The 230,686-nt window shown below is 46.5% G+C and carries 194 protein-coding genes, 1 tRNA gene and 1 pseudogene (2 of these 196 running past the window's edge); 98 read left to right on the top strand and 98 right to left on the bottom strand.

The features are described 5' to 3' along the window. The 14 genes from LZG72_RS03240 to LZG72_RS03175 form a co-directional block, all read left to right on the top strand. Positions 1-30, top strand: the 3' portion of a protein-coding gene (locus tag LZG72_RS03240; RefSeq protein WP_233867427.1) for a S9 family peptidase. It extends 1,935 nt beyond the left edge of the window; the window shows 30 of its 1,965 coding nt (coding positions 1,936-1,965); its start codon lies beyond the left edge, outside the window; it ends in the stop codon at positions 28-30. Positions 31-90: 60 nt separating this feature from the next. Further along, positions 91-978, top strand: a complete 888-nt coding sequence (locus tag LZG72_RS03235; protein WP_233867425.1) for a DMT family transporter — start codon at positions 91-93, stop codon at positions 976-978. 290 nt (positions 979-1,268) lie between these two features. Further along, the gene (locus tag LZG72_RS03230; RefSeq protein WP_233867423.1) at positions 1,269-4,370 is read left to right on the top strand and encodes a SusC/RagA family TonB-linked outer membrane protein; all 3,102 of its coding nucleotides are present in this window, start codon (positions 1,269-1,271) and stop codon (positions 4,368-4,370) included. A gap of 28 nt (positions 4,371-4,398) precedes the next feature. Then, the gene (locus LZG72_RS03225; protein WP_233867421.1) at positions 4,399-5,964 is read left to right on the top strand and encodes a SusD/RagB family nutrient-binding outer membrane lipoprotein; all 1,566 of its coding nucleotides are present in this window, start codon (positions 4,399-4,401) and stop codon (positions 5,962-5,964) included. Between the two features lie 24 nt (positions 5,965-5,988). Then, on the top strand, positions 5,989-7,236 hold the full coding sequence (locus tag LZG72_RS03220) for a hypothetical protein (protein WP_233867419.1): 1,248 nt from the start codon (positions 5,989-5,991) through the stop codon (positions 7,234-7,236). Beyond that, complete coding sequence (locus LZG72_RS03215) at positions 7,233-8,435, top strand: hypothetical protein (RefSeq protein ID WP_233867417.1); 1,203 nt, start codon at positions 7,233-7,235, stop codon at positions 8,433-8,435. Before LZG72_RS03220 ends, LZG72_RS03215 begins: the two co-directional genes overlap by 4 nt. A gap of 37 nt (positions 8,436-8,472) precedes the next feature. Continuing rightward, the gene (locus LZG72_RS03210) at positions 8,473-10,398 is read left to right on the top strand and encodes a glycoside hydrolase domain-containing protein (protein ID WP_233867415.1); all 1,926 of its coding nucleotides are present in this window, start codon (positions 8,473-8,475) and stop codon (positions 10,396-10,398) included. A gap of 128 nt (positions 10,399-10,526) precedes the next feature. Next, positions 10,527-13,853: a DUF5107 domain-containing protein gene (locus LZG72_RS03205; protein WP_233867414.1), complete on the top strand. Its 3,327-nt coding sequence runs from the start codon at positions 10,527-10,529 to the stop codon at positions 13,851-13,853. Between the two features lie 3 nt (positions 13,854-13,856). Then, positions 13,857-15,896 (top strand): esterase family protein, encoded by a 2,040-nt coding sequence (locus LZG72_RS03200; RefSeq protein ID WP_233867412.1) that lies wholly within the window; start codon positions 13,857-13,859, stop codon positions 15,894-15,896. Positions 15,897-15,902: 6 nt separating this feature from the next. Then, positions 15,903-16,181, top strand: a complete 279-nt coding sequence (locus LZG72_RS03195) for an ACT domain-containing protein (protein WP_233867410.1) — start codon at positions 15,903-15,905, stop codon at positions 16,179-16,181. Between the two features lie 131 nt (positions 16,182-16,312). Further along, positions 16,313-17,077 (top strand): transcriptional repressor AgaR, encoded by a 765-nt coding sequence (gene agaR, locus LZG72_RS03190; RefSeq protein WP_233867408.1) that lies wholly within the window; start codon positions 16,313-16,315, stop codon positions 17,075-17,077. 195 nt (positions 17,078-17,272) lie between these two features. Further along, the gene (locus tag LZG72_RS03185; RefSeq protein ID WP_409017650.1) at positions 17,273-17,617 is read left to right on the top strand and encodes a BlaI/MecI/CopY family transcriptional regulator; all 345 of its coding nucleotides are present in this window, start codon (positions 17,273-17,275) and stop codon (positions 17,615-17,617) included. Further along, a complete protein-coding gene (locus LZG72_RS03180) occupies positions 17,604-19,079 on the top strand; it encodes a POTRA domain-containing protein (RefSeq protein ID WP_233867402.1) in 1,476 nt (491 codons plus the stop codon). Before LZG72_RS03185 ends, LZG72_RS03180 begins: the two co-directional genes overlap by 14 nt. 83 nt (positions 19,080-19,162) lie before the next feature. Then, positions 19,163-20,029, top strand: a complete 867-nt coding sequence (locus LZG72_RS03175; protein WP_233867399.1) for an alpha/beta fold hydrolase — start codon at positions 19,163-19,165, stop codon at positions 20,027-20,029. A gap of 50 nt (positions 20,030-20,079) precedes the next feature. On the opposite strand, the gene LZG72_RS03170 is transcribed toward LZG72_RS03175, so the two are convergent. The 5 genes from LZG72_RS03170 to LZG72_RS03150 all read right to left on the bottom strand — a co-directional run bounded on the left by LZG72_RS03170 (position 20,080) and on the right by LZG72_RS03150 (position 28,562). Further along, positions 20,080-21,537, bottom strand: coding sequence for an FAD-dependent oxidoreductase (locus tag LZG72_RS03170; protein ID WP_233867396.1), 1,458 nt, complete (start codon positions 21,535-21,537; stop codon positions 20,080-20,082). Between the two features lie 116 nt (positions 21,538-21,653). Further along, the gene (locus tag LZG72_RS03165; protein WP_233867393.1) at positions 21,654-23,135 is read right to left on the bottom strand and encodes a RagB/SusD family nutrient uptake outer membrane protein; all 1,482 of its coding nucleotides are present in this window, start codon (positions 23,133-23,135) and stop codon (positions 21,654-21,656) included. Positions 23,136-23,180: 45 nt separating this feature from the next. Continuing rightward, complete coding sequence (locus LZG72_RS03160) at positions 23,181-26,432, bottom strand: TonB-dependent receptor (protein ID WP_233867391.1); 3,252 nt, start codon at positions 26,430-26,432, stop codon at positions 23,181-23,183. A 194-nt stretch (positions 26,433-26,626) separates the two neighbouring features. Then, on the bottom strand, positions 26,627-27,820 hold the full coding sequence (locus LZG72_RS03155; RefSeq protein WP_233867390.1) for a FecR family protein: 1,194 nt from the start codon (positions 27,818-27,820) through the stop codon (positions 26,627-26,629). A gap of 166 nt (positions 27,821-27,986) precedes the next feature. Beyond that, a complete protein-coding gene (locus LZG72_RS03150; RefSeq protein WP_233867388.1) occupies positions 27,987-28,562 on the bottom strand; it encodes an RNA polymerase sigma-70 factor in 576 nt (191 codons plus the stop codon). 253 nt (positions 28,563-28,815) lie between these two features. On the opposite strand from LZG72_RS03150, the gene LZG72_RS03145 reads away from it, so the two are divergent. From LZG72_RS03145 to LZG72_RS03120, 6 genes are all read left to right on the top strand, one after another. Further along, positions 28,816-29,361, top strand: a complete 546-nt coding sequence (locus tag LZG72_RS03145) for a sigma-70 family RNA polymerase sigma factor (protein ID WP_233867386.1) — start codon at positions 28,816-28,818, stop codon at positions 29,359-29,361. 34 nt (positions 29,362-29,395) lie between these two features. Then, positions 29,396-30,148 carry a hypothetical protein gene (locus LZG72_RS03140; protein ID WP_233867384.1) on the top strand — a complete coding sequence of 251 codons (753 nt, stop codon included), beginning with the start codon at positions 29,396-29,398 and terminating at the stop codon, positions 30,146-30,148. Positions 30,149-30,153: 5 nt separating this feature from the next. Then, entirely contained in the window at positions 30,154-31,341 is a 1,188-nt protein-coding gene (locus LZG72_RS03135; RefSeq protein ID WP_233867382.1) for a hypothetical protein, read from the top strand. 168 nt (positions 31,342-31,509) lie between these two features. Further along, positions 31,510-33,873 (top strand): TonB-dependent receptor, encoded by a 2,364-nt coding sequence (locus LZG72_RS03130; protein ID WP_233867380.1) that lies wholly within the window; start codon positions 31,510-31,512, stop codon positions 33,871-33,873. A 44-nt stretch (positions 33,874-33,917) separates the two neighbouring features. Then, entirely contained in the window at positions 33,918-35,141 is a 1,224-nt protein-coding gene (locus LZG72_RS03125) for a DUF4374 domain-containing protein (protein WP_233867378.1), read from the top strand. Between the two features lie 39 nt (positions 35,142-35,180). Further along, positions 35,181-36,338: a PepSY domain-containing protein gene (locus LZG72_RS03120; protein ID WP_233867375.1), complete on the top strand. Its 1,158-nt coding sequence runs from the start codon at positions 35,181-35,183 to the stop codon at positions 36,336-36,338. A gap of 82 nt (positions 36,339-36,420) precedes the next feature. Here the strand turns inward: LZG72_RS03120 and LZG72_RS03115 are convergent, their stop codons facing one another. Continuing rightward, positions 36,421-36,858: a GNAT family N-acetyltransferase gene (locus LZG72_RS03115; RefSeq protein WP_233867373.1), complete on the bottom strand. Its 438-nt coding sequence runs from the start codon at positions 36,856-36,858 to the stop codon at positions 36,421-36,423. 80 nt (positions 36,859-36,938) lie between these two features. Further along, positions 36,939-38,420, bottom strand: coding sequence for a PLP-dependent aminotransferase family protein (locus tag LZG72_RS03110; RefSeq protein WP_233867372.1), 1,482 nt, complete (start codon positions 38,418-38,420; stop codon positions 36,939-36,941). Positions 38,421-38,498: 78 nt separating this feature from the next. Here LZG72_RS03110 and LZG72_RS03105 point away from each other — a divergent pair, with 78 nt between their 5' ends. Together LZG72_RS03105 and LZG72_RS03100 are read left to right on the top strand one after the other, a co-directional pair. After that, positions 38,499-39,158, top strand: coding sequence for an FMN-dependent NADH-azoreductase (locus LZG72_RS03105; protein WP_233867371.1), 660 nt, complete (start codon positions 38,499-38,501; stop codon positions 39,156-39,158). A gap of 30 nt (positions 39,159-39,188) precedes the next feature. Continuing rightward, positions 39,189-39,623, top strand: coding sequence for a carboxymuconolactone decarboxylase family protein (locus tag LZG72_RS03100; protein WP_233867370.1), 435 nt, complete (start codon positions 39,189-39,191; stop codon positions 39,621-39,623). A gap of 107 nt (positions 39,624-39,730) precedes the next feature. Here LZG72_RS03100 and LZG72_RS03095 read toward each other — a convergent pair whose 3' ends face one another. From LZG72_RS03095 to LZG72_RS03085, 3 genes are all read right to left on the bottom strand, one after another. Further along, a complete protein-coding gene (locus LZG72_RS03095; RefSeq protein ID WP_233867369.1) occupies positions 39,731-39,979 on the bottom strand; it encodes a hypothetical protein in 249 nt (82 codons plus the stop codon). 11 nt (positions 39,980-39,990) lie between these two features. After that, positions 39,991-40,449 (bottom strand): hypothetical protein, encoded by a 459-nt coding sequence (locus LZG72_RS03090; protein WP_233867368.1) that lies wholly within the window; start codon positions 40,447-40,449, stop codon positions 39,991-39,993. Positions 40,450-40,536: 87 nt separating this feature from the next. Next, positions 40,537-44,541: a hybrid sensor histidine kinase/response regulator transcription factor gene (locus LZG72_RS03085; RefSeq protein WP_233867367.1), complete on the bottom strand. Its 4,005-nt coding sequence runs from the start codon at positions 44,539-44,541 to the stop codon at positions 40,537-40,539. A 169-nt stretch (positions 44,542-44,710) separates the two neighbouring features. On the opposite strand from LZG72_RS03085, the gene LZG72_RS03080 reads away from it, so the two are divergent. The 4 genes from LZG72_RS03080 (at position 44,711) to LZG72_RS03065 (ending at position 53,508) form a co-directional block, all read left to right on the top strand. Further along, positions 44,711-47,725, top strand: a complete 3,015-nt coding sequence (locus LZG72_RS03080) for a SusC/RagA family TonB-linked outer membrane protein (RefSeq protein WP_233867365.1) — start codon at positions 44,711-44,713, stop codon at positions 47,723-47,725. Positions 47,726-47,746: 21 nt separating this feature from the next. Beyond that, positions 47,747-49,474, top strand: a complete 1,728-nt coding sequence (locus LZG72_RS03075) for a RagB/SusD family nutrient uptake outer membrane protein (protein ID WP_233867362.1) — start codon at positions 47,747-47,749, stop codon at positions 49,472-49,474. Between the two features lie 11 nt (positions 49,475-49,485). Next, positions 49,486-52,461, top strand: a complete 2,976-nt coding sequence (locus tag LZG72_RS03070; protein ID WP_233867359.1) for a PA14 domain-containing protein — start codon at positions 49,486-49,488, stop codon at positions 52,459-52,461. 450 nt (positions 52,462-52,911) lie between these two features. Beyond that, positions 52,912-53,508: an alpha-ketoglutarate-dependent dioxygenase AlkB gene (locus tag LZG72_RS03065; RefSeq protein ID WP_233867355.1), complete on the top strand. Its 597-nt coding sequence runs from the start codon at positions 52,912-52,914 to the stop codon at positions 53,506-53,508. 4 nt (positions 53,509-53,512) lie between these two features. On the opposite strand, the gene LZG72_RS03060 is transcribed toward LZG72_RS03065, so the two are convergent. Beyond that, positions 53,513-54,463, bottom strand: coding sequence for a bifunctional helix-turn-helix transcriptional regulator/GNAT family N-acetyltransferase (locus LZG72_RS03060; RefSeq protein ID WP_233867353.1), 951 nt, complete (start codon positions 54,461-54,463; stop codon positions 53,513-53,515). 113 nt (positions 54,464-54,576) lie between these two features. Beyond that, positions 54,577-55,371 (bottom strand): SDR family oxidoreductase, encoded by a 795-nt coding sequence (locus LZG72_RS03055; protein WP_233867351.1) that lies wholly within the window; start codon positions 55,369-55,371, stop codon positions 54,577-54,579. A gap of 122 nt (positions 55,372-55,493) precedes the next feature. On the opposite strand from LZG72_RS03055, the gene LZG72_RS03050 reads away from it, so the two are divergent. Beyond that, complete coding sequence (locus LZG72_RS03050; RefSeq protein ID WP_233867349.1) at positions 55,494-55,862, top strand: helix-turn-helix domain-containing protein; 369 nt, start codon at positions 55,494-55,496, stop codon at positions 55,860-55,862. 15 nt (positions 55,863-55,877) lie between these two features. Here LZG72_RS03050 and LZG72_RS03045 read toward each other — a convergent pair whose 3' ends face one another. Both LZG72_RS03045 and LZG72_RS03040 read right to left on the bottom strand, forming a co-directional pair. Beyond that, positions 55,878-57,113, bottom strand: a complete 1,236-nt coding sequence (locus LZG72_RS03045) for an alpha/beta hydrolase (RefSeq protein ID WP_233867347.1) — start codon at positions 57,111-57,113, stop codon at positions 55,878-55,880. Positions 57,114-57,169: 56 nt separating this feature from the next. Beyond that, complete coding sequence (locus LZG72_RS03040; protein ID WP_233867345.1) at positions 57,170-57,778, bottom strand: dihydrofolate reductase family protein; 609 nt, start codon at positions 57,776-57,778, stop codon at positions 57,170-57,172. A gap of 325 nt (positions 57,779-58,103) precedes the next feature. Here LZG72_RS03040 and LZG72_RS03035 point away from each other — a divergent pair, with 325 nt between their 5' ends. Beyond that, positions 58,104-58,706 (top strand): helix-turn-helix domain-containing protein, encoded by a 603-nt coding sequence (locus tag LZG72_RS03035; protein ID WP_233867343.1) that lies wholly within the window; start codon positions 58,104-58,106, stop codon positions 58,704-58,706. 9 nt (positions 58,707-58,715) lie between these two features. On the opposite strand, the gene LZG72_RS03030 is transcribed toward LZG72_RS03035, so the two are convergent. Further along, entirely contained in the window at positions 58,716-59,072 is a 357-nt protein-coding gene (locus LZG72_RS03030) for a SnoaL-like domain-containing protein (RefSeq protein WP_233867341.1), read from the bottom strand. A gap of 533 nt (positions 59,073-59,605) precedes the next feature. Continuing rightward, positions 59,606-59,890: a SymE family type I addiction module toxin gene (locus tag LZG72_RS03025; protein ID WP_233867339.1), complete on the bottom strand. Its 285-nt coding sequence runs from the start codon at positions 59,888-59,890 to the stop codon at positions 59,606-59,608. Positions 59,891-60,030: 140 nt separating this feature from the next. Here LZG72_RS03025 and LZG72_RS03020 point away from each other — a divergent pair, with 140 nt between their 5' ends. Further along, positions 60,031-60,240: a helix-turn-helix transcriptional regulator gene (locus LZG72_RS03020; protein ID WP_233867336.1), complete on the top strand. Its 210-nt coding sequence runs from the start codon at positions 60,031-60,033 to the stop codon at positions 60,238-60,240. Here the strand turns inward: LZG72_RS03020 and LZG72_RS03015 are convergent. Genes LZG72_RS03015 through tcmP form a run of 4 tightly spaced genes read right to left on the bottom strand, consistent with a single transcriptional unit; the run spans position 60,237 to position 64,298 of the window. Then, entirely contained in the window at positions 60,237-61,016 is a 780-nt protein-coding gene (locus LZG72_RS03015) for a hypothetical protein (protein ID WP_233867333.1), read from the bottom strand. The genes LZG72_RS03020 and LZG72_RS03015 overlap by 4 nt on opposite strands. 5 nt (positions 61,017-61,021) lie before the next feature. Then, positions 61,022-62,395, bottom strand: a complete 1,374-nt coding sequence (gene dgt, locus LZG72_RS03010; RefSeq protein ID WP_233867330.1) for a dGTP triphosphohydrolase — start codon at positions 62,393-62,395, stop codon at positions 61,022-61,024. Positions 62,396-62,427: 32 nt separating this feature from the next. After that, the gene (locus LZG72_RS03005) at positions 62,428-63,153 is read right to left on the bottom strand and encodes a DUF5131 family protein (protein ID WP_233867327.1); all 726 of its coding nucleotides are present in this window, start codon (positions 63,151-63,153) and stop codon (positions 62,428-62,430) included. Then, positions 63,153-64,298, bottom strand: a complete 1,146-nt coding sequence (gene tcmP / locus LZG72_RS03000; protein ID WP_233867324.1) for a three-Cys-motif partner protein TcmP — start codon at positions 64,296-64,298, stop codon at positions 63,153-63,155. The genes LZG72_RS03005 and tcmP overlap by 1 nt, the downstream gene beginning before the upstream one ends. A gap of 356 nt (positions 64,299-64,654) precedes the next feature. Here tcmP and LZG72_RS02995 point away from each other — a divergent pair, with 356 nt between their 5' ends. Together LZG72_RS02995 and LZG72_RS02990 are read left to right on the top strand one after the other, a co-directional pair. Beyond that, positions 64,655-65,026 (top strand): hypothetical protein, encoded by a 372-nt coding sequence (locus LZG72_RS02995; protein ID WP_233867322.1) that lies wholly within the window; start codon positions 64,655-64,657, stop codon positions 65,024-65,026. A 100-nt stretch (positions 65,027-65,126) separates the two neighbouring features. Further along, a complete protein-coding gene (locus LZG72_RS02990; protein ID WP_233867320.1) occupies positions 65,127-65,444 on the top strand; it encodes a GIY-YIG nuclease family protein in 318 nt (105 codons plus the stop codon). A gap of 171 nt (positions 65,445-65,615) precedes the next feature. Here the strand turns inward: LZG72_RS02990 and LZG72_RS02985 are convergent, their stop codons facing one another. The 4 genes from LZG72_RS02985 to LZG72_RS02970 form a co-directional block, all read right to left on the bottom strand. Then, positions 65,616-66,071 carry a hypothetical protein gene (locus tag LZG72_RS02985; protein WP_233867319.1) on the bottom strand — a complete coding sequence of 152 codons (456 nt, stop codon included), beginning with the start codon at positions 66,069-66,071 and terminating at the stop codon, positions 65,616-65,618. A gap of 79 nt (positions 66,072-66,150) precedes the next feature. Further along, positions 66,151-66,471 carry a type II toxin-antitoxin system PemK/MazF family toxin gene (locus tag LZG72_RS02980; RefSeq protein WP_233867318.1) on the bottom strand — a complete coding sequence of 107 codons (321 nt, stop codon included), beginning with the start codon at positions 66,469-66,471 and terminating at the stop codon, positions 66,151-66,153. Further along, the gene (locus LZG72_RS02975; protein ID WP_233867317.1) at positions 66,464-66,694 is read right to left on the bottom strand and encodes a hypothetical protein; all 231 of its coding nucleotides are present in this window, start codon (positions 66,692-66,694) and stop codon (positions 66,464-66,466) included. The genes LZG72_RS02980 and LZG72_RS02975 overlap by 8 nt, the downstream gene beginning before the upstream one ends. A 79-nt stretch (positions 66,695-66,773) precedes the next feature. Beyond that, positions 66,774-67,133, bottom strand: a complete 360-nt coding sequence (locus LZG72_RS02970) for a DUF1304 domain-containing protein (protein ID WP_233867316.1) — start codon at positions 67,131-67,133, stop codon at positions 66,774-66,776. Positions 67,134-67,274: 141 nt separating this feature from the next. On the opposite strand from LZG72_RS02970, the gene bla reads away from it, so the two are divergent. Continuing rightward, positions 67,275-68,012 (top strand): subclass B1 metallo-beta-lactamase, encoded by a 738-nt coding sequence (gene bla / locus LZG72_RS02965; RefSeq protein ID WP_233867315.1) that lies wholly within the window; start codon positions 67,275-67,277, stop codon positions 68,010-68,012. A gap of 171 nt (positions 68,013-68,183) precedes the next feature. Here the strand turns inward: bla and LZG72_RS02960 are convergent, their stop codons facing one another. The 5 genes and pseudogenes from LZG72_RS02960 to LZG72_RS02940 all read right to left on the bottom strand — a co-directional run bounded on the left by LZG72_RS02960 (position 68,184) and on the right by LZG72_RS02940 (position 71,385). Next, complete coding sequence (locus tag LZG72_RS02960; RefSeq protein WP_233867313.1) at positions 68,184-68,930, bottom strand: ThuA domain-containing protein; 747 nt, start codon at positions 68,928-68,930, stop codon at positions 68,184-68,186. A 103-nt stretch (positions 68,931-69,033) separates the two neighbouring features. Next, positions 69,034-69,357, bottom strand: a pseudogene (locus tag LZG72_RS02955) (putative toxin-antitoxin system toxin component, PIN family); the annotation flags it as partial. A 76-nt stretch (positions 69,358-69,433) separates the two neighbouring features. Continuing rightward, positions 69,434-69,634 carry a hypothetical protein gene (locus LZG72_RS02950; protein WP_233867309.1) on the bottom strand — a complete coding sequence of 67 codons (201 nt, stop codon included), beginning with the start codon at positions 69,632-69,634 and terminating at the stop codon, positions 69,434-69,436. 33 nt (positions 69,635-69,667) lie between these two features. Next, positions 69,668-70,975, bottom strand: coding sequence for a BNR-4 repeat-containing protein (locus tag LZG72_RS02945; protein WP_233867306.1), 1,308 nt, complete (start codon positions 70,973-70,975; stop codon positions 69,668-69,670). Positions 70,976-71,007: 32 nt separating this feature from the next. Beyond that, positions 71,008-71,385, bottom strand: a complete 378-nt coding sequence (locus LZG72_RS02940; RefSeq protein ID WP_233867303.1) for a helix-turn-helix domain-containing protein — start codon at positions 71,383-71,385, stop codon at positions 71,008-71,010. Between the two features lie 78 nt (positions 71,386-71,463). On the opposite strand from LZG72_RS02940, the gene LZG72_RS02935 reads away from it, so the two are divergent. Next, entirely contained in the window at positions 71,464-72,354 is an 891-nt protein-coding gene (locus tag LZG72_RS02935) for an NAD(P)H-binding protein (protein ID WP_233867301.1), read from the top strand. Between the two features lie 173 nt (positions 72,355-72,527). Here the strand turns inward: LZG72_RS02935 and LZG72_RS02930 are convergent, their stop codons facing one another. The 3 genes from LZG72_RS02930 to LZG72_RS02920 all read right to left on the bottom strand — a co-directional run bounded on the left by LZG72_RS02930 (position 72,528) and on the right by LZG72_RS02920 (position 78,756). Next, on the bottom strand, positions 72,528-75,986 hold the full coding sequence (locus tag LZG72_RS02930; protein ID WP_233867300.1) for a PVC-type heme-binding CxxCH protein: 3,459 nt from the start codon (positions 75,984-75,986) through the stop codon (positions 72,528-72,530). A gap of 195 nt (positions 75,987-76,181) precedes the next feature. Then, a complete protein-coding gene (locus LZG72_RS02925; RefSeq protein WP_233867299.1) occupies positions 76,182-77,414 on the bottom strand; it encodes a GDSL-type esterase/lipase family protein in 1,233 nt (410 codons plus the stop codon). 55 nt (positions 77,415-77,469) lie between these two features. Further along, on the bottom strand, positions 77,470-78,756 hold the full coding sequence (locus LZG72_RS02920; RefSeq protein ID WP_233867298.1) for an MFS transporter: 1,287 nt from the start codon (positions 78,754-78,756) through the stop codon (positions 77,470-77,472). Positions 78,757-78,922: 166 nt separating this feature from the next. On the opposite strand from LZG72_RS02920, the gene LZG72_RS02915 reads away from it, so the two are divergent. From LZG72_RS02915 to LZG72_RS02905, 3 genes are all read left to right on the top strand, one after another. Next, on the top strand, positions 78,923-79,579 hold the full coding sequence (locus tag LZG72_RS02915; RefSeq protein WP_233867297.1) for a FecR family protein: 657 nt from the start codon (positions 78,923-78,925) through the stop codon (positions 79,577-79,579). Continuing rightward, positions 79,576-82,290, top strand: a complete 2,715-nt coding sequence (locus LZG72_RS02910; protein WP_233867296.1) for a GH116 family glycosyl-hydrolase — start codon at positions 79,576-79,578, stop codon at positions 82,288-82,290. Before LZG72_RS02915 ends, LZG72_RS02910 begins: the two co-directional genes overlap by 4 nt. A 66-nt stretch (positions 82,291-82,356) precedes the next feature. Beyond that, positions 82,357-83,073 (top strand): DUF1080 domain-containing protein, encoded by a 717-nt coding sequence (locus tag LZG72_RS02905; protein ID WP_233867294.1) that lies wholly within the window; start codon positions 82,357-82,359, stop codon positions 83,071-83,073. 77 nt (positions 83,074-83,150) lie between these two features. Here the strand turns inward: LZG72_RS02905 and LZG72_RS02900 are convergent, their stop codons facing one another. Both LZG72_RS02900 and LZG72_RS02895 read right to left on the bottom strand, forming a co-directional pair. Continuing rightward, positions 83,151-84,215, bottom strand: coding sequence for an alkene reductase (locus tag LZG72_RS02900; RefSeq protein WP_233867291.1), 1,065 nt, complete (start codon positions 84,213-84,215; stop codon positions 83,151-83,153). Between the two features lie 81 nt (positions 84,216-84,296). Beyond that, positions 84,297-85,427, bottom strand: coding sequence for an AraC family transcriptional regulator (locus tag LZG72_RS02895; protein ID WP_233867289.1), 1,131 nt, complete (start codon positions 85,425-85,427; stop codon positions 84,297-84,299). Here LZG72_RS02895 and LZG72_RS02890 point away from each other — a divergent pair. The 4 genes from LZG72_RS02890 (at position 85,426) to LZG72_RS02875 (ending at position 91,127) form a co-directional block, all read left to right on the top strand. Next, positions 85,426-87,270: an alpha-amylase family protein gene (locus tag LZG72_RS02890; protein ID WP_233867287.1), complete on the top strand. Its 1,845-nt coding sequence runs from the start codon at positions 85,426-85,428 to the stop codon at positions 87,268-87,270. The genes LZG72_RS02895 and LZG72_RS02890 overlap by 2 nt on opposite strands. A 127-nt stretch (positions 87,271-87,397) precedes the next feature. Further along, on the top strand, positions 87,398-88,420 hold the full coding sequence (locus tag LZG72_RS02885; protein WP_233867285.1) for a hypothetical protein: 1,023 nt from the start codon (positions 87,398-87,400) through the stop codon (positions 88,418-88,420). After that, positions 88,414-89,250, top strand: coding sequence for a GNAT family N-acetyltransferase (locus tag LZG72_RS02880; RefSeq protein WP_233867284.1), 837 nt, complete (start codon positions 88,414-88,416; stop codon positions 89,248-89,250). The genes LZG72_RS02885 and LZG72_RS02880 overlap by 7 nt, the downstream gene beginning before the upstream one ends. 29 nt (positions 89,251-89,279) lie before the next feature. Further along, entirely contained in the window at positions 89,280-91,127 is a 1,848-nt protein-coding gene (locus tag LZG72_RS02875; protein ID WP_233867283.1) for a MutS-related protein, read from the top strand. A gap of 2 nt (positions 91,128-91,129) precedes the next feature. Here the strand turns inward: LZG72_RS02875 and LZG72_RS02870 are convergent, their stop codons facing one another. Next, positions 91,130-93,538, bottom strand: a complete 2,409-nt coding sequence (locus LZG72_RS02870) for an ABC transporter permease (RefSeq protein WP_233867282.1) — start codon at positions 93,536-93,538, stop codon at positions 91,130-91,132. Between the two features lie 262 nt (positions 93,539-93,800). Here LZG72_RS02870 and LZG72_RS02865 point away from each other — a divergent pair, with 262 nt between their 5' ends. Continuing rightward, positions 93,801-97,631: a PVC-type heme-binding CxxCH protein gene (locus LZG72_RS02865; protein ID WP_233867281.1), complete on the top strand. Its 3,831-nt coding sequence runs from the start codon at positions 93,801-93,803 to the stop codon at positions 97,629-97,631. Then, positions 97,631-98,827: a sialidase family protein gene (locus tag LZG72_RS02860; protein ID WP_233867280.1), complete on the top strand. Its 1,197-nt coding sequence runs from the start codon at positions 97,631-97,633 to the stop codon at positions 98,825-98,827. Before LZG72_RS02865 ends, LZG72_RS02860 begins: the two co-directional genes overlap by 1 nt. A 15-nt stretch (positions 98,828-98,842) precedes the next feature. Here LZG72_RS02860 and LZG72_RS02855 read toward each other — a convergent pair whose 3' ends face one another. Next, positions 98,843-99,055: a hypothetical protein gene (locus tag LZG72_RS02855; protein ID WP_233867278.1), complete on the bottom strand. Its 213-nt coding sequence runs from the start codon at positions 99,053-99,055 to the stop codon at positions 98,843-98,845. A 120-nt stretch (positions 99,056-99,175) separates the two neighbouring features. Here LZG72_RS02855 and LZG72_RS02850 point away from each other — a divergent pair, with 120 nt between their 5' ends. From LZG72_RS02850 to LZG72_RS02830, 5 genes are read left to right on the top strand one after another with little or no spacing between them, the layout of a single operon-like run. Further along, entirely contained in the window at positions 99,176-99,412 is a 237-nt protein-coding gene (locus tag LZG72_RS02850; protein ID WP_233867276.1) for a hypothetical protein, read from the top strand. Further along, the gene (locus LZG72_RS02845) at positions 99,409-99,816 is read left to right on the top strand and encodes a PIN domain-containing protein (RefSeq protein ID WP_233867274.1); all 408 of its coding nucleotides are present in this window, start codon (positions 99,409-99,411) and stop codon (positions 99,814-99,816) included. The genes LZG72_RS02850 and LZG72_RS02845 overlap by 4 nt, the downstream gene beginning before the upstream one ends. A 19-nt stretch (positions 99,817-99,835) precedes the next feature. After that, a complete protein-coding gene (locus LZG72_RS02840; protein ID WP_233867267.1) occupies positions 99,836-101,086 on the top strand; it encodes a Na+/H+ antiporter in 1,251 nt (416 codons plus the stop codon). Between the two features lie 4 nt (positions 101,087-101,090). Further along, positions 101,091-101,381, top strand: a complete 291-nt coding sequence (locus LZG72_RS02835; protein WP_233867265.1) for a Dabb family protein — start codon at positions 101,091-101,093, stop codon at positions 101,379-101,381. An 8-nt stretch (positions 101,382-101,389) separates the two neighbouring features. Next, on the top strand, positions 101,390-101,569 hold the full coding sequence (locus LZG72_RS02830) for a hypothetical protein (protein WP_233867263.1): 180 nt from the start codon (positions 101,390-101,392) through the stop codon (positions 101,567-101,569). A 128-nt stretch (positions 101,570-101,697) separates the two neighbouring features. Here LZG72_RS02830 and LZG72_RS02825 read toward each other — a convergent pair whose 3' ends face one another. The 4 genes from LZG72_RS02825 to nirB form a co-directional block, all read right to left on the bottom strand. Continuing rightward, positions 101,698-102,378 carry a response regulator transcription factor gene (locus LZG72_RS02825; RefSeq protein ID WP_233867261.1) on the bottom strand — a complete coding sequence of 227 codons (681 nt, stop codon included), beginning with the start codon at positions 102,376-102,378 and terminating at the stop codon, positions 101,698-101,700. 23 nt (positions 102,379-102,401) lie between these two features. Further along, the gene (locus tag LZG72_RS02820) at positions 102,402-103,832 is read right to left on the bottom strand and encodes an ATP-binding protein (RefSeq protein ID WP_233867259.1); all 1,431 of its coding nucleotides are present in this window, start codon (positions 103,830-103,832) and stop codon (positions 102,402-102,404) included. Positions 103,833-104,079: 247 nt separating this feature from the next. Continuing rightward, positions 104,080-104,439 carry a nitrite reductase small subunit NirD gene (nirD, locus tag LZG72_RS02815; protein ID WP_233867257.1) on the bottom strand — a complete coding sequence of 120 codons (360 nt, stop codon included), beginning with the start codon at positions 104,437-104,439 and terminating at the stop codon, positions 104,080-104,082. A gap of 185 nt (positions 104,440-104,624) precedes the next feature. Further along, positions 104,625-107,141, bottom strand: coding sequence for a nitrite reductase large subunit NirB (nirB, locus tag LZG72_RS02810; protein WP_233867256.1), 2,517 nt, complete (start codon positions 107,139-107,141; stop codon positions 104,625-104,627). Positions 107,142-107,414: 273 nt separating this feature from the next. Between nirB and cobA the strand changes: the two genes are divergently transcribed. The 5 genes from cobA (at position 107,415) to LZG72_RS02785 (ending at position 116,209) form a co-directional block, all read left to right on the top strand. Next, positions 107,415-108,170 (top strand): uroporphyrinogen-III C-methyltransferase, encoded by a 756-nt coding sequence (cobA, locus tag LZG72_RS02805; RefSeq protein WP_233867502.1) that lies wholly within the window; start codon positions 107,415-107,417, stop codon positions 108,168-108,170. A gap of 23 nt (positions 108,171-108,193) precedes the next feature. Next, on the top strand, positions 108,194-109,552 hold the full coding sequence (locus LZG72_RS02800) for an alginate export family protein (RefSeq protein ID WP_233867252.1): 1,359 nt from the start codon (positions 108,194-108,196) through the stop codon (positions 109,550-109,552). A 29-nt stretch (positions 109,553-109,581) separates the two neighbouring features. Further along, positions 109,582-110,898 carry an MFS transporter gene (locus LZG72_RS02795; RefSeq protein ID WP_233867249.1) on the top strand — a complete coding sequence of 439 codons (1,317 nt, stop codon included), beginning with the start codon at positions 109,582-109,584 and terminating at the stop codon, positions 110,896-110,898. A gap of 302 nt (positions 110,899-111,200) precedes the next feature. Then, positions 111,201-114,728 (top strand): nitrate reductase, encoded by a 3,528-nt coding sequence (locus LZG72_RS02790; protein ID WP_233867245.1) that lies wholly within the window; start codon positions 111,201-111,203, stop codon positions 114,726-114,728. 5 nt (positions 114,729-114,733) lie between these two features. Further along, on the top strand, positions 114,734-116,209 hold the full coding sequence (locus LZG72_RS02785) for a rubredoxin (protein WP_233867499.1): 1,476 nt from the start codon (positions 114,734-114,736) through the stop codon (positions 116,207-116,209). Here LZG72_RS02785 and LZG72_RS02780 read toward each other — a convergent pair. The 5 genes from LZG72_RS02780 to LZG72_RS02760 form a co-directional block, all read right to left on the bottom strand. Beyond that, positions 116,202-116,873 carry a DNA alkylation repair protein gene (locus LZG72_RS02780; protein WP_233867243.1) on the bottom strand — a complete coding sequence of 224 codons (672 nt, stop codon included), beginning with the start codon at positions 116,871-116,873 and terminating at the stop codon, positions 116,202-116,204. The genes LZG72_RS02785 and LZG72_RS02780 overlap by 8 nt on opposite strands. Before the next feature lie 117 nt (positions 116,874-116,990). Beyond that, complete coding sequence (locus tag LZG72_RS02775) at positions 116,991-117,557, bottom strand: DUF4256 domain-containing protein (protein WP_233867241.1); 567 nt, start codon at positions 117,555-117,557, stop codon at positions 116,991-116,993. Between the two features lie 587 nt (positions 117,558-118,144). Then, entirely contained in the window at positions 118,145-118,528 is a 384-nt protein-coding gene (locus LZG72_RS02770) for a DoxX family protein (RefSeq protein ID WP_233867239.1), read from the bottom strand. Positions 118,529-118,552: 24 nt separating this feature from the next. Continuing rightward, positions 118,553-119,023, bottom strand: a complete 471-nt coding sequence (locus LZG72_RS02765) for an SRPBCC domain-containing protein (RefSeq protein ID WP_233867237.1) — start codon at positions 119,021-119,023, stop codon at positions 118,553-118,555. Beyond that, positions 119,023-119,346, bottom strand: a complete 324-nt coding sequence (locus LZG72_RS02760) for a helix-turn-helix transcriptional regulator (RefSeq protein WP_233867234.1) — start codon at positions 119,344-119,346, stop codon at positions 119,023-119,025. The genes LZG72_RS02765 and LZG72_RS02760 overlap by 1 nt, the downstream gene beginning before the upstream one ends. 229 nt (positions 119,347-119,575) lie before the next feature. On the opposite strand from LZG72_RS02760, the gene LZG72_RS02755 reads away from it, so the two are divergent. The 3 genes from LZG72_RS02755 (at position 119,576) to LZG72_RS02745 (ending at position 122,652) form a co-directional block, all read left to right on the top strand. Further along, positions 119,576-120,667 (top strand): aldo/keto reductase, encoded by a 1,092-nt coding sequence (locus LZG72_RS02755; protein WP_233867231.1) that lies wholly within the window; start codon positions 119,576-119,578, stop codon positions 120,665-120,667. A 131-nt stretch (positions 120,668-120,798) separates the two neighbouring features. After that, positions 120,799-121,653, top strand: a complete 855-nt coding sequence (locus LZG72_RS02750) for a phytanoyl-CoA dioxygenase family protein (RefSeq protein WP_233867228.1) — start codon at positions 120,799-120,801, stop codon at positions 121,651-121,653. Between the two features lie 12 nt (positions 121,654-121,665). After that, a complete protein-coding gene (locus LZG72_RS02745; RefSeq protein WP_233867225.1) occupies positions 121,666-122,652 on the top strand; it encodes a glycosyltransferase family 2 protein in 987 nt (328 codons plus the stop codon). A gap of 32 nt (positions 122,653-122,684) precedes the next feature. On the opposite strand, the gene LZG72_RS02740 is transcribed toward LZG72_RS02745, so the two are convergent. From LZG72_RS02740 to LZG72_RS02720, 5 genes are all read right to left on the bottom strand, one after another. Then, entirely contained in the window at positions 122,685-123,974 is a 1,290-nt protein-coding gene (locus LZG72_RS02740; RefSeq protein ID WP_233867223.1) for a hypothetical protein, read from the bottom strand. Continuing rightward, entirely contained in the window at positions 123,961-124,545 is a 585-nt protein-coding gene (locus tag LZG72_RS02735; RefSeq protein WP_233867219.1) for an RNA polymerase sigma factor, read from the bottom strand. Before LZG72_RS02735 ends, LZG72_RS02740 begins: the two co-directional genes overlap by 14 nt. A gap of 47 nt (positions 124,546-124,592) precedes the next feature. Then, a complete protein-coding gene (locus LZG72_RS02730) occupies positions 124,593-125,534 on the bottom strand; it encodes a hypothetical protein (protein WP_233867216.1) in 942 nt (313 codons plus the stop codon). 52 nt (positions 125,535-125,586) lie between these two features. Next, entirely contained in the window at positions 125,587-126,243 is a 657-nt protein-coding gene (locus LZG72_RS02725; RefSeq protein WP_233867213.1) for a hypothetical protein, read from the bottom strand. A gap of 137 nt (positions 126,244-126,380) precedes the next feature. After that, on the bottom strand, positions 126,381-127,292 hold the full coding sequence (locus LZG72_RS02720; protein ID WP_233867210.1) for an LEA type 2 family protein: 912 nt from the start codon (positions 127,290-127,292) through the stop codon (positions 126,381-126,383). A gap of 119 nt (positions 127,293-127,411) precedes the next feature. Here LZG72_RS02720 and xth point away from each other — a divergent pair, with 119 nt between their 5' ends. Beyond that, entirely contained in the window at positions 127,412-128,185 is a 774-nt protein-coding gene (xth, locus tag LZG72_RS02715; protein ID WP_233867208.1) for an exodeoxyribonuclease III, read from the top strand. Between the two features lie 29 nt (positions 128,186-128,214). Here the strand turns inward: xth and LZG72_RS02710 are convergent, their stop codons facing one another. The 3 genes from LZG72_RS02710 to LZG72_RS02700 form a co-directional block, all read right to left on the bottom strand. After that, the gene (locus LZG72_RS02710; protein WP_233867206.1) at positions 128,215-128,559 is read right to left on the bottom strand and encodes a hypothetical protein; all 345 of its coding nucleotides are present in this window, start codon (positions 128,557-128,559) and stop codon (positions 128,215-128,217) included. A gap of 142 nt (positions 128,560-128,701) precedes the next feature. Continuing rightward, positions 128,702-129,472 (bottom strand): LytTR family DNA-binding domain-containing protein, encoded by a 771-nt coding sequence (locus LZG72_RS02705; RefSeq protein ID WP_233867204.1) that lies wholly within the window; start codon positions 129,470-129,472, stop codon positions 128,702-128,704. Beyond that, on the bottom strand, positions 129,472-130,584 hold the full coding sequence (locus tag LZG72_RS02700; RefSeq protein ID WP_233867202.1) for a sensor histidine kinase: 1,113 nt from the start codon (positions 130,582-130,584) through the stop codon (positions 129,472-129,474). The genes LZG72_RS02705 and LZG72_RS02700 overlap by 1 nt, the downstream gene beginning before the upstream one ends. A 301-nt stretch (positions 130,585-130,885) precedes the next feature. On the opposite strand from LZG72_RS02700, the gene LZG72_RS02695 reads away from it, so the two are divergent. Both LZG72_RS02695 and LZG72_RS02690 read left to right on the top strand, forming a co-directional pair. Further along, the gene (locus LZG72_RS02695) at positions 130,886-134,044 is read left to right on the top strand and encodes a TonB-dependent receptor (RefSeq protein WP_233867200.1); all 3,159 of its coding nucleotides are present in this window, start codon (positions 130,886-130,888) and stop codon (positions 134,042-134,044) included. A 143-nt stretch (positions 134,045-134,187) separates the two neighbouring features. Continuing rightward, positions 134,188-135,534 carry an alkaline phosphatase family protein gene (locus tag LZG72_RS02690; RefSeq protein ID WP_233867198.1) on the top strand — a complete coding sequence of 449 codons (1,347 nt, stop codon included), beginning with the start codon at positions 134,188-134,190 and terminating at the stop codon, positions 135,532-135,534. Positions 135,535-135,696: 162 nt separating this feature from the next. Here LZG72_RS02690 and LZG72_RS02685 read toward each other — a convergent pair whose 3' ends face one another. The 5 genes from LZG72_RS02685 to LZG72_RS02665 all read right to left on the bottom strand — a co-directional run bounded on the left by LZG72_RS02685 (position 135,697) and on the right by LZG72_RS02665 (position 139,203). Continuing rightward, positions 135,697-137,163 (bottom strand): Gfo/Idh/MocA family oxidoreductase, encoded by a 1,467-nt coding sequence (locus LZG72_RS02685; RefSeq protein WP_233867196.1) that lies wholly within the window; start codon positions 137,161-137,163, stop codon positions 135,697-135,699. Between the two features lie 223 nt (positions 137,164-137,386). Next, positions 137,387-137,812: a PIN domain-containing protein gene (locus LZG72_RS02680; protein ID WP_233867193.1), complete on the bottom strand. Its 426-nt coding sequence runs from the start codon at positions 137,810-137,812 to the stop codon at positions 137,387-137,389. Positions 137,813-137,815: 3 nt separating this feature from the next. Continuing rightward, entirely contained in the window at positions 137,816-138,064 is a 249-nt protein-coding gene (locus LZG72_RS02675; RefSeq protein WP_233867190.1) for a DUF6364 family protein, read from the bottom strand. 63 nt (positions 138,065-138,127) lie between these two features. Then, complete coding sequence (locus LZG72_RS02670) at positions 138,128-138,676, bottom strand: DNA-3-methyladenine glycosylase I (protein WP_233867187.1); 549 nt, start codon at positions 138,674-138,676, stop codon at positions 138,128-138,130. A 53-nt stretch (positions 138,677-138,729) separates the two neighbouring features. Further along, the gene (locus LZG72_RS02665; RefSeq protein ID WP_233867184.1) at positions 138,730-139,203 is read right to left on the bottom strand and encodes a lipocalin-like domain-containing protein; all 474 of its coding nucleotides are present in this window, start codon (positions 139,201-139,203) and stop codon (positions 138,730-138,732) included. Between the two features lie 51 nt (positions 139,204-139,254). Here LZG72_RS02665 and LZG72_RS02660 point away from each other — a divergent pair, with 51 nt between their 5' ends. Together LZG72_RS02660 and LZG72_RS02655 are read left to right on the top strand one after the other, a co-directional pair. Next, positions 139,255-140,214, top strand: a complete 960-nt coding sequence (locus LZG72_RS02660) for an amidohydrolase family protein (protein WP_233867181.1) — start codon at positions 139,255-139,257, stop codon at positions 140,212-140,214. Between the two features lie 109 nt (positions 140,215-140,323). After that, positions 140,324-142,480 carry a T9SS type A sorting domain-containing protein gene (locus LZG72_RS02655; protein WP_233867178.1) on the top strand — a complete coding sequence of 719 codons (2,157 nt, stop codon included), beginning with the start codon at positions 140,324-140,326 and terminating at the stop codon, positions 142,478-142,480. 3 nt (positions 142,481-142,483) lie between these two features. Here the strand turns inward: LZG72_RS02655 and LZG72_RS02650 are convergent, their stop codons facing one another. The 7 genes from LZG72_RS02650 to LZG72_RS02620 all read right to left on the bottom strand — a co-directional run bounded on the left by LZG72_RS02650 (position 142,484) and on the right by LZG72_RS02620 (position 153,544). Then, entirely contained in the window at positions 142,484-143,743 is a 1,260-nt protein-coding gene (locus tag LZG72_RS02650; protein WP_233867176.1) for a hypothetical protein, read from the bottom strand. A gap of 3 nt (positions 143,744-143,746) precedes the next feature. Further along, the gene (locus LZG72_RS02645) at positions 143,747-145,000 is read right to left on the bottom strand and encodes a hypothetical protein (protein ID WP_233867174.1); all 1,254 of its coding nucleotides are present in this window, start codon (positions 144,998-145,000) and stop codon (positions 143,747-143,749) included. Between the two features lie 23 nt (positions 145,001-145,023). Further along, positions 145,024-145,932: a hypothetical protein gene (locus tag LZG72_RS02640; protein ID WP_233867172.1), complete on the bottom strand. Its 909-nt coding sequence runs from the start codon at positions 145,930-145,932 to the stop codon at positions 145,024-145,026. A gap of 2 nt (positions 145,933-145,934) precedes the next feature. Next, entirely contained in the window at positions 145,935-146,504 is a 570-nt protein-coding gene (locus LZG72_RS02635) for a hypothetical protein (protein WP_233867170.1), read from the bottom strand. A gap of 6 nt (positions 146,505-146,510) precedes the next feature. Further along, positions 146,511-147,020, bottom strand: coding sequence for an RNA polymerase sigma factor (locus LZG72_RS02630; protein WP_233867168.1), 510 nt, complete (start codon positions 147,018-147,020; stop codon positions 146,511-146,513). 87 nt (positions 147,021-147,107) lie between these two features. Beyond that, positions 147,108-151,922: a hypothetical protein gene (locus LZG72_RS02625; protein WP_233867166.1), complete on the bottom strand. Its 4,815-nt coding sequence runs from the start codon at positions 151,920-151,922 to the stop codon at positions 147,108-147,110. Between the two features lie 104 nt (positions 151,923-152,026). Further along, positions 152,027-153,544 (bottom strand): glycosyltransferase family 39 protein, encoded by a 1,518-nt coding sequence (locus LZG72_RS02620; protein ID WP_233867164.1) that lies wholly within the window; start codon positions 153,542-153,544, stop codon positions 152,027-152,029. 80 nt (positions 153,545-153,624) lie between these two features. On the opposite strand from LZG72_RS02620, the gene LZG72_RS02615 reads away from it, so the two are divergent. Further along, positions 153,625-154,164, top strand: coding sequence for a pyridoxamine 5'-phosphate oxidase family protein (locus tag LZG72_RS02615; RefSeq protein WP_233867162.1), 540 nt, complete (start codon positions 153,625-153,627; stop codon positions 154,162-154,164). Between the two features lie 14 nt (positions 154,165-154,178). On the opposite strand, the gene LZG72_RS02610 is transcribed toward LZG72_RS02615, so the two are convergent. The 8 genes from LZG72_RS02610 to LZG72_RS02575 form a co-directional block, all read right to left on the bottom strand. Then, positions 154,179-155,087 carry a transporter gene (locus tag LZG72_RS02610; RefSeq protein ID WP_233867159.1) on the bottom strand — a complete coding sequence of 303 codons (909 nt, stop codon included), beginning with the start codon at positions 155,085-155,087 and terminating at the stop codon, positions 154,179-154,181. 13 nt (positions 155,088-155,100) lie between these two features. Continuing rightward, entirely contained in the window at positions 155,101-156,201 is a 1,101-nt protein-coding gene (locus LZG72_RS02605; protein ID WP_233867156.1) for a cytochrome-c peroxidase, read from the bottom strand. A gap of 8 nt (positions 156,202-156,209) precedes the next feature. Beyond that, the gene (locus LZG72_RS02600) at positions 156,210-157,031 is read right to left on the bottom strand and encodes an MbnP family protein (protein WP_233867153.1); all 822 of its coding nucleotides are present in this window, start codon (positions 157,029-157,031) and stop codon (positions 156,210-156,212) included. 110 nt (positions 157,032-157,141) lie between these two features. Then, the gene (locus LZG72_RS02595) at positions 157,142-157,543 is read right to left on the bottom strand and encodes a hypothetical protein (protein WP_233867150.1); all 402 of its coding nucleotides are present in this window, start codon (positions 157,541-157,543) and stop codon (positions 157,142-157,144) included. A 124-nt stretch (positions 157,544-157,667) separates the two neighbouring features. After that, positions 157,668-159,623, bottom strand: a complete 1,956-nt coding sequence (locus tag LZG72_RS02590) for a M56 family metallopeptidase (RefSeq protein WP_233867148.1) — start codon at positions 159,621-159,623, stop codon at positions 157,668-157,670. A 6-nt stretch (positions 159,624-159,629) separates the two neighbouring features. After that, positions 159,630-160,031, bottom strand: a complete 402-nt coding sequence (locus tag LZG72_RS02585; RefSeq protein WP_233867146.1) for a BlaI/MecI/CopY family transcriptional regulator — start codon at positions 160,029-160,031, stop codon at positions 159,630-159,632. 204 nt (positions 160,032-160,235) lie between these two features. Continuing rightward, positions 160,236-162,620 carry an ABC transporter permease gene (locus LZG72_RS02580; RefSeq protein WP_233867144.1) on the bottom strand — a complete coding sequence of 795 codons (2,385 nt, stop codon included), beginning with the start codon at positions 162,618-162,620 and terminating at the stop codon, positions 160,236-160,238. Positions 162,621-162,803: 183 nt separating this feature from the next. Further along, positions 162,804-162,980: a hypothetical protein gene (locus tag LZG72_RS02575; protein ID WP_233867143.1), complete on the bottom strand. Its 177-nt coding sequence runs from the start codon at positions 162,978-162,980 to the stop codon at positions 162,804-162,806. Between the two features lie 154 nt (positions 162,981-163,134). Between LZG72_RS02575 and LZG72_RS02570 the strand changes: the two genes are divergently transcribed. The 8 genes from LZG72_RS02570 (at position 163,135) to LZG72_RS02535 (ending at position 172,823) form a co-directional block, all read left to right on the top strand. Further along, the gene (locus LZG72_RS02570; RefSeq protein WP_233867142.1) at positions 163,135-163,440 is read left to right on the top strand and encodes a type II toxin-antitoxin system HigB family toxin; all 306 of its coding nucleotides are present in this window, start codon (positions 163,135-163,137) and stop codon (positions 163,438-163,440) included. A 3-nt stretch (positions 163,441-163,443) separates the two neighbouring features. Then, positions 163,444-163,821, top strand: coding sequence for a type II toxin-antitoxin system HigA family antitoxin (locus LZG72_RS02565; protein ID WP_233867140.1), 378 nt, complete (start codon positions 163,444-163,446; stop codon positions 163,819-163,821). Between the two features lie 82 nt (positions 163,822-163,903). Then, positions 163,904-165,931 carry a polyphosphate kinase 1 gene (gene ppk1 / locus LZG72_RS02560; protein WP_233867138.1) on the top strand — a complete coding sequence of 676 codons (2,028 nt, stop codon included), beginning with the start codon at positions 163,904-163,906 and terminating at the stop codon, positions 165,929-165,931. A gap of 41 nt (positions 165,932-165,972) precedes the next feature. After that, entirely contained in the window at positions 165,973-167,493 is a 1,521-nt protein-coding gene (locus LZG72_RS02555) for a glycoside hydrolase family 32 protein (RefSeq protein ID WP_233867135.1), read from the top strand. Positions 167,494-167,560: 67 nt separating this feature from the next. Continuing rightward, complete coding sequence (locus LZG72_RS02550; RefSeq protein ID WP_233867132.1) at positions 167,561-169,726, top strand: PQQ-binding-like beta-propeller repeat protein; 2,166 nt, start codon at positions 167,561-167,563, stop codon at positions 169,724-169,726. Between the two features lie 120 nt (positions 169,727-169,846). Then, the gene (locus tag LZG72_RS02545; RefSeq protein WP_233867129.1) at positions 169,847-170,953 is read left to right on the top strand and encodes a sensor histidine kinase; all 1,107 of its coding nucleotides are present in this window, start codon (positions 169,847-169,849) and stop codon (positions 170,951-170,953) included. Beyond that, entirely contained in the window at positions 170,950-172,029 is a 1,080-nt protein-coding gene (locus LZG72_RS02540; RefSeq protein WP_233867126.1) for a sensor histidine kinase, read from the top strand. Before LZG72_RS02545 ends, LZG72_RS02540 begins: the two co-directional genes overlap by 4 nt. Continuing rightward, on the top strand, positions 172,026-172,823 hold the full coding sequence (locus tag LZG72_RS02535; RefSeq protein ID WP_233867123.1) for a LytTR family DNA-binding domain-containing protein: 798 nt from the start codon (positions 172,026-172,028) through the stop codon (positions 172,821-172,823). Before LZG72_RS02540 ends, LZG72_RS02535 begins: the two co-directional genes overlap by 4 nt. Before the next feature lie 57 nt (positions 172,824-172,880). Here LZG72_RS02535 and LZG72_RS02530 read toward each other — a convergent pair whose 3' ends face one another. Beyond that, entirely contained in the window at positions 172,881-173,456 is a 576-nt protein-coding gene (locus LZG72_RS02530) for a porin family protein (protein WP_233867121.1), read from the bottom strand. A 124-nt stretch (positions 173,457-173,580) separates the two neighbouring features. Further along, positions 173,581-174,651, bottom strand: a complete 1,071-nt coding sequence (locus LZG72_RS02525; protein ID WP_233867118.1) for an endonuclease/exonuclease/phosphatase family protein — start codon at positions 174,649-174,651, stop codon at positions 173,581-173,583. Positions 174,652-174,864: 213 nt separating this feature from the next. Between LZG72_RS02525 and LZG72_RS02520 the strand changes: the two genes are divergently transcribed. Beyond that, positions 174,865-175,902: an SDR family oxidoreductase gene (locus tag LZG72_RS02520; RefSeq protein ID WP_233867114.1), complete on the top strand. Its 1,038-nt coding sequence runs from the start codon at positions 174,865-174,867 to the stop codon at positions 175,900-175,902. Here the strand turns inward: LZG72_RS02520 and LZG72_RS02515 are convergent. Further along, the gene (locus LZG72_RS02515) at positions 175,899-176,510 is read right to left on the bottom strand and encodes a hypothetical protein (protein WP_233867111.1); all 612 of its coding nucleotides are present in this window, start codon (positions 176,508-176,510) and stop codon (positions 175,899-175,901) included. The genes LZG72_RS02520 and LZG72_RS02515 overlap by 4 nt on opposite strands. 147 nt (positions 176,511-176,657) lie before the next feature. Here LZG72_RS02515 and LZG72_RS02510 point away from each other — a divergent pair, with 147 nt between their 5' ends. The 3 genes from LZG72_RS02510 to LZG72_RS02500 are packed head-to-tail and all read left to right on the top strand — an operon-like array spanning position 176,658 to position 178,542. After that, the gene (locus LZG72_RS02510) at positions 176,658-177,071 is read left to right on the top strand and encodes a response regulator (protein WP_233867108.1); all 414 of its coding nucleotides are present in this window, start codon (positions 176,658-176,660) and stop codon (positions 177,069-177,071) included. A 19-nt stretch (positions 177,072-177,090) separates the two neighbouring features. Continuing rightward, the gene (locus tag LZG72_RS02505; protein ID WP_310590539.1) at positions 177,091-177,246 is read left to right on the top strand and encodes a circadian clock KaiB family protein; all 156 of its coding nucleotides are present in this window, start codon (positions 177,091-177,093) and stop codon (positions 177,244-177,246) included. A gap of 3 nt (positions 177,247-177,249) precedes the next feature. Next, complete coding sequence (locus tag LZG72_RS02500) at positions 177,250-178,542, top strand: ATP-binding protein (RefSeq protein ID WP_233867102.1); 1,293 nt, start codon at positions 177,250-177,252, stop codon at positions 178,540-178,542. Between the two features lie 68 nt (positions 178,543-178,610). Here LZG72_RS02500 and LZG72_RS02495 read toward each other — a convergent pair whose 3' ends face one another. From LZG72_RS02495 to LZG72_RS02450, 10 genes are all read right to left on the bottom strand, one after another. Beyond that, positions 178,611-179,081, bottom strand: coding sequence for an ankyrin repeat domain-containing protein (locus LZG72_RS02495; RefSeq protein WP_233867099.1), 471 nt, complete (start codon positions 179,079-179,081; stop codon positions 178,611-178,613). A gap of 17 nt (positions 179,082-179,098) precedes the next feature. Further along, complete coding sequence (locus LZG72_RS02490) at positions 179,099-179,284, bottom strand: hypothetical protein (protein ID WP_233867097.1); 186 nt, start codon at positions 179,282-179,284, stop codon at positions 179,099-179,101. 79 nt (positions 179,285-179,363) lie between these two features. Next, positions 179,364-180,050: a GNAT family N-acetyltransferase gene (locus tag LZG72_RS02485; protein WP_233867096.1), complete on the bottom strand. Its 687-nt coding sequence runs from the start codon at positions 180,048-180,050 to the stop codon at positions 179,364-179,366. 1 nt (position 180,051) lies between these two features. Further along, entirely contained in the window at positions 180,052-182,214 is a 2,163-nt protein-coding gene (locus LZG72_RS02480; protein WP_233867095.1) for a sialate O-acetylesterase, read from the bottom strand. A gap of 127 nt (positions 182,215-182,341) precedes the next feature. Then, positions 182,342-183,313, bottom strand: coding sequence for a DUF4249 domain-containing protein (locus tag LZG72_RS02475; RefSeq protein ID WP_233867094.1), 972 nt, complete (start codon positions 183,311-183,313; stop codon positions 182,342-182,344). A 7-nt stretch (positions 183,314-183,320) separates the two neighbouring features. Then, on the bottom strand, positions 183,321-185,717 hold the full coding sequence (locus tag LZG72_RS02470) for a TonB-dependent receptor (RefSeq protein WP_233867093.1): 2,397 nt from the start codon (positions 185,715-185,717) through the stop codon (positions 183,321-183,323). Positions 185,718-185,888: 171 nt separating this feature from the next. Beyond that, positions 185,889-186,272 (bottom strand): LytTR family DNA-binding domain-containing protein, encoded by a 384-nt coding sequence (locus tag LZG72_RS02465; protein ID WP_233867091.1) that lies wholly within the window; start codon positions 186,270-186,272, stop codon positions 185,889-185,891. 125 nt (positions 186,273-186,397) lie between these two features. Further along, positions 186,398-186,871: a hypothetical protein gene (locus tag LZG72_RS02460; protein WP_233867089.1), complete on the bottom strand. Its 474-nt coding sequence runs from the start codon at positions 186,869-186,871 to the stop codon at positions 186,398-186,400. A gap of 161 nt (positions 186,872-187,032) precedes the next feature. Continuing rightward, complete coding sequence (locus tag LZG72_RS02455) at positions 187,033-187,890, bottom strand: sugar phosphate isomerase/epimerase (RefSeq protein ID WP_233867087.1); 858 nt, start codon at positions 187,888-187,890, stop codon at positions 187,033-187,035. Between the two features lie 94 nt (positions 187,891-187,984). Next, the gene (locus LZG72_RS02450; RefSeq protein WP_233867085.1) at positions 187,985-188,398 is read right to left on the bottom strand and encodes a hypothetical protein; all 414 of its coding nucleotides are present in this window, start codon (positions 188,396-188,398) and stop codon (positions 187,985-187,987) included. A 314-nt stretch (positions 188,399-188,712) separates the two neighbouring features. On the opposite strand from LZG72_RS02450, the gene LZG72_RS02445 reads away from it, so the two are divergent. Both LZG72_RS02445 and LZG72_RS02440 read left to right on the top strand, forming a co-directional pair. Then, entirely contained in the window at positions 188,713-189,345 is a 633-nt protein-coding gene (locus tag LZG72_RS02445) for a response regulator transcription factor (RefSeq protein ID WP_233867083.1), read from the top strand. A 45-nt stretch (positions 189,346-189,390) separates the two neighbouring features. Next, the gene (locus LZG72_RS02440; RefSeq protein WP_233867081.1) at positions 189,391-192,441 is read left to right on the top strand and encodes a sensor histidine kinase; all 3,051 of its coding nucleotides are present in this window, start codon (positions 189,391-189,393) and stop codon (positions 192,439-192,441) included. 76 nt (positions 192,442-192,517) lie between these two features. Here the strand turns inward: LZG72_RS02440 and LZG72_RS02435 are convergent, their stop codons facing one another. Further along, on the bottom strand, positions 192,518-194,626 hold the full coding sequence (locus LZG72_RS02435; RefSeq protein WP_233867079.1) for a tetratricopeptide repeat-containing sensor histidine kinase: 2,109 nt from the start codon (positions 194,624-194,626) through the stop codon (positions 192,518-192,520). A 278-nt stretch (positions 194,627-194,904) separates the two neighbouring features. Here LZG72_RS02435 and LZG72_RS02430 point away from each other — a divergent pair, with 278 nt between their 5' ends. The 6 genes from LZG72_RS02430 to LZG72_RS02405 all read left to right on the top strand — a co-directional run bounded on the left by LZG72_RS02430 (position 194,905) and on the right by LZG72_RS02405 (position 207,595). Continuing rightward, the gene (locus LZG72_RS02430; protein WP_233867078.1) at positions 194,905-195,951 is read left to right on the top strand and encodes a glycoside hydrolase family 43 protein; all 1,047 of its coding nucleotides are present in this window, start codon (positions 194,905-194,907) and stop codon (positions 195,949-195,951) included. A gap of 331 nt (positions 195,952-196,282) precedes the next feature. Next, entirely contained in the window at positions 196,283-199,426 is a 3,144-nt protein-coding gene (locus tag LZG72_RS02425) for a TonB-dependent receptor (RefSeq protein ID WP_233867076.1), read from the top strand. Between the two features lie 24 nt (positions 199,427-199,450). Continuing rightward, positions 199,451-200,992 (top strand): RagB/SusD family nutrient uptake outer membrane protein, encoded by a 1,542-nt coding sequence (locus tag LZG72_RS02420; protein ID WP_233867073.1) that lies wholly within the window; start codon positions 199,451-199,453, stop codon positions 200,990-200,992. Positions 200,993-201,068: 76 nt separating this feature from the next. Next, positions 201,069-204,491 carry a VCBS repeat-containing protein gene (locus LZG72_RS02415; RefSeq protein WP_233867070.1) on the top strand — a complete coding sequence of 1,141 codons (3,423 nt, stop codon included), beginning with the start codon at positions 201,069-201,071 and terminating at the stop codon, positions 204,489-204,491. A 76-nt stretch (positions 204,492-204,567) separates the two neighbouring features. Further along, positions 204,568-205,887 (top strand): amidohydrolase/deacetylase family metallohydrolase, encoded by a 1,320-nt coding sequence (locus LZG72_RS02410; protein WP_233867066.1) that lies wholly within the window; start codon positions 204,568-204,570, stop codon positions 205,885-205,887. A 31-nt stretch (positions 205,888-205,918) separates the two neighbouring features. Further along, a complete protein-coding gene (locus LZG72_RS02405; protein ID WP_233867063.1) occupies positions 205,919-207,595 on the top strand; it encodes a PLP-dependent transferase in 1,677 nt (558 codons plus the stop codon). Between the two features lie 60 nt (positions 207,596-207,655). On the opposite strand, the gene LZG72_RS02400 is transcribed toward LZG72_RS02405, so the two are convergent. Continuing rightward, the gene (locus tag LZG72_RS02400) at positions 207,656-209,059 is read right to left on the bottom strand and encodes a Gfo/Idh/MocA family protein (protein ID WP_233867061.1); all 1,404 of its coding nucleotides are present in this window, start codon (positions 209,057-209,059) and stop codon (positions 207,656-207,658) included. Between the two features lie 156 nt (positions 209,060-209,215). Between LZG72_RS02400 and LZG72_RS02395 the strand changes: the two genes are divergently transcribed. Further along, positions 209,216-209,297 (top strand) — tRNA-Leu (locus LZG72_RS02395). A gap of 44 nt (positions 209,298-209,341) precedes the next feature. Here LZG72_RS02395 and LZG72_RS02390 read toward each other — a convergent pair. Then, positions 209,342-209,704 (bottom strand): hypothetical protein, encoded by a 363-nt coding sequence (locus LZG72_RS02390; protein ID WP_233867059.1) that lies wholly within the window; start codon positions 209,702-209,704, stop codon positions 209,342-209,344. Continuing rightward, entirely contained in the window at positions 209,704-209,901 is a 198-nt protein-coding gene (locus LZG72_RS02385) for a hypothetical protein (protein WP_233867058.1), read from the bottom strand. Before LZG72_RS02385 ends, LZG72_RS02390 begins: the two co-directional genes overlap by 1 nt. Positions 209,902-210,069: 168 nt before the next feature. On the opposite strand from LZG72_RS02385, the gene LZG72_RS02380 reads away from it, so the two are divergent. Beyond that, positions 210,070-210,567 (top strand): hypothetical protein, encoded by a 498-nt coding sequence (locus LZG72_RS02380; RefSeq protein WP_233867057.1) that lies wholly within the window; start codon positions 210,070-210,072, stop codon positions 210,565-210,567. Here the strand turns inward: LZG72_RS02380 and LZG72_RS02375 are convergent. Beyond that, positions 210,558-211,172 (bottom strand): deoxynucleoside kinase, encoded by a 615-nt coding sequence (locus LZG72_RS02375; protein WP_233867056.1) that lies wholly within the window; start codon positions 211,170-211,172, stop codon positions 210,558-210,560. The two genes, LZG72_RS02380 and LZG72_RS02375, sit on opposite strands and share 10 nt — an antisense overlap. A 134-nt stretch (positions 211,173-211,306) precedes the next feature. On the opposite strand from LZG72_RS02375, the gene LZG72_RS02370 reads away from it, so the two are divergent. After that, the gene (locus LZG72_RS02370) at positions 211,307-212,293 is read left to right on the top strand and encodes a rhodanese-related sulfurtransferase (RefSeq protein WP_233867055.1); all 987 of its coding nucleotides are present in this window, start codon (positions 211,307-211,309) and stop codon (positions 212,291-212,293) included. 3 nt (positions 212,294-212,296) lie between these two features. Here the strand turns inward: LZG72_RS02370 and LZG72_RS02365 are convergent, their stop codons facing one another. Further along, positions 212,297-212,791 carry a GNAT family N-acetyltransferase gene (locus LZG72_RS02365; RefSeq protein WP_233867054.1) on the bottom strand — a complete coding sequence of 165 codons (495 nt, stop codon included), beginning with the start codon at positions 212,789-212,791 and terminating at the stop codon, positions 212,297-212,299. A gap of 112 nt (positions 212,792-212,903) precedes the next feature. Here LZG72_RS02365 and surE point away from each other — a divergent pair, with 112 nt between their 5' ends. Next, entirely contained in the window at positions 212,904-213,671 is a 768-nt protein-coding gene (gene surE / locus LZG72_RS02360; RefSeq protein ID WP_233867052.1) for a 5'/3'-nucleotidase SurE, read from the top strand. An 11-nt stretch (positions 213,672-213,682) separates the two neighbouring features. Then, complete coding sequence (locus LZG72_RS02355; RefSeq protein WP_233867050.1) at positions 213,683-215,245, top strand: GH3 auxin-responsive promoter family protein; 1,563 nt, start codon at positions 213,683-213,685, stop codon at positions 215,243-215,245. Positions 215,246-215,250: 5 nt separating this feature from the next. Here LZG72_RS02355 and LZG72_RS02350 read toward each other — a convergent pair whose 3' ends face one another. Next, complete coding sequence (locus LZG72_RS02350) at positions 215,251-215,865, bottom strand: LysE family translocator (protein ID WP_233867047.1); 615 nt, start codon at positions 215,863-215,865, stop codon at positions 215,251-215,253. A gap of 1 nt (position 215,866) precedes the next feature. Beyond that, positions 215,867-216,421 (bottom strand): NUDIX hydrolase, encoded by a 555-nt coding sequence (locus LZG72_RS02345; RefSeq protein ID WP_233867044.1) that lies wholly within the window; start codon positions 216,419-216,421, stop codon positions 215,867-215,869. Between the two features lie 38 nt (positions 216,422-216,459). Between LZG72_RS02345 and LZG72_RS02340 the strand changes: the two genes are divergently transcribed. Together LZG72_RS02340 and LZG72_RS02335 are read left to right on the top strand one after the other, a co-directional pair. Beyond that, a complete protein-coding gene (locus LZG72_RS02340) occupies positions 216,460-217,473 on the top strand; it encodes a cation diffusion facilitator family transporter (protein WP_233867041.1) in 1,014 nt (337 codons plus the stop codon). 17 nt (positions 217,474-217,490) lie between these two features. Continuing rightward, complete coding sequence (locus tag LZG72_RS02335) at positions 217,491-218,411, top strand: sugar phosphate isomerase/epimerase (RefSeq protein WP_233867037.1); 921 nt, start codon at positions 217,491-217,493, stop codon at positions 218,409-218,411. Between the two features lie 143 nt (positions 218,412-218,554). Here LZG72_RS02335 and folE read toward each other — a convergent pair whose 3' ends face one another. Together folE and LZG72_RS02325 are read right to left on the bottom strand one after the other, a co-directional pair. After that, positions 218,555-219,244, bottom strand: a complete 690-nt coding sequence (gene folE / locus LZG72_RS02330; protein ID WP_233867034.1) for a GTP cyclohydrolase I FolE — start codon at positions 219,242-219,244, stop codon at positions 218,555-218,557. After that, positions 219,204-219,620: a 6-carboxytetrahydropterin synthase gene (locus tag LZG72_RS02325; protein WP_233867031.1), complete on the bottom strand. Its 417-nt coding sequence runs from the start codon at positions 219,618-219,620 to the stop codon at positions 219,204-219,206. The genes folE and LZG72_RS02325 overlap by 41 nt, the downstream gene beginning before the upstream one ends. A gap of 348 nt (positions 219,621-219,968) precedes the next feature. Here LZG72_RS02325 and LZG72_RS02320 point away from each other — a divergent pair, with 348 nt between their 5' ends. The 5 genes from LZG72_RS02320 to LZG72_RS02300 all read left to right on the top strand — a co-directional run bounded on the left by LZG72_RS02320 (position 219,969) and on the right by LZG72_RS02300 (position 224,929). Continuing rightward, positions 219,969-221,192 (top strand): sugar MFS transporter, encoded by a 1,224-nt coding sequence (locus tag LZG72_RS02320; RefSeq protein ID WP_233867028.1) that lies wholly within the window; start codon positions 219,969-219,971, stop codon positions 221,190-221,192. Positions 221,193-221,195: 3 nt separating this feature from the next. Then, positions 221,196-222,278, top strand: coding sequence for a galactokinase family protein (locus LZG72_RS02315; protein ID WP_233867025.1), 1,083 nt, complete (start codon positions 221,196-221,198; stop codon positions 222,276-222,278). Between the two features lie 81 nt (positions 222,279-222,359). Then, complete coding sequence (gene ispG / locus LZG72_RS02310) at positions 222,360-224,363, top strand: (E)-4-hydroxy-3-methylbut-2-enyl-diphosphate synthase (RefSeq protein WP_233867023.1); 2,004 nt, start codon at positions 222,360-222,362, stop codon at positions 224,361-224,363. A gap of 36 nt (positions 224,364-224,399) precedes the next feature. Next, positions 224,400-224,579, top strand: a complete 180-nt coding sequence (locus LZG72_RS02305; RefSeq protein ID WP_233867021.1) for a DUF6728 family protein — start codon at positions 224,400-224,402, stop codon at positions 224,577-224,579. Continuing rightward, on the top strand, positions 224,576-224,929 hold the full coding sequence (locus tag LZG72_RS02300) for an MmcQ/YjbR family DNA-binding protein (RefSeq protein ID WP_233867019.1): 354 nt from the start codon (positions 224,576-224,578) through the stop codon (positions 224,927-224,929). The genes LZG72_RS02305 and LZG72_RS02300 overlap by 4 nt, the downstream gene beginning before the upstream one ends. A gap of 65 nt (positions 224,930-224,994) precedes the next feature. Here LZG72_RS02300 and gldC read toward each other — a convergent pair whose 3' ends face one another. Then, positions 224,995-225,336, bottom strand: coding sequence for a gliding motility protein GldC (gldC, locus tag LZG72_RS02295; protein ID WP_233867017.1), 342 nt, complete (start codon positions 225,334-225,336; stop codon positions 224,995-224,997). A 58-nt stretch (positions 225,337-225,394) separates the two neighbouring features. Next, positions 225,395-226,120, bottom strand: coding sequence for a DUF4197 domain-containing protein (locus LZG72_RS02290; protein WP_233867015.1), 726 nt, complete (start codon positions 226,118-226,120; stop codon positions 225,395-225,397). 105 nt (positions 226,121-226,225) lie between these two features. Here LZG72_RS02290 and LZG72_RS02285 point away from each other — a divergent pair, with 105 nt between their 5' ends. The 5 genes from LZG72_RS02285 to LZG72_RS02265 all read left to right on the top strand — a co-directional run. Next, positions 226,226-227,488, top strand: a complete 1,263-nt coding sequence (locus LZG72_RS02285; RefSeq protein WP_233867012.1) for a competence/damage-inducible protein A — start codon at positions 226,226-226,228, stop codon at positions 227,486-227,488. Positions 227,489-227,554: 66 nt separating this feature from the next. Then, complete coding sequence (locus LZG72_RS02280) at positions 227,555-228,835, top strand: dihydrolipoamide acetyltransferase family protein (RefSeq protein WP_233867009.1); 1,281 nt, start codon at positions 227,555-227,557, stop codon at positions 228,833-228,835. Further along, the gene (locus LZG72_RS02275; RefSeq protein ID WP_233867006.1) at positions 228,835-229,368 is read left to right on the top strand and encodes a 5' nucleotidase, NT5C type; all 534 of its coding nucleotides are present in this window, start codon (positions 228,835-228,837) and stop codon (positions 229,366-229,368) included. Before LZG72_RS02280 ends, LZG72_RS02275 begins: the two co-directional genes overlap by 1 nt. After that, positions 229,365-230,042 carry a response regulator transcription factor gene (locus tag LZG72_RS02270; RefSeq protein WP_233867003.1) on the top strand — a complete coding sequence of 226 codons (678 nt, stop codon included), beginning with the start codon at positions 229,365-229,367 and terminating at the stop codon, positions 230,040-230,042. The genes LZG72_RS02275 and LZG72_RS02270 overlap by 4 nt, the downstream gene beginning before the upstream one ends. A 3-nt stretch (positions 230,043-230,045) precedes the next feature. Continuing rightward, positions 230,046-230,686, top strand: the start of a protein-coding gene (locus LZG72_RS02265) for a HAMP domain-containing sensor histidine kinase (RefSeq protein ID WP_233867000.1). It continues 742 nt past the right edge of the window; 641 of the gene's 1,383 nt are visible here — the first part of the coding sequence; its start codon is at positions 230,046-230,048; its stop codon lies off the right edge, out of view.

Raw genomic sequence — 230,686 nt, 5'->3', positions numbered from 1 at the left:
ATAAAACCATCAGTACCTGTTACCTTATAAGCCCCAGGCATTTATTTCAGATCAAAACAAAACCAAAAAAGAAGAGAACCCCGGAATTTCATGAGCAGAGAAAAAAAGAATTGGCTGATCTACGTAATTATTCACGTCCTGTTCATCGGAGTGTGGGGCGCCGTCATTGAGATTCCGGAAAAGAACGGTTTCCCTACCACGCTGGGATACGTCGTCTGGGCATTTACTATGGTACCGGCGGCCCTCGCTGCTCTGAAAATGAAGGGCTGGAAACTGGATTTCAACAAAAGCGCCATACTCTGGGGCAGCCTCGCAGGTCTTTTGGGAGCGGGCGGCCAACTGGTACTTTTCTTCACATTACGCATTGCGCCAGCCTACCTGGTATTTCCGCTACTCTCATTAACCCCGGTAGTGACCATCCTGCTGGCAGTATTGTTTCTACACGAAAAAACCGGCAAAACGGGCTGGATCGGAGTCATTCTCGCCCTGTTTTCCATTTTTATGCTTTCCTACCAGCCCGCTGGCTCCACGCAGGTCAGCGGCTATACCTGGATGCTGCTTACTGCTGTACCGCTGTTTGCCTGGGGCGCCCAGGGGTATATCCTGCGATTTGCCAACGAGATCATGTCTGCGGAAAGCCTGTATTTCTACATGATGGTAACGTCCGTGATGCTTATTCCCCTGGCATTATATATGACCGACTTTAACCAGCCGATCCATTGGGGTTTCAGCGGGCCTTACCTTTCGGCAATCATACAGTCACTCAATGCATTTGGTGCACTGTGCCTGGTATATGCGTTTCGCTACGGAAAAGCGATCATCATTGCGCCCATTACCACCGCACTGTCGCCGGTACTCACGGTTGCATTATCACTGGCCTTATATCAGACCATTCCGCACCCAATCATTATAGCGGGCATCGTACTGGCCATTGTGGCTGCGCTCCTGATGGGATTTGAAGAAGTTCGCAACAGTTAATTTCCACTCCTTTTCTTCATTAGCCGGTTTACCCGCATTCCGGAAATGTCTTTTTTATTCAACTTTCCCTGCCTGTTCGGAGCCTGAATACTTCCTCTGAACTCATACCGCCATTTCATCAAAGCGAAAGATTACTTCACCACATACCTTCCATATCCGTTTATTTTATAAATAAGAAATAAAAAAGAAAGTAATCGAAAGAAAAATATTTAACAATAATTTCATTTTGTATTGAGTTTCTTTATTTTAGCGTAATCATAAGACTGTTCCACCTAAAACCTTTTTCAAGTATGGCACGTACGTTACTCCTCCTGCTATTTTTTATGAGCGCCGGGTTAAAATTGTTCGCGGAGAAAACCGCATCCCCGGCTTCGCTGTCTTCAAAAACCAGACACAAACAACTGGTCGTCAAAGGGAAAGTCCTGGATGAGACCGGGGCTGCATTGCCCGGCGCATCGGTTACCGTTAAAGGGACAACTACTGGTGTACTCAGTGACGCCAGCGGCGATTTTCAGATTACTGTCACAGACGAATCTGCCGTATTGACCATTAGTTTTATCGGCTACCGGATCAAAGAAGTCCCTGTGAGCCAGGAGTTCATGACGGTGCAATTGACCCCTGACGCTACCCAGCTCGACCAGGTGGTAGTGACTGCCCTCGGGATCAGCCGGAAAACCAAGGCACTTACCTACGCGACCCAAAAAGTGGAACCAAAGCAGCTGAATGAGGTTCGCGATGCAAACAACCTGCTCAATTCGTTCCAGGGAAAGATTGTAAATGCATTGATCACCCAAAGTTCCGGCGGGGTCGGCAGTGATGCCAGGGTCGTTCTGCGGGGCAACAGTTCCATTGCCGGCGAGAACGGCGCGCTGGTCGTGGTTGACGGTGTGCCGAACAGTTCCATTACAAGCATCAATCCCGATGATATTGAGTCGGTGAACGTATTGCGGGGAGCCGCTGCGGCTGCGCTATACGGCAGCCAGGCAGGTAACGGGGTGATTGTCATCACTACAAAAAGAGGCACGAGCGGCAAGGCGACAGTTAATGTCAATACAGGTGTAACCGTAGAGACGCCATTTGCATTGCCTTTTTTCCAAAACACCTACGGACAAGGAAACCTGGGAGTACTGAACCCTTCTATCGGCGATAGCTGGGGTGCCAGAATGGAAGGCCAGGAATATACCAACATCCAGGGAAATCCACGGAGTTATACGGCACAGCCCAATAACGTCCGCGACTTCTTTACCACCGGGGTCAATAACCATAACTCAATCAGCGTGGCTGGCGGAACGGACCGGGTACAGAATTATTTGTCATACACCAATAGCAACGTGTCTGGTATCATACCAAAAAACAAGCTTTCGAACCACAATATCAACCTGAGGATGACCAATCAGCTGGGCAAGCGTCTGACGGTCGACTCGAAGATTACGTATTTCAGCCAAAAGATCGATGCCCGCCCGCGTTACGGCGAAGGCAACAAGCCGGTCTTCGATATTTATCAGATCCCGCGCAATTACAGTACCGAAGACGCTCAAAATTACGCGACCACTAATAGCGTAGGTGTTCTGACACCTGCCGCCTGGCCTACTACGGCAAACAGAGTGTACGGAAATCCTTACTGGGTAGTGAACCACGACATTCTTGACATATACACCAATAAGGTAGTCGGTTTTCTGTCGGCCAAATACGCATTGACACCCTGGCTGAACATTACCGGACGTGCCAACCTGGACAAAGTTTTCGAAAAACAGGAACGCCGCACGTCGCAGGATACCTGGCAATGGGCCAATAAACCCGGCGGATATTTTTCTGTGGCAGAATCCAAAAGTACGCAACAATGGTATGAGGCGATCCTGGACGGTAATAACAAGCTGGGCAGCGACTTTACAGTTAGCTATAATTTCGGCGCCATTTATCAGGACCGCGCCTTCGACCAGATCACCAATGTGGCGGACGGTCTGAATGTCGCCAATAAATTCAGCCTTTTGCTAGCTACCAATCCCGTTATGACGCCTTCCGGCTGGCATATCCGGACCCAATCCATATTCGGTCAGGCCAGCTTCTCGTACAAAGATGCCTTGTTCCTGGAAGGGAGTTTACGTAACGATTGGGATTCGCGGCTGCCTGCTCCACACTCATTTCAGTACTTCTCGCTGGGAGGTTCGGCCGTCGTTTCCGACCTCATTACGATGCCCAAAGCGATCTCATTCCTGAAAGCCAGCCTTAACTATGCAGAGGTCGGCAACGGAGGCCAGTTCGGTCTGTTGGTACCTTCGTACAGGTACACGCCGGGTGCCGGCAACGGATACCTTACCCGTAACACTACCTTACCTCTGCCGGGCCTGAAACCAGAGATCGTACAAAGCCAGGAGGCCACTGTGGAAGCCAAATTTTACGGCAACCGCCTGGGCTTCACTGCCACTTATTACAAAAGCAATTCGAAGAACCAGCTGCTGTCTATCAGCGTACCGAATGCAACCGGGTATTCCAGACAGTACATCAATGCGGGTAACATACAAAACAGGGGTTTGGAATTCGTGCTAAATGCCACACCGCTCAAAACATCAGGCTTCGACTGGAACATAGACCTCAATTTTGGCTTAAACCGGAACAAGGTAATATCGCTCACAGACCAGCTGAAAGTCGTATATCTCGGCGGACACCTGGATTTCGGCGCCCAGCCTCAGATTATGGTGGGTGGCAGTTACGGGGACATTATCTCCTACCAATGGAAGCGTGATAACAGTGGAAACTATGTTGTGAATGCCAATGGCACACCCATGACGACGCGCGTTTCAGGTGACCAGCCGGGAGTGATCGGCAATTTCAATCCGAAGGCCAATATGGGTATCACCAATACCTTCAATTACAAAGGCTTTTCACTCAGAGCACTGGTAGACGGTCGTTTTGGGGGAATCCTGGTATCTGGTACCGAGCAGAACATCGCGTTCAGTGGTTTGACGGAAGGTACGCTCCCCTACCGCGAAGGCGGCTGGGACCTGAAAGGGGTGAATCTGAAAGGTGAGCCTGTAAAACAAACCATTACCGCCCAGCAGTTCTGGCAAACTGCCTCGGGTAAACGTACCGGGACCGGCGAATTCTTTGCTTACGACGCCACCAACATCCGTCTGCGGGAAGTATCGCTGGGTTACAAGGTGCCTCTGTCGGCCAAGCTGCCGATCAAGGACATTTACATTTCCCTCGTGGCGCGCAACCTTTTCTGGATTTACCGGGGAAGCTCGATCCTGGATATTCCGGGAGTTGGCAAGAGAAAGCTCTGGTTTGATCCGGACATCAGCAATGGCAATGGTAATGACTTTGCCGGCGTGGAGTACGGTGCATTGCCATCCACCCGGAGCATTGGCCTCAATCTGAAACTGAATTTTTAAGGTCCAAACCCCCAAAAAATAAGCTACTATGAAACGCGTATTCAAAAAAATCATCCCCTACTCCTGCGCTGCTTTATTGCTGACGGCCGTAAGCACTTCCTGTACAGACAATTACGAAGAAATAAATACAGATAAAAATGCAGTAATGTCCATTGGCGCGGCCGAAATGCCCTATCTGTTTTCGAAGGCCATCAGTGCCGTGCGGTGGAACGATCAGGTCGGCGACGTTTTTCACGGAGATCAATATGCACAGTACCTTGCCAATATATCTCCTTCCTGGTCATCCGACCGGCTCATTATCGATATGGGCTTTGCGGCCAGTCCCTGGAATGCCCAGTATACCGAAATAGTGCCGCAATTGCAGACCATCTTTGAAAAAACAGACCCCAATTCGGCAGAATATGCCATTGCAAACATCTGGTGGGTTTACACATTTCACCGCCATACCGATTACTGGGGACCTATTCCGTATTTCAAAGCGGGTATTCCCGGCAAATCGGTGGCTTATGATCCTCAGGATAAGATCTACGACGATTTTTTCAAAAGGCTTGCCGCTGCAACCAATGTACTCAAGACTAAAACGAGCGAAAAACCTTTCGGCAGCTTCGATCTTATTTATGGCGGCGATGCAGCGAAATGGTTAAAATTCGCCAACACATTGCGCCTCAGGCTGGCGATACGGATCTCGGATGTTGATCCGGCGAGAGCCAAAACGGAAGGAGAAGCGGCTTTCAGCGGCGGCGTGTTTACGAGCAGCCCCGATGATGATGCCCTCGCGAAGAAAAACAATCTGGACGGAAATTCCCTTTCGGCGCAGTCGGATTACAATGAAGCCCGGATGTCTGCGGCTATGGAGTCGGTGCTGAAAGGCTACGAGGACCCCCGCATTTCGGTCTATTTTCTTCCTGCTTTGAATACCAATACTTACGAAGGCGTCCGCAATGGTCTGAAAACGGCGGAGGTTTCTCTTCCGATGAATGTTGCAAAAGCAGCCTCGCACGTGGGTCCGCGGTGGTCGTCACCTGCATCGGGTGGTATTGCCAGCTACCTGTCTACCCCAGCCAACGTCATGAGCACTGCGGAAGCTTACCTGCTGCGCGCAGAAGGCGCTATGCTGGGCTGGAATATGGGCGGCACTCCGAAGGAGCTCTATGAAGGAGGTATCATCAATTCAATGAAGCAGTGGGGCATTACCGATCAGGCTGCCATCAATGCTTATGTGAGCAGCACCAAAACGCCGGTGGCCCCTCAGGATATGTTCAACAGCCCTGCGCTTACCCATGTACCTGTGAAATTTGATCCGTCCAATGCGGCTGTGCAGAGAGAGCAGATCGCCGTACAGAAATGGCTGGCATTGTTTCCTGATGGCCGCGAGGCATGGGCTTCTTATCGTCGCACCCACAAAATTTTTGACCTTTATCCAATCACCACGTCGGATAATCCCGATATTCCAGATCCAAGCAGCAAATGGATCCGCCGGCTTCCATTCCTGACGGCTGAGTACCAGTCGAACGGGGACGAAACCCGCAAAGCTGTAAGTCTCCTGAATGGGCAAGACAAGATCATTACACCATTATGGTGGGACAAAAACTGATACCGTTATTTCAAACAGCATCTTATGAATTTTCGCTCTTTTAACGGACTATTTGCAGGAGCATCCCTGGTCGCCGGTTTACTACTGGCGCCAGGGTTTAAAACCGCCTTTGCCCAGAAATCCGCAACCACCGAAAAGAACATTGCCTTTATCGAGTATCCTGATTTTCCGGAGGCGCACTCCACCTGGGGTTCGATCGGGTACAATGCAGCCTCCAACACCGTGCATATCGGGGTTACCAACCACAGCAATAAAATTGGCTTGTATACTTTTGATCCGGCCCAAAATTCGATGAAACTGAATGGGTTCATCGGCGACATGGCGCATTTGCGCAAGTTTCAATGGCAGGGAAAAATACATTCCAAAATCGTTGCCTCACCGGACGGCTCCATTTACTTCTCCACAGACGGCGGCGAATCGCGGGAGGAATACCTGATGGAACACCCTCAGGGTTATGCCGGAGGCTTTTTTATGAAATGGGACCCAAAGACAGGCGACCTGAAAAACCTGGGAATGGGCTTGCCATACGAAAGTATCAAAGACATTGAGATTGACCCGAAAACGGGAACGCTTTATGGCATTACCTACCCGCAGGCGCATTTTCTCGTGTTCGACCCGGCCAAAAACGACCTGCGCGACTTTGGCCGCCTGGCCAGCTCACACGTTCCCCGTGTATTGTTCACGGACTCCTGGGGAAACTGCTATTATGTGGATTGGAGGCAACGTCTGGTGAAGTACGAAAAAGAGCGGGACACCCTGGTGTTTGCGCGTGAAAGCCTGCCGGCTTTTGCCGGTACGCCCGGCTCAAAAATCATTACGGGAGTTACCGCCTACGCTAAAGACGAAGCCAAAGGGATTATCTACCTGGTCACCTACGGCGCAAAACTCATCGCATTTCATCCCGAGAAAGAAGGAATTGGCAAGGTGGAAGATCTGGGTGGGGTTATTGATACTGGCAAGGCAGTGTCCTGGGGGCCTTATGTGCCTAATCTGAACATTGGCACTAATGGCAAGCTCTACTACATCATCGGAGGACACGGTAATTATGTTTTGAAAGACAAAACGGTTTTGGTGGAATATGATCCTGCTACCGGGAAAAAGACCATTCTGAAAGAATACCCTACTACTGCCATTACCGAGGCTACTGGCTCGGACATCAGGGACAAAGACGGAAACCTGTACTTTGCCGGTCGGCGTCGCTTAACGGGCAAGGGTGACCTGAGCTCACCGTTTTTGATCAAATTCAATCCCGAAAAAGATATCCGGAAATGAGAAATCTGACTAAAAAAATATTGTTGCCGGCCTTATATCTGACATGCTCGGGCCCGCTTCTTGCCCAATACACATTTTTTACCCCAAAAGAAGCATTTGCCATAGAGGTTTCGCTGCCTAACAGCGCTGAAAAACGGCTGCCTATGTACCGCAATGCGATCACGTCCCTGCATGTACAAGGCGACCGGGTATTGGGAGGAACTACTGCAAAGGATGGATTATCGCCCTATCTTTTTGTCGCGTCTATATCCGAACGCAAGGTCTTGTCCACCAAAGATTTGAGTGAAACCATTACAGGACAAAAAGGCATTGCTACCGGCTTCTGCAAGGGGGCCGATAACCAGCTCTATGCAGGTACACTGGCACAGGTGAATAAAAACCAGCAGCCAGGCCACCTGATACAGGTTGGTATCGGCAATGGGGGGAAGATCGAGGTAAAAGATCTGGGTGCACCCGTGGCAGGAGAAGGCATTTTCGCCCTTCTCAGCAACCGGGAAGGCACCGAACTTTACGGGATCAGCTACCCGGGCGGCCGGTTTTTTACCTACAACATTGCAACTAAAAAGGTCCAGGTATATGATGAAGTTGCCCCAAAAGAAAAAGAGCTGAAAGATGCGCATGATTTTGCTATCGGGCCCGAGGTTTACCTTTGCAAGGCGCTCGTTCAGGATAACGCGGGACTGGTCTACGGCAGCACAGCTGGCAATCGCATATTTGCATTTGATCCTGTCAAAAAGAGTATTCAGTTTTTAGAAACTCCATTACCCAGCGTTTGGGGAAGGGAAGTGTTGGGACAGGTAGAAGCCTGGGCCAAAGCGCCCGATGGAAGACTTTACGGAGGTAATGCAGGTGATGGTCAATTATTTGTGCTGGATCCGAAAACCAAAAAGATTAAAAACCTGGGTAAGCCTATGATGATGGCCCGGTTACAGGCATTGGCTTTCGGGCGCGACGGTAAACTGTACGGGCTTGCCGGTGGTGCGCCGGGTTACTCCCATTTGTTTTACTACGATGAAAATGGCGCCGGCTTCGTGGACTTGGGTAATCCCGAATTCAAAATGGTGGCACCGGGTATCGAGCAGGGCATTCTGTGGCGGGGCTTTCAATTGAGTACGCTGGCCGCTTCGGCCGATGGGAAATACATGGTAATGGGCGAAGATGAAGCATTAAGTCAGCTCATGATCTTTCCCGTGGAATAATCACATCGGTCAAAATTTCTTGAATTAAAATATATTTATGATACGATTTGCGAACGTAATCCTTCTCTATTTAATCTTCTCCGCATGTAACGGCGGGACAAAAAAAACTAGCAGCGACCCGTGGCTTTTACGGGCACTGCCATCATCTGTCCGTCTGGATCCTGTCTCCAACGAAATCATCGAACATCGGTTTAAAGGAGTCCAGGCCAATGCGGCCAGCAAAGGAAACCTTCTTGAAAAAAACTGGATATTTGATGGAAAAGAGGTTTCTCTGCATGGAGCCCGTGGGGAATATGTCTCGTTCCAGCTGGTTTTGACGAATGAATCGGACTCGGCACTCGCCGGGATCAAAATCGAGATGGCACCCTTTAAGAATGGAAGTGCCGAACTTGCGATTCAGCCCGAGCTGTTTTTGGAATGGTCGGTAAAAGTGGAGAGCCCCAGTACGGGTTATCCCAAAGCTACCCTGGGCACCGGCTGGTATCCCGACGCTCTGATCCCGATCAAACACATTCAGACGGATTCGGCAAAGGTCCGCGGACGCTGGGTATACCCATTTACCCTGCCCGACTTCAATAACCGGATCAGCAACCAGCGTTCGCAGATAATCTGGGTGGATCAATTCATTCCATTGGATGCAAAAAAGGCGCAGCCCGGCACGTACAAAAGTGTGATTACAGCAACTATCGGCGGTCATACCAAACAAATTCCGGTTAATCTGACGGTCTGGGACTTTGAACTGCCCAACGAAAATATGTTCAAAGCCAGCCTCCAGCACGAAGGTTTTCTGAGCCGGATGGACGAAAAGCAGGAGCTGGCTGTTTACCAGCTGTTCAAAAGAAACCGCATTTCGCTGATGGACCCGACTTATGACCCGGAAATGCAGGTGACAAAAAACGGCAAGGTGGAAATTCAGTGGGGCAAATTTGACCAGCGATTAAAAAAATACCTGACCGGTCAAGCATTCACGGAAGCCAATGGTTACAGCGATGGCCCGGGCTACGGCGAGCCGCTCGAAACTTTCGCGCTCCCATTCGACGTCTACGGCAAGCATGGCACTGCAGGCTGGCCGGATATCGGCAAACCCGAAGTTGAGCGCAATGCCGCTAACCAGACCGTATACCTGAGCAGCATCCGGCAGGTGCGCGAGCATTTATTACCAATGGTGGACCCTAAAAAAACATTACTGACAGTTTATCTGAACGGTCTGGATGAATCGTACTTTCCTGAGGCGTGGTCGCGGATGGTATTTTACGGGGATTTGTTTAAAAAGGAATACCCAGAGGCCAGGTTCCGTGTAGATGGGGCTTATTCCAAAGAAGCTATGGACGTCATCGGGAAGTCCATCACCGACTGGGCATCGCATACCATCAATTATAACATCGGCGAGGCGAAACAATATCAGAAAATGGGTATTAAAGACTGGCTTTACGGCCCGATGTTGTACGAACAAAAGCTGAACAGCTGGGTAGGCAGCTCGACTTTCATTGATCTGCCGCTTATCAACGACCGGGCGATCAGCTGGAGTTGCTGGAAATACAAAACCTACTCCTGGATCAGCTGGGGTATCGGTGCCGGCTGGGAACGCGGCTGGTATGACCCCGAATCCTGGAAAGACTACTATAAGGAAGCGTCGGAGGCTGATGCGGAATTTACGTACCGGACATTCAATGGAAATGGCTCTGTCATTTACAAGCCCGGCATGGTGCCTAATGTATCGCAACCTTGTCCATCCATCCGTCTGAAAACAATGCGCGATGGCGTACAGGATTACGAATACCTGCGCCTGCTCGCGAAACGGGATGGCAATAGCAAACGCGCCGATGCGCTGGTCAACAAGCTCATCAAAGAACCGTTCGGGGACGGGGCCATCGGCAAGCTCGATGTGTGGAGCTACGATCAGGAACAATGGTATAAAGTACGGATGGAACTGGCTGAGCTTATTTTGGGGAATGGGAAGTGATATGTGTGTTGTGAGATCCGGGGCGCGGGGCGGTGAGATCCGGGGCGCGGGGTGGTGAAATGTAGTAATTGATTTTTGTATTTCTAAATCTTGTATCTGTCTGCGTGAGTGTTTTAAACTATTTTTCAATGCTGTTATCGATTGACAGAATGGTGCGTTTCCTAGTGCCGCAGCTGGCACTGCCGCAGCTGGTGTTGTCACCAGCGGCAATGCTGCCGCAGCTGGTGTTGTCACCAGCGGCACTGCTTGCGCTACTGGTGTTATCACCAGCGGCGCAAGCGCAAAAAGCCAGTGTCACGGAAAAAGTACAGTCGATGAAGACGTACCCTTTTTCTGATCCCAATCCGGTGCCGGTAATGGGGGTCGGTAAAAAAGTTTCGCCATTTTACCCCTACTACGTCTTTGATGGTTATACCAATAAAAGCACGACCAAAAATTGGAAAGTGGTGGAGATGGAAAATCCCTACATTAAAGTACAGGTGTTGCCGGAGGTGGGTGGTAAGGTAATGGGTGCGATTGAAAAATCCACCGGCGAGGAGTTTGTCTATACCAACCACGTCATGAAATTCCGCTCCATCGGTATCCGGGGACCTTGGACCAGCGGCGGCATCGAGCACAACTTCGGTCTGGATCTCGGCCACGCTCCCTGGGCAGCCGCTCCGGTCGACTACGTGATGCAGAACAACCCCGACGGAAGTGTCACTTGCGTGGTAGGCGGCCTCGACCTGGCCTCGCGAACGCAATGGCGGGTGAAGATCGTACTCCCCAAAGACAAAGCATACTTCGAAACGCAAAGCCTTTGGTATAACCCCTTACCCCTGCACGACGCGTATCTTTCGTGGGAGAATGCCGCATTCCGGGCATCGGACGATATGCAGTTCTTTTTTCCGGGAACGCACCACGTGGGACACGACGGAAATGCAAGCCCCTGGCCCATTGACGAAAAAGGTGTGGATTTATCCTTTTACAAAAATGTCAATTCCGGTGGCGATAAGTCTTATCACGTCATGGGTACGCACACCAATTGGTTTGGCGGATACTGGCATAACCGTCATTTCGGCTTCGGTCACTGGGCTCCTTATTCGGATGCTCCCGGCAAGAAATTATGGATCTGGTCGCGGGCCAGGGAGGGTGCTATCTGGGAAGATCTGCTCACAGACGCGGACGGACAGTATATTGAGGCCCAGTCGGGTGTCACATTCAATCAGGCGGCCGAACGAAGCGGGTTTCATAGCCCATTCAACCAAAAGTCGCTGGGGCCTTTTTATTCCGAAACAAAAACCGAATACTGGTTCCCGGTAAAAGCCGCGGGCGGAATGGTCGATGCTTCACCTTATGGCACACTCAATGTAGTGACGCAGCGTGACAGTCTGAAAATATACTTCAACCCCATTTCCCCCATCACTGATACCCTCAAAGTGACGGTAGCCGGGCAGACGATATATCAATCCCCGCTTCAACTTAAACCCATGGAGGTGTATGTCAAAACGATTCCATTGACTGCGTCAGAAGCTGATCGGAAGTCTATCCGGGTGACGATCGGGAAAGACCGGCTGGTGTACTCGGCTCAGGCAGAAAAGGTACTCGACCGTCCTTTAACTTCCGCCGATAAGCAGGATTTCCGCTCGGCAGAACGGCTTTTTGAGCTGGGAGAAGATGAAAATGCGATGCGCGATTTCGAGGGGGCACGTCTGCATTACCTGGAATGTCTTAAAAAAGAAGCCACCCACAGCGGTGCATTGATCCGGCTGGCCGAATACCATTACCGCAAAGGTCAGTATACACAAGGGCTGGATTTTGCCCGGCAGGTATTGGCCGAAAACACCTACCATGGCGGTGCCAACTACCTTTACGGGGCACTTTACCGAAAATTGGGCGACCTGACCAAAGCGGAAGAAGCATTGTCGGTGGCATCCTGGACTATGGAATACCGGTCCGGTGCCAATGCGCAGCTTGCGGGTATCGCACTGGAAAAGCAGGATTATGAAAACGCCGAAACCTATGCCCGGAAAGCATTGGATTACAACCGCAATAACCTGGTCGCATATCAGCTTCTGGGCACCGCGCTTCGAAAATTAAACAAATCAGACCAGACGGCCCAGGTATGGAAAGAGCTGCTGGACATCGACCCGCTCAACCATTACGCACATTTCGAACAGTACCTGCTCCAACGGACAGACGAAAGCCGCGTTATTTTCCAGAATGCGATCCGCAATGAGCTGCCGCATGAAACCTACCTCGAACTGGCAATGGATTACGTAAACCAGGGACAGAACGCGGAAGCCAGGCAGTTACTCGCATTGGCACCCGCCTACCCTACGATTTCCTACTGGCTGGCGTATCTGAACCGGGATTCATCGCCGCAGGAAAGCACCACACATTTGCAAAATGCCATTGCAATGTCTCCGGAGTTTGTTTTTCCATTCCGCCTGGAAAGCATTCCGGTATTAATATGGGCTGAAAAACAACAATCTTCCTGGAAAAACCGGTACTACCTGGGATTGATCTACTGGCATATTGGTGATAAAGAAAATGCTAAAATGCAGTACGCAGCGTGTAAAAACGAGCCCGACTATGCGCCTTTCTATATCGCAAGAGGTATCCTTTTTCAAAACGACGCGACCACTACGTCCCAGGCGGAATTTGATTTTGTGAAGGCCAGTCAACTCAATCCCAAAGAATGGCGCACCTGGCATTATCTGACGACTTATTTTAATAACAAAAAATTGCAGGAAAAGGGGCTTGAAAATGCCCGGATAGCCTACAAACGGTTTACCGACAATCCGGTAATCGGGATCGACTATGCAAAATCGCTGCTGAATGCCGGTAAATTCGAAGCCTGTCTGCAAGTATTGAATAAGATCCAGATTCTGCCACAGGAAGGTGCCCGCGAAGGCCATAATGTGTATGTCGTGGCAAACCTGGCCAGTGCCCTAACTTTGGCCGAAAACAAAAAATACCCGGATGCTTTAAAAGCACTTGACAAAGCCCGTTTATGGCCGGAAAACCTCGGTACCGGCAAACCGCACGAGCCGGATACCCGGCTGATCAACTACCTGGCAGCCCATTGCGAAACGCAGCTTGGCCACGCTGAGAAAGCGCGCGGATACTCACAGGAAATTATGGATTATACATTAAATGCCGATAAAGAAAGCAATCGCAATGCGCTCAACCATTACCTCGGCGTAAAATTGCTCCAAGACGCAGGCAAACAGGAACCGGCTCTGAAGTTCCTGAACGATTGGAAAACTGAACAGGATTCGCTTCGAAATTGGGAACTGACCAAAGGCTCCGACGCGCCGGAAGTACAATGGGTTTTGGCCAAAGCAAAAAACGAAGATGCACTTTCTGAACGGCTCAGACAGGAACTAACAGAAGACAAAAAGTACAGCCTGACCACCGTCTTTTTCAGAATACTCGATCTGGCAGATACCCGTAAAAGAGGCAATAAATAGTGTATGATGTATCAGAGAAATGGGGTTACCGATTTTTTCAAAACTAACGGCTGTCACCTGCGCCGGGCATTGATCCTGCCCTGCTTAATGATTTTTACGGCGCTGTTGAACGTTCATGCCCAGCCGCCCCGGCCAAAAGGAATTATTGAAGACCATACCCATTACAGTGAGGTATTTAAAGAAAACCGTCACTTCCGCCTGATTTTGCCGCCGGATTACCACCAGCATCCTGAGCGGCGGTATCCTGTGATCTACTATTTCCATGGCAATGCAGGTCGGTTCAATGGTCCGGCTGAGGGTGAGGTTTCCCGTTCCGGCGAAGCACGTTACTACGATGATTTTAATGGAAACTGGGCGCGTACCGGCCCCGATTCTCTGGACAATTTCACTAGCTATGTGGCTGATAATGATGTGATCATCGCCAAATGGGACGGCTACGTGCCAGCGCAATATCCGCGTCCGTACGACATTGCCCCGGTGCGGGAAGACAAACAGTTCGTCGATTACTTCCCGGAATTTGTGCAGTACATGGATGCTCATTTTCGCACAAAAGCTTCTCGTAATGCACGTGCGGTGTCCGGGCTGAGTATGGGTGGATTTATGTCCATGCTGGTTGCGTCCAAATACCCGCATTTGTTGTCCAGCGCTTCGTTTTTCTGCCCGTCTGCTTCCTTTACCGTGGGTCCCAGAGCCTTACAGATCTATACGCCGTTTAAAGAAATGGGGCGCAACTTCGTTGGTCTGCCGATCCGTATGCATTTGGGAAGCAAGGATTTTTTGCGGCAGCATGATGTGGAGATCGACAATGCTTATAAAACGCTCGAATTGAACTATGAAAGCTGGCATTATGGAATTGGCTATTTCAAAGGCTTTCACAATGCGGTCAATATCCAAGGTCAGTTCGATTTTCACATGAAGTACTTCCGGATGCCGCTCGTTCGACCGGAAAAATGGCACCATATCGATGTATACCCGAATTTTTCCGTCTGGAATCACGCTGTCAGCACTGACCGGGCTATTCCAGGCTTTACCGTGCTGGATGATGTGCGCAGGGAAGGATTTAGTCTCCAAACCAAAAAATGGCTGCCCGACGGCCCGATGGTACCGAACCTTTCCGTGAAGATCATCACCGATAGCATTTACCCCTCAAATACCCGCTTCGAACTGGTCCGACTGGATGTACCCACACGCAAAATCGCTCGCTCCAATGTGCGCAGCGACATAAAAGGCCGCATTCAGTGGCAGGGAACCGGCCAGCACAGCGACATAGGATTGTATAAGACCGGCGATCCGGGGCACATTACCATGCCGACCTACACGCTTGACCAGAATATGCCGGGTGTCGGTGATATCGTTTCCCTGAGTCCATTGTTATTTAATAAAGGCGGGGCTGCGGTGGATTCTATCCGCGTTGAACTGATCGCTCAGGATGAGGAAGTGGAGGTAATGGACCCGGCCGTGACTATCGGGAAGCTGGCTCAGGCGGCGCTGCATGAAAAGACAGCCTTCCGGATCCGGTCACGACATGCAGGCCTGGATCGCGCCAAGTTGAAATTAATAGTAAGCTATAATGGTAAAAAAGATCCGTTTTTACTGGAAGTACCTTTTTACTCGCCCGAAAAAACGCTTAGCAATTTTAAGATCGCTGATGGACTAGCCGTGAAGCTGGAAGTAGAAGAGAAAACAGTTGTCGGAGAAGGAAACGGCGACGGGATTGCCAATCCGGGTGAATGGATAAGCATTTTCACCCCATCTGAACTTGATTCGCTGCATGATTTCGGCCTTCAACTTCATACTGGAGATCCTTATGTTGCCATGGACAACCGGCGCATGCTCTTTTTTGAGCGAAAAGACTGGTCGGGCGCAAAACGGTTGACCTCGCAGGTGCAGATTAAACCGGATTGTCCCGATGGGCACGAAATATCGTTTTACGGTATTTATGAATATCCTAAAAATGGCGACACGCGCCGGGACAACCATGGAGCGCATTCGTTTATTCGTGAAACAAAGCGGGTTTCGTTTACTGTGAAAGTCAAAAGATAGTTTTAGATGGAAAGCCAAAGTGCCGATTCATGCCGGATTTCGATCTATGCCAGCGACACCAATAACGTTTTGAGCAGGATTTTGCAGTTGTTCGGGAAGAGCAGGTTCGACGTCAGCTACATTCAGGTTTTCAATACCCGGGATGAGAACTTGAAACTGATCGTCGTGGAAGCATCATTTCCCAAAGAAATGATGACACTGATCGTCAGCCGCATTGAAAAAATCATTGAAGTGCACCGGGCCTTCCCTCATGCGGAGGAAGAGCAAAAACCAACTGCCTGCTGAAACTGTTAGTACTGGTTTTACAACACCATTTCCCCAGATGTTGCTACCTTTGCAGCCTGACCTGAGCAGCCCGCCGTTTCAGTCATAAATACCATTGAATTAATAATAACAGAATATAAAGAGTCGATACCATGAAAAAGACTGCGCAACGTCGTTCGCTGATATTGCAAAAACTCGATGAGTTGGGTGAGGTAAATGTGAATGATCTGAGCGAGTTGCTGGATGTAAGTGAAGTGACGATCCGCAATGATCTGGATAAGCTGGAAAATAGCAACCTGCTGGTTAGAGCTCACGGCGGGGCATTTAAAACCAACAACATTGCGCTGACAGTCACCGAAAAACGGAAGATCAATCACGACATCAAGCGCCTGATCGGTAAAAAAGCTGTCTCGCTGATCAATGAAGAAGACAGTATCATACTGGATTCCGGCACCACTACCTTTGAAATATCGAACAACCTCGAAAAGTTCAAGAACCTGACCGTAATCAGCAATGCGCTGGATATCGTCAATAACCTGGCCCAGTATGAGAATCTGCAGGTATATATGCCGGGCGGATATCTGAAAGAATTTTCCATGTCCCTCGTCGGGCCGATGGCCGAGCGGAACTTCAAACAATTATACTGCAACAAGCTTTTTTTGGGGATCGACGGCATTAAGGCGAATACCGGCGTTTTTACACATTATATGGAGGAAGCTTACCTCAACCAGATCATGATCGATATCGCCGAAGAGGTGATCATCGTTACCGATTCGTCCAAATTCAAAAAATCAGGTCTGGCTTTTATCTGCGGTTTTGATAAGATCAACAAAGTCGTCACCGACGACAAGATCGAAGAAGCTGATATCAAAATGCTGAAGCAGCACAATGTGGAGGTGATCATCGCCCATAGCTAAACAGCTTTCTCATCGTTAAACGTCATTATTCTTTTGTTCAGGTTGGTTTTAAATCGCATTTAGAAATGTGATTTAAAACCAACCTGAACTCATAACGTATCATTCCGTTTTATAACTGATAAAATAGTTGTAAAACTGAAAAGTACGTTATATCTTTCATGCATGGAAGCATTGACAAAAACAGAAGAACGGGTAATGCAAATTCTGTGGGATATCAAGCGCGGGTTTGTAAAGGATGTTATCGACCGAATGGGAGAACCTGCCCCGCCGTACAACACGATATCGTCACTCATTCGCATCCTGGAAAAAAAAGGTTTTGTAGATCACAAAGCCTATGGAAAAACGCACGAGTACTTTCCGCTCATTTCTAAACTGAGCTACCGCAGCTTCACGTTCAGGAATTTTGTTGCCAATTATTTTGACGGTGCCTCAGGCAATGTTCTCTCGTTCATGCTGGAAGAACGGGATCTTTCTGCGGAAGAAATTGAAGAAGCCATAAAGCAAATAAAACAAACAAAAACAGGCGATGATACTAAGTGATAAAGCGTTTTTCACGTGGCTGCTGAGCGCCTCTCTCTCGATGCTGCTGCTGTGGGTTGTGTACTCGTGCTTCTTTCGGACATGGACCTTTTTTGCATTAAATCGCTGGATACTGATTGCCGGCACCTGTGCTTGCCTGGCGCTGCCTTTGATATCATCAGATGTAGTGGGGCCACTATTTACCTCGGAAGATTACAGCCAGAGCCTGGTATTCAACCTGTACCCATTTCCTGATGATGCGCCGCCGGAAACTGGTGTTAATGCAGTTGCGGTGAATTCTCAGCAACCTTTTGAATGGATTAGGCTGACTGTTGCGCTCGTTTACTGGGCAGGTGTTGCGTTCATGCTGGTCCGTTCGTTAAAAACTTTCGCACAGTTACGCGGGATTAAAAACGAAGCGGAGTTAATAACCCGTGACATTTCTAACGTATGGGCACAGAGTCGGCTACCCACTTTTTCATTTGGCCGTGACATTTTCCTTCACGTCCATACTCTCTCGTTATCAGCGGAACAGTTAGCTACGGTGCGTCGTCACGAAGAAGCACACGTGTTACAAAAACATAGTGTCGACAATATTTTTTTCGAAATCGTCACAATTATTTTCTGGTTTAACCCATTTGCCGGAAAGTTATCCAGGTACCTGCGGGATGTTCACGAATTTCTTGCCGACCAATGGGCGTTAGCCGGACGTCGCGAGGTTACCGATTACCAGCAGCTCCTAGTTAGTCTGGCTTCGGGTGCATCGACTAACCGTCTTGCACAGCCTTTTTCCAATTCTCAATTCTTTCGCCGAATAGTCATGTTAAATAAACCCAGAACAAATTATATGGAACGTTTCAAATTGCTTTTACTAGTTCCCACCGTCGCAGCGGCAATGTTCCTGACTGCCTGCGTGGATGAAGATCAAAATGCGCATACCGACCAACAGGCTGTAAGTACCCCTCCGGCTTCTGCGCCCGTCATCTCCAAAATTACGTGGGTGGGTAATCACGCCCATTCAGACAGTGAGCTTAATAAGTTGTTAGGCATTAAGACGGGAGACCTCTATGACCACCGCGTTTTCGAGGATGCTATGAATCGCGGAACACGTGCAGAATCCGTAACCAATCTTTACATGAATAATGGCTACCTGTTCTTCCGCACCGAAATTTCAGAAAAGCACGTTGGGAATACAGTTGAATTGACCGTGAATGTCCAGGAAGGAGAACGCGCCTGGGTCAACAACGTTACCTTGACAGTCAAGAACGGCGCGAAGCTGCAACTGGATCAGTTGAGGCCACTATTAGATGTGAAGAAGGGTCAGCTCTTTAACCGTGCGCTTTTAGTTACATCCCAGGAAAAATTAGCAAAAAGCGGCCTGGTTCGGTCGGACAGCGTTGAGATCCACCCGATTCCCCTGGCAATGGGAACTCCTGTCGGGAAAAGACTTATCGACTTTGAATTCGTGGTGCAAAAACCCTGACCAAAGGTGACTCGGCAACGTATCTGCTCAGAGCTGCGTACATGGGATTATCGTACTTTCATAATCACTTTACGGCATCGCGCATGAAACGGATTCATTTTTACTTGCTGCTCATTTTCACATTGATCTCCTGCAGTAATCCAAAAAAGCCAGCAGGACCGGTTAAGTACGGTTCAAACGGCGGACAGCATTTGACGATAAAAGGAACAAAGATTTACTACGAGGAGTATGGCACTGGCACTCCATTGCTGCTTTTACACCAGGGGCTTGGGTCCATTGAAAACCTGAGCGGCGTTATTCCCGGGCTATCCGCGCATTTCAGGGTAATTGCGCCAGATGCTCCCGGCCACGGACGGTCTGAGCAGGCCGACAGTCTGAGTAGTGACCTTCTGGCCGATTACTGTTCTGCATTGATTGATGCTCTGAAACTGGATAGTGCATATGTGTTAGGATGGAGCATGGGAGGAAATACTGCGCTGCTCCTCGCCGCAAACAGGCCCGACAAAATAAAAAAAGTCGTCAGCGGTGCTTCAAATACCAAATCGGGCGGACTGACCCAGGAGGCGCGCGACCTGTTGCAAGAATACACCGTGGAAGCGGTGAAAGAGGATAAAGACTGGCTGGAGCATTATCAGGCGATGAATCCCCAGCCAGAAAAGTGGGTTAAGTTTTGGGAGGATACTCAAAAATCGTGGTCAAGAGAAATTAAAATCCCGGACGACAAACTTTCCAGCATCGCCATTCCTGTTTTGATTATACGAGGAGATCGTGATATGATCAAACTCGACCATAGCATCGAAATTTTCCAATCACTCAAAAAAGGACAATTATGCATTTACCCGAACACAGACCACGAAATGCCCGACGAAAAGGGTGACATACTGTGCAAGATTGCCATTGATTTCTTCAATGAAGGTAATCCGCCCGCACCGGCATTGGAAAAGAAGTAGCGCTGCCTGCAATGCGTTTTCTGCATTTGCAACGGAACTACGACCTTTCGTCAGCTGCGCATACCCAGTTTACTTAGCAGCTGAGCGGCCTCGCTCCATTCCACCTCATGCGGCATTCGATTACTTTTGGCAGCGATGGCCGCTACTGCGCCAGCCGCTTCACCCATCGCCACGGCATTGCCGGTGACCCTGTAGCTTGCGTGGGCTGTGAAATCCCCGCTGATACACCGGCCCGCCATCATCAGTCCATCCACGTCTTTGGCAATCAGTGCCCGTAGCGGAATGTCATACGGAATCATTTTAATACCTCCGCGTGAAATCGTTTCCACCTCATTGGTTTTCCGGTCCGAGGCATGTATATCAACCCCGAAAGTCGGGCGGACGACAGCGTCGGCATGACGGGCGCCAACAACGAGATCCTCTTTTGAAACCACGTAACGCCCCTCGATCCTCCGGCCGTCGCGTATCCCGATCTGTTCGGGCGTAGCGACAATTTGCATCCCTTCCCACGGACCCCCCAGTTTATTCAACCCCCGGACGATGCTGTATACTTCTGCACGTGCCCGCACCGTAGCCTCCGTGATTTCATCGGCGTCAAATGCTTTGATGTTGTACTCATGATTCACCATGATCATCACCAGGTTTTCCCGGATCAGAAAAAGCGTGGGCATTCCATACGAAGGACTAATGCCCGCCCGCTCGATCTCTTTGGCAAAAGCCTTCACCGCAGGAACATGCCAGTTTTTATTATCTCCTTCATTGGCATAAAATGAAATGTACTGTTTCAAAGCAGCCGGATCCTTCACAACCGCCAATGTGTTCAGCGTCAACGGCTGGCACGGACAAGTATCCCCGCCCTGCCCGATTTCCCATTTGTTGCCCGCCTGCGCACCGAGGTCGCCATCCCCGGTGGCATCAATAAACACTTTGGCTTTCCACGCTTCCCTTCCCGACTTGGATTCCGTGATCACCGTGGTAAGCTGTTTTTTATCCTTGTAAGCAGCCGCCACCCGGGTATGCAGCCTAAATTTCACCCCGGCTTCCGCGCACATTTCTTCCAGCAACAATTTCATTTCATCGGGGTGGTATACAAACTGGTCGGCTATTTTGTTGCGCCGGGCGTCGCGCTGGTCGAGCTTTTCTTTGAGTTCTTTGGTCAGGCCGGGTTTATTAAAATCAAAAATATAAGTCAATAACCCTGCCGTCCATACGCCTCCGAGGCAACCGTGTATTTCAAGAAGCTGAGTCCTGGCTCCGGCGCGGGCGGCTGTGATAGCCGCAGAAACCCCGGCAGGTCCGGCACCGCATACGATCACATCCACTTCATCTTTAATGCGTAAATTCTGCGCCGGCTCCTTGAACTCCCCGGCTTTCTTTTCGTCAGCCCCCAAAGCCATTACCGGCAATGCAACAGCCCCCGCCCCAGCCACAGCCGATCGCAAAAACTTGCGACGATCAAGGCTAAACATCCCTAAAAACCCATTTTTATCTTCATTATTAATTCCCATATCCCATAAAGTTTAAATATTGTACATTTCACATTTCACATCTCACATCTCACATCTCACATCTCACACTTCACATCTCACACTTCACATCCCGCACCGGCCGCCCGGATCTCACACTAATACCCCGGATTCTGATCTTTCACCGGATCAATAGCCTTATTATATCCCAATTCCGATACCGCTATCGGCCACAGGAATGCCATTTCAGCGATGGTTTTCCCTTTGGTAGCCAGGATGATCGCACGTGCCTTTCCAGTCCTTTTCAGTTCCAGCCAACGCTTCCCTTCATATTGAAATTCGTAGCCCCGTTCCTTGATGACCAAATCCAGAAAAGTGGCTGCATTGTAGTCTGCCAGTTTAAAATCAATGGCTGAAACAGCTGTCGGCGCCAGGCCGTATGCCCGGCGGTGCACCTGGTTCAGTGCCTCCAAAGCCTCGGCTGTCGGACCGTTTCCTGCCTGACTGGCAGCTTCCGCATAAATCAGCAAAAGATCCGCATATCGATAAAAGGGAGCATCGTTCGCCGCACCCGGCCCACCGATTGCATCCGGGTCAATGAATTTTTTGTTTAACAGCGAGGTCGCCCCGATGCCGATATTCCACGAATACCACTGACCTTTCCGCAAGTCTTTATTATCCCAATTGGCATATACCGGATTGGTGGTGTCGCTATGATGCCCGTACACGCCGCCGCCGCCGTGCAGTTTGGTACCCGGGTGATTGGTAAGCCATGGCCACAGATTTCCCTGTCCGGTCTGATGTGAATATTTGAGGTAAAATATTTCCTCTGAGGTGGTTATCACCGCCGGGCCGAATATTTTCTGAAAGTCTTCGGTTGAACTGACGGGAACCAGCGCATACTTTTTGGCCTTGATGACTTCATCAGCCTTATCCCTTGCTTCGGCAAACCTGCCCAATTGTAAATAAACATCGGCCAAAACGGTTTTCGCGACGAGTTTAGACGGCCTGCCAGACTGTGTCACCTGATCAGGCAGGTTCGCCTCGGCATCTTTCAAATCGGCCAGGATTAAGTTATAGACCTCTTCCGGGGAATTTCTTTTCGCATCCACATCCGTCATATTCGCCTCGGTGCGGATAGGCACGGCACCCCAGTTTCTGACCAGATGAAAGTAGTTGAACGCACGAAGGAACTTAGCCTCCGCCACGAACTTCGCGATGTTGGCCGGACTGATCGCTTTCCCGTTCGGCGCGTTTTTGATCACCAGATTCGCATTGCGGATACTCAGGTAAAATCCCTCCCAGGCCCCCGCCGTGCGGCTTACGTTGACATTGTCCAGGCCCTGGAAATTGTTGAGCACCGTGTAACTGCCCCTGCCATAGGCATAGTCTATATGCGCTTCGAGAACGGCGATGTAAACCCCCATTCCACTGGTATTGTTGCTGCGGAGCGGCGTGTAAATGGCATTGGTTGCCGCTTCCACCTCCGCAGTGGTGTTGTAAAAGGTTTCGACCGCCAGCGATTTGGTTTCTTCTTTTAACACTTCTTCACAGGATGAAAGAAAAATAAGCGGCAGCGCCATTAAAACTAGTTTACTTACAAATGGCCTCAGGACGGATAAAATGAATGGTTTTTTCATGTCTTTGTTCAATATGAATGATCAGAATTGAGTCAGGACGGTGTGTTAAAATCCGGCACGGAGACCGAACGTCACCGACTTGGACGTGGGGTAGCTAAACTGGTCGAAGCCTTGTGCCGTCGAGTTGGAGCCGCCGCTTGAATTAACCTCAGGGTCCCACCAGGAGTACTTCGTGAATGTCAGCAGATTTTGTGCGCTGGCATACAGCTGAACATTCTGGACCCACTTCACACCCCATTTTTGGATCGGGAAATTATAGGCCAACTGAATGTTTTTCAACCGCATATAGGATCCGTTTTCGACAAATCGATCCGATACGTTGACTCTCGTTGTCGTACTGAGCGCCGGATATTTTGCCGTTTGGTTCGACGGCGTCCAGTGGTTCAGATAAACTTCCCGGGGCATATTTAGTCCATTGGAATAGTCCACCGTGTTGTTGATCGAGCTCGTATTGAGAATGTCGTTACCCTGCGTTCCCTGGATAAAAATCGTCAGGTCGAAGTTTTTGAAGGACATATTTGAATTCAGCCCATAAATAAACACAGGATTGGGATTCCCGATGTACGTTTTGTCGAGCACAGTAATGGTGCCATCGTTATTCACATCCTGGTATTTGATCTTCCCTTTTTCATCATACCCGTTTTCAATATACCCCCAGAAACGTCCCATCGGCTGGCCTTCCCTCAGGATATTGCGGGTATCGGTAATGGTGTTGATGTCGACAAAACCGCCCAGGATGTCCTGCCCGCCGTATAATTTGATCACTTTATTCCTGTTCAGGGAGATGTTACCGCCCAGGTCCCATCTGAAAGCGCCATGAAAAATGTTGCCATTTACACCCAGCTCAAAACCTTTATTCTGAACTTCCCCGATATTCTGGATCGTACTGTTGAAACCCAGCGAAGACGGCAACTGCACGGTGTTGAGCAGGTCACGGGTGTTTTTATGATAATAATCTGCGGTAATATTGACCCGGTTACGCAGAATCCCCACGTCAATTCCGATATCGCGCTGTTCCGTAGTTTCCCATTTCAAATTTCCGGGTAATACGGTTCCGGGAGCGTAGGTTGTAAACAGTGCGTCATCAAAGACCGTTTTTCCAGAAAGCAGCTGATTAAGAGTCGCATATGGGCCAATTGCCTGGCTGCCCGTAAGTCCCCAGCTGAGCCTCAGTTTCAAGTCGGAGATAAACGTATTGTCTTTCAGAAACGCCTCATTGGAAATGCGCCAGGCCAGTGCCGCGGATGGGAAATATCCCCATTTATTACCCTCACTGTATTTGGATGAGCCGTCGACACGGAAACTGGCGGTGGCCAGGTATCTGCTGTCAAATGCGTAATTGACCCGTCCCAAATACGAAAGCAACGATGATTTGGAGTAGGAAGAACCAGGTATTCCCGGGGTATTCGCGGCAGCCAGATCGTGCGTTTGGCTCGTATTGCTCAGAAACCCAATTCCGCTTCCGGTCAGGCCGGTGCTCACGAAATCCTGGTAGGTTACGCCCACTACCGCTGAAACGCTGTGCTTTTGAGCGATGATTTTGTTATAGCTGATCGTATTCTCGCTCAGCAAGCTGGTAAACTGGCTTGTGCTGACACTTGCGCTTCCCTGTGAATTAATAAAACTATTAGTCGTATATGAATCCGCCCGGTCGTCCGCATTCTCAATCCCACCCGAAATCTTGACCGTCAATTCCGGTATCGGATTATAGATCACCGCGGTATTGGCCAGGATCCGGTTCCCTTTCGTCCGGCTCGATTGCTCATTCAGGAAGTTGATGGGGTTGATCAGCTGCGCATTAATGAACGAGTACGCCGTGCCAAACACGCGGTAAGTTCCGTCCTCGTTGTAGGGATTCAAAATGGGCGGCGCGGAAACTACGCCGGCGATCAGCGACCCGCCCCGGTTGCCTCCCTGACTATTCTGAGCATCTGACTTGACGCGGGTAAGTGTACCAGTAAAATTAACCGTCAGTTTACTGCTAATTGCATGATTCACATTTGCTCTCAGCGAATACCGGTTGTAATCACTGTTTCTGATGATACCTTCCTGATTAAATATGCTTCCCGATAGCGCAAACTGTGTTTTTTCAGTTCCGCCGCTTACATTTAATGCAGTGGTCTTCATCGGGGCTCTTTGAAATGCGAAGTCCTGCCAGTCAAATCCGTCGCCAAATCCATCGATTTGCTGCTGCGTGAAGTAGGGTTTCAGGTTATCGTTGGCGGCCTGCTCGTTGTAAAAAGTTGCATACTCCCGCGCATTCATCATATCCAGCTTTTTTCGCAGCACCTGCGAACTGTAACTGGTTTCAAAATCCACCCGCGTTTGTCCGGCTTTCCCTCGTTTCGTCGTAATCAGCACCACGCCATTTGCACCGCGCGAACCATAAATCGCCGTTGCCGATGCATCCTTCAAAATCTCGATATTCTCAATATCAGCATTGTTCAGCACCGTGGGGTTACTGCCCGACAATGGAAATCCGTCCACCACATACAACGGTTCATTACTGCCCTGGATCGAATTGGTACCGCGGACACGTACGCTGACCGGCGCCCCGGGAGCTCCGGTATTCTGTAAAACCTGCACACCTGCCGAGCGGCCCGAGAGTGCCTGTAACACATTCGTACTTGGGTAGGAATTCAATTCCTTGGCCTTGATCTGCGATATGGAGCCGGTGAGGTCACTTTTTCTGACGGTACCATATCCAACCACCACAATTTCTTCAAGTGCCTTATCGTCTACCGCCAGCGTCACATCCAACGATGCCTGAGCACCCACTTTCAACTCTCTGGAAAGATATCCCACAAAACTGAAAATCAGAACCGCCTCACTATCATCTACTTCGAGCTGATAGTTCCCGTTGATGTCCGTGGTCGTACCGCGTTGTGTACCTTTTAAAACAATGCTAACTCCCGGTAGCCCGCCGCCTTTTTCGTCGGATACCCTGCCCTTCACTTCCAGCTTCCGGGCATCCGCCGCCGGTTCTTCGACGCTCACTTTTTGGACCTTCGGCTTCACGACGATTGTTTTGTCGAGCAGCTCATACGTCAGCGGCTGATTATCAAAGCATTGCTCCAAAACCTGCTGAATAGTCCCTTCGGAGATGTTCACCGTCACGGGTTTTGCTTTTTTCAGAAGTTCATTGTTGTACATAAACAGATAGCCGCTTCTTTTTTTGATCATTTTAATGACCTGTTCCATGGGCGCCCGCTCAACGGAAAGCGAGATTTTCTGCGAAATGGCCGATGCACTTACCTGCATGCAGGCGATTGTGAGGAGGAGAGCACTTAGTTTCATCGTGAACAAAATTTTGGATGGAATAAGGCGGAGCCGTCTGCCATTTTTGCAGCGTAGCTTTATTTTCATAATTTCACAAAGTTTGGGTTTAAGAATAGTTTATGGTTCGCACTGTACACCTATTTCGCAAGCCCCGATTCCGCCGGTAGCGTCGCCACGCTATCGGTTTTTTTGGCCCTGCATTTACTTCTGTTTTACTTATTTTCTTTGATTGAAATTCTGTTTCCTTGTATTTCAAAGTTTAGCTCGCCCGACATTTCGAGCATTTTCAACACATTTGAAAGCGGCGTATTCCGGGAGATAACCGCCGTAAAATGCTTGTCGGGTATCTGTTCCTCGTTTTCAATTTCTACGTCATACCACCGTTTCAACTGTCGCACGATGGTTTTCAAATCCTCGTTTTCAAACTGGAAATAGCCATTTTTCCAGGCAACGGCCTCGTCGGTATCTGCGGCTCGTATGTGTACCTGCCCGCCTACCACTGCCTGTTGACCAGGCATCATGACTTTGCTGCTGACGCCATTGCTTACTTTCACAGAGCCTTCCAGCAATGTCGTTTTGCTAAATGCTTCATTTGCATACGCCATTACATTAAAATGCGTCCCCAGCACTTCCACCTGTGTTTTTCCCGAATGCACGATGAAAGGCTTCTTTGTATTTTTAGTTATTTCAAAATACCCCTCGCCGGTCAGGTCCACGCCACGATTTTCTCCCGTAAATGCGGTCGGAAAGCGCAGTGATGATTCAGAATTAAGCCATACTTTGCTGCCATCCGGCAGGACGATATGATACTGCCCTCCTACCGGCGTCTGGATCGTATTGTATGCATTAACAGCCGTTTCTGCGGATTTCACGACTTCATACACCAGCTGCCCGGCCACTTTGCTCACCCTGATCCCATTTTCCTCGCGCACCGTTCCGTCGGCAATGTCTTCGAGCGCCACAACGGTACCGTCTGCCAGCGTAAGTGTCGCCTTGTCCCCACCCGGGAGTGCATCATTTTTTACTTCAACAGGTTTGACCTCCGCGATTTCTGAACGCTCCTCATTATACGACAACTCAAATGCTGCGTAGGAAAGCATTCCGAAAATCAGAATGGCTGCTGCATATTTCCAGTTTCCAAAGACTGGCCACAGGCGGCGTTCAGGTACTTTATTGCTGATCCTTCCGGAAATATTCTGCCAGGCAGCATCTTTATCCACCGACGAAATAAATTCCAGGTCACTTTCCAGTTTGGCCTCGTTTTCCAGGTCCGCTACTAATCTGCGGTTTTCGGGATCTGAGTCGAGCCAGGTATTCAACTGCACCTGTTCCTCGGCGGACAGATCTCCTTTCAGATACCTGACAATCAAATCTGCTTTTTCAAATGGTCCTCTACCCGCTTGCATTTAAAATCCGTTTATAGATGTAAGACAACTCCGGAAAGGATCGGGGTGAAAGAAGTACTAAAAAAAATGAGATTATTTTTATTTCCCTTCAATGCAGCATGAAAATGCCGTAAATCTGTGTAAGATTTAATGGAATAGAAATAAGAAGGACGAGCAGAATGTGTAACTACTTCAAGATAATGAGCAAAAGCAGGCTGAATGTTTCCATACTTAGTTTTTGCCGTAGCAGGTAAAGTGCGCGCTGCTTTTGGGTCTTCACCGTATTCACCGAAACCCCAAGCTCATCGGCGATTTCCTGATTTTTCTTGCCGTCCAGATAACTCATCTCCGAAATGCGACGGCATCCTGCCGGTAATGATTCTATGGCATGATGGATCTGAGAAAGTACTTCGGAACGAATGATCTCATTTTCTATACTTCTTTCTTCTACAGGCTCCGATGGCTGCTGATCCCGAAATCTCTGAACGATTTTCTGGTGTTTCAGGAGGTTCAGGCTTGAATTTCTGACGGTCGTATACAAATAGCCTTTTATCACGGCAAGGTCCGGGGTAACCTCGTGCCGGCGGTTCCAGTATTGAACGAATGCATCCTGCACAATATCCTCCGACTCCTGCCTATCTCCGGTGATATTAAATGAAAAAAAGACAAGACCTGCGTAACTCTTCCCAAATATCGTCTCAAAAGACAACCCGCTCCCGGCATTATCCTTCGAAAAATCTGATAGCTGATCTGGTGTTCTCATATCGAATCACAGTGACGGCTGCGCGTCCGTAAATAGGGTCTGTATGCATTACCCCGTGTCAGGAGTGTCATAAAAGTATTAATTTTTATATAAATAATAACAAATGCAAAAGTTGCCGCCGGGCTGGCTGTTAAGGCAGGCCGGTGCGTGCTGGCCGCGTGGATCATTGTGCCATTTAAAAACGATTTAAATCGAATTCCTTATTTGAATTTAATCTAAATAGACATACTTTTGTTAAAATGGCACTCAACTATTGGAACACATAGACAATAGCACAACTAACCCCCTCCTATTCAAAGACGAGCAGTCTTTTGAGAGAATTTATTCGCTTTACTGGAAGAAGGTGTATGCCGTATGCTATAAAAATGTCAGGATCGTGGAGGTAGCCCAGGGAATGGTGCAGGATATTTTCCTTTCGCTATGGGAGCGGCGGGATAGCCTTTCTATCACATCTTCTGTCGAGCATTACCTGGTCAGGGCTGCGAAAATGAAGGTTTTTGAGTACTACCGGAACAAAACCATCCAACAAACCCATCTCGCCAAAATTCAGGGAAACAGTGCCTGTTCCACCTGCTGCACCGAACACGAAGTATTCTACAATGACCTGAATGTGCACCTGCAAACGTGGGTGGACGACCTTCCCAGCCAGAGTCAGCGGGTACATTCCTTACGCATGGAAGGAATGAGCAACAAGGAAATCGGGTTTCTGATCGGCATTTCTGAAAAGGCTGTGGAATACCACATCACCAAAGTGCTTCGCCTACTTCAGCAAAAAATTCGCTTCGCGTTTGATTCGTAGATTAGTTTTTACAATTTAGGGTTTTACGCGTGCTATGCTACTCGTTGTGAGAGAGCATGGGCTTTTAGGCATTATGAAAATAGAAATCACACCAGAACTGATCATACGATATCACCAGGGACAATGCACGCAGGAAGAAAAGGAAGTCGTCGTGGAATGGCTTCTGGATCCTGAGGCGGAGGAGAACCTGCATTTGCCTGACGGTGAGCCTGAACTGATCCACAAATTCGAAATCTGGCAAGGCATTTCGAATGGTGTGAAAAAGAATGCACGCCGGGGCCGTCTTATCCGCGTACTCAAAAAAGAGCTTTACGCAATAAGGCCAATTACCCGACTAGCCATTGCCGCGACTGTTTTGCTTTTCGTTGGTAGCCTTGCAGCCGGAATATACTACCCTACCCGATCGGTCGATGGCCAGGTTTCTCTGGATAACCTTGCCGGCAATACAGCCAAGAATGGCAAGCTGGCCAGTTTGTCGTTTACCTTGTCGCCTCAAAGTAAAGCCGAGGCCAATATCCCAGCGTGGACGCGAGCGGTTCAAATCCGTTTTTGCGGTTCTTTGCAGGTCACAAACAATTCCGAAAACGATGTGGAACTGGTGTTCAGTTCGGGCTGCAAGAAAACGAATTACACGTTGCAAAAAGTGACGGTAGCCAAAGGGAAATCCTATCTTGCCACGCATTACCGCATGGAAACGGACGAGATCATTGTGGTAGACAAAGCCCGGATCCTGGACCTTCCTCCACCGCTGGTGAGCCAGTTTATCAAGGACTTTAAGCTGATTTAATGCAAATGTCCCGTATTTGTACCCTGATCGCCGTCCTTCTGACCTCTCTTTTCATTTCTTGTGATAAAAAACCTGCAGACAAAGCAAACCCTAACGAGCGTCCGTACGGCATTCTCGTTTATTCGGCCGATGCGGAAAAAGAGTTTCTGATCCGTGCGGAATCTTTGATGGAGGGCTCCTACGAGGTACCAAAAACTGCCCGGCAAGTGGAGCCCATTGTGTTTGCCTACAAGGATGGAAGCTATTATGGAATAGATGAAAACAAACGAAGTCTTACGCGTTACAAACCAACGGAGAACGAGCTGGTCGCAGATAAAGTCTGCTCACTGGATACCATTCCCTGGAAATACTTTTCGAGCTGGTATGACTGGGTAAGCCCGGATACGCTGCTGATCGGCAGTACCATGGAAGGAAGTCAGTTTGTGTACGCGCTGGTGGATGTGCGGACGATGACGGTGGCCAGTCACGGAACGTTTGACATTCCGTTTCCAGTAAAACCCGAATATTACGGGGGAGTGTTTGCAAAGCTCAGAGATAACCGCATTTACATTGCCTACACCCTTTACGAGGGAGTGAACTCCTTGGCGCCCGCGCGCGACACTACCTACATGGCGGTGGTGGAGTATCCGTCCATGAAAACACTGGATCTGCAAAAAGACACCCGCTCGACCTGGCCGGGAGGCTACTTTTTGCATGCCCCTTTTTCGCTGGTCAACAATGGCGACATTTACTTACTGACGCAGCCGGGCGGCCGGACCCACAATCATCCCACCAAGTCAACCGGGATTTACCGGATCAAAAAAGGGGAAGACAAGCTGGATCCCACGTATTTTTTCAGACCGACAGACCAGCAGAATCAGGAAGGGTACTTGCTGTATGACCTCGGAAATGGCAAAGCGCTGATCAAAATGGTGGAGAAAAAGCGTGTAAACCGGTATATGGATTACCTCGAAAAAAGAATTGTCGACTACTACATACTGGATTTATACACCCAGAAGAAAACGAGGATCGACCTTCCACCCGATCGCCTCAAATTTGAATATAATGTGCTTGTGGAAAACGATCAGGTATATGTTGCTGTAAACAACGGCAATAATGAATCGACGATCTGGCGATATCATGTTCCGAGCGGTAAGCTTACCGAGGGCATTACCATCGACGGGCAGGTCTATATGATCAACCGGCTTCAATAGCTTTAGTTACAACAGAATAAGATTTTGCTATTTTTTTCACCTGCCGCCTAGGGTTACCCGGGCATTGTGCTACTCCTTATTATCTGAGCCGTACAGCGACACCTGCACAGCCCGACCAGCGAAAACTGGGGTTCTTTCAACGTTTCTACACAATTAAAAGTAATGCAAGTGAGCAGATTTTTGCTGATCGGGTGTTTCTGCATCCTGTCCATTCTCGCATCCGGCCAAAACACCGGCACCGCAAATCTTTCGGGCCGGGTATTGTCAGCAACGGGAGCGCCTCTTTCGGATGCCAATGTACTTTTAACCCCAACTTCGACCGGCACAACTACCAATGCCACAGGCGAATACCGTTTTACCAATGTAAAATCCGGCAAATATGTAGTGACCATTACGGCAGTTGGTTTTGACAGACAAACGAAAGTAATTGTACTGAAAGATGAACAGTCGGAATCACTGGACATTACACTGACCGAGCGGGAAAGCAATCTGGAGGAAGTGCAGGTATTGGGTAAAACGCAGGCCCAGGAAGTACGCGAGCAGGCATTTGCAGTGAATGCGATTGAAACAAAACAGTTTGCAAACACCACCGCCGATATGAACCAGGTGCTCAACCGCACCACTGGGATCAGGGTAAGAGAACAGGGAGGCTTGGGTTCCGATTTTAATTTTGCCATCAATGGTCTTTCCGGACGTGCCATCAAGTTTTTTATCGATGGAATCCCCCTGGAAGTAATGGGAAGCGCCATGTCGCTCAACAATGTTCCGGTAAACCTGGCCGAAAGGGTTGAAGTGTACAAAGGTGTGGTGCCGGTTTCGCTTGGATCTGACGCACTTGGCGGAAGTGTAAACCTGATCACGAACCAGCGTGTCAGCAATTTCCTCGACGCAAGCTACAGCGCCGGTTCATTTAATACGCACCGGGCGGCATTGACGGGCCAGTATACCCAAAAAAGTACGGGGATCATATTAAAGGCCAGCGCATTCTATAATTATTCCGACAACAACTACCTGATGCGGGGCGTGGAAGTATGGGATGAGGATCAATACAAATACATTCAAAAAAATTTCCGTCGCTTTCATGACCAGTATAAGTCAGCGATGGGACAGCTTGAAGTCGGTCTCACCAATAAAAAATGGGCGGATGTATTCTTCATCGGCGGGTCTTATTCCAAAACAGACCAGGACATTCAGACCGGTACACGCCAGGAGGTGGTGTACGGAGATGCCACCCGGAATGGGGACGCATTCAACGCCTCGGTTCGCTATCGAAAAGACAATTTATTTACAAAAGGCTTAAATGCCAATGCATTCATTTCGCGGTCGCGGGATCACAACATGGTTACCGATACGGCCGGGTATAAATATGCGTGGGATGGTTCGAGAGTGAAAACCAATCAGTCGGAACTGGGGGGCATTAAATCATTGACGCACATCATCCGGCCCAAAACCTTCGCGCGGCTGAATCTCAGTTATGAAGCCAATGCCTCACATTCATTCAATTTGAACTACACATTTGATCATGTTAAAAATGAGAATTACAACGAATTACTGACAAACCGGGACGATATTCCGGGGTTGCTGGGCAAGCACATACTCGGTCTGGCCTATCAGCAAAATTTATTGAGCGACCGGCTCACCAACACTTTTTTTGCAAAATATTACGGCATCGGCATCGAGCAGAAAGAATTTGTTTCCCTCACCGGGGAATATGCCCCGGCAAGCAGTTTCCTCAACAATTTCGGATACGGCGTAGCCTCCCGATTCAAGATCACCGACAACTCCGGACTCAAAGCTTCTTACGAACAAGCATATCGGCTGCAGGATGTGGGCGAAATGTTCGGCAATGGCTATACCGTGGTCGCCAATCTGGATTTGAAACCGGAATCGGGCCACAACCTGAATGCAGGTGGTTTCTTTGGCCACCGCGTAAACCGCCACCGGTTTTTTGCCGAAGCTTCATGGTTTTTCAGGGATGCAAAAGATTTTATTTATTCGGTTGTGTACCAGTCCAATGCAAGTGTAAGCCGTTTCGAAAACACTTCCAAAGTCCGCGTGACGGGGTTCGAGGCTGAATTTCGCTACGATTACGGCAGCCTGCTCAACTTCAGTATGAATGGCAGCTATCAAAATGCCATCAATAATACCAAGTACGCATTGGGTTCCTCGGGAACGCCGGAAGCTACGTATCTCAACAAAATACCCAACCAGCCCTGGGCTTTCGGAAACGCCGATCTCGGTATAGGTAAAAATGACCTTTTGGGAAAGGGAACCCGCCTGCAGCTCAACTGGGGCGCGCAGTATGTGCATTGGTTTTACCTGACATGGGAAGCATTTGGCAGCAAAGCGAGCAAAAACAAGGTCCCCAGCCAGTTTATCCAGCAAGCCTCTCTTTCGTATTCTCTCAGGGAAGGAAAATATAACGTTTCCGTCGATTGCCGCAATCTTACCAACAGCCTCGCATATGACAACTTCCGGCTTCAAAAACCCGGACGAGCCGTGTTTGTCAAGCTTCGCTACTTCATCCGATGATCCCTTTTTTAGACCATACTTTTTACTTCTAATCAAATAATCCAATGTTTAATTTCTTCAAAAAAGCATCCCATGCTTTAATCCTGATGTCACTGATCCTCGGCCTGGGATCATGCGGTGATGATAAGAATAACACCAACGAGCCTGAGCCCGAGGAGAGCAGTTATGCGATCTGGCTTCAGTTGGGAAGCTGGCCCAACACGTTTCAATATGTGGTAGGTACGCCATCGCTTTCAACCGGCTCAGTAAATCTGAAAGGAAATGGCGTAGAGGTAACAGGCAAAGCAGACTATGGTATCATTCCGCATCAGGGGTTTTATTATTATCCGAGTACAAGTTCGGGCAAAGGACGTTTATCTAAATTTTCCCTCGAAAACAACCAGCTGACCACCGTCCTGGAAGTACCCTATACCCATATTGCCAACATCAACTCGTATATCTGGGCCGATGACAATACCTTGATTTTCTTAGGGACTGATGGTGACAGTAAAAAAATTCTTTACTCTGTGGTGGATGCGAAAACGTTGAAAGTTACCAATGGAGAAATCAAGGCTCCTGCCATTCCGCAAGGATTTTTGAACTACGCACTTGGAAATGTAAACTTTGTGGGCGGCAAACTGTTTCTGGGCCTGGCACATACCGCACAATGGCCTGCGCCGGCAGAGAAAAAGGTGAGCGTGCTTGTGGTGGATTACCCGAGTTTCAATTATGTAAAGACGATCACAGATACCCGCACCGTCGGACCTGGCGTGTCGAATATGTGGAGCCCGGGCTCGTTCTCGGACGAAAAAGGTGACATTTACTATCTGGCGAATCCGAGCTGGATGGGCACGGGGCTGCCTTCGGCAATCTATCGGATCAAAAGCGGCACCACTGAGTTTGATGCGAGCTATTTCTTTAATACCAATACATCCTCGATTGGAAATCCGGCGGAAAGCATCTGGTATTTGGGTAACGGACAAGCCATTGTCAAGTACCTGGATCAAAGTATCGCTGCCGGCGGATCTACATCGCAGCATACCTATGGTTTTGCGACTATCAATGTTGCCAATGGTTCGGTGATCAAAAAACTGACCGAAATTCCATTGGATAAAGGATCGGCGATTGGTAATGTGATCGTGGACGGCGGTAAAGCCTATATTTCGGCAAACTCTGAAACGGGCAAAGATTACATCTGGGAATACGACGTAGCATCAGGCACCGTAAAACCGGGACTCGAAGTAGAAGGAGGTTACGACTTCATCCTCCGCATCGATAAATTGAAATAGAGCCGTTCGCTGCACAACCAATCTTCTGCCTTTTTTACCATGACCTTTAAAAAAATCAATAACTGGCTGCACCTTTGGCTGGGCCTGATCTCCGGGATTATCGTTTTTATAGTATGTATAACCGGCTGCTTATGGGTTTTCAATGAGGAGATTAATGGGATGATCGAGCCGTGGCAGAACGTTGAGGTTCAGCAGAAGCCCTACATAATGCCGTCAAAAGTGGTTGAAAACGCGCGAAAACATCTGAACCTTACTACCGACGAAGTTCCATGGGGAATCCATTACCGGCCGGACAGAGCGGTTACCATTGAACTGGATGAGAGGGAGGTGTCGATGAATCCCTATACTGGTGAGATTCTGAATGTGCATGAACACGAGGAAGGACATTTTGACTTTTTCCATTTCGTACTTGACGGCCACGTAAATCTCTGGCTGCCATACGAAGTCGGCCGCCCGATTGTCGATTACGGCACATTAATGTTCGTCATTTTACTGATCACCGGCCTCATTTGGTGGTTTCCAAAAAAATGGACGAGATCGGCACGTGGGAAAAGTTTTCTCATCAAGTGGACGGCCGGCTGGAAACGCATTAACCTTGATCTGCATAATGTGCTCGGGTTTTACTCACTTCTCTTCACTTTTGTCATAGCAGTTACAGGACTGGCTTTCTGTTTTCATTGGGTTGACGATGGTTTGTATTGGGTTTTTAGTGGCGGAAAAACACAGCCCGATCAAAAAAAAACAGCTATGGTTTCGGACACGCTGAGACTCAATCCTTACGGTCAGACGCCGGAAACATCGATAGACAGTGTTTTGAAGTTTTTGACAACCAAAGTCCCCGATGCCAAAGTAATCGGTATCGACTGGCCAGATCCGAAAAAAGATGCGGCGGTGATCAGGACGCGGGCGACCTATCCGGTGATGGGCACTTACAAATCGGATGTGTACACATTTGATAAACAGACATTTAAGGTACTGGCGACGGAATTGTATGAAGATGAAAACAACGGCGGAAAAGCCAGTCGCATGTACTACGATTTCCACGTCGGTACCATCATGGGATTCTGGGGGAAAGTCATTGCATTTATTGCCACGCTGATCGGTGCCTCGCTGCCTATTACCGGCTTCATTGTCTGGTATAACCGGAAATGGGGAAAGAAAAAGCGAAAACGGGTCACGAAACTCGAATTGCAATAGCAGCTGGCGGCGCTCAACCTCCTGCTTGATATCAAGCAGGAGGTTTTCACTCTGGTTGGTTCACAAAGACTCCTGCTTGCTGCTATTTCAATTTGCATGAAAGATGTAATGCCGCGAGTTGATAGCCACTTTTCAGATATACTTTTTGCGCCGTGTTGTTAGTAAAATCCGTATCGAGCACTACCGCATCCATGTTATTTGATTGAGCAATCGATTTAACATGAGTTAAAAGTCGGGATGCCAATCCTTTGCCCCGGTGAGATTCCAATGTGCACAGATCGTCGATATAAATGATATGTCCACTGTGCAGGGAAGTCATTATGCGGTATCCGGCAAATGCAACGAATTTGCCGTCATCCATCATTCCGGCGATGCTGAACTTCTCATTTGCGATCATCTCGGTAACCATCTCTGACCAATTGTCTTTATTGAGATGGGGCCGTAGCAAGGATGCCACCTCCCAGCATTGCGCGATTTCAAGCTCCGATGTTACTGTTTGAATCCGATATGTAGCCTCCATATTTTGTTTTGGTTTGCTACAAATCTAGATCAGCCGCGAGATGGCTTCATATACCAGGTTCAAAATAAGGGATGGCCCAATCAATGAGTTGAGTGGGGCTGCTGCACGGTTTTTTTCAGAAGGCTGAGCGCTTCCACCATTTCTTTTTCTTCCAATGAAGCAAACCCCAGCCTCATTGCATTCGTCGAAAACGATTCATTCCGACCAAAACTGCCGTTTCCGACATACAGTCCGTTTTTGAATGCATCAACAGACAATTTGACCAGATCAATTTCGGCAACAAAATTCGTCCACACGGCAAGTCCTCCTTCGGGAACTTTGAAATCCAGAACATCGTTAAAGTCGGATTGAAGAATCTGGCAAAAGAGATTTCTGCGTTGCTTGTAAATCCTGAGTGATTTCCGAAAATGCCTTTCCATTTCACCAGTATCATACATCACTGCAAAAGCTTCTTCCAGCAGCGTATCTCCTTGTCTGTCAATAAGTAACCTGAGTGAAGCGGCGGCCTCGATAAACGTCGGCGGCCCGGTCATAAACCCCACGCGCAGCGCAGGCGCAAAAGTTTTCGAGATAGAACCAATGTAAATCACATTCTGGTTGTGGTCGATGCTTGCCAGTGGCAGGTAGGGTTTGTTATCATAATGAAAATCAAAGTCATAGTCATCCTCGATAATGGCGAACCGGTGTGCTTTTGCAAGATCCAGAAGTTTCAACCGTCGTTCAACGCTCATAGTTACCGTTGTCGGACAGTGATGATGCGGTATGATGTATACTGCTTTTATTTTAGTTGAAACCAAAGCCTTTTCAAGATAATCGACATCCATCCCATTGTGATCCACAGGGATCCGGAGCAGGCTGGCACCGGCATGTCTGAAAGTTTCATCCGCTGTTTTGTAATTGGACATTCCGACGGCTATGTGATCCGAAGGTTCCAAAAGCAGCTGAGACGCCAGATAAATCCCCATTTGACTGCCTTTTGTAATCAGCATATTTTCGGTGGAAACAACCAGGCCCCGGGTTTGGGAAAGGTAACCGGATATCGATGCCCGAAGATGTTCCGAGCCTTTTGTACTTCCATATTTCAGGAAGTTTTTTCCATAATGTCTTCTCGAAATGCTCCTGTACTCGCGCATCAGCTGATCCACCGGGGCCAGGCGCACATCAGGAAAACCGTCATCAATGGCCAGTCCGCTTCTCTGAAGACTTTCTCCCGGAGCCGCGCCTTTAAACCTATTTGTCCAGGCGAAAGCTTCATTCGGGCGAGCATCCCGGTTGCTTTCAGGAAGTTTATTTTTGGAAAGAATGGGCAGCTTCGACAGTACAAAAATTCCTTTTCGCTCGATGGATTCCGCCCAGCCCTGACTGATCAGTTCTTCATAGGCCAGCCTGACCGTGTGCCTGTTGATGCCGATCAGTTCCGACAGTACCCGCGAACTGGGCAGCGCATCCGATGGACGCATGGTACCATTGGTAATCAATGCAATAAACTGGTTGCAAACCTGGATATAAAGCGTAACAGCCGCTTTCCGGTCGACCTGGATGAGCGATTTATAGGGTAGCATCTGGGCGGTAGTTTTTGTGAAAATTGGTCTACAAAGCTAGTCCAGTATCGCTATACTTTTGAAGAAAAAAGAATGGAAATGAAGAAAGTATTAGTGATTAATTCAAGTGCCCGAGTGCTGAACTCCCACAGCAGAAAGCTGACTGAGGTATTTACCGATCATTGGCAAAGTTTACATTCAAATGCCGTTATCAAGTTTCGTGAGCTGGGTACTGAGAATGTACCTCACATGACGCAAAGCTGGATTACCGCGGCTTTCAAGCAGGCATCTGCAAGGTCGGCCGAGGAAACGGAGGTTTTGAAAAAAAGCGATGCTTACATTTCCGAACTGCGGGAAGCGGATGTAATTGTCATTGGCGCTCCCATGTACAACTGGTCAGTTCCGAGCACTCTAAAAGCGTATATCGATCAGATTCTGCGGATAAACGAAACCTGGAAAGCCGACCCGGTTAACGTGCAGAATCCTTATATCGGCTTGCTGGAAAATAAGACCCTATTTCTGTTATTATCAAGAGGTTCACAAGGCTACGAGCAGGGTGGATATAACCGGCATATGGATTTTCAAAGCACTTATCTGATGACCGTTTTCAACATAATGGGCATTCATGATATCCATATCATCGCAATTAGCGGCGCGTCGAGGGACAATAGCGACTTGAATATTTCCATTGAAACGGCCTATAAGCAAATCAGAAAACACATTGATATGGAACTGGCGATGCCTGATTCAGCACAATAATTAAATCGTACACCTTTTAAATCAAAATAAATGAAAACGCGGATTCGCATTGACAAAGTAGCACCTGCTGGATACAACGCTGTGCTTGGACTGGAAAAATTCATTGAAAGCACCCCGCTGACAAAAACCCACAAAAACCTGATCAAAATACGTGCTTCCCAGATCAATGGATGTGCTTTTTGCATTGATATGCATACAAAGGAAGCGCGCAAGGCAGGAGAAACAGAGCAGCGCATTTATACCCTGAATGCGTGGCGCGACACGCCGTTCTTCACGGAGGAAGAACAGGCAATATTAGCCCTTACCGAGGAGGTTACATTGATAAACAACCACGTATCAGACGAAACATACGAGCAGGCCGCCAGGCTTTTGGATGAAACCTACCTGGCTCAGGTGATCCTGGCAATCATTACCATAAACGTCTGGAACAGAATTGGCATTACAACCAAACTCGTTCCGGCTTAGAGAGCTTTTTATAGTCATTCATTGTAGTTTTTAATGGCGGCAGGGCAAGTTCCCTGTCGTCATTTTCAATTCGGCCGAGTATAATCCCAATTGGTCTGAATGCAGCTTTAAGTCTTTCCTTTGGCATCCCAATGATCTTTCAGGATCTGGCCCTCTTTTGTTTTGATTAAAACCCGGGAAAACCGTTCGCCTTTGATCCTGCCCACTTTGTCGATGGCACCGATAAAGAGCAAGATCGGGTTTCCATCCGGATCGGTTTTGAAGCTGATGTCATATCGTCCGAACTTTTGAGTGATCATGTGGTCGGGCATATATTTCTTACCCAGTAGTTTCAACAATTTTTCACCGATCTTCATATTCATTTGAATTAGTCATGAACCTCATTTTGCGGATCGGAAGCTTTGGCAAAAACCAGGCCGAATATCAGGTGTGCGGCCATGAGTTGCTGGTAATACACGCGGAAATTGATTTTTGGTTTGTCGGGATGCATTTTGAATACCATCGACCATGCCACAATGGCGATAGAACCGGCCGATAAACCGAAACAAAGCCCCTTTTTCGTTGCAGACCGGGTTTTGATCTTTTTAAAAGTTGGCTCATAAATCAATCCAAACAAAAAACCAACGGCATAATGCACCGTCCAGGCTGAAACCAATGCGCTCCGCTTTTCTTTTATGACAGCCTTTTCAAGAAAATCACCGAGCAGTACCGGCTCATTGTAATTGTCCTTTTTTGCTTTGGAAAAAAAATGGCTGAATGCCGTCATCGCTGTGGTAGCCGCGACCGATGCCAGTAAAATACCGAGTGTTTTGTTTCCACTTGCCATAGTATCCCCGCTTTTTTTGATCTTGCCATCCTCCTAAAAGTATGCCAAAGAGCCGCATAGCACCTGGGCATCGGTAACCATTTTCGATTACACGGTTCTGTCCCTCAGATCGTGAACATAGCTGGACGGGCTCACCCCGAACTGCTTTTGAAAATCCCTCGAAAAGTTGGTCGGAATGCTGTAACCGACCATATCGGCCACTTCGTTGATCTTGTATTTGTTTTCTGCAAGCAGTTCGGCGGCCTTTTTCAGTCGCGATAAGTTGATGAGCTCGTTGGGCGTCATATCCGAAATGCCTTTGATCTTGCGATATAAAGTCGGTCGGCTCATGTTCATCATCGAAGAAAGCAAGTCAACGTCGAGGTTGCTGTCGGCGATGCGTTTGCTGATAATGGTATTGAGTTGTTCCAAAAACTGTTTATCGGCGGTTGAAAAGGCAATTCCCCGGATGTGCGTGAGCGGGGAGCGCGCAAAATATTCCTTAATAATGTTGCGGTTGTTGATCAGATTCGTGATCTGGGCGGCTAAATGATCGAATGAAAACGGCTTTTCAATGTAAGCGTCCGCTCCTACTTCCAGGCCCTCGATCCTCGAATTAATGGAGTTTTTGGCAGTTAACAGAATGATCGGAATGTGGCTGAACCGCACATCGTTCTTGATTTTTTTGCAAAGCTCGATCCCGTCCATCACCGGCATCATAATGTCGCTGATGACCAGGTGAACGTTTTCATGCTGCAGGATCTCAACCGCCTGCTGACCATCCAGAGCGCGCATCACATTGTAAGATGCGCTCAGCTCGCGGCTCAGATAATTTAGGATTTCCACATTGTCCTCCACTAAAAGAATCACGGGCTTTGCCGGATCCGCTGCTTCATTTGGCGCATTAGTCAACAGGAAATCAGCCGGAACTTCGTCGTCATCGCCTTTCAGATCCATTTCATAATCCTGGTGAATGGGCAATGAAAGCAGGAATGTGTTCTGGTTCGTATCCTGACGTTTCAGTTCCAGTTTTCCTTTGTGCAACTCGGCGAGCGATCGCGCCAGCGGCAGTCCAATACCGGTCCCCTCCTGTTTCTGACTGGCCGCGACGCGGTAAAACGGTTCGAAAATCTTATCCTTTTCCTCATCGCCGATGATCAGACCGTCATTGGTAAATTCAATGTAAAAAAGAAGATCGTCGCTGCTGAATGGCAAAAGCCTGATCTTAACTGCATTATCCGCGTATTTGATCGCGTTGTTGATCAGGTTAGTGATGATTTTTTTGCATGCTTCAATGTCCACATAAGCGTGTAATGTGATGCGGGGAAGCTCGATTTTATAGGTTAAATTCTTCTGCTCCGCTGCCGGCCTGAATGTGGCAAACACGTCGCTGAGCAGCTCGTTAATATCCGTTTTGGTAAAGTTCAGACTAAAATTATTCGCCTCGGCTTTCCGGAAATCCAGCAGCTGATTGGTCAAATCAATGAGACGGTTGGCATTTTTATTGATCATAGTCAGGTTTTCAAATGTTTCCGCATCGGCATTTTCATCAGCCAGCAGCTTGTCGAGCGGCATTTTGATGAGCGTCAGTGGGGTTCTGATTTCATGGGCAACGTTGGTAAAAAAGTCGATTTTAGCATTGTAGATCTCTCGTTCCTTGCCAATTTCAATGGTTTCAATTTCCCGTTTGTTTTTCTCGGCTACCGCCCAATGATAGTAGCGCAGCAGGATTATAACAATCGCGCCTGCAAATGCTGCGTAAAGAAAATAGGCCCAGATCGTCGCCCACCACGGTGGCAGGATTTCGATGCTGAGCCTGGTCTCGCGGCCATTCCAGACCTGATCGTTATTTGATCCCTTAATCCGTAACACATAATGCCCCGGCGGGAGTTTTGAAAAATAGATCTTTCTGTTATTGCTCACGGTAAGCCATTGCCCGTCAAGACCTTCCATTTGATACATATACCGGTTCATTTGCGGGATCACGTAACTAAGTGCGGCCACATCGAACGTCAGGTTCGAGCGGTCGTAGGGAAGTTTGATCGATTTGGCGTAAATGGGCGACTCCGTCAGAGACGAATCCTTGCCACCAATGCGCAGCTCCTGGTTATTCGACTGAATGCCTGTAATGTACACCGGCGGCACGTATGCATTCTTCACGAATGTGCCGGGTTTAAAGCTGATTAGCCCCGCAACCGTGCCGAAAAACAGCGTTCCGTCGTCATTTTTGTAGGAAGAATTATAGTTGAATTGCTCGCTGGGAAGCCCGTTGGCCTCGTTGTAATTCGTGAACTTTCCCGTTTGGGAATCCAACATCGACAGGCCGCGTGAGGTCGAAATCCAGAAATCCCCCTGCTCGTCTTCCAAAACCCTGAAAACCTGGTTATCAGGCAGGCCGTCTTCAATGCGGTAATTTTTAAATTTCTTCGTGCCTGCATTGTAGCGCGACAAACCGTGCTCGGTGCAAAACCAGAAATCGCCGTTTTTGCTTTGATATAGACTGTTAATGTAGTTATCGGGTAGTCCGTCAGATTTTCCGGCCTCGTATTGTATCCTTCCTTTTTTATTGGTTTTTGGATTGAAATAAGAAATCCCTCCTCCATAACTTGCCACCCACAGCGTTCCCTGATTGTCTTCATGAATGCTCTGAATCTGTGTATTGAAGAACTCCATCGGCGAAAAATCGTCCGTATCGCGGTTGTATTTAAACAGCCCCGACCACGTCCCGACCAAAATGTCCGAGCTGCGGGTTTTGTATAATGTGACTATGAAATTGCTGCCGAACGTGTTGGGCATATTGGTGCTGTAATGCCGCACGACCTTATTGGTTTTCAAATCCATCACGTCCAGCCCGTGCTCGTAAGTGCCGATCCACAAATGGTCGCCGTCAGCCACCAGTCCATGCAGGTTCCGGTAAGTTATGCTGCCTTTTTTTCCATCGGGCAAAAACGATTTGAATGTTCCGGTTTGCAGATCGAGCTGGTTCAGCCCTGCATCTTCAGTGCCGACCCAAAGCTTGCCATATTGATCTTTGGTAATTTCGTGGACCAGATTCCCGCTGATGCTGTTGCCGGGCTGCGGAAAATATTTATGAAAACGGTTGAACTCGGAAGAATAATAATTGACGCCCCCAAACTGCGTGCTCACCCAGATCCCCCCTTCCCTATCTTTGAAAATCGCATTCACAATGTTGTCGGTGATCGAGTAAGCATTGTATTTCTCTTTGACGATCTGGTTTAATTTTCTCCTTTTCAGGTCCAGAATGTAAAGACCAGACTCGGAGCCAAGCCAGAATTTGCCGTCACCATGCTTGTAAATGGCATGAATCTGAATGTCTTCCTGCTTGCCCGTTAGCCCGGAAATGTCTTCCACTTTACCGTTTTTAAAGTTAACCAGCTGCACGCGGTGCATACTCCCTACCAGCAAAGCTGAATCCGCCACAGCATGCACCACGATATTGCCAAAAACATCCTTTTCGCCTACCAGGCGGGCAATGTCAAATTCAGTGAAGTCGTTGGTAACAGCATTAAAGCGCCTTACCATGCCATTGCTGCTTGCAATCCAGACGATTCCATCGCCCGAAATATGAATGGAAATGACATTGGCATCCCAGGAAAATGTGCTGATTTTTTGTGTTTTGGAATTGTATCTGAAAAGGCGGTTGTCCGAAATGATCCAGACATTACCCTGCTTGTCGCCCCGGATCACGCGCACCTCTCCGGCGCGGATCAGCTTAAAGGCCGAGAACTGGTCGAGGACGGGATTATACATGTAAACTCCTTTATGTGTGCCGATCCAAAGCTTTTGATGGATGTCCTCATAAAGTGAAAAAACGGAGTTGCTCCCCAAACTGGTCGAATCGCCTTGTTTGCTCCTGAAAATCTTGAAAGAGTTGCCGTCAAACCGGTTAAGTCCATTGCGGCTGGCGATCCAGATGAATCCCTTTTTATCCTGAATAATATCTCCGGTAGCATTGCCCGAAAGGCCGTTGGAAACTTTGTAGTTTTTGAAATAATACGGAACATCCTGACCGGGGCAGGTCAGATACAGAAACAGGCAGCAGAACGTAATAAGCAGATCTTTCACATTATAAATATATCCCTGCAAAATCATTGGTAAATAACATTTATAAAGGATGAGACGGTTTGATCTGAAATTGAGACTCACAGATCATTCCATTAATCAGCAATGAATGAACTTCGCGGAAGTTTAAATAAGTCCTATTAATTAATCATATAGTAACAAGTTCGTAAGCATAGAACCCGCTTAAACAACAATTTTAATGAAAAAAAATTTTTATAAACTGGCACAAGCAGCTAAAAAGCCGATGCACATGCTATGGTCCGCAAAGACTGCGCTGGCAATGCTTTTGGGCATCTTCGTAGCCATGTCCGGAGTCGCTCAGGCTCAGACGGGCAAATCCATTTCCGGTAAAATTTCCGATAAACAAGGCGCTTTGCCGGGTGTTTCGGTTGTCGAGAAAGGCACAAGCAACGGGACCACCACCGACGTGGAAGGAAAATTCACCCTGCAACTTCCGGCAGGAGCTAAAACGATTACGGTTTCAAGCGTAGGGTATGTGGCTCAGGATGTGGATGTAACCAACAAATCCACGGTGGATGTGACGCTTGAAGAAGATCAGAAAACGCTCAACGAAGTGGTCGTGATCGGTTATGGATCTTTGAACAAAAGAGAGGTTTCCAGCGCCATTACCCACTTGTCCGAAAAAGACTTGCTGCGCGTCGGCGGCAATAACCCGCTGATGTCCATTCAGGGTAAAGTGGCCGGCCTTTCGATCACCAACACGTCGACTGCCGATCCAAACTCTTCGCCGAACATTCAGCTTCGCGGGGCATCTTCGCGCAGCGCGGGACTTGGGCCTTTGTTTGTCATCAATGGTATCCCGGGCGGAAACATTGACAACATTAACCAAAACGAGATCGAATCCATTGACGTGCTCAAAGGCGGCGCGGCTTCGGCAATTTACGGAACACGCGGAAGCAACGGGGTTATTGTGATTACGACCAAAAAAGGCTCGTCCGAACCGCGTTTATTCTATGACGGTTACACCACATTTGACTATTTGACAAATCAATTGTCGGTGCTGAACAAAGACCAATTCCTGGCTAACAATCGCGGGGTAGACTTTGGCGGAAATACCAACTGGATGAAGGAAGTGAGCCGTCAGCCATCGTTCTCGCACAAGCATACCTTGCAGTTCTCGGGCGGAAACGGGCAGACCAATTACTTTACGTCCGTAGATTACCGCGATGCAAACGGCATTGACCTGCGTTCGGGGAAAAAAGAATACGGCGGCCGGGTGAACATTAACCACACTACGGCCAATAATCTGCTTGCCCTGACTTTCAGCGTAGCGCCGCGTTATGCGAAAATCAGCGAAGCCGATTACAGCGCATATAATTTTGCATTGACGCTGAACCCAACCCAGCCGGTAAGAGATTCGACAGGTAAGTTTAATTACATTACTTCCGGTTTTTTTGCGAACAACCCGGTGGAATATGCCACGAATGTACTGCAAGACAGGGAGCACAAGTCGCTGGATTTGAATGGATCGGCAAAACTGAACATTCTTGAAAACCTGAACACAGTCCTTACTTTCGGTGAGGTGAGCTTATCGCAGCGCATCATGAACTTTACGCCTTCCAACATTACACCCGTGATCAATGGTAACGGTCGTAACACAGCATCTCAGGCGCTGGAAGAGAAAGATCAGAAAAGTTTGGAATGGCTGGGAAATTATTTCCTGGATAAGGGCAAGCATTCCGTGAAACTGCTTGCAGGATACTCATTCCAGTATTTTACCGAATCTGGTTTTAATGCATCCAATGAAAAATTCCCATCCAATGTACTTACTTACAACGGTCTCGGAACCGGATTGTGGAATGTGGAAAAAGGCATTAATGGTGTAGGATCTTACAAGAACAGCTCAAAACTGATCGCGTTTTTCGGACGTGTGAACTATGACTTCGATCAGAAATATTACCTGTCTGCAAGTCTTCGCAGAGAAGGATCTTCCAAGTTTGGTTATGACAACAAATGGGGTTATTTCCCGGCGGCATCCTTTGCATGGCGCGCGACGCAGGAAAGCTTTTTGAAAGATATTCCCTGGCTTAACGAACTGAAACTGCGGGCGGATTATGGCGAAACGGGTAACCAGGATTTTGGTAATTACCTGTCGCTGGACACATACGGCGGTTACGGTTACTATCCTTACAATGGAAGTTCGTACCAGGTGTGGGGCCCAAGCCAGAACACCAACTACAACCTGCGCTGGGAGAAAGCCGCCAACTTCAATGTGGGCGTTGACTTCGAACTTTTCAGCAGCAAGATCAACGGTAGCGTGAACTATTATGTGCGCACCAATAAAGATCTGTTGGGTAATTACAATGTAGCCAACCCGCCAAATATTCAGGGACAAACATTTGCGAATGTGGGCACCATGCGGAACTCCGGGCTTGAACTGCAGTTGAGTGCAACTGTGGTTAACAAAGGCGATTTCAGCTACAACATCAGTGCGACGGGCGCATTTAACGATAATAAATTTGTCTCGTTTTCCAATGAGCTATATAAAGGCCAGAAGTACATTGATGTCGTTGGCATGCCTGCGCCGGGAAGTCCGGGAACCATTCAGCGTTTGCAGGAAGATCAGCGGATTGGAAGTTTTTATGCGCTTAAATCCGCGGGTGTGAATGACAACGGCGCATTGCTGGTGTATAACAAGAACGGTGACATCATCCCTGCCAACGAAGCCAACAACGACGACAAGCAAATTGTAGGCAATGGTCTTCCCAAGTTTACAACAGGGCTTACCAATTCATTTAAATATAAAAACTGGGACCTGAGCGTGTTCCTGCGGGGTGCATTCGGTTACAAACTTTTTAACACTTACGCTTTTTACCTGGGCACACCGGCGACGCAGCAGAACGTAAACGTGTTGTCCTCGGCATTTGATGGCGGTAAATATTCGAAGCTGACAAGCACTTCAACGTACTCTTCGCTTTCGGATTACTTCCTGGAAAATGGCGGGTTTTTGAAAGTTGACAACATTACGCTGAGCTACACGCAGCCGCTGAAAAGCAAATTCATGCAGTCGGCGCGGGTTTATGCCACCACCAGGAACCTGGCCACATTCACCAAGTTCAGCGGCGGAGATCCAGACCTGGTCCAGGTAAACGGACTTTATCCGGGTGTGAGCACAAACCGTGATAATGGCGGTACGCTGAATTACTATCCTTCCACAACACAGTTGTTGCTGGGATTACAACTTACTTTTTAATAGGCTGATTTAATTCCAAAAATGAAAACGAATCACATTTCAAAATACATACTCAGGTTTGCTGCCTGCGCACTGCTTTCGGTGACGGCGGGCTGCACCAACCTGGACGAAGAACTATTCGACAGGATTACCTCCGAAAACTTTCTGCAAACACGTGAAGACGTGACGCGGGACTTTCTGAGGGCATTCGAACACAGCTATTGGAGCATTCAGGGCGGCGGTACTTTTATGCTGCAGGAGAACAGCTCCGACGAAATGATGACCATCAACCGTCAGGGAGACTGGTTTGACGGCGGGCAGTTCCAGCGCGTGCATTACCACACCTGGACAGCCCAGGATGGCTTTACCAGTGATCCATGGAACGCGCTTTATGGTGGGGTGACGCTGGCTACCAACTCACTGGAAGATCTGGAGGGCATTACCGATCCTTCCAAATTCGAGATGACGCGTGAAGAGCTGGACGGCATGATCGCAGAGCTGAAAGTGCTGCGTGCGTGGCTGAACATTCGTTTGCTGGATTTTTACCGCAACATTGTCATTGTTACCAAAGTAAAAGGGCAAACCGAGGGAGGTCCGCAGGTTTCGCCGCAGGAAGCATTTGCATTCATCGAACAGGAGCTGAAAGATGCACTTCCGAAACTTTCGACCAACACCACTCTGGGCGATAATGTGGTAGGTCGCTGGACCCAGGGCGGTGCGGCTTCCTTGCTGGTACGCCTGTACCTGAACGCAAAAGTGTACACCGGCACAGACCGTTTTGCAGATTGCGCCAAAGTGGCTCAGGATATCATCGATGGCAAATATGGTACGTATGCATTGGAAAGCCGCTGGGACGCACCTTTTGACTATACTAATCCGACTTCCAAGGAAACGATTTTTGGTTTCCCGGGCAGTTTTGCTCAAACCCACTGGCAGTACGATGGCGGAATGTATTTCTGGATGCTTCCGAATCTGGCGCCAAGCTATTTCGGATTCACCGATTTTGGCAATGCTAACCCGAAATATGCCATGCAGCCGGGCCGCGATGTGGATAGTGTAGAGTACAACTTCGCATTGGGAAAACCATTCATCAAGTTCCAGAAATACAAGGATGATGTCCGTTTGAAAAAATACAAAAACCTGGGCAACAGCAAGCGTGAGGGAATGTTCCTGTACGGTTATTTGCCATACACCAATCCGGCTGGAAAGGCGGATACAGTGAGAGGTTTCAAAGGCCCTTATGCTCTTTTCTTACGTGATCAGGTGGGTAAATTCCTGGATGCAAAACCAGGGACCAAGATCGCCGACAAGGTTTCGAATATGAATAACGGGGATAATAATTCCGGACTTTACCCGGTGAAATATCCGTACTACCCGAGCGACGATCAGAACAAAATCTCTTCGGCATACGCGGAAATACGCTTTGCCGAGATCTATTATTCATTGGCTGAATGTAAATATCGGGCGGGCGACAAAGCTGGTGCTGCATTAGCATTGAACGCAGTCCGTAAACGCAACTATCCCGCTGGCTCGCCAAGCCTTTACAAGGCAAATGGCAGCGATCTGACCGACCAGGAAATGCTGGACGAATGGATGCGCGAGTTTTTGGCGGAAGGCAGAAGAAGAACGGACCTGGTTCGCTGGGGCGTGTTCAGCACCGGTACCTGGTGGGACAAGAAGCCGGATGGCGACAACCACACAGACATTTTCCCGATCGGTCAGAATGTATTGAATGCTTCACCTCAATTGAAGCAAAACCCAGGTTATTAAATCAACATTAAATGAAATCTCGCAAGCTTTTAGCTGTGCTGGGTACCGCAACTTTGTGTGCGGTACTCGGCTCAGCTACTTTTATTGAACATAAAAAGGCGCTTCCTGACGTGAAGCGGCCGCGTGAAGCCTGGGTACTGCGCTCGGTCCTCGACGTGCACCCCAGAATTTTGAGCATTGCATTGCACGACAATCTCTGGCTGGCATACAACACCAAAACTGCCGCATTGTACAAAGCCTGGACCGGCAAGATCAACTTTGGCGGCCCGGTTTACACCTCGTCGCACGGCCCGCAGCCGGTTTCATCGGGGACGACCTACATGGAGGAACCGGACGAAAATCCGTGGCGGATCGTGGCGGACGGAAAGGAAGTGACGCCGGAGATCAGCTACAAAGGCCACACGATCCTGGACAATCAGGTTACATTGAAATATGAGCTGGAATATCAGGGTAAGAAAATCTCCATTGAGGAGAAGCCGGAGTTTTTTGAGGCTGGAAGTGGAAAAGCTGGCTTTGAGCGGGCATTTACGGTCAGGAATGTTCCTGCGGGCGTTATAGTATCGCTGAACATGCATTTAAACTCACTTTCGGCAGCAACGGATTACAAGACGAATGGCAAATTTGTTGGCTTGAAACGTGACGAAGCTGTCGGGAACCAATCCTTCATTGCGATGAACGGAAAGCTGATCCTGAACAACAATGGTAAAACAACCTTTTCGGTAAACCTGACCAAAAAACCGGAGCAGGCTTTTACAGAACAAAAGGAAAGCAAATCAGAAATGATTGCCGGACTTTTTGCAAAAAGCGACTGCAATACCTGTCATAACCAGGAGGTAAAAACGGTTGGCCCAGCCTACAAAGCCATTGCCGAACGCTACGAAAATACCGGTCAGAATAAGAATGCATTGGTTACCAAAGTGATTAAAGGCGGCGCCGGTAACTGGGGACAAATCGCGATGTCGCCGCACCCGGACCTCAAAAAAGAGGATGCTGAAACAATGGTATCCTACATTCTGGAACTGGATGCAGATAAGGAAAGAGCGCAGGCGGCAAACAAGTTAATGCCCAAGCCAGCCTACCCTATCGCTTTAAAATCTGTAAACCCTTCACAAGCTGCGGCCACTACCGAAAAGCCCGGCATTGCCGTGAATGTTTACCAGTTTGCCAGCGGCATTGGCAATGTTCCTGAAATCAATGACGAAATGCTGCCTTTAAAATCAGGATCGATCAACGCGCTGCATTTGGATGAAGGAGATTTTGGTGATCTGAAAGACAACTTCGCCATTTTCGCAAGTGGGTATATTAACATTAAAAAGACGACCAACATTGTTTTCAGGCTGGTTTGTGATGACGGTGGCAAGCTGTTTATCGACAACAAACTGGTTGCAGATAACGGCGTGAACCACGGGCTGCAGCCTACCGACGGCGAGGTGATTTTGAAACCCGGCAAGCATCCATTCAAGGTTGAATATTATCAGGGATCGTTTGGCAAAGGCCTTTCGCTGCAATGGAGACCTTACGGCAGCAAAGCATTTACAGTAATGCCGCCCGACGTTTTCACCTATAAAGGAGCTGACATTAAAAAGACAGGACAGACCCCGGTTGAGGTCAAAAAAACGGATGTTGCCGGCGACCAGTCGCCGCTCGTTGCAGTGCACCCTAGCTTTACATTATCACAGGCACGGCCGGATAATTTCCAGCCAAGAGTAGGCGGAATGGATTTCCTGGCCGACGGCAGAATGGTAGTAAGCACCTGGGATTCACTGGGCTCGGTTTACATTGTAGACGGCCGCAAAGCTGCATCTCCGAATGATATCAAAGTAAAACGCATTGCATACGGACTCGCCGAGCCGCTGGGTTTGAAAGTCGTGGACGATGAAATTTACATTATGCAAAAACAGGAACTGACCAAGCTGGTCGACCTGAACAAAGATGAGATCATCGACGAATATCAGACAATCTGCAACGGCTGGAAGGTATCTGCGAACTTCCACGAATTCGCATTCGGGCTGGTTTACAAGGACGGCTACTTCTACGGAACACTTGCGACGGCCATTAACCCGGGCGGCGCGAGCACCAAACCGCAAATTCCGGATCGTGGAAAAGTGGTGAAGATTTCCAAAAAAGACGGTTCGTTTACATTTGTAGCATCTGGTCTGAGAACTCCGAATGGCATTGGTTTGGGTGTGGATAATGAAATCTTCATTGCGGATAACCAGGGCGACTGGCTGCCGGCTAATAAGATCATCCATTTGCAGGAAGGCGCCTGGTATGGTTCGCGATCTGTGGATTTTGAAGGTACTGCAAACCGGAAGGAAACGCCGCCGGTTGTGTGGCTTACCCAGGATGAAATTGGCAACTCTCCTAGTCAGCCAGCAAGGCTGAATGTGGGGCCTTATCAAAATCAAATGATCCATGGCGATGTAACGCATGGCGGGATCAAGCGTGTTTTTGCGGAAAAAGTAAATGGCTCTTACCAGGGAGCAGCATTCCGGTTTACACAAGGCCTGGAAGCTGGCGTGAACCGCCTCGTTTGGGGACCCGACAATGCACTTTACGTTGGTGGTGTAGGTTCCACAGGTAACTGGGGCCATACCGGCAAGCTGGGTTATGGTTTGCAAAAGCTGACATTTAATGACAAAATCGCCTTTGAAATGCTGGCTGTGCGGGCTAAGCCGGATGGTGTCGAAGTTGAGTTTACAGAACCTTTGAAAGAAGGCGTAGGCGAGAAAGCATCAGATTACGACATTCGTCAATGGTGGTTTAAACCAACCGGCGATTACGGCGGCCCGAAAATGGATAACGAAAATCTGGCTGTAAAATCCGTGAAAGTATCTGCCGACCGAAAGAAAGTAACCTTGCAGTTGGCGGGCATGAAAAGCAAGCATGTGGTGTACATTCATTTGAACCGGAAAACGATTGTCAGTCAAGCTGGCAACAGTCTTTGGAGTACGGAAGCCTGGTATAATATGAACGAAATACCATAAAGTTTAAAAACGGCAAATAGCAAATGGCTATCCTAAGTTGAGCTAAGAACTCTTCTTTTTGATAGCCATTTTTGTTTGAAGAATGACAGAATCACCAGATGAAGCGAACATTGGGATAATGACTGTCCGAGATCGCACAGCAAGCAATTAATATGTGGCTCTCCCTAGTCAGGATCGGCGATATTTAATTGGGTATAATATTTAAGACTCATAAACTGCAATATTGCGAGGCTGAAATAGCACTTTAAGGCTTCCTATCATATGCTGACAAATTACCTGAAAATCGCGTTGCGAATCGTCAGGAAGGACAATTTGTCCACACTTATCAACGTGGCGGGTGCTCTGGACCGGGCGCGTGAAACTGGCATGCGAAAAGTGGTTGGCTCTACCCGGAGCCCCTGTCAAGTCGCTGCGGAGCGAGTAGAGGGATTAACTCAATCATTGTGAGAAATGGAACAGTTGAAATTATTTGATGATCGGGATCAGCTTTTGCTGCCTCAGCATTTAATGACGTATGAGCCTGAGTTTATCAGTGCCGCAGAAAGCGATCAATATCTCAATACTTTTCTGAGGACGGTTCCATTTCAGCAAAGCAAAGTTGTGATGTATGAGAAAGAAGTGCTCACACCCAGACTTACGGCATGGTTCGGCGACAGACCAATTCGAGACGGCGACCAGCGTCCTCCTATTTCCTGGACAAAGGAACTGCTTGAAATTAAATCGAAGGTCGAAGATTTCACAGGGATTGTTTTTAATGGAGTACTGCTCAATTACTACCGTGACGGAAACGATTCTGTTGCCTGGCATAGCGACAAAGACACCATTGTGGGCCTGAAAACCGAGGTAGCATCTGTCAGTTTGGGGCAGCCCAGAAATTTTGATTTCAGGAACATAGAAAACCACAGGCAACAATATTCGTTGGAACTGGGGAATGGATCACTGCTTCTGATGAAAGGTGATCTGCAAAAATATTGGGAGCATCGGATTGCCAAATCTAACAAACCAATGGGTGCACGGATAAATTTGACTTTCCGCAAAGTCACTTAGTGTGTTACAAAACCAGTTTCATCTGGATGTTGACCCGCTCATAAGGCGATTCCCGTCCTGCGATTTTCTGAAACCCAAGCTTGTGGTATAAACTGATCGCAGGTTTCAAAAGGGTATTGCTTTCCAGATAAAGCGTTTTCGCCCCCAGAGATTTAACCTTTTCAATAGCCGCATTACCCAGCAGCCAGCCGATATTCATTCCTTGCGCCTTTGGTGAAACCGCCATTTTCGCCAACTCAAAATCTAATTCCGGATCATCCATTCTGATGAGTGCGCAAACTCCCACGGGTTCATTTTTATACAAGGCCACCAAAATAAAGCCCCCGCGATCAAGAATATACGATTGTGGATTGTCGAGCGCTTTATAATCCATTTCTTCCATGGTGAAGTAGGTCGAGATCCATTCCACATTCAGATCCCGAAATGCCGATTGATATTTGGGTTCAAAAGGCACAATCTCGACATAGCCACTTTCCCGCAGCTTACGCGTGTCTTTCACCCGCTGCAACAATGATTTTTGAGCCAGAAGAAATTCCCATTCCTCAATTGCCTTCCAAAGATCATGATTAGCCTGCGCCGAAATTTCTTCGATCGCATTATTTACATCATCATACTGCGACTGTATTTTTATAATGATTTCCCTCCCCGCATCCGAAAGCTGCACCACGTTCCGTCGTCCGTCCGCCGAATCCCTTTTCTCGATCACCAATCCTTTTTCCGCCATTTCCCGGATGATCTTACTCACCGAAGGCTGGGAATGTCCGATCTCCGTCGCGATTTCCGTAATGGTCGCATCATCACGTTCGGACAAAACGTAAAAAACCGGAAACCACTTAGGCTGCATGTCGATCCCATACAAGTAATAAATCGACGAAGCATCATCGGTGATTTTAGCAGTGAGCATACGCAGGCGACTCCCAAGTGCCATTTTGCCCGTTTTCTTAAAGAAATTCATTTTACATTTTTAATTACATAACCGATTATGCAAATGTAATTGAAAAATTCTTTCAAACAAATGTGGGTTCAATGCCGGTATGCGAGACTTTAATCCAATGCGGTTTTCGTAAATCAAACTGTCGGTACGGTGCCCCCGTCAATCACATATTCCGTCCCGGTCAGATACGCTGCCCGCGGAGAAACCAGAAACCCGACAAACTCCGCAACTTCTTCCGGCAATGCAGGTCGCCCGATCGGTATCCCACCCAGGCTGTCCATCACCATCTGAATCGCCTCTTCGACCGTCTTTCCTGTCCGTTCCGAGATTTCCCGCATCATTCCCATTGCCCCGTCCGTTTTGATCCAGCCCGGCGAAACGGTCAGAACCCGAATACCTTTTGGCGATACTTCATTGGACAGACTTTTACTATAATTGACCAACCCGGCCTTCGCTGCTGCATAAGGCAATGTAGCATCGTAAAGCGGCAAAAGAGCCTGAATAGAAGCAATGTGAATGATTACACCTGAGTTTTTGGTTAGCATTCCAGACAAGAAACCGCGATCCAGTCGTACCGGCGCCAGTAAATTAGTCTGCAAACTCAGTTCCCAATCCGCGTCACTTAACGCTGCAAAACCGCCGCCCGGTGATTCGGACCCGCCAAGATTGTTGATCAAAATGTCCACACCTCCAAATTTCGCATTTACCTCGCTGACCACCGAAGTTGTTCCCTCCGGTTTATTGAGATCCGCCGATATAAAATGAAACGCAAAATGGTTAAAACCAGGCTTATTCCTTGCAGTAATGATCACCGTTGCCCCGGCTTTTGCCAATCTTTCCGCAATCGCTTTACCTGCGCCTTTCGTTCCGCCGGTTACCAATGCAACCTGCCCGGCGAGTTCGTTGTTGAAATCAAATGAATTGCTCATAGTTTGTTTTTTTGACAAACCTAGTGACTACAACTCATTCATGTAAGTACGGAAAAACAATTCGCATAGTGATAAATTTTTCCCTATAACCCTTTCATTACAATACCATTACATTTGTAACCATGTACAAAAGAAAGATACAGCCAACCCTGAACTGCGGCCTCGATCTGGTTGGAGAAGTGCTTTATGGGAAATGGAAACCGCGACTGTTATGGCTCATCCATGAAGGTTTTCAGCGACCAAGCGAACTGAAACGAAAAATACCGGACGCTTCCATCCGCGTACTGCATATGCAGTTGAAAGAACTGGAAGACCACGAGCTCATTTCAAGATTCATTTACCCGCAGGTTCCGCCCAAAGTCGAGTATAACCTCACTGAATTCGGCAAGTCGCTGATTCCCATTATCGAGGCACTCGGCAAGTGGGGTGACGAGCACGAGGAGCGTTTACGGAAAGTGATTTCCTGTAAACTGGCTGGCGAGGTATCTTAAACCTTACTTGGCCTTTCACTTCCCGCTTTGCAGCCCGTCCAGCTTCTTCCGCGTTTCCGGATTCTCTTCAAGCGATAGGGATTTCTCAAACTGCGCAATTGCATTTGCTTTATCGTTTTTAGCCAGGAAGTAATCGCCATAAGAATCGAACACATTCCAGCTTTTGGGATAATTGATAGTATTCATTTTGAAAAAACTTCCGGCCGTAATCAAATGCTTTTGCTGCATCGCCTCATACCCCATCGAATTTACCATCTCCTCAGGCGGCAAAATCTGATAACCCATCTGTTTGGAAACATTGGCATAATGCTTTACAAGTTTATCAGGCAGCGCATTGGTGTTATGCTCAAAATCCTCACCGGTCAATTTTAGCTGATTGAAGTCAAAAATAAACCGCAGACCGTCATACTCGGTGATCAGCGCCGCAGAGCTGTGTGTGTCGTCGGGATAAAATTTGCTGGCATAACGCAGTCCAATCTGCGGGTTGGCTTTAATAAATTTATCCAGCTCAATAATGGATCGGATATGCCGGGAATCAGAGCTGGTATCACTGACCACTTTCGTCAAAGTCAGGCCTTCATTCATGGTGTTCGCAATGCCCAGGTACATTGAAACGCCTGCAAACTTCTGCGTGCCCAATACTTTTTTCGTGGTTTTCAAAAAGTTGGAATGGTCGTACCACATACTCGGATCAATGCAGATGTATGAATTAAAAAGCTTCGGGTGGGTGATCAATGCATTCATGACGACCAAGCCGCCAAACGAATGTCCGATCAGCATTTTGTACGGTGCGGTTGGGTACAAAGAGTCGATATGCGGCATCAATTCCTTTTCAACAAATGACAGAAAAGCCAGTCCGCCGCCCGTATTGCGCGAAGATGCACTATCCATCATCGGCAAATCGTCTTTTATATGAGTCGGCGTCATGTCCCTCCTGCGATCCGTATTTCGAATGGAAACTACAATCATTTCAGGCACTACCGTATTCCCATTCACCGCACTAAGCTGCTGGATCATCCCGACAACCGAAGCAAAATGCGCATCGCCATCGAGTACGTAAGCTACCGGGTAACGTTTTTTGGAGTACAACCCATCGCCACCATTGGGAACGTGGACTAAAAATTGGCGTTTTTCATTTAAAATTTTGGATCGAATGCTGTCAACCTTGCCGATTGAAATGGTGTTCTTGTCCTGGGCGCAGGTGAGGAAGGAGCTTGTCAGAAGTAGTACTAGAAAGAGAAGGTTCTTCATGTTAAACTATTATGAGCATATATCAGATTCTTATATAAGTCAGAAAGCCATTAACCCTACTCTTCGCCAATCCGCCCAACCTGCACCGCCCCAGCCGCTTCATAACTCGCACAAATCACCCCCATGCCGGAAACCACATGCTTCCTTAACTTAAACCCACCCGGCATTGTCCCGCCAGCGAAAAGCTTCTTTCCTTTACCCAGCACCACCGGATAAATCCAGAGATTCATCTGATCAACAAGACCATGCTCGAATAGCGATTGTATAAAATCGGCACTGCCCCACACATGCAGATCGATCCCGTCGCTGGCCCTTAATTCTTTCACTTGCTCAACGGCATTTCCATTCAACAAAACAGTACCGTCCCAGCTGGATTCCGTCAATGTGCGGGTAGCAACATACTTTTTAATCCCATTGAATTTGTCGGCAATGGGACCAGTCTGAAATGGCCAATAGGGTTCCCAAATGTCATAGGTAACGCGCCCCAGCAGCAGATCATAATCCTCATTAATCGCGTCGACGATCGTTTCCCCGGATATATCGTCCCCATATTTCGCACTCCATCCACCCAGCTCAAAGCCGCCGGAAGTATCTTCGTCGGGCCCGCCGGGCCCCTGTATCACACCGTCTAAACTCAAATGTTCATTAATGATGATCCGTCTCATTATATTGTTGGTTAAAGGTTTGTAAATGTTTGACAATGCAAATCTAAATGCATTCAAACAAACCACCAGGCGGTAAAAACGACATTCATAAGGGCCAATTGCGTCAATCCCCACCCCCCCGAACGTCTCCGAACGACTCCGAACAAAAAACAACAAATGACCACCAATGACCATCAATGACAACAAATGACCACCAATAACCAAACCTAACACTATCTCCCCCCAAAATACTCCCGAGAACACGATAATGAATAAACGCCGTAAAAACGCCGCTACCAAAAACCTCCTCAAACACCTACATTTGACCAAAAACTAAACCATTAAAATGAAAACCATTTCCGATCAGATCCGCACATTAAGAAAAGCAAAAGCCCTCTCACAAGAAGCATTGGCCGAAAACGCCGGGATCAATCTCAGGACATTACAGAGAATCGAATCTGGTAATGCAGTACCACGCGGCGAAACTTTGCGGTTACTGGCACAGGCACTCGATATTTCGGTTGAAGAACTATCGGCCTCGATGGATGAATCACCGGTAGCAACGAACGGAGCGGTTGAGTTGAGAGAAGATCACGGATTCTTGAAACTGATGAACCTGTCGGCCCTTACATTCTGGTTCATTCCATTGGGCAATATCCTGGTGCCGTTTGCGCTCTGGATCTACAAACGAAATACCGTCGCCGGGGCAAACGATCTTGGCAAACGGATCCTGAACTTTCAGATCACCTGGTCGGTAATTGTTTACGGACTCGCATTTGTGATGACATTTTCAAGCCTGGCGGGACGGTTTTTCGTCAACCCCTTTGTATTGGTTGGCAGCATTACCTTCCTGCAGCTCGCCGTTTCGGTCTACATTTTTATCAATAACAAAAAGATCGCCGAAGGTGACGGCGATCTATATACGACCAGCTTGAAAATCATTCACTGAATCAGGCGGTCAATAAAAAAACTGCTCCGAAACAATCTTTCCGTCCTTCACTTCATACAGCATAATCTCATTCTGCTTCACCCTTCCGATGCCTTGCAGGGTAAGATCCGTTTCCCGGGAGACTGCAAAATGACGGCCCGCCACAACCGGCGCCGATGTGTAGGCGTGGTGCAACTCCTCGACGATACTCATCAGATCATCGCCTTTTTTACGAACGGCCTCAATACCTTCGACGTTACGCAAAAAAGGTGAATGCGGAGGTTCAATGCTCTTCACATCATCCGCAAAAAGCTCTTCCTGAATATCAAACCACTTTTCCTGCTGGGCAAGCTCGTCAAACCGAGCCGCAATTTCCTGAATTGTCATCTTTTTCGATTTCGTTTTTTGTAAAAGAAACATACCGTTTAAATATCATCATTCAGGCTTTGAAATGGCGATAAAAGATGGTGATCCTGACAATTCGCCTATTTAAGCCGTCGCTCGTCGATTTTGAATAATTGGCTGGTTGGATTTAATTATCCGGCTCATTCGACTGTAATTGCATTTTGCATCGCGTCCTCCGGCTCTCTTACTTTTTGTCTTGACACAAAAAAGTAACAAAAAAGTCAAGGCAAAAAAATGCTTCCACGCTCAGATCCAGCGCACACCCCGCTTTTTTGCCAACCCCACGCACATTTGTTTATTGAAGAAAGAGCAGCTCAAGAGATTTTGAAGTCATTTTTAGGTGCGTTGGCCTGGCGAAAAAGCGGGGGGTGCGTAGGGCCTGTGCGGATGAAGCTTTTTTTCGCCTTGATTTTTGGATACTTTTTATCAAGAAAAAGTATCAACCGCCGGAGGCAGGCGCCTCCATTATCTACAAAGCCAGTAACAAGCAAAAAACCATTTAGGCGGTAGCAACATCACCGATCATCAAACCCCACAAACACCCCCTTCCGCGAAGCGCGCCGTTTCCTCTCCGGAACCACTTCAACAACAACCGGCGGAACCAAAGTAATTTCCAATTTCTTTTCCGAATACGTTACCGTTACCTCCTCCCCACATTCAAAACCCAAATCTTCCAGCCACTTCCCGGCAAGCCTGATCTCCGGGAAAAACACGGCCCTGAAATTTTCCCGCTGGTAGTACTTTGAGCAGATTTTCAGGCGCTTTTCGCCGGAGATTGAAATTTTTTCTTTGTGTGTCATGGTTAGTTTTAGCTATTACATAAAGTGTATAGCAAATATAGTAAAATGTTTGATGTAAAACGCTAAACAAATAATTATTCAATTTTTGATGTATTGCTTAAATCCACAAATAGCATTAGATAGCATAAAATATGCATCGAATGCCAAAAACACGTATCAATAGAATTAAGTTAGTCTTAGCAGAGCAAGAAAAAACTAATAGAGACTTGGCCCGAGAATTGGGAAAAGCGGAGTCGACCGTTTCTCGCTGGTGCACCAATGATGCCCAACCTTCTTTGGAAATGCTTTATGAGATTTCGGTTTTATTGAAGGTTGATATTCGGGAGTTGTTGGTGAGTACGGCTCCTTAATCAGTCACCGCAGAATCAAAAGACAGGTGGAGTTGATTACTAAGCTTCGTAGACTTCCTTATACTATCCAATAAGTCTAGAAAGGACTGATCGTCTAACTCATTGTATTTGGGATAATATTGCTTAATTTCTAACAAGCGTTCACACTCATCATTGTATCTATATTTTAGAGATAACAATTTCTCAATAATATATACTAAAGTATTATCTGTAAATGATACGCCATATTTAAATTTAAGATAGACCGCCCTTATTATATTCGCTTCAACAGTAGGATTGAGGTTTTTATAAACTGACTTTCGCTGTAAAATATCTAAACATTTATCATCCTTCCATTTGTTAAAATATCGCACATTATAGGAATAGTTGCACGTATTAATCACAAGTGAATCGAAATTATAAAAACATCCCTTTGCAATACTGTTAAGCTTATCAGCCTCATTAAGTTTGACAAGTTTATTTTTAAAAGCCCAATTATCCTCCAAACTCCAAAAGTCAGCGCTCATGGAATGCAATTTCACTTTAACTCCACCATGACGATTTTCTGTGTAATCCACTCCTAGATCCCTAACAATATCAACAAATTTAAATTTACTTAATTCTAATATGAAATCTATATCCCGGCTTGGAAGTGACTGTAATGTATCTCGTAAATATCCACCAACTACATAGGCGGTACCTCTCTTAAAAACCTCATTTAGCAATGCGGAAAGCAACTCCTCGCTTTCAAGTAAGTCACTAAATCTATTTTTAAACAGCTTTTTTAAATCTTCCATAAGACTTAAAGTTTGATTCCCTTCAACTCTTGAAATAAATTAATAGCGTAAGAATCAGTCATACCTGTAACAAAATCTGTTACAAGTTGTAACCGTCTGTATGTATCATTGGGATATTTTTCAATTTTTTCAAAAATCGTTCTATGACTTGATGATATTATTTTATACAGCCTTGCTTCGTAGTTATTTCCGCTGGCTTTAAATGTTTCTTTCAAACACGCATTACAAAAAATGTCCAACAAACCATAAATAGCCTCCCAACCTGCTATCTCCTTTTTTAAAATGGATTTGTCATCAAATATTGAGTACTGCAATTTCTTGTAAGCCTTTCGAATATCACTAGCATCAGACACATCTATGATTTCCGATTGCAAATCACCATTCATGATATCTTCGTATTTATCTCGAAATGTATTTAAAACCGCCTCAATCATTCTTCTTTGAGTAAAGATTCTAAACTTTTGCACAGCCAGTGACTCATCAATAGACTTATTTTTTGCCATTAGAGACTTTAAACTATCCAGTTCCCTTAATATTTCATCTCGATTTCTTTCTAGGTTTTTACCAAAAATATCAACAATATCGTCAATTGACATAATCCCAAGTTTAATTCCATCTTCAATATCAGCGGCGCTATACGCTATATCGTCAGCGGCCTCAATTAAGTAGACTATTGGGCTCCTTTTATTATTCAATCTCAAATATTCACTAATCTGCCTATAAGACTCTGTTTCAGTCACAAAATAGCCAAATTTCTTTTTCGCTATCTCCGTCCAAGGATCCTTATTGCCATCTAGTGAATTTGATGGGTACTTGATAATCGAGGCCAAGCTAGAATAGGTCAGATTATATCCCCGATTGTCACCAAAGTAATATAGCTTAGAAAGAATTCGGAACGTCTGAACATTACCATCAAAATTTACAAAGTCAGCCTTCTCTAAATTGGTTAACCCAAAATCACCATTCTCCTCAAAAAAATCTGCAAAAAACTTTTGGACCGCCTCTTCGCCAAAATGTCCAAAAGGCGGATTTCCCAAATCATGAATCAAACCAGCAACTCTCAGCAACGAACTTAGATACCCAATTTCAGTCTCCTCTATATCACCCTTCTCTAATAGGATTTTTTTCTCAACACTCTGGCCTATTGACCCTCCAATATAAGATACTTCCAAAGAATGTGTTAGCCTAGTTCTGATAAAATCGCTTTGAGCCAACGGAAAAACTTGTGTTTTATCCTGCAATCGTCGTATTGGTGCACTAGAAATCAATCTGCCATAATCATTTTCAAAAGGATTTCGCCCATCATCATCTATGGTATTTGATTTATCTCTAAACCTTTTCTCTGATAGTAAAAGTTTCCATTTCTCTTTATTGTTCATTTTTTAATTCGAATAGTTTTATTGATAGATATTTACATTTCCTCCAGTTCCAGCGATGGCATTTCATCATAGGTGCGTCCGTCAAGAAGCCGTCCAGCTGCTTTTTTGTTTTTCCCCCCCCACTGCTTGAAAAAAAAAGCAACATTCTCTCTCTTGCATTGATCTAAAATCTCAGATACCCATTCATATCTCATCGGTCTAGGATTGAAGCCACTTTCTCCACCAACTATCACCCAATCTATTTTAGATAGATTTAAACCAGCCAAAGGGCCTATCAACGGCTCCAATGACAAAAATTTAATTTTTGCTTCTGTTTCCCTTAAACAATCAATTCTATTTACAACCTTCTCGCTCTCCACTGATACCCCCATCCAAATATTATCAGTCCAATTTAATTCGCTATTTAACTCAAGTAATCTTTCGGAACGTTTTGTTAAAACCTGGAAAATATGTTGCGGGTTACTATTCATCACATTAAAAACCTTCTTAATAAAATCAACTGGTACGTCTTTATGAAATAGGTCGCTCATTGAATTGACGAATACGATCTTTGGAGATCTCCAAGTATATGGACCTAGCAGGGTATCTTCATGAGTCTTTATCACTTTGAAACCCTGACTATACTTTTCTTGTCCCATAGCACGCAGCCTTCTAGTCATAATTTCTGCATAGCAAAATTTACAACCGTCAGATATCTTTGTACAACCCGTGGTGGGATTCCACGTCACATCAGTCCATTCTATTGACGATTTGGCCATTACTTAAATTTTAAAATACAATCTTTTGAAATTAGTACAGAAACTCTGTGTTCTTTATCGTCCGTGAAAACAGGATCCAATTTGCCCTCTTCTACCAATCTCCGTAGCGCGTCAGTAAAGTGGCTCTTACTGTAAAGTGTTGCGATATGCTCCGTCTCAAAAAGATTGTGCGCAGATATAGTTTTATTGGAATATTTAAAATACATATCGTCTTTAAGTTTATCAATATTTAAAGACTTAAAATCAAAAAGGTCGATAATAGGATCATCAAATTTTTTAGCATCGAAAGTATAAGTATTTACTCCGTCAAAAATCGTCCCAACATTGGCGAAGTCATTGTAAATTGTCTTTATGAGATCATAACCCCTAGCTCCCTTCGTAAGATGTAGAATAAAGTGGCTAGTTGCTTCACTATCTTCCTCTTGAAACTTGAAGGCCGTATAGAATACCCTCTCTCCCAGTAAAGCTTCATACTCCTTTCCCAAACTATCTATGATTAACTTTAACCTCTCTGACACAGATAATTTATATCTTCTATCCAACCGTATTGTCGCCAACGTGGTAGGAAATAAATCGGACATTAAAGAGTCAAATTTCTCATTTTCCAACGCAGGATGAATTCGCTTTGTATTTACAAAAAGAAAAATTTCATTACCCCAATTTTTTAAAAATTCACCTAATACCTTTGTTTCAATTCCTTTGTATCCAAAAGGGTCAATAAACAGAAGCGAAGGATACTGATTAAACTTTCCGCTATGAGTACTCTTCATTAAAAATCTAGTAATGTCTTGGTCGACCCCAACAGTCTTATTGCCGAACCTCGGCTTATACGGAAATGTACCCTCGGGAAAGTATTTTAGAAAGTTTTGCTCTAAAAGGGATGAATACTTATTGTCATTGAATAGCAAATGCACACTATTTCTGAGCAAATCGTCCGCCTGGCACCTTTTCCCAATTAATATTGGTGTAGATAAACTCTCATCTTCGTAGATACCGGGACCTGCGAACAAGTCAATATATCTCAGACTCTTAGGCTTGTGTTTCTTTACAATTATCTTACAATAGCTTGGGAAATATTCTGAAATAATACTTGCTTTAATCTTCGATGATATTGTCTGTTTTTCAAAAAACACGCTTTCTTTCATAAGTTCAAAGTGAAGGTATACATGGTATATAATCCTAAATATAAATATTCCTCCGAAAATTATTACAATTCACTTTGTTCCCAGATAATAATGTAAAGGACAACTGCTAAGCGTTGTTAACAAAATAGCGTGCACGCTAAATACAAATTGCACTATCCCAACAAACTCCTTCCCTATCAGAAGAACTTCCTACATCCTCCCAATTCAAGTAAACTATTGATAACCAATCCACGTTTACCAATTTGAAGGCAATTAAACACATTTAAAAAACTGTAAATATTTCCCTCATTTCATAACTATTTTAATACCACAGAAAAGCCCCTCACAGAAACACGGGCATTGAAAACAGAATTACCATGATACAAATACAAAAACACACAAAACAGGACAAGTCGAAAAACCAGTCTCAGGAGTTTACAAAAAACCGTTACTCCGTACTTTACACATTGAAAGGCCAGTACCAACACGTGGGATGTTCGTCCCAGGAAGAGGCGCAATACGTACTGGGCACCCTCATGACCGACGGCAACCGCATCCCCATCGGCATCTACGACTCCAAAACCGACACCTTCGAATTCGAACTCATCGGCCAATACTTCCACGCCCAAGACCCCGCCAGCGATCAGCAGGAACGTCTGCACGAAATCCTGACCGTTTCAAGGGCATTGAGAAGAAGAGATGGCAGCTGGCATCCGGAAGTGCTGGGAAGAGCTAGTTTTTTTGCGTAATAGCTCACTTTTATCGCCTTAGCGTCTCCTTTTGTCACCCTGAGCGGGAAATGCGTTACTTTTTTGTCATTGGCGCGTCTAATAATAAAGGATACCGCCAATGCATACCAAAACCTACTTTGTCTACATTCTCAAATGCTTGGATGATAGCTATTACACCGGTATGACCAACAACCTCGACCGCCGGCTTGCTGAACATAACTCTGGCATTAACCCTGAATGTTATACCGCAACTAGACGGCCGGTTGAGCTAGTGTTTGCTTTTGAGTTCAAATATGTTGATAAGGCTATTGCCTTTGAAAAGCAGGTGAAGGGTTGGAGCAGGAAGAAGAAGGAAGCGATTATTCGGGATAATTGGGAGGCTTTGAAGGAATTTGCTGAATGCCGGAATGGAACGACTTGGAAGCGAAAGAGGTGATAATTTACGTAACCCATCTTTGGTGCCCTACTTGTCACCCTGAGCGCAGTCGAAGGGCGCTCCTTACAAGCACAACATAAAAAGCAGGGACTGTGCTTCCCAGTGACGCCCTTCGACCGCCGGGCGGCCCCCGTGCGCTCAGGGTGACAAGGGGCCAGAAACGCATCTATTTCATTCCTTCCTAAAATACCGAATATCGAAATCCTTCTTCCACGCCCCACCATCCTTCGCGTTCCACCAGGCAGCTTCAATGCTCTCCCCATCCTCATTTACGTTTCCTTCAAACCGCTGGGGAAAATCCGGGACGTCGCGCCATTGCTTTAAAACACCATTTTCAAAACTCGTTTCATAAATCCGTGAAACGCCGCGCTCGTCGTAGTAAAGCATCTGGCATTGTCCGGACGTATCGTCACAGCTGATTACGGCAACGGCTTTTGGCGGGCTGGGCTTTCCTTCTTCGGGAAAACTTTCGGAATGCAGGGTGATGAACGATTGGTTTTCAAGCCATTCAAATTTGGCAATACCTTTTAGTATTTCGCCCGGTTCGAGCCACGCAGCATTGGAAACTTCGGTTTGCCATTCTCCGATCAGGAAGGAGTATTTGGTTAGGGTGGGATTTGGTTTCATGTGTGCTGGCTTTTAGTTTGGTAATAGACCAGCAATAAAAATGCCAGCGGTTGATGGCTGGCATTCGAGATTTTGAATATTAGTAAAGTTGAAATAATATTTTAAGCCTGGAATTCAGATCATTCGTCTCTAATTCAGACAATTTTCCCAAAAGTCCTTTTGCCAGAAGTTTGTCTAATGTAGCAATTTTACTGGTTCGGATCAGGGATTTTTTTCGAAGCCCGCTTGCGGCACCCGGCGTTAATTGAACGTCTGTTGGCTCTTGAAAACTCGTTTGCGAGGTGATGAAACAGACGGTAAGATCGAGCCTCGTTTCAGCGAGAATTACGGCGGGTCGCAATTTGCTTCCGCTCAGATCTGTAAATGGAAAGGTAATAAGCACAATGTCACCCTTAGCCATTGTAGACCTCTTTCAAATCCGACACAGAATACAACTCTTCCTCATCGTCCAGAAATGCAAATGCAGTGCTTTCGGCAACCATTTTTTGCATTCCCTGTGAAAGCTGATTTTCCTCATAGCGTTTTTGGACAAAATCTGCAAAATCTGAAATTTCCTCGGCTTTATCGTAGGGAAGCTGCTTTATTGCCTCAACTGTGCGTTCAATGATCGCTTGTTTTGTCATCGTTTTATAGTTTGTGTATTCAAATATAAGAATTTTGTGCCTCCAATTTTATGTCACATTCCTGGAATGATTGCTTTACCTAAAAATGCAATACCACCAACGCCACAATCGCCGGCAAAGCCTGCACATAAAAAATCTTCCGACTAGCCGTAGCAGCCCCATAAAGCCCGGCCACAATCACACAGGTGAGAAAGAAAATGGCGACATGAAATGCCCAGTGACCTTCTAGGAAAAAGTACCAGATCAGGCCGGCGGCCAGAAAGCCGTTGTACAATCCCTGATTGGCAGCAAGCACCTTGGTAGGCTTAAACAATTCCGGTGCCAGGGACCCTTTGAATACTTCTTTGCCTTTGGTTTCCCAGGCAAACATTTCGAGGTACATGATGTAAAGGTGTTCGAGGGCGACGAGGCCGACGAGGATTTTGCCGAGGAGTTCCATGATTGGGGTCAATTTAGGTTTTGGGAAGTTTTAAGTTTCGGGAAGTTATGAAAAAATTTGTGGAGTACTTTTATCCGCTTACTTGTAAAGCTATCTTGCACAAAAGCAACTCCCCGATAACTACTCACACCCGACAATCTTATGACCAGGCAGTATCTTCTTATTCTTCTCTTACTTTCATTCGGCTACGTCTCCGCCCAGGATCCCGACAAAGGTCTAAAAACAGACAACCTCATTATCGAGAATGTTAAAAGCCATGTTTACCGGCACGTCACTTATTTAAAAACAGAAACTTACGGCCGCGTTGCCTGTAATGGAATGATCGTTTTTGACAAAGGTGAAGCGATTATTTTCGATACGCCGGTTGACGATTCTACCTCCAACGCGGTGATAGACTGGGTGGAGAACAGTCTGAAATGCAAGGTAAAAGCAGTGATCGCAACACATTTTCATGAAGACTGTGTAGCGGGATTGAATGCATTCCACAAGCGTGGCATACCATCTTATGCTACGAACAATACCATTGAATTTGCTAAGAAAGCCAAGTTCCTTGTACCGCAAAAGGGTTTTAATGGTCTGCTTGAACTGAAAGTCGGTGACGAAAAAGTCATTGCGGAGTTTAACGGTGAGGGACATACGCGTGACAACATCATCGGCTACTTTCCCAGCGAAAGAGCCATGTTTGGCGGCTGTTTGATCAAAGAGCTGGATGCTACAAAAGGTAATCTGGCCGACGCTAATGTCAAAGACTGGTCAGCAACGGTCGCCAAGATAAAAACAAAATATCCCGACACGCAGGTGGTAATTCCTGGCCATGGAAATGTAGGGAATTCGGCGCTGCTGGATTATACGATCGTGTTGTTTGAAGTGAAGAAGTAGGTGAGGTGGTTGAAAGTAGTTTGGAATAGTTCGAAATGGTTTGGAATAGTTTGAAGTGGTTTGGAATAGTTCGGTGGTTGGCACTAGTCATTGACCTTCGTCTAGGCCGAACCACACCAAAACAATTCCGAACCACACCAAACCATCTCAAACAAAACCGAACTGTTCAACTTACTTCAACCCCTTCCCAGTAGCAGCCCAGTAAATACCCCCATACAAGTGATCTAAAAACGACTGATCGGAATAAACCAGTCCGATATGTCCCAGGCCAGTGTAAAATGCGCGGCCGCCGTCGTAGTTGTGGTACCAGGCCATTGGATGTTCAGCGCCCATGCCAGTTCCCTGGTTGGTTTTCGGGTCGTATGATTTTTCGTCTAATGTGATCAGGATTTTCAGGTCGTCGGCGTTGTATGGTTTTTTGTATTCGTACCATTCATCTGTCCAAAGCAAACGTTTTGGAAAACGCTCCAAGCCTGGGAAATTGCTGTCTTTCACGTCCAGAAATGCAGTTTGTTGCGCAGGGTGGGTTTTGAAATACATTCCTACCAGTTTGCCATACCACGCCCAATCGTATTCAGTATCAGCAGCAGAGTGGATCCCTACCCAGCCTTTTCCGCTTTTAATGTATTTTTCAAATGCAGCTTGTTGCGCGTCATTCAAGATATCTCCGGTTGTGTTCAGGAAAATCACTACCTGATAATTAGCCAGGCTTTTCTCGTTGAAAACATCCGCATTCTCCTGCCAGTCCACCGAAAAGTTATGGCGTGACGCAAGGTTTCTGATGCCGGCGACACCTTCATGAATGGAAACGTGGTGAAAACCAGCGGTTTTAGTGAAGAGTAACGCTTTGAATTGTTGGGCGTTGGAAGTGGCTGCGCACGCAATAAAAAGAGCGAGAGCAAGTAATTTCTTAAGCATCGTTTTGGGGTCTTGGTTTGTGAAAACGGGATGTTCCCGATTCTAACAAAACAACAAATGGACTAAAATATACTTTCCCCCGGCAGTTCATACCATCGAAAAGTTACATTAGAAAGTCGGTAATCGTTTTGATTTTGGTTTGCTGAAACTGCTCCAATTCGAGCAAGTCCTTATCGCCGGTTAGCAGAAAGTCTGCATTGCTGTCAATAGCTAGTGATAGTAAGAAATTATCCTTCGAATCCCGGCAAATGTCACTACGGGTCCTTACAACTATAAATTCGGCGAATTCATCAATCGTTTCAAGGACACCTTCAACATCGGATTGAGCGAAGTAGCGTCGGAATTTTGGTCTTTTTACAACACATAGGAATTCTTCAAGAAGCTCATTGCTAAATATCAATTTGCAGCTCTTTGAGAAGAGTATGTCATCTAACCTGGAATAGTCATTTCAAATCAGAAAACTAATCCAAAGGTTGGTGTCAATAATGATTCGCAGGGTCTTTTCAGGCATATCGTTTAGCTCCGACCAACTCAACTTCTGAAGTAATTTCTTCTAACGTTGGTGCTGAGCTTGCCTTTGAACGTAATTTTTTCAGGACATCCCGAAATCCATTTGATGGAATGTCCTGAATTTCAATGAGCTTCATATCCGCCAGATCTTTGAGTAGACGGGCGGCTTTTGGATTTATAATATTGACGCGCATTGTGTTCATAGACCAAATAACAAAAGGTAACCATTAAGGTTTAATAATCTGCCACAAAATACCCGTATCATAATCCGTATAATGCACATATTTCTTATTCTGCATCCATAACAAAACGTTCTTGTCACCCTTCTTTTTATATCGCGGGATCACCGGACGAATGTTGTCAAGCGTTGAATTTCGGGTAATAGGGGAGATTTTCCAGTTTTTACCAAAGTCTCTGGTCTCAGCTCTGGAAATTTCAAATACATTGTTGATCTCGTGTGAAAAGTAGACGATTGACGGATCGAGCGGGTCGATGGTGAGTCCGCCTGAATAGTTTTCTTCGCGCTCTTTTTTACCTTCCGGAGTTTGCGGAAACCATTTGCCCGAGTCTATTATATAATGGTCATTCCATTTTTTCCCATCAAAAACGGCGTAATAATAGTGATGTTTTTCATTGTTGGGATAGCGGGTGTAGGCCACAACCGGCTGACCTTTTTTGTTAACCACAACATCAAAAATCCACGCTTTACCGGTTTCAGGTGTGGCTTTATAAATGACCGAAGCATCGCCGGGATTGAATGGCAACTGATCGATATCCGCGATTTTGGAACCATCGGCACGCCAGAACGCATCTTTTTCGTAGTAACAATAATACACTGAATTCAGCGGCTCGGCATTCGGATGCCCGTCCGTAAAGATCAAATGGATCTTTGATTTGCCATCGGAAAAGTACTTGACATAAGGCCGGTTATTGGTATCCAGTTTTTTCGAGGTGATGATCACCCGCGGATCGGACCAGGTTTTACCATCGTCGGTTGACGTGATAAAGTTTGGTTTAAAACCTACCCAGCGGCCAAAACTGTAAATCTTGTCATTCTCTGCACTCAGCATGAATGGGTTAGCGTATGTGTACGTTTCCCGTTTGAATTTTTCGAGCAATTCGGCCGTCTGCGGTTTAAAAACAATGGAATCCGAAAATGAGCTGACATCCTTTGCTTTTAATGTCGTATTCTGGATCACGCCCATTCCATTTTTGCTCCCGCCGTGCCAGGTATATTGGGTCAAAATACGCTGGTCGGGTAATTCAAGAAAAGCCGGGTTGTCATGATCGTCGATTTCCAGCTTTGTATAAAGCCTTTTTTGTAGCGTTTTCCCGTTTTCGGGATTTAATGAAGCCGCTATAATGTCGCCCGATTTGGTAACCCAGCCTGTTACCACCGTTCCATCTTTGGTATAAATGGCGCGCGGGTCGCTAAACCAGCACCACGCACCGTCGTCGGTGAGCGTGGCCGCATTTTGGGCAAAAACAGGAAGGTTAAAACTAAAAAACAGTAGTGTTAAAATCAGGATACGCATGCAGTCAGTTTTAGGTTTTACTGGAAAAGTGGTTAGCAGGCCACTTCTAATGCAGGATTTCTCTGCATATCTTTAAATGCCCACGCCGCCATCGCATTGATCACCGCCTCCAGCTCCCTGCCAGCTTCTGTGAGCGTGTAAGTTACATAAGGCGGCACCACCGGCCGTGCCTCGCGCGTCAGCAGATTATCCGTTTCCAATTGTTTCAAATGTTGGATCAGCATTTTTTCGGTGATATGCGGCATTGCTTTCCTGATCTCAGAGTAGCGTTTGCCGCCCGAAAGAAGATGAAATAAAATGATCGGCTTCCAATGCCCGCCGATTTTCCGCATGACATAGGTAACCGGACATTCCTGGATTACAATCTCCCGGTTTGCATTGTAAGTTGAGCTTTCCTTGATCTTCGTCATGTTACATACTTTGGGGTAAGTACTTGTCAAAAAGTAAGTACAAATATAGCTTTGTGGCAACAAAAACAACTTACAACTATGAAATATCTCATCACAGGTTCATTAGGAAACATCAGTTTGCCCGTAACAAAAAAACTTGTAGCAGCCGGCCACGACGTAACCGTACTCAGCAGCAGTTCAGACAAAAAAGCAGAGATCGAAGCGCTTGGCGCACACGCCGCTATCGGCTCGGTAACCGATCTGGCATTCGTTCAAAGTACCTTCGAAGATGCGGAAGTAGCCTATCTGATGATCCCCAGCGTCTTTTCGGTTGAAGATTATGCCAAATTCCAGCATGAAGTGGCTGATAATTACATCGCAGCTCTAAAAGGCAGCAGCATCAAACACATCGTACTTTTGAGCAGCATCGGCGCACATTTACGCAACGGCGCCGGCCCGATCGATGCATTGGGTTACCTGGAAGAACAGTTGCTGACATTGCCTGATCTCCATTTGAAATTCCTTCGTCCCTCGTATTTTTTTAATAATCTTTATAGTGTGGCCGGACTCATTGAACAAGCCGGCATTGCAGGCAATAACTTCGGCGATACAGACGAAAAGCTCATTTTGGTACAAACCGACCACATTGCAGAAGTTGCAACCGGACATTTGCTTAACCTGTTTTCGGGAAACAGCATTACCTACATTTCCAGCGACGAACGTCACCCAACCGAAATCGCCGACATCCTGGGAAACGCAATCGGCAAACCAAATACCCCATGGGTTACATTCACCGATGAGCAGGCATTTGAGGGATTACTTGGTGCCGGCTTAAACCAAAGCTTCGCCAGTGCATATGTGGCAATGGGCCAGGCAATACGCAGTGGAAAATTGCAGGAAGACTATTGGAAAAACCGTCCGGAGAAGCTGGGAACGTACAAACTCGAAGACTTTGCACGTGATCTCGTTGCTTCCCGTACCGAGGCGTAAGAAGAAAAATGATGGTATTGGTTGACAAACAAGAATCTTGGAGGAAAGCCTGACAGAATCCGCTTTACGTTGCTGCATGAACCTGGGCATCTACTTTTAACGTATAGACAGTGTTGAAACAAAGAAACCGGGAATCAGCGTCCCGGTTTCCTTTGTAATCCATCCTTAAAGTTTTATTTCCCCATTCTCAACCGCGTCTGCGCGCCGCCAGCAGCATCTTTTAGCTCTACTTTCAGGCCGCCATCTTTCACAACTCCTCGGTCGACCACCAAAGTAATCTGTTGCATTCCTTGTGGCAATGGGACGGTAATCACATTATCCGTCAATTTAACTGGTTTATTTGCGACATAGGCTGTGATTCCGTTTGAAGAATTCAATGCGAGAGTTACATTTCCTTTCGTCAAAACCTCAATATCAAATCTCACGATGCTAACTTCCTTGCCACCAGCTTCTATTACTGCCAGATTATCGACCGGAAGCTCGCCGGAAACCTTGCTGTAAACAGGCGAGTAAGTGACCTTCGCACCTTTGCCGACCACGAACGATTCACCCGTCAGCATTTTGGAGGCAGTTTGTTTGTCAGCTGAAATATTTTCCCACCTTCTTACAAACCTCGTATTCGGAACGCGATAATCGCCAGATTCTCCCAGTTTTGTCAAAAATCCAACCAGATTGATAAATTCCGTTTGGTCGAGACTTGCTGTCAATCCCGGAGGCATTAACGAGCCCGGTACTTTTTCCATAATCTGCACCTGGCTTTTTGGAATCGAAACTTCTTTGCCGGTTACGTCGCGGATGACAACGTCGGACGCTCCGTCCGAAGCTAAGTAACCCAGCATTTCGGAGCCGTCTTTTTTCACAACCCGCTTTAAATCATACCCTTCCTTAATGGACTCACTCGGGTAAAGCAGTGATTTTATAATGGTTTCAGCCGGAGAACTTGTTCCCAAACTACTCAAATCAGGTCCGATCAGCCCTCCTGCCCCGCCAATCGCGTGACAAGTTGTGCAGCTCGATTCGGCTTTCCGGAAAATCAGCTCACCTTTCGCCGCGTCACCTTTTTCTCTTACCAATTTAGCCAGACCTTCAATTTGCTGGTCATTCAATTCCTGCCGCATTTTCTGAGTCGGCAGCGATCCCCCCGAAGCCTCCAATGCGCTCACCAGGACTTTCATTTCATCTATACTCTGCCTGGTCCAGCCAGCACGGGAGCGAACGAGCTGCCGACCTGTTTTAGCCGCAGCCTCCGGAATTTTCTTCGCAGCAATGGCCTCACCCAATGCAGCTGCACCCGGGTTAGTCGAGATAAATGCGACGAAAAGTTCGGTCAGATCGGTTCCGGCAGGCAAGGTGCGTATCAGGTCCGTAGCCACAGTTGCGGCAGCTTTCGGATCTACGGTAGCAAGCTGCGAAGCAGCGATTACACGGATTTCCGGGCTGTTTTTCGGGCCACTCAAATCGGTCATCAGCTTTTGTGCTTTCGCTTTATCGACCGCCGCCAGTGAGCCCAGTGCCGCTTTTTTGGTGTCCGGATCGCCCGTTTGAATCAATTCTGTAAGTTTTGCATTAAGCTGGTCCAGTTTCCATAAACCAGCCAGACGGATCGCCGCGAGGCTCACTGCTTCATCGTCGTTACCAATAAAAGTCGCAATGCGTTCCGGATTTTTATCCGGTTTCACATTGCGTTGCCGGGCAGCACTTTCCAGTGCGGCAAGCTGGGCAGCTGCATTCTTATCTTTGTTTTGAAGTGTCAGATCCAGCAACATACTCAGGTCGGCAGGCTTGCCGGTGGCTGCAATGGAGGTCAGCACATCTTTTTGATAATCGTCCGGTACCTGGCCTTTTTGATAAAGTTGAACCAGCAGAGAAGCTGCGTCTGCACTGGTAGCGGATTTCAATGCGTAAGCTGTCTTTTTAGAATCTCCCAAAAACCCGGGCTCCGACTTCAATTTGGCCAGCCAGACCGGTTCCAGCTCGCGAATGGTCTGCCACAATGCGAAATCCAGAAATTCATCCATTTGAGCATCCAAAACCACCAATGCCGTTTTTGCCGCATCCGCCGTTTTTGTTTTACGCAGTGCAATGACGGTTTCCAGCCGAACCTGTGCGTGTTCGTCCTTTACAGATTTGGCAAGAAGCGCAGGCACATTTTTCAGTTTCGGATACCAAAGTTCCAATGCACGCAAGGCTGCCGCGCGGGCATTATGCGTTTTTGCATTCAGCAGGTTTAACAGGATCGGTTCATTGACGGTTTCCATGGTTTGGTAAACCCACAAAGCTTCTAACAGATTGTGCTCGTAGTTCGCGTCGTTCTTGTCAAGTCCATCCACCCATTTTTGCAAAGCCGGAATTACTTCTTTCGCACCTTTTGCTTTCAGCGTTTGCTTAGCCTGCAAACGTGTCCATTCCTCAGGGAGTTTCAACGCTTCCAATAATTCGGTGGTACTGGCTTTTGCCAGTTGTGGTTTTGTTACCAACGGACGTTTTTTAGCAACAATCCGCCAGATCCTTCCATGCTGCTGGTCACGACGCGGATCATAAAAATCCACTTCTCCGTGCTGAATAATTGGATTATACCAGTCGGCAACGTAAATCGCCCCGTCGGGGCCTACATTGATATCCACCGGGCGGAATGCAACATTATCCGTCCACATGAGGTCATCGGTTTGCTTGGAAGCATAACCTGAGCCTTGTTCTTCGAGTTTAAAGCTATTGATACGGTTCGCACGGAAATCGTTGGTGATCATCCTTCCCTGCCATGCATCCGGCAAATGCCTGCCCGACACCACATCCAGACCACTGTGCTTCGGCTGGCCCGGGTTCAGCCCCCTGATAATGCGAGCAGCTCCCGGCGCGGTCACAAAAGTGGCTCCCGGAAAACCGTAGTTGATCCCTTCCCCGCCCGCACCGTCTGTCAAGAACGACTGTCCCCAGCGGTCGAATTGCAAGCCCCAGGGATTCACCAGACCTTTCAGGTACACTTCCATGTCCAGGTTGCGGGTATTGAGCGCCCAGGTTCCGCCGCCTTCGAGACGTCTGATCCCAAAAGGTGTTTCCACGTGGCTATAAATGTAGATCGACTGGTTGAAGTACATACGTCCCTCGGGTCCCCAGCGGAACGTATGGATCAAATGGTGCGTATCGCCGGTTCCGAAACCGTTGAGAATGCGTTTTTTCTTATCTGCTTTCCCATCTCCGTCCGTATCTGCGAAATGCAGGATTTCAGTTGAATTGGCCACGTAAACACCACCATCTCCGGGTAAAATACCAGTAGGCTGAAACAAGCCTTCCGCAAAAATGGTAGACTTATCCGCTTTGCCGTCGCCATCGGTATCTTCGAGGACAAATATCTTGTCATTAGCCGATTCGCCTGTTTTCAAATGCGGGTAAACAGTGCTGCTCACAACCCAAAGTCGTCCCTCCGCGTCCCAGTTCATCTGGATCGGCTTGGCTACCATCGGGTCGGATGCAAAAAGTGTTACCTCAAAACCTTCCGCGACTTTGAATGACGCAAGTTCTTTTTGAGGATCAGGATCCACGTTTTCCTTGCTATCCAGGATTTTATTGGAAGAAGTAGTAAGGAGTACCGTCGCCACAAGCGCCGCTCCGTATAGTAATTTTGTTGGGTTCATATTGTTTGGTGCTCTTAGCTGTTAGCTGTTAGCTGTTAGCTGTTAGCCGTTAGCTGTTAGCCTTTTTTTTATTTTTGATATCGACATTCCCTTATTCTGTTTTGCCATCGCCGGTGTTCTCACCAGCAACCTGCTACATTGCCATTTTCAGATAGCGCTAGTCCATAGCGTAGCTAAAAAGCTAACAGCTAATAGCTAATAGCTAATAGCTCTCAACTCATACACCACTTCCTTCGGCTCGCTGTTTAATATGATTTGACCTTCCAGCCATTTGATCAGCAGGTTCTGATCTTCCAGACCTTTCACGTGGCGGCCTTGTTCGTACCGTCTGAACCCGACGATGTAAGTTTGGTTCATGGGACGGTATTGGAAAAAATGCAGCTCGTTTTTTTTCAGGATCATATTCCGCACCTCTTCCGATTTGGTGAATTGAGGTCCCTGCTTGATTTCCACACCACTCTCCCACTCTTTCGCGGAAGCTGCCGCCACTATATCGTTTTCAGAAGTCAGTACATAATAACCTTTCTTCAAGCCTGAGATCCGGACGATCCGCGCATTGTCTACGATCCAGCTGGCCGATTTCGGGGTTGCTAATGGCAGAAATGCATTTTGTACCGTGAATTTCATGAGCGCGTTTTCATTATCCGAAGCCACGATCCGCGCATTTGAAGCTTCTGGATTATTTTTGGTAAAATTAATGGCGGTAGTTGCCTTGCCAGCATCCACACCCAACGCTTTTTCCAAAATGGTAGCGAGGTAGTAATATCCCAGCTCGTTCAGGTGAACGGTGTTTTCTATGATATTTTCCTTCTTGCTCGTGTTCAGGATTGGATTGTAAATGTCGATAAATTGCTTGCCGCGTTCGGTCGCAACATCGGAAATCGCTTTGGAATACAATTCAAGATCGGCATTCCTCGAATCGATATGCTGTGCAGTATCAGTGGAAACGACCGGAATGGTTGATAACAAAACCGCTTTCGCGCCCAGTTGCTCGATCTTGTCGAGCAGCTTATTCAACCCTTCCTTGAAATGCGCCACCCCGGCCTGCCCATCCTGCGCCTCTACGCCGCCATAAGCCAGGAAAACCACTTTAGGCTCCGTTTTGGTGAGATCTTCCATTAAATGTTCATACGGGGTCGGCGGGTTGGTGTAGGTGCTGCGACCTTCTCCCCACACATTATCGCCCGTCCAGCCGAGATTGCGGAATGTAATGCCTTTGTCCGAGAAACGGGTAGTGAGCGCTAGTTCCAGATACCCATACTGAAAATCATTTTCGAAGATCGAATTGCCCAGAAAAACGACCCGGTCGCCATCTTTAAGCTGGAATTTGGAAGAGGCAGGACTTTGACCGGAAGCAAACGCGCCAATCAGGGTAAAAAACAAAAAAACGACGTGACCGATCGCTACCGGCACTTTCATACTTCTCATGCACTTTGGATTTAGGTAATAAAATAAAAAGAACCACAACGGCAGAAATTAACCATCAATGGTCAAAGGTTTTGATTTCGACAGCTTGCACACCCGCGCGATTCGGCGCCGGAATCACCATCGCAGTAATGACGGTGGCCAATACCAATGCAACCGACATTAACGTGTAAGATGCATTGAAATTTCCAGTTTCAGTGTTTAAATAACCAACCAGGTACGATCCTGCAAAAGATCCCAATGCTCCCAGACTATTGATCAAACCGATCGCGCCGCCCGCCACATTCTTAGGGAGGATCTCCGCAATCGCCGCAAAAAATGGTCCGTAAGGTGTATAAAGCGCACCTCCCGCAACCACGAGCAAGGCGTACGAAACCCAGAATTTATCCGGCCCCAGCCAAACGGCCCCGTACAGGCAGATCGCGGCGATCAGCAGGAATGGCCAGATGAATATTTTCCGGTTACCGGTTTTATCTGAAAAATAAGACGCCGACAACATTCCGATAACCGCAAAAAGATAGGGTACCGAAGATAGCCAGCCGGTATTTACCATGCTCATATTCGGCGCAGCTTTGATGATCGAGGGAAGCCACATGACAAATCCATAAACGCCGACACTCCACAAAAGATACTGCAAACAAAGCAGGATCACCTTTTTAGATTTGAATGCCTCCGCGTAGTTTTTAACCGGTTTAATGCCTGCCTGTTCTGCTTTCAGCTTTTCTTCGACCGCGAGCTTTTCTTCATCGGTGAGCCAGTTTGCCTCACTCGGCCGCTCGTCGATCAGTTTCCACCAGATAAATGCCCAGATTATTCCCGGCGCACCCTGCAAAATAAACATCCACCGCCAGCCCATTGACTCAATGAGATAGCCCGACAAAACCGACATCCAGAGTACCGTAACCGGGTTGCCGAGGATCAGAAACGTATTGGCTCGCGAACGCTCTTCTTTGGTAAACCATTGACTTAAAAGGATTAACATCGCCGGCATGACCGCACTTTCTACCACCCCGAGCATAAAACGGATGACGATCAAGGTAGTCGTATCGTTCACCATACCGGTGGCTGCGGCCAGCGCACCCCAGAGAATGAGGGAAATAAAGATCAGTTTTTTGGCGGTACGAGTGGCTGCATAATGCGCTCCGGGGATCTGAAAAAAGAAATATCCCAGGAAAAACAGCGAACTGAGTAAAGTAGAAGTATTGGGGGTGATGTTGAGATCATCAGCCATTCCACCGGCAACCGCGAACCCAAAATTTGCCCGATCAAGGTACGCGAGGCTGTACGTGATGAACACAACCGGGATAATGCGGAACCATCGACGTTGGGCTAGTTGCGGTTTCATGAGGGCGAGTCAAAGAGAAAAGTTGGATTGTTATCCTTTTAAAACGAAACAACCGTCGATTCTACCGTTGACACATCGGTTAGATGTTCACTGAAAATTGCAGAATTTACTCGGATCTATTTCTATTTTTACGAACCATAGTTTGCCTAAAACATCCTAACTCACTTTGCGCCAGTCTATCGACACATCGCACCTGCGACCCTATTTCCATAAGCTGGCTGCGCGCCTGCGGGAGCAAGGTTATGTCGAATATGGAAAAGCTGCCGGCATTTTTATGGTTACATTCGGACTGGCGTGCTGGGCCCTGGGACAAAATACCCGCATTATCCTGCCGCCGCCGTCCAGTCAGAACGCATTGGCTGAGGCGATGTTCGATGCCGTCACGCGGGTCAATAACAGTGGGGCCGACCAGCAGATCATCCTCGCCGACGGCAGCACGGTAATGCTTTCCACAGGCGGCAGCATTAGTTTTCCCAAAAATTATAACGATCAGAACCGCATAGTAACCTTGGCGGGACATGCTGCCTTTAATATCAAACAAGACCCTGAAAAACCGTTTTTGGTATATTCAGGGGCAATCGTGATCAAATCTGTGGGTACCGAGTTTGTCGAAAAGGCGATCAATAAAGATTCGCTGATCCGGATTGAGGTACTCGCAGGCGAGGTGCTGGTTATTAAGGCAGATGACTTTGATAATATCGAAATGGGGCCTAAAAAGGAAGCTTTTGGATTGAGCCTGAAACAGGATGAGCAAGCTGTATTTAGTAAAAACCGGCAGCTTTTGTGGAAAGAGGGCATTACTAACGACAAATCGACAAAATGAACAGCGGGGACATCAAACGGAGGGAATTTTTCAGGTATACAGGCTTATTGTCTGCCGGTTTTTTTATACCAAAATCAAATGCGTGGTCGCGTTCCCTGAAACCCGCGGGATACCCGCTACATAACATCCCGACGGTAAAAAACCTCGATCCGGCCTGGGTGAAATCCTTGTATAACCGTGCAAATCCGACCATTTATCTAAAAACCAAAAACGAACTTAAATACATCGGAATGCCGGTCGGCGGACTTCATGCAGGCACGGTATACCTCGGCGGCGACGGGCGGCTCTGGCTCTGGCAAATCTATAATTTGTCGGAAGAAGGTAAGTATGAAGGCATTGATCCGAAAACGGTACTTTGGAACGATGGAAATGAAGTGAGGAAAATCAGGTCACGGGATGGAGCGGCTTACGTGGAACCTGCGATCGCCGACAACAAACGCACACTTGAACAAGGATTCGCAATCCGAATTCGCTACAAGGGTCAGACAGTCATTAAAGAACTGAATGAAAACCATTGGGAAGAGATCAGTTTTGAAGCCAAATATCCGGTCGCGACGGTCAAATACACCGATCCGAAAATTCCGGTAAGCGTCACGCTCAAAGCCTATTCTCCCTTTATTCCGCTCGATGCGGACAATTCATCCCTGCCCGCGACGATTATCCGTCTTTCGGTGACCAATACAACAAATGAGAAAATCGAGGTATCTCTGGTCGGCTGGATGGAGAATGGCGCCAGCAAGTTATCAGCAAAACCCGGCGAGGGTAAAAGAACAAATGCAGCATTTACACTGGAAAATGGCAAAGGCGTATTCTCGGAATATAGCACAGACAAAGAAGCGCTTTTAAATGCGAGCGACGACGGCTCCACCTGCCTGATGTCACTGAACACGAATGTGAAAACCGCTGCGGCATTTGCACCATTTCCGGTTTCAGAAGTGGCATTTGATACTGGTTTTTCAGAGAAAGCAGAGAGTGAAGAAATCCTGATAGCCGGACTAGTTACTTCAAAAACGCTGGCAGCCGGTGCTAAAATGAAAGAAGATTTTGTGATCAGCTGGCATTTCAATCAGCCAAATGCAAAGTTAAAATCACTGGTGAAAGACGCGCAGCAAGGTTATCACTACCATTCGAGGTTTGCTGATGCGAAGGCAGTTGCCATATATATCGCCGAAAATTTCAAGAAACTGACCACCCTAACCGAATTGTGGCAGCAGACCTGGAACGACTCTACCCTGCCCCATTGGTTTCTCGAACGAACGTTTGTCAACATCGGCACGCTCGCTACGGCGAATACGTACCGTTTTGCGAGCGGCCGGTTCTGGGGCTGGGAAGGTGTGGGGGCCTGCGCAGGAACGTGTACACATGTGTGGCAATATGCGCAGGCAATGGGCCGGATCTTCCCTGAATTAGAACGCATTACCCGGCAGACGGTGGATCTGGGCGTGGCTTTCCGGCCAGATTCAGGCGCCATCATTTTCCGTGCTGAAAATGAAAGCCGCCCAGCGATTGACGGGCAGGCAGGTACGATCCTGCGTTTTTACAGGGAACATCAGATGTCCGCAAATGCAGATTTTTTGAATGCAAACTGGTCACGGATCAGGAAGTCAATCCAGTTTGTGCTGGCGCAGGATAAAAATGGCGACGGGCTGACGGACACGCCCATGGAAAATACATTAGACGCCGTTTGGGAAGGTGAAATTGCCTGGATAGCAGGTCTTTGCATTGCCGCGGCGCGGGCCGGACAAGCGATGGCGGAAGAAATGGCCGATACCGATTTTGCTAAAATCTGTGAAGACTATGTGGCAAAAGGCAAACAGAACATGGAAGAAAAGTTGTTCAATGGCGAATATTTCATTCACCGGCCCGATGTAAAAGAAGGTCGCAAAAAGCTGGGAGCTTACAATACCTGCCATATTGATCAGGTATATGGACAAAGTTGGGCGCACCAGGTGGGATTACCGCGGGTTTTGGATAAACAAAAAACACTTTCTGCGCTCCGCTCGCTTTGGAAGTACAATTTCACGCCGGATGTGGGGCCGTATATTAAAACGCATTTCGGCGGCAGGCCATATGCAGTTCCCGGCGAAGGCGGGATGATCATGAACACCAACCCATTGAATGAGGAAAAACCTTATGGCGAGAACGTTACCTGGCAGCTTGGCTATTTTCATGAATGCATGAGTGGTTTTGAGCATCAGGTTGCGGCACACATGATGTCGGAAGGAATGGTGGACGAGGCGTTGATTTTGACGCGGTTTATTCACGACCGTCACCATGCTTCAAAGCGGAACCCATATAACGAAATTGAATGCAGCGACCATTATGCGCGGGCGATGGCAAGCTACGGCACCTTCGTTTCCGCGTGTGGTTTTGAATACCACGGACCAAAAGGTTATATCGGTTTCCACCCAAAAATCTCACCGGCAAACTTCAAGGCCCCATTCACGAGTGCGGAAGGTTGGGGTACATTTTCACAAGTCCGAAAAGGCGCGGCGCAAACCTGTACCATTCAACTGGCTTATGGAACACTGAACCTTGAAACCATTTCATTGAATATCAACTCTGCCAAAACGGTAAATCATGTCTTGGTAAAAATGGGTAGCTCTGAAAATGCGGCGACCTTTCATCTTACTGAGGGTAAATGCATTGTAAAGTTTCGTAAACCTGTTCAATTGATGCAAAACAATATTTTAAACATCGTCATAACCTGATTTTATTCATTCAAATCATTATATTTCCGTACCTCAGTCGCTTTTTCAACTCTAACAACCTTACTTATGAAGTATTATAAAATCAGTCGCATTGCTATTTTTTTATTCCCTACCCTCATTTCAACCATCGGTTTTATTATTCCTGAACGAAATGCAGCAAAATGGGTGACTCTTTTTAATGGTAAAGAACTAAAAGGGTGGCATAGCTACAACCAGGACAAAATAGTCGGCTGGTTTATCGAAGACGGTACGCTCACAACCGACGGAAGCGGCGGCGATCTGGTGACTGATAAAGAGTATGGGGACTTTGAGCTGGAATTTGAATTTAAGATCCCGGAAGGCAGTAACAGCGGTATTTTATATAAAGTAATTGAAACCCCCGAAATCAAGCGGACGGTATTTTCCGCCCCCGAGTACCAGATCATTGATGATAAAAATTACGTCGTGAAAGACGCTGATGGAAAAAATATTGGTTTGAAACCGGGACAATTGACAGGAGCCAATTATGATATGAACCCGCCCAGCGACCCTCGTGCATTTAAACCCGCCGGAAGCTGGAATACCGGCAAAATCATTGTTGCCAAAGATCAGGTAAAGCATTATCTGAATGGCAAGCTCGTGGCCGAATATTCGTATGGGACTGATGCCTGGAAGGCGCAGGTGGCAAAAAGCAAGTTTAAAGACTGGCCTTATGCAACGCCGCACCACAAAGGAAAAATCGCATTACAGAACCACAATGCAAAAGAAAAAGTCTGGTTCCGCAACATCCGCATCAATGAATAAAATGGAATGTGAATGGATTGAATCAATCCATTCACATTCCATTTTATTCATTGGCCGTCGGCTTAGGCCGACGGAAATCAGAGAATTGGATAATCAATATATCCGATTGGGCCGGGGGTGTAGAAGGTATCGAAGTCCAATGCATTCAATTCTGCGCCGGTTTCAATTCGTTTGATCAGGTCCGGACTTCCCAGAAAAGAGGTGCCAAATGCGACCAGATCTGCAAAACCAGCATGCAAAGCTTCTTCCGCAGACGCAGGAGTTAATCCGTTACAAAGAATGATCGTGCCGTCAAAATTGCTTCTTATTGCGTCGAAAGTCTCTTTTTTGATGTCCGGGTTCTGGGCAATATGCAGGTAGGTAATACCAATTTCATTCAGCTTTTGCGCCAGATAACCATACGTTTCCCGTACTTCCTCATCCGGGTACGCTGTCATATCGTTGTAGGTATTGTTTGGTGAAAAGCGGATCCCTACCTTTTCTTTTCCGATCGAAGCCGCGATCTTTTCAGCGATATCCAGTACTGCTTTGGCGCGTTTTTCTATGGAACCACCAAACTTGTCCGTGCGGGTATTCACATGCGGGTTAAGGAATTGTTCCAGCAGATATCCATTCGCGCCGTGCAATTCGACGCCATCAAAACCCGCCTTGATCGCGTTTTCTGCCGCATTTACATATTGATCGATTACTTCCTCCACTTCGGATTCCGATAATGCAACGGGCTGGGGATGTTCCAGCATTCCACCCTGGTCGGTCCACATCTGACCAGCAGCTTTCACGTCAGAAACACCAACCACAGACACTCCTTCCGGCAGGTTATTCCCGTGGCCAATCCTGCCGGTATGCATGATTTGCAAGAAAATCTTGCTGTTTTTCTCGTGGACTGCGCTGGTCACTTTTTTCCAGGCTTCCGTCTGTTCTTCACTGAAAATCCCCGGAATGCGCGCATATCCCAGTCCTTCCGGTGCCGGAGAAGTACCTTCCGTAACGATCAGCCCCGCACCGGCGCGCTGTGCGTAGTAAGTGGCCATCAAATCGTTAGGAATATTACCGATCGCCCGCGAACGCGTCATCGGAGCCATTACGGCGTGGTTCTTTAATCTGAAATTTCCTTTTTGGTATTCTGTTGGTATCGTGCTCATTTCCACTTTGCTAATTGATTATAAAGCAAAATTAGCTAGCTTGATTAGGACAAAATACTCGAAAAAGGTTAATAAATAGTCCTATCCGACGGACTGGAATTTTTTGGGCGTGTGCCCGTGGTGTTTGGCAAATAACCTGCTGAAATGACTCAGATTCGAAAAACCCAGACGATAGCCGACCTCAGAAACCGCCATTCCCGACTGTTTCAACATAGAAGCTGCCTCCTCCATTCTGGCCGTTTGATAGTAATTGTAAATGCTGTCCCCAAAGACCTGGCGAAAAAGCACCTTCATTTTCGTTTCGCTCATGTGCGCGACCCGCGACATTTCACGGAGGTTTGGAGTGACACTGAGGTCCGTCAGCATGATGTCGCGGACGGTCATCAGCTTCACAACGTCCGCGCTGTTGATCCGGCTTTCCTTTTTAGTCTCACGTTCGGTTAGTTTGACAAACAGCAAATAGAGCAATTCCTGGACTTTCACTTTGTAAAAGAACTTGTTCAGCGTGTCGGTCACATTTGTATCCGCAATGCTTTTCAGCGTTTTTTCAAAATCCGGATCGATCAGCACATGATAGAGAAATGTATTGTGTCCGTTCGTCATGCGCTCAATCAATGGATTTGGAGCTGCCAGATCCAGCAGTTCGGCCAGTACCGGAGCTTTAATGCCAATCACGGTGAAAATAATCTCCCTTCCTGCGGGAAACCGTATTTCCGAATTCAGGTCATTGGACGAAACTTCGATTGAAGAAGTATTGACTTTGGTACAACTAAAACTCCGCTCCCGGTTGGACAAGTTGTTGTTTGGCAATGCAGAACTGTAAAAAACAATAGTGACCAAATCGGAAAACGCGTCGGGTGCATTTCTCCGCAATACAAACTCCTCGTTGAATGTATAGTGATGAAGAATCAGCTTGAAGTTATCGCTGAAATCGATCTTGCGGATGCTGCCAGTACCCATTCGTTCGGGAATGATCAACTTGTTATCCTGTAATGGAATGTCGAACTGCTCCGAAAACCTGGCGAGAAAATTGAATCCGGGATTGGCTGTAAACTCAAAAATCATCGATTGAAATGCTCTTACTGGAACGTATAACCAGTTTGGTTGTGGGAATAAACAAGAAAATCCGCATTCGGTTCCTAAAAAACCGGAAAATCCGAGCCGCGAAGTGGATTCCGTGTAAGGCGCAGCAGTATATAAAATGAGACTCATGTGGGGAAAGCGAAAATATGCGGCTGATGAGCTGATTGTTTCTGTTGCGATAATACAACAGTTTACGTCTAATCATGTCCGGCATGGTCTTTTGAATGGGCGAACCCTGGAAAATCAAAACATGATGAAAAAGGGTTACAACCAATTACTTCTGATATTCTTATTGTTGCCGGGATTCGCCCACGCTCAGACCAAACTCGCAAGCGTTGATCTGAACAACAATGCCTGGTACAAAAACAGCATCATCTATAACCTCGAAGTCGGGGTTTTCAAAGATAGCGACGGAGACGGGCGTGGCGACTTCAACGGGCTCACTCAAAAGCTCGACTACCTCACTGCTTTAGGTGTCGACGCGATCTGGCTCGCCCCTTTTCAGCCTTCACCCGGCCAGGACGACGGGTACGATGTCGCCGATTTTTATGGTGTCGAAAAAAGGCTGGGTTCGAGCGGGGACTTCGCCGAATTCATTTTTCAGGCGCAAAAACGGGGGATCCGGGTCATTATGGACCTAGTCCTGAACCACACTTCTACGCAGCATCCCTGGTTTCAGAATGCACGCACCGGCCCGCAGTCCAAATACCGCAACTGGTATGTATGGTCGGAAAAGTTGCCGAAGGATTATGACAAAGGTATGGTGTTCCCGGGGGTGCAAAAAGCCGTTTGGACAAAGGATTCGGTGTCGGGACAATATTACTATCACCGGTTTTACAACTTTCAGCCCGACCTAAATTACGCAAACCGCGAAGTGGTCCTGGAATGCCAGAAGGTCATCGGCTACTGGCTGAATCAGGGCATTTCCGGGTTTCGCCTCGACGCGGTACCTTTTATTATCGAGCTGCCGAATTCCAGTGCGGACAAACCGAAACTTGATTTTGACCTCCTGATGGACCTCCGCCAGTTTGCACAATCGCGAAAAGCCGACGTAATGATCCTCGGTGAGGCGAATGTAATGCCGGAAGACAATGAAAATTACTTCGGGAAAAACGGAGAAGGAATGCAGATGATGTTCAATTTTTATGCGAACCAACATCTGTTCTATGCGCTCGCAAGTGGCAACCTGGAACCGTTCAAAAAAGCGATTACCGAAACCAAAACCATCCCAGATGCCTCGCAATGGGCGCATTTCCTGAGAAACCACGATGAGATTGACCTCGGAAGACTGACAGACAAGCAGCGCCGGGAAGTGTATAAAAAGTTTGGCCCTGACACAAATATGCAGCTCTACGACCGGGGGATCCGTCGTCGGCTAGCGACCATGCTGGGAAATAACAAGAACCATATCAGGCTGGCATACAGTCTTTTATACTCTCTCCCAGGCACGCCGGTGGTTCGTTATGGCGATGAGATCGGGATGGGTGACGATCTCCGGTTGAAAGAGCGTACCTCTGTCCGTACGCCCATGCAATGGACTGCCGACAGAAATGCGGGCTTTACGTCGGCCGACTCGGCATTTCGTCCGGTGATCGACTTCGGCGAACACGATTTCAGGAAGGTGAATGTGGCTGCGCAGTTACGGGATACGTCTTCGATGCTGCATTGGACCACCAGGATGATCGCATTGCGCAAATCCTGTCCTGAGATCGGTTTAGGAACTTATACCGTACTGGAAACCGGCTCACCGTTCGTTTTCGGGATCCGGTACGATTTCGAAGGAAGCTCGCTGGTGATCCTGCATAATTTCAGTGAAAAACCCCAGCAAACCTCAGTCACGCTGCCCGGCACAAAAACGCTTTTTGATCAGATAAATACAAATGACGTGAAAGCATCTTTGGGAAAATATATGGTCCCACTCGCCGGATATGGGTATAAATGGTACCGTGTAGATCAGGCGGTACGTAACTGACCGGCGTCGGAAATAATGAGAAAACAGGATAGTTTAATGGGTTAAACATATTGTATCAGGACGGAAAGTAGATGTAACCGTTCGTTGCGCTTTAAGCTGATAAACATACATTTATCCGGCCTGAAAAATGAAAAAACTACTCTTCTTACTCGTCCTGTTATCTTGTTACAGCTGCTGGCTCGATCCGTTCCATGACAAAAAAGATGGGGAATTTTTAAAAGATGTGGTGCCGCTGACAGAATTTAATTCCGAGTATGACGACTACAACTCCAACCTTGCGTCCAACAAATACGGCGAAATTGACCTTACTTTTTCTTCCAAAAGAATCAAAAAAGATTTTCTGAACCTGGTCAATTTTCAGACTGAGTTCAAGTATGATAAAAGACTGTCGCTGCAAAAGTTCGTACACCGCAACCAGAGCGATGTGTTTGATGACATTAGCGGCCCAACGGAAGGTTATATTTCCCGGGCAAATGGAGATTTCAACGTCTATGGCCCCAAATCGCTTTCCTTCATGTACGATCTCGTCTCCCGAGGTAACGTGACAGGAGCCCCTGCGAAAGGTTCGATGTTTTTTTACGCCGATGATTCGGAGGGCAATATGGAGATTAAATACATGATCAATAATGAAAAAGGGATCGAGGGCCCATTCAAATTCGATCTTTTAAATTCTCCGAAAGACGATGGCTACCCCAGTTTTTCTTTTGACGGGGACAAAATTTATTTTAGCTCGAACCGCGATGGAAACTTTGACATTTATGAGCTGAGCACCCCCCCGGTTCCTCAAACAGAATCTCCAACGGTTGAAACACTGATACATCCTAAAACCTATACGCTGCGAAAAATGGAAGAATTTTCCAGCCCTCAAGATGACAAAACCCCTTATTTTCAGGATAATACCATGGTGTTTGTTTCCGACAGGCCAGGCGGCAAAGGCGGATTTGATATCTATTATTCGAAGCTCGAAAATGGCAAATGGTCTCAACCGGTGAATGCCGGTGACCGGATCAATACATCAAATAACGAATACAGGCCGATTCTTCCCAATCTGAATAATTTCAGCTACAACCTCATGATCTTCTCTTCCGACCGCCCGGGCGGCAAAGGCGGGTTTGATCTCTACATGACCGGGTTGACGAAAAAATGGTGACTATCAGGCAGATGAGCATGGCGGATTTGCCATTATGCAGGCATCTGGTGGAAGAAGCAGGCTGGAACCAGCTTGATACCGATTGGCTGCGGGCCATGGAAATGCAGCCGGACGGATGTTTTGTCGCCGAAGTAAATGGTGTGCCGGTTGCGACTACTACCACGTGTTGCTTTGGGGATGTGGCATGGATCGCGATGGTTTTGGTGGACAAACAAATGCGTGGCCGGGGAATCGCAAAACAGCTTTTAGAACATGCGATCGCATTTCTCGACCATTTAAAAATGGCTACCATCCGGCTCGATGCAACCGTTTTTGGTCAAAGTTTGTATCAAAAACTTGGTTTTAAAGACGAATATGAGGTGATCCGTTTTGCAGGAATTGTAAACGGATCTTTTGACATCAGGATTAATCTGAATCAGGCGCAAGACGCCGGAAAAATCGCCAAATTAGACAGGCAAATTACGGGTACACATAGACAAGCATTTCTTCAAAACCTTCTTAATGCCGTCGACTGTCCGTTTTTTGAGGCAATGGAAATGGCTGAGATCGTGGGTTATGCGGGCTGTCGGCAAGGTCGGAATGCTATCCAGATTGGCCCGGTTGCGGCAATGGGCAGTGGAGCCGGAATAAGCCTGTTAAATGCAGTTGCGTCCTGTTTTCAGGGAAAGAAAGCTTATATTGACATTCCGGTTCAAAATATCCAGGCCGTTTCCTGGGCCGAATCGCACGGTTTCACAGAGCAGCGAAGGTTTGTGAGAATGTACCGCGGCACAGAAATCCACGATTTCCCGGAGCAGATCTGGGCAAGTTCGGGCCCGGAAAAAGGCTGACCCTCCATCAGGTAATTTATAAAGACACAATGAACATTTATCAGGATAGAATTGAAGGTTACAAGCAAACCATTTCGCAATCCGCCAAAAGATTAAAGGAACTTTCGTTTTTCCGGCTGATTGTATTTGTTTTTTCAATAGCCATTATTCTCGTTATGGCCAGTGAAAAACAGTTGGTAATCGTTTTGCTGGTTTCTACTGTTTGTATTCTTGTTTTTTCACTGTTGTTAAAGGAATATAATAAGGTTGACTATTCGAAAAAAGACGCGGAATTTTTGAGAGAAATCAATGAAAATGAATTATTAAAACAACAAAACAAATTAGCAGGATTTCCAACCGGCCAGGATTTCATTGAACGCGATCACGCTTATGTTTCGGATCTTGATATTTTTGGGACACACGCACTTTTTCAGCAGATCAACCGGGCAACAACCGAATCCGGAGAGGCGTTACTGGCAGAATGGCTTTCCGAACCCGCTACAAAAACAGTGATCCTGGAAAGACAAAAATCCATTCAGGAACTGGCACCAAAGCTGGACTGGCGGCAGGCTTTCCAGGCGTCGGGAATGCATTCAAAAAATGCCAAAAGTAATTATAACAAATTGATCAGCTGGATTGAAGAACCGGTAGTTTTGCTCCCGGAATCGACTAAGAACCTGTCAATCAGCATCCTGCTGGCTATACTTTCCACTTCTGCAGCAGTCTATTTTGTGTATGGATTAATTGTTTTGCTGGACGCGTTTTCAATTAAATACATCATTCCATTAGTAATAACTCTTTTTATCAACTCCCGATTTCTGAAAAGATTACAGCCCATTGCAGAGCAAATCATTGAAAGTACGCAGCATAACATCCAAACTCTGGGCGGATATGAATCGCTGATCATTACAATTGAATCTGAAACATTTCAGTCTAACATTTTAAAAGAACAACAATCTGTTTTTAGTAAAAACGCCTATTCAGCTTCCGGAGAAATTAAAAAGCTGAAAAGAATACTTGAAATTTTTCAGCAGAAAGGAACAAAAAGAACTGTCGGTTCCAATGCATTCTACTCCATATTTAATTCATTATGGATCTTCGATGTTTACCTCATTATCCTGACCGAAAAATGGAAATCTAAAAATGGATTATTGGTACGGCAATGGGCTTCTGCTGTAAGTGAATTTGAAGTTTTGAGCAGTCTGGCAGGCTTTACTTATTCCAATCCTGCATTCACATTTCCCGAAATCCTGGACGAGCCGTATACCATCGAATTTGAAAGTCTGGGACATCCGCTGATCGCTTCCGGGAAACGCATTACCAACGATTTCAAGTTGAATGGACGCGGCCACATTGCCATGATCACCGGCTCCAACATGGCTGGTAAAAGTACTTTTCTGAGAACAATCGGAATGAACCTGGTACTCGCGCTGACCGGTGCACCCTGCTGCGCGAAATCCGGTCGGGTATCGCAAATGAAAGTATTTACGAGCATGCGGACGCAGGATAATCTGGAAGAAGGCGTTTCGTCGTTTTATGCTGAGTTGAAAAAAATTGAACAGCTTTTGAAGCTGATCGAAAGTGGAGAAGCGATCTTTTTTCTGCTGGACGAAATGTTTAAAGGTACCAATTCGCAGGACCGCTACAAAGGCGGCGTGTCGCTGATCAAGCAACTAAGCGAACTGAATGCGTTCGGGATTATATCCACCCACGATCTGGAACTGGCCAAACTCGCTGGAAATCACATGATTGTGGACAACCTCAGCTTCAACAGCGAAATCCGGGGCGAAGAAATGATCTTCAATTACAAGCTCACGCAAGGCATATGCAAGGATTTTAATGCCAGCGAGTTAATGCGAAAAAGCGGCATTAAAATCCTTACCGATATGGATGTGTGACCTTATTCTGATCGGAGCGATTTCACAGGATCGGTCATCGCGGCTTTCAGCGATTCGTAGCCGGCCGTAACTCCCGCCACCAGAAACGTAACGAAGATCGCAATCGACATCACATCCAGGCCGATCGGGATCCGGTACTCGTAATCCCGCAGCCACGCCTGCATTAAATACCATCCGAGCGGCGCCGCAATAACGAACGAAACCGCGATCAGCAAAGCAATTTCTTTGCCGAAAATAGCCAGGATACCCGACAGGCTCGCCCCGAGCACTTTCCGCACGCCGATCTCCTTGGTTTTCTGAGAGGCCATGAATTTTACGAGACCATACAATCCGAGGCAGCCGATAAAAATCGCGATCAGTGAGAATGCGCGGATGAGTTTCAGCATGATGTTTTCCAACTGATACGCTCTCTGAATTTGTTCATCCATAAACGATTGTTCGTACAGATATTCCGGAAAATACCCATTCCAGAGCTTTTCAACCGATTTCATGGTCTGATGAAGGTTCGTCGAGCTGAGTTTGATTGCGCAGTTGAAATGGTTATCCTTCCAGGTGAAAATTGCAACCGGATCGATCGCGCTTTTAAAGGAGGTGTTGTTCCAGTTTTTTAATACCCCGTAAATCGGTGCAGATTTCCCCCAGATTTTAAGGTTCTTGCCAATGACATCCTGCGGATTTTTCACTCCCAGCTTTTCAACTACCTTTTCATTAACCAGATAACCGTGCGTCGTATCGCTCGCCGGAATGTTCTGACCGGCAACGAGTTCAAGGCCAAAGGTTTTCATATAATGATCATCCGCAATCTTTGTGTTTATTTGCCAGAGCTCGTCTTTCTGCCGCGAATCAAAACGCAAATTGCTGGTATTATTGGAATTTGTGGTAGGTAAAAAAAGGCAGAATGTCGCGTCCGAAACACCCGGGATTTCAAGTAACCTCTGACGAAAAGTAGCCTGGTTGACTTTATCCGGCGTGGGTATCTGAATGCTGGCAATGCCTTTCGTTTCATACCCGACAGAGCTCGAAAGCATGTAATCCACCTGATTGTTTACCACAATGGTACAGATCACGAGGAGCTGGATCAGTACGAACTGGAACACGATCAGCCCGCGGCGTAAAGAAATCCCCCCGATGTGCCGGGTTGTAATGTCGCCTTTGAGTGCCAATACCGGCCGGAAACCAGCCAGGATCGTGCCCGGATACGAGCCCGCAGTAAATACAACAAACACAAACAATCCGATTAAAAACGACCACAACATACCATCAGCCCAGTCAATCGACTTTGGCCAGCCGCCCGGTTGATCGAGCCACTCCGAGAGATTGGGCAAAACATAAGATGCGACGACCAACCCTGCTGCCATCGCAAACAAGGTAATCAGCATTGTTTCAAGCATGAACTGGCCAAAAATCTGGTTTTTAGTCCCTCCTACCGCTTTCCGCACCCCCACTTCTTTCGACCGGCGCAGTGCCTGGGCCGTAGCCATATTGATGAAATTGAAGCAGGCTGTGATAATCAGGAAAACCCCGATAGCGCTCATGATGTAGATCCATTTCATCGGCATGGAACCGTAATACCGTTCGGAATGATGTACCTCCCTGAACGAGACCAGCGGGTGTGCATACGATTTGTAGTCGTTGCCGTGATATTTTTTGTTCAATGCAACCAGCTGCTTTTCAACCGTTTTTGGGCTGTATTTCTCAGGCAAAAGCACAAAACAGTACGTGTTTGAATTTACGCCTCCCCAATGGTCGAGGCCGCTGCCGCCGTAGCTGAACTTTGGATTTGCAGTCAGCGTCTCAAATGAAACAAATGATTCATAGGGTAAGTCTGTGTTGTCGGCGGGGTTATCGACAATGCCGGTCACTTCCAGGTTCAGCTGATTATTCAGCCGGATAATCCGTCCGATCGCATTCTGGCTCCCAAAATATTTTTCCGCCAGTCCCTTGCTCAGTACGATGGTATTGGGCCGGCTGAGTGATTTTTTAGGGCTTCCCACCTGCCAGTGCGCGTCGAAAATGGAGAAATATTCCGGATGCACATAGGCCAGCATCGGACCTTCTTCTTTGAACTTTTTGACAATTTTGCCATCGTTCCCAATGACCGACAAAAACGGATTGTAATTTTCAATGCACATCGTGGACGTCAGCGAGGGCATTTCAGTCCGTACCGCTTTCCACATGGGCGTGGGCACACCACGCGAATAACTCGTTCCATCAAAATGGAACTCCGTAGTTATCTGATAAATGCGATCGAAATTTTTATGAAAATGATCATGCGTTGTCTGAAAACGGATAAACCAGAAGACGATCAACGCGCAGGCCAGGCCAATGGACAATCCTGAAATATTGAGGGCCGCGTAAAGGCGGTTTCGAAGGAGGTTACGCCAGGCAATTTTAAAGTAATTCTTTATCATGAGGAACGGAGATGGTATCGGAATTCTTGCAAAATATTGATTTCATGAATATCATGCCATTAAAGTAACCAATTCATTACCAAAAAGTTAACGGATAAAAAGTTGTTCATTTCTGGACATCCGGTGTCCGGCTCTCCGCCGATGAGACTGTAATATCGGTCAGGACAGCACAGGACAATATCCCAGATTTAAAGGGAAAATATTGAATAACAATAGAATTTATTGATTTATTAATAAATTGATCAGTACCTAAATCCTGAACATGCAATTACCTTTCCCCCGGCTCCTTTTTGCCATTTTATGCATTTCCCCGTTTTTCACGGCTAAACTGGCTGCACAATCTCCGAATCCTGGTTTCGTCCCAGAAAAAGGCGACCATATCGTATTGCTGGGAAATACATTTGCCGACCGGATGCGGCATTATAATTATTTTGAAACGCTTCTTCAAAAGAGTTTCCCGGACAAGCAGCTCACGTTGCGAAACATGGGATGGAGTGCGGATGAAGTGGGTTTGCAGCCACGTCCCTTGAATTTTCCGGGCTTTGGCGAAAGAACACCCCGGCTCACCGAGGGCCAAACGGAGATAAAATTCAAAAGTTACACCCTGGAACAAGAAAAGATTATTATGCCGGTGGCGCTCAATTTCTCAGGCTTAAACCAGGACCTGACCGACCAGAAAGCAGACATTGTTTTTCTATGTTTTGGAATGAATGAGGCATTTAAAGGTCCTGCTGGTTTGCCTCAGTTTGAAAAGGATCTGAATGCATTTATCCAAAATTTGCAAAGCAATAAATACAACGGAAAAGCTGCGCCGAAACTGGTTCTCGTCTCCCCGATCGCGCACGAGAACCTGGGAACTCATTTCCCAAACCCGGCTGAACATACTAAGAACCTGGCTTTGTATTCCGCAGCAATGCAAAAGATCGCCGCGAATAAACGCTTGTATTTCATTGACTTATTTGCGCCGTCGCTGGCTAAAATGCAGTCAAAACACGCCGAACCAATCACGATCAATGGCATTCACCTGAACGATACCGGTTACCGGCTCGCTGCTGGATGGATGGCGCAATCGCTGGGTTTTTCCGCCAAACCCAGCTTCGATTCCGATTATGATCAGAAACTGCATGCAGTGATTAAAATGAAGGACGATCACTTTTTCTACCGCTGGCGTGCCGTGAATGGCGAGTATATCTACGGACGGCGTCGCGAACCGTTTGGCGTCATCGCATTTCCGCCGGAGTTGCGCAAGCTGAATCAAATGACGACTGCATTGGATTCGGTGATCTGGGAAATGGGGATTTCTAAAAACGTTACTGCATTTAAAAAAGCAATGGATATCATTGACCGGCGCGGCAAACCCATTGATCCTGCATTACTTACCGACATTTCAATGACGGGCCGGCAAGGTGAAGCCGCGAAAGCAGCCGCTCACGAGCATCACGAAAAAATGTGGCCGGCCACGACTGAAAAATTCAAATTGCCGAAAGGATATGAGATCAATTTGTTTGCCTCGGAAAAAGATTTTCCGATCGAGAAGCCGGTGGCGATGAATTTTGATGCGAAAGGAAGATTATGGGTCGCTACCATGCCGACTTATCCGCAGTACTTTCCGGGCATTCCGGTGCATGATAAAATCGTGATCCTGGAAGATACCGACGGCGATGGGAAGGCCGACAAGCACACCGTTTTTGCAGATGATCTGTACCTTCCATTGGGTTTTGAATTTGGAAACGGCGGCATTTTTGTAGCGCAGGAACCGGATATTGTTTTTTTGAAAGACACAAATGGGGACGATAAAGCCGATGTGAGAGAAGTGGTCCTGAGCGGTTTCGGTTCCGAGGATAGCCACCATGCCTCGCACGCATTTACGTATGGTCAGGATGGTGCGCTGTATTTTAATGAAGGCACATTTCTGAACACGCAGGTGGAGACACCGTACGGCCCGATCCGTTCCTATGCTGGCGCTACGTATCGTTTTGAGCCGCGCACCGGCAAGCTTTCGCATTATATTTCTTATCCTTACTACAATCCCTGGGGCAGTGTTTTCGATAAATGGGGCACCCACCTGATCGGCGACGCCTCCGATGGCTCCAACTATTTTGCCCCGCCGATGACCGGGAAAGTGAACTATCCGGACAAACATCCGCGGATCAATATGTTTACCGAAACGAGGGTGCGGCCCACGGCAGGCATTGAAATGATATCGAGCCGCCAGTTTCCGGACGACGTGCAGGGTGACTTTCTGGTCAATAACAACATTGGTTTTCAGGGTACCAAGCAGCACCGCGTTATCCAGCAAGGCTCCGGGATCTTGGGTAAAGAAACTGCCGAGGCATTGCTGCAATCGTCGGACCCAAATTTTCGACCCATTGATCTCGAATTCGGGCCGGATGGCGGCGTTTACATTGCCGACTGGTACAATCCGCTCATTTCTCACGGTGAAAATCCCCCGCGTGACCCGGCGAGAGATAAATCGCACGGGCGGATCTGGCGCATTACCTATCAGGAAAAACCCCTTTTAAAACGCGTTGATATTTCCAAACAATCTGTTTCTGAACTACTTGAAAACCTGAAAGTGCATGAAGATCGTTTCCGGTACCGAACGCGGACGCAGCTTCGCGAAATGTCCGCAGCCGAGGTGTTGCCTGCATTGAAAAAATGGGTAGCGACATTGAATAAAAACAATCCGGATTATGAGCTGCATCTGCTGGAAGCTTTGTGGATTTATCAGGATTTCGACGTTGTTGAAATGGATTTGCTAAAAACCGCATTAAACGCAAAAGAGCCCCAGGCGCGAGCAGCGGCCACAAAATTGGTCCGTTTTTGGTACGACCACCTGCCCGGTGCATTGGATTTATTAAAGCCGAGATTAAATGACGAATCGCCGCGGGTAAGGCTGGAAGCGATCGTTGCAATGAGCTTTTTGGAATCGGTTCCGGCCGTTACTGCCGCGCTGGACGTTTTTAAATATCCTACCGATTACTACCTGGACTATGCCATTCACGAAACGTTCCGGCATTTGAAACCGGTTTGGCTGGCTTCTCTGCAACAAGGAAAAATTACTGGGAAAGCAGAAAACTACTTGCTCACTCTCCTCAACAATGCCGAACTGAGTGCATTACCAAAATCCCCGGCGAAGCTGGCATCAATACTTACCCGACCGGATTTTGATTTAAAACAAAAACAGGATGCTGTTTCTCAACTCGCTGAAAATCAAAACACAAATACTGTAAAAATACTGACCAATGCGATCAGGAATGAGAAAACAAACACACCTGCACAAAATGATCTGATACGCATTCTGTTTGCTTCCGATCAGGGTGACCTGGCAAAAAGCAAGGCTGAATTACAAAATATTGTCAAAACAGATACCAGTAAAGTGATGAAAGTCATCGCTCATGCGGCATTGATTTCGTCGGACAAATCGGGGCAAACCGGACAGCATTTGGCTGCCGATAAAAATGGCTACATCGCCCAAATGCCGGAAATTGCATTGCCCATTTATATGGATTTGACAATCAGTAATAGCACAGATAAAACCCAATCTACCCGTGAGTTTGTGGCATCCCTGGAAACGTTGCCAGCCGATGTCCGGAATTCGGCGGCGTTTGCCAAGGCCATTGTAGAAATGAAAAAACGGGCGGCACGGGTTCCTGAAACAGACCGAAAGGAAGTGTCTTCGCTTTTGGAAGCAATGGGTACGTTGGAAATCTCGCTGAATGCAATCGAAGCCAAAATGGCTTTTGACAAACAAGAATTGCAGGTTCCGGCGGGAAGGAAAGTATCGCTGACATTTACCAATCCGGATGTGATGCCGCACAATGTAGTGATCGTAAAGCCGGGTACCGAGCAGAAAGTAGGCGAAGCCGCCGACGCAATGGCTAACCTGAAAGACGGTTTTGAAAAGAATTTCATACCCAATTCCACCGATATTCTGTATTTCACGCCACTGGTTAATTCGGGACAGAATTTCCGTTTGAATTTTACGGCACCTGCACAAGCCGGGAATTATCCGTTTATCTGTTCATTTCCAGGACACTGGCGGGTCATGCAGGGAATTTTAAAAGTAACAGAACCCCCTAAAAAACCCTGATGAATCCGACCTTTCTTAAAATAGTACCTCTTGTACTAGCCAGCTTTACCTTTCACGCCGCAACCGCGCAAATGCCTGACTTTTCAAAAGTTCCGGGGATTATTGTAACCCATAGCCCGGCTTCTTCCGGGCAATATCTCGGCTCTCCGAGCATTGCCATTTTACCGAATGGGGATTACGTGGCTTCCCATGATTTTTTCGGGCCGAAATCAACGGAACATGTCAGCGCGATCTCACGCATTTTTCGTTCGTCGGATAAAGGGAAAAACTGGAAGCAAGTTTCGGAAATCAATGGACAATTCTGGTCAAAACTATTTGTGCACCAGGGAAATCTGTATTTGATGGGGACTAACCGGCATCACGGGAATACGATTATCCGCAAGTCTACCGACAATGGCGCAACCTGGACTACGCCCTCGAATGGCAATAATGGTTTACTAAAAGAGGGTGAATACCATTGTGCGCCCATGCCGCTCGTTGAGCATAACGGGAAGTTATGGCGTGCGATGGAAGATGCGGCCGGGCCGCCAAAACAATGGGGCAAACGGTATTCCGCATTCATGATGTCCATTCCGCTTGACGCAGACCCGATGATCGCTGCTAACTGGACTTCATCCAACATTATGCGTTTTGATTCCACCTATCTGAATGGACATTTCACCGGCTGGCTGGAAGGTAATGCGGTTTTGTCGCCAGATGGAAGCATTGTGGATATTCTGCGTGTCGATGATAAAACTGCGCTGGATGAAAAGGCAGCGATTGTAAAAATAAGTGCAGATGGAGAAATGGCTACATTCGATCCAAACAACGATTTTATCCCATTCCCGGGCGGAAGTAAGAAATTTGCGATCCGCTACGATCCAAAATCGAAACGTTACTGGACGATCAGCAATTACATTCCCGACGAAGTGAAAGCGGCGAATCCTGCAAAATCTCCGGCCAGTATCCGCAATTCCCAGGCACTTTTCAGCTCTGCGGACCTGAGGAACTGGACATTCAAAAAACAATTGCTACATCATCCGGATGTTGCCAAACACGGGTTTCAGTATGTTGATTGGCTCTTTGAAGCCAAAAACATCATTTTTCTTTCACGAACGGCATTCGACGATGGACTTGGCGGGGCACATAATAATCATGACGCCAATTTCATGACATTTCACCGGATCAAAAACTTTCGGAAGATGGCGAAAAAGTAAGGATTGGACTGATCTTTAAAACGATCTGAAAATCAGAAGAACCGCCACGAACAAGACTGCGAAAACCAATAATTTTTCCTCAAAATCCCATTTTCGGGTCCAGCTAACCACTTTTCCCTCCACAGCGTTCAACCTGTTCAGAGGAATAAAAGGAACACGAAAACGCAATACATTCGAAACAATGTACGATTCGTCCGTGGCTGGGTTTTGGTTGCGATCTTCGGCCATGATTGGTTGTCTTTTTTTGTAACTGAAAAGTAGGGATTTATTGAAAAAAAGACAAAAGGTGTTTTTCATAGATTCGATCATTACCGAGCTAATTATTATCTTTGATAAAAGAACAAAACCATGCAACACACTTTTCAAATTAAGTCTTCAAACCTGAACAGCAACTTTATCGAGTCTGTCCGGGCAATGTTTGGCGATAAAGAGCTTAAAATTATCGTTGAGGATGTTGAGAAGAATACTGCCGTTACCCAAAAGGAGTTATACAAAAAATCTCTGCCTGTAATCGACCGGTTCAGGAATGTGACAGTTGATTCCAATCTGGACTTGTCAGCACTGGCCAACGAAGTAAATCTATGATTTACTTTGACACGGACGTTCTGATTAATCTTCTCATTCCGCAAGATTCCGCCAAACACAAGCTGGCAAAAAACCTTTATCAAGATTCGACGGAACGGGAGCAATTTTTTATTTCCCTTTTATGCCTGCAAGAAACGGCTTTCGTTCTGCAAAGGCTTGGTCAACATCCGGATGATATCGAGGCTATGCTCGCGGCTTTCTTAAATTTCCAGCCTGTCCCCTATTCAATTATGGAAATGGAACGGGCGATTTACCTTGCAAAACGGATTGGTTTTCAAAACATCAATGATTGCCTCCACACTGCTATTGCCGAAACTCACTGTTCCAAGCTACTAACTTTCAACAAAGCTGATTTTAAACGCATTGGGAACCTAGCAAATATTGAGATTACATTGTTGCAATAGAGATCCATATCTTTGCTCAATGGAAAATTACAGTATCGTTATCTTCATTCTGGCTGTGATGATTGGTCTTTCGGCTATTTCCGACCGGATCAGGATCCCTTCCCCGATTTTGCTGATTGTTGCCGGAATGGCAGTCGGTTTTATTCCGGAAATACCCGAAATCAGTTTAAATCCGGAAGTTGTTTTCCTGATCTTTCTGCCCCCGCTGCTTTACGACGCGGCGTTTAATATCTCCTTCGATCATTTCAAAACCAATATCAATACCATTGGTACCCTGGCGGTGTGGCTCGTTTTCATTTCGGCGACGGGCATTGCAGTGGTCGCACATTACATGATCCCCGGCATGACCTGGTCACTGTCATTCGTTCTCGGCGCGATACTTTCGGCTACGGATGCTGTGGCTGCCATGAGTATCACAAAAGGTCTGGGACTTTCACACAAAACCACCACCATCCTCGAAGGTGAAAGCCTCATCAACGATGCTTCTGCATTGGTGACGTACCGTTTTGCGGTTGCAGCGGTGACCGGTACCGCATTCGTATTCTGGAAAGCAGCATTTGATTTTGGGGTACTGATGCTGGGCGGCGCACTGGTGGGGCTGGTAATGGGCCGCATCCTTTCATTCATCATCTCAAAAATCCAGGACAACACGCTGGCAACGATCAGTTTCATGCTGCTGACGCCTTTTGTTACGTACCTGATTGCGGAAGAATCACATGTTTCGGGTGTGATCGCGGTAGTTATTTTGGGTTTAAGTATTGCAAAATTCAGCAACAAAATTTTCCCAAAAACATTGAAAACGCAGTCGAAAAACATTTGGGACATCATTATTTATCTTCTGAATGGGCTGATCTTCATTTTAATTGGCCTGCAATTTCCTTTTGTAATTAAAAGTATCGCGGAAGACCAGGTACTCCCTAATATCGGTTATGCTTTTATTATTACAGTTATCGCATTGGTACTGAGAATGCTGCGGGTTTTTGGGCAGCAGATGAGTTTGCAAAAGGGTTTTGAAACCGGCCGGGGCAGGATCACCGAAAACGCATTGCTGGATTTCAAGAACAGCCTCATTATCAGCTGGTCGGGCATGCGGGGAATTGTTTCACTCGCGATTGCGATCGGATTACCCGGTAAATTGGGCGATGGCAGTCCTTTTCCTGAAAGACACACCATTATTTTCATTTCAGTGGTGGTCGTACTTTTCACATTGATCGGTCAGGGGCTGACGTTACCCTGGCTCGTAAAACGACTTAATATTTCTAAACCATAACTTCATGATTTTCCATTCCGTATTCCTGAAACTCAAACACCCGAAAGATTCAGAAAAAGAGACGCTTTTTTTAAATGCTGCGCGTGATTTGCAAGACATTCCAGGCGTCCAAAATTTCAAAGTTCTAAAACAAACCAGCCCGAAAAACCAGTTTGAATACGGTCTATCCATGGAATTCGATAATCAGTCTGATTACGACGCCTACTCCATTCATCCTGACCACGAGAGGTTTATTAAGGAATTCTGGATCCCGGATGTAGCTGATTTTTTGGAGATTGATTATCAAGAGTTGTAATTTGGAACATGGAAGAGAAAAGCGACTTAACAAAAAAAATCGAGGCGTTGCTTGCAGAAGGTCAATCTGCAATAAACGATGCCCGGTCCTATCTGATCAGTCAGGGAGAATTAGTGGATCTTTCGGAATGGGTTACTTCAAGGAATATTGCAGACGATTTCAGATTAAAAGCATCGAAACGGTTTTGAACTGGATTAATCGCGGCATCATTCCAAAAGAAAATGTGGTGGTCGTGGAGGAATTTAATAATACCAAACTGATCAAAGCAATCCCGTATCAGGTTGCTTCAAAAGTGTCCTGATAAAAACCGGATCATTCAAGATCGCCCGCCTTTCGACGCCAGACTAATCAACTCCGCGGTATTTTTCACATTCGCTTTCCTCATAATGCTGGCGCGCTGGTTGGCGACGGTATTCGAACTGATGTCGAATTTTTCGGCGATGTCTTTGCTGCTCATACCTTCTGTTAAGCATTTCAAAATCTGCTGCTCGCGTGGCGTGATGATATTCCAAATGGACTTACCCTCGGTTTGATCAGTTTCTGTAGCGACGGCAGGTGCGGCATACCGGATACTTTCTTTCAACAAATTCCGGATAATAACGGATGACGCATAAGGCGGAAAGTACAGTTCACCTTTGGCAATGCTGCGGATCGCGCTCAACAGTTCATCCCGGCTGGTATCTTTCTGGAGATAACCCGATGCCCCGTTCTTCACGGAGGAAATCATGTAATCCGGGTTGTTATGCATACTGAAAACCAGAATGCGGGAATTCGGAAACTCGGGAACGATCTGGCCGATGACTTCCATTCCCGAAACGCGTGGCATCGTCAGGTCTAGCAGGATCACATCCGGTTTCGTTTTTTCAACCATATCCCAAACCTCGTCCCCATCCGAAGCCTCACCTGCTATCTCAATATCTTCCTCATCTTCGAGCAGGGAAATAATCCCCTGACGAACCACAGAGTGATCATCCACAACTAAAATCCTGATCGGCATTGACGAAATGTTTTTTACAAATATTAGAAATCCACTTTTACAATCAACCTCGTCCCACTGTTAATTTCCGATATTATTTCCATTTCCCCATTCATCAATTGCGCCCGGGTACGGATATTCTCCATTCCATTGTGGTTGTAAGCAAACTCCTGATCCGGTTTTAGATTATTCAGATCAAAACCTTTTCCATCGTCATTGACTTCGAGAACCACCTGCATTTCGCTTTGTTCGAGGCGGACGAGAATGTGTCCGGCCTGAGAATGTTTCACCGCATTATTCAATGCTTCCTGCGCGATGCGGTACAAACCGGTTTCCATAGCCCGTCCAAGTTCCGGCTCTCCGGTTGTCTGTTCTTCAAACTGAATGTCGATGCCTGATGAATTGCTTGTTTGCTCGCAAAGTAGCTTCAATGCTGCCGCCAGCCCAAAATCGTTCAATACCGAAGGCATCAGATTAAACGAAATTTGTCGGGTAGTTTGAATCGTGTCGTGTATAAGTGAAACAAGCTGGCCGAATCTTTTCCTTTGCTTTTCATCGCTGAACTCCATGATTTTCAACTTTTCGGCGTGCAGTTTCAGTCCGGTCAGCATTTGGCCGATGCCGTCGTGAAGTTCTAATGCAAACCTTTTCCGCTCTTCTTCCTGACCTTCAATCAGCGCCGCCGCGCGGATCCGGTCTTCAGCCATTTGCATTTCATATTGCTCTTCCTGCAATCGTAAAAGTTCATTCTGAGCTTCCAGAAGGTGTTTGTTAGCTTCCTGAAGTTGGTGGTTAGCCGATTGCAAAGCCCCCTCCGATTCGGTCAGCATCCGCACTACCCGTCTCGTTGTATTCACCACAGGCCTGAAAATCAGCAAACCTTCCGCCAAAAGCACCAGGATCGTCATGATATCCAATATCCATTCAATCCGTTCCAGGTTTTCGAGCCGCTGAAAACTTTCCTTGTCAAACTGAAACACAATATTGTTCATTTGAGAAAGGAACATCGGCTCATTTCGTAAGATCCGCGACAATGCTTCCAGACGAGCCTCAGGCAAGATAGTACGGTCCCTGATCCGTATAAAATCATGATGCAGCGAATCAAAAACGGGATCAATATGGCGGAACATGGTATCCAGTGCGGCACTTTTCCAGGTTGCAAAACCATCCCCGACAGGCAGTTTATTCCTTATAAGATCTTCATGGCTTTGTTTCCAAACCGTCAATAGCGAATCAAAATCCGCGGGATCAGCAGACCTTTTCCCCTCCGTTTCCAAGATCGCCAGCTTCGTAAGACGTTGACTGAGCATCCGTTGTCTACCCGCCACGTTTACGATGCGGCTATCATGATTGAGCCCACTGATCGTCCGCCGGATCAAGAATAACCCACTGACCGTCAGCATCGCCACCACAAATAATGCCACTACATAAAACCGGGTAAGACTTCCGGCTACCCTATTGTCAAGTCTTTCCATCGAGCGGTTGGGTGTTGGATGTGAAAGGTGAGATGTGAAAAGTGAGATGTGAAAGGTGGAATGTGGAATGTGGAATTTGAAAATTTAACTTAAAATTGAAAACGGACAAGCTTCTCACATCCCACATCCCACATCTCACATCTTACATCTCACATCTCACATCTCACATCTCACATCTCACATCTCACATCTCACATCTCACATCTCACATCTCACATCTCACATCTCACATCTCACTTCCAACATCTCACTTCCCGATCCCAATGTAAATCAAATTCTCTTCAACCATCACCGGGAAGGTATTAATGGCGTAATTGTCGTCGTTGAGGCACTTTCCGGTTTGCAATGAAAAGGTTTTTTTGTGAAACGGGCAAGCTACTTTCGGCTCGCCTTCGTGGCTCCCGATCATTCCGCGCGAAACGGCCATTTGCTGCCTGTGCGGACATTGATTATCCGTCGCAAACCACTCCCCGCGCCTGCTGAAATTAAAAATAGCGATTTGTTTCCCATTAATCAGCGCACACCCGCCGCCATCTTCGGGAATATCATTTACGTGGCAGGCTTTATGCCAGGTAAGTTTTGTTGCAGTATTGTCTTGTGAGTACATAGGAGTTGGAATTTGAATATTAAATTGGTAATGAAGCAAGTTTTGTGTTTGGGCGATGGGAGCCTTTTCCCCTAAATCCCCTAAAGGGGACTTTTAGAAACGGGACTTGTTAGAAAAGGACACCCTTATGCATTAGTAGCTAAAAGCGAGCCCCCTCTCAGGGGGCCGGGGGCCGGGGTCGCGGGTCAAACCCACTCTTTCGCCTTCTTCTGCTCCCGCATAGTATCGAACGTAACGGATGGGTCTTTCTCAGGGGTGTTTACAAAATGGGTAAATCTTTTTCTCAGCTCGGGATTCCGGACTACTTCCTTCCATTCGCATTGATAGACATCGATCAGCTGCTGGATGTCGCGTTCCAGGTCGGCGGCGATCCCGAGCGAATCCTCCACAATCACAGCCCTGAGGTAACTCATGCCGCCTTCCATTTTATTGAGCCAGGTAGCAGTTCTTGCCAATGGATCTGCAGTTTTTATATAAAACATCAGGAAGCGGTCGATGAGGCGGATGCACATTTCTTTGTCAACATCGGTGGCTAGCAATTGCGCGTGCTGCGGTTTGGATCCCCCATTTCCGCATACGTACAAGTTCCAGCCTTTTTCGGTCGCGATAATCCCGAAATCCTTGCTTTGCGCCTCGGCACATTCGCGGATGCAGCCGGATACTGCCGATTTGAGTTTATGCGGGGAACGCAACCCTTTATACCGGTCTTCGACTTCAATGGCAAAACTCACCGAATCTTGCACGCCAAAACGGCACCAGGTGGATCCTACGCAGCTTTTTACAGTTCTTAACGATTTCCCATAGGCATGTCCGCTTTCAAAACCGGCCTCGATCAGCTCCTCCCAGATCGAAGGCAGGTCTCCCAAATGCGCGCCGAACATATCAATGCGCTGACCGCCGGTGATTTTGGTATATAACCCATATTTATAAGCAACCTGCCCGATCACGATCAGCTTTTCAGGCGTAATCTCCCCGCCTGGGATCCGCGGTACGACGGAGTAGGTACCGCCTTTCTGAATATTGGCAAGGTAGCGATCGTTCGAATCCTGGATCGGTGCGCGGTCTTTTTGCAAAATACTTTCGTTCCACAAGCTGGCAAGTACCGATGCTACCAAGGGTTTGCAGACCTCGCAGCCATCGCCATGTCCAAACTCATCCAAAACAGTCCCATATGTTTTCAATCCGGCCATTTTTACCAGGTCCAGCAATTCCTGGCGCGTGTAATTAAAGTGTTCGCAAACGACATTTCGTACATACACACCCTTTTGTTTCATCACGCCTGCAATGATATCCTTCACCATCGGCACGCAACCGCCACAACCCGTCCCGGCTTTGCAGCATTTTTTTAAAGCATCGACGGTATGATGCCCATTTTCACCGATTTCGTGGCAAAGCATTCCTTTGGTAACTGCTTCGCATGAGCATATCAATGCATCGTCCGGGAAGCCCATTACACCCGCGCCAGCCTCCTCGCCGCCCCTCGATCCCAGGATCAGATCTTCGGGATCAGGTGGCAAAATGGTTTTATTCTTAAATGTCTGCAAAAGCATGTTATACTGACTCGCGTCGCCGACGAGAATACCGCCCAAAAGCGTTTTTCCATCCTCACTTATATTGACGCGTTTGTAAATGCCTTTTGCTTTATTTTCGAAACGGATCGTTTTACAGGCCGGTTCTTCAATGAATGGATCACCAAAACTCGCCACATCGGTCCCGATCAGTTTCAGTTTGGTAGACATATCGTAAGGCAAAAACTCCTTTTCACCACCGGCGATCCTGGTCGCCACCACTTCGGCCATTTCATACCCCGGCGCGATCAGCCCGTAAATCATATGATGCGCCAATGCACATTCCCCAATTGCGAAAATGGCCGGATCGGATGTTTGCAGCTGATTATTGACAATAATACCGCCACGAGGATGCGTCTCCAGACCTGCGATTTTGGCTAACTCATCTCTGGGTCTGATACCTGCCGAAATCACCAGCATATCCACCACGAGCAGACTGCCATCGGTGAATTGCATGCCTTCAAGGCAATCGCCCCCGGTTATTTCCTGGGTGCTTTTGCCTAAATGGATCTGCAATCCAAGCGACTCCAGCTGGTTTTTCAACGTCCGCGAACCAGCCTCGTCGATCTGTCTGGGCATAAGCCTCGATGCAAACTCGACCACATGCGCCTCCTGCAAACCTAAATCCAGCAATGCTTTTGCGGCTTCCAAACCAAGTAACCCGCCGCCAAGTACAGCACCTTTCTTTGCTCTCGCAGCATGCGACCGGATCATTTCCAGATCTTCAATCGTGCGATATACAAAAACCCCATCTTTTTCAACACCGGGAATGGACGGAACAAATGCACCAGAACCGGTGGCTAATATGAGGTAGTCATAATATACTACATGTCCATGGTGAGACCGGACGCACTTTTGTTCGCGGTCGATGTCAACTACCGGATCAGAAAGCAACAGTTTAATGCCATTTTCCTGGTACCATTCCTTGCTGGCCAGCGAGAGGTCGTCCGCGCTTTTCCCGGCAAAGAATTCGCTTAGATGTACCCTGTCATAGGCTTCACGCGGCTCTTCACCAAAAACGGTGATCTGAAAAACCTGATCATTTTTCTTGCGGGACAACAGTTTTTCGCAGAATTTATATCCGACCATTCCGTTGCCTGCAACTACAATTCGAGTGTTAGTAATGGAGTACATAGTATTTTTTAACTATTAAATTATAACAACAATTGTAAATTATATAACTTTTTAAATATAATGTATTTTAATGTGTCAAATGTGATGATCAAATGTAAATGGCAAATAGTTAATTTCCTAATCATATATTCTTCTTTATAGTCAAAAACAAATATAAATTTGGTAAAACTATTGTTTTGTAAAATATTACATTTAATTTTGATCCCATAGTTAACGTAGTAATTATATACTATTCATAGTACATTTCTAATATCAAACACTCCATTACATATGATGACGCCAAAACTTACACTAGTCGGAGCCGGGCCGGGAAATGCAGAGCTGATCACTTTAAAAGGGATGAAAGCATTGCAGCAGGCAGATGTAGTATTGTATGATGAGCTCGCCAATCCGGAGCTGCTGGAATTTGCGCCAGCAGAAGCCTTAAAAATGTATGTAGGCAAAAAAGCAGGCAATCCTTCCTTCTCTCAAAATGAGATCAATGGGCTGATCGTCAGGCTTGCACGGAAGCGAGGACATGTGGTAAGACTCAAAGGCGGCGACTCATTTGTATTCGGCCGAGGTTATGAAGAACTGGAATATGCACGCGAGCACGGAGTAAAAGTGGAAGTAATACCGGGCGTTTCGAGCTGCATTGCGGTACCTGCATCTCTGGAAATCCCGGTTACCAGCCGTGGTTATAGCGAGAGTTTTTGGGTGATCACCGGAACGACCCGCCATGAAGAACTTTCGGACGATATGCAGCTGGCGGCGCAATCCAAAGCGACCATAGTGGTTTTAATGGGGATGAGCCGGTTGCAGGATATTTGTGATTTGTATAAAAAATTCGGTCGGGCGCATTTGCCAATGGCCGTGATCCAGAATGGAACCTGGGAGAATGAAAAAAGTGTGATCGGGCAGGTTTGGGAAATGCCGCGACTTGTGGAAGAAAATGGAATTGGGACGCCGGCGATTATGGTAATAGGTGAAGTAGTGTCGCTGCATCCCTCGTACGCATTGGATTATCTGCAAAGCATGCAACTGGTTTAATATCAGCCTTTAACTCCCATTTTATGAAAAAGAACGTGTACCTGCTCTGGCTGGGTATCATCGGCATCGCCATGCTCGGCCCCCATAAAACACTGGCCCAACTGATTGTCTTGGGACAACTCAGAACCCGCACCGAACTGCTGCAAGGTCAGGGAACTCCGCTGGCAAAAGGAGAAAAACCTGCTTTTTTCACCTCACAAAGAACACGGCTGAATGCGGGTTACAAGGGGTATCGTTTCCATTTTTTCGTGGCTGTTCAGGATGTTCGGGTTTGGGGACAAGATGCTTCTACCAACAACCGGATCACCAATTCGGCATTAAATGGGCTGATGCTGCACGAAGCCTGGGCGGAAATCAGTTTGCTCGATACAGCCAAAACAAAGCTGGGCAAGGAATTCGCATTGAAAATAGGCAGTCAGGAATTGCTTTATGACGACAGCCGCCTGCTCGGCAACCTGGATTGGCTGCAACAAGCGAGACGTCACGATGCGGCAGTTTTGAAATGGGGCGCCAACAATTTTACCGCACACATGGGAGTTGCGTATAATCAAAACCGTGAATTGAAAACGGGCACTTTATATGACGGCGTTCCCACCGCATATCCGGCCGGCACCAATGGGATCGGTACCATGTACAAATCGATGCAGTTCATTTATTTAGGTAAAAAACTAAACCGTGGAATAGTCTCATTTCTGGCATTGAAGGATGATTTTCAAAAATATACATTAAAACAAAGCGGTGAAAAAACGATACAAAACGGTACCTGGAACCGTGTTACAGTTGGCCCGTATCTGCAGCTTAAACCACATCCATCGTGGAATGTAACGGCGAGCGCGTACTTTCAAACAGGGAAGGATCGCGACGGTAAGTCACTGAATGCCAATATGTACTCCGTGCACGGATTGTATACGGTAAACAAATTTTTCTCCATCGGCCCCGGTTTCGACCATACCTCAGGAACCGGCGCTAACTCTGCGAAAAACAGGACATTCGATCCATTATATGGCACGCCTCACAAGTTTTGGGGACAAATGGATTATTTCTATGCGGCCAATGGTTTCGGTAAAGGCGGACTTTCGGATCTGTATGTAAACAGCGTCATCAAAGCCTCAGAAAAATTCTCTGTTTCGGCTGACTATCATCACTTTTCGAGCGCGGAAACGATTCACAATGCGAAAGACGAAAAGCTATCTGCCAGTCTGGGAAGCGAGCTCGACATTATTGCGAATTATAATTTAACCAAGTCTATCAGTTTTCAGGGAGGTTATTGCACCTATTTTACAACTTCCACATTAGCATACGTTAAAAACGTTGCCAATCCTTCCAAAATGGCAAACTGGGCGTATTTGATGATCAACATTAAACCTGAATTTACCAGGTAATCCACTTCAATCTCTCAACTCTTATTACAATGGAAATTACAAACAAGCCACTCGAAAAACTCAGCATTTTCAGCTTCAAAGGCGTACAAATGCGCACGTTTCACCTCACCTGGATGGCATTCTTCCTATGCTTTTTCGGATGGTTCGGCCTGGCGCCGCTGATGTCTGTCATTAAAACGGACCTAGGTTTAACAAAAAGTCAGATCGGTAACATCATCATCGCATCCGTGGCGGCGACGGTCGTGGCGCGCATTGTGATCGGTAAACTCTGCGATACCTGGGGGCCGAGAAAAACGTATGCAGCATTAATGGGGATTTGCGCTTTTCCGGTGATGTCTGTCGGGCTGGTGCATTCGTATGAGTCATTTTTACTTTTTCGCCTGGCGATCGGCGTCATCGGCGCGTCGTTTGTGATCACACAATACCATACTTCGGTGATGTTCGACAAGAAGATCGTCGGTACTGCCAATGCGGTGGCGGGCGGCTGGGGTAACCTGGGCGGCGGGATCACCAATATGGTCATGCCATTGATTTTTGCGGGTTTTGTGGGTGCCGGATATTTGCCGGAATCGGCTTGGAGGCTGGCAATGATCATCCCGGGAATTACGTTGCTGATTTTTGCTTTTGTCTATTACTTTTTCACAAAGGATACTCCGGCGGGTAATTTCGAAGACCTTGAAATTGCGAATCCAAAAGCAGTCAAAACCAAAGGCACGCTGGCGATGGCCATGAAAGACAAACGTACCTGGGCATTGTTTCTGGCGTATGGGGCCTGTTTTGGGATTGAAATCACCTTTGATAATGTCGCCGCACTTTATTTTTTTGAAAACTTCGATACATCTCTCGCCACAGCTGGGATTCTTGCCGGGACGTTTGGTTTCATGAACATTTTTGCGCGCGCCGTCGGCGGAATTCTTGCGGATAAAGTGGGTAAAAGCTATGGCCTGCTTGGCAAAGGCAGGTTGCTCGCATTACTGCTTGCTATGGAAGGAATCGGCATCGCACTTTTTGCGCAGAGCGACACTGTTGTGGTGGCGGTTCTTACCATGCTTGGCTTCGCGATGTTCCTAAAAATGGCCAATGGAGTGACATATGCCATTGTTCCATTTGTAAATCAAAAAGCGATCGGTTCCGTGAGTGGCATTGTCGGTGCAGGTGGAAATGTGGGTGCGGTTTTGGCCGGATTTCTGTTCAAATCCAGCAGCATTAGCTACGCACAGGCATTTATGTATATCGGTGTGGCGATTGCGTGCGTGGCGGCGGTGGTGGCATTGGTCAATTTTGATAAAACGAAACAGGTTGTCGCCGAAACGGAAACGTTGGAAGTTCTGGAAGCGAGAAGCTAGACTTGGCAAGTCTTAAAGACTTGCCAAGTCTCAGGAGGCTCCTCCGGAGCCCGATTCGGATTATGATTCGGATTTGCTAGAAACAGGAAGCTCCTCCGGAGCTGCAATGCGACCACAACTTCGTTATGCCAGAAACAGGAAGCTCCTCCGAAGCTATAATGCGGCCACAGCGTGGCCTCCTGTTTCTAGCACTGCGACACACACCAGGTTTGGGCTCCGGAGGAGCCTCCTGATAAACCGAAACCAGACTTGGTAAGTCTTTAAGACTTGCCAGGTCAATACCAACCAACTACAAACAAAAAATGAAAACCTCGGCGAACTCCTTCAAATCTACCTGCTGCTATTGTGGCGTGGGTTGTGGTGTGGTGGTGAAAAAGGAAGCGAACGGGCAGCTGAGTCTGGAAGGTGACAAAGACCATCCTTCCAATAAAGGAATGCTTTGTTCCAAAGGCATGAACCTGCATTATACGGTCATGGATCAGTCGGACCGGCTGCTTTACCCTCAAATGCGGCTGAACCGTTCGATGCCTTTGCAGCGGGTGAGCTGGGACGATGCATTGGAACGGACTGCGGCGGTTTTCAAAACATTTATTAAAAAATATGGGCCCGATTCGGTCGCCTTTTATGTATCGGGACAATGCCTTACCGAAGAGTATTACCTTGTAAATAAGCTCATTAAAGGTTTTATCGGATCCAATAACATCGATACCAATTCACGGCTTTGTATGAGCTCGGCGGTGGTGGGTTATAAAATGTCATTGGGCGAGGATACCGTTCCGGTGACGTATGACGACATCGAAGCGGCCGATGTACTGTATGTTACCGGCGCAAATCCAGCCTGGTGCCATCCTATTATCTGGCGGCGGGTCGAAGCGCATAAAGCGGCGAATCCGAATGTTAAGATCATCTGCGTCGATCCCCGGAAAACGGATACGGCACGTTCGTCGGATCTCCATTTACAGATCCAGCCCGGTACCGATATCGTGCTTAATCACGCGATAGGCAGGTTATTGATTGAAAACGCGTGCATCGACATTGATTTTATAACCGATCATACCGACGGTTTCGAAGCATACACACACAAAGTGATGCAACGTACGATTGCGGAAGCAGCCGAGATCTGTGGCATTGAGGCAAAAGACATTGAACTGACTGCCAAATGGATCGGAGAATCAAATGGATTTCTTTCATTCTGGACCATGGGGCTAAACCAATCGGTGATCGGGGTTAACAAAAACCTATCGCTCATCAACCTGCATTTAATTACCGGAAGGATCGGTAAAGCAGGAAGCGGCCCATTTTCATTGACTGGTCAGCCGAATGCCATGGGTGGACGGGAAACGGGCGGATTAGCCAATATTCTGCCGGGCCATCGCGAAATATTGAACCTAAAACACCGGGAAGAAATGGAGGCATTCTGGCAAACTCCGGTACACATTGCTCACAAACCCGGACTTACCGCGACCGAAATGTTCGAGGCACTCGCGGATGACCGTCTCAAAGCGATCTGGATCATTAATACCAATCCTTTGGTGAGTATGCCGGATGTAAATGTGACGGAAAACGCATTGAAAAAAGCACGTTTCGTGGTCGTTCAGGATGTTTCCACTCGTGCGGAAACAGTACAAATGGCGGATGTGGTGCTGCCCGCCGCGGCGTGGCTTGAAAAAGACGGAACGATGACGAATGCGGAAAGACGCATTACCTATCTGCCAAAAGCCCTGGACGCGCCGGGAGAAGCATTACCCGACTCTGAAATCATCTGGCGGTTTGCGGATAAAATGGGATTTGGTAATGCATTCAGGTATAGTACCACGTCGGAAGTTTATGATGAATATGTGAAGATTACAGCCGGAACGAACATCGATGTTTCGGGGGTTAGTCATGATTTATTAAGAAAGAACAGAAGTATTCAGTGGCCAGCGCCGGCTTCGGAAAATGCATTTTCGGATAGTAAAACGAACAAACAGCTTTTTGCAGATCATCAGTTTTATACCCCAAATAAAAAAGCACAAATCCACGCGGTAGACGATGAAAATACCTCAGAACCAACGGATAGTGATTTTCCATTGGTACTAACCACCGGCCGGATCCGCGACCAGTGGCATACCATGACCAAAACCGGGAGGGTTGCAAAATTAAATAAACATAGTCCGCAGCCTTTTTTACAAATACATCCAAAAGACGCCACAGAAAGGAATTTATACGATGGTCAACTGGCTATCGTCCATGGTCGCCGCGGAGAAGTGCGCGTGAAAGTGCAGATTACGGAAGATGTTCGGCCAGGCCTGTGCTTTTTACCCATGCATTGGGGCAAGATCCTGGGTAAGAACGACGTCCGCGCGAATAACCTGACGAATGCATTAGTCGACCCGAAATCGAAAGAACCGGATTTTAAATTTTCCGCAATACAGGTGTCAGTTTATAAAAAACCGGTGGAGAAAATCATCATTATTGGCGCAGGATCGGCGGGTTTGGGTTTTATAAATAAATACCGGACATTAAATCGTGAAGACGAAATTCATGTCTTTTCCAAAGAAATTTATCCATTCTATAATCGGGTTTTGCTGCCGGATTACATTTTGGGCGCACAAAACTGGGAGCAGCTGGTGAAGCTCCGAGAAGATCAGTTCGAAGAAAATAACATCATCGTCCATAAAGGAATCGGCATTGCCCACATTGACCGGAATAATAAGATTGTCGTGGACGATCTCGGAACGGAACATCACTATGATAAACTCATCCTGGGAACCGGCAGCAGGGCCTTTATGCCAAAAGGTGTACCGCAGCTCAATGGGATTTTCAACATGCGTTCGCGGCTCGATGCGGACTCGCTCCTACCCTTTTTGCAACAGCCAAACCCACATGCCGTGATTGCCGGCGGAGGAATTTTAGGACTTGAACTAGCCGCCGCATTCCGCGAAATGAATGTACAAGTGAGCGTGGTGCAGCGCAGCGGCCGGTTTATGGAACGCCAGCTCGATCCGATGGGAAGCGAACTTTTGTACCAGGAACTTTCGGACAGAAATATGGAAACCTACTTCAACGATGAAATCGCGACGTTTTACGGCTCGGAAAATGTGGAAGGTGTCCGGTTGAAATCGGGGCGAAAAATTGCTTGTCAGGTGGTGATCATGGCGATTGGGACAGTACCAAATACGGGGCTTGCGCATCAGGCCGGACTGGAATGCAAACGGGGAGTTCTTGTAAACGATTACCTGCAAACCTCTGATCCTGAAATCTTTGCAGCCGGTGAAATTGCGGAATGGAACGGGGAAATGTGGGGGATCACACTCGCAGCCGAGCAACAAGCCGAAACCATCGCGACGTATCTGGCGGGCGACATTTCGAATCCATATAAAGGCAGTCTATCCATGAACATTTTGAAAATGGAAGGTTTGCATTTGTGCAGCATGGGCATGATCGAAGCTCCGGCGAACGATCCTGAATATGAGCAGATTGTGTTTACGGATACATCAAAAAGGTATTATAAGAAATGCATTGTGCACCGCGACAAGCTTGTCGGGGCGATTTTAGTTGGGGATAAAAATGAGTTTACGGAGTTCAAATCACTGATTTCGGAAGGTGTTGAGCTGTCGGAAAAACGTTTGCAATTGCTAAGATCGAGCCAGAAAGCGGAAGCATTGGAGGGAAAACTGGTTTGCTCCTGCAACAATGTCGGGCTTGGAAACCTTGAAAAGGCCATTGAATCCGGCTGTGATGATTTTCAATCGTTGTGCCAGAAAACGGGGGCGGGAACCGGATGCGGGTCATGCAGGCCGGAAGTGAGGTCTATTTTGGAAAAAATGAGGGAAGCCGTTTCAATCTGAAAATCATGCGGGATTACTATCATATTAAGGTCAATTTGCCCGGCGGCATTGCCTCGCCGGGGCATTTGAAACAGGTACTTTCGGCGGCCTGGGCCGCGCATGTGCGAAAAGTGCGGTTTGGGTCGCGGCAGCAAATGCTGATGACGGTGCATTATGAGGATATGCATTTTCTGGAAACGGAATTAAAGAAGCTGGATTTGAATTTTGAGATCAATGCGGACCGTTTTCCCAACATCATCAGCTCGTATTGCGGCGAAGAAGTTTTCAAAACCGGTCAATGGCTGAATGCGGGCGAGTACCATTCCGTGCTTGATACATTTGATTTTCAACCCAGACTTAAAATCAATATTTCCGATTCCAATCAGAGTTTCACACCGTTTTTTACGGGTAACCTCAATTTTGTGAGTTCCGGCGAGCCCCATTTCTGGTTTTTATACATCCGTCCGAAACAGAGTAATGCGGTTTTTAAATGGAAAGAACTGATTTACACCAGTGAAATCGGGAAAGTTTCGAGGTTGCTGGACGAACTAATGCTGGACGAGAATCTGACAACTGAATCGGCTCTTTATCAGGCAGTTCAGGAACGACTCAACTATGTTTCGCAACCGGCAGCACAGGATCTCGAATTGCCGCGGTTTTCTCTACCCTATTACGAAGGTTTCAATCGGTACGAAGCGCGTACCTGGCTTGGGTTGTACCGGCGTGATGAACAGTTTCCCATTGAATTTCTGCTCGATATCTGCGCACTTTGTCTCAAAACACGCACTGGAGAAATCTGCACAACGCCCTGGAAATCAATTATTATCAAAGGCATTGAAGATCAGGACCGGAATGAATGGAGCAATATTCTTGGCAGACATAATATCAATGTAAGACACGCGGCCAATGAACTGGCCTGGCAAACCGAAGATTATCCCGGCGATGGTAATGCATTGAAATCCAAAGCGATCCGACATTTTGAAAAGCAGGATACCCGCACATTCGGGCTTTGTTTCGGCATACAAACGCGTAGCAAATCGGAAGTTTTTGGCTCAGTTTTGATTAAGAAAAGACATTTATTCAAAATTGCAGGTATTGGTATTATTGATGTATATGACCTGTACCACACGGAAAATTTTAACCCGAACAGCCGGAACCACATTTTGTTCCAAAAAGGTTTGTTTGGGATCCATCTCAACTGGCAGCTCGAACGGCTTTGCATGCGGTTTAGTAACCTACGCACGGTTGAGACTGCGCAAAGTTTTATCCCCGCGATTGAAGAGCATATAGTTAGAGATCAACCCATTAGCATCATTCACCAATGCCCGGATTGCTTTACGGTTTACGATCCGGAATTTGGTGATGAACTCAATCACATCCCTGCCGGGACTGCATTTGCAGACTTACCCGAAACTTACTGCTGCCCGACCTGCGATATGGAGAAATCCTTTTTGTTACCCATTGAAAAAAGCTTCAATCACTTTATCATACCAACTATATGATCGCTTGCCGGCGTACCATCTCATTGATCCAGATCGGGGCAAACGGGGACGTACATCCTTTGGAAACCGGGTAATCTCTGTAAATCCCCAGCTTCTCGCCAATGGCCAATGCGCGTGCGCGATGCTCCGGAAATTTGATCCCGATATTGGCGAGCGTCGAATTCATGGTCCATTGTACTTCGGGCGCCGCATTTGGCATTTCCTTTTCGATCCGGTCGAGTAGCGCTAGCAGGTCGAGTATCTCCGGATTCCGGGACACGCAACCGCTGGTTAAACTCCATCCGGCGCGGGCACACATCACATCGTCCGATTCCGTCCATTCTTTCCGCAAAGGTTCGGTATCCGGGTAAACCTTTATCACATAGGAATATAGCCAATCGGCAACATGTGTAAACTTTTCGGATTTCACCATTTTCGCAAGCTCTTCTTTCGACAGTTTTTTGGGATCCATAATCAAAATCGCCAGAAACCGGGCGTCAATATTTCCGGTATCCCAAAGCTCCAACGCGAGAGCATGATCGGTCTTAATTTTTTTGGCGACAGTGCGTATATCACCCATTTTAACGCCAAACTGGTTCTCCCCGACTCCGTGTTTTTTGTTGAAATCCCGCATCTTTTCAGTGCCAAGCGATTCGAGTTGGTTTAAGGCTTCATTTAGTGTCATGGGGTTGGTGGTTAGGGGGTTGTTAGTTGTTGTTAGGTATGTTGGTCATTTGCCCCAAACCCCTAAAGGGGCTTTTTTATTTTGCAATGTGTAAGCCCCTTTAGGGGTTTGGGGCTTTCAAACTCTCAGCGACCCTCTAAAACCTCTGGCTGCATAGTAAGAATCCGCGCCATTGTGATAAATAAAAACCCTGTCGAAGCGGCGATCACCGAAAATGGCGCCACCGAGTTTTCTCACATTAGGCTCCGTTTTCAACCAGCTCGATGTTTTGAGATCGAACTTTCCAAGTTGCTGCAGCTGCTGATATTCTTCTTCGGTTAGAAGTTCAATGCCCATTTCTGCGGCCACATCCATGGCAGTATTTTCTGGCTTGTTCGCTTTTCTCGACTCCCAGGCCGCGCGATCGTAGCAGAGACTTCTGCGGTCTTTCGGCGTTTCTGGTGAACAATCGAAGAAGATAAATTCGTCCGTTTTCTTGTCGTATCCTACCACATCCGGCTCTCCGCCAGTCACTTCCATTTCATCCAGCGTCCAAAGTTTAGCGGGATTGGCTTCAAGCTTGGCTTGTATTTTCGACCAATCCGAGTCCTTATGGCGGGCTTTGTTTTTCTCAAAACGGGTTTTTAGTGTTTCAAGAAGTTCCGAGGTTTGGTCTGTGGATAGTTGTTTTTTATTTGTGCTCATACTATTCGTGAATATTCGTGCATCCGTGGCTTAACCTATTTGTAGCCACGAATGCACCAATGGCCACGAATAAAAATTTAAAGTGTCAATAGACTTTTTTCTAATTAAAATTTGACGATTTCTACCGCACGATAAGTGCAGCTAGCCGCATATCCAACTCGGCGGTTCCGCATTTCGAAAGTACCTGTTGTAGGTTCCGATAATCTTCTATATTTGCCATGCGAATTTCATTACAATTATATGTTAACATTATTATTATACTGGCCAAAAAAGGCTTTGGAGAGGCATACGGGTGAAAGTTCCGGGGCCGGGTCATGATAACATCGTGATGAAGTTCGCAGTGACCTCTCCTTTTCTATACACTTCAACCCAATTAACATGCGAACAGCAACTGGTTCAAATGTCGACTCGAATGCACATTCGGGCAACGCAGCAAGTGATGCGCGTCAGTCATTACCACTCATGATGCCAGTAACGCCATGCCAGGCCGAATTTCTCGAACTTGTGCGATCCCACGGTTACGGGGAGCTGGTCCGATCCTTAAAAAATGGTGCACGATCTGGCGCTCTATGGATAAAAGCTAATAGCTAACAGCTAACAGCTAACAGCTTCCTACCATCCGGCCTGAAATTCCACGACACCACCGTCAAAACAATAAGCAATACCGGACCGAAAAATTCTTTCGCTCCATCACCGGCGGCGATGTGCGAAATAACGGCGCCCGTCATGGCGAAGAAAAATCCGGCATATGCCCATTCTTTTACCAATGGAAATTTGGGAATGAGAACAGCTACTACGCCCAGCATTTTCCAGACGCCAATGATTGTCAGAAAATAAAGCGGGTAACCCAAATGCGTCATCATATCCACTTCCTCCTTTAATTTGATAATCTGCACGGTTCCGCTGGACACCATTCCCAATGAAAGCCAGAGTGTTGCGACCCAGTAAATGATTTTGTTTCTCTTTGTCATGATTTTTTTGCTTTGAATAATGAATTACGATTTGAGCCCATTAACCACTTCCTGCAACCTGTTATGCGCCATATTCAGACCTTGGGCGAAAGGCATTTTCAACATTTGATCTCTGAGTTCCACTGATTTATAGACGATCTGCATGGTAAGTTTGCTGGTTTCGTCTGTTAGCTTTTCAAATTCCAGAAATTCAAGCTGGATCGCAAATTGGGTATTTTCCATTTCAAATGTCCGCGTGATTCTCTGGTTTGGGATAAACTCGGGGAATACGCCATTTGCCCGGAAAATGACATTTCCCTGCGGATCGGATGTTTCAAACTGATACGCGCCGTGCTTTTTATTTTCCAGTTTCAACACGTTCGTCCCCATCCATTGCGCCACGATCTCAGGTTCCTCATAGGCTTTGAAAAGCAGATCCAGCGGCAGGTCAAATTCCCGGGTAATGACGATTTCCTGTTTGCCGCCCTCGGCAGCGACTTTTGTTTTTCTTTCCATTATTCTTTGGGTTTATAATTTTTCATGATGGCTTCCAGTTTGTTAAACCGGTCGTCCCACATGTTGCGGAACGGTTCGATGAAATCGGCTACTTCTTTCATTTTTTTTGCATTGATGTGATAGTAAACCTCCCTTCCATTCTGCTCCTGCTGCAATAATTCACATTCGGTAAGTATCGACAAATGCTTGGAAACCGTCGGCCTCGCGGTGTCGAAATTGGCGGCGATTGCGCCGGCTGTCATGGTTTGCGTGGCAACCAGCAACAGTATGGCCCTCCTTGTTGGATCGGCTATGGCCTGAAATACGTCCCGTCTTAAATTCATTATGTAGTTATTTGACTACGAATATATATGAAGTCATTTGGCTACGCAAATTTTACTGAGTTTTTTTTCGAATGATGTGTCTGGTAACCCGCCGTTTATCAACTCCTGGAAATAATTTCTTTGATTATCGTCTTGCATAAAGTAATATTGAAAACTGTGCTTTACGTCAGTCGTAAAGACATTCATCTTTTCATTTCAGCTCAAAACCTGAAATTTTTCACCACACAACATGGCTAACTGGGTTAAGAATTTGTTGGGTAAACAGCCCGCCGGACAAGAAAATACAACGAATGTCAATCCGCAGACAATGAACTATCGCGTACTCGGGAAATGCGGTTTACGGGTTTCCGAGTTCTGCCTCGGCACCATGACATTCGGCACGGATTGGGGCTGGGGAGCTGATAAAGTGACTTCCAAACAGATCTTTGACGCATTTGTAAATGCAGGAGGAAATTTTTTCGATACGGCCAATAGGTATACCAACGGAACGAGCGAACAATGGCTGGGCGAGTTCGTAAAACCCGACCGTCACAGCCACGTGATCGGCACTAAATATTCACTGAAAGACCGGGCCGGAGATTTGAATTTTTCGGGTAATCACCGCAAAAATATGATTCGTTCCTTGGAGGAAAGCCTTAAACGGATGGACACCGATTTCATCGATATTCTCTGGCTGCACAGCTGGGATTTCACGACTTCGGTCGAGGAGGTTTTGCGGGCGCTGGACGATCTGGTACGCAGTGGAAAAGTGCTGCATTTGGGTATCTCGAATGCGCCGGCGTGGGTGATCAGTCAGGCAAATACGACGGCAGATTGGAGAGGATTAAACCGGTTTTCAGCCATTCAAATTGAGTACAGCCTGATCCAGCGGGCACCGGAAAGAGACCTTTTGCCGATGGCTGAAGAATTGGGTATTTCGGTGACAGCCTGGGGCGGGCTCGGTAATGGAGTTCTCACTGCCAAATACCTCGATGGTGAAACGGGCAGGCTTCGTGAGAACAGCCCACGCTTTTCGGAAAGGAACATTCGCATTGCTACTGAACTCAAAACCTTGTCAGAAGAATTGAATGTAACGCCCTCGCAGATCGCGCTGGCATGGATTATGCAACAAAGGTCCACGGTGATCCCGGTTTTGGGGATCCGTCACGAAGCTCAACTGCAAATGAACCTGGCTAGTCGGGAAGTAATATTAACAGACGAAGTTTTCAAAAGACTCGACGCGGTTTCGGCCATCGAATTAGGCTATCCGCACGATCTGCTGGCTTCTACCGGGTCGCAAACGGACTTATATGCAGGCTTATACAATCATTTGAAGTTTTGAGACCACCGTTCGCGCGAAAAATACCGGAATATGATTTTTATCAGTTTGGAAAAATTCTAACTAACGAACAATTGAGTTACCTTTGGGAATCTATTATATCAGCTTTTTAACACAAAATTGGGAAAATACACATGGATAATGTCAGCCTGACGAATGAAACGCACATTAACAAAACGGACCTGAAAACACAATATTTCCAGGATGGTTACATCGTTGTACGTAAGTTTTTTACGAGAGAAGAGATCACAGCCATTTACGATGAAGCACGCGGTGTCTTTGCTTATCAGATCGAACGTACAATCGGGAAAAAGGTTGATATTAATAACCAGGATGAATTTGAAGCCGGCATGTACGAGTTCTTTCAAAAGGATTTCGATGCATTTGTCAATACAGGCAAGCAAGTTCAGCACCTGGTTTCCCTGCACCGACTAGGAACCGACGCTCGTATTACCGAATTACTTCAATCAATAGGTTTATCCTACCCGATTATCGCAGTAAGGCCAGCCATGATGTTCAATAGCCGGCATTTGGCTAAAAAACAGGATTACTGGAAACTGGGCGCGCACCAGGATTGGCGCGGCGGACAAGGTTCACTGGATAGCATCGTAATGTGGTTCCCACTTGTGGACTGCGATACGGATCTTGGTGGATTACAGGTACTTCCGGGAAGTCACAAAAGAGGTTTGTTTGCCGGCAGCGACGTGGATTACATCAGCAGCATTCAGGAAGAACTTCCGGAAGATGATTTCAAACAACTGGAATTGGAAGCTGGCGACATCCTGATTTTCTCGACATTCACCGTTCACCGTTCGGGAACAAACGTGACCCCGCACATCCGCTGGACTTCGCAGTTCCGTTTTAATAATCTTGAGGAACCGACTTTCGTAGATCGTGGATTTCCGCTCCCCTACATTTATAAACCTACCCCTGAATTGTTATTCCCTGGTTTTCCGAAACAGGAGCAGGTGGAACAGGTTTTTAAATAAAACAGAGTTGTTATGGTACGAGTGAGTGTTTGCGTGATTACCTATAATCATGAAAAATTCGTTGGCCAGATGCTGGATTCTCTGCTCATGCAGCAGACCACATTTGACTTTGAGATTGTGGTAGGTGATGACTGTTCAAAAGACAATACCGCTGCGATTCTGAAAGAATACCAGCAACGTTATCCCGATAAAATCCGGTTGCTGCTGCAATCAAAAAACTTAGGTCTGAATGGCAAATTCAATGCCCTTCAGACCTTTGCCATTGCGAAGGGTGAGTACATCGCACAATTCGACGGCGACGATTATCTTACTTCGCCTCACAAGCTGCAGAAACAAGTGGAAATGTTGGACGCAAATCCGCATTACTCCGCCAGTTTCCACAATGCAATGGTGATCTACGATGATAATTCGGCGCCGCCCGAGGAAGTAAATCCATTAAAAAAAGCCGAAATAACGCTTGATGATTTGATTGGCGAGGATGAGCTCACTTTTATTGCTACATCCAGTCTGATGTTCCGGCGGGAGGAATTTGCGCGAAACCCGGATCCGGAATGGACAAACCTTTCGACGAGCGGCGATATCCCTCGCAACATCATGTTCGCCAGTCGCGGCCCGATCGGGTACATTGATGAGGTAATGTCGGTGTACAGGAAAAACAGAGGCGGCGCGAGTTTCGCTGATAATCATTATAGTTCCGATTTTCTGTTTAACCGCATTCAGCTTTATTCCAACATCAATAAGCATTTCAATTATAAATACGATGCAGTGTTGCGGAAGAATATCGCTACCTATTATTACAAATTGCTGTTTGCCAAACAATATAAGGATGACTATTGGTCGAAACTGAAATTCGCATTGAAGTATCTCGATATGGGAAAACCGCAAGGCGAACGCAGAAAAGAAGTGATCCGGGATTTCATTATCCCGCCATTCATATTGAAGACATACAGTGCATTTGCGATTGGACTATACAATTTGAAATCCAAAGCAAAAGCTTAGAAATGATGTTAATAAAAGCCCTGGAAAAAATTTCAGGGCTTTATTAGTTTTAATCCCAGGGAAATACCAACCCGGTATGGCTGATAATAGAATGGATCGCCGCTGCCGGGCACTTTCACCGGACTGAATTCTGCATAAGGTCCGACATGAATCAGCACCTGATTGTTCAACGGAATTTGCTTCCCGGCCCCCACGCTGATCCAGCCGACATCATGACTTCCACTCAATGTGCGTGAGTATTCCAGCCCGGCGGTCGCATAATATTTCCGCAAAGGAGATTTGCCCCACAAAACCTGTTTGTTGATCCCGACACCTAACAATTCCATTTTCCGGTTCTCATTTACGACCATCCCCCGTCGCACGACCTGGAAATCCTTCCCATCGACGGCATGCACAACGTATTCATTTCCAGCAATTTCATAGCTATAAGACTGTCTGAAAAGACTATAATGCAGCATAAACTGAAATCCATTTTTCTCAAATCCCCCGCTCACTTTGTACCCCAGCGTTTCAAGCGAAAAGGCAGACGGAAATTTGAAATTCTGAAAATCGCGACCATTGGTTTTTGGTACCGTAATGATCTGATACGTTTTCAAGCTGGCTACATTCAGAAGCCAGCCCACCTTTGTAGAATTTGCATGTATAGCGTTAGATGTCTTTATGTCACCGGATAGCGCTACTTCCGGGATATGCATTTTTTCAAACTTCATCGCTTCCGGATTCAACCTATTTACATCCGGCAATCTCGTTGCTTCCGGCTCATCTTCAATCTCATTCGCAAGTAGTTGCGTGTTTTCTAAAACTGCATTTTGATCCGGCAAAGTACTGACGCCCGATTCCTGTTTTTCCTGAAACGCGGGTGTTTCAGCTAATGTAGCAGACTGTTTCATCACCTTCCGCTCGGAAATGTGTTGTACAGAATTCTCAACGGGCGACTTTGCGGCTAAGTCGGCCCTCTTCGTTTTAAAGTTTGCGGACGCCGTTTTTGCAGTTGATGAAATAGCATTTTCCTTCTCTGCGGCACTGCCATCCAAAGTAGTAGTATTGCTATCCAAGACTTTGTCATTTGTTTCCGTTTGGCTGACTGATTTTGAATTCACTGCGTTTTTCTGCCTTACCCAGTGCTGATCAATTACAATGGAGCCCACAAACAATCCGACGAACAGAATGGTAAAAAACAGGTATTTGAAGTTACGCGGTTGTTTGAGGCGCGCACGGATCAGGTTATATGAAGATGGGTTTGGCTGATCTCCAAAATCATCAAATTTGCGTTTAAGGGCTTCCCGCAATGCCTCGTTCAGTTTCTCTTCAGAAGTTTTCATGATGCACTATCCCTTTTGATTCCAACTTTTTTAAAAGCATATTTCGTCCCCGCATAAACTGCGATCGTGCCGTGGCATCGGACATGGACAACATTTCGCCGATTTCTACATGTGAGTAACCATCGATCAAATGAAGGTTGATAACGGTCCGGTATTTGTCCGGCAACTCATTGATGATTGTAAGCAAATCGTTGACATTCAGCTGATCAATCATCTTTTCATAATCATCCGATTCGAGTTGGATTTCCATCTGATCCAGCGATCCAAGCATTTCCTGAGCTTTTGTAGTGCGGTGATAGTAATTGATTGCAGTCCGGATCACGGTCACTTTTACCCAGCTATCGGCAGCTTCCGGGTCTTTCAGATCTTGTATATTATTAAAAATCCGAATAAACGCTTCCTGAAAAATATCATCCGCCTCCATAACCGTTTTCGCATACCGCCTGCACACTCCCGTCAACTTCGATTTATACCGGTCGTAGAATACAGTCTGTGCAGACGGGTCATACCTTTGGCAGGCAGTCACCAACTGGGTCAGGCTATCGTATTTTTTCGAGCCGAAAAACTTCATGTTTAGAAAAAAGGGAACGGAGTAAGCGAACGTCAGCGTGAATTTCTTTAAAAACTCACAAAATATCTTTTATTTAACAAATTTCCTTCCTGATCAAAGTAAAGCTCGCAGACCTGGGAATAGCTTGGACTCGTCAATTTCAGGTAGTAGCTCAACTTTCCGTCATATTCACCTTTGTATCTATCATACTGCGGCGACATATACTTGAACCCCTGCAATTCGGGAGACCGGTCCAGCTCGCGTTGTATGGCCTTGGGTAGCGTTTCCAGATTTGTGGCGTTATCAGTGAAGTCTTGGCTCATCCATCTCAGATTGCCTTTTTCATCGAAAATAAGAAAACCCACATAATCTTGGTTGTTTCTTTTGACGAAGACCTGCATCCAGTACTGCTTTTCGTAATTCAGCATTACCCTTGCTTCTCCCCCTACCAAAGTCAATTCTTTTTTGCCGGCCATATAAGTCCTGATTTCTTCAGGAAAATCTTCCATTTTGCTGATGGGGATATGGTATTTAATCAATTCGAACGTCGCATTTGTCGGCCTGTAATTGGTACCCTGATATCGGCGCCAGTCAAACGAGTAATCGGTATTGTTGAATTTGTAAATGAGCCGGTGCCGCCGCTCCGATGTCGGATAAAAATCAATGTCTTCGGCATTGTCCGAAAAAACGCCACCTATAAAAACAGAACCGGGCATAAGATCTTGCAGCAACGCAGGCACCGTATCGGCATTGGACCTGAATGTCTCCCACATTTTGGTCTGATCGACGAGGGAAGTATACTTATCGGCTTCAAGATTAAACCCCACTTCCCATACTTTACTGCTCATGATGGTCTTAAAAACCAGGTCCTTCGCATTTGGAAACCGTGATTTGACGACCTTAACTGCTTCTGTCGGATCGGTACCGGGATCAACCGGGTTTAAATCATTGACCTGATTACAGGATACTGCCCACAAAATAGTAATGACGATGACAGTCCAGACTTTCACGATAGATATTGGGTTATTCTAAAAAAACACTGATAGAGGAAGGAAACGTAACTTAAAACACGACAACACCTCTTTCCCAGGAAGCGCTATCAGGATCTATATAAAATACGTAACATGGTTTCATCACAATCGTATAATCCTCGTAGATCCACGTCATAGACTGATCCACTCCGGCTTTTGCCGCTTCAAAATCATACGTGTAATGATACCGGCTTGTGTCGAGATAGGCGCTTTTCCCCGGAGGTACCATGCGAAATACATCATCCGGGCCCGAAGATGTTACTACAACTGTCTTTTTCGTTTCATCCCAGTTGAAATGCATGCTGGTAGGCCGCGAAAATTTCATGTTCGTATGAAATGCCCTGGCAGTAGGAGGAGCTGGAAATTGAAATGGAGGATTTTTCCAAACAGAACCGCCATAAAACTTAACCTCACCCACGCCGGCCGATCCGGAACCTGCCCAGAAAGTGAGCAGCACTGCATCCCGGTACAACACCATAATGGAGTCTTTCAAAAGATCAGTAGTATCCTTTCCGACTACCCTGTAAGCCTTTGAAATGTAAAAAGGGGTGGTACCCAGTTGACTGTAAAATCTTTCCTTGTCGAATTCTTCTGCCACTACATCTTCTTTTTCGACGGTTTTATGTGAGCAGGAAGCCAACCAGCACGCGCAAAATAAAGTCAATGCAGAAAATAACCGTTTCTTCATGGAATAATGCGTTTAAAAAGTATGGGAATAATCGTTTTCACCTTCTTACATACAGACACCGTCCGGAGCGGCTACCGTTGCATATATTCAGAAATTTCCAATAAAAATTACGGAAACGCTATTTTTTATTAACCGTATTACTTTTTACCAACCATATTCAAGAGTTCTTCCATATTACCACGGATGGTCGCACTAAAATTGCCATTATCAATGGCTTTCATGTCCGACTCGATCTTACTTTTGAATTTCGCCACAAACTTGGTATCCTTCCTGTCCATTAAGATTTTCCAGCCGCTTTTCAATAATTTACCTTCTATCAGCTTGGCATTAATGGCGATTTCCTGGGTCGTCTTCGGTGCTACGTTAATCACTTTCTGAAGGATCGCCTCCATTTCCATCGCATCTTCCATTTCAAACCGGAATGTGGGATTACGAACTTTAATGGTAAACACATTGGGATTATAAAATGAAACGACCAGGTCCACTCCTTTTCCTTTGAGGTCGAGGGCATGAAAATCCACATCTTTGATCTTAATCGTCGGAAAATTATAGGCGGGGAGCCGTTTCGTGGTCTTCACTTTAATATCTTTTTCACCGGCGATGGGCACGTCCAGCTGGAGTACGGAATTGAAGGAATAGTCGGCGCTGTCGATATTATTCGCGGTAAAATACTTCAGAAGGTTGATCAGCGGCTTACCTAAAACCTGCATGGGGATTTCGATCACCGAGCTATCCGACGATTCGATAGAAATAGGTTTATTATAATGATTCTCAACGACTTTGATCGAATCAATGTATACAGTGAACCGGAGCCCATTCGCCTTAATGCCGACCGGCAATGGGTTATCGATCAGAACACTCGCCTGCATATTGATCCGTTCCTCATCAATATCCTTCAAGGAAAGTGCTGCTATTTTTATCTGCGGTGTCAGCTTCTCTGCTGTTTTCTGCTTTGCCGAATCAGCGCCCGGAGATCTGAACCAAAGCCAGACTCCAATTCCAAGTATCAGGATCACCGCCAGTACCAGGATGGATTTTTTATTTTTCATAAAAAAAATGGATTTATTCAGCTCCTAAAAATCCATTCCACGGTGCGGAAAAGTAAAGGGCACAGCTTTTGATCTTACATTTAAAACCGTAATCACACCGACCATACCGATAGCTTACTATGAAAATCGCCACCTATAATGTAAATGGAGTGAATGGACGCTTACCTGTGCTGCTTCGGTGGCTGGAAGAAGCCGAACCGGATATCGTTTGTCTGCAGGAATTGAAAGCCCCGCAGGAAAAATTTCCGGAAACGGCGATCAGGGATGCAGGATATAATGCGATCTGGCAGGGACAAAAAAGCTGGAATGGTGTCGCGATACTTGCCCGGAACATGGAAATCACCGAGATGCAGCGGGGGCTGGACGGCGAACCGGAAGATCTGCATAGTCGCTACATCCAGGCGATCATCAATGACATGGTCATTGGCTGCTTGTATTTACCAAATGGAAATCCCTCGCCGGGGCCAAAGTTCGATTACAAACTACGCTGGTTCGAGCGTCTCACCGCCCATGCGGAAGAGCTGCTTTCCCATAAAGTCCCCGTCATACTCACAGGTGATTACAATGTAATGCCGACTGAAATGGATGTGTACAAACCGGAAAGCTGGAAAGACGACGCTTTGTTCCGGCCGGAAGTGCGGGAGGCTTATCGCAAACTGGTGGACCAGGGCTGGACTGACGCGATCAGAAAACTGTACCCGGATGAGCGCATTTACACATTCTGGGATTATTTCCGAAACGCGTACGGGCGAAATGCCGGTTTACGCATCGATCACTTTTTGCTGAGTCCGGAAATCGATAAAAGACTATTGAGTGCGGGGGTGGACACGTACGTGCGAGGCTGGGAAAAAACAAGTGACCACGCCCCTACCTGGATCGAGCTGGCAGATTAAGGAGCAATCCGCAGCCCTACATGAGCAATTTACCGCAGGCTAACCGATTTAATGGATAACCTCGCCAGATCGAAACCTCTCTTTCTGCAGCTTAGGCAGGTGCCCAGGCTGGCAGCTTTTTGAGGTGTGTTCTGTTGGTTTTCATAATGCGCCATTCTGCATTTTGAAATGAGGATTTTCAAGGTTTCGCCCGTGCCTTTGATTAAAATTTTGTTGATGTTATACTCCGACAAATTCAATTCATCCGAAATATCTTTCCCTGTAAACTTTCCGCCCATACTAACCAGTTTCTGAACACACGCGCGGATACGGTTCAGGCTGGAAAGTTGATCCGGGGACAATTGCTTCTTTAATCTTTCGTCGAGTCGTTCCATGGGAATAGGATTTACTTAGGTTGATGATGAAACCTAAAATAAAACCCACTCTTTTTCCGACTAAATAAAAAGCATTAAATGACTGATTTTTGATGTCGAATGACTGGAAATTGTTGCGGAACACATTTCGTAAAGATGCATTTTACTTTCCGAGCCACTGCTTGAAGTTTGCAATCCGGTCGGCGCTGACATATACATCCTGAGCCGTCGAGGGTGCCAATTCAAGTTTTAAGCGTCCGGCGGACAAGGAATTAATCACCTGAATACTGTTTAAAGAGATTATCAACGATCTGTTGACCCTAAAAAACAGCTTCGGGTCCAGTAGCTGAAAAACCTTGTCCAGACTATATTCCATTGCCAGATGTTTTCCGTCGAACGTTCTGAGAAACGTTGCTTTTTGCTCGATGATAAAATACGCGATGTCTACCGTCTTAATGCTGAACATTTTCGTTCCGGCCGTGGCAAGAAACCGTTCTTTGAAAGTATCCTGCCCGGCGGAAGTCAGGTATGATGAAATAAATGCAGCCAGGTCCGGAGCTGAACTTCTCTTCATTTCCAGGCTTTTAAACTTGTCCAGTGAAGACACCAGCTCGTTCTGATCGATGGGTTTGAGCAGGTAATCGACGCTGTTGGCCTTGAATGCACGAAGTGTATATTCGCTGTACGCCGTCGTAAAAATGATCGGAATAGTCAGTTTCAGTTCATCTATAATCCGGAAACCGAGATCGTCTTCCAGGTGCAGGTCGAGGAAAATCAGGTCGGGTTTTACATGATTCTCGTTTCCCAGCCACTGAACACTTTCCCTCACGGAGGGAATTTTTGCCAGGATATTTATTTCAGGGTCATACCGGTTGATCAGATTTTGCAGTCTGGTTGCGCTCAGTGCCTCATCCTCAATAATCAATACATTCATTAAATCAGGGGTATTTTTACTATAAAATCACTTTGTCCGGCGGAAATTGACACCGGTTTGTTAACCAAAAGTTTGTACCGGTCCACGATATTCTGAAGTCCGAGCCGGGTGGAGGGCTCGGCCAGCTGGCGGCTGCGGATCGGGTTGCTCACGACAATAAAATCATCTTCGCGTGAAATCGTGATCACCAGCGGATTATCGGCTGACATTTGATTATGCTTCACCGCATTCTCGATCAGCAGCTGCAACGAAAGCGGCACAATGGAATAGGTTTCCATCTCCCTGGCGGAAATACGGATGTCGAGCCGGATCTTGTCTTCGAAACGCGTTTTGAGCAGGAACATGTAAGTTTCCAGAAAGTCAATCTCTGTTTTTAGCTTAATGGTCTCAAAATCCGATTGTTCAAGAATGTACCGGTACGCTTTCGAAAGCCGGTTTACAAACTCAACCGACAGCTCCTGATTTGTTTCGATCAGCGTCGAAAGAACACTGAAATTGTTAAACAGGAAATGAGGGCTCACCTGATTTTTCAATGCACTGAAATGCGCTTTAATATTCTCTTTTTCAAGACGTTCTTCATTAATATGCACTTGCTGTAATTTCTGGTTGGCGCGTTTGTTTGAAGCCAGGTAGTAGGCGCCCATTAAAGCCATTACAGTAATGGCGGTGTTCGCACGTCTCCGGTGCAGCCGCGCGTCATCCAGTACCACGGGCGCAAATTCAAAAGGCTGATTTTCCCAAATGGCTTCCATATAATGCCAGAGTATGCGAAAGCCGGAATTAAACATGACAGCCAGCCCAAATGCAATGACCAGGGTAAAAAATTGATTGAAAAACTTAAACTGATCCAGAAACTGTTCGCCTAAAAACCCGGAAACAAACTGTTGCAGCCGCTCGATCACATGTATCCACAACGTAAAAAACGATACGCTGACAAAAATCTCCATGATCCACAGCGGCAGCTTATGCAGGAATTCGTCCAGATTGATATGCAGCAGGTTCATATAAATGCGCATCGGCAGATAAATGAGGGCGAACCCAAACCCGAGCCGCCACTTTTGCGATGCGGTGAGCGTATCAGTAGTTTTAAGTAATGGAGAAGTGCTGATCATATGATTTGATTACATTGATTTTTAAAGCAAACAACCCGGGTATTTTAACCTTTTCCTCATGATCAAAAAATTGGTGTGCGGAAATCGATCGGCGCGGGACGTCCGGACCTTCATCTTAACCCAACCATAATCTCGCGTTAACGCACCGGTAACATTGCCGACCTACTTTTGCAGCCGATAAAACGGGTCGCAATATCCAGGCTTGTTCCATGCGTATATAGCAAACCGCCACATGGTTTGTGCAAGCCTGTTGTGGCTTCCCGCCAATCAGCCACTATTAATTAAATAAAACGAACAGAAAATGATGCGATTAATTACTCGCTGCCTTGTGCTGTGCACAATGCTTTGTTACTCCATTGTCCAAACTTTTGGCCAGGGTAACGAAGCCTCGATCACCGGAAAGGTGTCGGAAACCAAAGAGGGCCCGATTGTGGGCGCCACGGTTTTCGTAAGAAATGAATCGACCGGCTTTCAGGCTGGAACGGTTACGGACGCAAACGGAGATTACATCATCAAGCAATTACCGCTGGGTTCACCTTACTCCATTACCGTGTCCTACATTGGTTTTGGCGAACAAAAGAAAACAGGTTATGCATTAAATCAGGGCGATCAGCTTCGTCTGAACTTTGCCCTCGAAACCAGCGCAACCGAATTGAATGCAGTTGACATTAAAGCTAACTCACTGAAAAATACCGTGGTTAGCCTTGGCGCATCCACTGCAATTACGGCAAAAGATATTACCAAACTGCCGGTAAACGGACGGAATTTCACCTCACTAATCGAGCTTTCTCCATTGAGCAACGGTAACAGCCTTGGCGGTCAGCTGGGATCTTCTACCAACTATACAATCGATGGTATGACCTCCCGGAGCACGATTGCGGGTGGTGAAACCGGAGGTGCCTATGCGATTTCAATGGAAGCGATCCGCGAGTTCAAAGTGGTAACCAACGAGTACGATGTGACAATGGGCCGCGCGGGTGGCGGTACGATCAGTACTGTGACTAAATCGGGTACGAACAAATTGTCAGGTAGCGCATTCAACTTCATGCGTACCGATTGGCTTTCAAGCCCTAATGATTTGCGTGGGAACAAAAGAACGCAAGACTTCTCCACTTATCAGTACGGTATGTCGCTGGGTGGCGCATTAAAAAAAGACAAAGCACACTTCTTTGTGGCGTGGGACCACCAGGCCGATTCCCGTCCATTGTTTATCGCAAACCTGCAATCCGACGCTGATGTAGCAGCCAACAAGGTGACGCAAACGACGCTGGACAATTTCCTGGAAATCGCGAGATCGAAATACGGCGTATCCAACAACCCGCAATTCGGTTCATTTCCTAAAACAAAAAGTACTGACGCGATCTTCGCAAGAATTGACTGGCAGCTGAATTCGAAGAACCTTCTGACGCTCCGCAACAACCTTATTACGGAGATGGACAAGCTGTCGGAGGGTGACAACACGACCATCAATGCGTACGAATCTTACATCGACCGTAAGCGTTTCAATAACAGCCTAATGGCATCACTTCGCACGATCGTGAGCCCAAAAATCACGAACGAGTTTAAGGTCCAGCATTTCTATCAGAATGAAGCGGTTATCCCAAGCTCGGAGCTTCCTTCGGCCAGCATTCCACGTGCGATCGTTGAGAACGTCACCTCAACAGCCGGCACAAACAACTATATCACCGCCATTCAGATCGGTGGTCAGCGTTTTTCGCCTGAATGGTTTAAAGGACAGGTTTACCAGGCGATGAACAACCTCTATTACAACACGGGCAAAATCAACTTCACATTTGGTATTGATGTGATGTTCAACCGCATGAAGTCGGTTTATGGTAGCGAAATGAATGGACGTTTCTATTTCACAGGTCTTGACAACTTCAACAACCAGACGCCTTACCGTTACGCCCGTGAGATCAATTTGCGGGAAGATCCAAGCTCGATCGTTAATTCTCTGGCAACAGGTCTTTACGCACAAATGGAGACCAAACTTGCGCGTGGCCTCGAAATGATCGCTGGTCTGCGTCTGGATAACACCCAGTACCTGAACAAAGCGAATTTTAGCCAGGTCGTATTCGACGAATTGAAACTGCGTACGGATAACAAGATCAATACAACCCAATTGCAGCCACGCGTACAATTTACCTGGGACGTAAATGAGCAAAGCAAGGACATTGTTCGTTTTGGCGCGGGTGTCTTCGGTTCACAGTTGAACCCTTATTCGATGATCAACAACATGTTGTTCGACGGAACGAAAGTGGCGGCGGTTGAAATCCAGGGTGACCAGGTGCCACGTCCTGATTTCCCGGGATACCGTGCCGACCCGTCTACTGCTCCCGGTGCTGACCTGTTCAACAACCCGAAAATCGAGCGTCTGGTCACGATCAACATGAACAACGCTGACGCGAAAATCCCGGTTCTTTATAAAACGAACTTCTCTTACAACCACTTTTTCAGCGATCGTCTGCGTGTGGGTGTGAGCGGTTATGCTTCCTGGGCGCGTAACAACTATATGTATGTAGACCGCAACATGGTGGAAGAACCTTACTTCCGCATTGCAGCAGAAGCAAACCGTGGCGTGTACGTACCTGCGAGTACAATCACGGAAAAAAATGGCGCTACAAACTGGTTGGAAAGCCGTAAAACCAAGAACGTAGGCCGCGTACTCGAACTGAATAGCAATGGCAAGAAAAACCAGTATGCAGTGGTAATCGACGGTACTTACCGTTATTTCAAAGACGGACAAATCACATTCTCTTATACATGGAACGACTCGAAAGACAATACTTCATACAATGGTAACGTGGCAAACACGGCAACACTTGATTTGATGGTTGCTGACGATCCACGCGACTTGAGCCGCATTGCTTATGCGAACAACCACTTCCGCAACAAAGTAGTATTCTACGGAACTGCGCCAAGTATCTGGGGTGTAACACTCGGTCTGCGTTACTCCGGTATCGGCGGAACGCGTTATTCAATGGCCGTGAGCGGTAACATGAACGGTGATTTCGTTTCTTCAAACGACCTTCCCTACATTTATGATCCTAACAGCCCTGAAACGCCAAAGGTTGTCAGCGACGGTATCAACGCCATCCTTAACAATCCGGAGGCAGAACAAAGCATCAAGGATTATCTCACCAGAGATATGGGCAAAATGGCTGAGCGTAACGGAGGTATCAATGGATTCTATGGTGTATTTGACCTGAGATTGGCGAAGAAATTCAATTTCTACAAAACTCACGGTTTGGAAGCTTCTGTGGATATCTTCAACGTAGCTAACTTGCTGAACAAAGACTGGGGTGTAGGAACCAACCTCGGCAAGCAAAACCTTTACACGATCAGATCATTCGACAAAACGAAGCAGCAATTCGGCTACGGCATGAGCAACGGTACAGGTGTATCCAGCCTGAACGGCAGCCCTTATCAGATCCAGATTGGTTTGCGGTATGCGTTTTAATTTGAGGTAAGGTATTATTAAATAGTAAGTTAATTTGTCACACTGAGCGGACCGGGCCGCCGGGCGGTCGAAGTGCGTTACCACCAAGCAGTAACGCACTTCGACTGCGCTCAGTTTGACAAACAAAAGATAATTAAATGAAAATGAATAAAATAGCTAGCATTATCGCATTCACGTTCTTGTCTTTCGGCTCACTCTACGCCCAGGACTCCCATGTGATCCTGATCAGTATCGATGGCTTGCGTCCGGAATTTTACAAAGATCCCAGCTGGTCGATGGTGAACCTGCGCCAGGCGATGCAAACCGGCTCCTATGCCGATGGCGTTACCGGCGTTTTCCCGACGGTCACCTACCCTTCACATACGACGATGGTGACTGGCGTGAAGCCGATCAAACATGGTGTTTACTACAACACACCTTCGGAGCCGCTTGAAATTACGGGTAAATGGATCTGGGATTACAAGACGATCAAGGTTCCTACGATTTTCAGCGCAGCCAAAGAAAAAGGTTTGAAAACGGCATCTGTATTCTGGCCGGTATCACTCGGCGGACCTGCGGATTATAACATTCCGGAATATTGGTATCTGCCAAAAACAAAAGGTGGAAAACGGGATATGTTGAACGCATTGAATGAAAATTCTTTTCCAAAAGGCTTTTTCGAAGAAGTGCAGCAAAACTCGATCGGCAAACTGGAAGAAATTGATTTCGACGGCGATTACCTCGGCATCGATGATAACCTTTCGAGAGCGAGCGGGTACATTATCCGCAAATACAAACCATCATTCCTGGCCGTGCATTTGGTTGCAGTGGATCATTTCGAGCATGAAGAAGGTCGTGATGGTGAAAAGGTTCGAGCCGCACTTTCGAGCGTTGACCGGGGTATTAAAGCCATTATGGAAGCCGTTGAAAAAGCGGGGATTAAAGACAAAACGACTTTCATCGTTACCGGAGACCACGGTTTTGTTGACATCCATTCTTCCATTGCGCCAAACATCCTGCTCGCCCAGGCCGGCCTTTACGACCCGAATAACAAAGACTCCTGGAAAGCATATTTCCATGCCTCGGCCGGATCATCGTTTCTGCATTTGAAAGATCCGAAGGATACCAAGACTTTGGAAAAAGTAAAACAGATACTCGACAAATTGACGCCATCGCAGAAGGCGATGTTCGAGGTGAAAGATCGCGCCGCGCTGGATGCGGTTGGAGCCGACCCGAATGCGGCATTGGCACTGGCCCCTAAACAAGGATTTACATTCGGGAGCACCGCAACGGGTGACTTTGTAAGGTCCGCGAGCGGTGGAACCCACGGCTTTTTCCCCGATTCAAAAGAGATCCAAACGGGTTTAGTAGTATTTGGAAAAGGGATCAAAAAAGGCGCCGTTATTCCCGAAATGGGATTGCAGGACATTGCCCCATTGATCGCGAAGTTGCTAAATATTGATTTTCCTTCGGCAGACGGGGTTTTGTATCCTGGGTTGCTGGCCAAATAATCTGGCACGAAAGCGGGCGTGAGGGTCCCCCTCGTGCCGATTATTATAAGGCCTCCGGCCGATGTTAAAAGAAAAGGCCTCTGCCAACTAACATTTCGTTGCCAGTCGGCCAGAGGCCTCTTCATAACCGGTCCGAACGTGACGTTCGGACCAAATGCTATATTAAACGCCCAGGCTCCACCCTTCGCGGTAGTTGCGGCGAACGTATTGGTTCACCTCATCAAAGTTGGTAACCTTCATATTCTGCGCATCCCAAAGCATTTTCATGTTACTGCCAGGGTATGTAAATCCTCTTCCGTCTTCCCTTGCTTTTGGCATATCCGCACCACGAATTGCAAGGTTTGCACCCAAAATCGCTTCGGTTAATGGACCAGCCAGTTCAAATGGCGAGCTCAATTCCATTTTGCCATAACCTGCAATACATCCTTCCACCCACTGCGCATAGTGACCTTCGGCACTGCCTGGTACGCGGGCGAATTTCTGTTTCACATTTACTTCCTGCATTTTGGAAAGTGGCAGCAAACGTGGATTAGCCGCATATTCGCTGGCCATCATTTTGCCTTTTGACCCTACAAACAAAATACCGCTGTTACCGTCACCAAACAATTCGTTCGGGCCGAGTTCTTCCGGACGTTCCGGTTTGATACCACCATCCATCCAGTGCATGATCACGGGACCTTTGGTTTTTGGTGTTTTCGGGAAAGTCAATGTCGCGTGGCTGGATGGCGGGCAGCTGTCCGGGAACACGCCTCTTTTGCCAAATGCCGTGAACACACTACCGACGCTGGCCTGCATATCTGTCGCATATTTCAGTCCCAGCACGCGGAATGGAGCTTCCATCAGGTGGCAGCCGAGATCGCCCAACGCGCCGGTACCGTAATCCCACCAGCCTCTCCAGCTACCCGGGATCAGGTTCTCAACATAGTCTTTTTTCGGTGCGGTACCAAGCCACAGGTCCCAATCCAGTTCTTTCGGAACGGCAGGCTTGTCGGTTGGCCAGGGAATACCTTGTGGCCAGATGGGCCGGTTTGTCCAGATAAATACCTCACTTACATCACCGATGATACCGGCATCGTACCATTCGTGCAGCGTTCTCACACCATCTCCTGACGATCCCTGGTTCCCCATTTGCGTCACGACCTTGTATTTGGCTGCGGCTTCTGTCAGTTTACGCGCTTCGTAAATATCATGCGTCATTGGTTTCTGCACATACACGTGTTTGCCCAGCTGCATGGCAGCCATCGCTACAACCGCGTGGGTATGGTCAGGAGTCGAGACGGAAACTGCGTCAAAATTCTTGGATTCCTTATCGAACATTTCCCGGAAGTCTTTATAATACTTGGCTTTGGGGAAATTGGTAACACTGGTCGTTGCACGACGGTCGTCCACATCGCAGAGATAAGCGATGTCGGCTTTACCACTCTTGGCAAAATTGGCAAGGTCGGATGTTCCTTTTCCACCTACCCCGACACCGGCAACAAGCAACTTATCGCTTGGCGCCAGATACCCCTTTCCACCTAAAACGTGGCGGGGAACAATCATAAATCCAGCCGCGGTTGCCGCTGATGCTTTGATAAAATCTCTTCTGGACGAAGCTGATTTTTCAGAATTTGTAACCTTTTCTTCCATATACCGGTTTGGGTTTAAATGCGGATCAAGTCTTTTAAGTGAAAGTGATTGTTATCTGTTAAGTAAGTAACTTTCTATATTTACTCGGAAAAGTGTAAGACCGGCTATGAAGAGTTGTTATTATTTGTTCAGGGTTGTTCGGGGGTGGTTTGGGATCGTTCGGGTGGCTATTGTCGATATCCGGCCTTTTTTTTACTCTTTTAATTTGGCTCAAATGGCTCTATTATTTTAATGTAACCCGCATCTTCAAATAGGCATCCGGTGTCATCACTGCCAGCGAGCTGCTTTTGTAATCTTTGGTATTTCGGGTTACAATCACATCCACCTTTTTGTCCGACTCTGCGGCGTAATTTTGAAGCGCATCTTCGAAATCATTGAAGTCCGAATGTATCGCACGTGATATTGTGCTTGCGTCAATCACAAGAACATCAGTAATAGAAATCAGGTCTGCTAGTTTCTCCATCACCTTTTCATGATTCCCAATTTTTCTTAGTAAATAATAGACATTACTGATAATCACCGGAGTTATACAGCCCGTAACTTGTTTCAAATTGCACAGTGAAAGAATTTTTTCCGCACTTTCCGAAAAGGGGTCGCGGTCTAAAAAGAAATCAAGAAGAACGTCGGTGTCAATTAGTATTCTCTTCATTGACTACAGATATTTTTCTGCCAATATGTTCTGCAACTCCTTTTTATAGTCGAGATCTTTGGGCGCTTTAAAAGATCCTCGCATTGACCTTACCAATGGCGTAATCTCAATCTCTTCTTCCTCAACCTCAGAAGTGATTGCCATAAGGAAATTTTCAATTAAATCTGACAGACTACGCTCCTTTTCTTTTGCGTATTTTTTTGCCTTTTGAATAACTGTTTCCTCAATCGTCAAAGTGAGCTTTGTATTCATCGTACGGGTGTGTTTGCTAAAATGTATACCTGCAATTTAGGTATTTTCTCGATTTTTTTCTGGTCATTTCCCAACCCAAAGCGGCTTCGCCGCTAAAATCTCCCGATACACCTTGCAATCTTCCACATGCGCACCGGGCAAGTATCCGATACTCATCAGAAACTCATTCACGATTTCGCCGCCAGTGAATTTGAATGTCTTTTTAAAGAGTTTCACCCACTCTTCCTTCGTTTTCGGATGGTTTAATTCCAGCCACTTCTCGAAGGATCCGTGGTCTTTTTGCAGTTGCCGGATCGTCTTTGCATTTTCGATTGCTGCATTGATTTTTAGCCGGTTACGGATGATTCCCGGATCTCCCATGAGCCTTTCCCGATCGGTTTCGGTGTACGCTGCCACGGTGTCAAGGTCGAAGTTGTCGTAAGCTTTCCGGAAACCTCCTTCTTTTCTTAAAATGGTCTCCCAGCTCAAACCCGCCTGATTGATTTCCAGTACTAGCCTGCAAAACAGCTCGTTATCATCATGGATCGGAAAACCGTATAGTTTATCATGGTAAGCTTTGTGAAGAATCCTCCGTTCCTCACTCATAAAATCGATTGCGCTGCAATAAGACATTTAATGTTTTTTAAAATGAATATCTGATTAACCAATTCAAATACGTAACTGCCTCATTTCCTGACAATCTCACGCACGTATTTTTCAATATTTACACGGTCCACATTTAACCCCGGTATCTTCTCTACCCCCGTTTGCGTTAGTGTATCTCCCTCGATTCTGACCGTAAAATGGAAGTCGTTCCCCTCCCACTCACGTGCGCTGCAATATTCGAGGAATTCGGTGTAGGTACTGTCTTTCAGCGTATATTTTCCCCCGCCAGCTACGAAAATAGAATCCGCTTCTTTCCCTTTTTTCAGGTCATGTTGTAAAAATGAAAAGTGGGTATCGTTGATGATCTTGATGAACGAAATGTTTTTGTCGTACGAGGTGACAACGGTGTCGCCTTTTTCGATCAATGTACCTTTAATCAGCTTCCAGGTTCCTGAAATGGACTTTTCGGTCTCTTTTTTAGTACCTTCATCCGTTTTTGGTGTACATGCAGTTACAGTTACGAAGATCAGGAGATAAACAGCAATCGTTTTCATGTAATATTTACTGTTAGGGTTTAGGTTAAATGTGTTTTAATAGATGTACCAATGTTGAAATCGAAAGATAGGATTTTAAATAAAACAAGACGAGAATTTCTTGGCACAGCCGGCACTTTGCTGTTGGGCTCTTCGCTTTTACCCGCATTGGCTATTGACAATGAGCCGATTATAGACATCCACCAGCATACCGATTACGCCGGACGACCGCACGATGTGCTGCTTGCGCACCAACGCGCAATGGGTATTACCAAAACGATTTTACTTCCAGCCGGAACACCTGCGTTCGGATCTTCCACGCAAAATGGTAAAACCAACGGATTGCAGGCAAAATGCTCGGGAAACGAGGTTTGTTATGAGTTTGCCCAAAAATATCCGAATGAATTTATATTCGGGGCCAACGAAGTGCCCGACCTGCCCGATGCCACAAAGGAAATTGAAAAGTACCTGAAACTGGGTGCACCCATAATCGGCGAGCTCAAATTCGGCGTGGATTGCGACTCGAAGGAAATGCAGAAAATATATCAGCTGGCAGAGGAATACAAAGTTCCCGTTTTAATGCACTGGCAGTTTGAAATGTTCAATTACAACTTTGAACGTTTCCCAAAAATGCTTGAAAAATATCCGAATGTAAACTTCATCGGCCACGCACAGACCTGGTGGGCAAACATTGATAAAAACCACACCGATCAAAAGGTTCTTTACCCGAAAACCAAAGTGGCGAAAGGGGGCTTAACGGATAAATTATTAAGCGATTACCCGAATATGTACGGGGATCTTTCAGCCGGTTCGGGGTTGCTTTCCATGACACGCGACGAAGACCACGCACGGGAATTTTTGTCCAGACATCAGGATAAATTATTGTACGGAAGCGATTGCGATGACCACGTAGGCCACGGCGAAAAATGCCAGGGAGCACAAACCATCGCTGAGATCCGGAAGCTTTCGGCCTCCAAAACCATTGAAAGAAAGTTGCTGCATGGTAATGCAAAGAAGCTTTTCAGATTGTAATGTGTGAGATTTAAAACAGGGCTAAAAAACTTCACCACGCTTGCCACGTTTCGGCAGGCTATGGTGTCTCTGGGACAGACGGTTATACATCATCTTAAACCTCTTGACCATGAGAAATACGATCTACACGCTCACATTTATTCTCCTCATCTCAGCCCGCACCTGCTTTGGACAGGGATCTTTTCAAATGGTACTGGATTCCGCCACGAAGCAGTACAAATCCATTGAACTGACTACCCCCAATTCCGGGGCGCGCGTGATGGATCACGATATTCAGGTGAAAATATTCCAGAATGTTTCAAAGCCATGGTCAACGGTTGACATTAAGATGATTTTTGGCCCTGGTGTCAACATTGACGATGTTTTCACGGTCGTATTTGAGGCTAAACCAGTCTGCGACGCACCTTGCAACCCTTCATTTGTAAACAGCGTGTGGCTCTCGACCAAAGCGATTAACAAGCCCGGCCGGACGCTCAGTTTTGACATGTCCGGGCTTGAACCGGGAAAGTCTTACCAGCTTCGAACCATCGTATATGGCCTGGATGGTATGCCATGCTCGGGCTCGGAAGTATCCCCCGTGACTTTCACCACGTCTACTTCGGGTATGCCGAAAAAGATGCTATTGGTGATCGACGAGGAATGGAGGAATACTACTTCGATTCAAAGTGCATTGAATCAATATATGACGGATGTGCAAATTACCGACCCAACCCTTATCGTCGAAAAATACTATATTGAGGATAACAGTTATGCAAAAATAGCTTTATACAATTCCATTAAACAGAAATATGGCGCCGAGCAACTTACCTATCTGTTCTTCATCGGCAACAACGCTGCTACCATGTCATTCAAGCACTTACTTGATGAATCCGGCAATGTTGTATTCACATCGGGATCTCCGACTTTCTATCAATACACCCTTCCACTGTACAAACACTACACCTACGCCGATGAATTCTATTATCTGCAGAATACCAAATACCAGAATACTTGTTTTCGTCCGCCCGTAGAAGTTCGGGAGGCCGTTTTTCAGCAATTAGGTTCCGCTCTCTCCATGGGAATGGTGATTCCGGCTCCTGCACTGAATCCCGATGAAAAGATTAATTACGTCGTCAACTATTTTGCGAAAGTGCATCGCTATCGGACCAATCAGATCAGCTTTGATAAGAAAATCCTGCTTTTTGACTCTTTCGTGAGCGAGCAGCAGGCAATGAACATGGCAGCTGGATTCGACCGGTGGACGGCTGTTCAGAAGTTGAATTATGGCCGGGATAAAGACCTGGAATATTCGGGCGACGATGCAATCTGGAAAGCGGATTTTCTGGATAAATTATCAACCCAATCGTATGAAATATTCAGTGCAATCCTGCACGGATCTCCTGATTATCATGCATTTGGGATAAACAAGGATGATATCCGAAACCTCCCTGCACTTAAAACGCAACTCATCGACCTAAGCTCCTGTAACGTTGGCAATTACCTGTCCGACATCTATCTTGCCGGTGAATACCTCGGAAAAGGGAACACCCTGAATGTGCACGCATACAGCGATCTTCTTTTTATGTACACCGTGGGAGGGGCAAGCGGCCTGGAATATCGGTTTCAAAACCATGGAGCCTTCGAACTTCTTACAAAAGGTTTCAATGTGGGCGACGCATACCGGTATTCCTCGTCTTACATTGAAAGCGAGGTCATTCTCGGTGATCCCCTCATTCGATTCAAAAATTCCGGCACACTCCCTGTTGTCCTGGAAAATTTTGATGTACAAAAAGAAGGTAATGTGGCTCAAATGACCTGGAAAACGAGCTCGGAAGTGAATAGTAGCCGGTTTGAGATCGAGCGGAGCGGTAATGCCAGGAAATGGGACCGGATCGGCGAAGTTGCTTCCGGTGGAGAAAGCGCAACGGTTCGTACCTATATGTTTACGGATAAAAAGCCGTTGAACGGTCAGAATTTTTACCGGCTGAAAATGATCGATCAGGACGCTACATTTACTTTTTCACAAATTCGGAATGCGAACTTCGAGATCGTGGCAAATGCCGTTTACCCCAATCCGACTGCTGACAAAATCCTGTTTGAAACCGCGTCCATTCAAAACCTGAAAGAAGTAACGATCTCAGACGCAGCAGGCAAAATGGTTTTTAAAACTACGAAACTGACGGAGGAAGGCATTCCTGTAAAACAATTCACCGCCGGATTATATCTTGTAAGACTCACGCAGCTTGACGGTAGTGTACAAACGCAGAAGATTGTTGTTAGAAAGTAAGGTTTAGAACGCCAATCCCAAAGTTACATTGGTGCGGAAACCGAAGGAAGTTTCGGAACTGCCGAGGTGATCCTGGAAATTGTAGGACGTATTCAGGTCGAAATAGCCGTGACGGAAAAGCCTGAGCTGATAACCGACCAATGCGCCGACCTGGATAAGCGTCGTTTCTCTTTCCAGATCCGGCGTGTCGAAATTGCTGAAACTGTGTTTGCCTTTGTAATAGCTGAATTCGGAATTCAAACCTGTGTACAAACCTGAAAACCCGTTTCCGCCCCGGCCTTTCATTCTTTGTTTTTTCTGCAAAACATAATACCGGGGCTGAATGGAAAAGTTCAGCATTTTCTCTCTTGAGTAAACCTGTGAATAGCGCACATCTCCCCAGCCATAAATGGTTTGGGGGTATTTTAGTTGGTTAAAACCATTATTCATCGCCGCGTCCAACTGGAAATTCAAAGTAAAGGAGTCCATCAGTTTTTGCTCAAATGCAACCCCCGCACGGATCCGGTTCAGGTAGTAGCCGACCGTAATCTCAGGCACCCGCACTTTCCATTGGCTGGTCATGAATTCGTCGCAAAGTAACACGTCGCAAAGCGGCCCGACACTTGTTTTCTTCCAGTCACCAAACGCGAAACCTGCCATTGCCTGGGTTGAAATGTTCCAGTTGTCCAATGCGCCGTAATAGAAGAACGGGCTATCCTGCATTAAAGCAATGGAGAAATCCATAAAACCGTGGTTCAAAAACCGGCGTTGAAAACCCAGTTTCAAGCCAATTTTAGGATCGTCATCTATTGTTCCGGGAATGTTGTAAAAGAGGGCTAAGTAGTTTCCTGAAAAGTTATTGGCGCTTTTTCCTGATTTGATCCGCCGCCGCATATCCATAAACCACCTGAGCTGCGCATCGATGACGGTACTTTGAATGGACCATTTGAATGGGGTATGCAGATCAAAATACGGAACATGGCCGGAAAGTGCGATGGAAAATGCCGGGAGAAATTTGAACTCGTACCCAAGCTGCAAAGACGTATTATTCAGGATCTTGTCGTCGGTCAATGGAAATGCAATTGCCTGATAATATTGCGACAAGCCAATTTTAAACATATGTCGAGTTGGCACTTTTGTCATAAAGACATTTTCGTACCGGTCAATGAACCGCTGTTTTAAAAGGGTATCCGAATCCTGAGAATAGGTCACCTTAACGCTATCCTGAGCATGGGACGCTACAAACGGCAGGATTAAAACGATAGTCAGAAAAAAGTTTTTCATGTGTTAGAATGTGAAGCCCACCGTCATTTTGGATGTGAAAACAGGTTTGGACTGACCCGGATAAGTAGTACCGGAAGCAAAGCCTTTCATGTAAATGAGACTCGCGTCGATGTAAATCCTGCTGAAAAGACGCTGCTGGTAACCGAGTAACAAGGATGTATTCCAACTACGTGTTTTCGTATTGCTGTTGAACTCCGGCTGGTAATTAAACTGGCTTTTCGAAAAATATATCCCGTAACCTCCTTCTACCCCGGCATACGGCCCTGAAAGATCGCTGGCGCCTTTGCCGCGTCTCTCCATGAGGTTCCTCAGGAAGTAATAACGAAACTGCGCATTTGCCCCAACCGAAAAGTACCTGTCATGCATCGATTGGTACCGGGTACTATTATAGAGCGACATGCCGGCGCCACCTTGTACAGAAAGCGGGCTTTTTCCCAGCTTTCGCTCGTAGTCCACCTCCGTCCGTACGATTTGATTTCTCACACCAATGCTGATATTCGGCATTTGAACCTTCCACTGACCTTTCACCAATTCATCACAAAAAATGACATCGCAAAATGGAGCGGCCGTGGTTTTTTTCCAGTCTCCGATTGCCAGGCCGATGTTCAGATTGGTACCCAGGATGAAATTATCCGGCTTCCAAAAAGCTTTGGTATCTTCAAAAAATGTGAACTGCCCAATTTCTTTATTAAATACCCCGACCGAGAAATCTACAAACCCATGGTTGAAAAAGCGGCTTTGAAAACCATATAATAATCCGATGCGGCCCGTGTTTTTATTACTATATGAATCGCGAAGATAGAGGGACTGGTCATAGGTAAAAGCCACGTAGGGCCCGCTGAAATTGTTTGCATTCAGCCCCGTTTCAATCCGGCTATTCATATTGTAATACCATCGCGCCTTTGCATTTGCCCAGACATTTACCTGTTTCCAGTTGAAGTGAAGCAGTTCGTTCGCCATTCCTCCATTGAACCTGCTGAACTGTGCGAATAAGGCAGCTTCGACGGACAAGGATGGAAGCAACTTGTATTCATAGGAAAAGTTTATGCCCATTCCCTGTACTTCGGAGCCCTGGTAACCTACCTTAAACATCTGCCGGGTAGGCACTTTTGTCATAAAAACATTGTCGTAACGGTCGATAAATCGCTGTTTTACAAGGGTATCTGATTCTTGAGAGAACAAGACATTCACACTATCCTGCGCGTAGGATGCCTGGATGATGCTCTGAATGCAAAGCAACCAAAGATATTTTTTCATAAAAGAAAGATTAAAAGTGCGGGTTACCTGATCGTTACATTGCCAAACTCGGCGTTGATATCGACATTAGCCAATTGGTTTCGCTTGAAGAATGCGTCTTTGAAGTCGGCCGTGTTGCGTTTCCATTTAAAGCCATTCGGCAGTTTCATGGTGGCGTACGCACTTTGAATGGTATAATCAAAGATCTGCCAATTCTTTGTCAGGAGCGTTATTTCTGCCTTTTTAGATCTTATACCCAGACTGGTCAGACCCGTGGTCGGATAAATCTCCACATTCCCATAATCCGCATCCAGCTTGATCACCCCCGCAACCTGGTTCAGATGCAGCCTGGTGTGATCGCTCGTGAAGGTAAAAACGCCCGAGATATCCGTTCCTTTGAGCTCCCCGAAAGAAGTACTCACCTGTCCTTTTCCCCTCAGATCGACGAGGTTAGTCGTACAAAAATCGGCTTTGAGCTGAATATTGTTGGTGAGACCTTTGAGTGTAATGGTGCCGAACGAATTTTTGAGGTCCACCGCGCAGGAGGCCGGCAAATGGATCACATACCGCGCTTTCACGTTTGATATGGGCTTGTTTTCGCCATCTTTCAGTACTATGTAATTTCTCAGAAAGTAATCTTTGCCGTTTCGGTCCGCGATATACTGTACCTTGGAAAGGTCCGCAGCGGCTATGTTTTTATCAGGATGCCTCGCCGAAAGTTCGAGTACGATGGTGATTTCCGCTTTGTTCCAGGTTGTCATTTCAATGTCCGCCTTTTCCGCAGTAATGTAAAGTGTGCGTACAGTGGGGCTGCCAATGGTTTTTTCAATTGTTTTTGTCGCAACCTGTAAAACCCCCTGCGCATTTGCCTGCCCCGCGATTCCGATCCATGCGATCACCAGTAAAGTCAGTCTGTATCTGTAAATAAATTCGAGCGGTTTCATATGCTTCATTTTTAAATCATTTTGGCCATTTCATTCAAAACATCGGCCTTTTGTTCTTCCAAAATCGTAACCTGCCGGATGAGCTCAACTTCCGTATTGTATTCTCCGATTGCCTGCCGCAACTGCACGGACGCATCATCGAGTTTTTCATATTCTTCCTGCAAGCGTCTGTAATCCTTACTGTTACACACCAGTGTTTCCATTTCGCAATACGCTTTTAAACGTTGGTACTGCGTGTCTGTGACTTGTCCGCCTTCATTTTGCAGGCGGGAATCCACTTTCTCAATGGAGTACGACACCTGTTGCTGCGCATCATTTTTGTAGATCAGCAAACCGAGTGACAAACCTGCTACCACCATTGCCGCGGCATACCACCAGGTAAACGTGGGTTTTTTTATCGTTTTCCGCGAAATGATCTCCCATAACAATGCGTCGGGTTCATATTCCGGAAGCTCTTTTACAGCTGCTTTTAACGGTTGTTCCGCCAGATTTTCATTCAATGCAGACCAAAGCTCTTCCCCGGGCTCGTAGTCCGGAAGTTTAGAAATTGCCTTTTTTAAAATGTGATGATTCTTTTCCATATCGTTTCAGTGCGAGGAAAGCATGCTGCGAAGTTTTCTTTTTGCGTGAAATAGCTGTGACTTGGAGGTTCCTTCCGATATATTCAGCATCACGGCGATTTCGCGGTGCGTGTAACCTTCGACTTCCGCCAGGACAAAAATCGTCCGGAACCCATCCGCTAATGAAAGTACTGCGGTTTCTAAATGCGCCGCATTGATCCCATCGTCACCCCAGTCGATCACCTCGCCGGTATAGTCGTCGAGGTTCTGCCACATTACGACCTTTTTCTTTTTTGTCGACTTCCTGACCACGATCTGTTTGATCCAGGCGCCCAAAGTGGATTCGCCCCGAAACTGGTCCAGGTGCCGAAAGACTTCCAGAAAAGCATCCTGTAATACATCATTGGCATTGTCAAAGTCACCCGTAATGCGGTAAGCCAGCGTGTACATCGCCTTTTTATACCGGTCATAAAGCAACCGCTGCGCCACTCGATCGTGTAAAAGGCATCCGGAAATAAGCTCCGACTCTGATGTCATAAGGTGATTTTTAGTGTCTTCGGGTTAAAGAGGCTCAACAAAGCGCGGATGGTTGTATGTGTAGGAAAATAATGTCGGCATTCCGCATCACCCGGCCAGGTCATCCGTCCTGGCAGCCCACAACTCTCTCAGTTTCAAAGCTTCATCCGTATCACCATGCAATGCAAAATAGCGAAGCACATGTTCCTCGATCGCATCGAGCCTTCCCTCTGCTTTGAGCCACCCTTTAATCAGGTAGGATGAATGGATACGCTCGGCATGCAGACCGAGGTAACCTGTCACGAAAGTTTCGATTGGTTCCGGCATTGCGGTCCTGTCCAGCCAGGAAGTCATAATCTTGTACGATTCTATCCATAGCGAATGAGCGCGCAGATAGTCCATCACAACTCCCTGGATCGCCGCCAGATCTGTGGCTTTCCTGAGCCAGGTTGCCAGTACCTCACGTACGGTAAGCTCGTGATCCATGTGATTTGCCATAAACCGGATTGCGAACTCCTCGATGGGCTGGATATCCTCCAACTTGTTGATATAGGCCTGAAGGGCATGTTTGGTACTTCTTTTATCAATACCTCCATTTAAATTGCTCTCAATGTCGGACTGTATCTTCCGGTAATCCCCGCCCCGGGTGAGCCACATATCGATCAGCGTGTTATTCAGGTCGGTGTCTAGCTTGTGGAGCGTAAGAAAATGGACAATGTAAGGTTCTAACCCTTCCAGCTCTCCGCCTGTTTTCAGCCAGTCGCAGGTCAGGTACCCCACAATAAGCTTGTCCGGATGTATTTCAAGAAATTTCCGGAAATATGGATTAATGAGCGTTTTGTCGCCGGGGCTTTTGAGCCACGCCGAAAGGACATATTGTGACGATGCCTTATCCAGATGTAAATCAAGATACCGGGTCACATGTTTAACATAAAGGTCGGGGTTACCTCTCCTGTTGAGCCATTCCTGCAGAATATAATGACAGTTGGCATTCCCGACGTGCTGCTCAAGAAACACGTCCGCCGACGGTTCGACCAGTTGCACACGTCCCTCGTGTTTAAACCAATCCTGAATGCGGTGATGCACCGACCAATCACCTGTATGTCGTTCGATCAGATGCTTTACCTGCTCCCAGATCGCCTCGCTATTTCTACCCTTTGCCTCGCGCAACGCATTCATGGCATTGGACCATTGCTGCTGATCGGTTCCACCGGATTTCGATTTCGAGATAATTTTTTCGATATCAACATTTTGCACACCGGTTTTCAGCCATTCCGCGATTACATAAGATGTGCTGCGCTGATCGATGTAAATTTCGATGTACGTTTTGATATAAGGCAAGATAAGAGCTGGTTTTGAACCTTTCTGCAGCCATGCAGAAAGCACATGTCTTGCGTCAATGGTATTTCCATACCATGTAAGGTGATCAACCACACATGCTTCTACCGCCTCGGGATTACCGCCATGGTTTAACCAATCCTGGATCGTAAAACGCATGTTTTCGGTCCCTTTATGGCTGCCTACAAACCTGCGGAACGGCGCCTCGATTTCATCCGGGTTTCCGCCAGCGTCAAGCCAGGGTTTTATTACAAAGCTTGCTTCATCCGTTTCCGCATGCACTTCCAGGTGGCGTTTCACGTACGGCAAGATCGTTTCAGGAGACCATTTATTTTTCAACCATACCAATATCACCGCCCGGGCATTCGAATCTTCACTGTGCGCATTGAGATAGGCATGAAAATAACCCGCGATTTCCTCAGGTTCTTTTACGCAGTCAACAACCTGCTGCAACATTTGAAAATCTTGACTGAATTGGCGCAGATACGCCAGGATATGTTCCTTAACAGGTTCTTGTCTCCCGCCTTTCGAAAGCCAGGCTTTGATCACATAACCGGTATCAAGTAAATTGCAGTACTTCTGCAGGTACAAAACCACAGCAGTTTCGACCATCTCGGGACTCCCCCCGCATTTTAACCAGCTTTGCAATAACGGATTCGCAAAACGTTGTTCGGTTTGATATTTCAAACTTTCCGTTACATACTTTGCGACAAGCTGATGCTTTCCGGTTCTGTTCATCCATGCGGACAACAGAAACGGAGCGGCATCCTCCCGATACCGGTCCCTCAGATACTTATCTACAAACGGCCATATAAAATCCGGGTCCCCATCCTTATCCAGCCAGGCCTGAAGCATAAAGCTCGCCTGCTTTTCCCCCGCATGTGCCAGCAAATATTGTCTGACATATCGCTGTACCGCGGCAGGGTTCCCATTCAACTCCAGCCAGGGCAGCAGCACAAACCCGACAATCGGGTCATCCGCGTTTTTCCAGAGATATTGATAAACGTATTTTGCAATAACCGTCGTGTCTCCGTTCGCGTCGAGCCAGGTCTGAATGACGTAACTCGCGCTTTTCTTCTCGGCATGTTTTTGTAAATAATCAATGGCGAAATTTTTGGCAAAATCATTGATGCCGAAAAATTTGATACTTCTGGACAGGATGTTCGCAGACAATTTGGCGTCGTCCGTGAATGACGGGTTTGCTTCATACCACGTGTCGAACAGGATTTTTAGAGCGGGCTCATATTTTGCATTTTCTTTCACCTTACTCAGTTTAGCCATTGCAAAACCGAGGGAATAGACGTAGGTCATGCTTTGAATGTACGGGGCAAAAAAATCGACGTGGGTGGATAGCAATTGTATCCGGTCCGGTTCCGTCAAAAGAGAAGTGACACCAATAATGTAGTTAACCGATTTAAGATCAATGCTTTTGTCACGGATCGACTGATCGAGCATTTTAAAGAAAAAATCACTTTTATCCCGCATAAACTCTTGTTCTACAATCCGTTCCATGGATCTGATAAAGCTGTTGACCAGCCCGTTCGTGACCGCCATTTTAAAAATGACTCTCAGTTCGGAATCCAGAAGTGCCTTTTTTCTTTTCAGGTGACTGATCAAAACCTCGTCCGCAATGGTATCATGAATGGGCCTGAGCGTTTGATTATCGGTGTATTCTATCCAACCATCTTCGGTTAATGCACTGAGATATGTGCCGAGATTGGAATCGTACAAAGCGTCCAGCGTTTCGCCATCCGCAGGCAGCAATGCGAAAACCCGGAGCACGTTTTCTTCAATTTTTATAAAATCGCTTGTCCCGAGCGTCAGCGCCAGCCGCTTCCTGAGCCACACGTTGAATCCCAGAGATGCCGGAATCTGTGTTAACTCCCTATCCTCCCCAATCGGAAAGTTTTCGTGGAGAAATCGCAGGAACACCGCGAAAGACGGTTTAAGAATAAAGAAATCCTGATACTTATAGTCGAATTTGATACTGATCCCGCCAATAATACCTTTAATGATAAAATTCTGATACTTTCTTTCTTCCGCAGCATTCTGTTCCAGATTTATATCCAGAAAATAATGCTCCTCCGGAAATTTCGAGCTGCCACGGTATGTCTCGCGACAGTTGGCCAACACCTTGACAGTCAGCCCGGAAATGCCATTCATCAGATCCGAAGCCAGTTTTGCCGAAAAAAAAGCGCTTTCCTCAATGTAGTCGAACAGCAGCAGATATTTTCGTGGAGCCGATTCCAGATACTTTTTCAGTTTGTCGAAAGACCAGTCGCCCGGTTGTACCCGGATAACCTGCCAGCCTTCCCCTGCCATTAAATGCCCCAGTTCGAACATCAGCCTGGTTTTACCAATCCCACCCTGGCCGGAAATGATACATCCGTCAAAACGGTCATTCGGTGAATCGACAAGGTTTCTTACAATGTAATCTTCTGTATAAAAAGCGGCACTAACGCCCGGCTCCCTGCTAAATGTGTTGCGGCTTATATACGGGAGATTTTCACTCGACAAATACTCTCCGTACTTTTTAGGCTTGCGATCCGCCTTTTCATCCTGCTCAACAGGTGCCGGAACGTGTACGAGAACCTGAAATCCGTCCGGTAAATCCACCTTCGAAAGACTCTTCCGTATCTCACCGAGTGTGTCAGCGAGAGTATCGATTTTTTCGCCTATCTCAGGAATCAACGCGGTATCTTTCGCGATCACCTCCAGTACATCAAATATCTCCCTGAGGTATGGAAATACCCTTTTGAATTCCGCATTAACCGCCTTCTTGATTTCAGAAATTTGATCTTCAAACCCTTCTTTAAGTTGGTTTTCAAAAGAAGAGGATTTTCCGGATTTCAAGATTTCTATTTCTTCCAGGATCTTTTTGCTGAATTCCAGGCTTTTTCCCTGGCCTAGAAGAACTTCCCTCTGCTGTTTGTTGGCTTCTTCCAGCGCCCAGATCTGGAAAGCTTTAAATGCCCTGTCATTTTCCTTGTTCTTGAGTTCTTCTTTGTACGCAAGGTCAAACATGACAGGCAGGTTTGCCTCCATGTACTCCCGCAGTTTCACGATCTCTTCGTGCGATTCGTCTACATTTGCCAGGCTAAAAAGGTAGTTGATCAGCCGCTCAAAACAATGCGCCGATTCCCCGGCCAGATAGCTTTCAAGTTCCTCCTTTTTGAATGTCTCAGAATCGAATTGGGCTTTGAGGTCTTTGGAAAAATTGTCCAGCACCGTTTTAATGGGTTCAAACGGATTTCGCAACTTTTGCAGAAGCGACAGGTCGGCTTCCTGTTCTTCCACATACATACGCTTCATAAACCCGACCGCCCTGAGCATCGCGCGTTTTATCAGCTTATCCAGATCATGATTAAGGTCGTTCGGGTGGGTTTTAATGAGAAGTTCTTTAAACTTTTCATACTCAAATGCAACGAATACGTGCTCAGCAAGATCCGGGGCAGCTTTCTCGAGAATTTTCGAGGCAGCCGAAACGGTAAGCAATAGGCCCATCGAGCTTGACTCTGTTGCTACGGTGATAGCGCCTTTAGCCAAAAAGCCGCAGAGCGCAGGCAAATCGGAAGAACTGTACATGGAGGGAACGTGATCTGGTTAACTTCTAATGCTACGAAGAAATTAACAAAATCGAAAGCAGGTATGGTTGATGTAAACTTTTTTGCGGCTCAGTGACTCCGTAATTACCATTTATTTTTCTCGATATCCTCTCTCAAAATTGCATTAATGGAAACTTTTGCGTCCAGCATCACATAAATACTGGTACCTTTTTCACGCGCATATTTTGTCTCAACGCTACCTGTTTGCCGGATACTCTTGAAAAATGCCTGCTCCCTTTTCCGCTCTTTATCATCGTCATCCGCATTCTGGACAAGGATGATGTTTTTAATCTCTTCATCCAACGGGATCCAATTGATGTAATCGGCATTCATGGTTACTGCGCCTATGTTTTCAAAACGCGAATAATAGTTGATTGCACCCGCCTGGCCATAATTATCGCACAATACCAGCGTATGTTTTTTATCCGGGATCTTCGCATATTGAGCATCAACTTTTTGGGCTAACTCTTTCCATCCCAGCATGTCGGCAAAGTCCTGCGGCAGTTCATGATCTTTCCCATCCTCCCATCGCAACAACCCGAAATCCCGGTAAGGCTTCGAATTTTTAGCGATTTCGTCCGGACTTTTCGACGGAAATGCAACCTGGTACATCGGAACAAAAAACGCCGCGATCAGTAGCACAGCCGCCACCCGGAACCAGTAAAGCTTTTTGACCAAAACACCTTCCAGATAAACCGAACCGAATGCGAGAAAGATCGGGTACAAGCCGATAGCATAATATCCTTTGGCGCGGAGGTATATGAAAATGGCTAATGTAAAAACAAACGACCAGAAGAAAACCTGGTATTTGCGGAATGGGGGGTAAATGAAAAACGAAACAAATGCGGCCAGAATGACGAACTGTGCACCCATAAAAAAGATCACCTGTTCTTTCAGAAAGTCCAACCGGTTTACATTGACCAGCTGTGTGTCGGCCAGCAGCTCCATGTGATGGATTACCGGGAAACCATTCTGATACTGCCAGATTAGATTTGGCAACGCCATCAAAAGTGCGATCAGCGCTGAAATGTATAATGCCTTGTTTATGAAGATCTTGCGGTGAGGACTGATTAGTAAAGCCGGCCCGAGTCCCGCGACAAGGAACAGGATATTGTATTTGTTCAAAAAAGAAAAACCCAAAACCACTGCCGCGAAATAGAGCCATTTATTTTGTTCGGTTTTAATGTATTGAAGCGTACAGAAATAGATCAGCGTCCAGCTGAGCACGTCGACGGAATTGGGCTGGTAAAGCAGGTTTAACCGGAGCAAAACGGATAAGGTAACGGCTGTTGCGCCCAGTACGAGCGCGAAAAGGTCCCCGCCCAATGCCTCAATCGCTTTCCATACCACGACAAGTGTCAGAACACCAAAAAGGGCGGGAAAGAATTTAACCCAAAACTCGGAATTGCCCAACAAAAGAATCAGATAGGAATTCCAGGAAGTAAACGGGGGAACGGACAAATAGCCCCATGCGAGGTGTTTACCCTGATCCAAATGCAGGAATTCGTCCCGGTGCAGATCATAAGCCGGCGACAGAATGAGTCGATGCAAACTAAACTTTAACAGGATGAAAAACCAGAGGACGAGCGTTCGTTTTGGCATACTTTGAATCTTTGGAAATCAATGTAGTTTTTTTTCTGGAATGATCTTTGTTGCTGTATACTAAAATAATATGCGCAACTATGGACAGCATCAATCAACAACAAGAAGAAAAAAACCGCGAAGACCTTTTCGGAAAAGAAGCCAGTGCTAAAATCAAGGAAATGGCCAAGGATGCCAATACCTGCTTTTTCTGCACAGGAATGTCGGCCGGCAAACCGATGAACGTAAGACCTATGTCGATCCAAAAAGCCGATGAAGAGGGGAATTTCTGGTTTTTAAGTGCCAGCGACAGCCACAAGAATCTGGATATTCAAAACGATCCGGGCGTTCATTTACTGTTTCAAGGCTCCAAGTATTCCGACTTTCTCAGTGTTTACGGTCATGCAACGATCACGACGGATAAAGAAGTGATCAAGGAATTGTGGGAGCCGATTCTGAAAACCTGGTTCACCGAAGGAATTGACGATCCGCGCATTACGGCCATTAAAGTAGAGACGCGGGAAGGATATTACTGGGACAACAAGCATGGAAATGCGATTGCATTTGCAAAAACCCTCATCGGCGCAGCCGTCGGAAAAACGATGGATGACTCGATTGAAGGAAAGCTCGTTAAGTCATAACGTTTGCCCCATTTTTAAAACAAAAACCCCACCTGCACCAAAACCCGTTCTTTTGCAATCACGTGGCCGGACGAGCTTTTCTGGGCCAGTGGTTTTTGACCATTGATCCCCAGTGTCCATTTGTTTGAAAAAAAGGTAAGCCCGGCAGTCGCATTCAGCAGCTTTCCGCCCGTTTCTTCCAATACGTCGCCATTTTTAACACCGTGTTCCGAGCTTTCACCGTAAACCCCCACACTTGGAGTAACCGAAATGGTTCCTATCCTGAATGAACGATACAGATCCACAGTACCAAAAAGCTGGTTGCCGAAACGGTAATCCTGGGAGTTTGTGGTATTGAATTTGCGTGAAACATTCGTAGCCAATCCCCATTGGTCTTTATTGATCGTGTAAAAAGCATTGACTATGAAGTCCGTGCTGCCGGTACCGAGCTGAAAATTTGCATTGGCTACCTGCAGTGTATTATTTTCATCGAACTTAAACTTTCCGGTAGGGATTTTCAGCCCGCCGCCTACCATCAGGGTGTGGGTAAATGCCCCCGATTCTTCCTTGTCCATCAAGGTGTTGAGCAGGTTGTAGTTGGCCAGTATCGTTACATCACCCAGTCCGTTCTGCTTTTTAGTATCTGCCGAAGTGACCTGGCGATCCACCCGGTAAGGTACAAATGCCATTACCTGGACACGTTTCACCGGAAAAAAGCGCCCATAGACCTCGCCTACATTAAAGTGCTCCTGCGTTCTCAAAACTTTGCTGTCGGCATGTGTCACAAAGTTCAACCGCTGGTACCGGACACCGATCAGCGACTTATGCGATTGCGGCAGCAACCCGAAATAAGCGCCACTATTGGCACAACCGCATATATCACAAGCATTTACATCCAGGAATGCAGCCATGAAAAAGCTAAGAAAAATATATTTGAGTTTCATATAGTCTGTTGAATTAGAATGACGTCCCGACTCCCGGGTCCGACAATTTGGCTTCCTTACTAAACTGGTCATCGCTCAGCGTGTTTAGAAATGCGATGATGGACTGTTTTTCCGAATCCATCAGCGCAATGCCCGGTTTCCCGTTCGACTGGATCAAAAGCGGATCGAGCGTCTCGGATTGGTGCACACTATCCGAATAATGATTCAGTACCTCCTGCAAGCTATGGTACCGGCCGTCGTGCATATAAGGCGCAGTAAGTCCCACATTTCGAAGGCTCGGCACCTTGAACTTATGTTTGTCCGCCGCATCTGCTGTAATTGCAAACCGGCCTTCATCATTGATCCTCATCGGAACCAGTCCATTATTCCGAAAACTATAATCGGTGAAAAGCTCGCCGGTATGGCACGATGCGCATTTACTTTGAAACAGCACCATCCCCGCCTTTTCCTGCGCATTCAATGCCGAGGCATCCCCTTTTACATAATAGTCGTATTTCGAATTGGCGGAAATCATTGTCAGCATAAACTGCGAAAGCGCTTTCATCATCCGTTCCGTATTGATCTCTTCGCTGCCAAATGCTTTTTTAAACATTTCGGGATAATCAACAGGCTTTTTAGCACCGGCTAATGGTGTGTTCTGCAGTTTTGTAATCACATTCTTGACCGTCTCTCCCATTTCCACCGGGTTTTCAATGGGGTTAAATGGCACAAGATCCAGATCATGCACGCCGCCATCCCAGAAAAAAGACGGATTCCACGCCATATTCTGAACCGACGGCGAGTTGCGCGTCCCCAATAAATCGTCGACGCCGTGGCTGAGCTCGTGACCGTGATGGGTAAATGCGGCAACCTGCTGGTGACAAGTTCCGCAGCCGATTTGTCCGGTGCGCGAGAGAATTCCGTCGTAAAACAAAAAACGGCCCAGCTCCACACCTTCCTCGGTCAGCGGGTTTCTGGTCATATCGTAAACCGGATCAGGAAAATGCGCCGGCTTTTTCCAGGACAAAGGTGTGGGCCCGGAAGTACCAGGCCCAGGCGCAGGTTCCTTTTCTTTGCCGCAGCAAAGCATAGCAAAAGCGAGCAGTCCAAGAAATCCTTTGTTAAAAATGCCCATTGACTGACTTAATGAATGTGGTCTACTGAAAACATCCTGGCGTAATTGTTCGCAATCTCCTGCGATTTAACCGGTTGCTGACTCATGATGCTGTTAAATGCGGCGATGGAGACATTCGTTCCCGGCCCGTTAAAGACTTTCTGAACGTCGGCAAAAAGGTGCACTTCCGGGGATTTTTCGGTGGTTACGTTTGCTTTCAATGTCCCGAAATCCAGTTTCACCACGCGCGTATTGTTGACCGTTTTTACATCATAACCGCCAAAAAGTCCGATGTGGTAGTAAAACTTACCGTTGGAGGAAGTTGCCTTCGAGGAAGTACCTTCGAGCTTCATGAAGATATACCCGGAATTCCAGGCCCAGTACATGCCATCTTCCATCGAACCACCCGGATCGAGTACGCCGGTCCGCTTTTCGACAGGCAGCGTATTTCGCAGGCTGTCCACTCCAACCATAAATTCCACCCCCGAATATTCGCCGACCGGCACATTTGGCAACTTCACCAATTGTGATTCTTTTTTATCTTCCATTACCAGAAAATAGCTCGAATCCTGTGGGACAACGTGTGAAGTACCGTCTTTGCGCAGAAGTTTTATATTGGAAATGAAGTAGTTGAATTTAGTAATTACAAAGTCTTCACCGACTGCATTCAGGTTTGATGGTCCGTTCAAAACCAGGTTTTTATCACCCACTACGTTGTCAAACTCAATGGTGAGCGACCCTTTCTGGCCCGGTTCGGGAACAGGATTGTCGGTGTTATCGTCACAGGAAATGAATGCGAACAGGGAAATTGCGACCGCAATGCCGCGGAGTATTAGGTTTATTTTTTTCATGATATATAAGGTCCCGAAACAGCCGACATCAATGTTGCGCATTGCAACATGATAACGCAGGCAGCAGCCAGGAATGATTAATAGTGGATAAAAAAAAGAAGGAAAATCTGCTAGCGGAGTGGCGGGTGGAAGAAATCCCTGGTGAAATCGGAGGCATTCAGCGCGTTGCTGTAATCGAACTTCACCGGCATTTCGATATCCCAGGCAATGCTTTCGCTGAATATACTGGCGAAAAACATACCATTTACGGAGGTTTGCGCCGAAAGCAATTTGCTTAAAAAGTCACTTTCAGCCTGCTTTTCTTCTTGCTTTTTCGCGTCGGCGATTTTTTTGGCGAGGTAACATTTACCGTCGCAATGCAGCTGGGGACGGTTGCGATTTTCACAAAGTGTAGCGACAATAAAGTCTTTACGAAGCTGAAAATCAAGGTAAATAACGGGGATAATGCAAACCTTGATCAGCAAAACTGATAGCAGAAAAAGGCCGATGATTTGTTTTCCCCTGATCCTCAATGTAAAAAACGGGTTTGTCTGGTAACCGCGTAAATATAACGAACAAAGCTTTCGACAAACATCTTTTACCTCAATTAAAAAAAAGGCTGACCGAACGTGCCGGCCAGCCCGAATTCGCAGGAGCTTATTTAAGATCTTCCAGGTCCAGAAAAACACCTGTTCCGTTCATTCGGACCGGCCCGAAGTACAAACCGTGCCCCGGCCGGATGTTATATTGCAGTTTCAGCCTATTCTGCAGTTCTGCCGGTTGCTTTTTACCATTTACGATGAGCTCATCATCACTCAACCCAAACCATTCAATCTCTTGCGGGTTCGCGATAACCCGCTCATTCACAAGTTCATTGATCACACCGCGCACCCGCGCCTGATCCGCTGAAATATCCTGCTTCGGAGGCATTTGCTTCACACCCGTTGTGTTTGGTACGGCCAGAGGTTTTGTGTCCTTTTTTCGAAATCCTTCCCGGTCCTTCGACCAGTCGTTCACATTTTTATTCGAGTTGGTATTATCCTTGGCCCAGTTCCTGTCTTTTTGATCCATTACATCTTTGCTCGAAGCCTTCAACGAATTCAGATACTCTTGCCTTTCCGCCGCTGACTTCGATAATTGCTCTTTTTTAAATTGTTGTTTGCTAGACTGTGAGTCGTTCCAGGCCTGATCCACTTGTGAAAGAAGTCCGGTATATTTTGGCAAATCAGTTTCAGGGATTGCGGAACCATTGATTTTAAGTGCGACCAGTTTACTATTTACGATCTCCAAGTCATAGAGGTTATCTTCTGAATCCTTCACCGTCATGGTCCGGTTCGCCCGATCTTCATTACTGTGGTCAAAACGAATGGTTTTGAACTTGTAAATTGTATCGGGTGCATGCACTGATACTTCTTTTGTCATCTTCTCAACAATTTCCATAACCTGGTTCACCTCCGTTTCCCTATTCAGAATTTCCTTGTGTCCGATTATTTCATTTTTCGCTACTTTTTGCTTTTCAATGCCGATTACCTTCTTCTCGATGCGGTTGTGAAAGCCGTTTTCCTGGTCATTTTGAGACGTTACCGAGACATAGCCAAATCCCGAGATCACTAAAAGTCCGGCAAGCAATACGATTTTTTCCATGATGCTAATAGGTTTATTTTTCTGATAAATGATTCGTTTTAAACGGTTTGCAAGCTGATTACTGCGAAGGCTTAATGCCATTGCGGGAGTACCTTTCTGTTCATCATAAGTCTGAAAGGAAAGTAAAGCTTCCAGGTAATTGGTCTTAAATGACGTGTTGGCGAGCACAATGTCGTCGCAGCAAATCTCCCGTTGCTCGCGGATCAATGCGGATAGCCAGAGTACGCCCGGATTAAAAAAGAAAATGGTTTCCAGCAAGCTTTGCAGCAAGTTTACCAGATAATCCCTGCGGCGAATGTGGGCGAGTTCATGCAACAAAATCGTCTCCACCTGCCCGGAAGATAACTGTAAAATCAGCCCGAGCGGCACTAATATCACAGGTTTGAAATGCCCGATCGTTACCGGAATTTTTACGATCCCGGATTGCGATACACGCACAGTTTTCGTTATTCCTATTTTTTGACCCAGCTTTTGCGCCAGCGCCTGCCAATGCGCATCGACCGGCAGTACCCGCGTTTTCCGGATCTTTTCGACATAGAGCAATCCACCGGCAAGATGAATGCATTTAGTTACAAAGAAGATAACCCAAATCAGCACAATCCAGCCGGAAAAATGATCAATTGCATTGGATATCTGAGCTATCACATCCCTGTCATCTGCCAATGTATGAAACGCCAGGACTTCCGCACGGGTATTCTGATAAAACACAAACTCTGAACGGGCACCTGTAAACGAAGGTGTGGTGTCAGATTCTAAGTAAAAGACGTAACCGCTCGCAAGTGTGAACAGAACCAGGCATGTCGCCAGCAAGTTATATCTCAGACCAGACGATGATTTTTGCGTTGCGACCAACACGCAGCCGGCCAGAGCAGCTGCCAGTACACCGATCCAAACTGAATGCACCAGCGTCCAGCAAATCACTTTTACCGATTGATTATCAACCATATGCTCAAAAAATGATAGCTCCATAGCCCGCTATTTTTGGTCGATCTTTTTGATCAGTTCTTTAAAAGTCTCCATTTCTTGCTGCGACATTCTCTTGTTGCCCAGCAATTGCATCATAAGATTCCCGGCCGACCCGTTAAAGATGGTATCGACCACTTTGTTCAGCAGCAAATCCTTCGTTTTAGACTCTTCCTGCGCGGCCGTGTAAATGTGTTTCACCTGACTTTCGTCCTTTGTCAGCAGTCCTTTTTCGACCATAATCTGCATCAGTTTGAGCGTAGACATATAAATCACGGCTCTTTTATTTGCATTCAGGTGATCATTCACAAACCTGGCCGTCGAGGGGCCAAACTCCCAGAGTACCTGTAGGATTTCGAGTTCCGACTTCGTTGGTTCCTGATTTTCAGGATTTTTCGCGGTATTATTTTTCATAAGCCAAACATAAGAAACATTTCTTACATAACTAAGAAATGTTTCTTATTATTTTAAATGAAAATTGATTTTTTCGGGCTGGCGTTTCCCGAACCAGAGATCTTCACTTTTCCGAAGGATACGGTAAGTGTTTTTTTCCAATAAATTGAGGGCAAATCGAGGCACCACTTCTTGTCATCATAGTACTGCCTGCCACGGAATCAATTATTCAGAACGAAGCGACTTCACCGGATTAGCGAGCGCGGCTTTAAGTGACTGATAAATAACCGTCAACCAGCAGATCACAAGGGTCACAATACAGGCACCCACAAAGATCCAGGGACTGATGCCCGCCTTATATGGGAAACTTTGCAGCCATTTATCCATTGAAAAATAGGCAACGGGAATAGCGATCGGGAATGAGAACAAAACCAGTCGGGTGAAGTCTTTCGATAACAACAAAACCACACTCGAAACGGAACCGCCGAGTACCTTCCTGACGCCGATCTCCTTCACTCTCTGTTCTGTTGTGAAAGTGGCCAGACCAAAAAGCCCGAGGCACGCGATCAGGATGGTTAATGCGGAGAATGCGGTAAAAATCTTCCCGCGCAACTCGTCGGCCTCATAAGCCGATTCGAAATCCTGGTCCAGAAAACGGTATTCAAACAACCGGTCCGGATAAATTTCCGCCCATTTCTGACCAATGAAACCAAGTGTTTCTTTTGTATTTTTTGTTTTGATTTTAATGTGAATTACTGGGTTAGCGCGCTGGTAAACCATAATAAGCGGCTCGATCGGATTATAAAGTGACTGCTGGTGAAAGTCCCTCACCACGCCGACGACCTGCGCGGTTGGCGGATTGTTTTTCCCGTCCGGCGAAACCGTTCCCAGCATCACCTTCTTGCCAATCGGCTCTTTCCAGTTCATCCGTTTTACTACTGCCTCGTTGATCAGTACGCCATTGCTTGTGTCGGCCGGAAAATCCAGTGAAAAATCACGTCCGTTCACGATTTTCATCCCCATCGTTTTCACATAGTCATGGTCGACCTGCGTCGGTTTAAATGCCATTTCCTTCATACCTGTACTGGATTCGACGGTAAAAATAATCCGGCCGCCAATGTTGCTCACGGGAGAAGAAGCCGACGCCACACTTTCAATGTTTGGATTGTCGATCAGGTATTTTCGGAATGCATTATACTTGTCCGGTGACCGGTTTCCCTGGTAATTGATGGTTAGTACCTGCTCCCGGTCGTAACCCATGTCTTTGCTCCGCATGTAGTTCAGCTGCTGGTACACGATCCAGGTGCAGATCAGCATGACCATTGATATCGAAAACTGCGTGACAACCAATGCTTTTCTGAAAAAAGCGCCACCGCGTGCTTTAAATGAGCCTTTCAGAACTTCGGCCGGTTCAAACGCTGACAAATAAAATGCCGGATAACTCCCACTGATCAAGCCGGTAAATACCACAATGAACAAACCGATCAACAGGAATTTAGGCGTGAGCAATTCGAGGTAGCCAATTTCTTTTCCCGAAACGGTATTGAAAAAAGGTAGTAATGCGGCCACCAGGACCAAACTGGACACAAGCGAGATCATGGTGATCAGTACAGATTCAGTAAGGAATTGGGCGATCAAGGCGCCTTTCAGTGAACCCATTACTTTGCGTAACCCCACTTCTTTCGCCCGGCGGGCTGATTGCGCAGTTGCAAGGTTCATGTAATTAATGCTGGCTATCAGCAACATAAAGAAAGCAATCGCACTAAAAGTATACACATAGCCGATATTGCCGTTTGTCTCTCCATCAAATTGTGAATGCAGGTGAATGCTTGTCAGCGGCTGCATTTGATAGGTAATGTGAATGCCCATTCTCTTGAAAATGGACGACATGTATTTTTCATATAGCTGTGGAAAGCCAGCTTCCAGCTTTTTGATGTCGGCGTTTTGAGAAAGAAGCAGGTAGCTGTTGATGTAAAACCCGCCCCAACCGTCCGCATTACGCTGATTCGGGTTGAGTGACATCAATGCATTAAAAGTGAAATGCGAATTTTTAGGCACATCCTCGATCACACCTGTAACCTTATACGAAGTGCTGTCGTCCGTCCTCAAAACCTGCCCCAATGCGTTGCCGTTTCCGAAAAACCGTTTCGCTACTTTCTCGGTCAGTACGATGCTGCCGGGTTGGTCGAGCGCTATCTTGGGGTCACCTTCCAGGAATTTGTGGGTGAAAATATCAAAAACCGTCGAGTCGCTCGAATAGATATCTTCCTCATAAAACCGCTTTTCCCCAAGTCTGAACATCACGCGTCCATTGCCGAAAAACCGCGCATAACTCTCCACAAACGGGTAATCCTGCTTCAAGGTTTTTACCAGTGGCGGCTGGGTACTCACCCATTTATTGATTTTATCCGGTTCTCTGATATAAGATACGATGCGGTAAATCCGGTCTGCTTTCTCATGATAACGGTCATAGCTCAGCTCATCTGAGACGTACAGAAATAACAACATACCACAAGTCACACCGATGGTGAGGCCGAGGATGTTGATGAAACTATAAAACTTGTCTTTTACGAGATTGCGGAATGCGAGAACGAGGTAGTTTTTTAGCATGACGTGATCATTAGGGTTAAAACGTCGCTGCAACTATTATGCCTCGTGGTAACTACCGAAATTTCAGTTAGTTACAAAAGATTTGGAGATTTTTTTTGTTCGGATCCGAACATTCGTGTACGGAAGCGTACTAAGTCGTTAAAACTAAAACAGAGGCTACCCTGGCAGCCTCTGTTTTAACGTTCAGGATAAACGAACGGAATAAAGTGGTTTAAGTATCCTTGGCCGTTTCCCGGGCTTTGAAGTTTTGGATTCACCCTGAAAGGATGCATTCCGCTGAAATGGGTTTGTGTTTTCCATGTATAGATCCCCTAAAACGTCGATCGATTCGTTTCCTGTGTTGTTTTCTTGTGTTTTCATTTTGTTGATGAAGTTGAATTTACAACGGTTACATATAAAACCGTGCCTGAGATTATCTGGCGACCGAATGAAAAATGCTAATTTCAAATATTGAAACGCTATTTCATAAACAGAAATTTATATTCACCTTTGTGTATGTATCACACACTCGCCTATGGTTATTCTTTCCAAACGGATCATTAATGCTTTTTCAGAAACAGAGCCGCGTTCAACCGACGCACTCCTCAATTGGTACAAGCATTCAAAAGCGGCAGATTGGTCCAATTTCGCAGAGGTTAAACGGACTTTTGCCTCCGTCGATTCTGTTGGAAATGACCGGTATGTATTCAATATTAAAGGCAATGATTACCGCCTGATTGCCAAAATTCATTTTAATGTAAGGACCATTTACATCGTTTTTATAGGTACACATGCTGAATATGATAAGGTAAATGCATCAACGGTTACTCCTAAGAACTAGGTTATGAAAGAAGATAAGATCACATATACAAGTGAGGTCGAATATACAGAAGCGATGAAGGAAATCTTCTCGCTGATGAACAAGGGAGAAGGCAATCTTTCCAAAAACGAAGAATGGAAACTGCGGAAAATGGCAGTTGCCGCGGAAGAGTTTGAAGACAATCACTATCCGCTCCCAAAACCCAAAACCATCCCCGAAATGGTTGAGCTCCGGCGCTTTCAGCTCAAATTAACGCAGGCGGCGCTGGCTGACATGTTGGGCCTGGGGAAACCAAAACTTTCGCAGATCCTGAATGGCAAACGCGAGCCGGATGTTTCATTTTTGAAAGCGGTTTACCAAAAACTTGGTGTGGATCCCGGCTTTTTGCTGGATAACGCCTGAAATTCTTCAGTGGTGAGGGAATTGAATTAAACGCAGCATGATTTCGGAATAAGAACTATTTTAGTGCACCAATCTCCGAAACATGGCCGAATACCGCTTTTTTGATCGCGACATCAGTTGGCTTTCCTTTAATGAACGGGTATTAATGGAGGCCGAGGACCAGTCGCTGCCTTTGATGGAGCGGATCCGGTTCCTCTCCATTTACTCTTCTAACCTGGACGAATTTTACCGGGTCCGCATGCCGGTTTTGCAAAAAAAAGCGGGCGGGGCGCAAAGTGACCGTATTTTCGAACAAGCGTCGTCCATTATTGACATTCAGCAGAACCGCTACGGGGAAGTGTTGGTCAACTCCATTATTCCTGAGTTAGATACATTGGGATTTCATTTTTGCTATCGCGAAAAGATTCCCGATATCCTGCTTCCCCGCGTCAACGAATACTTTTTTTCCCAGGTCGCAGGTTTGATGCAGCCTGTTTTTCTGGATAGCGGCAATGTTGTTTTTCCGGAAAATAATATGCTCTATCTGGCTGTAATTCTCAATCTCGAACCCGGCGGGGAACGTCTTGCACTGGTGAATGTACCTACCAACCACATCAGCCGGTTCTATAAGGTCAGATCCGAAAACCAGGATTACATTCTTTTTTTGGAAGATATCATCAAACAAAACCTGAAAAGTCTTTTCCCAACGGCGGTCAACATACAAGCTTATAACATAAAAGTCACACGTGATGCCGAGCTTGATCTTGTGGATGAAGATGGAGAAGATATCACTGAAAAGTTCGAAAAACAGCTCAACAAACGTGATTTGGGATATGCCACGCGATTTTTATACCAGCCCGGTTTGCCCCCGCGTCATTTAAAAAACATCATTGATACCCTGGACCTGAAAAGTACCTCGGTAGTGGCAGGCGGGGAACATCACAACCTGAAAGACCTCGCCTCGCTGCCCATTTGGGACGCCTCACTTTCTTATCCTCGCCGGGATGCTGTAAATCCATTAAAGTCTGATAATCAAACAAATACGTTGTTTGAAAAACTCGCGGATCGCGATATACTGGTGCACCCACCCTACCAGCGTTACGATACCGTGCTCCGTTTTTTCAATGAAGCTGCAATCGATCCGACCGTCCAGGAGATTTACACGACGATGTACCGGGTAGCGCACGATTCGAAGATTGCGCTGGCGCTGATCAGTGCGGCGCGTAATGGAAAACAGGTAACGGTTTTGCTGGAATTAAAAGCGCGGTTTGACGAAGCCAACAACATTCATTGGGGCAAAAAAATGAAGTCGGCCGGTGTAAAAATTGTGCATAGCGTGAATGCGCTGAAAATTCACGCAAAACTGGCATTAGTCAAACGCAAACACGAAACGCTGCCGTTTCTGGGCTTGTTTGCAACCGGAAACCTGAATGAAAGTACCGCCCGGTTTTATACCGATCATGTGCTTTTAACAGCGAACCAACCCATGCTGGCCGAATCTGAAAGGTTGTTTTTATTTCTGAGAAAAAAGAAGAAACCTGAGATCACCGATGTAATCCCATTTCAACACTTGCTTGTGGCACAATTTAATCTTCAGACCCGCTTTTTAGCACTGATCGATCGCGAAATTGCCCATGCAAATCAGGGATTGCCGAGCGGAATTACCATCAAGCTGAACAACCTGGAAGAGGAAGTGATGATCTCTAAATTGTATGAAGCTTCCAATGCGGGGGTGCAAATCAATCTGATCGTCAGAAGCATTTGCCGGATCGTACCGGGATTACCTACTCAGAGTGAACACATTACCGTGAGAAGGATCGTGGACCGCTACCTGGAACACGGCCGGGTTTTCATCTTCCATAACAATGGCGCACCGGAAATTTTTATGGGCTCGACCGATTGGATGAACCGGAACATTTACCGCCGCATTGAAGTATGTTTCCCGATCTACGATGACAATTTAAAGCACGAACTCATGCACCTCATTTCGCTCCAAATGGAGGATACCGCGAAAGCAGTCCTGATCGACCGGAATCTTACCAATAAGCGGTTCGATCAATCCGAAAAAGGCGTTGCATCGCAGGAAGCCATTTACCAGTATTTATCCGGATCTGCTTCCTCAGATCATTGATTACCGCATTGATCCAGAACTCATTAAACAAACCGAACAATATGAGCAAAGCCTTTACTACCGCATTCCTGTTTGCTGCTTTTCTGGTTTCAACGCACATCAAAGCCCAGAAATTGAGCGATAAATACAGGCCTCAGTTCCACTTTTCACCTAAAGCCAACTGGATGAACGATCCGAACGGGATGGTTTTTCATAATGGAATTTACCACCTGTTTTATCAATATTATCCCAACGATAAGATCTGGGGGCCGATGCATTGGGGCCATGCTACCAGCAAGGATTTGGTTTCCTGGCAGGAGCAGCCGATCGCTTTGTACCCGGACAGTCTGGGTTACATATTTTCGGGAAGCGCGGTGGTGGATGCAAAAAACACGTCTGGTTTTGGAAAAGATGGAAAAGCGCCGCTGGTGGCGATTTTTACACATCACGATCCTGTCCTTGAAAAGCAAAAAACCGGGAAACACGAAACCCAGAGCATTGCATATAGTCTGGACGACGGAAAGAACTGGACCAAATACAGTGGCAATCCGGTGATCCCGAACCCTGGCATTACTGATTTCCGCGACCCGAAAGTGAGCTGGTACGAGCCTCAGAAAAAGTGGATGATGACCCTGGCGACAAAAGACCGCATCACATTTTACTCATCCCCAAACCTGAAAGACTGGACCCGTGAGAGTGAATTCGGCGTCGATGCCGGTTCACATGGCGGCGTTTGGGAATGTCCCGACTTGTTTCCGATTATGCATAATGGAAAAGAAGTCTGGGTTTTGATCGTAAACATCAATCCTGGCGGGCCGAACAAAGGTTCTGCGGGACAATATTTTCTGGGTGATTTTGATGGAAAAGACTTTAAAGCTTATTCCAAAGAAACAAAATGGCTGGACTTTGGCGCCGATAACTACGCCGCGGTCACGTTTTCGAACACGGGTAACCGCCGCGTTTTAATGGGCTGGATGAGTAACTGGCAATATGCCAACCAGGTTCCGACCGATCCCTGGAGAAGTGCCAATACGGTTGCCCGCGACCTGGGTTTGAAATCGGTTGGCCGAGAGATTTACCTTACCTCCCTGCCGGTAAAAGAATTGAATGCATTAAACACCACAGGTTTTTCTCAAAAAAATGTAAATGTAAAAGGTGAGCTTGACCTGACCGGTAAAACCAAAAATACAACCGGTCTTTTCCGCCTGGATTTTGATACAAAAAGTGTGGGCGATTTCTCCATTACACTTGCCAATAAAGCAGGCAACGAAATGGTAATCGGCTATGATAAAGCTTCAAATCAATATTATACGGACCGTTCAAAGTCTGGGAAGATCGATTTCGAAAAAGGCTTTGGCGTAAAACATTCTGCTCCACGGTTTTCGAAAGATGCGTACATGGACATTACGCTGATCGCCGACGTAGCTTCAATCGAGCTCTTTGCTGATCACGGGCTTACGATAATGACGGACATCTTTTTCCCCGATGAACCAATGTCGCAATTGACGATCAAATCCGTTTCCGGGATTACGCTGGACAATTTGAAATATACCGGATTAAAACCATCTATGGGGCAGAAATGACGCGATGTAACGTCTGCTGGCCGGCAAATAAACGCTAAGTTAATCTGCGAAGCTCTTATACCCTGGCATGAAAAAACCCGAAACCCGCCTTCTTACCAATCATTGTGGCGCATTGATCGCCATCATTTCCTTTATTGCACTAGTCGCTTACCAGACTACAAAAGAAGAAGGTCGGACATGGAGCGTGTACAAGGCCGATTCACATAGTACCAGCTATTCGCCGCTCGATCAGGTCAATACCGGTAATGTTACGCAGCTGCAGCCCGCCTGGACTTTTGCATTGAAAGACATGAAAGATGGTTCCCGTCCCGGGAACTCGGAATGCAACCCAATCATTGTCGATGGAGTGATGTATGCGACTTCGGCAAAGCATTGGGTGTATGCGGTGAATGCATCTACGGGCGAGCAAATCTGGTCGTTTGACCCATTTTCGGGAGCGGAAGGTGGCGGGGTAAGTCGCGGATTGACTTATTGGGAAGATGACCGTAGGGGAGAACGGATCCTGGTCACCGGCGGGGATAACCTTTTTGCATTGGATATCAAAACCGGAAAACCGATCGCGGATTTTGGCAAGAATGGAAAAGTGAGCATGAACGTGGGGTTAAGAGATGACCCCGAAACGATTTCTGTGATTCCAACTTCACCGGGGATCGTTTACAAGGATTTGCTGATCATGGGCGCCGAAGTCTCTGAATTATACGGTGCGCAACCCGGCTACATCCGTGCCTATCATTGCAGGACCGGCAAGCTGGTGTGGACGTTCCATACCATTCCGTTACCCGGCGAACCGGGTTATGAAACCTGGCCGAAAGATGCCTACAAATACGCGGGAGGCGCAAATGACTGGGGCGGGATGAGCGTGGATCTAAAACGGGGAATGGTATTTCTGGCAACAGGCTCACCTACTTATGACTTTTATGGTGCCGACCGGAAGGGTCAAAATTTGTATGGAAACAGCGTGGTGGCGTTGGACGCAGCCACCGGAAAACACATCTGGCACTTTCAAACGGTGCACCACGATCTTTGGGATTATGATCTCCCCTGCCCGCCTAACCTCGTAACGGTTGAGAAAAACGGCCAAAAAATTGATGCGGTCGCGCAGGTTTCCAAACACGGTTTCATATTCGTTTTTAACCGTGAAACCGGCGAGCCCCTTTTCCCGATTGAAGAGCGCAAAGTACCAGCTTCCAACATTCCCGGCGAAGAAGCCTGGCCAACCCAGCCTTTTCCATTAAAACCAAAGCCTTTTGCCCGGCAATATATGTCCGAGGCCGACCTGACGCATTACACCGACGCGGGCCGAGATTCGATCGTCAAAAAATACCGGTCCATGCGATACGAAGGTCTTTTTACCCCGCCGGACCTGAAAGGAACGTTAATGCTGCCCGGCACCCGCGGCGGCGCAGAATGGGGAGGCGCGGCATTTGACCCAAAAACAAGTGTCTTATTTATAAAATCCAACGATTCACCGGAAATTCAGTCGATGAAGAAGGTCGATCTGGAAGAAGAATCGAAGAATATGTCGGTTTTTCAGCAGGGTAAATCGCTTTATATGACCTATTGTGTGGCTTGTCATGGAAAAGACAAAAATGGGGACGAGCCGACTTACCCCTCACTGATCGGTTTGCGGAACCGGATCACACGCGAAGCAGCCTTGGACAAGATTAAGAAAGGGGCGGGAAAAATGCCGGCATTTGCAAGCATTGTCAAAGGAAAAGAGAAGGCGATCACCGCCTTTTTGTACGAAAGAGAGCAGCAAAGCGCAATTACGGTAACCAAATTCGAAACCGGAAAAACCAAAGCCGGGGCAGACAAATACCTGAATCTCACTGCCTATGGCCACTTCCGCGACCCGGACGGTAATCCAGCATTGCGGCCTCCGTGGGGAACATTAAGTGCGGTAAACCTGACAACCGGTGAATACGAATGGCAGGTAACGGTTGGTAATGATGAAAAAAGACAAGGTAAAAATGGCCCTGAAACCGGTCAGGAAGGTTCTGCCGGACCGATCGTAACTGCTGGCGGACTGGTTTTCATGAGCGGTACCAACGACAAAAAACTTCGTGCATTCGACAAAAAAACGGGCAAGCTGCTTTGGAAAACGGAGCTGCCCGGCGTAGCTAATGCAACTGCATGCACCTATCTGAGCGGCGGCAAGCAATATGTCGCATTGTCGGTCGGCGGTACGAAAGAGAATCCTTCCGGCTTCATTATGGCATTTAAATTACCCTGACTCTCTTCAATCGCGATCAACCGATGAACCGGATTGAATGAGGTAAAATGACAATTGAACGACGGTTACTTACTGTTCAGTGAAGTGCCATAGCCGCCAATCCGATTCTGAGCTAACTTTATGGATCAGAAAGATCACATGACGACAGCACAATTTTTGTCCTTCTATAACAATCCTGCTTCCGGAAAATACAACCGGGTCACACTTTCGGTTTTCGCACTGGTGCTGGCTGGCGTTTTGCCGCTGGCCGGGAATATCATTTGGGGCAGTAGATATTTTTCAAATGCCCGTATTTTCGTCGCCGGAAATCTTTTTAACCTGGCAATTTGCCTGGTCTCCTACCTGGTCAACAGCAAGTTTGCCCGGGCCGTAGCAATGATTTATCCGGAACCTAACCAGTCCGTTAAACGGGTTTTGTCGTGGTTTTTAATGTTTGCAACGGTGAACATCGTCGCTTTTTTTACTGCGCTGGCGATCTATAATCAAGCTCATTTATTCGGCTATACATTTCAGTTGACACCCGCGCTTTGGTCGGGTTTCGGGATTATTGGGGGCTCGCTCACCGCAGCGGGCCTGACCGAGCTCGTTTTTGCATTCAGTCAATGGAAAATCGATCTGCAGGAATTGAATCAGATGGAACAGAAGCAACTGCAGACGGAACTGGACGCGGTGAAGCAACAGGTAAACCCTCACTTCCTTTTCAACTGCCTGAATTCGTTGTCTGTACTCATTTCCGAGGCACCGTCCACTGCCGAAAAGTTTGTGGACGAAATGTCGAAAGTATATCGGTACCTGTTGAACGTGTATGGGCCGGACAAGGAAAATGACCTGGTAACGCTCGATGCGGAGCTGCGTTTTGTCAGATCCTACATTTACCTGTTGGAAACCAGATATGAAACCGGCATTCACTTTTCGATCCATGTCGCGGAGGCATATCTCACCGGCGAGCTCGCCCCGCTCACTTTACAAATCCTGATCGATAATGCAGTGAAACACAATGTAGTATCGGCGGATCGTCCGCTGGAAATTGAGATAAAAACAACACAAACAGGCCAGCTGCAGGTTACCAACAGTCTGCAGAAACGCATTGTGAGCATGTCGCACGGAGAGGCGGGGCTGGCTGCGCTGATCTCGCGTTACAAGTTCCTGTTCAATCAGGCGGGGAAAATTCAGGTTAAGGAAGCCGGTTCTCATTTTTCAGTCATTTTGCCTTTGATTTACACATGACCCGTGCATTAAGATTTGACAGAATCGGTCAATTGATCTGGCTGAGCCTTTTTGGACGCTGGATGTTTGCATTACTGGTACCCTGGTTCGTGCCGACGATCAGTTACCTGCTGATCGGTGACCCGTTTTTTGCCAGCTTCTCCAACTTTTTCCTCGGAATGGGCATGGTACTGGTCATGACCATCCTCGCATTTGTGCCCCACGACTGGGCGGCGCAATACATTGCCTCAAAGTATCCGTCGCTGCATTCCACGTTGCGGCGCAGCATTTATACTGCCGTCACATTCTGGATACTGACTATTATTTACGTTTCAGTTTATGGGTTTTTGATCATTTATTTTAAACCATTGAATGCCGAACTGGACGCGGGCAAGATGATCAATGTGTATTTGTTTGAAACCGTCGCGGTACTTATTCTTACCGCTTTGTATGAAGGAAATTATTCTTTGAAAAAGTGGAAAGAGATTAAGGTCAATAAAGAAGCCATTCGCAAAGCGGGAATGCAGGGCCAGCTCCAGAGTCTTAAAAGTCAGGTAAGCCCGCATTTTTTATTCAACAGCCTCAACACACTCTCCGCATTGATTACCGATGAACCGAAACGGGCGGAGCAATTCGTGGATGAAATGGCGCAGGTATACCGGTATCTTTTGCAAAATAACCAGGATGGGCTGACCACACTCTCGACGGAACTGAAGTTTATCCGATCCTATTTTCACCTGTTAAAAACAAGATACGATCAGGGCGTTGAGCTGCTTATTAAAGTGAATGAAGCCGATCTCGACAAGTTCATTCCACCGCTCACCTTGCAGCTTTTGGTGGAAAATGCGGTAAAGCACAATGCGATCCTGGAAAACAATCCTTTGTACATCCACATCAGGTCCGCCGAAAATGATGTGCTGGAAGTCTGTAATAATGTAGTGGAAAAATCGACTCCGGTAAAATCCACCAAACTCGGGCTCGCGAACATTTATGCCAAATACAGCTTACTATCCGATAAACAACCGGTCATTTATGCCGGAACCGAACAGTTTAAAATCATGCTTCCGTTGCTGAACGAAAAAACCGAAAACCAATGAATATTTTAATTGTCGAGGATGAAAAACTAGCCGTCCGTAAACTGACCAAGCTCCTGGAAGAAACCGCTCCCGAATTCGTAATCCGGGCGGTTACGCCGAGCATCGCGGCAACTGTGGACTGGATTGCCTCAAATCGCAATAACGGCGAAAACGAGCCTGATTTGATTTTTATGGATATTGAACTGGCTGATGGTCAGAGTTTTGAAATATTTAATCGCATAGAGATCCGGAGTACGGTCATTTTTACAACTTCTTATGACGAGTATGCATTGCAGGCATTTAAGGTTAGCAGCATTGATTATCTGCTGAAACCCGTGCAGCAGGAAGATCTGCAGAGAAGCATCCGGAAATTTTACGACCTAACCGGAATGCAGAAAAACAACCGCAGTTCCGAGCTTTCGGCAAACCTGGAAAGCATTCTGCAAAACCTTAAATTCCATCAGCCGGCACCTGACCACCGCAAGCGTTTCCTGGTGAAGCAAGGCGCAAAAATGCTTTCCATTGAAGTGACTGATATCGCATTCTTTTTTACGGAGGAAAGTATCAGTTTTTTCAAAAATCACCAGGGACAAAAGTTCGTAGTCGATTACCGGATGGACGAGATCGAGCAATTTCTCGACCCGGCAAATTTCTTCAGAGTAAACCGCGGCATGATCGTCACCCACCACGCCGTGACCCAGATCCAACCTTACTATAACAACAGGCTTGCGCTGACCTTAAAACCGGCTTTTGAAAAAGAGGTAATTGTGAGCCGTGAAAAATCGAATGATTTTCGGAAATGGATGGGAAAGTAAAACAAAAAAAGGAGGGAAAAATCCCTCCAGTCACTTTCTTAAATATTTGCCTGTGATTTACTTAACCAATGGAATGGCCCAGAAAATACTCGCCTGGATCACACTGTTCTTGAAGTCAGGATCGATACCCGGTCCCGAAAAATTTCCTACCTTGGATAACCCGGCTATATACCGCACACCTACTCCGAGCCCGATCGGGGACTGGTAACCGATGCCTGCGCCGGCTGCCAGATCAAGGTTTTTGGCAAAATTGTTGATCGTCTGATCCGGAATGTTCGAAGACGTTCTGAAACCTACCTGCGGGCCAAATTCAAAGTAAAAGCCACCATTTGCTTTAAATTTCAGCATTACCGGAATCGTAACGTAGCTGATCTTAAAGTCAGATCTTGCGCCATTGTTCTCCACTTTTGCGCCTTGTGTTGAAAAAAGTACTTCTGGCTGTATCGAAAAAACCTTCCCAAAACCATAATTGATAATACCACCTAAATGATACCCCACCAATGCATCCGACTCAATATTCCCACCCGTATAATTGCTGATGTTCAAACCTGCCTTCGGACCAATGCTAAATGATTGCGCGTTTACGGTTGCAACGGACAGAAGCAACCCAGCCACTACTAGTAATTTTTTCATGCTTTTTAAAAATTTAAATGTGGAACGTTAAAGTCCGTAAATGATGACTTACGTATCTTTCCAGTTACAAAATCCATGCCGGGTAGCACATCCGTCGTGCTTCGTCCGCACATTTTGCATTAGCTCAACTTAGCGATTCCGTATCCTTATTAATCTTTTCTTCGGCCAGTTCGATATCTTCTATTTCAGGTTCCGGCGCCTCCTGTTCCGCGCTCGCCAGCTTTTCGTACTGGAGTGTAATTAGTATGGGAAAATGATCGGACGAAAAGTTTTCCAGCCGCGCAAGCGAGACGAGTTTGAAGTCGGTCGAGCAGAATACGTGGTCGAGCGGGAAGCGGAGAAAAGGGATTTTAGCATGAAATGTGTTGTAAAATCCGCGCCCGATCCTCGGATCCAGAAGTCCGCTGATCTTGGTAAACAGGTTCGTCGTATAGGACCAAGCGACATCGTTCAGGTCGCCGATTACAATGGAGGGCAGGTTGCTGGCTTTCACTTCTTTGGCAACCAGCAACAACTCTTTATCACGTTCGGTCGAATACAGGTTTTCGCCGGGGACCGGCGGCGTCGGATGCACGCAATACAGATCGAACATCTCGCCGGAGGGAAGTCTTACCTTTGTCTTAATCGACGGAATTTCCTCGTCCACGAGATACCGGACTTCGGCATCAACCAGTTCCAGCCTTGAATAAAGCAGCATTCCATACGTATTTTCCAATGGTACGAGAACCTGATGCGGATATGTTTCTTTCAAAGCCGCGGTTCCTTTATACCAGAACTGGTCGGTTTCCAAAAGCAGAATAATGTCGGGATCGTTTTTTTGTACCGTTTTCAGGCAGCCTGCCGTATTGCGGTTATCCTGAAAAACATTGGAAGACACAATCCGTACCTGGTTGGAAACGTCTGCGTGATCTGTTTTAAAAATGACCTTTTTAGCAAAAAAAGTAAACGGATAGATCTGGAAAATGAGGTAACCTGCATTGGCGATGAGAACCCCGATAAACGCGCGTTCCAATGGTGTTTCTATCTGAAACTGAAATGAGTATATAATGATGATGACCAGATTAACAAACAACTTTTGCAACCGCGGGTACTCAAAAACCCGGAACGCCCAGTAATCACTTTTAATGATGGAAACAATGGAAAATAATACGATGCATACTCCTGAGATTTCAAGAAAGAGTTTGAATGCGGGCATCTGAATGGGTTTGTGGTTTAAATACTAATCCATTCAGCATAAAAATCACGCCAGCATTCAATTGTATACGTTGCGGGAGGTTTCACTATACGTTCAGCCTAACTTACTTGCCGTCAACCCGTATTTGCACAAAGCTATGCCGGTACACGCTCCTCACTGGTGTGATTTTATTAAACTCAGCTTCTTCACATCAAATGCTAAATCAGAAGAGTTATGGAAAACAAAGAACAGTCGAACGATATTTTATCATTAAAAACCGCCCTGTGGACTTCACTTGGGATTGGTGCTTTTACAGCGGTAAGATCTATTTATCAACATATTACCAGATACGAACTGGAAGGCAAAGTGGTACTCATTACCGGCGGAGCTCGGGGATTAGGATTGGCTATGGCAAGACTGCTTGCCGATAAAGGCTGCAAACTGGTACTATGTTCACGCAATGCCCAACAACTCCAACTCGCAGAAACAGAGTTTCAGGAAAAAGGAGTTGAAGTGCTCACCATCCGCGCCGACCTGACCGTTCAGCAGGAGGCGAACCAGGTGGTGCAGGCGGCAATCACCCATTTCGGCCAGCTCGACGTACTGATCAACAATGCGGGTACCATGCTTGTTGGGCCTGAGAATACCATGGAGGTTGAGGATTACAAGAAAGTCGCGGATTCTAATTTATGGTCTGCATTGTATATGATCAAAGCGGCGATTCCGCACTTCAAAAGCCAGGGTGTGGGAAGGATCGCAAATATTTGTTCAATCGGCGGGAAAATCGCAGTGCCCCACATGCTTCCTTATAGTGTAAGCAAATTCGCGATGGTAGGTCTTTCGGAGGGACTTGGAGCTGAACTTAAAAAAGACAACATTCATGTGACCACGGTAATCCCCAACCTGATGCGTACAGGCAGCCCGAGGAACATTACTGTTAAAGGCGGTCATGAAGCCGAATATGCCTGGTTCAAAACTTCCGCATCTTCACCTCTCCTTTCCCAGCATGCCGACGACGCAGCAAAGGAAATTATCTCGGGATTGCAGAATGGCGCCCGGAACGTAACCTTAACGCTGACCGCCAAAGTAGCAGTCGCCTTGCACGGGATCCTGCCAGGCGCCGTCGAATCCGTCATGGAATTTGCAAATCGCTTTTTACCAGAAAGTAACAACCGTGAGGAAAAATCTGGACATGAGAGTGAATCTGAGAAATCACACGGAATCATCGCCGATATGAGCGACGAAGCTGCATTGAAATTCAATGAACACTAATCCCCGACGAGTGCGTCGGTGAGGACTTTCCATTGAACTTTGGAAAAAACCAGCCGCCCGACAGAACCCACCAGCGCATTTCGTACCAGGTCGACTGACTGGCCCGAATCGGTGTTGACTTTGATATTGCGGTCGTAAACACCCGCAGTCACTTTCTGCATTTCACGTGTAACGGTGAACGTGCTCGTTGAATCGTCGGTATAAAAGTGTGCGATATCCTGTTTGTCGGATGTTGGATTGGCGGAAGGCCGGACCCGGATTGCAATACTTTGTAAATCAGTGGATTCAAATGTTTCAACTTCCTCTACCAGTACCCAGTCAAAGCCCTCGCCCGCCACGCTGCCCGGCCCTGGAATGTCGATTTTGAAGTAGTTTCCTTTTAAAACCTGCCCCGTAACCGGAGCCCCGTTCTGATCGGTCAGCTGAAAACTGGCCAGTAAGTTGGACGCAAGGTTGTTCCAGTTGTTTACATTCAGCAAACGTTGTTTTGCGAGAGCATATAAGGCTTCTGCGCTCTTTATATCTGAGAGTTTCCTGTCGCTTTCAGCATTGATCACTTTACCATCCACATTTTCGGGAACGGCACCGGTTACATTTTTTTCAGCCATGGTTAAATCGAGTTGTTCGTAAAATTGCGATATCGAAAAAATCCCCGCTTGTACAAAATTATGCCATGGCATAAAAATAGTATCATATGATTTATATTGACAGCAAGGAGAACAGGCACAACGAAACGCTGATTTAAGTATTCCCTCATGGGTGTTGAAATAACCATTTTCATAGCAGATGACGATCAGGACGATCGGTATTTCTTGATACAGGCTCTTTCGGCTTTAAACGATCAATTGAAATACATCGAAGTTCCGGACGGTACCGTACTCATCCGTGAGTTGAAAAGCAAGGAGCATTGGGATCAAACGCTCGTCATCGTGGACATGAATATGCCGCGCCTGAATGGGCTGGACACGGTGAAACAAATCAGGTTAGATGATAAGTTGGATAACATTCCGATTCTGATGATGTCGACTTCTTCGGACGAATGGCTGGTCGGCAAGGCACGGAATGCCGGGATTACCAAATTTTCCATCAAGCCTTCTACGTTTGAGGATTTTCTTGATCTGGCAAAACAGATCTGCAGTGAATTTGATATCCCGATAAACAAAAAGTAAACGTAACTTCCACTAAAAAATAGACAGTGTATATCAACAAAGGGAACTGGCGGAAATCGAGCAGATCATTGCGTTGCCTCTCCTGGTCAAACTCTCTCCTCTGCCTAATAAACGAATGATCGGTGATATGTCTGACACAGAAAAGGTACTTAAGGGATTGGGAATTTCAAGGTAAGTCATGGCAGATCAGGGAAATTACGAAGAGCTGCTGCGCGAGAATGAACGTCTGCAGCAACGACTTGAAGAAGCAATGGAAACGATCGACGCGATCCGTACCGGGCAGGTCGACGCGCTGGTTGTGCAGGACGGAAGTGGTGGCCATCAGCTTTTTACACTCAAAACGGCGGACCAGACTTACCGGCTTTTTATTGAAAAAATGAGTGAAGGGGCCGTAACCCTGAATGAGGAAGGCATTATCCTGTACTGTAATTCCAAGTTTGCATCCATGGTCAATATGCCGTTATCGCAGGTTACGGGGCTTCCTTTTGAATCTTTTATCCCTGAGCATTTGAGAGACTCATATCAGGAGACTTTCAGGAATGGCTGGCTGGGAGATCGCAAAGTGGAACTGGAACTGCGGAGAGAAGATCAGTTGATACCTTGCCAGCTTTCCGTCGCCGCGCTCGACCTGGATGAAGGTGTTTCGTTGAGCGTGATCGTCACAGACCTGACATTTCAGAAAGAAACGCAGTCTCTGCTCAAACTTGGTAACGAGCGCCTGGAAAAGATCAACCGCGATCTGGAACTGAGTAACCACGATCTTCAGCAGTTCGCGTCGGTGGCATCGCACGATTTGCAGGAACCACTGAGAAAAATTTTAATTTATTCGTCGCTTCTCAAACTGAAATTCCAGGAGGAACACAATGCGGAAAATGCCAGTTATGTTTCGAAAGTGATCGCGTCGTCCAACCGGATGCGAACGATGATCACGGACGTTCTGAACTATTCAAGCTTGTCGAAAACGGGCAGTCAGTATGAGGTAACCGATCTCACGAAGATCGTTACGGAAATACTGGAAGATTTCGAGATCGCGATCAGGGAAAAAGATGCCAAGGTGATTGTAGACGAACTGCCGAAGGCGGAAGTCAATAAAGGCCAGATCCGGCAAGTTTTCCAGAACCTGATCAGCAATGCGTTGAAATTTTCACAGCCTGGTGTTGCCCCTGTGATTCGTATCGGTACTGTAAAACCAGAAGATACAGACCTGCAATCCGAAGACTATGATGTTCAAAACACCTGCTGGATTGTTTTTGAGGACAATGGGATCGGGTTTGACAACCTTTATAAGGAAAAAATATTCTCCCTGTTCGAAAGACTGAATACGAAAGATCTGTTCGAAGGCTCAGGGATCGGGCTGGCTATCTCCAAAAAAATAATTGACAAACACAACGGAAAGATTTCGGCATCGGGAGCCGAAGGCAGAGGCGCCAGGTTCATCATTCAACTGCCGTTAACACGGCAAAATCAATAACGCAGGTAACGTATATCTCGCACCGGATGTGCATTCCTTTGGGGAGAATGCATTACTTAACCATATTTTCAGGATAAAATCTGAACAGCTTCTTCGTTTCCCTGTTGAATGGCCAGGTCGATCACGGATAATCCTCTGGTATCCAGCATAGTAGTGTCGGCACCATGGCGGACCAGCAAACGTACAAGGTTATTGCGCCCGAACATCGCAGCAAACATCAGTGCAGTGCCCCCGTTTCCATGCTGAAGATTGAGATCCGCGCCATGTTCGATCAGCAATTCGGCAATGTCCTCATAACCTTTAAAAGACACGCCCATTAAAGCGGTATTGCCGCCATAGTCCGCTGCATTGACATCAGCCCCCGATTTCACTAAAAGTTCGGCCGCTTCAAACCGGTTGTTGTAGCATGCGATGATTAATGGAGTATAACCTTTCTCGTCACGCGCATTCACGTCCGTTTTCAGGTCTATTAATTCTTGTAAAACGGGCACATTTCCAAGTCTCGCAGCGTGAATAATGACATGATCATAATTTTCCATTCTTGAATTTGGTTTAGCTAGCTTTTCAATTCATCCCAAATTTCTTTTTCAAGTCCCCATACAAAGTGCTTTTCGCCACTTTTAAGGATAACAAGACTGAAACGCATGTCCGCATCGGGGATAATATCTTCCACCTCGTCCAGCGAGAAATGGTATGTAACTGTTTCGTCGTCTTTGGATTTGAACGTCTTCGTGGTGTTCATTCTGGTAAAATACTGTACGGTTCGTGTTTTCTTCTTGCCTAAAAAACCCGCGCCAGCAGTTAAAGGAAGAGGATATGATTTACTTCGTGCTCTTACTTAAGATATAAAAGAAAATCTCGGTACGGATCTCAAAACCCAGCGATTCGTACACGCCGATAGCACGGGTGTTATCTGCTTTCGCGTGTAAAAATGGAGTTTCGGAAGCTTCCTGAATGCGGTTGACCTGCCGGAGAAGAAGCCGGCGGGCATATCCTTTTCCCAAATGATCGGGGTGCGTGCAGACTGCGCTGATTTCGGCAAAGCCATTTAAATGAAGACGCTGACCCGCCATTGCGATGAGCTGGTCGCCTTCAAAAATGCCTTCATAATGCCCAAAGTTTATTGTTTTAGGAAGAAATGGGCCCGGGTTTGTGAGCTTCGTCAATGCAAGCATCCGGGGTACGAACTGTTTACCAAGTTGAACTGGCTCAGGACCGTCCACTACCGGTCTTTCCGGTCCGCGGTAGATCATCTGGAAACCATCGATCCGGATTACTTTTTCCCATAAACCTTCGATCGCCAGCTTCGCATTACTTACCAGAACTACGTCGTCGTCGAACGGGACGGTTTGGTATAAATCGTTCAAACAAGCTTGGGTAGGTGCAGACAGGGCTACAAACGGCGAAACAGCCGGATCAAAATAGGCGGCTGTTTCGGTAATGAATCCCAATGGATTGTTATGGGAGGCCAGGGCATTCCAGGCCGGATTGTCGAGAATATCTTCCATGTTATTTCACGATAATATGCTTGCTAATGTCCATTTGAGCCGATTTGATTCGAATAATATACCTGCCTGAACTGAGACCCCGGACCGGGATTCTGGCACGTCTTCCGGCAACTTGCTTTTGGGAGAAAAGTACTCTTCCAAAAACATCATAAACCATTAATTCAGCTTCATTCATGTCCTCTTTCGATTCGATGTAAATATCGCTGTCATATGCGGGATTTGGGAAAACGACTACATTGGAAACTTGCTCGGAACCGATCAGTATCTCGTTCGAAGCATCGGAAAAACAAGTAAGCGAATTGTCCTCGATCGTGAAAGTTTTCCCCACCCGTGCCGAATATGAACCGGGCACATCCGTTTGAAGGGTATCTCTGTGGGTCGTTAAAATTTCCTGGTCTCTTGTCCAGATCACACTCGCATTCGGATCCGAATGATCGGCGATCACACGAATGTTAAATGGGCCGATTTTCTCAATTTCAGGCCTGGCAACTTCCTTCTGAACCACCACTGAAACGGGCCGGGAATCATCTGAAAAGCATCCCAGCACATTTTCACCGCGTACTACAAAATCACCGGTTTCTTTTACTTCAATGGTGCTGCCGGTCTTGATCGGTTCCGTACCTCCGGCATGATACCAGCGATATCTTTCATCGCCTGCATTTACATGTAATACTATCGTCGAATCGGCACAAACCTGGATTAAACCAGCTCGCGAGAGGTCGGGCGCCGCCGGTTTGATCCGGGAATTGATGACGATCCGCTGGGTACGTATCGTGTTACCAAACTGATCCTTCACTTTCGCGGAAAAAGTCCCCGGAGAAGACACGAGCAATGATTTGCCGGACTCCTCGCGCACATTTCCGTTCTGTTCAATCGTCCATACATAATTGTTGTATTGCTCCGGCAATGACAGTGAAACTGAATTGTTACCCGGCTCGCAGTTGATCGTGACTTTGGGGATCGGATTGCTTTTAATCGGTGTAATCCCTTTTAAAAAGCTCTCGGAAAGCACGTCATTCCAGGCATTTGCAAGCACATTCAGGGCCTCGTTTCCATAAAAATGCGTACCGTCTACACGGGTAATCGGCAAGTCGTCCGTTTCGGGCCCGCCAAATGTGAAATCGCTCAAATCCCTGATCACCGCATTCTGCGCGGCAATGATATCCGGGCTTGTGATCGATACTCCTTTATTATCGGCGATCCTGGAAGTTCGGGAAACGACCCACGGAATTTTTGCATTGGTATCGGAGGAAAGCTTTCTGATTAATGCTTCCAGGTCGGATTTAAATTCATTGAAACCCATTCTGACGGGAAAATTGTCGGATTCGCCCAGCATCCAAAGGATCGTCCGTGCCCCATATTGGCTCGCGTAGTGCTGCACAGCCATTCTCAAATTCCCATAAGGCATTTGTTCAGGGAAATAATACGTGTCGGAATATACGCTGGTGGTCGGGCGGCCCTGGCTGCTGAGAACCCAATTTTGAATGGAAGTTCCCGACCAGGCCGTATTGATAAAGAGAATGGGCACATTTAGTTTTTTGGCTAAAAGGTCCCCCAGAATCCCCCAGCACCACGCGGTACGCCCGATCGGGCCGAGGATATGAACACTGTCCTGCAATTGTAATTGTTCAAAAACCGCCGCCGGCGGATCGTTCAGGCTATTTTGAGAATCGTTGTTGTAATTGATGTAGTTGACGCGGTCGTCATTGGCTCCGGGCGGAAGCGGAAATTCTTTGCGGATGTCTACACCCTGGGCATTGGATTGGCCGGAAATAATAAAAACCTCCCCCACTCCCATTTTCGAAATCTTATCGGTTCCCGATACCTTCCCAGCCAGCGCACCCCGTACTTCCAGTGAATACCAGCCGCCGGGAATGGGTAAAGAACCTGTAAAAACGCCTCCTTTGGGGTTACTTTCGAGGGTTGTCCACGGTACTTCTTTTCCTTGTGCGGAGTTGATTGGCAATGCGCGAGCCTCAATTTTATCCAATTCAGAGGTATAAACCCCACTGACCGAAACATTTGCCGCCCCGTCGGCCTGACGCTGAAAAATGGCGCGTTCTGATGGGAATGTTACCTGGATCTGTGCCGACGCACAAAGAGCAAGAATGCTATATATGGCTGTTAGCCAATAAAAACGCAGGGTAGAGAAGGTGTAAAGCATCAAACGTATAATTCGCACTGGGTAAACTTTATCAGAAATCAAGTGATGACTGAATTGCAAAAGTACAAGTTAACAGCGTGTTTCCAGTACCCCTTTAGTTTTCGGATATAAAAATATTGATAAACGGTCAGGGATTGATCGTGGCACTAGTCACCGTATAGGAACCAAAGCAACCCAGGCCTCCCTCAATATTGGTGTAAACTAGCGTTGGCTCCACGAAGGGATTATCTCCGCCACCCGCATTATCCAGCGAATTGTAGAACCGGTAATAGTTTACGTCGACGTTCAGTACCTCGGCCCGCACTTCGCGGAGTAATGCATCATTGTAGAAAGACCTTGCAACGCCGTTTTTGTCAAGATAACTGACCGTTCTTTTTTGAGGTATCCTCACATTGTATTCCGGTGCATTGTAAGTGATCCCATCCAGATTGGTGTCATTGAAAGTATTCCAGTCCCGATAATAGAATGGCCACCTGTTAATAAGCCGGAAAGGTATAATATCACCTGTTTCGTTGTTGTATTGCGGCACGGTTTCCTCGGCAATGGCATATCCGCGCACCGTGTAATAGTTGCTTTCGCCTTTTATGTCCTCCCATGAAAAACGGATCTGCGCAATCGAATCAGGTGAATAATCCAGCGGCACAATTTTGACTGTAAATTTTTTAATTGTTGGTCGCTTTACCGGAACCGTCGTGCTGGCTCTCACAGATCTCTTTCCGTCGGTAACCGTGAGTGTGTAAGATTTACCGGCCTCCACTTTGAATGCACTCGTATCGGCATAGTACCTTGTCGTGGAGTCGTCGTAAACCAGCCGGACTTTTTGCGTATCCCCGGACAAAATTACTTCCGCATTTTTGACAAAAACAGCATCATAACTTGCACGCCCGAAAAGTGGCTGTGATTCGGTAACGACCGCTTCCAGCCGGGCGGATTGAGGGGAAATGTAGCATTCCACAGCCAGCCGCGATTCAATTTTCGGAAGCTCATCCGGCCCCAGATCGTTTACGAGACTTTCGCAGCCGGTGAGCGATATCAGGCATATTAGAATGAAGCCGGTAAACTGATAACCTGTTCGCTTCGAAGCATTTAATAAAATCATTTTCGAATCAGAATTTGAAATTATAACTAAAAGAAGGCAGTACCGGAAAAAGCGAGTAGCGCGTCAGCACATTGACACGCTGGCCGGGATTACTTTTATCTTCTTTCGTATCGAGGTTATAAAAAAATGGGTTGCGCCGGTTGTAGGCATTGTAAAGTCCGAACTCCCAGGTTCTTTCATGACGTTTCTTTTTCTTGTGAAACTGGATCGCCACGTCCATCCGATGGTATGGTTCGGCGCGAAATGAATTCTTCTTGCCATACTCAGTGGTCACATTTCCGAAACTGCCCGGGTAACCAAACAGATTCGACACATAGTGGTTCCCAAAAGTTGAATATTTCGAGACCGGAAGTGTGAGCGCATTTCCCGTGCCGTAAACCCAGGTCGCAGATAAAGTAATGCGTTTGCTGAGCTCATAAATCCCGACCACGGAAATGTCGTTTCGCCGGTCGTAACGAGGATAAAACGTTTCGCCGAAATTGAGCTCCGGAAACTTCCATTTCGTCCAGGATAAGGTATATCCAACCCAGCCCGACAATTTCCCGGACTTTTTCTGGACCATAAATTCGGCCCCGTAAGACCAGCCTTTCCCAGAAGTCACATTATCTTCCCAATTCAGTTCATTTGCATTATCCCCGTCCAGACTAATAAAAGAGGATCCTTCTTTATAGCTGATAATGTTGTTCATATTCTTGTAATAACCTTCCAGAGTCAGCGCCAGACCAGGTTTTTGAAGGTCTTTTGCAAACCCGAAAGCTACCTGACTGGATTGTTGCGGAGCTACCTTGTCGGTGGTTGGCACCCAGAGATCCGTAGGCAGCCCGAGTCCGGTATTGCTCAACAGATGCACATACTGGTTCATATTGGCATACGATGCTTTCATGGAAAAGTCTGTTGCCAGCTTCCATGCGGCAGAAAAACGCGGCTCGGGGCGAACATAGGTTTTTGTTTTAGTTTGGAACAAGCTCAACCGGAAACCCGCGTTCAACTTTAAGGCCGTAAATGGTTGCCAGGTATCTTCCACATATGCCCCGGCTTCCAACGTATTGATGGGTTGGGCCTGAATATCGATGTCTTCTTCTGTAAAATCACCTTCAAGAGCGAGCGCCGACGGAACAAAGCGATGAGATGTCACCTGAGCCCCAAACTTGATGCTATGTTTTGCATTAAGGTAATAATCAAAGTCCGTTTTGAGGCTGTAATCGCGGATCAGACTATTGTATTTCAGACTGAATTCATCTACTACCTGACCTTTTTCAAAATCCTTGTCATTGGAGAATATATTGAAATTGAAGTGACTGTAAATCAGTGAGGTATTGACAAATAGTTTCTGATTGATCAAATGGTTCCAGCGCAAGGTTGCCGTGGCATTACCCCAGTTCAGACCCGACCTGTTTTCGCTATTCTCACTTTTTTCACGAATATGAAACCGGTCCTGCCCAAAATAGCCACTGAGGTACACCTTATTTTTCGGGCCAAAATCATAATTGACCTTCGCATTCAGGTCATAGAAAAAGTATCCCGGCTTTACTTTGGAACTGTATCCGGTTTGCTGCTGCGCGATAAGCGGGGCCGCCAGAACGTCTATATATGTACGTCTCGCCGAAATCAGGAACGATGATTTTTTTCTGGCTAATGGACCTTCTAGTGTAAGCCGCGATGAAATCAGCCCGATCCCACCCTCTCCGTGCAATTTTTCTTTGCTGCCTTCCTTCATATTCATCTCCACAACCGAGGAAAGCCGCCCGCCATACCTGGCCGGAAAACCGCCTTTTGTAAGTTCGACGCTTTTCAGTGCATCGCTGTTGAATACCGAAAAGAAACCAAAAAGATGGCTCGCATTGTACACGACCGCATCATCCAGGATGATCAGGTTCTGGTCGGGCCCGCCGCCGCGCACATATAATCCGGTCTGCCCTTCCGTTCCTTTCTGAACTCCCGGCATCAGCTGCAACACCCGGATCACATCCTTTTCCCCGAAAAAGGCAGGGATTTTTTTGATTTGGGCAATCGGTACTTCGATCTGGCTCATTTGTACCGATTCGCTCACTTTCTCATCCTGCCGCCTGCCTGACACCAGGACTTCGTCAAGTTGATTCGCTGCCGAAAGTGTGACGTTAACCTGCTGATCCGCAGTTGCCGGAATGCGTAATTCCTGGCCTGCATACCCTACAAAAGAGTAAGAAACAGAAACGGAGTCCGATTTCGGGATGGTAATCGAGTAAAAACCGTACGTGTTGGTGAGGGTCCCGGTAGTAGAGTTGGGCAAGTATACATTCACGCCCGGAAGCAATTCCATGCTCCCTTTTTCACGCACAAAACCACTGATGGTAATGTGCTGCTGGGCAAAAAGTGAAAACGGAAGGCAAGTGACGAGTAGTAACTGGTAGAGTGTTTTACGCATACTTAAGGGTCGGGCTAAAACACGTTAACGTCCGGTTACAATTTTTATGTATATGAAATGAACAATTAGATAAATATTTTGGATTTGTATTGAAGCTGATGCAAAAAAAGCCTCCGGCAATAGCCGGAAGCTGTGCTCAAATCTCTTGCCCCGGGCAGAAGCCCCAGGATATCAAAAGATTAGGCTTGTGGAAAGAGCTTCATGTGTACTGGCAAGCCTCCTGCGGGCAATAGGAATATTTTTACCGCCGCGCATTTGAATGCTATCCGCATTTCTTCTTTGTATGTGTGTGCGGTTCACTGTAAACGATTTATGCACCCGGACAAAGTCTGCATTCAGCATCTCCTGCACGGTCCGCAGGCATTTGGAGAGCAGGTAGCGGTTGTGCTTTGTGCATATAAATGTATAATTACCAACACCTTCCAGGTACGCTATTTCCCTGGCTTCGACCAGTACCGGCCGACCCAGGTGAAATACCGTAATGACTTTTGTTTCATTTGATCTTACTACCTGCCCGTGTTCTGGCAGATATTCATGGCTAATGGAAGTTTTCATTTTTCTATGACTGGGTTTTTTGATGAACAAATATTCACAAACACCTCGTCCTATAAAATGAAATTCCGTATGAAATGTAACTTTCTATGGTTGAATCATGCTAATTCACCTGTCAGGTGAAATTATCAGATCGACAAAATTTCACCTCTTGAATCTTCAAATTCACCCACCTTTTGGATTACAAATGCGGCAGCAAGTCCACCCAGCAAATACCACGCGACCGTCATCACTTTGGTTTCGGTGGTTTTAGTCACCGGTTTGTCGCTTAGTCCGAGCTTTTGGGTAAGTCCCACTGCACCCAGCCCGGCGAACAGACCATAACCGGCACCGCGCAGCAATAAATGTTTTTTCGGCCCTTTCCCGATCATGGCGTAATACATGGTGTTACTGGCAATGTCAGCGGCCAGTGTAGTATTGAAAAGTGCATTTCCTGTCGGAGCCGACACGCCCACTGCATTCAGTGATTTGGTCAGTGCTTCTTCGCCGACCATATTGATTCTCGGTGCTTTGCTTGAAAATCGTTTGGCAGTTTCGTGAATAAGGTTCAGGACTAGTGCCCCGGCGAGCCCACCTGCGAGACTTCTGATTTCAGGTTTCATATCTGTGAAAAGTTGATGATCTTTCGAATAACCTTTAAAAATTGTTCCAACACATCAAATCGCATATCTGTTGCCGTTCGTCAACACCCCTTGTATCTGTAAACGAAAAAAGGCCCGATTCATCGGGCCTTACATGCATTTTAATAACTCTGAACCAGTTTCTAATTTCTCAGGCTTTTAAGATAAGCCATCGTTTGCGGCACTTGTACCGCATAGCTTGGACTTTCATCTTCAATGTAATAATGCTCGATCGCCGACTTTTTAGCCGCTTTCAGGATTCCCGGAATATCCAGCTGACCCGTTCCCAATGCGACGTCGTTTGTTACCGGCGTTCCTCCCGACAAGTTTCCTTCCACACCTTTGCGAAGGTCTTTCATATGCATCAGCTTGAAACGTTTCGGATATTTTTCAAGCAATCCGGCCGGGTTACCTCCCGGGAAAAATGCCCAGAGCAGATCCAGCTCAAAACTGACATATGCAGGATCCGTCTTCTTAATGATATAGTCCATTAAAGTGCCGTCTTCATGCTTTTCGAACTCGTAGCCATGGTTGTGATAACAAAAAGTCAACCCAATTTCGTCTTTCAGTTTTTTCCCGATCGTGTTAAAATCGGCAATCGTTTTATCCGCGGTTTCCAGTGTAAAAGGACCTTTGTGAGGAACCCAGGCAACCCGCACAAATTTAGCCCCCAGCGTTTTTGCATTCTCTCCCACTTGCTGTGTTTTGTTTAATGCATCATCATAACTTACCCCGAAAGACGAGCAATGCATCCCGCGTTCGTCTAGCAGCTTTTTGAGATCAGCAGCCGTTTTACCAAACAAACTGGAAAATTCCATATCCTTGATACCTAATGCTTTGAGTGTATCTAATGTCGCAGCTGGGTCTTTGGAAAAACTGGATCGGTAGGTGTAGGAAACCATTCCAGGCATTTGAGGAAAAAGAGGCTTGCCTTTTTGTGCAAACAGATTCTGGCTTGCCAGCAGAATCAGGATCGTTGAAAACAGATGTTGAACTCTCATTTTTGAATTGATTTGGCTCTTCGTTGCGCGATATACATTCAGGAATCTTTTGTACGATCAAGACGATCTTCTGAACGAGTTCCCCTGACGTTCATCAAAGATCGCTCACGCTATGCTGGCGGCTTCCATCGCAAAAATAAGTTTCACCGCGCGCTACCGATTCAATGCATTTAAGCAGATCGGACGGGCAGGTTTTTTTTGTGAGATACCCTCTCACACCGATGCGAAAAAGCGAGAATGCCAATTCGTGCTGGGAAAGACTATCATAGAGAATAAATCTTGCGCCAGGATTTTCGAGCATATGGTTTACTAATTCGCCCGGGTCGATATCCGGCTGCTCCTCCGAAAGTCCGATGATGATGATATCGAACTGTGAAGATTGTGTTTCGTTTCCGAGTGAGTTCAAACAACTCGTTTCACGTATGGTAAGATCACTCAAATGGTTTTGGAGTAATACACGGATCCCTGTGCGAAAAATCGGATGCCGGTCTACCAAGGCAATTCTCATTATGCAGTCAATTCAGTGAAAAAGTCGTCTGGCGAGCTGTAATCATGGCTCCCGGCAATGCCGGGAGCTGATTGCTTACTCAACGTTTTAATACATTCTGATCAGGCTTGAATAAATTCTTCTACAAGCCCTTTTGAATACGTAAAAGTATTACGTATATCAGTACCCGACATCAGAATAAATTGATATGTATATTGAAGAATGTGAATTGTTTCCAAAATAAATTTAATGCACTGCGAAGTTCTTCTATCATCGAATTTTCCTATTATTGTTATTAATTATTCAACGTACCGTTATCAGCTTCCGTAAGTAAAATGAGTATTCAGATCATCATTGCTGAGGATCACCCGCTGGTCCTAACGGGTATCCAATACCTGCTCATGGAGCATTTTCCCGATGCGATCGTCACTGGCACCACGGATTTCAACAAGACGCTGGCCCACCTGGATAAACAGAAATTCGACTTGCTCATTATGGATATCAACCTCCCAGGCGGCGACAAGACAGGTATGGTCCATTCGGTGCGGATGAAGCAGCCAAAAATCCCGATACTGGTTTGTTCCAGCTACGACGAGCAGCTATATGCACTTCCTTTTCTAAAAGCCGGGGCTAACGGATACATTTCAAAAACGGCTATCAATGAAGACTTTAAGCTGGCGATCGATCAGGTGTTGAGCGGCCGGATCTATGCAAGCCCGGAGGTAATGAAAGCTGCATTCGGACAATTGTTCAATACAAAAAGCAACCCGGATTCCGTCTCGGAAAAGCTCTCGGAAAAAGAACTGGAAGTTGCCAAGCTGCTGGCAAAAGGCTTGTCCACCAAAGCCATTAGTCAGCACATTCACCTTTCTTCCTCGTCGGTTAGCAGTTACAAATCCCGTATTTTCGAAAAGCTGGGTGTAACTAACATAATCGAGCTGACCACGTATTTTGGATTAAACGGATAACTTACTGAACAACAAGTACTAATCGGGTTCTTTTGTGATGACAGGATGAGATTTACAGCACTAGGGTATTTCAAATGGTGTTTTTTACTTCTATCCGTTATTCCGGTAGCTGCCCAGGAATCGTGGCCGTCCGCATACCGTGTCAGGCATTTTACGGATGAAAACGGTCTTCCCCAAAACAGCGTAAAAGCGATCGTGGGAGATAAAAATGGCTTCGTGTGGTTCGCCACCGAAGCAGGACTTGTCCGTTTCGACGGTCAACGGTTTTTAACATTCGATCAGTCCAGGCTTCCATTGCACAGTAACCGGATACGCGGATTTGTTCCCGCCGTCAGCAACCATGCCGCCAGCCGGCCGTACGAATTTTATGCATTAACGGAAACGGACGAATATTTGGGAATTCAGAAAACGGCAATTGCTGCGGTTGATACCGCCTTTTACAATCAGTACCAAAAGACCAATCCATTATTGACCGGACCGGCCAGGACCAACAGTCTGTTACCCGCCCTGCCTTCTCAAAATCTGCTGAGCCCGGCGGCTGAGCCGTATTTTGCTTTCGTATCTGCCGAAAGGTTCTACATGTGGAGCGGAAATAAGATCACTTCTTACAATCGGGAAAAACCAGTTTTCAGCGTTTCAGGCCATATCAGGCATTTGTTTCTCATTGATAATAAACCATTTGCCATCGATAGCTCCGGTACTTTTTTACAAATCCGTTCAGACGGAATCCGGAATTTAGAATTGGAAGGTGACATTCAGAACAACCCGCAAAACGTCCGCGGCAGTGACAACATACGGCTGTTTTGGAACAACATTTCCCAGCAAGCATTTGTATACCTCGAAAAACACCTGTACGCATTAACCGAATCCACACCCGGCCACCTGACAACCACGCTACTTTTAAATGACTTTGATTTTGTTGATTTACAGATCGTTGCCATACATCACAATGCAGCAAACGGCCACCTGTTTTTGGGAAGCGCGAGCAAAGGTCTGTTTGTTATCAGGAAAAATGAGTTTCAATCCCTGAGATTGGACGAGCCCGATGCGGACAATGTGTATTATGCACAAATACCCAATGCGGGACGATCGGTACTGACCGCGCAGGGCTACATGCTGGGATTGAACACAGATGGTGAAGTCACCGCCCGACGGACCTCCGCTTTTATGGAAAATTTCAGCTATAAGTATTCGATAGCGGACAACAAAGACGGTACTTTCTGGTTTGGAATTGGTTTTCAGCTATTCAAAATGCGTAAAACAGACCAAAAGATCCTGATCCGGCAGCAGTTACCTGAACCGATGAAATCGCTTTTTGTGGACAGGAATGGAAGACTCTGGATCGGATGTGAGCACAATTCACTTTACCATCTGGAACAGAGCGGGGAAAAGTATCGGGTGGTATTATCGAAAAAAGCAAAGATCGGCGGAATCTCCATTATCGGTCAGGAGTCAGCCGAAACAATGTTGCTCGGGACCGATGCCGGACTTTATCGATATAATATAAAAACCAACAATCTTTTAAAGCTCAAATTCTTCGAAAACATGAAGATCCGGAGCTTTTATACAACCGTCCAAGGAACCTGGATCACGACATACGGCCATGGTTTTTTCCTTTTGAATAAACAAAAACTCACCCGGTTTCCGCTGGATGCGGACCGTTTCCTAGCCACCTCGCATTGCATTACGGAAGATAAAAACGGTTTTTTCTGGATCACGACAAACCGCGGATTGTTTCAGGTTTCAAAGAGACAATTACTCGACTATTCCCGAAACAGCCGCAATCTGGTTTACTATCTGTACTATGACCGGAGCTACGGTTTCGGTACCAATGAGTTTAATGGCGGTTGCAAACCTTGCTCGGTGACATTAAGAGACGGAACGGTTTCTCTGCCGTCTATGGACGGACTGGTGTGGTTCTCCCCAGCCAAGATCCATCCCGAACTACCGGATAAAGGACTGTTCGTTAGCTCGTTACATATTGACGGCAGACCCACCAAAGCCACCGATACACTCGAAGTTCCGCGTGATTTTGAATTAATCCGCCTCAACATCGCGACACCTTATTTCGGGAACTCGAATAACATTCAGATGCAGTATTCACTGGCGGAGGAAGGCAGGACAAGGAAATGGATCCCGGTCAATGACGATCAAGTGATTTCCATTTCAAAAATTCCGTATGGTAATTACAAACTGGTTATCCGAAAAGTAAATGGTTTCAAGACAAATGATTACACGTTCAAGGAACTGACTTTGCGCATTGAACCCGCGTGGTTTGAGAGCTGGTGGTTCCGGTTACTGATCGCTGCCATTCTCATCGGGTCTTTTTTTATTGCTGTGAAATGGCGGACGGGATATCTGATGAAAAAAGAGCGTGAAAACAATCTTTTGCGGCATTACCGCGTGATCAGCCAGGTCATCGCTGCGGTAAACCACGACATTCAGACACCTTTGCATTACATTGGTTTTTCACTGAAACAAATTAATTCCTATTTAAAAAAGGAAAAAATCGGCAACCCGCTCATTACCCGTATGAGCGAGGAATCGCTGAATACTTCGCAGAGGCTGGGCACGCTTACCAAAAACATGCTCGATTACATCAAGCTGCAAAACAAAAATCCGGATTCAAGAACGGATACGAGCGCTATAACGCTATTTGAGCTGGTGTCCGAAATCTGTGAGCTGTTTTCTCCCGTCGCCACATTTAAAGATATCGCGATTAAAAATTTGTTAACTCGTGATTTTGTGGTTCATAGCGACCGCAACCTCCTGTCCGTCATAATCCACAATCTTGTCGACAATGCATCGAAAGTGAGCCGGTCGGAAATCCTGATTTACACTTCTGAGGAAAATGGCAAAAAACAGTTAACAATTGAGGATAATGGCGGCGGAATGCCCGATGAACTACGGAACTGGCTGAACAAAAGCTACAAATCGTATGAAGACTGGCTTCGCGCCTCCCAATATCCTGACCAAAAAGGGATCGGGCTGGTAATTGTCAAAGATTTGTGTGTATTGTTACACATCGAAATCAACGTTCAACCAAAAAATGAGCGTACCTGCATTACGCTAACTTTTCAATCTGCTGATTTGTAATCCTTCTTTCTGATACTTCTTGAAACAACAAGCTACCATACTATGCATTTTTATCAAATACACCGAAAAGAAATCCTCAAAACACTACCAAAGCACGTGTAAGATTCTCAGAAGGGTTTTCGAATTGAATTTTCAATCCGGTCTTTTCTGACAATTCATCGACAAGTCTTAGTCCAAGTCCGTTTAACCCCCGATTACCGTCTTTTTGAGCTAAAATGTGTTGATATGCTTCCTGGCTGAATGCAGGACCGGTATTTTCAATCGCTAAAATTTTATGTTTTTCGTCCCCATTAAGACTGAGCGTGATCAGGCTGTTATCGTCAGCGGCTTTAATGGCATTCTGAAGTAAATTTCGCACGATGGCCTGCAGATAGTAGGGGTCCGTTTCGACCATCGCTTTTTCGGGAATCTCATTTTCAATTTGAATTTGCTTTGCCTCAATGTTGAGTTGCAGTAGTTTAAGACATTGTTCCGTAATGCGGGTTACCTCCACAGGCTGAATATCAGCCTTAAACTGATTGATCTGCGTTTTTGACCAAAGCAACAAATCCTCCATGGTCTCCAGCAGCGAGCCGGTAGCCGTTTGTATTTTTTCACTCAGCTCGGCCTTCTGGGATTCGTTAAGAAGTTTCGGGTTAAGCTGCTGCAGTTTCAGGAATTGATAAACCTGACTGATCGGCGAGCGCAGATCGTGGCTGATGATGCTGAAAAGCTTGGCCTTCGTACGGTTTGCGGCTTCCAGTTCCTCGATCAGCTTACTCATTTCGTGATTTTTCTGATCCAGTATTTCCGCGTTTTTCCTTTTATTCCTGTAAATAATTCCAAGTAAAACGAGCGATAATGCAAGGAACGAAACCCCGGAGGTAAGCCAGATCCGCTGCTTTCTGGCTTCGTCGATCTGCAGGTTCTTAATCTCGATCTGTTGTTGTTTATCTTTATTCTGGTACTGAGCCTCGGCATCTGCAATGCTCTTTTTCGATCCTTCGAGGTACAACGAATCACGCACAGGAATATACTTTTCATAATATGCGTAAGCCAGCTGCGGCTGTCCCGTTTCCGCATAGCAGCGCGCGAGTGTTTTAAGCAGCTCCACGTACAATTGCCGGTCCCAGGTTTCACAAAATGACTCGGAGGCTTTGAGATACGGCAATGCTTTTTTGAAATCCTTCTGAGCAAAATAAACCTCGCCGGTCATGTACTTAACCTGCGTCATCATATAGTTATCCGCCCATTTAGCAGCCAGTTCATTGGCCCGTGCCATGTGTACCTGAGCAATGTCCGGTTTTTTCCTTTGTAAATAATAATCCGCGAAGCCAAGATCGAGCGCTATCTTATTAATGCGGATCCCCGCCAGCTTGTTGTCAGGTTTAATGAGACCTGCGACACTATCATAATACACTTTTGCTTTTTCAGGCTGCTCCATACTTAAATAGAGATCCGTCATGTCTTTAAAATAATGCGACAAAAACGACTTGCTGCTCACGATGTACCTGCGTGCCTCCTGAGCATAGGAAATCCCTTTTTCAGGCTGGTTCAATGCGAGATATAGTTCAGCCAGATTGATCAATGCGGTCACCGCCTGCTCCCGGTCTTTGAGCTCACCGGTTTCGATCAGCTTTTTCTTCACCGCAATGGATTGCAGCAGGTATTTTATCTCCGTTTCATACTCACCTTTTATGGAATAATAATTAGCGATAGTCGCATATAAAGCGACTTTAGCCCCCTCCGACTTGGTTGTGTCCACAATCCGCAGAATTTCCTTCAACGCGGCATCACTTTTACTGGCATATCCGGCCGCATTGGAATACTTAAACAGCAGCCGGGCCAGTGCCTCACGAATCCGTACCGGCACTTTGCCTTTTCTGGCGATGGCCAGGGCTTTTTCGTAGTAGTAAAAACTACTGTCTGCAGCGCCGCTTCCCTGATATTCAGTGACAACACCCAGATAAAAATGAAACAGCGAAAGGTGATTGAAATCGCTGGCGGGCGTGATGGAGAGCGCATATGTAGCCACTTGCCTCTCCCGTTCATAATCTTCCCGGTCGCTGAGCGTGTCGCACAAATCCGCGAGCGCCTCCAGCTTGGTATTAATGGTCTTGTATTTTGTCAGGTCCGGGATAACCTGGGCGGTAGCAGTCTCTGGGACAGCGCAGAGCAACATCGCTACGAGAAAGCAATTTCTCATCGGCGGGATCCGTATTTAGCTATGAAGTAACGTAGTTGCATGCTTAAGAAGGAGAGAAACGAATGTTGAATTTTATTCCGTAAGATATAAAAAAGACCCAGATCTCACTCATCAAAGCCCCAAAACGGGTAATCATACGTGTACTTTTAGTATAAAGCACTTGGACAGATCCCGGACATAAAACGTTTTTTAGTATAAATTCATGAAATATGAACATTATCTGAAATAATTAAGTGTTATTTGTACAATTATAATTTCAGAACAAAAACGCTCCCATTATGTCTACTACAAAACTGGTTATGGCTGGCTCTTTACTGGCCTTAGTACCTGTTACAGGATTTTGTCAGGCACCTTCCGGTAAAATAAAACCATTGGTGACGAACATCTACACCGCAGATCCGTCTGCGCATGTTTTTGACGGTAAAATTTACATTTACCCGTCGCATGATATCGAAGCCAATGTGCCGCAAGATGACGAAGGCGGACATTTCAACATGAGAGACTACCACATTCTATCCATGGATGTTATTGGTGGAAAGGTCACTGATCACGGTGTTGCGCTGGATCTTAAAGACATTCCCTGGGCCGGACGGCAGCTTTGGGCACCAGATGCAGCATTCAAAAACGGTACCTATTATCTGTATTTTCCGGTTAAAGACAAAAGCGATGTTTTCCGGATAGGTGTGGCAACCAGTAAGAACCCTGCCGGTCCGTTCAAACCACAGCCGGCCCCGATACCCAATAGTTACAGCATCGATCCGGCCGTCTTTACCGACACTGACGGCAAGTCGTACATGTACTTTGGCGGCATATGGGGTGGTCAGCTCCAACGCTGGCATACAGGAACTTACAACAAATCGTTGATGACCGATCTCGGAAAGGGTCATGAAACTGAACCTGCATTGAGTGCCAAAGTCGCGCGCATGAGCGATGATATGCTTACTTTTTCAGAATCACCGAAAGATGTGAAGCTTATAGACGAAAAAGGAAATGCAATACTTGCAGGGGATGTCGACCGCCGGTTTTTTGAAGGTGCCTGGATGCATAAATTCAAAGATCAGTACTACTTCTCCTATTCGACGGGCGATACGCATTTCCTGTGCTACGCGGTCAGCGATTCACCTTATGGTCCATTTACTTATAAAGGCGTGATTATGAAACCGGTAACAGGCTGGACGACGCATCATTCCATCGTTGAATTCAAAGGGAAATGGTACATTTTCTATCACGACGCCGAGCTTTCGGGAAAAACGCATCTTCGTAATGTAAAAGTGCGGGAGTTAATGCGAAATGCGGATGGTTCCATTCAAACGATCACACCTTGATCGTGTTCAAAACACATCGATTCTGCACAAAAATAGGATCTAACCCATCTTTATTTTGAGCTGAAATCCCAGCAGTGTATTTTTTTCAAAAAAAAGTGCTATTTTTTTTAAGTGTGGTGTTGACATTTTATCAAAAATATTTCACCTTTGGTTCAGTTATAGTTTAGGTCAAGTAATCCGTCCGGATCGGTCCGTTCTGCCTCATTTCATTGACAGGCAGATGCTATTCACCCTTTCAGATGGTTGTGTTCGTTTACGAAGCTGTATTGCGGCTTCGCAGTTTTTTACCGCTTAAAAAATAAGTGTCCATTTAACGTTTATTCGACAACCTATGAAAAACCGTGTACCAGGTAATTATTTCAGAAAAGTCAACGCATGGCTGCTTTTGCTAACACTCTCCTGCTTTTCAGGAGGTTACGCACTGGCTGCGCCTGGCGCTGATCAACAAGTTTCAGGCAGGGTAACTGCTGAGAACGGCGAGGCATTGCCGGGAGTGAATGTTACATTAAAAGGATCCAGCATCGGGACAACCACCGATACAAAAGGTGATTTTTCTCTCAATGTACCTTCCGAAAACAGTATCCTCGTTTTCAGTTTTATAGGATATGGAAAACAGGAAGTTACCGTGGGGACCAAAACCCGCATTGACATTCAACTGCTTACTGAAAATCAGGCGCTCGAAGAAATGGTCGTGATCGGTTATGGTTCGCAGAAAAAATCCTCGCTCACCGGCGCGGTTTCTTCTGTTACCCCAAAAGAACTTACCGCACTTCCGGTGGTCAGCGCCGAGCAGGCTTTGCAAGGTCGCGTTCCAGGTGTCCGGGTGGTTAATAACGGTAGCCCGGGGCAAACTCCGATCGTACGTATACGGGGCATCGGTTCGATCAATTATGCGTCCGGACCGTTATATGTGATTGACGGAATTCCGGCCGGGGACCTCAATAACCTCGATCCGAAAGACATAGAATCGCTGGAAGTGTTGAAAGATGCCAGCTCAGCAGCCATTTATGGATCGCGGGCGTCGAACGGCGTAATCATCATTACAACCAAAAAAGGATCCAGTGACGGAAAATTGCATGTCAATGTCGATACCTACTTTGGCACACAATCGGCATGGAAAAAACTGGATCTGCTGAACACGGATCAATACATTCAATATTCGACGGCCTTACTGGGCAATGCCGGAATTGCGATGCCAGGCAGACTCTCTGATCTCAACAAGCCCATTTACGAGGGAGCAACCCAGACGTTTGCGCAAACGCATACCGACTGGCAGGATGTGCTGTTTAGAAATGCGCCGATCCAGCAACACCAACTTTCGGTGAGCGGCGGGAACAGTGTTTCCCGGTTCTTTACGTCCGCGGGGTATTTTGATCAGGAAGGTATTCTGGTCGGGACTAATTACAAACGTGCCAATTTCCGTGTCAACTCCGATCATCAGGTAGCCAAATTCCTTAAAATAGGCCAGACACTGACTTTCTCTTACGATAAAAGTCGCGGTGAACAAGGTTTTGGCGGCGGCCGCACGCTCGTGATGCAGGCGATCCGAAACCTGCCGTACTGGCCGGTGACTGACCCAACCAAACTGGGAGGTTACAGCTCGCCGACCGCAGCCGACGGCAGCGACCCGGACAATCCACTACGCATTGCTGAAATGGATATTACACGAAATCAGAAGATTAAACTACTGGGATCCATTTTCGCTGAGGTGAATCTTACAAGCTTCTTGAGATACCGATTCAGTTTTGGCGCAGATGTCGTTTCCGCATTGAGCAACGAACAATTTCCCATTTATAACGACGGATACAAGTCCAGGTCCCAGTTTGAAATACGAAACGGACGTACCAGCTTTTATTCACCGGTTGTTACGAACCAGCTTACATTCGACAAAACCTTTGGAAAACACCAATTGAATGTAACGGCGATCATCGACAAGCAAAGCTTCCGCTCCAATACATTAAATGGCTCCGGTTACAGGCCGAACAATGACATTGATCAAATGCAGGGTGTCTCCAACCCGAATGCCACCAGCTCACTCGACGAAAGCACGCTTATTTCCTATGTGGGGCGTTTGAACTACGAGTTTAGCGGAAAATACCTTTTGAGCGGCTCCATTCGCCGCGACGGATCTTCCCGGTTTGCTCCCGGAAACAAATGGGGCACTTTTCCTTCCTTATCTCTCGGCTGGCGGATCAGCGAGGAAGAATTTCTCAAATCGGTACCAGCCATCTCCGAGCTTAAAATCAGGGCCAGTTACGGACAAACCGGTTTTAACGGAATCGGAAGTTATGCCTGGCAATCGCTGGTTTCAGCGGATAATTCCAATTATGTGTTTGGAGCTAACAAGCTTTTGGGATCTTATTTCAGTTCTCTCGGCAATACGCAGCTGAAATGGGAAAGCACAGAAATGACCAACCTGGGTCTTGATCTCGCATTGTTCAACAACAGCATTACATTCACCGCGGAACGTTACAACCGCAATACGGACGGACTTTTGCTGGAAGTACCTATTCCGAACTCACTGGGCTATTCATCGTCTCCATTATCGAACATTGGCAAGATGAAAAACTGGGGGTACGAGTTTCAATTGGGCTACAACAAAAATGACGGCGATTTCAAATGGAATGCATCTGTAAACCTGGACATTACACGAAATAAAGTAGTGAGTCTGGCTACCGAAAGCGCCGCGCTTTTCTCGGGAAAAAATGATGACTTCGGAGGATTTGACATTACAAAAACAGAAGCTGGTCATCCCATCCAATCATTCTTCGGATGGAAAGTGGATGGCATTTTCCAGAACGCGGCAGAAGTTGAAAAATACAATGCATTGGACGGTGACGACCAGACCAAATACCAGCCTGCCGCGGCACCCGGCGACATTCGTTTCAAAGACTTAAATGGTGATGGTAAAATTGATGCGAGTGACCGCCAGTATCTCGGCAGTTTCATTCCAAAATTCAGCTACGGCGGTAATTTCGGGGGAAGTTACAAAGGCTTCGATTTCACAGTTTATCTGCAGGGAGTTCAGGGTAACAAGATTTACAATGGTACCAAAGTCATCGAGCAGGGAATGCTCCGGTTGTTCAATGCAGGCACCGACGTACTCGATGCCTGGACACCGTCCAATACCGATACTGACGTGCCACGCGCAATCAGCGGAGACCCGAACAACAACAGCCGCACCAGCGATCGCTTTATCGAAAACGGCTCGTATATGCGTATCAAAAATTTGAGCATCGGTTATACCATTCCTGCAAAAGGATTGTCAACATTGACCAAGAACACGATCACCAGAGCAAGAGTGTACGTGTCCGCCTCCAACCTGCTGACATTAACCAAGTATTCAGGTCTTGACCCGGAAATTGGCGTGAACGGTTCGTCTACTGCTACCGGGACCCAGTTGATCAATGGCATCGATTACGGAATGTACCCGCAGCCAAGAACATTGCAGGTAGGATTGAGTTTTGGTTTTTAATCATCGACTGAAAAAAGCATTGACATGAAAAGAAATCTGATATTAACCTGCGTTTTTATACTAGGTCTTGTCCTTTCCTGCAAAGACGACATCCTGGATAAAACGAACCCAAACGGCGTGACCGTCGATGGATATTACAAAAACGGAGCTGAACTTACCAGCGGTGTTACCAGCGTTTACTCGATGCTGAAAGCCAATAACCTTGTTGCGAGGGAGTGGTTTTTCCTGCACGACCTGCGCAGCGACGACATGGCTGCCGGCGGCGGTCAACTGGAAACGCCCCGAAACCAGCTTTTGCTCGGAACACATGACACCGGAAACTCGGTACTGGGTACGGTGTGGCTGGCGTATTACCGGCTGATTCACCGGGCCAATTCCGTTGTGGACAATTCGGAAAAAGTAACAGATCTGAATGCAGCCGATAAGGCGCGTTTACTCGCCGAAGCACGGTTTCTGAGAGCATATGCCTATTATGAGCTGGTGAGCATGTGGGGCGGTGTGCCGCTTTATAAAAATTACGTACTGACCGTGGATGGCAGCTTGCCAAGATCGACCGACGCAGAGGTTTATGCCTACATTACGGCTGAACTTCAGGAAATCCAGAATGCACTTCCAGCCACCTATGACGCCGGAAACCAGGGTCGTGCAACAAAAGGTGCCGCTCAGATGTTGCTGGCGCGGGTTTACCTGCAACAAGGCAATTATCAGAGCGCAAAAACGGAGCTGCTAAAAATCTACGATTCGAAAGTTTACGCGCTGGTTGACAATTACAATGACAACTTCCTGGAAGAAACCGAGTTCAACAAAGAGTCTATTTTCGAGGTCAACTTTTTCCCGGCTGGTGGGGTATACAACTGGGATGGCGATGGAAATGGGGCCACTGCCGGCACTGAAACAGTACGTACGCAGGAATATTCTGCAATTGGCTGGCGAAACGTAATCCCGTCAAACAGTCTTTTGAGTGAATTCGAAAAAACCACAAAAGGCGATGCGAAAACAGATCCGCGTTATCTTGATTCATTTTATTTTACCGGTGAAAAATACAATAATGGCGCCAGTACTTTAACCGATGGCCAGCAAAACGGTAATGCATCTGTTGTGGACGGAGTAACCCAGAAAGTGAGCTGGCAGAAATATTCGCTCATGTATAAAATGAACGAGTCGTTTTTGACTGGCGGGATCAATCAGCGCATCATGCGTTTCGCAGAGACCATTCTTGCACTGGCGGAAGTTGAAAATGAACTGGGCAACATTGCTCAGGCCGTTACCTATCTGAACATGATCCGCGCCCGGAAAAGTGTGAGCATGCCCGCCTACCCGACTGCCAAATTCCCGGTTACGACCAAAGATCAGGTATTTGCGGCGATCATGCACGAACGCCGGATCGAATTGAATGGCGAGCAGATCCGCAACCGGGACATCGTGAGATGGAGGAAACTGGCCAAACTGAAAGTTGAGCCTCTGGCATATTTCCAGGCCAACAAACATGAGTTATTGCCAATTCCGCAGCAGGAAGTCGATAACAATGCGAAAATTGAACCGACCGACCAGAATCCCGGATATTAATACTCTTTACCTTACTGAAAATCATACGAATGGCACCGGCTCATCACTGGTGTCATTTGTAGTATAATCGCTTTTCATGAAAAAAGCCCTTTTCATTTTTTTGCTCCCGACGGTGTTGACCAGTTTTTTTATTTCTTGTAAAAACAAGAGAGAAACGCTGTTTACCAGTCACAATTCGGATGAAACAAATGTCCGTTTCGTAAATAAACTCACACCAAACGACTCCATTAACCCGTTCACATTCACGAATTTTTATAATGGCGGGGGCGTGGGAATTGGCGATTTGAATGGTGACGGAAAGCCCGATGTTTTCCTCGGCGGCAACCAGGTAAGCTGTAAATTGTATCTCAGCAAAATTGATACGCTTTCCAATAAATGGGAATTTAAAGATGTAACAGAAAAAGCGGGACTGATCACCAGGCGCTGGTGCACCGGTATTTCCATGGTCGATATCAATCAGGATGGATTACTTGATATCTATGTGAGTGTGGCGAAACACATTAAAATGCCCGATTCTGAAAATCTGCTTTTTATAAATCAGGGAAATAATCAGGACGGCATTCCGGTGTTCAAGGATCAGGCAAAAGCGTATGGATTGAATGACAATGCATTCACCACGCAAACCGCTTTTTTCGATGCAGATCTGGACGGAGACCTGGATGCCTATCTGATGAACACTGCGCCTGATCTTCAAAATCCCAATTTTATCCGACAAACCTACAACGACGGGTCTTACCCGAGTACCGGCCGGTTTTATCTTAATGACGGAGTGGGCGAAAATGGCATTCCTCAATACCGCAATATCTCCCGGGAAGCGGGTGTGAAATTCGAGGGGCTGGGTCTCGGACTTGCTATAAGTGATTTAAATAAAGACGGTTACCCGGATATTTATTGTTCCAACGACTTCATCAGCAGTGATATTCTTTACCTTAATTCTGGTAACTCAAATCCTACTTTTGAAAATGTGATCAAGAAATCGACGGCCCACACCAGCCTTTTCGGAATGGGCCTGGATATTGCGGATATTAATAACGATACCTATCCCGACATTTTCCAGCTGGATATGCTGCCGGAAGACAATCTCCGACAGAAGAAAATGCTCGCCGGACAAGATTACGACCGGAAAGAAATGAGTATTTCGGAGCAGTATGGCTACCAGTTGCAGTACATGCGAAATACGCTCCAACTCAACCTCGGCACTTTATCTGCCAAAAACACATTTCCCCTATTTTCTGAAATCGGACTGGTTGCCGGCATTTCCAAGACAGACTGGAGCTGGGCGCCGCTGATCGCAGATTACGATAATGACGGTTTGAAAGATATTTTTATCACAAACGGGTATCGCCGCGATGTGACCGACCGGGATTTCATCCAGTTCAAAGAAGACTTTTCGAATTTTGGTACCAATAATTTTAAGCAGCAAAATGCATTGGAACTGATCCAAAAAGTACCTGAGGTTAAAATCGCCAACTATGCCTACAAAAATGCGGGAAACCTCACTTTCGAAAACACGTCGACCAACTGGGGACTGGACGAACTTTCTTATTCAAATGGAGCCGCATATGCCGATCTGGATGGTGACGGCGATCTGGATCTGGTGGTAAATAACATTGATTCAGAAGCATTTATCTACCAAAATAAAAGCAGGGAAAAAGCGGCTGCCAACTTCATTTCGATATCTCTTAAAGGAAAAAAAGGAAACCTGGCGGGAATTGGAAGCACAGTTACTATTTGGCATGAAAAACAAACGCAATACGCCGAAATGTACGTGGCCCGCGGCTTTTTATCTTCGGTCGGCACAGGCATTCATTTTGGCCTCGGCAGCTCGCAAGTGATTGATAGTATGAAGGTTATATGGCCGGGCGGAATGTCGCAAAAGCTTTACAATGTAAAAGCGAATCAGCAATTGGTTGTCGAACAAAAAAACGCAGGAAACTCTCTGCAAACACCTGAAGAACACAAAGCCGAGCCTTACTTCACTGACGTAACAAATGAGGTAAAACTGGATTACCAGCATCAAAAGTCAACGTTTATCGATTTCAAACAAACCGCGGCGTTGCATAAAATGCTCTCGAAAAGTGGATTTCCGATCGCAGTTGGCGACGCCAATCAGGATGGGCTGGACGATTTCTTTGTAGGCGCCAGTTACAAAAAGGGTAAGCCATGCATTTATTTTCAACAAGCTTCGGGCATGTTCACGAAACGCGTGATTGCACAGGATTCATTGCACGAGAACATTTCTGCCACATTTTTCGATGCGGATGGAGATAAAGATCAGGATTTGATCGTCGTGAATGGCGGAAATGAGAAGCCGGAGACGGATCATACTTTTTACGAAGTCCAGCTGTATGTGAATGATGGACGTGGAAACTTTACAAGGTCGTCTGCCGAAGCTTTACCCTCCATTTCCGTGAGCGGATCCTGCGTCGTTTCCAGCGATTTTGATAAAGACGGCGATGCCGATCTTTTCATAGGCGGACGGATGGTTCCCGGCAAATACCCACTTCCCGCGCGCAGTTACCTTTTACGGAACGATTCCAAAGCTGGCAAAATACAGTTTGCGGATGTTACCGAAGCCTATTGCCCGCAACTTTTGACTGCCGGAATGGTTTGCTCCGCATTATGGGCCGATACGGATCGCGACGGACTCGAAGATCTGGTTATAGCAGGAGAATGGATGCCTTTGCGGATATTTCAGAATAAAAAAGGGAAATTCCAGGAAACAGAAACTGCAAAAAATAGCTTTGCACCTTATTCCGGATGGTGGAACAGCCTGGCGGCGGGCGATTTCGACCGGGATGGAGACATTGATTTCATAGCTGGAAACGAGGGCGTTAATACTTACTACCGCGCCTCGCAAACGGAGCCAGCCAAAATGATCGCGAAGGATTTTAATGGCGACGGAACATTTGACCCGTTAATGGGCTATTTCATACAAGGTACCTCCTACCCCAGCGTCCCCCGCGACGCCCTGAACCAGCAGGTGATCCAGTTCCGCCGTAAATACCCGCATTACATTGATTACGCCAAAGCTACTTTCGACGAGCTTCTGACCCCGGACGAGAAAAAAGACGCCTACACTGCCCAGGCTACCTATCTGCAGAGTGCCTATGTTGAAAATCTGGGGAATGAGGAATTTAGAATCTCCGCATTACCTGTTGAAGCACAGTTTGCCCCGGTTTTTGGTATTGTCGTCACGGACGTAAATGCAGACGACAATCCAGACGTGGTCCTGACTGGAAATTTTTTTCCGAATGAAGTGAATATGGGCAGGCAGGACGCGTCGGTAGGGCTACTGTTGCTTGGAAACGGAAAAGGTAACTTTTTGCCACAAACGCCTCAGAAAAGTGGATTGTTAATCCAGGGAGATGCACGCGGAAGTGCACTGGTCCGCAACTCGAAAAACGAAACGATTCTGTTGACCGCCATCCATTCCATGGGTGTAAAATTCAATCGATTAAACTCTAAAAAGTCTGAACTCGCCCTCAAAGGGAAATAAATGTGTAAAATTCTGTCCAAGTATGTGGTATTAAAAATAAATTGAAACACTTTTACCAATAAACCCATACAGAATTATGAGAATTCGCATTTTTCTACCTTTTCTCTTTCTCTTAGTGATCTGTCAAACGGCCTGGTCGCAAGAAAAAAAATACAGCATTGTGATTAAAGGTGGGCATGTCATTGACCCGAAAAATAACGTTGACGCCATCATGGACGTGGCCATCGAAGGAACTCCGGGAGGCACGGATGGGAAAATTGCTTTGGTAGCCAAAAACATCGACAAAAACCTGGCAGTTCAGGTAGTAGACGCCAAAGGTCTTTACGTGACCCCCGGCATCATCGACATTCACGTGCATTATTTCTGGGGCACGGATCTGAAAGGAACATACCGTAATGGGCCAAATGGACTTCAGGCAGATGGTTTTACATTCCGGTCGGGCGTGACGACGGTGGTGGACGCGGGCAGCTCGGGGTGGAAAACCTTTGAGACCTTCAAAAAACAAACGATCGATCTTTCTAAAACCCGCGTACTAGCCATGCTGAACATTGTCGGCGAAGGAATGGCGGGTGGAAATTTCGAAAATAGCCTGGACGAAATGGATGCTGTGAAAACGGCGGAAATGGCAAAGAAATATCCAAACGACATCGTGGGGGTAAAACTGGCGCATTTCAACGGTCACGACTGGACACCAACGGATCGCGCACTGGAAGCCGGAAAGCTTGCTAATATCCCCATTATGGTGGATTTCGGCGGAGCAAATCCGGTTTTATCACTCGAAGAACTGTATTTGAAAAAATTCCGTGTGGGAGACATTTATACGCATTGTTTTGGTGGAAACAGCGATAACAGTGGTCGTGGACGTGAATCCATCGTGGATACAGAAGTGAACAAAGTGAAACCTTACGTGATCGAGGCACAGAAAAAAGGGGTGATTTTCGACGTCGGATTCGGTGGATCAAGTTTCCTTTTTGCGCAGGGAAAGCCAGCTATTAAACAAGGTTTTTACCCCAATTCTATCAGTACCGATCAGCATACGAGCAGCATGAACGGCGCGATGAAAGACATGAACAACATTATGTCGCTATTTATGGCAATGGGAATGGATTTCAAAAGCGTGATCGCCGCAAGTACCTGGAATCCTGCGAAGGAAATTAAAAAAGAAGAGCTTGGAAACCTTTCCGTAGGCTCGCCGGCAGACGTAGCGGTACTGAACCTGCGTGACGGCAAATTCGGTTTTTATGCCCGTGATGGTAAGATAGAAGGCAAAAAAAGGATTGAAACGGAATTGACGATTAAAGGCGGGAGCGTTGTTTATACATTAAATGCGCTGGTTGATCCTGTTATCCTGCCCCCACGTCCGCGTCCTGCAAATGCGCAACCTGCACGTCCCTGATTTATTCAAAAAATTTTAAACTCTTCATTTGATGAAACGTAGAGAAATACTAAAAGAGCTGACTATGATACCGTTGGCTGGCGGATTAGTGGGCTCAATGGAAGCAATGGCGGAAAGTAAAAGTCCGAAAAACTGGTTCAACAAAGCAGCGGCGGCAGTTTCTGCGCCTGGACCTTTGAAAGCCGGCCCACAGATTTATCAATCCATTGGAGTTGAACCGATTATAAATTGCCGTGGTACTTTCACCATCATCGGCGCCTCCATTGAATTGCCCGAAGTAAGGCAGGCGATGGAATATGCCTGCCAGTACAATGTGCAGATCGACGAGCTGGCGTTTGGTGTCGGTCAGCGTCTAGCCGAAATTACCGGCGCGGAATGGGGGATGGTTTCAGCCGGCTGTGCTGCGGGAATGAATGAAGTTACGGCGGGTATCATCTCCGGAGGCAATCCTGAAAAACTGATCCGCATTCCTAATCTCGAAGGTTTTGAGAAAACAGAAGTCATTATCCCAAGATCTTCACGGAACGTTTACGACCACGCGATCCGCAATTGTGGCGTCACGATCATTACGGTGGAAACGCCGGAAGAACTTTCGAATGCGATCAATCCGCGCACGGCGATGATCTATATGATGCCAGGCAATGAACCGTGGTCGGTTGCCAGCGTTGCCAAAATCGCGAAGCCGGCAAATATTCCGATCATGGTGGATGCCGCGGCTGAAAGGCTGACGATCCCGAACATCCATTTGAAAGCCGGCGCCTCGGTGGTAGCTTACAGTGGGGGAAAAGTGATCCGTGGCCCGCAATGTGCCGGGTTAATGCTGGGAAGTAAAGATGTATTGATGTCGGCATGGCAGGCCAGCGCGCCGCATCACGGACCTTGCCGCGACAACAAGATTGGCCGCGAGGAAGTAATCGGTATGCTTGCGGCGGTGGAAGCATGGGCGGTACGTGACCACAAAGCTGAAATGCGGACGTGGGTTTCCTGGCTTGAAAATATTTCCAAAAAAGTTTCGGGCATCAGCGGCGTTACGGTCGCGATTAAAGAGCCGGAAGAAGGTGCGCTGGACAACGCCACGCCCGTAATGACGGTTACCTGGGACCCGACAAAACTGAACATAACAGGCCAGGAAGTAGCGGACGAGCTGCAAACGACAAAACCAAGAGTGGCCGTCGGTACGGGCTTCAGGCGTGGACAACAAGCTGCATCGGGCCCGCCAACTACCTCCATTTCGATTGCCTCGTACATGATGGGACCGGGAAATGACAAGATCGTGGCTGATCGCATTCACGAGATTCTAACCCGCAAACGCAGCGCGCCAAAAGCGGAAGTCGCCATGAAAGCACCGTCGGCTGACGTAGCGGGACGCTGGGACGTGAACATTGAATTCTATACAAGTACCAGCAAGCATACTTTTCTGATTGAAAAACAGGATGGAAATTACCTTTACGGAACACACAAAGGTGAATTTGCTACCCGCGAACTGATGGGTAACATCGATGGCGACGAAGTTCGTTTCCAAAGCCGTTACAGCGTGCCGGGCGATAATGTAGTCATGACTTTTTACGGAAAAATCTCAGGAGATACCATTACGGGTGAGATCGATATGGTGGAATATGTTACCGCAAAATTCACCGCAAAGAAAACGGCATATCCAACTGGAAAACAACGCATTAACATTCCAGCGGGCCGACCATTGTCTACCTAGAAACTAAAAATCCCCGATCACAACTGACCGGGGATTTTTGCTTTATCGGATCTCATCAACCTAGACTGATTTCACAATCTTCATTTCCTCCGGGTTCCAGTTTACCACCGTACTTTCAAAATAGCTTTTGTTTGAAAGCAATGCCGGACCGGCTGCGCGCATTCCAAAAACCGCATCTTCTACGATGGTCCTTTTTCCTCGCATCGCGTCGAAAAACAATGCAAAATGGTCGAGGCGGTCGTCGTAACCCTGCGGAGCTTTGTATTCCTCCATTTCCGGCTCAGACATTTCCGGTATCGACGGATATTTTTCCTTATACTCAGCCAGGAATTTATCCTGTAAATCTTTGGGGAAAGTGTCAATGGTATAACCCGGCGCTTTCGCCATTTTCTTCTTTTTCACCGTTACCGTATTTCCCTGCAAGGTGATCTGGCCATCGGTTCCTACAAACCTGAAACCCGATCCCCCGCCCGATCCATCGGCGAAATTTACGCGTAAAGTAAGGTTGAATGCCGGGTGTGAAGCCGTTTTCGGATAGTCGTAAATACCTACCATCACATCCGGAACATCCCGTCCGTCTTTCCAGTAACGAAGGCCACCGCTGGTCATTATACGTGTGGGTCCCTTGCTGTCAAGAATGTAATGCATACCTGAAAATAAATGGACAAAAAGGTCACCCGCAACGCCGGTCCCGTAATCCTGGTAATTTCTCCATCGGAAGAATCGCAAAGGATCGTAGGCCATTTTCGGCGCTTTATTGCTTAGGAAACGGTTCCAGTCGACGGTCTGCGGGGAAGCATCCGGAGGGATTGAATACTGCCACGCACCCTGAGCCGAATGCCTGTCATAATATACTTCCACAAAGTTGAGCTCGCCGATGGCACCTGCCTTGTACAGTTCTTTCACTTTGGAATAAACAATGGAGCTAACACGCTGACTGCCCACCTGAAACACTTTCTTGGACTCATTCTGAGCCTTGATCATGTCATAACCCTGCTCGATCTTATGCACCATCGGTTTTTCACAATAAACTGCCTTTCCGGCTTTCAATGCTTCAATTCCGATCTGAGAATGCAAATGGTCGGGGGTTGCCAGAATGATCGCGTCGATGTCTTTGCGGCCGAGGATTTCCGAGTAATCGCGCGTGGTCTGGATATCTTTTCCAAACAGCTCTTTGGCGCGGACAAGGTGACCATCGTACACGTCGGCAACCGCCATTAGTTTCACACCGGGAACCATCAGAGCGGTGCGGGTATCGCCCATTCCCATGATCCCTGTACCAATGCAGGCGATCTGGATCTGATCGTTCGCAGCAATTTTCTGGTTCAGCCAGGGTATTTCTTCGGAATGAGCGGCGGAAGGTTTTCCCGCCAGGAGGTCGTGTACAGGACTTGCGGCGAGCAAAGCACCGCCCGACAATTTTTTGATAAAGTCCCTTCTTTTGTTTGGGGAGTTGTTGGGCATGGGAAATAGCTTATTTTTAGTAACTACAAGCCATGAAAATACTTAAAAATCGGAAAAGCCGGAGTGTTTCATGATGAATTAATGCAGAAATAGAAAAAACATTCGCTGCCCTGTTGCGTCAGATCAGATAAATAGTACTTTTGCATCCTGATCCTCGGCCAGGTGGTGAAATTGGTAGACACGCTACTTTGAGGGGGTAGTGCCTTCGGGTATGGGAGTTCGACTCTCCTCCTGGTCACATTTATAAACTGCGTTTGGAGTCTCCAAATGCAGTTTTTTTTGTTATTGATCGAGGTCAAGATTTTCAATCCGTTTTCTTTTCAGAGTGGTCCGGTAGTCAGTGATCTCTTTATCTATCTCTGACTGGCGGAGCTTACTTTTGCCCAGACATTGCTTTTCTTCTTCCAATTCATTGATGTAACGATTGATCTTAAAAGTTACAAGCTTCAAATCCAGAAAACTGTATAGCCTGACCCAAATGAATTGAACCATATAACTCAATGGGGCGGCCAGAAACAGGATGATCTCGCGAGGAAAGCGTTCCGGAAACTGATATGCTAAACCACTGACAAAGGTTGAAAGAAGGGTGACTGTTTCTGTTCTGAATTTTGAAGGCTTTTTTCTCTTTTTGCCTCCTATCTCCATTACTCAGTTACTTCAAGTAATTTCTGGGCGAGACCAGGATAGGTATGCTTGGGAAGAACAACCGATTTGCCTGTGTTACGGTTCGTTACGCGGATTTCAGGACTGAATAGCTTTCTAAGAAGTGTAAAAACAGAATAACCAGCCAGTAGAATCGTGGCTGTAAAGACAAAATAGGATAAAATCTGAATGGTATTCATGTGTGTATAAAAAAAGGTGAACACGCTGTTATCCCACAAACAAACATCATTATTCAAACAATTCCTAGAAATGCTCCAATTTTTTAAGTCTCTCAATTTTCAGCGTTTTTCGGCTAACATTCTTATATTTAGCTACTCAAAGTTCAACGAAAATCCTCTAAGACTAATTTGAAAAAACTTTCCAAAACCGGGGCGGTTTGGATCTTTTGTCTGACCTGCCTTTTCCCCAGCTTTCACAACGTGAGCCTCGCCCAATGCCAAGAGAAACTGAGCGAGTCTACGAAACAAAAGGTGCATTATCATGATATTATTCTTTCCGGAAAAGAGGAATATCTGACGTTTTCCGGCTCCGGGGGCGAGAAGATTTTCAGTTATCACAACGAAAAGATCGACCTCGTTTATCATGTGCAGATGTTTACCGAGGTGCGGTTTTCTTCGGCGAAAGGCCAATTTTCTCTTTATACCACCACCTCGGACCGCACGCGGTGGCAGCGGTGTTTTACACTTTCCGCTCCGCTGACCGCCAGAGAACTCGAAAAAATGAAAGATGCGTACAAGATTGAGATCATCTTGCCTGAGGACCACAAAGTCTTCAGTCTGGACACCAGAAAAGGCAAAGAACTTAATGATGCGTTAGCCTGTCTTTTTAGGATAAATCAAATGTAGAAAAGCTCTTTGTTCAAAAGCGCAACAATGTGGTTGAAATCATCCGGATCAGATGCAAAATCCATTTGGTTCACATCAATTTCGAGGATCTTACCGTGATCGTAGTTTTTTGCAAAATCCTCATAATAACGGTTCAGGCTAGTCAGGTAATCCGTTGACATATCCGCTTCAAATTCCCTTCCCCGTTTTTTGATCTGGGAAACCAGTTTCGGAATGTCAGCTTTCAGATAAATCAGGAGGTCCGGCTGCGACACTGTTTTTATAATGGATTCGAATAAAAGCAGATAGGTCCGATAATCCCGTTCCTTCATGACACCGGATTCATACAGATTGCGGGCGAAAATAAATGCATCCTCATAGATCGTCCGGTCCTGGATGATGGTCGAATAGGTAGTTGCCCGGATTTTCTGAACCTGGGCAAAACGACTGTTTAAAAAATAGATTTGTAAATTAAAGGCCCATCGGTCCATATCCTGATAAAAGTCGGCCAGATAAGGATTTCCTTCCACTGCCTCATACATCACATCCCATTTATAATATTCCCCAAGCATCTGAGTAAGAGTCGTTTTTCCGGCGCCGATGTTGCCGATGATCGCAATATGCATAGGGGTCTGTATTTGTTTTTCAATGGGATGAGTAGGAGCAAAAGTACGGTTATTTGTATATTTGCGGCTGATTTGGGGGAATGAAGTGTGTCACAAAATTGTTTTTCCTCCGTTGAAGCTTTAAAATAATTACCATGAAGCCTTTCCGGGTTATTCTTTACTACTATTATTCGCCGATCGCCGATACCGAAACTTACAGGGACGAACACCACGTATTTTGCGTAGAACACAATCTTCTTGGACGCATCATTATCGCCCCAGAAGGCCTGAACGGGACCGTTTCCGGAACGCCGGAAGACTGTGAGGCATATATGAATTACATTCGTTCCGATGCGCGTTTTGCAGATGTTCAGTTTAAAATCGAAGAACAAGATAAGGTAGCGTTCCAAAAGCTGCATGTTCGCGTGAAAGACGAAATCGTGAATTCGGACCTTGGCGTCGATCCCTTGGTACGCACGGGAAAACATTTGGAACCGTCTGAATTTAAGCAGCTGATCAACGATCCGGACGTGGTTTTGGTGGACATGCGTTCCGATTATGAGCATGAAGTCGGAAAGTTTAAAGGTGCCATTACATTTGATATGCATAATCTCCGCGAGCTTCCCGATCACATTCACGAGATCGAGCATTTGAAAGATAAAAAAATAGTCACCTATTGCACCGGCGGCATTAAATGCGAAAAAGCGAGTGCGTATCTGCTGGATCAGGGTTTTACGGATGTGTACCAACTTCACGGCGGCATTATCCGGTATGGTCTGGAAGAGGGCGGGGAGAATTTTGACGGGAAATGTTACGTGTTCGACAACCGGATCACAGTGGATGTAAACCATGTAAATCCGACCATTATTTCGAAATGCTATATCTGTAATGAACCTTGTGACCGTATGATCAACTGCGCCAATGCGGAATGCAACACGCATGTGCCGGTCTGCCTGAAATGCGGAGAAGAAATGGAAGGTGCCTGCTCACCTGAATGCAATGCACATCCCGGAAAACGTACCTATGACGGAACGGGTTACTATGTCAGCCAAAGCAACCATTACCATCCCTTGCAGGGTCTGAAAAGCCAGAAAAAGAATCTTAAAAAGTTGAAACTGGCACAGCGGGCGGAATCTGTCTGAAAGCTAATCTAGTCTTTTTTCGAGGATATAGTCGTTCATCCAGTATGGGCCGATCGCAATGTCTTTTTCACCTATCGTTAAATAACCCATTTTTTCGTAAAAGCTTTTGGCATTGTTATATCGGTTTACATTCAGCAGAATGGTTTTTCCACCAGCTAACCGGATATAATTTTCCGTTTCTGTCAAAAGATATTTCCCGGCGCCCGAACCCTGCGCAGAAGGCAAGACGTAGATTTTATGTAATTTAAAAGTTCCGGGTTCTTCTTCTGCAACTGCTGAAAAGCCTTCGGGCTGGCCTTCATTCAACAGAATTAAAAACTGTTGACCTTCTTCCATTTGCTTTGCTAATGCATCAGCAGCGTAAATTTTTTCAAACATATACTGAATTTGCTCCTGGCTGAGAATCGATCTGTACGTCGGTTCCCAGGTCTTTTCCTGAATGGAAATGATTTCCGGAATGTCGGCAATCGCGGCATGTTTTATGGAGAATGAAGGCATAATGCGTAAATTTGGGCTTAAAGCTGCAAATATCTCTTTAATCACTTTAAAACCATAGTACTTCACCGACAATCCGGAACACCTCCGGAATGGCCCGGATAAGTAGAATTATATGAAACCCCTCATTTTAGTTACAAATGACGACGGAATCACATCCAAAGGAATCCGAACGCTGGTAGAAATCATGCAATTGCTTGGAGACGTCGTTGTGGTTGCGCCTAATAGCCCGCAATCGGGAATGGGACACGCCATTACGATCGGTGAACCATTAAGACTTTATTCCACACACATTTTCGAAAATGTCGTAGAATATGAATGCTCGGGAACACCGGCGGATTGTGTGAAAATTGCAAAGCATTACGTATTGCTGGACCGTAAACCTGACCTCGTCGTGAGCGGCATTAATCATGGCAGTAACAATTCCATCAATGTGCTGTATTCCGGCACGATGTCGGCGGCGATTGAAGCTGCTATCGAAGGAATTCCAGCCATTGGTTTTTCACTTTGCGATTTCAAGGAAGACGCTGATTTCAGCCACGCTATACCGTTTATCAAGTCCATTACCGAGGCGGCACTCGCCAATGGAATACCAGTCGGAACTGCATTAAACGTGAACATTCCGGCCAAAACGGAGTTACCCCTGAAAGGTGTGAAGGTTTGCAGACAAGCGAAAGCGAAATGGCAGGAAAAGTTTGATTACAGGGTTGACCCGAATGGCCGAGGTTATTTTTGGATGGCAGGCGAATTCGTAAATTTTGATACCGAAAAAGAAGATACGGACGTGTGGGCGCTCGACAATAATTACATTTCTGTAGTCCCATGTCAATACGATTTGACAGAGTATGAGGCGATTAAAGAGCTATCAACCTGGGATTTATAATAAAATCAGCTATGGCATTAGTAGGCAGCTTATTAAAGAAAGGCATTCATTTCAGCAACATCGTTGCTAACCGGAGAAAAGCAAATCTTCATCAACAACAAAAAAAGACCCTCGCCAAACTGCTGGCCAAGGCACGATACACCGAATTCGGTGAAAAATTTAATTTCGACGAACTTCTGTCTTCCATTTTATTTGGAGAAAAAGGCGCTTTCTACGAATTATACAAGCGTACCGTTCCGATTTACGATTATAACAAGATCTTCAAAGAGTGGTGGTACAAATCCCTGGAAGGTGAAAAGGATGTGTGCTGGCCTGGCCAAATCAAATATTATGCATTGAGTTCCGGCACTTCCGAGGCTTCTACCAAGCACATACCGGTTACTAAGGCGATGTCCCGAGCGATCCAGAAAACGAGTATCCGCCAGATTCTTTCGCTCGGTAATTACAAAGATCTGCCGGACGATTTATATGAAAAAGGCTTCCTGATGCTGAGTGGAAGTACCAATCTCAATAACCAGGACAAACATTTTGAAGGCGATCTGAGCGGGATCCAGGCCAAACAAATTCCGTACTGGTTCCGCCCCTACTACAAGCCGGGTGAAAAAATTGCTGCCCAGAAAGACTGGGGACTTAAACTTGAAGAAATCACCTTGCAGGCCCACGAATGGGACATTGGTTTTATCGTAGGCGTACCCGCCTGGGTGCAGCTGCTAATGGAGAAAATCATTGACCATTATAAGGTCAAAACCATTCACGACATCTGGCCCAACCTGCGGGTGTTCGGTCACGGCGGGGTCTCCTTTGAACCTTACCGAAAAGGGTTTGAGAAGTTGCTTGCCAGACCGCTCATTTACATCAATACCTACCTCGCCTCGGAAGGCTTTATTGCCTATCAAACCCGGCCGAATGCGCAGGGTATGGAGCTGGTTTGTGACAACGGATTGTTTTTTGAGTTCATCCCGTTCAATGAAGCCAATTTCGATTCGGAAGGCTCATTGCTGCCAAATCCGACAACCTTAATGGTCGACCAGGTGGAGGAAGGTAAGGAATATGCATTGCTTCTTTCAACCTGCGCGGGAGCCTGGCGTTACCTGATCGGCGATACCATCAAATTTGTGGATAAAGCAAAAGGTGAAATTGCGATTACAGGTCGTACCAAGCATTATTTGAGTCTCTGTGGAGAACACCTTTCAGTGGATAATATGAACAAAGCCGTCGATCTTGTTTCGGACGAAATGGGTTTGACTGTGAAGGAGTTTACCGTTTCCGGCATTGAATACGGCAGCATGTTCGCGCATCAATGGTATATTGGTGTGGAAGAAGAAAATGTGGATGCTGAACTTTTGAAGAAAAAACTCGATGCGAAACTGGCCGAGCTCAATGATGATTATGCCGTAGAACGACGGCATGCATTACAGGAAGTTTTCGTTACGGTTTTACCCAACGAAGCATTTTATGCGTGGATGAAATCAAAAAACAAAATGGGCGGTCAGCATAAATTCCCACGAGTTTTCAAAAACTTCCTGATCGACGACTGGAAAGGATTTCTGAAAAACAACGGCTACATTTCGTAAAACCGTCACTTTATAAAATTTACGTAAGCAATTTGACAGGCGATCAGGATAAAAACGACGCCTGTCGTTTTGTTAAATATGGTTACCACTTTCGGGGTAAAAACCTTCTTCAAACGGTGTGCGAAGACGGCCATTGCACATTCTACCAGAAATATGGCCACCACGCTTGCTCCAAAAAATAGCAATACCTGATTGTAATTATAATGCAGATTTGTCCGGATGTAAGATGCGATCGTGACCCAGCTAATGAAATTCACCGGGTTCAGGCCATTCAATAAAAAACCGGTCGTGAAATAATAGACCAGGTTACCCAGACTCGTTTTCGGGTACGCGATCGTCGGCTGGCCGCGGATCAGGTTATTTAGTCCCAAAACAATCAAAAAAACAACACCTGTACCCGCCATCCAAAGCTTAAAATTGGGTAAATCAGGCAATAATGCCGTTCCGAAAATGGCAAAAAAGACAAAAATGATGTCGCATACGAATACGCCCAATGCGATCTTGATACCCGTTTGATATCCATTGTCGACACTGTTTTGGACTAATGAAAAAAACACGGTGCCGAATGTGAGGCACAGTGCAATTCCCGTCAGCGTTCCATAAAATAAGGCTTCTAGCATATCAGATACCTTTCAACCGGGCTGTCATCAAAATGGCACAAACTGAAAGGGAATCAGTGATTTCTGACTTCATTACCATTTCTACCGCCTCGGCCAGGGACACTTTTCGCACCTGCAGATCCTCCGTATCTTCCGGTTCTGCTTCCATCTGCGTGAGTTCTTCCGCTACATATAAAAATCCTTCCTCATTTGTCGCTGAGTTGGAGGTGTGAATGCGGGCGAGTTTCGTCCATTTATTGGCAACTAGTCCCGTTTCTTCCTTCAATTCCCTTTTTGCAGCCTCGATAGGATCGGCGCCCAGCAATCCGCCGCCTTCCGGGATTTCCCAGGAATATTCGTCGATCGCATAGCGAAACTGGCCGACCAGGTAAATATTGCCATCGCTATCCAATGGAATCACACCGATCGCCTGATTTTTGAATTTTACCAACCCATAAATGCCTTTGTTACCTGATGGGTTAATCACATCACGGTGACTCAGTTCCAGCCACGCATTCTCGTAAACCGTCTCCTCGGAAAGTGTTTTCCAATTATTTTCTGTGGTTATAACCCGCATTTTCTTAGTATTTTTAACCTCGCAACTCCCATTCAAAAATGCAAATAAACCAAAATAAGCTTAAACAACGTCTGATACTGCTGTCTTTTGTGGCCAGCATATTGTTGACGGGCTTGAAGTTTTTTGCATACTATATTACGTCTTCCAATGCGATTTTAAGTGATGCACTCGAATCGATCATCAATGTGATTGCCAGCGGGTTTGCATTTTACAGCATTTACCTTTCGGCCCAGCCCAAAGACCGGAACCATCCATATGGACACGGTAAAATAGAATTTTTTTCCGCAGGTGTAGAAGGCGCATTGATCATTATTGCCTCACTTTTCATTACATACGAGGCGATCCAGAAACTGATGGATCCGCAGCCCATTCAAAATCTGGCGCGTGGGTCCGGATTTATACTTTTTACGATTTTGGTCAACACCGCGATCGGCTACAAGTTGATTGTGGAGGGAAAAAAAGCAAATTCACTTGCACTGATTGCAGACGGCCGGCATTTATTAACTGATAGCGTCAGCAGCGTGGTGCTGGTGATCAGTGTCGGTTTGATTATCCTGACCGGCCAGGTCTGGATTGACAGCATTGCTTCGCTTCTTTTTGGGGTCTTCCTTGCATACAACGGGTATCAGCTCGCCAGCAAATCGGTGGCGGGACTTATGGATGCGGTCGACGATGTGTTGCTTGAAAAAGTGGTCCAGACGCTCCGCGACAATAAGAAATCCGATTGGATCGATGTCCATAACCTTCGCGCCCAGCAATATGGTTCGGACCTGCATATCGATTGCCATTTAACGTTACCTTACTATTGGGAACTGCAAAAAGTACATGAAACAATTCATAACTTTGAGAATGTCCTGAAAAGCAGCCACGCCGGCGAAACAGAAGTTTTCGTTCATGCCGACCCCTGTCTTTATCAATGCTGTTATTTTTGCAGGATCGACGATTGCCCCGTCCGCGCTCATGATTTTGTGACCGATATCGACTGGGATGCTGCCAAACTCGTTAAGAACGAAAAGTTATATACCGATGCCCGAATTCATATTCAAGACTAAACATAAATCTAACCACAATGTACGTTTCGCGTCGCGATTTCCTAAAACAAGCAGGAGCTACTGCACTGGCTGCAACAACTTTCACCGATTTGTTTGCAGGCCCTTCCAAAAAACTTTTCTTTGATATTTCCCTCGCTGAATGGTCGCTCCACAAAGCCCTTTTCGCAAAGAAACTGACGAATATGGAATTCCCTGAACTCGCCAAAAAAGAATTCGGGATCTCAATCGTCGAGTATGTGAACCAGTTTTTCAAAGACAAAGCGGAAGACAAAACATACCTGAATGAATTGATCAAAAGACAAAAAGACAACGGCGTTTCGGCTCACCTGATCATGATCGACGGCGAAGGCGGCCTGGGAGAACTGGATGATGCAGTTCGTAATAAGGCTGTTGAAAACCACTACAGATGGGTGGAAGCTGCCAAATACCTGGGTTGCAAAACCATTCGGGTGAATGCATTTGGTAAAGGAAGTAATGAAGAGGTCGCCAAAGCCGCAGTACAAGGTCTTGGGAAACTGGGCGAGTTCGCTTCTAAAACCGGCATTAACGTAATCGTTGAAAACCACGGAGGATCTTCATCAAACGGCCAATGGTTGTCTGGCGTAATGAAGCAGGTTAACCTTAAAAATGTGGGAACACTGCCTGATTTCGGCAATTTCTGTATCACCAGAAAAGACGGCGGCTGTGCAGAATCGTACGACAGATATCAGGGTACAAAAGAGCTGATGCCATTTGCAAAAGGTGTAAGTGCCAAAACGTATGATTTCGATGAAAAAGGAAACTGCATCGAAACAGACTATACAAAAATCCTCAAAATCGTAAAAGACGCAGGTTTTAAAGGAATTGCAGGCATTGAATACGAGGGAAGCAAGCTTTCGGAGTATGATGGGATTAAGGCGACGAAGGCGTTGCTGGAGAGAGTTGGGCCTACGGTTTAAAGTTCCGTTTTCCCCCAACCCCCTCAAGGGGGCTTTACTTTTGATTTGATTTTCTTGGTAACGAAAAAGGACTTTGCAAAACGCAAAGTCCTTTTTTTATCTGTATTATAGCCCCCTTGAGGGGGTTGGGGGAGAACACAACCTCACATCCCCAGATAACTCAAAAATTCCTTCCTGGTAGCCTCCTCCTCAAACTTACCACCATAAAAAGCAGTAACCGTAGAACTTCCCGAATCGCGTATTCCGCGTGATTGTACGCACATATGCTGCGCGTCGATTACGACGGCTACGTCTTCGGTTTTCAGTGCGATTTTTAGCTCACTGGCGATCTGAACAGTCAGCCTTTCCTGAACCTGCGGACGTTTGGAGTAATATTCTACAATGCGGTTGAGTTTTGAAAGTCCTATCACTTTGCCGCTGGAAATATACGCTACGTGCGCTTTTCCATAAATCGGTACGAAGTGATGCTCGCAGTTTGAGAACACCGCAATGTCCTTCTCGACAAGCATTTGATCGTATTTATATTTATTATCAAAAAGCGTAACAGAGGGCTTGTTTTTTGGGTCAAGACCGCTAAAAACCTCTTTGATAAACATTTTTGCAACTCTTTTGGGCGTGCCTTTCAGACTATCGTCTGTCATGTCAAGACCCATGATTTCCATGATGTGGCGAAAATGCTTTTCAATCAGCTCCATTTTCGTTTCATCCTCGATCGCGTAAGCATCCTTGCGCAGCGGAGTGTCAATAGAAGAAAATGCGTGATCGTCCCCCATCTCTTCAATTCCTAAAAAGTCAGTCGGCTGGATATTCGACAAAGTTCCGTTCTGTTTCATATAATCTAACTTTCAAGGCAAACCCCGAATCAATTTTTGGTCTCAAGATGGAATAAATAACGATCGCGATATTTTCTGCGGAAGGATTTAAGCTGCTAAATTCTGCTACGTCGAGGTTTAAGTTTTTATGGTCAAACCGGTCAATGACAAATTCTTTCAAAATGGAGCTAAGCACTTTCATATCAATCACATAACCCGTTTCAGGATTTACTTCTCCTGTTACCTGGATGATCAGTTCGTAATTGTGTCCGTGAAAATTCGGATTGTTGCATTTTCCGAACACCAATTCGTTCTTTTCGTTCGTCCATTCCGGATTATGAAGACGATGAGCCGCATTAAAATGCTCCTTTCGGAACACCGCCACCTTTTGCACCATATTTTAGTCTTCTTAAAATTAAAGTTGCCTTAAATGTCGTAACAAAGTATGTGTCCAACACATTTAAAGCCTCGAGCCTGAGTGAAAATGCCCATTAGGAGTCACTTGCAAATGGGTTAACGCCGCAATGCCTGAAATTGTTCACCTAAATTTCCAATTCCTTGAAATCTTCCGTTCCAGACGTTCGGAATTTTAGTTCATAAAAAAAATAAAAAACTCGTTATTGCATGTAAATTGCGCCCCAGCGCCAAATTAATCTGGCCTGAACGGCGAAATTTCAGTATTCTATCTAAATAATACCATTACCCTTCTTTAAACCCGACGAAAATTTATTTAACAAAAACTTAAATGAACAAGAAGAACAGCTACCTGGCCCCCCTATTAATCATCGGAATTATTTTCTTCATCATGGGTTTCGTCACCTGGGTAAACGGGACTCTGATCAGTTTTTTCAAAAAAGCATTCAGCCTCGACAACACCAGTTCTTACCTTGTAACTTTTGCATTTTTCATTTCCTATACTTTAATGGCCATTCCGTCTTCCTCGGTATTGAAGAAAACGGGTTTTAAAAACGGAATGTCGCTCGCATTGCTGGTGATGGCCGCAGGTACTTTGATCTTCATTCCAGCCGCTGAAATGGCTTCTTATCCCCTATTTCTGGTCGGCTTGTTTACGATTGGGATTGGCTTGACTGTGCTTCAAACTGCTTCCAATCCGTATGCTACCCTGTTAGGGCCACGCGAAAGTGCGGCTCAGAGGATCAGTTTTATGGGTATTGCCAACAAAACAGCCGGAGTAATTTCCCAGCTTATCTTCGGAAAAATATTACTCGCGGGAGCTTCCTCAGCTGATCCAACAGATGAATTGGACAAAGTGGTATTTCCGTATATCATTCTCACAGCGGTATTGGTCGCTATGGCTATCCTGATCCGTTTTTCGAAAGGCCTTGTTGAAGTAAGTGAGGAGGAAGATGAAATTCCTTCTGACGCAACATTGGTGACTGTCACCAAAACGAGCATATTTCAGTTTCCGAACCTGGTTTTGGGTGTGATAGCCCTATTTTGCTATGTAGGCGTGGAAGTGATCGCGGGCGATACCATCATCAATTACGGTGTTTCGCTTGGTTTCCCGGAAGAAGAAGCGCGTTTATTTGGAACCTATACATTATATGGAATGATGTTCGGTTACGTGCTTGGAGCTACGTTGATCCCGAAATATGTTTCACAGCAGGCTTATCTTAAATTTTGCGCCGTTCTTGGCTTAGTTGTCACGCTCGTTGCCCTTTTCACTTCCGGCTTCACGTCGGTGGTATGCATTGCAGTTCTGGGTTTTGCCAACGCCGTGATCTGGCCAGCATTATGGCCGCTGGCATTAAGTGGTTTGGGTAAATTCACAAAGGTCGGCTCTGCACTCCTGGTGATGGGTATTTCAGGAGGAGCCATTGTTCCCCTTCTCTATGGTGGTATCGCCGATTCGATTGGCAGTGAGCAAAAAGCATATTGGATCATGATCCCGCTGTACATATTCATACTTTATTTTGGTTTGATAGGTCATAAAAAGAAAAGCTGGTAGTTCATGAGGATTTCGACTTCCGGCCGCATTTGTTTATTTGGTGAACATCAGGATTATCTTGGACTACCGGTTATTGCAGCGGCCATTTCACGCAGGATCAGCATCGATGGCGGCTACCGCAACGATGACAAAGTGATCCTTCATCTCCCCGATTTAGGTTTAAAAGAGGAATTTTCCATTCACGATACATTTCCCTATAAAATCCAGCGCGACTATTCCAGGAGTACCATAAATGTCTTGAAAAGAAAAGGATTGGTCTTTTCAAAAGGATTTGAATGCGTTTTCCACGGAAATATCCCCATCAATTCCGGGACATCCAGCTCGTCCGCATTAATCGTTTCGTGGGCTCATTTTTTGGATAAAATGAGCGACAATCCCATGAATTTTTCACAAAAAGAATTAGGAGAAATCGCCAACGCAGCAGAAGTTCTGGAATTTGGTGAACCCGGAGGAATGATGGACCATTACTCCACCGCCATCGGCAATGTGATCTACCTGGAATCGACGCCGGTCATCAAAGTGGAAACGCTCACGCCGCAGTTGGGAACATTCGTATTAGGTGACTCGCTTGAACCGAAGGATACCCTGGGCATTTTGGCGCGTTGCCGCTTCGGAATGGAAAAGGTGATCGCCAAAGTAAAAGCATCTGATCCTGAATTTTCGATTTTCACAACCCCATTTGAAAAAGCAGAAACCTACAAAAATCGGCTCTCAGAAGATGAATTGAGCCTGTTGCGCGCTAACCTGGAAGACAGGGACATTTTGCTTGAAGGAAAAGCATTGCTTTCCGCGATAGAACACCAGACGGCAAATGAGCAATTTGATAAAACGTTCGGAGGACTTCTTTACAAACATTACAAAAACCTCCGCGACCACAAAAGAACCTCCACACCCAAAATCGAGCGAATGATGAATGCCGCTTTGAATGCAGGTGCATTGGGTGGCAAAATCAACGGATCCGGTGGCGGTGGCTGTATGTTTGTATACGCGCCCACAAAAGCCGGGGAAGTGGCGGAAGCGATCGAAAAAGAGGGAGGAAAAAGCTACATCATTACCGTCGACTCCGGTACCCGAATTGAAAGCTGACAGACGAAATGCACGATTGTAATTCCGATTGTGTTTTTGTTTTAAGACCTTTGTGACGCACATTGTAGCAACTACAATTCCATGACATTGATTACGGCTTCAGAACAAAAAACCAACATTTACTGTCCCTCGCTGACAGCATATCAAAGACGCGAAACCATCACGATCCGCATCGGTGACATTCCGATGGGCTCGGCCTACCCGATCCGCGTGCAGTCCATGACCACGGTGGATACCATGGATACGCAAGGTTCGATCGACGAGGTGGTCCGGATGGTGGACTCGGGTTGCGAATATGTTCGCATTACGGCACCCAGTGTGAAGGAAGCCCAAAATCTTGAAAATATTCGGAACGGATTGCACAGGCTCGGGATCAAAGTCCCGCTGATCGCAGACATTCATTTTACACCTAATGCCGCTGAATTGGCCGCCCGGATCGTCGAAAAGGTCCGGATCAATCCCGGTAATTATGCCGACCGGAAACGATTCGAAATCATTGATTATACGGACGCTTCTTACGCGGCCGAGCTGGAAAGGATCAGAGAGAAATTTATCCCGCTGGTTAAAATCTGCAAGGAATATGGAACAGCAATGCGCATCGGGACCAATCACGGGTCATTGTCAGACCGGATCTTAAGCAGATATGGCGATACTCCGCTGGGAATGGTGGAATCTGCGCTGGAATTTTTGAGGATCTGTGAGGAGTTCAATTATTTTAACATTGCGCTTTCCATGAAATCCAGCAATACCCAGGTGATGGTGGAAGCCTACCGACTTTTAGTTCAAAGACTGGACGAAGAAGGACTTAAACCGTATCCGCTGCATTTGGGTGTTACTGAGGCCGGCGAGGCGGAAGACGGACGCATTAAATCCGCAGTTGGAATTGGTACATTACTCGAAGATGGCCTTGGCGATACGGTACGCGTTTCCCTGACCGAAGCGCCTGAAAAAGAGGCACCTGTTGCCCGCGCGCTCATTGATCGTTATACTTCCCGTGCTGCTCACGAATTTATCGAGCCCATCGACCATTGCCCGATTAACCCATTTCAATACATCCGCCGCGACTCTGCGGATGTTTACAACATGGGTCATCTGAATGTGCCGCGCGTGATCGCGGATTATTCAGATATCCCGGTACAGAATTTGGATGCATTAAAAAGCATTGGTCATTTCTTTTTGCCCGTGCCTGATAAATGGGCGATGAACGATCAGGGAGCGGATTTTATTTACACAGGTAAAAATCCGGCGCCATTTATGCTGCCAAATGGACTCAAAGAAATTCTCGATCACGAGATTTGGCGGGATCATTCTGATAAAAACAATAAGTTTCCATTATGGACGGTCGATTCGTGGAATGCAGCGAGTGATGTTTCCAGTTTCGTGAATTTTATTAAAGGCAATATCCACACATTTGATGATGCATTTTTGGCAACAATCAATGGAAATCCAAAAGTCGTTCTCATTATAAATACCAGCAATTCGGCTGCAATGCCGGAAATGCGCCGCTTTTTTTACAGGCTTACTGAACTGAAATACAAAGTCCCAGTCATTATCAACCGTGCCTATCAAAGTGATTTGGGAGATAAACTGACCTTGTATTCAGCGACGGACATTGGCGGTTTATTAGTCGATGGTTTTGGCGACGGGATATTACTTTCGCCGGTATTCAGTGATGAAATATTGATTGATGAAAAACTAAAAAGTGCCGCTGCCTACAATTCCATTGCATTTGGGATTTTACAGGCTGCCCGTACCAGAATGTCGAAAACGGAATACATTTCGTGCCCATCTTGCGGCCGGACTTTGTTCGACTTGCAGGAAACGACCGCGATGATCCGGAAACATACCGAGCATTTAAAAGGTGTGAAAATCGGCATTATGGGCTGCATTGTGAATGGACCGGGAGAAATGGCGGATGCGGATTATGGGTATGTGGGTATGGGTAAAGATAAAATTGCTTTATACCGTGGTCAGGAAGTAATCAAAAGGTCGGTGACTGCTGCGAAAGCAGTGGATGAATTAATAGAATTGATCCGTGAAGATGGCCGGTGGATTGAGCCGAGCGAACGTGAAATACTGGTTTGAGAATTGTCGATAAGGCGCTTTTTACCGAAATTAACTATGAAAAAATACTTTCAACTGGGGGACGTTTTGTACTACTTCGTCCGGGTTTTCAAGAAAAAAGACCCTAATGCCCCCGATTCATTCAACCTGCGCATGATGCACGGGATCAATAAGATCTCCATTGTCATGTTTTTAATTTGTGTGATTATTATGATCGTCAGAGCTTTAACAAGATGAACCTCGAAACCCTGCGTGACTACGCCCTGAAACTCCCCGGCGTAACAGAAGAGCTGCCATTTGGCCCGGATACATTGGTTTTTAAAGTGAAAGGAAAAGTATTCCTGCTCACTCCAATGGATTCTGCGACGCACCAGTTCAATGCGAAATGCGATCCTGAAAAGGCAGAAGAATTAAGAGAAAAATACCCGGACGTAAAGCCCGGATATCACATGAATAAAAAGCATTGGAATACGGTACATGTTACCGGCAGCATCCCAAGTGAGACGTTATTCGGCTGGGTGAAAGATTCCTACGACCTGATTGTTGCTAGCCTGCCGAAGAAAGATCAGGCCAACTTGTCAACCTGAGCGGAGTCGAAGGTGCCATCCATGACTGATAGCGCCTTCGATACCGCTAAGGTTGACAAATGAGGTCACTTCGCAGCTTTCATTTCCTCGTCCAGCTTCTTACTCAGCGTCTCGCAAGTCCCCTCGATTGCTTCGGCCATAGCCCGGTCATTGGTTGCTGTGAGCAACGTATCGGCGATGCCGCTCATTAATTCAATATAAAAACGCTTCATTTCGAAGACCTCCATATCTTTTGTCCAAAGGTCTATTTTCAGTGTTCCTCTGTGATAATGGTCCCAAACCGCGATTGCGATTGCACGTGTATCATTAATGCCTTCATTCGGATTGTCGGTAGCTTCCCAAAATATCTTTTCGGGTATATTTTTATCGTCCAGCTCAACGGTGAAATGTATTTCTGACTTTTTCATAAAAGGTGTTAAATTTTCACAAAAGTAAGCATTAGACGCTTAAAGATGCCCGCACAAATCAATTTCCGGCTTTGCTGAATACCTTTTTTAACAGTTCGGTAACCCTGGCCCCAGGATTCTCCCGGATTTTTTTCTCTTCCTGCGCAATGAGCGTGTACAGCCCGTCAATGGTTTTCTGGGTCGCATATTCTTTCAGATTCGGGTTGACCTTTTTAACAAGCGGGATCTGATTGTAGGTATTTACAATGTCGGTATAATATTCTGTGGCTTTGTTCAAATTCAAAGTGCTGTCTACAACCGGGAAGAATGTTTTGAAAAGCTCATCATTGGTGGATTTCTTCAAATACTGCGTGGCTGCGTCATCCTGGCCCTTTAAGACACCTAATGCATCGGGCACCGTCATGGATGTGATCGCCTTTACGAAAATCGGTTTGGATTTTTTAGCCGCATCTTCCGCAGCACGGTTTAGCGACAATGTAAATTTATCGACCTGGTCTCCCAGTCCCATTTTCCGCAAAGTCTCCGCTACTTTCTGAGCTTCGGGCGGGACCGCAATTTTGATCAACTCATTCTTAAAAAAACCATCCACTTTGGAGGCTTCCGCCGAACCGTTGCTAATGCCCACATTCAACGCTTCTTTCAAACCCTGAACGATTTCATTTTCACCTAATCCGGTACTGTTTCCCTTTGATTTTTTCAACATTTTACCAAGATCAAACTGTGCCTGGGAAGAAGTGCCGAAAAGGGTTATAAATAAGAATATTGCTACGATTTTATGTTTCATTTCAATGCATTTGTTAAGATTGTACTAAGGTTCAAACGTACTCAATAACGATTAATTTTACTTATTTTTGGGAAAATAACGACGTTTTCAACAGTACTCTAAACGATGATTTCGAGCAGTAAAGCAGAGATAATAACCATCGGTGACGAAATTCTTTTCGGACAGATTACAGATACCAATACGCAATGGATTGGCACTCAACTTACTGACATCGGCATTCGCCCCGTTCGAAAAACCTCAGTCGGTGACAACAAACAGGATATCCTGAGCGCCTTCGCCGAAGCCAGCCAGCGGGCCGATGTAATTATCGTTACAGGCGGACTTGGACCTACCCGCGACGACATTACGAAACATACTTTTTGCGAATATTTCGGGACCGAACTGGAAATCAATCAGGAAGCTTTGACACTGATTACCGAGTTTTTCGCAAAGAGAGGCCGCGCAATGACCGAGCTGAATATCCAGCAAGCCGCTTTACCAAAAAACTGTACCTACATCCCGAATCTGTGGGGAACAGCTCCGGGGATGTGGTTTGAAAAAGACGAAGTGATCTATGTTTCGTTGCCCGGCGTACCGTATGAAATGAAGAGTCTCATGGAATTTGAAATTCTTCCCCGGCTGAAAAAACGGTTTTTCACACAGATCATTCAACATAAATCCATCCGTACCATCGGCATTGGCGAATCGTTTCTCGCAGAGACGATCGCTTCGTGGGAAGATGCGTTGCCGCCACATATAAAGCTAGCTTATCTTCCTCATTTCGGGCAGGTTAGACTTCGCCTGACGGGTACCGGCACAGATCAGGATTTGCTCGAAAAACAGTTACAGGAGCAGGTAGACCTGGTTCTTCCGCTGATCGGGCAGCATGTTTTCGGATACGATCAGGATGAACTCGAAACGGTTATCGGATCGTTACTTGTAAATAATAACGCAACTGTTGGAACCGCAGAAAGCTGCACGGGCGGGTTTGTCGCAAATCAGATTACGAGCGTTCCGGGATCATCGCGATACTACGAGGGATCGGTAGTGAGTTATAGTAATGAGGTGAAAATGAATGTATTGGGCGTATCGGGTGAGACGCTGGAAGCTTTCGGCGCGGTAAGCGAGCAGACTGCGAAAGAGATGGCGGAAGGTGCACGTAAACTACTGAATACCACATTTGCAATCTCGACAACCGGCATCGCCGGGCCCGACGGTGGCACAGCGGAAAAGCCTGTGGGTACAGTTTGGATTGCATGCGCTACTCCGGACACGACCTACACACAGCTTTTGAGTTTGAGAAACAACAGAAAAATCAACATCGAACTTACCTCGTCTTATGCGCTGAACCTTTTGAGAAAAACCATACTCAAAACAATCTTGCTGTAAAAGACTAACATCGTTATATCATTCAAGCAGCTGCTTTTTGGAAGTTGCCCTCGAAAAATAGCATTTATGAAAATAGTGAAAATGGTAATGCCTCCGATGGGCGAAAGTATCATGGAATGCACGGTCCTGCATTTGCTCAAAAAAGCAGGTGATCCCGTGGGGATCGATGATTCTGTTCTGGAGGTGGCTACCGACAAAGTCGACACGGAAGTTCCCTGCCCCTACTCCGGCAAAATAGCCGAATGGCTTGTAAAAGAGGGTGACGTGGTCGCAATTGGCAGTGTAGTTGCTAATATAGAAGTGGGTGACGGCGAATATGTGGATACACGTCCGACGCCGGAAGAACCATTGGAAGAAGTTTTGGAAGTGGCCGAAACAGCAGCCGTTCTCGAAAAAGATTATCACGAAGCTGTAAGCAAAAAGGCTGACGCGAAATTTGATACCAGCGGAAACAGCACCTTTTATTCACCACTTGTACTCAGCATCGCCAAAGAAGAGAACATCAGTACCAGCGAATTAGGCTCAATCCCTGGAACCGGGTCCGAAAATCGGGTTACTAAAAATGACATATTATCATTCCTGAGTAATCGTAAAACGGTAAGTCCCATTTTGCCGGTCGCCACCTCACTGAATGGCAGCAATGAGATCATCGAAATGGACCGCATGCGCAAAATGATTGCGCAGCGCATGGTGGAATCACGGAGAATTTCGGCACACGTTACATCTTTTATTGAAACCGATATGACGCCGGTTGTGAACTGGCGCGAAAGTGTAAAAAATGAATACCGCAAAAAAAGTGGTGACAGCATCACATTTACGCCAATCCTGATCGAGGCGGTGGTGAAGGCCATTAAAGATTTTCCGATGATCAATATTTCGGTGGATGGTGATAAGATTATCAAAAAGAAAGACATCAATATCGGAATGGCGGTGGCTTTGCCCGATGGGAATCTCATTGTTCCGGTCATCCATCACGCCGACCAGTACGATTTGCCCGGCCTCGCTAGAAAAGTGAACGAACTCGCTAAACGAGCCCGGGAGAATAAACTGAAAGCGGATGACCTGTCTGGCGGCACGTACACCATTTCAAACATCGGTGCATTTGCGAACTTAATGGGAACGCCTATCATCGTTCAGCCGCAAGTCGCGATTATGGCTTTCGGAGCGATAAAAAAGAAGCCGGCCGTGATTGAAACCCCGCAAGGCGACCTTCTCGGGATCCGGAGTATGATGTTTATTTCGCATTCGTACGACCACCGCGTGGTGGATGGTTCGCTGGGAGGAATGTTCCTGAAAAGGGTCAACGATAATCTGGAAAATTTCGACGTTCACAGAACCCTGATCTGATGCTGAGACTTACTTTGGATATGGACGATGTACTGGCAAACACGCACGAAAAGCTGGTTAGCATCATTCTCAGCGACTTTGAAACCACATTGAATGAAAAGGATTTGAATTCCAAATCATTACGCGAGCTTTTGCATCCAAAACAGCTCACGAAACTGAACAAGATTATTGATTCCCCCGGCTTTTTCGCAGATATTAACGTAATGGACGGGGCTCAGGAAACGGTTTATAAGCTTTCAAAATACTATGAATTGTTTGTCGCGACCGCCTGTATGGAGTTTCCGACGTCATTTAAAGACAAATTCGACTGGCTCAAAAAATTCTTTCCTTTTATTCCCTGGACAAACATTGTTTTTTGTGGCTACAAAAGCATTATCCAGTCTGATTATTTGCTTGATGACCATGTAAGAAATCTGGTCGCATTTAAAGGGCAGGGCATTTTGTTCTCCGCCCCTCATAACTTAAAAGAAACAGCTTACAAACGGGTTTCCAACTGGAACGAAGTCTCCGAGCTCTTCTTACCCATCAAATGAAACTACTACTCATTGAAGACGAACCGAAAACATTGCAGTCCATTAAACAGGGCCTGGAAGAAAATGGTTACGAAGTGGATATTGCCTACGATGGGTTAATCGGAAAACAGCTGGCGAAGAATAATACGTACCAACTCATTATCAGTGACATCATCATTCCCGGCATCAATGGGATCGAGCTTTGCCGCGAAATTCGGAACTGGGGCGACGAAACGCCGATCCTTATGCTCACTGCTCTGGGCACGACCGACGATAAAGTGACCGGCCTGGACGCAGGCGCCGACGACTATCTTGTTAAGCCTTTCGAATTCAAGGAGTTATTAGCGCGCGTACGAGCGTTGACAAAACGGGGCGCGACCATTTCACATACGGCCCAGGTACTCAAATTTGCTGATCTGGAAGTCTCATTGGACGCAAAAACGGTGCATCGCTCCGGGAATAAAATAAACCTTACGGCCCGGGAGTTTAATCTGCTGGTGTATCTGATCCGAAATCAGGGACGTGTAATTTCTAAGGTTGAAATCGCTGAGCAGGTTTGGGACATTGGATTTGACACCGGCACTAATGTCATCGAAGTGTATGTAAATTATCTGCGTAAAAAAATTGATAAGGATTATCCTGTCAAACTGATACATACTTTGTTTGGAATGGGTTATGTACTTAAAGTTGAATAAGTTATGCAAATCCGCACCAGGCTTACGGTCCAGTTTTCCTTGTTGGTTAGCGGTATTCTTCTGATTACGTTTCTTGCGATCTATTTTTTTTCCTACTCCAACGTCACCGAAGATTTTTACGACCGGCTGAGATCAAAAGCCAAATCACAGGCCGAGCTGCTTCTCAAAGTACAGGTTCCGCTCATCAATTCAGAGGTGCTAAAAGCACTTGATGAAACCAACCGAGACCTGATCTACGACGAAAACATCTTTATTTTCGACGAAAAAAACCGGCTGATTTACAGTAATACCACTACGCCGCAAATCAAGGCATTACACGTATCCAATTACTGGCTGGATGAAATCCGTAAATCCGGGCAGATCCGGTATCAGGATGGTGATTATAAGGTTGTCGGGTTGTATTATAAATACCCGTTTAACCGCGCGGTGGTCATGCTGGGTGCCAAGGATTTGTATGGCCAGGCCAACCTTTCAAATCTCAGTGCACTTCTTACGGTGCTGTTTTTCATCGTAACACTTATCGTTGCGATCGTTGGATGGATTTTTTCAAAACGTGCATTACGTCCCATTTCAAAGGTGATGAATGAAGTGGAAGGAATCTTACCTCAAAAGCTCGATACCCGGCTGGAAGTACCCAATCAGAA

This window comes from Dyadobacter sp. CY323, from assembly GCF_021390245.1.
Taxonomy (GTDB): domain Bacteria; phylum Bacteroidota; class Bacteroidia; order Cytophagales; family Spirosomataceae; genus Dyadobacter.
This window is presented reverse-complemented; position numbering and strand designations above follow the sequence as displayed.

Excerpts from the sequence above, each read along its gene's own strand:
- LZG72_RS03235 (WP_233867425.1), top strand. The coding sequence starts at position 91 with ATGAGCAGAGAAAAAAAGAATTGGCTGATCTACGTAATTATTCACGTC.
- LZG72_RS03230 (WP_233867423.1), top strand. The coding sequence starts at position 1,269 with ATGGCACGTACGTTACTCCTCCTGCTATTTTTTATGAGCGCCGGGTTA.
- LZG72_RS03225 (WP_233867421.1), top strand. The coding sequence starts at position 4,399 with ATGAAACGCGTATTCAAAAAAATCATCCCCTACTCCTGCGCTGCTTTA.
- LZG72_RS03220 (WP_233867419.1), top strand. The coding sequence starts at position 5,989 with ATGAATTTTCGCTCTTTTAACGGACTATTTGCAGGAGCATCCCTGGTC.
- LZG72_RS03215 (WP_233867417.1), top strand. The coding sequence starts at position 7,233 with ATGAGAAATCTGACTAAAAAAATATTGTTGCCGGCCTTATATCTGACA.
- LZG72_RS03210 (WP_233867415.1), top strand. The coding sequence starts at position 8,473 with ATGATACGATTTGCGAACGTAATCCTTCTCTATTTAATCTTCTCCGCA.
- LZG72_RS03205 (WP_233867414.1), top strand. The coding sequence starts at position 10,527 with ATGCTGTTATCGATTGACAGAATGGTGCGTTTCCTAGTGCCGCAGCTG.
- LZG72_RS03200 (WP_233867412.1), top strand. The coding sequence starts at position 13,857 with ATGATGTATCAGAGAAATGGGGTTACCGATTTTTTCAAAACTAACGGC.
- LZG72_RS03195 (WP_233867410.1), top strand. The coding sequence starts at position 15,903 with ATGGAAAGCCAAAGTGCCGATTCATGCCGGATTTCGATCTATGCCAGC.
- agaR (WP_233867408.1), top strand. The coding sequence starts at position 16,313 with ATGAAAAAGACTGCGCAACGTCGTTCGCTGATATTGCAAAAACTCGAT.
- LZG72_RS03185 (WP_409017650.1), top strand. The coding sequence starts at position 17,273 with ATGCAAATTCTGTGGGATATCAAGCGCGGGTTTGTAAAGGATGTTATC.
- LZG72_RS03180 (WP_233867402.1), top strand. The coding sequence starts at position 17,604 with ATGATACTAAGTGATAAAGCGTTTTTCACGTGGCTGCTGAGCGCCTCT.
- LZG72_RS03175 (WP_233867399.1), top strand. The coding sequence starts at position 19,163 with ATGAAACGGATTCATTTTTACTTGCTGCTCATTTTCACATTGATCTCC.
- LZG72_RS03170 (WP_233867396.1), bottom strand. The coding sequence starts at position 21,537 with ATGGGAATTAATAATGAAGATAAAAATGGGTTTTTAGGGATGTTTAGC.
- LZG72_RS03165 (WP_233867393.1), bottom strand. The coding sequence starts at position 23,135 with ATGAAAAAACCATTCATTTTATCCGTCCTGAGGCCATTTGTAAGTAAA.
- LZG72_RS03160 (WP_233867391.1), bottom strand. The coding sequence starts at position 26,432 with ATGAAACTAAGTGCTCTCCTCCTCACAATCGCCTGCATGCAGGTAAGT.
- LZG72_RS03155 (WP_233867390.1), bottom strand. The coding sequence starts at position 27,820 with ATGCAAGCGGGTAGAGGACCATTTGAAAAAGCAGATTTGATTGTCAGG.
- LZG72_RS03150 (WP_233867388.1), bottom strand. The coding sequence starts at position 28,562 with ATGAGAACACCAGATCAGCTATCAGATTTTTCGAAGGATAATGCCGGG.
- LZG72_RS03140 (WP_233867384.1), top strand. The coding sequence starts at position 29,396 with ATGCTACTCGTTGTGAGAGAGCATGGGCTTTTAGGCATTATGAAAATA.
- LZG72_RS03135 (WP_233867382.1), top strand. The coding sequence starts at position 30,154 with ATGTCCCGTATTTGTACCCTGATCGCCGTCCTTCTGACCTCTCTTTTC.
- LZG72_RS03125 (WP_233867378.1), top strand. The coding sequence starts at position 33,918 with ATGTTTAATTTCTTCAAAAAAGCATCCCATGCTTTAATCCTGATGTCA.
- LZG72_RS03120 (WP_233867375.1), top strand. The coding sequence starts at position 35,181 with ATGACCTTTAAAAAAATCAATAACTGGCTGCACCTTTGGCTGGGCCTG.
- LZG72_RS03115 (WP_233867373.1), bottom strand. The coding sequence starts at position 36,858 with ATGGAGGCTACATATCGGATTCAAACAGTAACATCGGAGCTTGAAATC.
- LZG72_RS03110 (WP_233867372.1), bottom strand. The coding sequence starts at position 38,420 with ATGCTACCCTATAAATCGCTCATCCAGGTCGACCGGAAAGCGGCTGTT.
- LZG72_RS03105 (WP_233867371.1), top strand. The coding sequence starts at position 38,499 with ATGAAGAAAGTATTAGTGATTAATTCAAGTGCCCGAGTGCTGAACTCC.
- LZG72_RS03100 (WP_233867370.1), top strand. The coding sequence starts at position 39,189 with ATGAAAACGCGGATTCGCATTGACAAAGTAGCACCTGCTGGATACAAC.
- LZG72_RS03095 (WP_233867369.1), bottom strand. The coding sequence starts at position 39,979 with ATGAAGATCGGTGAAAAATTGTTGAAACTACTGGGTAAGAAATATATG.
- LZG72_RS03090 (WP_233867368.1), bottom strand. The coding sequence starts at position 40,449 with ATGGCAAGTGGAAACAAAACACTCGGTATTTTACTGGCATCGGTCGCG.
- LZG72_RS03085 (WP_233867367.1), bottom strand. The coding sequence starts at position 44,541 with ATGATTTTGCAGGGATATATTTATAATGTGAAAGATCTGCTTATTACG.
- LZG72_RS03080 (WP_233867365.1), top strand. The coding sequence starts at position 44,711 with ATGAAAAAAAATTTTTATAAACTGGCACAAGCAGCTAAAAAGCCGATG.
- LZG72_RS03075 (WP_233867362.1), top strand. The coding sequence starts at position 47,747 with ATGAAAACGAATCACATTTCAAAATACATACTCAGGTTTGCTGCCTGC.
- LZG72_RS03070 (WP_233867359.1), top strand. The coding sequence starts at position 49,486 with ATGAAATCTCGCAAGCTTTTAGCTGTGCTGGGTACCGCAACTTTGTGT.
- LZG72_RS03065 (WP_233867355.1), top strand. The coding sequence starts at position 52,912 with ATGGAACAGTTGAAATTATTTGATGATCGGGATCAGCTTTTGCTGCCT.
- LZG72_RS03060 (WP_233867353.1), bottom strand. The coding sequence starts at position 54,463 with ATGAATTTCTTTAAGAAAACGGGCAAAATGGCACTTGGGAGTCGCCTG.
- LZG72_RS03055 (WP_233867351.1), bottom strand. The coding sequence starts at position 55,371 with ATGAGCAATTCATTTGATTTCAACAACGAACTCGCCGGGCAGGTTGCA.
- LZG72_RS03050 (WP_233867349.1), top strand. The coding sequence starts at position 55,494 with ATGTACAAAAGAAAGATACAGCCAACCCTGAACTGCGGCCTCGATCTG.
- LZG72_RS03045 (WP_233867347.1), bottom strand. The coding sequence starts at position 57,113 with ATGAAGAACCTTCTCTTTCTAGTACTACTTCTGACAAGCTCCTTCCTC.
- LZG72_RS03040 (WP_233867345.1), bottom strand. The coding sequence starts at position 57,778 with ATGAGACGGATCATCATTAATGAACATTTGAGTTTAGACGGTGTGATA.
- LZG72_RS03035 (WP_233867343.1), top strand. The coding sequence starts at position 58,104 with ATGAAAACCATTTCCGATCAGATCCGCACATTAAGAAAAGCAAAAGCC.
- LZG72_RS03030 (WP_233867341.1), bottom strand. The coding sequence starts at position 59,072 with ATGACAATTCAGGAAATTGCGGCTCGGTTTGACGAGCTTGCCCAGCAG.
- LZG72_RS03025 (WP_233867339.1), bottom strand. The coding sequence starts at position 59,890 with ATGACACACAAAGAAAAAATTTCAATCTCCGGCGAAAAGCGCCTGAAA.
- LZG72_RS03020 (WP_233867336.1), top strand. The coding sequence starts at position 60,031 with ATGCCAAAAACACGTATCAATAGAATTAAGTTAGTCTTAGCAGAGCAA.
- LZG72_RS03015 (WP_233867333.1), bottom strand. The coding sequence starts at position 61,016 with ATGGAAGATTTAAAAAAGCTGTTTAAAAATAGATTTAGTGACTTACTT.
- dgt (WP_233867330.1), bottom strand. The coding sequence starts at position 62,395 with ATGAACAATAAAGAGAAATGGAAACTTTTACTATCAGAGAAAAGGTTT.
- LZG72_RS03005 (WP_233867327.1), bottom strand. The coding sequence starts at position 63,153 with ATGGCCAAATCGTCAATAGAATGGACTGATGTGACGTGGAATCCCACC.
- tcmP (WP_233867324.1), bottom strand. The coding sequence starts at position 64,298 with ATGAAAGAAAGCGTGTTTTTTGAAAAACAGACAATATCATCGAAGATT.
- LZG72_RS02995 (WP_233867322.1), top strand. The coding sequence starts at position 64,655 with ATGATACAAATACAAAAACACACAAAACAGGACAAGTCGAAAAACCAG.
- LZG72_RS02990 (WP_233867320.1), top strand. The coding sequence starts at position 65,127 with ATGCATACCAAAACCTACTTTGTCTACATTCTCAAATGCTTGGATGAT.
- LZG72_RS02985 (WP_233867319.1), bottom strand. The coding sequence starts at position 66,071 with ATGAAACCAAATCCCACCCTAACCAAATACTCCTTCCTGATCGGAGAA.
- LZG72_RS02980 (WP_233867318.1), bottom strand. The coding sequence starts at position 66,471 with ATGGCTAAGGGTGACATTGTGCTTATTACCTTTCCATTTACAGATCTG.
- LZG72_RS02975 (WP_233867317.1), bottom strand. The coding sequence starts at position 66,694 with ATGACAAAACAAGCGATCATTGAACGCACAGTTGAGGCAATAAAGCAG.
- LZG72_RS02970 (WP_233867316.1), bottom strand. The coding sequence starts at position 67,133 with ATGGAACTCCTCGGCAAAATCCTCGTCGGCCTCGTCGCCCTCGAACAC.
- bla (WP_233867315.1), top strand. The coding sequence starts at position 67,275 with ATGACCAGGCAGTATCTTCTTATTCTTCTCTTACTTTCATTCGGCTAC.
- LZG72_RS02960 (WP_233867313.1), bottom strand. The coding sequence starts at position 68,930 with ATGCTTAAGAAATTACTTGCTCTCGCTCTTTTTATTGCGTGCGCAGCC.
- LZG72_RS02950 (WP_233867309.1), bottom strand. The coding sequence starts at position 69,634 with ATGCGCGTCAATATTATAAATCCAAAAGCCGCCCGTCTACTCAAAGAT.
- LZG72_RS02945 (WP_233867306.1), bottom strand. The coding sequence starts at position 70,975 with ATGCGTATCCTGATTTTAACACTACTGTTTTTTAGTTTTAACCTTCCT.
- LZG72_RS02940 (WP_233867303.1), bottom strand. The coding sequence starts at position 71,385 with ATGACGAAGATCAAGGAAAGCTCAACTTACAATGCAAACCGGGAGATT.
- LZG72_RS02935 (WP_233867301.1), top strand. The coding sequence starts at position 71,464 with ATGAAATATCTCATCACAGGTTCATTAGGAAACATCAGTTTGCCCGTA.
- LZG72_RS02930 (WP_233867300.1), bottom strand. The coding sequence starts at position 75,986 with ATGAACCCAACAAAATTACTATACGGAGCGGCGCTTGTGGCGACGGTA.
- LZG72_RS02925 (WP_233867299.1), bottom strand. The coding sequence starts at position 77,414 with ATGAGAAGTATGAAAGTGCCGGTAGCGATCGGTCACGTCGTTTTTTTG.
- LZG72_RS02920 (WP_233867298.1), bottom strand. The coding sequence starts at position 78,756 with ATGAAACCGCAACTAGCCCAACGTCGATGGTTCCGCATTATCCCGGTT.
- LZG72_RS02910 (WP_233867296.1), top strand. The coding sequence starts at position 79,576 with ATGAACAGCGGGGACATCAAACGGAGGGAATTTTTCAGGTATACAGGC.
- LZG72_RS02905 (WP_233867294.1), top strand. The coding sequence starts at position 82,357 with ATGAAGTATTATAAAATCAGTCGCATTGCTATTTTTTTATTCCCTACC.
- LZG72_RS02900 (WP_233867291.1), bottom strand. The coding sequence starts at position 84,215 with ATGAGCACGATACCAACAGAATACCAAAAAGGAAATTTCAGATTAAAG.
- LZG72_RS02890 (WP_233867287.1), top strand. The coding sequence starts at position 85,426 with ATGTGGGGAAAGCGAAAATATGCGGCTGATGAGCTGATTGTTTCTGTT.
- LZG72_RS02895 (WP_233867289.1), bottom strand. The coding sequence starts at position 85,427 with ATGAGTCTCATTTTATATACTGCTGCGCCTTACACGGAATCCACTTCG.
- LZG72_RS02885 (WP_233867285.1), top strand. The coding sequence starts at position 87,398 with ATGAAAAAACTACTCTTCTTACTCGTCCTGTTATCTTGTTACAGCTGC.
- LZG72_RS02880 (WP_233867284.1), top strand. The coding sequence starts at position 88,414 with ATGGTGACTATCAGGCAGATGAGCATGGCGGATTTGCCATTATGCAGG.
- LZG72_RS02875 (WP_233867283.1), top strand. The coding sequence starts at position 89,280 with ATGAACATTTATCAGGATAGAATTGAAGGTTACAAGCAAACCATTTCG.
- LZG72_RS02870 (WP_233867282.1), bottom strand. The coding sequence starts at position 93,538 with ATGATAAAGAATTACTTTAAAATTGCCTGGCGTAACCTCCTTCGAAAC.
- LZG72_RS02865 (WP_233867281.1), top strand. The coding sequence starts at position 93,801 with ATGCAATTACCTTTCCCCCGGCTCCTTTTTGCCATTTTATGCATTTCC.
- LZG72_RS02860 (WP_233867280.1), top strand. The coding sequence starts at position 97,631 with ATGAATCCGACCTTTCTTAAAATAGTACCTCTTGTACTAGCCAGCTTT.
- LZG72_RS02855 (WP_233867278.1), bottom strand. The coding sequence starts at position 99,055 with ATGGCCGAAGATCGCAACCAAAACCCAGCCACGGACGAATCGTACATT.
- LZG72_RS02850 (WP_233867276.1), top strand. The coding sequence starts at position 99,176 with ATGCAACACACTTTTCAAATTAAGTCTTCAAACCTGAACAGCAACTTT.
- LZG72_RS02845 (WP_233867274.1), top strand. The coding sequence starts at position 99,409 with ATGATTTACTTTGACACGGACGTTCTGATTAATCTTCTCATTCCGCAA.
- LZG72_RS02840 (WP_233867267.1), top strand. The coding sequence starts at position 99,836 with ATGGAAAATTACAGTATCGTTATCTTCATTCTGGCTGTGATGATTGGT.
- LZG72_RS02835 (WP_233867265.1), top strand. The coding sequence starts at position 101,091 with ATGATTTTCCATTCCGTATTCCTGAAACTCAAACACCCGAAAGATTCA.
- LZG72_RS02830 (WP_233867263.1), top strand. The coding sequence starts at position 101,390 with ATGGAAGAGAAAAGCGACTTAACAAAAAAAATCGAGGCGTTGCTTGCA.
- LZG72_RS02825 (WP_233867261.1), bottom strand. The coding sequence starts at position 102,378 with ATGCCGATCAGGATTTTAGTTGTGGATGATCACTCTGTGGTTCGTCAG.
- LZG72_RS02820 (WP_233867259.1), bottom strand. The coding sequence starts at position 103,832 with ATGGAAAGACTTGACAATAGGGTAGCCGGAAGTCTTACCCGGTTTTAT.
- nirD (WP_233867257.1), bottom strand. The coding sequence starts at position 104,439 with ATGTACTCACAAGACAATACTGCAACAAAACTTACCTGGCATAAAGCC.
- nirB (WP_233867256.1), bottom strand. The coding sequence starts at position 107,141 with ATGTACTCCATTACTAACACTCGAATTGTAGTTGCAGGCAACGGAATG.
- cobA (WP_233867502.1), top strand. The coding sequence starts at position 107,415 with ATGACGCCAAAACTTACACTAGTCGGAGCCGGGCCGGGAAATGCAGAG.
- LZG72_RS02800 (WP_233867252.1), top strand. The coding sequence starts at position 108,194 with ATGAAAAAGAACGTGTACCTGCTCTGGCTGGGTATCATCGGCATCGCC.
- LZG72_RS02795 (WP_233867249.1), top strand. The coding sequence starts at position 109,582 with ATGGAAATTACAAACAAGCCACTCGAAAAACTCAGCATTTTCAGCTTC.
- LZG72_RS02790 (WP_233867245.1), top strand. The coding sequence starts at position 111,201 with ATGAAAACCTCGGCGAACTCCTTCAAATCTACCTGCTGCTATTGTGGC.
- LZG72_RS02785 (WP_233867499.1), top strand. The coding sequence starts at position 114,734 with ATGCGGGATTACTATCATATTAAGGTCAATTTGCCCGGCGGCATTGCC.
- LZG72_RS02780 (WP_233867243.1), bottom strand. The coding sequence starts at position 116,873 with ATGACACTAAATGAAGCCTTAAACCAACTCGAATCGCTTGGCACTGAA.
- LZG72_RS02775 (WP_233867241.1), bottom strand. The coding sequence starts at position 117,557 with ATGAGCACAAATAAAAAACAACTATCCACAGACCAAACCTCGGAACTT.
- LZG72_RS02770 (WP_233867239.1), bottom strand. The coding sequence starts at position 118,528 with ATGACAAAGAGAAACAAAATCATTTACTGGGTCGCAACACTCTGGCTT.
- LZG72_RS02765 (WP_233867237.1), bottom strand. The coding sequence starts at position 119,023 with ATGGAAAGAAAAACAAAAGTCGCTGCCGAGGGCGGCAAACAGGAAATC.
- LZG72_RS02760 (WP_233867234.1), bottom strand. The coding sequence starts at position 119,346 with ATGAATTTAAGACGGGACGTATTTCAGGCCATAGCCGATCCAACAAGG.
- LZG72_RS02755 (WP_233867231.1), top strand. The coding sequence starts at position 119,576 with ATGGCTAACTGGGTTAAGAATTTGTTGGGTAAACAGCCCGCCGGACAA.
- LZG72_RS02750 (WP_233867228.1), top strand. The coding sequence starts at position 120,799 with ATGGATAATGTCAGCCTGACGAATGAAACGCACATTAACAAAACGGAC.
- LZG72_RS02745 (WP_233867225.1), top strand. The coding sequence starts at position 121,666 with ATGGTACGAGTGAGTGTTTGCGTGATTACCTATAATCATGAAAAATTC.
- LZG72_RS02740 (WP_233867223.1), bottom strand. The coding sequence starts at position 123,974 with ATGAAAACTTCTGAAGAGAAACTGAACGAGGCATTGCGGGAAGCCCTT.
- LZG72_RS02735 (WP_233867219.1), bottom strand. The coding sequence starts at position 124,545 with ATGAAGTTTTTCGGCTCGAAAAAATACGATAGCCTGACCCAGTTGGTG.
- LZG72_RS02725 (WP_233867213.1), bottom strand. The coding sequence starts at position 126,243 with ATGAAGAAACGGTTATTTTCTGCATTGACTTTATTTTGCGCGTGCTGG.
- LZG72_RS02720 (WP_233867210.1), bottom strand. The coding sequence starts at position 127,292 with ATGAAAAATAAAAAATCCATCCTGGTACTGGCGGTGATCCTGATACTT.
- xth (WP_233867208.1), top strand. The coding sequence starts at position 127,412 with ATGAAAATCGCCACCTATAATGTAAATGGAGTGAATGGACGCTTACCT.
- LZG72_RS02710 (WP_233867206.1), bottom strand. The coding sequence starts at position 128,559 with ATGGAACGACTCGACGAAAGATTAAAGAAGCAATTGTCCCCGGATCAA.
- LZG72_RS02705 (WP_233867204.1), bottom strand. The coding sequence starts at position 129,472 with ATGAATGTATTGATTATTGAGGATGAGGCACTGAGCGCAACCAGACTG.
- LZG72_RS02700 (WP_233867202.1), bottom strand. The coding sequence starts at position 130,584 with ATGATCAGCACTTCTCCATTACTTAAAACTACTGATACGCTCACCGCA.
- LZG72_RS02695 (WP_233867200.1), top strand. The coding sequence starts at position 130,886 with ATGATGCGATTAATTACTCGCTGCCTTGTGCTGTGCACAATGCTTTGT.
- LZG72_RS02690 (WP_233867198.1), top strand. The coding sequence starts at position 134,188 with ATGAATAAAATAGCTAGCATTATCGCATTCACGTTCTTGTCTTTCGGC.
- LZG72_RS02685 (WP_233867196.1), bottom strand. The coding sequence starts at position 137,163 with ATGGAAGAAAAGGTTACAAATTCTGAAAAATCAGCTTCGTCCAGAAGA.
- LZG72_RS02680 (WP_233867193.1), bottom strand. The coding sequence starts at position 137,812 with ATGAAGAGAATACTAATTGACACCGACGTTCTTCTTGATTTCTTTTTA.
- LZG72_RS02675 (WP_233867190.1), bottom strand. The coding sequence starts at position 138,064 with ATGAATACAAAGCTCACTTTGACGATTGAGGAAACAGTTATTCAAAAG.
- LZG72_RS02670 (WP_233867187.1), bottom strand. The coding sequence starts at position 138,676 with ATGTCTTATTGCAGCGCAATCGATTTTATGAGTGAGGAACGGAGGATT.
- LZG72_RS02665 (WP_233867184.1), bottom strand. The coding sequence starts at position 139,203 with ATGAAAACGATTGCTGTTTATCTCCTGATCTTCGTAACTGTAACTGCA.
- LZG72_RS02660 (WP_233867181.1), top strand. The coding sequence starts at position 139,255 with ATGTTGAAATCGAAAGATAGGATTTTAAATAAAACAAGACGAGAATTT.
- LZG72_RS02655 (WP_233867178.1), top strand. The coding sequence starts at position 140,324 with ATGAGAAATACGATCTACACGCTCACATTTATTCTCCTCATCTCAGCC.
- LZG72_RS02650 (WP_233867176.1), bottom strand. The coding sequence starts at position 143,743 with ATGAAAAACTTTTTTCTGACTATCGTTTTAATCCTGCCGTTTGTAGCG.
- LZG72_RS02645 (WP_233867174.1), bottom strand. The coding sequence starts at position 145,000 with ATGAAAAAATATCTTTGGTTGCTTTGCATTCAGAGCATCATCCAGGCA.
- LZG72_RS02640 (WP_233867172.1), bottom strand. The coding sequence starts at position 145,932 with ATGAAGCATATGAAACCGCTCGAATTTATTTACAGATACAGACTGACT.
- LZG72_RS02635 (WP_233867170.1), bottom strand. The coding sequence starts at position 146,504 with ATGGAAAAGAATCATCACATTTTAAAAAAGGCAATTTCTAAACTTCCG.
- LZG72_RS02630 (WP_233867168.1), bottom strand. The coding sequence starts at position 147,020 with ATGACATCAGAGTCGGAGCTTATTTCCGGATGCCTTTTACACGATCGA.
- LZG72_RS02625 (WP_233867166.1), bottom strand. The coding sequence starts at position 151,922 with ATGTACAGTTCTTCCGATTTGCCTGCGCTCTGCGGCTTTTTGGCTAAA.
- LZG72_RS02620 (WP_233867164.1), bottom strand. The coding sequence starts at position 153,544 with ATGCCAAAACGAACGCTCGTCCTCTGGTTTTTCATCCTGTTAAAGTTT.
- LZG72_RS02615 (WP_233867162.1), top strand. The coding sequence starts at position 153,625 with ATGGACAGCATCAATCAACAACAAGAAGAAAAAAACCGCGAAGACCTT.
- LZG72_RS02610 (WP_233867159.1), bottom strand. The coding sequence starts at position 155,087 with ATGAAACTCAAATATATTTTTCTTAGCTTTTTCATGGCTGCATTCCTG.
- LZG72_RS02605 (WP_233867156.1), bottom strand. The coding sequence starts at position 156,201 with ATGGGCATTTTTAACAAAGGATTTCTTGGACTGCTCGCTTTTGCTATG.
- LZG72_RS02600 (WP_233867153.1), bottom strand. The coding sequence starts at position 157,031 with ATGAAAAAAATAAACCTAATACTCCGCGGCATTGCGGTCGCAATTTCC.
- LZG72_RS02590 (WP_233867148.1), bottom strand. The coding sequence starts at position 159,623 with ATGGAGCTATCATTTTTTGAGCATATGGTTGATAATCAATCGGTAAAA.
- LZG72_RS02585 (WP_233867146.1), bottom strand. The coding sequence starts at position 160,031 with ATGAAAAATAATACCGCGAAAAATCCTGAAAATCAGGAACCAACGAAG.
- LZG72_RS02580 (WP_233867144.1), bottom strand. The coding sequence starts at position 162,620 with ATGCTAAAAAACTACCTCGTTCTCGCATTCCGCAATCTCGTAAAAGAC.
- LZG72_RS02575 (WP_233867143.1), bottom strand. The coding sequence starts at position 162,980 with ATGAAAACACAAGAAAACAACACAGGAAACGAATCGATCGACGTTTTA.
- LZG72_RS02570 (WP_233867142.1), top strand. The coding sequence starts at position 163,135 with ATGGTTATTCTTTCCAAACGGATCATTAATGCTTTTTCAGAAACAGAG.
- LZG72_RS02565 (WP_233867140.1), top strand. The coding sequence starts at position 163,444 with ATGAAAGAAGATAAGATCACATATACAAGTGAGGTCGAATATACAGAA.
- ppk1 (WP_233867138.1), top strand. The coding sequence starts at position 163,904 with ATGGCCGAATACCGCTTTTTTGATCGCGACATCAGTTGGCTTTCCTTT.
- LZG72_RS02555 (WP_233867135.1), top strand. The coding sequence starts at position 165,973 with ATGAGCAAAGCCTTTACTACCGCATTCCTGTTTGCTGCTTTTCTGGTT.
- LZG72_RS02550 (WP_233867132.1), top strand. The coding sequence starts at position 167,561 with ATGAAAAAACCCGAAACCCGCCTTCTTACCAATCATTGTGGCGCATTG.
- LZG72_RS02545 (WP_233867129.1), top strand. The coding sequence starts at position 169,847 with ATGGATCAGAAAGATCACATGACGACAGCACAATTTTTGTCCTTCTAT.
- LZG72_RS02540 (WP_233867126.1), top strand. The coding sequence starts at position 170,950 with ATGACCCGTGCATTAAGATTTGACAGAATCGGTCAATTGATCTGGCTG.
- LZG72_RS02535 (WP_233867123.1), top strand. The coding sequence starts at position 172,026 with ATGAATATTTTAATTGTCGAGGATGAAAAACTAGCCGTCCGTAAACTG.
- LZG72_RS02530 (WP_233867121.1), bottom strand. The coding sequence starts at position 173,456 with ATGAAAAAATTACTAGTAGTGGCTGGGTTGCTTCTGTCCGTTGCAACC.
- LZG72_RS02525 (WP_233867118.1), bottom strand. The coding sequence starts at position 174,651 with ATGCCCGCATTCAAACTCTTTCTTGAAATCTCAGGAGTATGCATCGTA.
- LZG72_RS02520 (WP_233867114.1), top strand. The coding sequence starts at position 174,865 with ATGGAAAACAAAGAACAGTCGAACGATATTTTATCATTAAAAACCGCC.
- LZG72_RS02515 (WP_233867111.1), bottom strand. The coding sequence starts at position 176,510 with ATGGCTGAAAAAAATGTAACCGGTGCCGTTCCCGAAAATGTGGATGGT.
- LZG72_RS02510 (WP_233867108.1), top strand. The coding sequence starts at position 176,658 with ATGGGTGTTGAAATAACCATTTTCATAGCAGATGACGATCAGGACGAT.
- LZG72_RS02500 (WP_233867102.1), top strand. The coding sequence starts at position 177,250 with ATGGCAGATCAGGGAAATTACGAAGAGCTGCTGCGCGAGAATGAACGT.
- LZG72_RS02495 (WP_233867099.1), bottom strand. The coding sequence starts at position 179,081 with ATGGAAAATTATGATCATGTCATTATTCACGCTGCGAGACTTGGAAAT.
- LZG72_RS02490 (WP_233867097.1), bottom strand. The coding sequence starts at position 179,284 with ATGAACACCACGAAGACGTTCAAATCCAAAGACGACGAAACAGTTACA.
- LZG72_RS02485 (WP_233867096.1), bottom strand. The coding sequence starts at position 180,050 with ATGGAAGATATTCTCGACAATCCGGCCTGGAATGCCCTGGCCTCCCAT.
- LZG72_RS02480 (WP_233867095.1), bottom strand. The coding sequence starts at position 182,214 with ATGCTTTACACCTTCTCTACCCTGCGTTTTTATTGGCTAACAGCCATA.
- LZG72_RS02475 (WP_233867094.1), bottom strand. The coding sequence starts at position 183,313 with ATGATTTTATTAAATGCTTCGAAGCGAACAGGTTATCAGTTTACCGGC.
- LZG72_RS02470 (WP_233867093.1), bottom strand. The coding sequence starts at position 185,717 with ATGCGTAAAACACTCTACCAGTTACTACTCGTCACTTGCCTTCCGTTT.
- LZG72_RS02465 (WP_233867091.1), bottom strand. The coding sequence starts at position 186,272 with ATGAAAACTTCCATTAGCCATGAATATCTGCCAGAACACGGGCAGGTA.
- LZG72_RS02460 (WP_233867089.1), bottom strand. The coding sequence starts at position 186,871 with ATGAAACCTGAAATCAGAAGTCTCGCAGGTGGGCTCGCCGGGGCACTA.
- LZG72_RS02455 (WP_233867087.1), bottom strand. The coding sequence starts at position 187,890 with ATGAGAGTTCAACATCTGTTTTCAACGATCCTGATTCTGCTGGCAAGC.
- LZG72_RS02450 (WP_233867085.1), bottom strand. The coding sequence starts at position 188,398 with ATGAGAATTGCCTTGGTAGACCGGCATCCGATTTTTCGCACAGGGATC.
- LZG72_RS02445 (WP_233867083.1), top strand. The coding sequence starts at position 188,713 with ATGAGTATTCAGATCATCATTGCTGAGGATCACCCGCTGGTCCTAACG.
- LZG72_RS02440 (WP_233867081.1), top strand. The coding sequence starts at position 189,391 with ATGAGATTTACAGCACTAGGGTATTTCAAATGGTGTTTTTTACTTCTA.
- LZG72_RS02435 (WP_233867079.1), bottom strand. The coding sequence starts at position 194,626 with ATGAGAAATTGCTTTCTCGTAGCGATGTTGCTCTGCGCTGTCCCAGAG.
- LZG72_RS02430 (WP_233867078.1), top strand. The coding sequence starts at position 194,905 with ATGTCTACTACAAAACTGGTTATGGCTGGCTCTTTACTGGCCTTAGTA.
- LZG72_RS02425 (WP_233867076.1), top strand. The coding sequence starts at position 196,283 with ATGAAAAACCGTGTACCAGGTAATTATTTCAGAAAAGTCAACGCATGG.
- LZG72_RS02420 (WP_233867073.1), top strand. The coding sequence starts at position 199,451 with ATGAAAAGAAATCTGATATTAACCTGCGTTTTTATACTAGGTCTTGTC.
- LZG72_RS02415 (WP_233867070.1), top strand. The coding sequence starts at position 201,069 with ATGAAAAAAGCCCTTTTCATTTTTTTGCTCCCGACGGTGTTGACCAGT.
- LZG72_RS02410 (WP_233867066.1), top strand. The coding sequence starts at position 204,568 with ATGAGAATTCGCATTTTTCTACCTTTTCTCTTTCTCTTAGTGATCTGT.
- LZG72_RS02405 (WP_233867063.1), top strand. The coding sequence starts at position 205,919 with ATGAAACGTAGAGAAATACTAAAAGAGCTGACTATGATACCGTTGGCT.
- LZG72_RS02400 (WP_233867061.1), bottom strand. The coding sequence starts at position 209,059 with ATGCCCAACAACTCCCCAAACAAAAGAAGGGACTTTATCAAAAAATTG.
- LZG72_RS02390 (WP_233867059.1), bottom strand. The coding sequence starts at position 209,704 with ATGGAGATAGGAGGCAAAAAGAGAAAAAAGCCTTCAAAATTCAGAACA.
- LZG72_RS02385 (WP_233867058.1), bottom strand. The coding sequence starts at position 209,901 with ATGAATACCATTCAGATTTTATCCTATTTTGTCTTTACAGCCACGATT.
- LZG72_RS02375 (WP_233867056.1), bottom strand. The coding sequence starts at position 211,172 with ATGCATATTGCGATCATCGGCAACATCGGCGCCGGAAAAACGACTCTT.
- LZG72_RS02370 (WP_233867055.1), top strand. The coding sequence starts at position 211,307 with ATGAAGCCTTTCCGGGTTATTCTTTACTACTATTATTCGCCGATCGCC.
- LZG72_RS02365 (WP_233867054.1), bottom strand. The coding sequence starts at position 212,791 with ATGCCTTCATTCTCCATAAAACATGCCGCGATTGCCGACATTCCGGAA.
- surE (WP_233867052.1), top strand. The coding sequence starts at position 212,904 with ATGAAACCCCTCATTTTAGTTACAAATGACGACGGAATCACATCCAAA.
- LZG72_RS02355 (WP_233867050.1), top strand. The coding sequence starts at position 213,683 with ATGGCATTAGTAGGCAGCTTATTAAAGAAAGGCATTCATTTCAGCAAC.
- LZG72_RS02350 (WP_233867047.1), bottom strand. The coding sequence starts at position 215,865 with ATGCTAGAAGCCTTATTTTATGGAACGCTGACGGGAATTGCACTGTGC.
- LZG72_RS02345 (WP_233867044.1), bottom strand. The coding sequence starts at position 216,421 with ATGCGGGTTATAACCACAGAAAATAATTGGAAAACACTTTCCGAGGAG.
- LZG72_RS02340 (WP_233867041.1), top strand. The coding sequence starts at position 216,460 with ATGCAAATAAACCAAAATAAGCTTAAACAACGTCTGATACTGCTGTCT.
- LZG72_RS02335 (WP_233867037.1), top strand. The coding sequence starts at position 217,491 with ATGTACGTTTCGCGTCGCGATTTCCTAAAACAAGCAGGAGCTACTGCA.
- folE (WP_233867034.1), bottom strand. The coding sequence starts at position 219,244 with ATGAAACAGAACGGAACTTTGTCGAATATCCAGCCGACTGACTTTTTA.
- LZG72_RS02325 (WP_233867031.1), bottom strand. The coding sequence starts at position 219,620 with ATGGTGCAAAAGGTGGCGGTGTTCCGAAAGGAGCATTTTAATGCGGCT.
- LZG72_RS02320 (WP_233867028.1), top strand. The coding sequence starts at position 219,969 with ATGAACAAGAAGAACAGCTACCTGGCCCCCCTATTAATCATCGGAATT.
- LZG72_RS02315 (WP_233867025.1), top strand. The coding sequence starts at position 221,196 with ATGAGGATTTCGACTTCCGGCCGCATTTGTTTATTTGGTGAACATCAG.
- ispG (WP_233867023.1), top strand. The coding sequence starts at position 222,360 with ATGACATTGATTACGGCTTCAGAACAAAAAACCAACATTTACTGTCCC.
- LZG72_RS02305 (WP_233867021.1), top strand. The coding sequence starts at position 224,400 with ATGAAAAAATACTTTCAACTGGGGGACGTTTTGTACTACTTCGTCCGG.
- LZG72_RS02300 (WP_233867019.1), top strand. The coding sequence starts at position 224,576 with ATGAACCTCGAAACCCTGCGTGACTACGCCCTGAAACTCCCCGGCGTA.
- gldC (WP_233867017.1), bottom strand. The coding sequence starts at position 225,336 with ATGAAAAAGTCAGAAATACATTTCACCGTTGAGCTGGACGATAAAAAT.
- LZG72_RS02290 (WP_233867015.1), bottom strand. The coding sequence starts at position 226,120 with ATGAAACATAAAATCGTAGCAATATTCTTATTTATAACCCTTTTCGGC.
- LZG72_RS02285 (WP_233867012.1), top strand. The coding sequence starts at position 226,226 with ATGATTTCGAGCAGTAAAGCAGAGATAATAACCATCGGTGACGAAATT.
- LZG72_RS02280 (WP_233867009.1), top strand. The coding sequence starts at position 227,555 with ATGAAAATAGTGAAAATGGTAATGCCTCCGATGGGCGAAAGTATCATG.
- LZG72_RS02275 (WP_233867006.1), top strand. The coding sequence starts at position 228,835 with ATGCTGAGACTTACTTTGGATATGGACGATGTACTGGCAAACACGCAC.
- LZG72_RS02270 (WP_233867003.1), top strand. The coding sequence starts at position 229,365 with ATGAAACTACTACTCATTGAAGACGAACCGAAAACATTGCAGTCCATT.